This is a genomic window from Lelliottia amnigena (assembly GCF_019047465.1).
In the GTDB taxonomy this organism is placed as follows: domain Bacteria; phylum Pseudomonadota; class Gammaproteobacteria; order Enterobacterales; family Enterobacteriaceae; genus Enterobacter; species Enterobacter amnigenus.
This window is the reverse complement of sequence record NZ_CP077236.1, coordinates 3222320-3453005: the sequence shown is the minus strand read 5'-3', so window position 1 is coordinate 3453005 and position 230686 is coordinate 3222320. Positions and strand designations below refer to the sequence as shown.

Genomic DNA, 230686 nt, shown 5'->3' with positions numbered 1-230686 from the left:
AAACACGCATTAAGGGGTTATGATGGAAAAGAATAATGAAGTCATTCAGACCCATCCACTTGTTGGTTGGGACATCAGCACTGTAGATAGCTACGATGCGCTGATGCTGCGTTTGCACTACCAGACCCCAAATCAACCAGACCGCCACGACGCGGAAATTGGACAGACGCTGTGGCTAACCACGGACGTTGCACGTCAATTTATTTCTATTTTAGAAGCAGGAATTGCAAAAATAGAATCTGGCGATTACCAGGAAAATGAGTATCGTAGGCATTAAATACGCCCAACATTCACTCAACAGGCACCCATGTGGTGCCTCATTTATTTCACCCTTGTATAAGCCTGCCATATTAATTACTCTGCAAACCAAAGTACTGGTTTAAGAGACTCTCATGAAATACGACTTGATTATTTTAGGCAGCGGCTCCGTAGGTTCTGCAGCCGGATATTACGCCACTCAAGCGGGCCTTAACGTGTTAATGATTGATGCCCATATGCCTCCCCATAAAGAAGGCAGCCATCACGGTGATACCCGCCTCATTCGCCACGCTTACGGTGAAGGGGAACGCTATGTTCCGCTGGTGCTGCGTGCTCAAACGCTCTGGAATGAGTTGGCTGCACTCAATGAAGAGCCTATTTTTGAGCGTACCGGCGTCGTCAATCTTGGACCTGCCCATTCTGAATTTTTGGCCAACGTTGAGCAGAGCGCACGACAGTTTAATCTGAACGTTGAACGCCTCGACGCCACTGCCATCATGAAACGCTGGCCAGAAATTACGGTTCCTGAGGACTATATTGGCCTGTTTGAAGCAGAGTCAGGCGTGCTGCATTGCGAAACCGCCATCAAAACCTGGATTTCGCTTGCTGAACAAGCGGGCTGCGCGCAACTGTTTAACTGTCCGGTGACCGCTGTACATCACCATGATGATGGCGTGACCGTCGATACGTCGGAAGGCCAGTTTACGGCTTCTCGCCTTTTGGTAAGCGCGGGAACGTGGGTGACAAAGCTGATTCCCGATCTGCCCGTCCAGCCGGTACGCAAGGTCTTTTCCTGGTTCCAGGCCGATGGCCGTTTCAGTACGCAGAATAAATTCCCTGCCTTCACCGGAGAGCTCCCTAACGGCGATCAGTTCTACGGTTTCCCGTCGGAGAAGGACGCCCTCAAAATTGGCAAACATAACGGCGGGCAGATCATTCACTCTCCGGACGAGCGCAAAGCGTTTGGCGACTATCCGGGCGATGGCTCTGAAGCCTTTAATTTCTTACGTCACATCCTGCCGGGGATTGGCGGACTGTTGCATGGCGCGGCCTGTACTTACGATAACACCCCCGATGAAGATTTTATCATCGACACTCTACCAGGCCACGACAATACCCTCCTCATTACAGGCTTGAGTGGACACGGCTTTAAATTCGCCTCTGTTCTGGGGGAAATAACAGCCCAATTTGCCCAAGGCATCACGCCGCCGTTTGATCTCACGCCTTTCTCGCTTTCACGTTTTCGCGGATAATATCCATCATAAGGCTCCGGTTATTGGGGCCTTTATTTTTAACTGCTACCGGGGAAATATGCACAGGATCTTTAATTATCTGATCAACAATATTAGAGAGCCTTTTATGCTCTATATATTGCTATGGTCTCTGTTAGCGCTAATAGACATTATCTATATTGTATTTTTTTGAAAATCCCACTGACCTTTATTGACAATACTTTATAAAAATTGAATTTATACACAAATTATTTGAAGACTCATACTCGCACTCAAGCCCAGTACCTTCAGCACCACGCGTCATTTAACACGAAGCTTTTGAATTACTTACCGCAAACCCTTTCAATTAAACTGAAATACAATAAATTAAAATCCTTATTCCTAAATATCAGTTGCAATAATGTTTTCGACACGCCATTTTGAGCGTTCCTTTAATTGAGAATGGTCGTCATTATGCAACTGCGTAATTCTTCTGCACGCTATGGATTAATATCCATACTGCTGCACTGGGGTATTGCACTCGCCGTTTACGCGATGTTTGGTCTTGGCCTGTGGATGGTAACGCTGAGCTATTACGACGGCTGGTATCATCAGGCACCTGAGCTGCATAAAAGCATCGGCATTCTGCTGATGATGGGGCTCGTCATTCGCGTTATCTGGCGACATATTTCACGTCCCCCTTCTGCGCCGAAAAGCCATAGCACGTTGACTCGGGTTACCGCAGCAGGCGCGCATATTGCGCTGTATTCGATCCTCTTTGCCATTTTCATCAGCGGCTATCTGATTTCCACCGCAGACGGTAAACCCATCAGCGTATTTGGTCTTTTCGACGTCCCGGCCACGCTGACCGATGCCGGTTCACAGGCCGATCTGGCCGGCCAGATACATTTTTGGCTGGCCTGGAGTGTCGTTATTTTATCCGTACTTCATGGCCTTGCGGCCCTTAAACACCATTTCATCGATAAGGACGATACGCTCAAGCGCATGCTTGGCCGCTCGTCTGTAGACTCTGGAGCATAAAATGAAAAAACGCCTGCTGGGTATCGCATTGGGTTCACTGTTATTCACCACCGGTTCTGCCGTTGCCGCCGATTACAAAATTGATAAAGAGGGCCAGCATGCCTTCGTCAATTTCCGCATTCAGCACCTCGGATACAGCTGGCTGTACGGCACGTTTAAAGATTTTGAGGGTTCATTTACCTTTGACGAAAAAAATCCCGCTGCCGATAAAGTGAATGTCACGATTAATACCAACAGCCTGGACACCAACCATGCTGAGCGCGACAAACATCTGCGCAGCGCCGAATTCCTGAACGTCTCAAAATTCCCGCAGGCAACATTCGCCTCAACAGACGTCAAAAAAGACGGTGAAGACCTGGATATTACCGGCAACCTGACGCTCAATGGCGTCACCAAACCTGTGACACTGGAAGCTAAGTTGATCGGCCAGGGGGATGATCCATGGGGAGGCAAACGTGCTGGCTTTGAAGCATCAGGCAAAATTCGTCTGAAGGACTTCAATATCACGACCGATTTAGGCCCAGCATCGCAAGAAGTGGATTTGATTATTTCTGTGGAAGGCGTGCAGCAAAAATCATAGTAAAAAATCCCGGTCGCGCGCTGCGACCGGGATATTAACGCATTATTCCGGATCCGGAATACCGAGTTTAGTGTTCAATCGTCCGCGCGATTTATTGAAGATCTTATTCCCGTTTTCGCGCCCGGCACGACGACGGCGTTGCTCCTCTTCAGGCAACACACTTTCCTCGCTGCACAGCTCGCTGCAACAACCCCTGAACTTTTCAGCACACGTCGGGCACTGAATAAACAGCAGGTGACAGCCATCGTTTTTGCAGTTGGTGTGGGTGTCACACGGCGTTCCGCACTGGTGGCAATGCGCGATAACATCCTCAGAAATACGCTCGCCCATACGCTCATCGAAAACAAAATTCTTACCGATAAAGCGCACCGGTAGACCCTGCTCACGCGCACGGCGCGCATACTCGATAATCCCGCCTTCAATATGCCAGACTTTATTGAAACCACTGTGCTTCATCCAGGCACTGGCTTTTTCACAGCGGATCCCGCCGGTGCAGTACATAATGATTTTTTTATCTTTATGTTCCTGCATCATCTCGACGGCTTTCGGCAACTGTTCACGGAACGTATCAGCCGGGATTTCCAGCGCGTTTTCGAAATGGCCCACTTCGTATTCATAGTGATTGCGCATATCGATAAAGACGGCGTCAGGGTCGTCCAGCATGGCGTTCACTTCTGCTGCTTTAAGATACTCGCCTACGTCGCTGGCATTAAACGCCGGATCGTCAATTCCGTCAGCCACGATACGTTCACGCACTTTCATACGCAGTACCCAGAACGATTTGCCATCATCATCGAGCGCGATGTTAAGGCGCACGTTGTTCAGTGCCGGATCAAAACTGTAGAGAAAATCGCGGAAAGCACTGACTTTGCTTTCTGGCACGCTAATCTGCGCGTTGATGCCCTCATGAGCGAGATAAACACGCCCAAATACATTCAGCGTCTCAAAGGCTTTGTAGAGCGCATCACGGGTTTCCTGAGGCTCAGCGATGAAAAAATACTTATAGAACGAGATCGTTATACGTGGCTCAGTTTCGGCCAGCATACGTGCTTTTAACGTCTCATTCGAAATGCGGTTGTGTAACACTGGCATGGTGTACGGTTCCTGCAATCGTTAAGAAATGAAAATCGGCGGCATCATATAGCAAACAATGCGAATTTACATCCCCACATTTTGCGCTACATTTCTCTTATTCAAATTATAAAGCAGCAACATTTGCTGCTTATGCACCCAATTTGGGCCATTCGTTTTGGTAATGTATTTAAAAAATGCGAGAATAATGGTCAAAGGACGATTCAAAACAGGAGTGATATGACCCACTTACCTAAATTTTCTGCGGCACTGCTCCATCCTCGATATTGGTTAACCTGGTTCGGCGTCGGTCTTCTTTGGTTACTGATTCAACTGCCCTACCCGCTGCTTTACCGTTTAGGATGCGGCCTGGGTCGCTTCGCCCAGCGTTTTATGAAGCGTCGCGTCAGAATCACGCATCGCAATCTGGAACTATGCTTTCCGGAAATGAGCGAGCATGAGCGCCAGGCGTTGATCACAAAAAACTTCGAATCCGTGGGAATGGGCCTGATAGAAACGGGAATGGCCTGGTTCTGGTCAGATAAACGCATGGCCCGCTGGTTTGACGTCGCGGGCACAGGCATGGAACCGGTACATCAGCTACAGGCACAAAAAACGGGCGTGTTGCTGATTGGCATCCACTTTCTGACGCTTGAAATCGGCGCGCGCATGTTTGGAATGCAGGCTCCGGGTATCGGTGTTTACCGCCCAAATGACAACCCGGTGATAGACCTGCTGCAAACATGGGGTCGTATGCGCTCCAACAAGCAGATGATCGACCGTAAAGATCTTAAAGGCATGATCAGAGCGCTGAAAAAGGGTGAAGTGCTTTGGTACGCGCCCGATCACGACTACGGTCGCCGCTCCAGCGTTTTTGTTCCGTTTTTTGCCGTCGAAGAGGCCGCCACCACAACAGGAACCTGGATGCTGGCGAAGATGTCGAACGCGGCGGTCGTTCCTTTCGTCCCACGGCGAAAACCTGACGGGAAAGGCTATGAGCTGATCATGATTGAGCCTGAGTATTCGCCGCCGGTCGACGATGCGGAATCAACCGCCAGGTGGATGAACAACGTCATTGAGAAATGCATTATGCTCGCCCCGGAGCAATACATGTGGTTGCATCGCCGCTTCAAAACCCGTCCCGAAGGGATGCCTTCTCGCTACTGAGTTATGCGGTCTTCGGACCGCATCGACTTTTCGGCTTTACACCGCCTACATTTTGCACACAAACAGCCTGAAACTCACCCATTGCGCCAGGTCTAGTCGGAATAAGACATCCGCGTGACAACTTATTGGCGCATTCATACTTGCAAAACCAGAGAATCAGCTATTCTTTCCCTGAAAGCCATTGAGAATCACAGGGAGACACCGATGACTATGTACGCCACGCTGGAAGAAGCTATTGATGCCGCTCGCGAAGAGTTCCTTGCGAACAACCCTGGTATTGAGGCTGAAGATGCCGATGTGCAACAACTCAACATTCAGAAGTATGTGCTTCAGGATGGGGATATCATGTGGCAGGTAGAGTTTTTCGCTGATGAGGGAAGCGACGGTGAATGTTTGCCGGTGCTGAGTGGTGAAGCGGCACAGGCCGTTTTCGACAATGATTTTGATGAGATCGAGTTGCGTCAGGAATGGCTTGAAGAAAACACCCTTCATGAGTGGGATGAGGGTGAGTTTCAGCTTGAACCGCCGCTGGATACTGAAGAGGGGCAAACCGCTGCGGATGAATGGGACGAGCGGTAATCAGCCGTTACTCATAAGGTCCGTGCTGCGCATCGATGGGCAGCAATAGCGTGTCAAACACCAGCGAAAAGGGTAAATCGAGAACCGTCAAATAACGCCATGCAGAATCGCGTATATCCCATTTCACACCGGGATAGTATTGATTTCCGTGGCCCTGACCGGGGATCGTTCGGCTAATAATACTGCCGCACCCGCTGAGCAGCAGCGACATCATGACCACAATGACTATTCTCATCGACACCTCATATAAAAAAAATACCGGCCGTGGCCGGTATTTTTATTTTGCCTGGCTTACTTCGCCTTTGCCTTTATCGCATAGGGATTGAGCTTTATCGTCGAGTAGTAATTCACCCAGGACGAGTATCTCTCAGGGGATGCCCATACGCGGTAATGCAAGCGTGCCATGGTGATCGGATCGCTCAAGAGCACCAGACGACGGTCGCGGTTCAGTTTTTCCGGCGTTTCGTTCAGCGCTTGTTCAACGTGGCGATCGCGGGCGATCTCCAGTACCTGGCTTGCACGGTGGCGCGCGGTTGCCATTGCTGTCGCGAGTGCGTTAAACGATGGATTAAACACGGCGTGAATAAAGCCATCATCCAGCGAACGACTGCGGTTCAGCACCAGATATTTGTCGGTATCGACCAGCACCTGCGGCGGCGAATACTCTTCTGGAATCAGGAACAGCTTCCAGCGTTTGGTGCGTAATCCCATTGTCGAACGACTGGAGATCACGGAAACAAACGGCGACAGAATCAGTGAGAACACGATTGGCGCCAGCCAGAACAGGAAGCGTAAATCCAGCCACGCCATCCCTGCTGCCCACACCAAACCGAGCAACATCTGCGAGCCATGACGCATAAACGCTTCGCTCCACGGCGTGGAGTCATCATCACGCTGCGGCGAATTCCATACGACTTCCCAACCCAGGAACGCGCTGACCACAAATACGGTGTGGAACAGCATGCGCACCGGCGCCAGCAGCACCGAGAACAGGACTTCGAGCAGCAGCGAAAGCGTCACGCGGCAGAACCCACCGTACTCTTTCGACCCTTTGCACCAGATGAGAATGATGCTGAGCAGTTTCGGCAGGAACAGTAAGATCATCGTTGACGCAAACAGGGCAATCGCCAGCTCCGGACGCCACTGCGGCCACACCGGGAACAGCTGGCGCGGTTGCAGGAAGTATTGCGGTTCCGTCAAGGCATGCACGACCTGTAAAGCGGTCGATAAGGCCAGGAACATAAACCACAGCGGCGCAGACAGATAGGACATCACGCCCGTCAGGAATACCGCACGGTGAACCGGGTGCATCCCTTTCACGAGGAACAGACGGAAGTTCATCAGGTTGCCGTGACACCAGCGACGGTCGCGTTTCAACTCGTCGAGCAAGTTTGGCGGCAGCTCTTCATAAGAACCCGGCAGATCGTAAGCAATCCACACGCCCCAACCCGCACGGCGCATCAGCGCTGCTTCGACGAAATCGTGCGACAGGATAGAGCCCGCAAATGAGCCCTCACCGGGCAGCGGCGCGAGCGCACAGTGTTCAATGAACGGCTGAACGCGGATAATCGCGTTGTGACCCCAGTAGTGAGATTCACCCAACTGCCAGAAGTGCAGACCAGCGGTAAACAGCGGACCATATACGCGCGTCGCAAACTGCTGACAACGCGCATACAGCGTGTCCATACCCGATGCTTTTGGCGACGACTGAATGATCCCGGCGTTCGGGTTCGCTTCCATCAGACGCACCAGACCCGTCAGACAGTCACCCGTCATCACGGAGTCGGCATCCAGCACGACCATATAGCTGTACTGATTGCCCCAGCGACGGCAGAAGTCATCGATGTTGCCGCTTTTGCGCTTCACACGGCGACGGCGACGACGATAGAAAATCTGTCCTTCGCCCTGCACTTCCGCGATAAGTTCCATCCACGCTTTTTGCTCGGCAACGCAGATATCGGGGTTGTAGCTGTCGCTCAGGATGTAAACGTCGAAATGCGCAGCGTTACCGGTCGCCTTTACAGACTCCCAGGTCGCACGCAATCCCGCAAACACCCGGTCAACGTCTTCGTTACAAATCGGCATAATCAGCGCAGTGCGGTGCTCAGGATTTAAGGCTTCATCCCCCACCGTTGACGCAGAAATACTGTATTTATCACGCCCCATCAGCAGCTGCAGGAAGCCCATCAGCGCTGTCCAGAAACCGGCTGAAACCCAACAGAACAGAACGGCGAACAGCAGCAATATTCCACTTTGCAGAATGTACGGCAGCAGCTGCATGAACGACACCCACAGATCCTGCCCGAACATATCGGCAGGATTGATCAGTGCCCAGCCCTGATAAGGCAGGATGGTCTTCATGTACCACGTCGCGACGACGGTCTGCGCAAGCGTCAGCAACAGCAGGGTATAGCGGCGGATAGTCCCGACGGTACGCCATTTCTGCTCAGAAGCCTGCTGTTCTTTGGTCAGACGTGACAGATAGCGCGGCGCGACTTCACGACCGCGCAGGCGATCCCAAAAGCGACCGACCGGGTTGGTGCGCCATGGATCCGGGAACATCGAAGAACGCGTGGCTTTTGGCATAGCCTGAAGCTGTGTGCGTCCTTCGTCGTCCTTGATCAGCTGGCCTTCTGCCAGCGAGTCCGGCCATGCCTGCTCCAGACGCGCTTTGACTGAACCCAGCGGCGTATCATCATCACGAGTAAACGGATGATGTTCGCCATCCAGCGCGGTGTGAACCGCGCGGATGTCGCTCTTGGGCAGTGCCGCTTTCTCAATGTCCGTCAGCGGCAGGGCATCAATGTATTCAGTTGTATTATTCATTAGCAGGTAACTGATAGCTCCAGGTTTCGCTTAGCGGCTGATCGGCATTGACCAGCGCAGCACGCATTTCAGTGGTCTGTTTTGGATCTTTCACTTTCACGCGCAGGGTTAAGCGCCACCCTTTTGTTACTGGGTTATAACGCACGGAGCTCTCAGCGATCTCGCCATTATCACCAATACTGGTTTGCGCCGTCACAGGGGTATCCGGAGCCAGTTTTTTCATGTCCTGACCCGTGAAGTCCACCACAAACGCGACGGTACCATCAGGTTGACGAATAAGATTTGACTGCTTCACGTCACCCGTAGAGCGGCGCGTCTGCATCACATACGCATTGTCAGGCGCATGCAATTTATCTTCATCGCGGCTAAAGGTGATGGTGTAGTTGAAGTTCATCTCTTTGCCAGCCTCAGGAAGCTGATCCGGAGTCCAGTAAGCGACGATATTGTCGTTGGTTTCGTCGTTGGTTGGAATTTCAACCAGCTCGACTTTTCCTTTACCCCAGTCCCCTTTCGGCGTGACCCACGCGCTTGGACGCAGATCGTAACGATCGTCGAGATCTTCAAAACGGGAGAACTGTCGGCCACGCTGGAGTAAACCAAAGCCCTGCGGGTTTTCCATTGCAAAGCTGCTGACAGCCAGGTGTTTCGGGTTATTCAGCGGACGCCAAATCCATTCATTGTTGCCAGCAAGAATAGAAAGGCCGTTTGAGTCATGCAGTTCTGGGCGGAAATTCGTCGCCGGAGAAGGCTGATTTGGCCCAAACAGGAACATGCTGGTTAATGGTGCAACACCCAGTTTACCCACTTTGTCGCGCAGATAGACTTTCGACTGCACGTCAATAACGGAGTCACGGCCCGGCATAATGACAAAGCGGTAAGCGCCCGTCGCACGCGGGGAGTCGAGCAGTGCATAGATAGTCAGACGTTTATCAGTGGGTTTTGGACGTTCGATCCAGAACTCACGGAAACGCGGGAACTCTTCGCCAGACGGCAGAGCTGTGTCAATCGCAAGACCGCGCGCAGACAGGCCGTAAACCTGGCCGGAACCGATCACACGGAAATAGCTGGCACCCAGCATGCTGACGATTTCGTCGTTTTTATCTTTGCTATTGATTGGATAAAGCACTTTGAAGCCTGCAAAACCCAGGTCTTTCACGGTGTCTTTATCGTGCTTCACATCGCCAAAATTAAAATAGTCGGGGCTGTATTTGATTTTACGTACCGCCGTTGCCGTCACTTCATTGATGGCAACCGGCGTGTCGAAGTACATACCCTGGTGATAAAATTCAAGCTTGAACGGGGTTTTTATATTGTTCCAGTACGCTTTATCGTGATTAAACTGGATCTGCTGATAGTCCGCGTATTTCATGTCGCGGAAAACGGAGGGCAGGTTACTTTTCGGCGCTTCGTAGCCTTTATCAGCCATCGATTTAGCCTGTTTTGCGACGTCGTCGATGGAAAAAGACCATGCTGACGAGGTATACAGGGACAACAACACTGCCGCACCCAACCAACGCATTTTCATCATTTTTGATTTATGTTTCATAATAAGTAAGCACTTCCCCCTTTGTGTGCTTAATTCGATCCGATCCATTTTACTGGAAATTCAGGCAATCCGACAACATTATCACCGCTTTGTTCAGCGCACCGGCTCAGGGATTAAGCAAGTAGAAGACCCTCGTTCTACTTTGCGTGCTTATCCTGGAGACAGGGTGTCGGTCTTGGTGTAGGGTTGGCTTCGAATGTAACCACTATTAGTCTTATGGATAAGGCGAAAAGTCTGAGAATGCGCAACGTTATATGATCACTGCACCCACTCAACGTGAATACTTCCTCGACTCCATCCGGGCATGGTTAATGCTTTTGGGGATCCCGTTCCACATCTCACTGATTTACTCAAGCCACACCTGGCATGTAAACAGTATAGAGCCCTCATGGTGGCTGACACTGTTTAACGATTTTATACACTCATTCCGCATGCAGGTGTTCTTCGTGATATCGGGCTATTTTTCCTACATGCTGTTTCTGCGGTATCCGCTGAAACGCTGGTGGAAAGTGCGCGTCGAACGCGTCGGTATCCCCATGCTCACCGCTATTCCACTGCTGACGCTGCCTCAGTTTATCATGCTGCAGTATGTTAAAGGTAAAGCGGACAACTGGCAGAACCTGACCTTTTATGAAAAATATAACACCCTGGTCTGGGAGCTGATTTCTCATCTCTGGTTCTTATTAGTTCTGGTGGTCATGACGACGGTGAGCCTGTGGATATTCAGCCGCTTGCGCCGTCGGTTAAGCCGTCACACGGAAGATCAATTCGCGACCCTCTCCTTTGCCAAGCTTTCCGTTATTTTCCTGCTGCTTGGGATGGCTTATGGCGTGATACGCCGCACGCTGTTTATGGTTTATCCTCCTATTCTCAGCGACGGACTGTTTAATTTTGTGGTGATGCAAACCCTGTTTTACATTCCGTTCTTTATGCTGGGCGCGCTGACCTTTATTTCGCCGAAGCTAAAAGCCTTGTTCATCACCCCATCACCGTGGTGCGCAGTTGGGTCTGCGCTGGCTTTCGCCGCCTATTTGCTGAATCAAAAATACGGCAGCGGCGATGCGTGGATGTATGAAACTGAAAGCGTGATTACGATGTTGCTGGGGCTATGGATGGTAAACGTGGTGTTTGCGCTGGGGCATCGTCTGCTGAATTTTAAATCGAAACGTGTGACCTATTTCGTCAACGCTTCCCTGTTTATCTATGTGGTGCATCATCCCCTGACGCTCTTTTTTGGTGCATACATCACGCCGCATATCACCTCAAACACGCTGGGATTCTTCACCGGACTGGTGTTTGTGGTGGGTATCGCCATTGTGCTGTATGAAATTCATCTGCGGATCCCACTGCTGCGTTTCCTGTTTTCAGGCAAACCGCAGAACAAAGCGGAAAGCCTCAACGCAGCGCAGTAATTTTTTGTGCGCCGGGTCCCCGGCGCGCTTACAGAAGCCACTCCACGGGTAGCCACCAGGCTAAACGCACCAAAACGCGCTGCCAGAAGCGGGTTGACGGCTCTTTCGTTAACACAATGTCTTTCCCGTCTTTGTGCTCGATCCAGTTCAAACGCCCCGTGTTATCGAGCCGAATCTGCCAGGCCTCCTGCATCCGGGTCTTCAGAAAACGTCGATGGATAATTTGCGCCAGCGTTTCGCTTTCTATCACAAATCCCATTTCGGTATTGAGCATGGTTGATCGCGGGTCAAAATTCAGCGAACCGATAAACACTTTTTGGCCATCAATACTGAACGTTTTGGCATGGAGACTGGAACCGGAATTCCCCGTCAAACCACGATCGTGTAATCCCGGCACGAAATCCTGCGTGGGCTTAAGTTCATACAACTCAATACCGTGTCGCAGCAGTTTTTTACGCCAGCGCGCATAGCCCGCATGGACCACGGCGACGTCGTTAGCCGCCAGCGAATTCGTCAGAATCGCGACCTTGACCCCTTTGCGCACCATTTGCAGCAGCAGCGCAACGCCTGCCCGAGTGGGGACAAAATAAGAAGAAATAATATCAATTTGTTCGACCGGAGAGCCCATCACGTCCAGTAAACGCTGCGGCAGTAGGGAATGACGTTTTGCCCGCCCCAGCCCTTTACGCGGATCGTCGCTGAGCAAGCGGGTTTTCGCCCAAATCAGCGGCAAATCACGCGCCTCAAGCTGGGTAATGAACTGGCTGGATTCCAGCTTATTCAAATAACGTTGTGTTATTTCGCTTTGATACCATTCGTCCGGTGGCTGGATCCTCGCTTCAATCTCTGCTTCCGACAGTTCCAGAACCTGCTTTAGAGTGGATACGCAGGCGCTGCTCCAGTAACGTTCAAAGTCATCAGCCACATCCGCCACAACCGGCCCCACCGCCATCACATCCAGATCGGAAAAGAGCGGCGCGTCCCCTGCCCCAAAGTACGCATCGCCGACATTTCGACCGCCAATCAGGGTAACTTCACCATCGACAGTGAAACTTTTGTTGTGCATACGGCGGTTGAGACGCGCGAAGTCAGTGAGATACCCCAGCGCGCGGAGCGTTCTAAAGGAGAAGGGATTGAATAACCGTACATCAATATTTTGATGCGAATCGAGCAGACGTAAAATGGCATCCAGCCCCTGGGTATTGTTATCGTCGAGCAGAAGCCGGACGCGCACCCCGCGCGTCGCCGCCGACAGCAAAACGGAAAACAACAGCCGCCCGGACATGTCGTCTTCCCAGATGTAATACTGCACATCTAACGTTTTTTCCGCCATTTCCGCCAGCCGATATCGGCACGCAAACGCGTCCAGGCTATCGTCCAGGGGGAGAAGACCGCATAACCCTGGATGTTCTGCGCTAACAGGCGCAATAGCACGCCCGAGCCGCGTTTTATGCGTCAGGGATAAGTCCTCGTTGGATAAGGAGTTGCTGGTAAAGCCGGGCATTTTCTTCATCATAGCAGACAAAGTATACCCGCTCCGGCAGAGGCTTGCGGGTGAGGAATTCTGAAACTGTCTCTACCGCTATTTCCGCAGCCGCCGCTTTGGGATATCCGTAAACGCCCGTGCTGATGGCGGGGAACGCCAACGTTTGATACCCATTCGCAGCAGCCAGGCGCAGACAGTTAAGATAGGCGTCCTTTAACGTCCTCGCTTCATGATGTTCTCCCCCCTGCCAGACAGGGCCAACCGCATGAATCACCGCTTTCGCCGGAAGATCGCCTGCGATTGTAATCACCGCATGTCCAGGGGCACATTCGCCCTGCTGCTGGCACACCGTTTTGCAGGCTTCCAGCAGTTGTGGTCCGGCCGCACGATGAATGGCTCCGTCAACCCCTCCGCCGCCCATTAACGACGGTTTGGCTGCATTGACGATAACGTCAACCTCCATCGTCGTGATATCCCCAACAACAACGTCTATTTGCGGCTTCATATACATTCCTCTACTACCTGTATTTTAGTAAGTGTATAGCAGGGGAATGTGGCAAAGAAGGATTTGATCAGAAAAGCCCCCCGCCACCGGACGGAGGGCTTTGGCTTAGCGATAGTCTATTTGCACAATGGCCAATGACTTTTCTGGATTGATGTATTTCATGCTGACCCTGGCGATATCTGGATTGACGTTGCGACCGCTAACGGCATCCTGATAGCTGACCTGAGTCGTTTGCATCTTCCCGTCTTTAGGACAGGAAAGCGCAAACTGCTGCTTTTGCGGTGTGATTTCACACGGATCCTCGACAATCATCCCACGGAAATGAATAACACCGCCGTTAACAATCGTTGCCGAAAAAGCCGGTATCAGAGCAGATGAAAGCATCATCCCCGCACCTAACATCATTTTTATACTGAACGCGACCATGGATTGGTTCCTCAATGAGAAATCATCCTTGAGGGTGTCGTGCATTCCTTATGTAGAGCATAGAGATATTCATTGGGAACCGCCAAATTATACAATGTATTGATTTCGTGAATGTTTCATTCAGAAGTCGGCCACTGTTGCGATAAATGAAGTGATTTCCCATCGGTAACAGTAACGACAATTTTCACAGAATCTTTAGGGCTAATATTCAAACTGAGCCTGGACAAATCAATGGCCTGATTCGCAGGAAGAGAAAGCGTATTCCGCTGACTAGAGGTACTTTGCCCGCCTCCCCCCTGTCGGGAAGAGGTGATTTGAACCTGACACACACAAGGCTCGGATAACGTCACCTGGGGAATAATGGTCGTCATGTCCCCATTTTGGGTCGTTTTAAAGGTAATTTGGCTGGAGAGCGCAGCGAGGAGCAGAAGGGTATGCATGATAAACTCCCGAAAAAAAACAGGGCCTATGCCCTGTTTTTTTGTAGCACAGAGTGCGTATTAGTACTGATGCGCAGTTGCGTTGTTGCCGAAACCAACCTGAGTAACAGACACAGTTGAGCCAGATGCGGTCTGGTCTACTGCTGCGCCGTTGCCGCCGCCGAACTGTTTAACAGTCATAGTAGAATCTTTACCATTCCACTGATCGAGGGTTGCGCTGTTACCAAAGCCTTTCTGCACCAGGTCGATGGAGCTGTCATCAGAACCTTGACCAACATCAGCACCGTTACCGCCACCGTGCTGAGAAATAGACAGTTCAGAATCTTTTGCATCAGATTGCAGAGCAACAGCTGAGTTGCCGCCACCGGACTGGTAAATACTCAGTGTGGAGTTAGGACCGCTATTACCGCCACCCCAACCACCACCGTGGCCGTATTGTGGAATTGCACCAGCCAGAGCACTGCCAGAAACTACGATTGCTGCGATTGCTGCCACTTTGAAAAGTTTCATGGTAAACCCCCATCGGATTGATTTAAGTCGTCGAAATAGTTAGCGTTGGATAACGCGAATAGCCATTTGCGACTGTCTCTGAACAACAACTGCTGTTTTTTGCGTACCATACTGCGTAATACTCGCTCTGTTACCCGAACCTTTCTGAATAATCATCGCGGTATTACCAAAAGCACCCTGCTGAATACTTGCATCGTTCCCGTTGCCGGTCTGATCAATATAAGCAAGGTTGTAAGTCCCTGATTGATCAACTTTCGCTCTATTGCTTCCACCTTCCTGAGAAACAACGGACAGTAATTTTGAACCGCCCTGACGAACTTCTGCGTTATTACTCACGCCTTGTTGACCAATAATGGCTGCCTGATTATATGAAGACTTACTTAATTCATTAACCGCGAAGTTGTATTCCGAATTTGCCAAATCCGGACCTGCCGCGATTGATAACCCAGGCGCACCCAGTAATGTAAACATCATAAATAACGTTCTGTTTTTCATGTTGTCACCTGGACCTGGCTAAATAAACATCTCGGTGTTAACGCGATTCGTTTTTTTGTTAACGCCGCGTTACGATGAAGAGTATGTCTTTCGAAACAATTTTAATATCTCACCCGCGCGACTTATTTTTATTTAAAGAGTCACCTCAAAGTATTAATTAATGCTGAAATATGCTGTTACCAGCGGGACTTAGTATTTTTGATAAATATTTTGACAGAATACTGGCGTGCCCTGCCAGGCTGCTTCCCCTCTCAACTTCATCAATGTCACTGCGCATATGAGAGGGGTAACGTGACTCACTCGTCACAACTCACTCGATTTCTTAAGAGCATTCCGATCACAAAGGAAGTCGTAGACATCACGACGAACTCATACCTGAAATAGCAGTGACATTAATAATTATTATGCTTAGAAATCAATTAAATATAATTATTTGTATGATTTTTAAAATGTGTGCAGAAGAATTGTTATGTACAACTTTTTTATCATAACTAAACAATTCCACGGCCTTAAATTAACAATTTAATATTGATTTTTACATTCTGTTACACCATTAACACTTGATTTAAAAATCGTAATAGCTAGATTGAAATCAGCAGTACGGAGTATTTTTTAATATTTACCTCTCTCTAGAGGTTATGTTCAGATTCTACACACAGCAGTCCTACATCTGTCAGTACCTCTGGTGTCCCCTTGTATATTTCAGGGGGACGGCTGCCAGGTGTTATAAAAAGTGGGGTTTCATCATGTTTAATGAAGTCCATAGTTTACAAGGTCATACATTACTGTTGATCACTAAGCCGTCCTTGCAAGCGACAGCCTTATTACAGCATTTGAAGCAATCTCTTTGCTTGAATGGGAAACTGCATAATATTCAACGTTCTTTCGATGATATTGTTCCTGGCAGCATCATTCTTTTCGACATGATGGAAGCCGATAAAAAGCTTATTCATTACTGGCAAGATAACTTAAGCAGGAAAAACAATAATATCCGTTCGCTATTATTGAACACTCCTGACGAATATCCTTTCCGGGATATTGAAAGCTGGCCGCATATTAATGGCGTCTTTTACGTCACAGAAGACGAGACGCGTGTGGTAGAGGGGCTGCAAGGTATTTTGCGCGGAGAGTGTTACTTTTCCCAAAAGCTTGCCAGCTATCTCATCACTCACTCCGGAAATTATCGCTATAACAGTTCAGAATCCGCGCTGCTGACGCACCGTGAAAAAGAGATCCTGAATAAATTACGCATCGGTTCTTCAAATATTGAAATCGCCCGTTCTTTATTTATCAGCGAAAATACCGTTAAGACACATCTCTATAATCTTTTCAAGAAGATAGCTGTTAAAAACAGGACTCAGGCTGTTTCATGGGCAAACGATAACCTCAGGCGTTAATAACATGAAACGCACGTTGAGTTGGATAGCGGCAGCGGGTTTTCTGCTTGCTGCCGGGAACCTTCATGCTGTTGAAGTGGAAGTTCCCGGATTGTTAACTGACCACACTGTCTCATCTATCGGCCACGATTTTTACCGGGCATTTAGCGACAAATGGGAAAGTGATTATCCAGGCAACTTAACAATCAATGAGCGTCCCAGTGCTCGATGGGGAAGCTGGATCACAATAACGATTAATCAGGACGTTATTTACCAGACCTTTTTATTCCCGACGAAACGAGACTTTGATCAAAACGTAAGTTTTGCACTGGCACAGACCGAAGATGCGGTAAATCGCCTGCAAATCGACAAGGCTCTCCTGAGCACTGGCGATTTAGCAAAAGATGAATTCTGACGACGAATAATATCCGGAGGCTGTAATGCGTCTCGCACACACAGTGATTTCATTAATGCTGATTGCTCCACTGAGCTGGGCCGGGAATATGACTTTCCAGTTCCGCAACCCTAACTTTGGCGGCAATCCGAATAATGGGGCATTCTTGCTGAATGAAGCCCAGGCTCAAAACTCATATAAAGACCCCAGTTACAAAGACGATTTCGGCATCGAAACGCCTTCTGCACTGGATAACTTTACTCAGGCTATTCAGTCGCAAATATTAGGCGGCTTATTAACGAATATTAATACCGGTAAACCAGGTCGTATGGTGACCAATGATTTTATCGTCGATATTGCTAATAAAGATGGGCAACTGCAGTTGAATGTCACCGACCGGAAAACGGGTAAAACATCCACGATCCAGGTTTCCGGTCTGGCCAATAATTCAGCTGACTTTTAAACAACCTCGAAATAAGGACAATACTCATGCAGCGCTTTCTGATTCTTGTTGCAGTGTGCTTATTGAGCGGTTGTTTAACTGCTCCGCCCAAAGAAGCCGCGAAACCAACATTAATGCCTCGGGCCCAAAGTTATCGTGATTTAACGCATCTCCCAATGCCGACAGGCAAGATCTTTGTCTCGGTATATAACATTCAGGATGAAACCGGTCAGTTTAAACCGTATCCGGCAAGTAACTTCTCGACCGCAGTACCGCAAAGTGCCACCGCGATGCTGGTGACAGCGCTCAAGGATTCACGCTGGTTTATTCCGCTGGAACGTCAGGGGCTGCAAAACCTGCTGAATGAACGCAAAATCATTCGCGCAGCTCAGGAGAATGGTACCGTAGGCATGAACAACCGCGTGCCGTTGCAATCGCTCGTGGCGGCCAACGTGATGGTTGAAGGGTCAATTATCGGTTATGAAAGTAATGTGAAATCGGGCGGTGTCGGGGCACGTTATTTTGGTATCGGGGCTGACACGCAATACCAGCTCGACCAGATTGCCGTCAACCTGCGAGTGGTCAACGTGAGCACGGGTGAGGTGCTGTCATCGGTGACGACCAGCAAAACGATTCTTTCGTATGAGGTTCAGGCCGGTGTGTTCCGCTTCATCGACTATCAGCGTCTGCTGGAAGGTGAAATCGGCTACACCTCGAATGAACCGGTCATGATGTGCCTGATGTCAGCCATCGAAACAGGGGTTATCTTCCTGATTAATGACGGTATCGATCGCGGCTTGTGGGACCTGCAGAATAAAAATGAAGTGAAAAATGACATTCTGGTGAAATACCGCGAAATGTCTGTGCCTCCTGAATCCTGATTCAGAGGCGCAAAAGAAAAGCGAGACCCATGGGTCTCGCTTTTTTATTTGCTTAATACGGTAACGTTTTGCGCCCTTTCTCGTCGCGCAGCCAGCCACAGTCCGCTGTTTTTCATGGCGTAACCAAACACCAGGCCCAGCAGCAAAGACGGGACGATCATTTTCCAGTCGCCCTGACCGGCAAACGTCGCGCATGCGCCAATAAAGGTTCCAGGAACAAATGACAGCAACAGATGCTTCGCCTGGATGCACATTAAAAAAGCCACCACGCCCGTCATCATATAGCCCACGATCTCAAGATGCGGTGCCAGCGCACTGCCCTTCATGATAACTAACGCCCACACCACGCCGCTCATCATGGTACATCCTGAGATAAACAGTCCTTTAAGCCCGCCCTGTGGGCATGCGAAATAGGCCGTACAGCCCAGGAATCCCGCCCAGCTGAGTAAACCAAGTGACACAGCCACCCATCCCCAAAGTCCGGAGAGAATGCCTGTCGTGATTGCGATAGAAAGGAGTATGTTCATGGCGCGCATCTTATCAGATACGCGGCCATGAAATGAGATCATGAGCACATTTTATGCAAACCAGAATGCATCGTTGCATTTAAAATGTGATGTAAATCACTCTTCGTGTTCTTCCTGTAATTCATCCCACATGGCCGATACGGCATCGCGGGTTAGCGGGGCCATCGTCCGCCAGAAAGGTGACGTGGCATGCGCTTCGATTTTCCCGAGGAAAGCGCCGCACCACGGCAACAGATAATCGGCAAACAGCGTTTCGAGTGCTTCGCTTTCATCTTCTCCGGCATGATCTTCAATCCAGGACGCGGCCAACAACAGAGTGCCAATGTGATCGGCAGGGGCATCCGTCAGCGGCATTCCACGCTCGGAAAGAAACGCGCGCACTTCAGCTTCCGTTGCGCCCTCTTCCCATGCCGAACGATACGGCGATACACGGCACTCTTCGCCGACAAACAGGGCGTTGTAGTCCGCCGCAATCTGCTGCATATCGCAGCTTTTTTGCAGACGTTGCAGTTGCTCGTCCTGCTCAAGGGGCCAGTTTTCCGCGAGCTTGCCTTCGCGAATCAGCGTAAACAGCGGCACCAGCAGCGGATCCTGCGGCTGACGGTAATACAAGGTGCCCAGTACGCGGCAAAGGATTGAAAACTCGTTCATTTAATTTTCCATTACACTATTAAAGATCTGCAAATTCAGGGATATGTGGCATGCCGCGCGACTCAAGAAAATCGAGCATGCGACGCGGCGTGACGTTAAGAATTCTCTCTTCCGGGAACCCCACCTCATCAAGCACTTTCCGACACTCGGTAAACTCACCCAATGTAAACGCCGTGTGAGAATCAGATCCCAGCGCAACCATTCCGCCCGCATCACGCACAGCCGCCGCGACGGCACGACAGTTCGCTTCACTGCCGATTCGAGAGTGAATAAAAGAAGAGTTGTTGATTTCCAGCGCCACACGGTGTTTGGCCGCCGCTTGCGCCACGGCCTGAATATCGATAGGGAATTTAGGATTGCCGGGGTGGCTGATAATGTGCACGTTGCCGCTGGCAATCGTCGCAATCATTGCCTGAGTGTGGGTGTCCTTATCCTGCGGCGGGAACACCGGCTCATGAAAACCGGCGATAATCATGTCCAGAGACGTGAGCATTGGGCCGGTACAGTCGATTTCGCCTTCCGTATTTTTAATATTGGCCTCAATACCACGCAGTATCCCGACGCCATCAACCAGACGTGGCCAGATACGCATATTCACAAAATGCCAATAGTGCGGCGCATCAGCCATATCAGGACCGTGATCGGTAATGGCGAAAAGCTTGATGCCTTTCAGCCGGGCTTGCGCGATGTAGTCATGGAGGGTGCTGTAAGCATGGGTACTGGCGACGGTGTGCATATGCAGGTCAACGGGATACATCGGTCTCTCCTCTGATGTTTTACCAAAGGATAGCAGGAATGGGGGGTGAATATTAGCAAAAACCCGGCCAGCGCCGGGTTTGACTTATGCCCGAATCAGTAGCCGAGCTGTCTGTTGACCTGCCCGGTGGCTGCTTTTCCCTGTTCCAGATGAGTGATGGTACGGGCAATATACTCCACGGCTTCTGCTGGACGCGTCACCGCCGCGATATGCGGGGTCATCGCCACGCGCGGATGCGCCCACAGCGGGCTTTCGACCGGCAACGGCTCACTGCTGTACACATCCAGCATGGCGCCTTTGAGCTTGCCCGTATTCAGGGCATCAATGAGATCGTGCTCAACCACATGAACACCGCGCGCCAGGTTCATCAAATAGCTATGATCCGCCAGCTGGTTAAGCAGGCCTTTATTGATAATCCCCACGGTTTCCGCGGTGTTCGGCAGCAGGTTAATCAGCACGCGCGTGCCCTTTAAAAATGCCGGGAGTTCTTCCACCCCAGCGAAGCTTTGTACACCGGGATACGTTTTGCGGCTGCGGCTCCAGCAACGCAGCGGGAATCCCCACGGAGCGAGCGCTTCGGCAACCTTTGAACCCAGAACCCCTGCGCCCAAAATACCGACGGTAAAATCTTCACGCTGATAATCGGGCAGCGGTTCCCACTGAGATTTCAGCTTGAGCGCCTGATAATCATCAAAACGGCGGAACCAGTGCAGCACCTGGCTAACGGCATATTCCTGCATCTGCTGACCCATTCCGGTATCTTCGAGCCGGAACAATGGAATATGTTCTGGCAGCATTTCCGGATGGGCTTTCAGTTTACTCAGAATCGAATCGACACCCGCCCCAAGGGCAAACACCGCTTTCAGATCTCGCCCCTGCAGCATCTCTACTGGCGGATGCCAGACTAACGCGTAATCGGCATGTTCATTATCGCCGCGCTTCCACTCACGCACGCGTGCGCCAGGCAGAGCTGCCGTCAGCGCGTTAATCCAGTAAGGGGTATCAAACGTCGGGTGATAAAAGATGATATCCATAATGACTCCTGCCTTTTATTTCGCTGTTTTATGTGCATTTTCAACTGGATTGCCAGCATAACAAATTTATCTGGAAACTGCGTTGCTGATAAAAGAGACGCTTTCAGCACATTCAGGAATCATGTTGCTTAAAGTTTGTCTCAACATGCTAAATAACTGAAAAAGTTGATTGACGGCAGTTCGGCTTTTCCTTACATTAGCGCCCGTCCCAGTAGCATCGGGATGACAATACGGTGAGGTGTCCGAGTGGCTGAAGGAGCACGCCTGGAAAGTGTGTATACGGCAACGTATCGAGGGTTCGAACCCCTCTCTCACCGCCATATTTGAAGAAGAGCTCGCATGAAAATGCGGGCTTTTTTTCGTCTGTCGAAACGCCATTTTACCCGCCCCTAGCTCACATTCTCCTTTATTGACGCTAACCTATTCGTGAGAGTGATTATTGCTTAACCGAACAGCCGTCCATACACAAAATAAGCTTGACCGTTTTAGCGCAACTCCCTATAGTAGCGCCCCGTTGCCCCCTACGCGGTAAGGCAGCAGAACAATACGGTGAGGTGTCCGAGTGGCTGAAGGAGCACGCCTGGAAAGTGTGTATACGGCAACGTATCGAGGGTTCGAACCCCTCTCTCACCGCCATATTAAAAGAAGAGCCCGCATGAAAATGCGGGCTTTTTTTCGTCTGATGTTTGTCACATAACGTCTGCTAGAACACGTTGCTGACAAAACAAAGCCCGGTTTCCCGGGCCTTGAAAGCAACGGCGCACTCAGTAATAGGCGTTTAACGTGTGCTGGCAAAGTGCCGAACGCACACAGTCGTCTTTCGTGAAACGCACCACACCGACCATATCGTCTTCAACAAAACGTGACATTGCGTCGCTCAGGCCAGACTTCACACCCGACGGCAAATCGCATTGGGTGATATCGCCATTGACGATAACGGTCACATTTTCCCCGAGGCGCGTTAAAAACATTTTCATTTGCGCAGCAGTCACGTTCTGAGCCTCGTCAAGAATCACGACCGCATTTTCAAATGTACGTCCGCGCATATAGGCGAACGGCGCGATTTCCACCTTACCAATCTCTGGTCGCAGGCAGTACTGCATAAAAGAGGCACCCAGCCGTTTCACCAGCACGTCATAAACGGGTCGGAAATACGGGGCAAATTTCTCTGAGATGTCGCCGGGCAAGAAGCCGAGATCTTCATCGGCCTGCAATACCGGACGGGTGACGATAATTCTGTCCACATCCTTATGAATCAGAGCCTCCGCCGCCTTAGCAGCACTGATCCAGGTTTTCCCGCATCCGGCTTCACCGGTGGCGAAGATCAGCTGTTTACTCTCGATAGCATTCAGGTAGTGCGCCTGAGCTTCATTACGCGCTTCAATAGGTGAATGATCGCGGCTGTCCCGCGCCATGCCAATTGCTTCGACGCCACTCATCTGCACAAGCGAGGTGACCGATTCTTCTTCACGCTGTTTATGGCTACGTGAATCCCGTCTCAGCACACGTTTTGCTTCACGACGAGCTTTGATCACTGCTTTTTGTCTTCCCATGGATAGCACCTTGAGTTGTTGGAATTCATCACACGCACCACCATTCGCGGTGCGATCATGCAAACGAACATCTGAGGGTTGGCTTCCTTCTAAGCCATTGCTTGCCTTTTTGAATGACACAACCGAACGGCTATGCGCACCGCTCTGTATGTCGGAAAAGTCATGTTTATGCATCGGGGAGGAGAATTTTGTGGTGAAGAAATCGCTGCCGGAGTCAGAGCCTCCGCGCTGGGTGGTGCGGTTGTGGTATTGCTTATGTCCAATACAGGACCCAACCATTCGCGATCTCCATAGTGATTCGATATCACTGCCGGGAACTACCGCCGTCTTATAATAATTACATCAGGATTTATCATAAATGCAACATTTATTTTACCTGAGTGCAACTTAAAGACCACTCCTGCAGCTAAGATGAGTCTCTTACAGGAATATTACAGAAATATAACAGAGAGATAGACATACGAAAAAATAATATCCCCGCGAAGTATCACGGGGATAAATTTACGCTTCGATCAGGCCTTGGGCGAGATACGCGCCTTCACCGCGCACGCCTGGCAGAGCAAAGAAATAGCCGCCGCCGATAGGTTTTATGTACTCTTCCAGCGCTTCGCCGTTTAAGCGTTTCTGCACGGTTAAGAAGCCCTTTTCCAGATCGTGCTGATAGCAGACAAACAGCAGCCCCATATCCAGCTGACCGGAGTTAGTGACGCCCAGAGAATAGCTGTATCCACGGCGCATCATCAGACTCGACTGGGTTTCCGGCGTACGCGGGTTGGCCAGACGAATATGACTGTCCAGGGCAATGGTATCGCCATCAGGATCGCGCACGTAATCCGGCACGTCATGCTCGTTTTTCATGCCCAGCGGCGCACCGCTTTGCTTATCCCGACCAAAAATCGTCTGCTGCTCTTTAAGCGGCGTACGATCCCAGAACTCAACGTGGAACTGGATAATCCGCACCGCCTGATAGCTCCCGCCAACGGTCCATGCGGGCTCGCCCTGGTCCGCCGTCGTCCACACCACGCTTTTCATCAGTGCGGCGTCAGTGCTGTCCGGATTCGCCGTACCATCTTTGAAACCAAGCAGGTTAACCGGGGTCTCTTTCCCCTGGCTTCGCGCCGCGTGATCGGAGATAAATCCTTCACGCTTCCAGCGCACGCTGAGTAAATCCGGCGTGTGCTTGATGATATCGCGCAGGGCGTGGATCACCGTATCCTGGGTGTTGGCGCAGATCTGGATCAGCAGATCGCCATGACACAGCGCCGCATCCAGAGAATCATTAGGAAAACGCGTCATCTTCTGCAGCGTTTTCGGCTTGTGCTTCTCCAGACCATAGCGCGCGTCAAACAGCGAGTCGCCGACCGAAACCGTTACGGTCAGATTATCCGGGGCAATAAATGGCCCCAGAATTCCTGAATCCATCGGCGGCATGCGCGGGTTAGGCGTTTCTGGCGCCGGGCCGCCTGCCGTCAGAAACGCGATACGTTTCGTCAGCACGCGGAACAGACGTTCCAGATCCGCTTTGTCGCTTGCCAGCGAGTCAAAGGCGACCACCATCATGGCCGCCTGCTGCGGCGTCAAAATTCCGCCCTGATGCTCGCCGTAAAACGGCTGCGTTTCCATCCGCGCATTGGGGGAGAGCGTGCCCGGCGCGCTCTGCGGTTTTGCCGCATGCGCTACCGGGCAGCCGCCTGCCAGTGCGAGCGCACCACCCAGCGCCCCCACGCCTTTCAGCAATCGACGCCGGGAAGGTTCCGCGACGCCGTATTCTTCTTTCTCATTCATGATGCTTAGTCCAGACCCAGCACGCCGCGCAGCTGAGCCAGATCTTCTGCCAGCGTGGTGATCGGTCCTTTCAGCGCATTACGATCCGCATCGGTTAACTTGTCGTAGGTTTCATACCCGTCTTTGGTGCGGTATTTCGCCAGAATGGTATTCACTTTTTTGAAGTTTGCATCCACTTTGGCCAGCAGTGCGCTGTTATCTTTTTGCAGCTGCGGACGAAGCAAATCGACAATTTTCTGCGCGCCTTCGACGTTGGCCTGGAAGTCCCACAGGTCAGTATGGCTGTAGCGATCTTCTTCGCCGCTGATTTTGCTGGCGGCCACTTCTTCAATCAGGCCCGCCGCGCCACCCACTACTTTTGATGGCGGGAACGCCAGCTCGCTGATGCGCTTTTGCAGTTCCAGCACGTCGGTATTGAGCTGTTCAGCGTATTTTTCCATGCCCTTGGTGGAGTTATCGCCAAACAGCGCTTTCTCAAGACGGTGGAAACCGGTGAACTTCGGATCGGCGGCTTTCTGCTCATAATCGTCTTCACGGGCGTCAATGCTGCCGTCGAGATCAGAGAACAGCTCAGCGATCGGCTCGATGCGCTCATAATGCTGACGCGTTGGCGCATACAGGGATTTCGCTTTTTCGATATCGCCCGCTTTCACCGCGTCGGTAAAGGCTTTGGTTCCGGCCACCAGGTCGGCGGTCTCTTTCGTGACGTACGCTTTATAGGCCGTGATCGCTGTGCCCAGGCTCAGCAACGCTTCGCCTTTTGCTGCATCGGCCGTCGCTTCGCCTTTCACGATCAGCTTGCCTTTCGGGTTAGTCAGCAGTCCGCAGGTCATGTCGTATTCGCCCGGCTGCAGGTTCGCGGTCATTTTCTGACTAAAACCGGGCGCGATGTTTTCACGCTCTTCCACAACCATCACGCCTTTGAGGATTTCCCACTCCAGCGCCTTCTGGCTATGGTTTTGAATAATAAACTGCGTTTTACCGCTATTGACCGTGATAGTCATCGGCTCACACTGTTTATCGTTCACAGTCACTTTCACCTGAGGAACATCAGCCGCCTGAGCAGAAAACGCATACGCAAACAGCGCTGCCACACCAACCTGTAACGCACTACGACGAAATTGAATTGCCATGACTCTTCCCTTTCTAAAGTATGTTGTAACTCTACACGTCAGCCTTCAAGCTGCCTCTGCTCATCCCAGTCACTTACCAGAGTAAGTGACTGGGACTTTCAGACTTGCCGCCTTGACCCAGCGTGAATGATTTTGTGTATACACTGTGCACTTCACGGCGCGGTTCGCGACGGCTGAGTGCTGGGGCGTGATGGCATAAAGAACAACACCAGCGCCGGAATGAGAAAGATGAAATACATCGCCACTTCGCTGACGCTCGGCGTTTCCTGATAGCCAAAAATGCCTTCGAGGAGAGTCCCGACGAGCGAATGGGTGGAGAGAACCGTGCTGAGATCGAAGGCAACATCCTGGAAATGGTTCCACAGGCCCGCCTCGTGGAAGGCGCGAATCGCACCCGCCGCCAGACCCGCTGCCACCAGCAGAATAAACAGGCTGGTCCACTTAAAGAACGCGCCCAGATTCAGGCGTATGCCGCCCCAATACAGCATAAAGCCCAGTACCACCGCGGTTGCCAGACCAAGCATCGCACCGATAGGTGGCCAGATCCCCACATCCTGCTGGAACGCAGCCAGCAGGAAAAAGACCGACTCCAGCCCTTCGCGCGCGACGGCGAAAAAGACCATCAGGATCAGCGCCCAGCCGTGGCTGTTGCTTTTTTGCAGTGCGTTATCGACCGCCTGCTCCAGTTGAACCTTGACGTTGCGCGACACTTTACGCATCCAGAACACCATCCAGGTGAGGATCACCACGGCGATCGCCGCGACAATTCCTTCGAACAGTTCCTGTTCTTTTTGCGGGAATTCACCGGTGGTTTCGTTGATCAGAATACCCAGGCCCAGGCAGAGCGCTGCGGCGAAGAAAACGCCAATCCACATCACCCCGATCCAGCGTCCGCGCTGGGTCCGCTTGAGATAGCTGGCGATCAAGCTGACAATCAAGGCCGCTTCAAGGCCTTCACGTAACATAATGAGAAATGGAACAAACATGCCGACACCTTAAATGTTTATCGCGGTCAACTGATGCAAAGAAAGGTAAATTCTTGTGATAGTGATTATCATTACGGCGTGAATAAACACAAGCGAAATATGTGAGGTTTTGATGACGAGATGTAAATCGCTCGCCTGTTAATAATTTCATTCGTTATCGTTATGTGTATAACTTATAACGTAAATGCCCATTTACGCTTGCCAGTCCCTATGGCTAAATAAGCGCTTCGATAACCTGCTGAAAATTTAAAATGTATAACTTTGTCCATTTCCTGCTGGCGCTGGTGATTATTCTTGCGCTCGCCTGGCTGGTGAGTTTCGACCGCCGAAAAATTCGTATTCGCTACGTTTTACAGCTAATTGTCATTGAAATTGCGCTGGCGTTCTTTTTCCTGCATGCGGAAAGCGGACTCTTCGTGATTAAATATGTTTCCGGATTCTTTGAATCCCTGCTGAAATTTGCGGCAGAAGGAACAAACTTTGTCTTTGGTGGAATGGGTGAAAAAGGGCTGGCGTTCATTTTCCTCGGCGTTTTATGCCCAATTATTTTCATCTCTGCGCTGATTGGTATTCTCCAGCACTGGCGAATTCTGCCGATTTTTATTCGCGTTATCGGTACCCTGCTGTCCAAACTGAACGGCATGGGAAAACTGGAATCGTTTAACGCCGTCAGCTCTCTGATATTGGGTCAGTCGGAAAACTTTATTGCGTATAAAGGTGTGCTGGGCGATCTCTCTTCTCGACGCCTGTTCACCATGGCTGCCACGGCGATGTCGACCGTATCGCTGTCGATTGTCGGCGCGTATATGACCATGCTCGATGCCAAATTTGTGGTCGCTGCGCTAATTCTGAATATGTTCAGCACCTTTATTATTTTGTCGGTCATCAACCCAGCGCGACCTGAAGCCGAACCCGAAATCAAACTGGAAAAACTGCACGAATCTCAGAGTTTCTTTGAGATGCTGGGCGAGTATATTCTGGCCGGTTTTAAAGTGGCGATGATTATTATGGCGATGCTAATCGGCTTTATTGCCATTATTAGCGCCATCAATGCCCTGTTCTCCAGCGTATTTGGCATAAGCTTCCAGCAAATTCTTGGCTACGTGTTTTATCCGCTGGCGTGGCTGGTGGGCATTCCGCTGAGCGATGCGTTAAATGCGGGCAGCATTATGGCGACGAAACTGGTGGCGAATGAATTTGTGGCCATGATTGAGCTGCAAAAAATAGCCGGTCAAATGACGCCGCGTGGCCTGGGTATTCTGTCGATCTTCCTGGTCTCCTTTGCCAACTTTGCGTCCATCGGGATTATCGCGGGCGCGATTAAAGGCCTGAACGAGCAGCAAGGAAACGTGGTGTCTCGCTTTGGTTTGCGCCTGGTCTACGGCGCGACGCTGGTGAGCCTGCTGTCGGCAAGCTTCGCCGGATTAGTATTGTAAAAAATAACGGCGGGATTTCCCGCCGTTTTCTTAGAACTGAACGCAGACCGGCTGATCAACGCGCATCACCGATTCCTGCGCAAACCGTGATTTATACACCCCGCGCAGGGTTTCAATATTCTTCTCGCTCTGGGCATCTTTGCCGTGGATCAACATCAACGCTTTGCTTGGCTCACGCGCCACTTTTCCGTCATTGCCCAGCCATTGGCCGCGCGCATCAAACACGGTTAAGCCATCACGAAAACGCGGCGTCACGTCCTGATCCACAAATTGCTGCCACTCCTGACCGGTGATCGGTTCCCCTGCCGGACGGTTCAGCCCGAAATACAGCGTGGTCTGCTGCATCTGATTATCGGCTTTGCAGGTGGCGTCAGCGGCGCTGTGTGTGGGTGCGTTACACCCTGCCAGCATCAAGAGCGCGGCAGCCATCAGCCCTGTTTTGATTATCATTGTTCGCTATCCTCATTGTTATAAGCACAGCGATATGAGCGTAAATGGCGGGATTTAGCAAGAGGGATGATGGTTTCCCTCTCCCGTTTGGGTGAGGGAATAAATGCGAGATTGCCTCTCCCTTTAAGGAGAGGAATCAAATTACTCGGCCTGCAGTTTAGACGGCGGTGCCGTATGGTACTGTGCATCCGCTTCGGCAAAGCGTTTTTGCATTGATGCCGACGGTGCTTTGCCCAGCAGGCTGAACACCACGATCCCGATGCTACCGAAGATAAAGCCTGGAATGATTTCGTACAGGCCCAGCCACGCAAACTGTTTCCAGACGATGACCGTCACCGCACCGATGATCATCCCGGCCAGCGCGCCGTTACGCGTCATGCGTGACCACAGCACGGAGAACAGCACGACAGGGCCAAACGCGGCACCAAAGGCTGCCCATGCGTAGCTCACCAGGCCCAGCACGCGGTTTTCCGGGTTAGCGGCCAGTGCGATAGACACCAGCGCCACCACCAGCACCATGAAGCGCCCGACCCACACCAGCTCTTTCTGGCTCGCGCCTTTACGCAGGAAGGCTTTGTACAGATCTTCCGTAATCGCACTGGAGCACACCAGCAGCTGACAGCTCAGCGTCGACATCACCGCCGCCAGAATGGCAGACAGAAGAATCCCGGCGATCCACGGGTTGAACAGAATCTGCGCCAGCTCGATAAACACGCGCTCGGCATTCTGATTAACCGCCCCCGCCAACGCCGGGTTAGTCGTGAAGTAGGCGATACCGAAGAAGCCGACGGCACACGCACCGGCCAGACACAGGATCATCCACGTCATACTGATTCGACGGGCATGAACGATGGTGTGGTGGGAATCGGCAGCCATGAAACGCGCCAGAATATGCGGCTGACCAAAGTAGCCCAGGCCCCAGCCCATCAGCGAAACAATCGCGACGAAGTTAAGCCCTTTCAGCATATCGACGTTTTCAATGCTCTTCTGCTTGATCACTTCCAGCGAATCGCCAAAGCCGCCAACCGTGATAACCACAATTACCGGCGTCAGGATCAGCGCAAAGATCATCAAACTCGCCTGCACGGTATCGGTCCAGCTCACCGCCAGGAAACCACCCACAAAGGTATAAAGAATGGTCGCGGCTGCACCGGCCCACAGCGCCGTTTCGTAGCTCATCCCGAAGGTGCTTTCGAACAGACGCGCGCCCGCCACAATGCCGGAGGCACAATAGATGGTGAAGAACAGCAAAATTACCAGCGCGGAGATAATGCGCAGAATGCGGCTGTTATCTTCAAAGCGGCCGGTGAAATAATCCGGCAGCGTCAGCGCATTGTTATTCAACTCGGTGTGAACGCGCAGACGCCCCGCCACCAGCTTCCAGTTGATCCATGCGCCCAGCGTCAGGCCAATCGCGATCCAGCTTTCAGAGATCCCCGAGATGAAAATCGCACCCGGCAGGCCCATCAGCAGCCAGCCGCTCATGTCGGATGCGCCCGCAGACAGCGCGGTTACCATCGGCCCTAAACGGCGTCCACCCAGAATATAATCATCGAAATTTTTCGTTGATCGCCATGCCAAAAACCCTATCAGGATCATGCCAAAAATATAAACGAGAAATGTCACCAGCATCGGTGTGCTAATAGCCATTCAAATTCTCCAAAATGTCGAGCGACAGCCTTCCCGGCCGCCTTATTATTTCATCACCGGAACGTAGTGACGCGTGTATGTGTTTCTGTGGGCGCGCGTATCCTGCCGTAAGCGTTCCCCTTTCACAAATGATTTAACACTGCATTTACATCAAATTCATCCCTGGTTTTATACGTCTTTTACAGAGGTTGCACTCGCTCACGCTTTTACGGGTTGCACCTTTTAAAAGTGTTAAGTGCCGCATAAAAACAGGGTTCACACGCAGAATCCAGCTCTTTTTTCCAGCTTACCTTCCGTTAACAATTCATTCATTTTTCAGCTTGCAAACCATGTCACATTTAACGCGGTTGCACAAAGTTGCAACATGGTGGATATTTCACGCTAACCACAGAACATTACTACAGCACAACAGGAGTTTTGGCATGGGCATGACCACCATGGGGGTTAAGCTGGATGACGCGACCCGCGAACGGATTAAAAGCGCCGCCACTCGAATTGACCGCACACCGCACTGGTTAATAAAGCAGGCCATTTTCAATTATCTGGAACGTCTGGAAAGTGAAGACGGTTTACCGGACTTGCCTGCCCTGCTGGCAGGGGCAGCTAACGAAAGCGAAGATACGGCACCCGCGGCCGAAGAAAATCACCAACCTTTCCTGGATTTCGCCGAACAAATTCTGCCGCAGTCCGTTAGCCGCGCGGCCATCACCGCCGCGTATCGCCGTGCCGAAACCGACGCCGTACCGATGCTGCTCGAGCAGGCCCGCCTTCCTGAACCGATTGCCTCGCAGGCGCACAGCCTGGCGTATCAGCTCGCCGACAAACTGCGCAACCAGAAAACCGCGACCGGTCGCGCCGGAATGGTGCAAGGACTGTTGCAGGAGTTCTCTCTTTCTTCACTGGAAGGGGTGGCGCTGATGTGTCTGGCCGAAGCGCTGCTGCGTATTCCGGATAAAGCCACCCGCGATGCGCTGATCCGCGACAAAATTAGCAACGGTAACTGGCATTCGCACATTGGCCGCAGCCCGTCGCTGTTCGTAAACGCCGCCACCTGGGGTCTGCTGTTTACTGGCAAGCTGGTATCGACCCATAACGAAGCCAATCTGTCACGCTCGCTGAACCGCATTATCGGCAAAATCGGCGAACCGCTGATCCGCAAAGGCGTGGACATGGCGATGCGCCTGATGGGCGAACAGTTCGTGACCGGGGAAACCATTTCCGAAGCGCTGGCGAACGCCCGCAAGCTCGAAGACAAAGGGTTCCGTTACTCCTACGATATGCTGGGTGAAGCGGCACTGACCGCCGCCGACGCGCAGGCGTACATGGTCTCTTATCAGCAGGCGATCCACGCGATTGGCAAAGCCTCTAACGGCCGCGGTATCTACGAAGGTCCGGGCATTTCGATCAAGCTTTCTGCCCTGCACCCGCGCTACAGCCGCGCGCAGTATGATCGCGTGATGGACGAACTGTATCCGCGCCTGAAGTCTTTAACCCTGCTGGCGCGCCAGTACGATATCGGCATTAATATCGATGCCGAGGAAGCCGATCGTCTGGAAATCTCTCTCGATATGCTGGAAAAGTTGTGCTTCGAGCCAGAGCTGGCGGGCTGGAACGGGATTGGTTTTGTCATCCAGGCCTACCTGAAACGCTGCCCGTTTGTCATTGATTATCTGATTGATTTGGCCTCTCGCAGCCGTCGCCGCCTGATGATCCGTCTGGTGAAAGGCGCGTACTGGGACAGCGAAATCAAACGTGCGCAAATGGACGGCCTGGAAGGCTATCCGGTTTACACCCGCAAGGTCTACACCGACGTCTCTTATCTGGCCTGTGCGAAAAAACTGCTTGGCGTGCCGAATCTGATTTACCCGCAGTTCGCCACCCACAACGCCCATACGCTGGCGGCGATTTACAGCCTGGCCGGACAAAACTACTATCCGGGCCAGTACGAATTCCAGTGCCTGCACGGCATGGGTGAACCGCTGTATGAGCAGGTCACCGGCAAAGTGGCGGATGGCAAGCTGAATCGCCCATGCCGCATTTATGCTCCGGTCGGCACGCATGAAACGCTGCTGGCGTATCTGGTGCGTCGCCTGCTCGAGAACGGGGCTAACACGTCGTTCGTGAATCGTATCGCCGACACCACCCTGCCGCTGGATGAGCTGGTGGCGGATCCGGTTCAGGCGGTGGAAAAATTAGCGGCACAGGAAGGCCAAATCGGCCTCCCGCACCCGAAAATCCCCCTGCCGCGCGAGCTGTACGGGAAAGATCGCGTCAACTCTGCGGGTCTGGATCTGGCAAACGAACACCGCCTGGCGTCACTCTCCTCTGCCCTGCTCAACAGCGCGCTGCAAAAATGGCAGGCCAAACCGATTCTTGAGCAATCGGTCGACGCCGGTGAAATGCAGCCCGTTGTTAACCCGGCCGAACCGAAAGATGTTGTCGGATTTGTGCGTGAAGCCACCGAAAGCGAGGTAGAGCTGGCGCTGGAAAATGCCGTCAATAACGCGCCGATCTGGTTTGCTACACCACCGGAGGAACGCGCGGCAATTCTGGAACGCGCCGCGATCCTGATGGAAGACCAGATGCAGCAACTGATCGGCATTCTGGTGCGCGAAGCGGGTAAAACCTTCAGCAATGCCATTGCCGAAGTGCGCGAGGCGGTCGATTTCCTGCATTATTACGCAGGCCAGGTGCGCAACGATTTCGATAACGAAACCCACCGTCCGCTCGGCCCGGTTGTTTGTATCAGCCCGTGGAACTTCCCGCTGGCGATTTTCACCGGACAGATCGCGGCCGCGCTGGCCGCCGGTAACAGCGTGCTGGCAAAACCTGCCGAGCAAACGCCGCTCATTGCCGCACAAGGGGTCACTATCCTGCTCGAAGCAGGCGTTCCGCCTGGCGTAGTGCAACTTCTGCCTGGCCGTGGCGAAACCGTCGGTGCGAAGCTGACGTCCGATAATCGCGTACGTGGGGTGATGTTTACCGGCTCGACCGAAGTGGCGACGCTGCTGCAACGAAACATCGCGACGCGCCTTGATCCGCAGGGTCGCCCGACGCCTCTGATCGCCGAAACCGGCGGGATGAACGCCATGATCGTCGACTCTTCCGCCTTGACCGAACAGGTGGTGGTGGACGTGCTGGCCTCGGCGTTCGACAGCGCCGGGCAGCGTTGCTCCGCCCTGCGCGTATTGTGCCTGCAGGACGACATCGCCGATCACACGCTGAAAATGCTGCGCGGTGCGATGGCCGAATGCCGGATGGGGAATCCAGGACGCCTGACAACCGATATCGGGCCGGTGATTGATGCCGAAGCCAAAGCCAATATCGAACAGCACATTCAGGCGATGCGCGCCAAGGGCCGTCCGGTCTTCCAGGCGGTACGTGAAAACAGCGAAGACGCCCGCGAATGGAACAGCGGGACGTTTGTCGCCCCGACGCTGATTGAACTCTCAAGCTTCGATGAGCTGAAAAAAGAGATCTTCGGCCCGGTTCTGCACGTGGTGCGCTATAGCCGCAACAACCTTGAAGCGCTGGTGGAGCAAATCAACGCCTCCGGCTACGGCTTAACGCTCGGCGTACACACCCGTATCGACGAAACCATTGCGCAAGTCACCGGCAGTGCGAAAGTCGGTAACCTGTACGTCAACCGCAACATGGTCGGCGCGGTGGTCGGCGTGCAACCGTTTGGCGGCGAAGGGTTATCCGGCACCGGTCCGAAAGCCGGTGGTCCGCTGTATCTGTACCGTCTGCTGGCGAATCGTCCAGAAAACGCATTAGGCATTACGCTGGCGCGACAGGATGCAGAGCGCCCGGTCGATGCGCAAGTCAAAGCCCTGATTTCTCAACCGCTGGACGCGCTGGTGAAATGGGCAGAAAAACGCCCGGAATTACGCGCGCTATGCCAGCAGTACGGCGAGCAGGCGCAGGCCGGTACGCAGCGTCTGCTGCCGGGCCCAACCGGCGAGCGCAACACATGGACGCTGATGCCGCGCGAGCGCGTGCTGTGCGTCGCGGATAATGAACAGGATGCGCTGGTTCAGCTTGCTGCCGCCATGGCAACGGGTTGTGAAGTGCTGTGGCCGGAGGACGGTTTGCACCGCGACCTGGCAAAACAGCTGCCGAAAGAGGTCTCCAGTCGTATTCGCTTCGCGAAGGCCGACGTCCTGATGGCCCAGGCCTTTGACGCGGTGATTTACCATGGTGACTCCGATCAGCTGCGCGAGTTGTGCGAGCAGGTCGCGGCACGCGACGGTGCGATTGTGTCGGTTCAGGGCTTTGCCCGTGGCGAAACCAATCTGCTGCTGGAGCGTCTGTACGTTGAGCACTCGCTAAGCGTCAACACCGCGGCGGCGGGCGGTAACGCCAGCCTGATGACAATCGGGTAACGCTGTGATAATAAGGCTCCGGAAACGGGGCCTTTTTTTAGGGTGAAATGATGAAAAGAGTAATGATGACCGCGGCAGCGTTGCTGTTTAGCGCCAGCGCGCTGGCAGATGATTGCGCCAATGCCAACACGCAGTCCGAGATGAATATCTGCGCGGCACAGCAGTATCAGGCAGCGGATAAAAAACTGAATCAGACGTATCAGGATGCGATGAAGCGCGCCGCCGTGCCACAGCGCGATCTGCTCAAAAAAGCCCAGCAGGCGTGGATCACCTTGCGCGATGCTGATTGCGCCTTTGCCGCCTCCGGCACAGCGGGCGGCAGCGTTCAGCCGATGATCCTGAATCAATGTCTGGCGGAAAAAACCGCCGATCGCGAAGCGTTTCTTGCCTCAATGATGCAGTGTGAAGAAGGCGATTTGAGCTGCCCGCTGCCGCCGGCCAATTAACGCAGGCGAATGCCTTCGATAATCATGCGCTGGACGTTATCGACCGCGCTCTGGAAAAACGCATCGTCCTGAAGCGTTTTTCCGGTTACCGCTTCGACCTGACTGCCAAAATCCGCATAGTGCTGCGTCGAGGCCCAAATCATAAAGATCAGGTGATGCGGATCGACCGCCGCCAGCTTACCGCTCTCCACCCAGCCCGCAATAATCGCGGACTTTTCGTCGATCAGTTGCTTTAAATCCCCGCTCAGCTCCGCCTGTAAGAGCGGCGCCCCTTGCAGCATCTCCATACAAAACAGTTTAGAAGCCTGCGGGTAATCGCGGGACACCTCCAGCTTGAGCCGGATGTACTCTTTTATCGCCACCAGCGGCGTGAACTCTTCCCGGAACGCCTTCAGCGGTGCCAGCCAGATATCAAGAATCTGTTGCAGCACCGCCACGTAGAGCGCTTCTTTCGAGGGGTAATAATAGAGCAGATTGGTTTTCGATACGCCCGACAGCTCGGCGACCTGTTCAAGACGGGTGCCATGAATACCGTATTGCGAAAAGGTGTCCAGCGCCGCGCGCAAAATAGCCTGTTTCTTGGCACTGACTGCTCGCGATCGCTTCCCGGGGGTTTGCACTGCGCCTTGTGTCATCTGCGCTCTCCTTGTTGGTTTGCATCAGCATAGCAAAACCACCGCTGACTCACGACCTCTTGCAGTGCATTACCTCCCGCATCTCGTCGTAAAATTTGCAGATAAGTATGCGGGAATTCAACGTCCAAAAGATGAAGATGCGAAAAAGCAAAAATGCCCTTTCGGGCATTTTTGCTTTGCTTGAATTTATCCTGACAGGACGGGTTCAGATGCTGCGGTGCTACACACGAGCATTAATGGAAAAACAGCGCAATCAGGATAATGATTGGAATGGGTACGCCTAAAAAGAACAGTAACAATGAGCGCATTTTAAACCTCTCGCATAATTAAGGATTATAAATCACGTTGACGGCCACCGAAGGTCGCACACAGGCTGGCTACGAAAGCACCCGCCAGCAGAGAAATGAATGTCCAGAGCATGAGATAGCTCGTGGTTTTGCGTGCGGTATCAGCAGCTTGCTGCGCTTTCTCCTTCGTTTCTTTTAATTTAGCCTGAGCTTTGTCATAGGTGCTTTGTACCCGCTGTTCAGCCTCTTGCTGGCTGATACCGGTATTTTGAGCAATCAGACGGGCGACATACTGACGATCTTCCTGAGGTAAGGCGCCGGTGGTAATGCTATTGGCAAATATCCCGGTCACTTCGCCTAACTGTGCAGGAGAAACGGGTGGATGAGAGGCAGAGGGCGTTGCAGGAGCAGCTGCTGCGGTGGCCGAAGCGGCATCCGCTGCGCTATTTGCCGGTGTCGCGGGATTATTTTCCCTGAACATTGAGTTAACGAAGTAGTTCATTGATGAACCGGGTACGGCAGACGAGCCATTCGCCATGCTCGCTGCACCCGCCGCCGTGGTCATCGCAGCCCCCTCGGCAACATTACCCACGATTTTAGCCCCGCCTCCAACGAGGGTCCCCACCGTACTCGTTAACAGCACAGCAGAGACCAGCGCCGCGACAGCCCAGGCCAAAAACCCATGTGCAGTATCGCGGAAGTAAACTTCATCGGTGTGGGTATCAACCCATTTCGTGCGGAGTCGTCCGGATAAATAGCCGCCCATACCCGACGCAACGATTTGAGTGAACGTCAACCAGGCGATGGCAGCGATACCCACTGTACCAGCGTCGAGCCCGCGACTTTCCCATGGCGAAACGGACGTAAGACCCAAACCGGCGCCTAATATAAGCAAAATCAAAGAGAGGGATGCCGCGGCTGCCGCGCCGGCAAAGATGGCACCCCATGATACGGCACTGCTGCTCGCCGCAGGCACGGGAAGACGCGCATCGGGATACGTCGTATTAACTGTGGAGCGTTCATGAATGTCAGTCATAGCTGTTGTCCTTAATTAATCTTTGCGTTCGGAACCAGGAACTGATTGAAGAAGCAGGAAACACATTAAGGCTCTTCAGGAGTCGGGCGATGTCATTTTAAAAAGGAAGGCTGTAAAACTTAAAAAAAGACAGCCCAAAATCACACTGGAAAGGTATTCCACGCATTAAGGATAGTAGATAATTTCGCTTTGGAGGGATTTTAAAATTTAAACATCCGCTACTATTTTAAGATAGGGGATTTTGTAGCGAGGATGAGATGTACCCAGCGCCAGCGTTAATGGCAACAGAATGACGCGCCGTCGCTATTACCTTCTAAGCATCCGTAATACGCATACTCTTATGACGCTAACAGAACATTCAGGGGAGCGGTCTCCCCGGGCTGACCTATTCTTCCTGATGGAGTTTCGTCACAAAATTGCGTCACCGCTAGCTGACTTGCCTGATAGCAGCGAAATAATTATCGGCTAGAAAGTTTATCGCAGAGAATCGGAATAGTTATTACGTCAGGAACGTGGGAGTAAAATTAAAGGCCGTCGGTATGATAATTTAGTGCCAACCATTTCTTTAATCGGGAATACAATAACGACATGAAGAATATATTTTTATATGAGTCAGAAAAAGATGAATGAATAACAATTAACCCACAAATAAAATCATCCTAACGTTTATTTATCATGCGTTTTATCGTTATACGTTGCCACAATTAAAAGACGTTTACGCCATGAACAATAGATATGCTTTAAGTGTATCGCTTCCACTTAAAGCATCACTCCAAACTATCACTGTATACTACTCCGCACCCCATTCACATTTTCCCCGAGCCGCCTCGCATATAGTAAACTTGCCCTTTAATTCCCCCGTGATCATTTATCCCGGCAGGTATAATAGCCGCAGAGAGCCTCAGTAATAGACGCTGTGAATATCAGGTTGAAACGTATTTAACCGGGAGCGCGAAATAAAAGTCCAGCAACATCGTTATTCCGCTGACCACAAACGACTTACAAGGCGTTGAATAGGGCTGCAAAGAATTCGGTGTCAGAGCGGGGCGTTGCCCAAACGGAAAATGAAGTCATTGAGGGTCTGAAGAATTTCACGAGCTGGTGCGCAAAAAAGACATGTTACCGTGCGATCCCAGTGCGGCCGGGATCGTGAGAACGTTGCCCTTCTCTTCCGCACTGTCCCTGCACCGCCATCGCGCATAGCTGCCTGTTTTGCGTGCATCTCTTTTGACCAGACAGTCCACTTTTTTAGCGCTCAATTCATCAACCAACAGTTAACACATTAATAACACTGACAATTTAAAAATTGGCATCACCTTTGCAAAATCTTTCTCACGAGGCTGAACAGGAAATGCAGGATGCAGCGCCACGTCTGACTTTCACCCACATTGAGATGTAGAGAGGTTCGTGATGAAAATTGGCGTATTCGTCCCCATTGGCAACAACGGCTGGTTGATCTCCACGACGGCTCCGCAGTACATGCCGACCTTTGAGCTGAACAAAGCCATCGTACAGAAAGCCGAGCACTATCATTTCGACTTTGCGCTCTCGATGATCAAGCTGCGCGGCTTTGGCGGCAAAACTGAGTTCTGGGATCACAATCTGGAATCCTTCACCCTGATGGCAGGCCTTGCGGCGGTCACCTCACGTATCCAGATTTACGCTACCGCCGCCACGCTCACCCTGCCCCCGGCGATTGTCGCGCGCATGGCTTCTACAATTGATTCCATCTCCGGCGGTCGTTTTGGCGTCAACCTGGTCACCGGCTGGCAGAAGCCTGAGTATGACCAGATGGGGATCTGGCCGGGTGATGAATATTTCTCGCGCCGCTACGATTACCTCACCGAGTACGTACAGGTCCTGCGCGATCTGTGGGGCACGGGTAAAAGCGACTTCAAGGGCGACTACTTCACCATGAACGACTGTCGCGTCAGCCCGCAGCCATCAACGCCTATGAAGGTGATTTGCGCCGGACAGAGCGACGCGGGGATGGCGTTTTCCGCCCAGCACGCTGACTTTAATTTCTGCTTCGGCAAAGGCGTCAACACGCCAGCAGCCTTCACCCCCACCGCCGCACGCATGAAAGACGCTGCAGAAAAAACCGGTCGCGACGTGGGATCGTACGTCCTGTTTATGGTCATCGCCGATGAAACCGACGAGGCCGCACGCGCCAAATGGGAGCACTACAAGGCCGGGGCCGACGAAGACGCCCTGAGCTGGCTGACTGAACAGAGCCAAAAAGATACCCGCTCCGGCGCAGACACCAACGTGCGCCAGATGGCTGACCCAACGTCCGCCGTCAACATCAATATGGGTACGCTGGTCGGGTCTTATGCCAGCGTGGCGAAAATGCTCGATGAGGTTGCCAGCGTGCCGGGTGCCGAAGGCGTACTGCTGACCTTTGATGATTTCCTGACAGGCGTCGAGACCTTCGGCGAGCGCATTCAGCCGCTGATGCAATGCCGTTCGCACATTCCCGCCGTGACCCGGGAGGTGGCGTGATGACAACGTTACCCGCACGTCCGGAAGCCATTACCTTTGCGCCGCACCACAGCGCGCTGATTGTGGTCGATATGCAAAACGCCTATGCCAGCCAGGGCGGTTATCTGGATCTGGCAGGCTTTGACGTTTCGGCCACCCAACCGGTGATTGCGAACATCAAAACCGCCGTTGCCGCCGCACGCGCCGCAGGCATCCTGATCGTCTGGTTTCAGAACGGCTGGGACGACCAGTACGTCGAAGCGGGCGGCCCCGGATCGCCCAATTTTCATAAATCAAATGCGTTGAAAACCATGCGCAACTGCCCGGAACTGCAGGGCACCCTGCTGGCAAAAGGCGGCTGGGATTACCAACTGGTGGACGAACTTGTCCCGGAACCGGGAGACATCGTGCTACCCAAACCGCGCTACAGCGGCTTTTTCAACACACCGCTCGATAGCCTGCTGCGCAGCCGCGGCATTCGTCATCTGATTTTTACCGGGATCGCCACTAACGTCTGCGTGGAATCCACGCTGCGCGACGGCTTTTTCCTTGAATATTTTGGCGTGGTGCTGGAGGACGCAACGCATCAGGCCGGGCCGGAGTTTGCGCAGAAAGCCGCGCTATTCAATATCGAAACCTTCTTTGGCTGGGTCAGCACTGTCGCCGATTTTTGCGATGCCGTCTCGCCACCGTCGTTAGCCCGCATCGCCTGAGGAGCAACACTATGCCGAAATCCGTGATTATTCCCGCTGGCACCAGCACGCCCATCGCTCCGTTTGTGCCGGGCACCCTTGCCGACGGCGTGGTGTACGTGTCCGGCACACTGCCGTTCGATGAGTTTAACAATGTGGTCTATCCGAATGACCCAAAGGCGCAAACCCGCCACGTGCTCGAGACTATCAGGCGCGTTATCGAGACGGCGGGTGGCACGATGGAGGACGTGACCTTCAACAGCATCTTTATCACCGACTGGAAAAACTACGCCGCGATTAATGAAATCTACGCGGAGTTTTTCCCCGGCGAAAAACCGGCGCGATTTTGCATCCAGTGCGGGCTGGTGAAGCCAGAGGCGTTGGTTGAAATCGCCAGCGTTGCACACATCGCCAAGTGAGGCTGCCATGAAAATATCCGTTTCGCCGCCCCCCTTCGCCGACGCGCCCGTGGTGGTGCTGATTGCCGGATTGGGGGGAAGCGGCAGCTACTGGTTGCCACAGCTCGCCGCGCTGGAGCAAGAATATCAGGTGGTGTGTTACGACCAGCGCGGCACCGGCAATAACGCCGGGGAGCTCCCCCACGGATACACGTTGGGAAATATGGCCGACGAGCTGTATCAGGCTCTGACTGACGCGGGTCTCCCGCGATTCGCCGTGATCGGTCACGCGCTGGGGGCATTGGTCGGATTGCAGCTGGCTATTGAGCATCCCGGCGCCGTTCGCGCGCTGGTGTGCGTAAACGGCTGGCTGTCGCTAAACGCCCATACCCGGCGCTGTTTCCAGATACGCGAACGCCTGCTCCATGCAGGTGGCGCGCAGGCCTGGGTCGAAGCCCAGCCGCTGTTTCTTTATCCGGCAGACTGGATGGCGGCGCGCGCCCCGCGCATGGAGGCCGAAGAGGCGCTGGCGCTGGCGCATTTTCAGGGCATCAACAATCTCCAGCGCAGGCTGCAGGCCCTGAAGCAAGCGGATTTTCGTGCTCAGGCGAAGCACGTCCGGTGTCCGGTGCAGATTATCTGCTCCGCTGACGATCTGCTGGTGCCCGCCGTCTGCTCATCTGAGCTCCACGCCGCCTTACCCGGCAGCCATAAGACAGTCATGCGTCAGGGCGGACACGCCTGCAACGTCACCGACCCCGATACGTTTAACACGCTGTTACTCAACGGGCTGGCCAGCCTGATGCACAACCCAGAACCGGTTTTTAAGGAGTCACGATGAGCGAAGCCATCACCCCGACGGCAATCAAAACGCTGTTTACCGAAGCCAGAACGCACAACGGCTGGCAAGAAACACCCGTTACTGACGAGACGCTGCGCGAGATTTACGACCTGATGAAGTGGGGTCCCACCTCCGCCAACTGTTCCCCCGCCCGGATAGTGTTTGTCCGCACGCCCGAGGGCAAAGAGAAGCTGCGTTCGTCGCTCTCAAGCGGCAACCTGGAGAAAACGCTGGCGGCACCTGTCACCGCCATCATTGCCTGGGACAGTGAGTTTTACGAGCGTCTGCCGGAGCTGTTCCCGCACGGCGATGCGCGCAGCTGGTTTACCTCAAGCCCGGCGCTTGCCGAAGAGACCGCCTTTCGCAACAGCGCCATGCAGGCGGCGTATCTGATTTTTGCCTGTCGGGCGCTGGGGCTGGATACCGGCCCAATGTCCGGCTTCGATCGGCAAAAACTGGACGAGGCCTTTTTCATGGGCACCACGCTGAAAAGCAATCTGTTGATCAACATTGGCTACGGCGACGTCAGCAAACTGTATGGCCGCCTGCCGCGGCTGTGCTTTGAAGACGCCTGCGGGCTGGTATAAGGAGCGAACATGAGCACTCTGGACGTACAAACCTTTCGCGATGCGATGGCCTGCGTGGGCGCAGCGGTCAATATCATTACCACCGACGGGCCTGCCGGGCAGGCCGGTTTTACCGCCAGCGCCGTGTGCAGCGTGACCGATTCGCCCCCAACTCTGCTGGTGTGTTTGAACCGTGGGGCCTCCGTCTGGCCGACGTTTACTGAAAACCGCACCCTGTGCGTGAACACGCTTAACGCCGGACAAGAGCCGCTTTCCACTCTGTTTGGCGGCAAAACGCCGATGGCCGACCGTTTCGCGGCCGCACGCTGGCAAACTGGCGAAACAGGCTGTCCGAAACTGGAAGATGCGCTGGCCTCGTTCGACTGCCGCATCAGCCAGGTGGTGAGCGTCGGTACGCACGATATTCTTTTTTGCACCATCGAATCCATTACCCGCCACCCTGCGCCGCAAGGCCTGGTGTGGTTTGATCGCGGCTACCACGCGCTTTTGCGACCCGCCTGTTAACCCTCCTTAAGGAGATAGCTCATGGCAATGTTCGGTTTTCCCCACTGGCAGTTGAAATCGACCTCTACTGAACACGGCGTGGTCGCGCCGGATGAACGGCTTCCCTTCGCCCAAACCGCCGTCATGGGGGTGCAGCACGCGGTCGCCATGTTTGGCGCGACCGTGCTGATGCCCATTTTGATGGGGCTGGATCCTAACCTGTCGATTCTGATGTCGGGCGTCGGCACGCTGCTGTTCTTCCTGATAACCGGCGGGCGGGTGCCGAGCTATCTGGGGTCCAGCGCCGCCTTTGTGGGAGTGGTGATTGCCGCAACGGGCTTTAGCGGCCAGGGCATCAACCCCAATATTAGCGTGGCGCTCGGGGGAATTATCGCCTGTGGGTTGATTTATACCCTTATCGGGCTGGTGGTGATGAAGGCCGGTACCCGCTGGATAGAACGGTTAATGCCGCCGGTGGTGACGGGCGCGGTGGTGATGGCGATTGGTCTGAACCTCGCTCCGATTGCGGTGAAAGGCGTTTCGGGTTCATCGTTCGACAGCTGGATGGCGGTGATGACGGTGCTCTGCATCGGGCTGGTCGCCGTCTTTACGCGCGGAATGATCCAGCGTTTGCTGATTCTGGTAGGGCTGATCGTGGCCTGTCTGGTCTATGCGTTAGTGACCAGCATATTTGCCGTAGGAACGCCGGTGGATTTTACGCTGATGCAAAACGCCGCCTGGTTTGGCCTGCCGCATTTCACTTCACCGACCTTTAACGGGCAGGCGATGATGCTCATCGCCCCGGTAGCAGTGATTCTGGTCGCGGAAAATTTAGGCCACCTGAAGGCAGTCGCAGGGATGACCGGACGCAATATGGACCCGTACATGGGCCGCGCGTTCGTCGGCGACGGGCTGGCCACCCTGCTTTCAGGCTCGGTCGGCGGCAGCGGTGTGACGACCTACGCGGAGAACATCGGCGTGATGGCCGTGACCAAGGTTTACTCTACGCTGGTGTTTGTCGCAGCGGCGGTGATAGCGCTCCTGCTCGGCTTCTCGCCAAAATTCGGCGCGCTGATCCACACCATTCCCGCCCCGGTCATCGGCGGCGCATCGATTGTGGTGTTTGGCCTGATTGCCGTTGCCGGAGCGCGTATATGGGTACAGCATCATGTCGATCTCAGCCAGAACGGCAATTTGATTATGGTCGCCGTCACGCTGGTTCTGGGCGCGGGTGATTTCGCGCTCACCCTCGGCGGCTTCACGCTGGGTGGGATCGGCACGGCCACCTTCGGCGCAATCCTGCTAAATGCGTTGTTGAGTCGCCGAAAGGCAGTCGTACCGCAGACAGACGCAGTTCATCAGGATTCTTGATTAGCAGTGGCGCTGTCGGCTTCCGCCAGCGCCCTTTTCTTTCTTTTCAGCTTTAACTCACTGACCAGCACGCCCAGGATAATAAAAGCCGCACCGAGCAGCGCCAGCAGCGGCAGGCGTTCGCCGGCAAGACGGCCAAAAATCCCTGCCCATACCGGTTCGCCAGTATAGATAACCGTCGCGCGCGTGGGCGATACGCTTCGCTGTGCCCAGTTCATCGTGACCTGAATAATCGCGCTGAAAATGCCCAGCCCCAGCGCGACAATAATTAACCCCGGCGACATCGACGGGACAGATTCCCCTGCCGGCACCATCGCGATAAACGCCACCAGCGACGCCGTCGCCAGTTGCACGACCGTGACGCGCTTGACGTCCACCTTGCCAGCCCAGGCGCTGATCAGAATGATTTCCGCCGCAATCGCCACCGCGCCAATCAGGGTAATGATTTCGCCTGGCCCCATCACCAGCAGGCTGTCGCCCGGTCCGGCGAGCAGGATCAGCCCAATAAACGCCAGCACAATACCGATACAGGACATCAGCCCAGGCATTCTGCCCAGACATAACCACTGCAACAACGGAACCAGCGGAACATACATCGCGGTGATGAATGCCGATTTACTGCTGGGGATGGTCTGGAGGCCCCAGGTTTGCAGGCTGTAACCCATCGCAATCGAAATACCGATCACCACACCGGCTTTTAGCTCGATTAACGTCAGCCCGCGCAAGGTTTTCAGCGAGATCAGCGCGACCGCAATGGCTGCCGTCGCAAACCGCAGACCGACAAAGAAAAACGGGTCACTCAGCGTTACCGCATACTGCACCGCGAGGAAAGTGCCACCCCAGAACATGGTGATTAAAATCAGGATCGCTTCCTGAGGTTTGATAGAAAAGGCGTAACGAGAGAGGGACATCAGGCACCAGCAGCAAGGAGTAATGGCAAGAATTAATCCTGTAGTGTGCGTTCCCTTGGATTTTTGTTCAACGTTGCGGCAATAAAAAAAACCGCCGGGAGACCCGGCGGCAGGGGGAGATTTCAGGTTATCGGACGCTGAAATGAGGAGATAACGTGCTAACTTTTGTTACTCCCATGGCTGTTTTTACCCCCTTTTTTGCCAGCTTCGGATGCGCGTTGAGGATCGTTTTTGAAGTTCCCCCCGCTCTGCTGGCCACCTTTACGACCTGCTTCTGATGCTCTGTCACGGTCTTCGGCGAAATTACCTGACCCACCACGATGGTTTGCCATCTCTAACCTCCAGAGTGTAAACATTAGACATCATACTGCATTCAGTAAAAGAGAATTCTTTCACCTGGCGACGTCAGGCGAGCACCTTCTCTGCTGTCTGCGCCGCGTGAAGGTAAGCTTAGTGGAATGCACCGAGCCAGCCAGTGAACGGTAATATTCTGCAACATGATATCAACCATACGGGTGAGATTTCAGGGGCAACATCCATAAGCTTCTCTTATCATTCATAAAAGACGATCCCGCAAAAATGTTTCATTTTGCTACAAAGAAAAATCTTAAATATATTGTTATAAATCAAAGAAATGGCTTTCAGATTTGCAGTCTGCCCGTGACGTCATATCTTTAAGTGAACGCAGCGATTCGCTGTACGCAACCCTAAACGAGGAGTAGTGCAAGATGGCTAAAGTTCTGGTGCTCTATTATTCCATGTACGGACACATCGAAACCATGGCTCACGCCATTGCGGAAGGTGCGAATAAAGTTGATGGCGTTGAGGTGGTGATTAAGCGCGTTCCGGAAACCATGAATGCAGAAGCGTTCCTGAAAGCCGGCGGTAAAACGCAGAATGCGCCGCAAGCGACGCCGCAAGAGCTGGCTGACTATGATGCGATTATTTTTGGTACGCCAACACGTTTCGGCAATATGTCCGGGCAAATGCGCACGTTCCTCGATCAAACCGGCGGCCTGTGGGCCTCGGGCGCGCTGTACGGCAAACTCGCCAGCGTATTTAGCTCAACCGGAACCGGTGGCGGTCAGGAACAGACCATCACTTCAACCTGGACGACGCTTGCGCATCACGGCATGGTGATTGTGCCGATTGGCTATGGGGCGCAGGAGTTGTTTGATGTTTCAGCGGTTCGCGGCGGCACGCCTTACGGCGCCACGACGATTGCCGGCGGTGACGGTTCGCGTCAGCCAAGCCAGGAAGAGCTGGCTATTGCGCGTTTCCAGGGTGAACACGTCGCGGGTCTCGCCAAAAAACTGAACGGTTAACCCCAACAGGAGGACATGCATGCCAACTCAACAATCTAAAGCTCATCACGTCGGTGAGTGGGCAAGTCTACGGAATACCTCTCCAGAAATTGCTGAGGCCATCTTTGAAGTTGCGGAATACGACGAAAAGCTGGCGGAGAAAATTTGGGAAGAAGGTAACGATGAAGTGCTGGTGCGCGCCTTCGAAAAAACTGACAAAGACTCGCTGTTCTGGGGCGAGCAAACCATCGAACGTAAAAACGTCTGATCGTTCCCCCCGCCTGGACGGGGGGTTTACCTCTTATTTTGCCGCGTCGTTCATCAGCGTATTAAATTGATCAATTGGACAGAAGCCATTGGCATCGATTGGGCACCCTTTCAGCTCAAGCGTCACGCGCTGAGCCGGTGATTTCAGGGACAGCACATCGGCGTTACGTAACTGCTCCGAGCTTTGATACACATACTCAATTTTCATCAGTTCGCGATTCGCGTTCTTGTCATGCCAGCGCTGGAAGACAATTTTCCCGCCAATCGGCGTGCGCTCGTGCTGGTCGTGAAGTTGATACGGTTTGAAGTCCAGCGCGGTAAGCAGCGAAGCGATATTCGAATCATGCCCGACCAGCACGGTAATTTTGGGGGCTTTTGCCTGATCGGTCACCAGGGCGTTATCGATGTATTTTACCAGCGGTTTAGCGACGTTACGCGCCACCTCAGTGGAGGTGAACAACGAATCCTGATAGCCATTTTTCAGCTGTGACAACACGCGCCACTGCTGATCGGTTTTGATTTCTCCCCAGGCCACCTGGTCCAGCGGGAATCCTTCGTAATATTGCAGGGTAAAAGCATCCACCAGCGAATTGCCGACTTTCAGCGGGCCAGATACACCCGGCTCTTTTTCATACTCGGCGCTAAAGGTGTCTTTCGCTTCAGTCAGAGAGCAGACTTTTTTCTCTTTGCAGGACGGAGAATCGGCATAATTCGTCATCTTCTCCAGCAGCTTGTAGCTTTCATCAAGCTTCATGCCCTGACGCTCTGCCTCCATCGCTTTTAACGCTTTCTCACGGAATTCAGGTGAGTTATCGGTAATTACCGGGTTAAAGGTCGGGTCCATGGTGCCCATTTTGTCCTGATGATGGACCGGGACATCACAGCCAGGGAACGCGCCGGTGATAAAGAATTGCGCAGTAGCAACGGTGCGTTGCAGGCTGTTGGCATAGGTATACACCGCGTTGGCCGGTGGACATTCTCCCGATGTCACCATTCCCTGCTCTGCGAGCCATTCACGCATGTAATGGCCCATATACACTTCAAGCACGCCGCCCTTGGTGGTTAGCTGTCCGCCCGGCACTTCCCATTCCGGCCATTTGTTGGGCGTTGACTGTTCAAGAACGCTGCCGTTATTGGCCAGCGGTGCGCGCAGATTGTGGCGGCTCATGATCAAGACCTGCTGTAGCTGATAGCCTTCCGGGGCAGCTTGCGCCTGTACACCAGAAGTCATCATCACCGATCCTGCCACTGCGATTGCCAGTAGTGCTTTTCTCATCCCTACTTCCTCACGTCTTGTTATGGTCGAATTGAGTGTGACAGATTTATGACATATTTCCGGGAACCATTTCTCAAACTGATAGATAACTCTTTTTACGGCAGCGTAAAATGGTTTTATAATAAAACTATAAATTAAGGAGCCACCGTGAAACGCACCCGTCTTGAAGAAAGCACCTGCCCCGTCGCACGCTCGCTGGACATCATCGGCGACTGGTGGTCGTTACTGATTGTCCGCGACGCCTTGCGCGGTCTTAAACGCTTCGGCGAATTCCAGAAAAGCCTCGGGATTGCCAAAAATATGCTCGCCTCCCGTCTCAAAAAGCTGGTTGAAGAAGGGATCCTCGTTCTGCAACCCGCCTCCGACGGCAGCGCCTGGCAGGAATATGTCCTGACTGAAAAAGGCCGCGCTCTGCAAACCGTGCTGGTTGCGCTGTCGCAATGGGGAAATGATTTCCTGTTTGCTGACAATGAGTTTGGCAGCGTTCTGGTGGATGCGCAAAATCGCAAACCGCTGCGCAGGCTGACGCTCGTATCACACGATGGGCGTGAACTGTCCCCCGAAGATGTTGTGCCGAAACGGCCTTAATCGCATACTTTCAAAGCGTTAGTTTAACCTCGAAATGCAGAAGCAAAATATCGCGCACAAATTGGTTGCATAATAAAACCATTTAGCACAAAGTTTATTTGGTTTCATATTAAAACCAATTAACCCCCTTTGCTTTGAGGCTACACATCATGACGACCGAACACGCAACCGCATTGATTACAGGCGCTTCATCCGGGATTGGCGCCGTTTACGCCGATCGTCTTGCCGCTCGCGGCTATGATTTAGTGTTGGTCGCCCGCCGTGAATCACGGCTACAGACGCTGGCAGCCCAGCTGCGCGATCGCTATCGCGTTTCGGTCGAAATTCTGGCCGCGGATCTGACCGAAGACGCAGGCATCCGCGCGGTAGAAGAAGTCCTTAAAAACAACGTGGCGATCGACACGCTCATCAACAACGCAGGAACTGCGCAGATGGCCCCGTTCCTGGCAGGCGACATTGCACAACATCAGACGATCAACACGCTCAACACCACCGCGCTGATGCGTCTGACTTACGCCATTTTGCCGCGCCTGGCACAAAACAATCGCGGTACGATCGTTAACATTGCGTCGGTGTTGTCTCTGCACGCCCGAGCGGGCAGCGCGCTTTATAGCGCCACGAAAGCCTGGGTTCTGAATTTCACCCGCGGTTTGCAGGAAGAGTTTGCCGAAAGCGCGATCCGCATTCAGGCCGTGTTACCCGCAGCCACCGCGACGGAGATCTGGGAAATTTCCGGTGTGTCAATGAACGATCTGCCGGAAGGTTCGGTCATGACGACGGACAATATGGTCGATGCGGCCCTTGCCGGGTTGGATCAGGGCGAGCGGATAACGATCCCGCCTCTGCATGATGTGCAGCTCTGGGAACGTTATGAACAGGCTCGCCTGGAACTGTTTAGCAGTGCCCGTACCGGCGAACCTGCACCACGTTATTTCAAACGCTAATTAGCGCTCCAGCTGGCCGCCGTATTCCTGCATCCACGCGGCCAGCGGCGAAAGTGCGCCTTGAAGCGTGAGCCCCAGCGGCGTGATTTGATATTCCACACGCGGCGGAATTTCGGGGAAAATCGTGCGTGATACCAGCCCGCGCTGTTCAAATAAACGCAGCTGTTTGGTCAGCTCTTTTTGCGTGATCGGAGCTGCCGCGCGCAGCAGCTCGCCAAATCGCACGGGTGTGTTGAGCATAATCAGTCGGTAAATAATCGGGATCGCCCATTTTCCTGAGATCAGGCTGACGAACTGCGTCATCGGGCAGGATTCGGTCGCATATTTTTTTTCACAGCATAGTTCGCGTGTTTCCGCCATAGCACACCGTTCGCCTCGTTAGTATCCAAATGGTACCTGGTTTCTTTTGGATACTAACGTTTCTATAGTGCTTTCTCCAGTGACATTTCAGGAGAACAGCATGAGTCGTTTAGCAGGTAAATATACCCTGATTACCGGTGGTACCACCGGTATCGGGCTGGCGACAGCGCAGGAGTTCATCGCCGAGGGCGCACACGTTGCGGTAACAGGACGTAACCCGGAAACCCTCGCCGAGGCGAAGCGAATTTTGGGTGATAGCGCCTGGGTGATCCCTGCTGATGCCGGTGACATTTCGGCGCAAAAGCAGCTGGCAGAAACGATAGCCACACGCTGGCCACGGCTGGATGCGGTATTTATTAACGCCGGAGATGTGACGCACGGACGCATCGAAGAGTGGCGTGAGGAGGCCTGGGATCGCCTGATGGGCATCAACCTTAAAGGCCCGTTCTTTTTGATTCAGGCGCTGCTCCCGCTGTTGAATAATCCTTCATCCGTTATCCTTTGCGGGTCCGTCAGTGCGCGAATCGGGCTGCCTGCCAGTAGCGTTTATGCGGCAAGCAAAGCCGGTTTATTGTCACTTGCTCGCACGCTGTCTGCGGAACTGTTACCGCGCGGAATTCGCGTCAACGGCTTAAGCCCTGGTCCGGTTGAAACGCCGGCGATGAACAAGCTTGGGCTGGATGAGGATGCGCAAAAAGCCATGAAGGCTGAGATCATCAATCTGGTTCCGCTGGGTCGAATGGGGACACCTGGCGAGCTGGCAAAGGCCGCGCTGTATCTGGCATCCGATGAATCGAGTTATACGGTGGGCACAGACCTGCTGGTCGATGGCGGTACGGGGAGCCTGTAGTCAAACAGGGGAGCGATGCTCCCCTTTTCCATTATTGCGGTCAATAACAGCACGTCAGGGTATTAGCCAAACAGCGGCAGTTTATACATGCGGAAGCACGTGATGTTATAGCGATAGATGCCCACATTGCCCGCTGGGGTGTTGTTAATGTTCCGGTACAGGCCAGAACCGATCGTGAAATCTTGCAGTACCACGCCGTCGGCATTCATTTCACGAAGCGGCAGCCGCCCTTCCACGTCACCATTTCCAGATTCAAAAGCCAAATCGCTATAACCCGGATCGCAGGTTAACGGCAGTCCGTTGCTGTCGAACAGCGCACCGCCGTAGCTGACAACAATGTTCCCGTTAGCCATTTCCTGCTTACAACCACACAGGCTGCTGTAACCTTCTGGGCCAGAGGCGTACTCAGCCAGCATCTGTACCGTCATAGTATTCAGATTAATGCGGTAGTGGCCAATTCGGCTCTCATTGTCCTGTGGCAACACGCTGTTGGCGTCAGACCGCGAGCGATAATTGCTGTTATTGAACAGCGAAATATCAATGATGCCCGGTGTCGCATTGGGGATTTCCAGCACGTTGTGTTGGCCCCAGTTCCAGAACACAGCATCCGCTTCTTGCGCCTGTTGAGGATCGGTAAGGTCGTATGGCGTGCCGTCGGCTCTCAACGGCGTCAGAAGATAACGACTCAGCTCATCAGGCCAGTCGCTGTGAGTTCCCATGATGAAGCTCAGGTCGTAGGTCCCCACTTTCAGGCCAAAAACGACACTCTGATTCCGACCAGAGGTGATCAACATATTATTCGTTTCGTTAATATACGCCTGATTAATGTGCAGCCAGTCAAGCGTGCCACCGGCCGTGTCCGGTGGGTTGGATGGCCGTTCTGCGCGACTCAACCCCAAAACCTGCACCATATCGTAGTAATCAATCTCCTCGCCGGTTTCGAGACTGATGATTGATACGCCATCCTCAATGCTTAATCCGCCGTCTGGCCGCGTACCCGGCATATATTCCGACGCAGCAACCAAACAGTTGTTCACGCCCTTATAGGCGTATGCGGAAGACTGCTGATACAACGAGTGATGAAAGGCATTATCAAGATCGTACATAGCGTGAACGCGACCCACCATGTCGAATTCATACATCTTCAGATAACCGCTCTGGGCAACGGCGGAAGAGACGAAATGCCCATTCGCCAGGCGCAGTAAATTATTCGACGGCATCGATTTCACCGTATACCAGCGCACATTGCCTTTGTTATCCAGCGCAAGATTATTACGATCAAAATACGAGATAAAATAGAGGCCGTCGGCCAGGAGTGATTCATCGGCGGCCAGCGAATTAACCGTAATCTGCGGGAATAAATTATAGTTGGCGGGATCGGTGGGGTCGCTGACGTCGGCATCGGTGGGCGGCAAAGGGGCCGTTTCAATTAACGGTAAAAGCGTTGAGCCAGACGCGGATACCACCGTGACCTTATTTTGAATGCCCGGCAGTAATCCGGCGGCGGGAATTAAATTTGCGCCAGCTACAACGGGCTGAGTAAACGTCATAACGGGAAAGTTACCATTAACGTCAGATACGCTAATCGTTGCCGTATCGCTGGCGTCAGACCATATGCCAATATAAAAACTTAACGGTGAGGTCGTAAAGGGATCCAAAAAAACCAGGGCATTATCCTGAGTGTGCGAAGTCGTCACCTGTTCCATTAAAGCGCTATAAATCTGGTTATGGCTCACCACAATAGGATCGTCAGGATTAATGCCCTGAGCAATCGACGGACGGGGAGCAGGCGCTGCATTGATATAAGAGAGCGTCATAATTTATTTCCTTATTAATATATGATTTATGGAGATGGACGTATTAACCGGGTCTGAGATTTTTTTCACCGTCCCCGATTATATTCTGCCGCCAGATATTCCAGCAGATGCACGACATTACGCGGTGCGAGCCGGGTTAACTGAGGCCAAATAGGATGGCTGAAAAGATAGTCCTGAAACGCACGTGCGGGTTTGAGTGTTGCCTGACGGAATGACGACCGATTAATTTTCCCGGTGAGATGACAAACAGCGAGATTGTAATTTTTCTGCGAATAACAATTCCAGGTATCACGCCAGACAATATCCGACCTCACCGTCTCACTGCGCAGGCGTTGTTTTGTATCTAAGGATCCCTCCTCGTAGACAAAACTAATATTGCAGCGCTGCTGCGCAATATCTCTTCGGTTGGCCATTAAGCATGCCCCGTAAATAAAGCATTCATGCTCAAGCCAGTGATGAACCGAGAGCAAACGATGATGGGTTAATGCATGTACCAGTGCAAAATGGCGATAAGCGGCAAGCACCGGTTTGACAATTGTGCCTGGGTCGTTAGCTCGAACATTGGCAGGACCATACGCAATATCAAACAAAAAGGGTCGTCGACTAATGACTCTATCCTTATCAAAGACTTTTCTTACCAGAATGGGTGAGAAACCGCTTTCGGCAGGCATTGACGGATACCACCAGTCGGGGGAAATCCCGTTCTTAAGCGCCACGTAGTTGGTTGAAACCGCGATCACGCGACCTGTTTTATTGTCAGCCGTGGCAATAACGTAGAGGTTATTGTGACTGCCATTAAATTCTACCGTAAAAGTGATGGTCGAATATTCCCCGCTCAGCGTAACTGTCGGCAAATGAACTTGTTCAAATCTGGCTGAAAATGCCAGATGCGTAAAAACGCGACTTAATGTTTGGTTTTTCTCGCCTAATAGCTTGAAATCTCCCCCAGCGGCAATGCACTCTGTGAGGGGCTGAACCCCTGGATTATCCTTAATGGAGGTAGATTCATCCGTAAAAGAGATATTACAGGTGCTACAACGCCAGCGTTGCGCGCCAGCAGGTCCGCGCCCGTGACGAATTAACGCATCACCCTGCCCGCATGTCGGGCAATACACTAATATCTCTGGATAGGATTTATTACTTTGTTGATTAAAAGCGCTGAGTGCTGATGTTGAGATAATCGGAAAAATATCACCGCATTCCGGACATAATCCATTTTGTCCGATGAATTTATAGGGCACATGATTAGCCATACCAAAAAAGGAACACGCTACATTTTTGCAACAATTGACATGTTCCCATTGATTCATGAAATTTATTCTCTATTCACACAATGTATGACGAATATCTGACGGCGAATATCCTTCGTTGAGAAGAGACTTCATCATCAGCATATAAGGCTCGGTATATCTGAAAAAGGTCTGGTAACTGCTACAAAAATAATTGAGTTCAGCGACACCCCGTGAAGAATGAGATATACGATCTTTTGGACATCCCCCGTGGCACGCGAATTTGATGTCGCAGTTAATACATTCTGGTGCCACCGGTTGCTTGTTTTGCCCGAATAGCCGGTTGGCATCGCTGTCCAGCATTTCGCCAATGGTGCTGTGCTGTATATTACCCAATAAATTTGCTTTATTTACGAAATGGTCACATTGATAGAGATCACCATTTTGTTCAAGGGCAAAAGCGTTGCCGCACGTCGGTGAAAACACGCACGTCAGTGCCGGTAAACCACACCATGCGGCAAACGTGTGTTCAAAAAAAGGAATTTCTATGACCCCAATATCACGACGTATCCAGTGATAAAATATCGTTTTTAAAAAAATGCCAAAACTTGACGGCGTCACGCTGCGTTCATCTATTCCTTCGGCTGTGGTTTCCAGCAGGGGAATAAACTGCATATGATGACTGCCTAAACTTTTTAGATATTCATACACCCGGACGGGATATTGGCTGTTCAGGGCATTGACTACCGTCAGTGTATTAAACTGCACCTTGTATTTCTTGAGTAATTCGACCGCCTCTACAACGCGCTGATGGGTTGGTTTTCCTGAAACAGTTTTACGAAAAGCGTCATGCAGAAGCGCATCACCGTCTATTGAAATACCAATCAGAAAATTGTGCTGATGGAAGAAATGACACCAATCGTCATTGAGAAGGATCCCGTTGGTCTGAAAGGTGTTCAGGATCGTCTTACCCTGCGAGAATTGTTTTTGCAAGGTTACGGCGCGCTGGTAAAACGCTAAACCTGCCAGCGTGGGTTCACCGCCCTGCCAGGCGAAAATAACCTCATCCGTTTCCTGCGCAGCAATATGCTGGTGAATAAATTGTGTCAGTGTTGCATCGTCCATGCTGCGCGTTTTACGTTCTGGATAGAGCTGTGCCTTTTCAAGATAAAAACAGTAATCGCAGGCAAGATTGCATATTGCACCGGTAGGTTTGACCATGACATGGCAACTTTTCATTTTAACTCCTTCGTATTATGGCCTTGTAAAATTAATCGCAAGGCCATGAAAATCCTTTAGTTCCAGTCTACCGGTGTAGGTTTATCGCCCCTGGCTTTCATGAGTGAATCATTTTCAATACTGGACTGATAGCGTTCTAACGCAGCCACCATTTTTTGCTCCAGCACGGGTTGTTTGCCGAGCTGATTCATTGTCTCGCCGCGGTCCAGCTTAAGGTTATAGAGATATTTAGGTTTGCTATTACGATCAAAAATCATCTTCCAGTCGCCGTCGCGAATTGCCCACATATCCGTCGGATCATCCTGGAAAGGCATATCAATCGCGAATAACAAGGGTTGCTGACGATTCATCGTTTGTCCCTCAAGAACAGGGACAATCGATTCTCCATCAATAATACGGTCGGTCGGCAAATTAAAATGAGTCAGCTCCGCAATTGTCGGCAATATATCCAGGCCGCTCACAGGCGTGTCTGTTACCGTACCGGCTTGCAAATGGTGACCATATTTAATGATGGCGGGCACGCGTATTCCGCCCTCCCACAAATTATCTTTGCGGCCACGTAAGCCATCCGTTTCACCCGCCATATTGAGTTCATACCATTTACGCGCTTCACGCGTCACAGGGCCGTTGTCGCTGGTAAAGATAACAATCGTGTTGTCCTCCTGCCCCATTGATTTTATTTTGGCGAGGACTTTACCAACCTGTTCATCCATATAACTGATATTGGCATAGTATTCTCCCGGTCCGCGATAAGGCTTATCAGCCCAGTCGGCGTAAAACATATCGGGATGTTTTTTTTCATACTCACTCATATAGTTTTTATAGAGCTCAAGATATTTCTTCGGCGAAGCGAGCGGTGTATGTACCTCTGTGAAAGCCACATACATAAAGAAAGGGTTATTCTCTTTTTTATCGTTTAGCCAGTTAATAGCTTCCTGACTGACAAATTCGCCGCTAATTTGGTTAACAGTCCCCAGCGCTTTACCATTCCGATAAAAACCATTCGGGTACACCACGCCATTGCGAGGACGCTCTTTCGCTTTATCCAGATCGCTGGTGACAAAACCGGCAGCATTAACCAGCGTATGTTCAAAACCTGCATCTTCAGCCTGGGGCTGATCGTGGCGGTCAGCGCCAGCATTCAGGTGCCATTTCCCCATCATTGCCGTGTCGTAACCCTGATCTTTCAGGTAGCTGGCTATGGTCTTTTCGTTACGGCCCAGTGCGACATTTTTATTGGTCGGGATCCAGGATCGAATCCCCGTTCTGAACGGTGTGCGCCCGGTCAATAAACCTGCACGCGAAGGCGAACAGAGTGGCGCTGGGGCATAATATTGTGAAAACCTCACCCCTTCCTGCGCAAGTTTATCAATATTAGGGGTTTTCACGATCGGATGCCCATATACACCTAAATCCCCATAACCCAGGTCATCGGCCAAAATAATCACGACGTTAGGTTTATTTAATTGATTCCCAGACTGCTCTGCCGCCAGAGTATTTCCCATTCCCCCTGTCATGCCAATGACCGCGCTGACAAACACCGCTAAAGTTGTCTTTCTCATTATCGTTCCTTGTTATTTATTTAGAAATCGTAACCGAGCATATAAATCAACTGGTCGCCAAAACCGTCGTAACCTAACTTGTTATCGAAATAACGCCACGTGGCACTGGCTTTAAAGTGGGGATAAAATTTCCATGTTAAGGTCAACCCGCCATTAATGCCGTTTTTACTGTGTTGTTGTTCGGCGTAAGCATCATTGCGATCCAGCTCAAATTCATTCCAGTCGGAAAGCACCATTTTTTCGCCCCATAAATCGAAAAACCAGGCACTTGTCCAGCCGACGACATATCCATTCAGACCCGTGGCCTGACCATATTTGCTGGAGACATAATCATTTGAGAGATTATGCAATGCCACATAGGGCTTAAAAAAACCGGAGGGGCCGGACCAACCTAAATAGCCAAATCCATACATCATATTCAGTTCATCACCCCAGGTATTTTCAAACTGACCGTAGAGTTTCCCCATAAAACTGAAATCAGAATCGAATAACCGGATATGAGTCTGTGCAGAAAGCACATGATTGCGACCTTCAACGGCATGATTTAATACGTTACTTTCATAAAATGAGTAGAACTCCCCCTTATCAAATATCGCACCAAAATCCGCAGTTGCTTTCCAGACCTCTCCCCTGTGCGTATTTTCAAACCCCGTATTCCAGTTGGCATAACCCGCATTAATAGACCCATAAGAGGTCTTTAATTCCAGAGCATGCGCCTGGCCGGCAAATAAAATAGATATAGTCAGTAATGCTTTATTGAAATGTTGGTCTTTCATTATTATCCCTGCTCCATGCAGTATCCCAGATGAATATTGATTCCAGGCAACATAGTAATGAGAGACCCTCGGGACCAATGTGATGATTTTCACGCATTTTTTGTGACAAGGCGCGCCGTGCCAGGAGGTCACACAATGTGGGTTTATTTCGATGCTAACTTATTGATTTTCCGTAGCGCTCATCCACAATTTCATTTTTAGATCTGAGCTTTTCTCCGGTTGAACCGTTTTGTGTGTTAAATCTGCCGCCGTCGGGACTTTTCATCGTCATTTTGTGGCAAGCTTGCGAAAAGGTTAATTCAGCCACCCTTCGGTACTGCACAAACAGCGTCTACGCCGTCAGGCAAAAGAGTGGGACTGATTCTGACGATGACGCAATCGAGAGGTAAACGATGTATTCAAACGCTATCCAATTACAGGCCACTGAATCTCCTAGAAAATTTATCAATGTGGCCCCCGTGATGTTGAACGATGCAACGATGCTGGAACGCAAAAATAAGGTTCTGACACGAATGCAGAATGAAGGATATGACGCGCTCATCATCTATGCCGATAAAGAGCATGGGGGGAATTTCGAGTACCTGACGGGTTTTGTTCCACGCTTTGAAGAAGGTTTGCTGATAGTCAAAAAAACCGGTGAGGCGACACTGATTCTGGGGAACGAAAACCTCAAGATGGCGAACTATTCCCGCATTCAAGCCACCTTAAAACATTGCCCCCTTTTCTCTCTGCCTAACCAGCCGATGGACAACGAACGCCCCCTTGAAGATATTTTCATCGAAACAGGTCTTGATACGATATCCAAAATCGGTTTGGTCGGATGGAAGATGTTTACATCGGCAGCCGCGAATAATAAACACCTTTTCGACATCCCCTGGTTTATTGTCGACGCCGTGAAAAACTCTATTGCCTCAAGCGCGGTGCTGGAAAATGCCGCACATCTTTTCATTCGTGGCGATCGGGGTGCACGAATTACAAATAACGAAAATGAAATTGCGCACTATGAATATGGTGCCAATCTGGCCTCGAATTGTATGCTTGATGCGATGAATGCCGTCGAACCCGACCTGCGTGAAACTGATTTGGGGGCTCTGCTGGCCGCCGAGGGTCAATACCAGACGGTCATCACTATCGCTGCGACGGGGCAACGTTTTGAGAAAGCGAATTTTTACCCTTCCTATAAAACGCTGGAGCGTGGACAGCCGCTGTCGATGACAACCGGCTTTAAAGGTGGGCTTTCAAGCCGTACCGGGTTTGTTATCGCAGAGGAAAGCGAACTGCCCGGCAATCAAAAAGACTACCTTGATAGAGTCGCAAAACCTTATTTTGGTGCTGTCGCGTGCTGGCTTGAAAATATCAAAATAGGGATGCGCGGTGGCGAAATGTACGATCTCATTGAGAAGGTACTCAACAAAGAAAAATACGGCTGGCATTTGAATCCCGGTCATCTCAGCGCAGATGAAGAGTGGATGTCGTCCCCCATTTATAAAAATTCGGCTGAAACGCTCAAAAGCGGCATGATTATGCAAATTGATATTATCCCCTCCGTGCCGGGATATACGGGTGTGAGTGCCGAAGAAAGCATCGCCCTGGCAGATGAGGAGCTTGTGCAGAAAATCCAGCACGCCTATCCTGAATTATGGGCGCGAATCACGACTCGCCGCGAATACATCCGTCATGTTTTAAATATTCAGCTCACCGACGATGTCATTCCGCTGTCCAATACAGTGGCTTATCTTCGCCCGTTCCTGCTCGCGAAAAACAGGTCGTTCACATGTTAAATGAGGTAATGCTCTGAGATCCCCTCGCGGAAAAAGGATTTATGATGAGGCCTGCTGTTGAGCGTGATTGATTCGAATGCATTAAAAGAGGGAATATTGTTATTCCCTCTTTTTGCAGAAACGCAATGCGTGGCTTACGATTTAGTCAAATCAATGCTCAGAATGCGTTCTTTAGCCCCCTCCACAAATACATCCGGATCCCAGTCGCGGTTAAAGCCTTCTTTGATACCGATATAAAGGGTATCAAAGTCTGGGGATAGCACCATCTGGTTCGGATATACCGGCACACTGAACTGTTTTTTGACGGCGTAATTTTGGGCATCGATCACGCTTATCGTCCCGCTGGTGAAATTGGTGACATAAATTTCGTTATATTTCGGGTTGTATTTCACCGCATTGGTTCCGGCACCGGTGTGAACATAACCGAGTTGTTTGCCGCTCTGGAGATCAAAAACGTATAAACCGTCTTTTTCGCCCCTGCGGTCTTCATGGTCAAACACCACCACAAATATGCGGTTAGAGGCAGAGTCCACCGCCAGATTTTGCACGCTAGTAATTTGCGGGTTTGCATTTTTCAGGCTGATAGTACGTAACACGCTCTGTTTTTTGGCATCAATTTCATTGATGTAATCTTTGCCTCCGATATAAATCTTTTGCGTTTTATCATCCTGGGTCAGACCGTAGGCCGTACCGCTGTAGGCACCTTTCACCTCGCCTTTCATCGCCAGAGAGGTGCCGTCCAGCATCAACAATTTATGTACCGACGTCATGCCTTCAGCGCTCTTCAGCATATTGCTGTAGCTGACAAAAAGCGTGTTGGTTGCCTTGTTGTAAACCATATGACGCAGGTGCTCGAAGCGTGAATCGGCGGCGTTCGCCTCCTTAAAACTCAACTTCTCGCTGGTTTTCGTCAGCTTCCCGGTCTGGGTGTTTACCGCGCTGATGCGCAGTGAAGCCGACTGCGTGTGCCCCACGTAGAGCTGTTGCTGGTCCTGATTCATCGCCAAAGAAAATGCGCGGTAAGGCATATCAAGGCGGTTCTCGATTTTCAGCGACGCTGGATTAAACGTATATAAAAATCCTTTATTGGCTTCGCGGTTTACGCGGTCGGTCGCTGCAGCATAAAGTTTATGATGAGTATTATCGAAAGCCATTTCATAAATACCTTCATTGGCTTCCTGAAGATAATTGGTTTTCATCGCAAAGCGAGACAGTTCACGTTGCGGCGGATCAATGGAAAATGCGGTAGTGGAGAATAACGTTGCGATGAAAAAACATCCCAGTTGCTGTGCTACGTTGCGGCAATTCATTTTTTACTCCTGCTCGTCAAATTAATTTAAACGTCTTACAAGGGCATCAATATCCCCTGTATGTTTGTTTTAAAATTGTATTTCCCCACCGAAGATATAGGTGCGGCCACGCGCCGTGGTATTAATCGTTGATCCTTCTTTGGCGTAATCAAGGCTCTGATTCATTCGGTTTAACGCTTCGGAATAATCACGATTAGTCACGTTCTGAACGCTAAAACGCAGCAGCACGTTGTCAGTCATCTGCAGGGTGCTGTAGAGATCGATAACGGTTGGAATATCCGGCATGCTCTCTTTCGGCACGGTGTTGGTGTCGGTGCTGATCCCTTCGGTGCTAAGACGTTTGGATTTGCCGGTAAATTTAACCAGGCTACCGATGGTCAGCCGCTGATCAAACAACCGTCCGCCCACGTCTAGCGTGGCATAGCTGTCTGGCAGATCGCTGATATCGCTGTAGGCAAAGCTGTACACGGTGCTGGCAATAGACGTCGGTTGATCCGTGTGCTGTTTGCTCCAGGAGATGTTCGCGTACGCAAAGCCCATGTCGTATCCGGCTTCGATTTCATAGCCTTTGGTGGTGACAGGCGACGTGGTATTGACGTACACATTGGCGTTAAAGCCACCAAATGAATTGTCAAAGTCATGACACAGCTGCCCGTCATAGCAGAGCATGAAGGACTCGCTGGTGATGTAATCCTTGATGCGGGACTGATACGCAAGCGCCTTCATGTGGAAACTGTCTTTCTCCACCAGCAGACCTTTTTTGTTGATGTTAAAGCCCGCTTCCCAGGTTTCGGCTTTCTCAGGCTTGAGGAACGGGTTCATTGAGGCCCCGCCCTCGTTAGCAAAAAAGACTTCCTGAACGTTTGGCGCACGGGAGGAGCGGCTCCAGCTCACGAAAGGTTGTAACCATGGCATGACCTGCGCAGAAAACGTGGCGGACGGATTGAAGGCGTTGTCATCCAGATTGAGGTTAGCTTCCCCCTGCGGGAAACATTTTTCATTGGCGGAACAGGCCGGTTTGTGTCCCTCAACCTGGCTGCGGGTATAATTTAGATTCAGATCCAGCTGATAAATATCTTTGTTCAGCGTCAGGCCGGTATACAGGGACGAAATCTTTTGCGTGCCTGCTGGAGCAAACGCGTTTCGGTCGGTTTCGTTCGATTGCACAAAACTGCGGCTGTACCGGGTATCCATTAATTTGCCGCCGAGCTGATAGGTCGCATAAAAATCATCAGCAAGGGTAAATCGGCTGGTATTACTGATATCAAGTGCGTTGGATTTATTCGTCGTCGACGAGCTGTTGAAATTATACATAGACTCAGGTTTGTAATCCTGATTGCCCCGGCTGGTACTGGCCAGCACGTTTAAATCCACCAGTTCATTGAGCGGTGCATAATTATAACGCAGATAATAATCGTCGCTGGTAATATCGCGGCGAGTGAAAGAATTGCTGTAATTTCTGGCAGAAAATTCAAATTTATTGAATTGGTCCAGATTGAAATTCAATTTATAGAGCTGCGATTGCGGCTCCTGGCGCAGGTATTTATTGTCTTCGCCAATGAAGTCTTTACTGCTGCGGCCACCACCGTTTTTATATGTCGCATAGGTACGGGACCCGCTGATGCCCACCAGCGCACCGAGACCGCCGCCATTGTCAAAGGTTTCGGTTTTACCCGCAACCGCGATCATACCGGTTCGACCCAGCCCGTTATCGCCCACCGAAAATCGAGAAAGTACGCCTGTCTGGCGTCCTTCTTTTAACACATCATCCACGCCAATCGTTCGCATATTTGCGCTTCCCGCCAGGGCATTGACCCCTTGGGAACCTGCGCTGCTGCCGCGCGTGACGTCGACTTCAGCGAGGAAATTCGGATCAAGCGGGACGCCTGCGGCAGTGTTTGAACCGCCGTGATAGTTTGCCGGTGCCATGCCGAAATAAGTCTGGGTGACGCCATCGACCATGGTATTTACGCGCCCGAGGCCGTTCATCCCACGGATATTCACGCTGATTGAACCCTGCAGGGGATCGATTTGAGTATAGGTACCCGCCATACTGCGCAGTGAGGCATCCAGACTCTGCAAATTCTTATTTAACGTACGTGAACTGTACGCGCCTGGACGGGTATAGGTTTCATCCGAGGAGCCCACCTGATTTTTATCGTCCAGCGAGTTGTCGATAATGGTTAATGGAGAAAAAACGGATTCCCCTTCTTTTTCTGCCGCATAGGCATGGCTGTGCACAATAAGAAGCCCGGTCAAAAGTCCTTTGACCATTTGAGGTTTTTTCATAATCAAGTCCTGAGTTTAATTATATTTAGCGCAAAAAAAATGAATAGCTCACGCATCGCCCTATTCAAAAGGACGACGGCAAAATACCCATAATAAATTCATGTCATTAATGCGGCTGAGCAGGTGCGATATATCACCCTGCGCTTATTCGATCATTAACGAATATTATCTAAAGCCAAATTTATATTTCAGGCAGAACAATTAGCCTGATAACAGACGCTGTATTTCTAAATTTCTAACAAGCCAAATTCAACCGGGAGCGTGACTTTTTGTACGCCATTCTTCACCAGCTCTTTTGGCGGAGGCGGCAACGGCCGTGCATTGATTAGCGCATTTAATGCCGCGCGGTCCAGCGAAAGGGTTCCGGACGAGGTGACCAGTTTTGAACTGAGTATTTCGCCACGCGCATCCACACTGAACGCAATAACGGCAGTCCCGGTACGCTTGCGGCGTCTCGCATCCTCAGGATAGTTTCGCATTTTATTGATCTTGCCTTTCACTAGCGATTCCCAACTGATTTCGCTTTTGCTGATGCGAGACGAGTCCGTATCCAACGGCGCGGCATTACGCTGAGTCTGCACCGTCTGGACCGGTGGTGCCGCCAGACTGGTCGTCGTCGAATTGCCTTTCTCTTCTTTCTGTTCGCGCGGGTTTTTTTTCTTGGTTTCCGTTTTCTTTTTGGCTTTCGGTTCAGGCTTTGCTGCCGCAATGTTGAGTTCAGCCTCTTCATGCACCAGCAGCTTTGGCATCTCCTTTTCTGGCCGGCGTTCTTCTTCGGTCATGGCTTCCACTTTACGCTGCTGGCTGACGCCAGGCGGCAGATCGGGTTTGATAATGGAGACTTCAAACTCAGGCGAGAACTCCACCATCACCGCGGCAGGCGTTGCTATTGGCTGCTCCTGCGCAAAATGAAGGACAAAAGGCAGGGCTATCGCCACATGAAAAATGACACTGGCGGCCGTACTTCTCATCCATGGCGTACGAGGCATCACGAGTTGTGCATTCATATTAAGGCGCTTTTTCCACGGGCACTGACCAGACGTAATCCGCCTGTTTGGCGGTTAGCGTGGTTCCCTCGGTGGTAAGCATCACGACGACGGGGTTTTCAACCTTCAGATCCGCCAGATGCAGCGGCACACCGATATCTTTTGAGGCGTGATAGCCGCCCGCAATTAACAGCGCAGGGCGAGGTGCCTGACGAATTTGTTTAGCCATAAAGCGGTCGCGATGTTGCTGGATGGCAACCATGGCGTTGACCTGTTCATCGCTAATTTGGCCGTCATGCATAAGGTTAATAATGGCGGACAACGATTCGCGAACCTGCGGGCGAGACGATAAATCACCGTCTGGGAACACAGGATTGTTATACAGTTCAGTGACCTGGCTACGGGTGATATTTGCCGCCAACAGCGGGTATGGCCCTTTAAGCGCGGTCATGACAACATCACGGTAAAGGTCCCACGGCCAGCCACTTTTCCAGCGCATGGCCTCCGCCGCTCGGGTCGGGCTGATGGTTGCGCCTGCCAGACTTTCTGCTTTTAAGCGATTAACACTGACCTGCTGATCGCTATCGATCATTTCCATCAGCACGCTGCCCTGCGCACGTGATTGATTCAGATTTTGCAGTAACCATTGTTCAATTTGATGGTGACGCACATTGGTATGCTCTTCACCGACAATCACAATGGGGGCGCTGGCGAGCGTCGTAATGAGCTGGGCAGGCGTCATCACCGTACCGCTCGCCGCTTCTTTAATGCACAGGCATTCAATCGCTATAGCGTTTTGGGCGGTCGTGTCCTTTGGCGGACTATGACATGCCGCGATCGTCAACATGCTGCTGAGAATCAGGGGTTTTAAGAAATTATCCATATTTAACCTGCGTTTCCGTGAACGTTGTGCGCTTATTTTTCGCTGCAAATTTTGGCCGGATTATAGCCATTGATGAAAATGATTATCAAGATCATTCGCATTATCAATTATGGGAGAGTGAAAAAAGAAGGCAGATAACGGGCGTGACGTTGCGATAGCTCTGCCGCAGCACAACACATTATTGGTGTCGCTTGTCGTCGTCGCTGCTTAGCCTGGGATGTCGATAATCGGGACGATCCAGGCGGCTCAAATGGAATGGAGACTTAACCGCGATTTCAGAGGTGTTTGGCCGCTACGCTGCTAAGTTTGATTTTGTGACTCTTCATGTCCCCTTCCCCGCCAATTTCTTGTCGCGGGGTTACTTTTTTATTCAGAATTCATAGGAGTCATTGAACCCGTTCAGGCTTTGATGCGCACTTTCAGCATATTGATGGCGATGATTATCATCGCGGCGGTTATGGTATTATTTCCGGCGCTAAAGAGGGCTCGATGAGCATTATTCACCAGCCTCATCACAGGCCTGTGACAATATTTTATCCCGCCAGAAGTAATAAAGGATTTAACCATGATCGTACTCCGTCCGATGCACAAAGAGGAATTTTCAGGCTATCTGGACTATTTCATTCCAGATTATGCGCAGGAAATTGCCTCAAATTATCGACTTTCTGCCGATGCCTCCCTTGCAAAAGCCAAACAGGAGATCGCTGCCGATCTTCCTGATGGCGTTAATACCGCCGGGCAGGTTTTGCTATGCCTGTTCACCCAACAGGATAATAGGGACAGCCATGTCGGGTACCTGTGGTACAAACCGGATACGGCTTCACGCACTGCATTTATCTATGATTTTCATATCTTCAACGCGTGCCAGGGACAGGGTCTGGGTAAACAGGCGCTGCAAGCGTTTGAGCAGATGTTGCAGGAACAGGATTTTGAACATATCAGGCTTCGTGTTGCCGGAGACAACGCGCGTGCCCGCCACGTCTACGAGGCGATGGGTTTTGGGGTCACGGGCTTTAACATGAGCAAGACGATAACGGGCTAATATTCCCTGCAACCTGGCACTCCCCGCACCGGTACTCGAGTCTTTTTGACGCCACCAACTTCACCATGACATCCGCCCACGAAAGATATATGCTTTATATATAAAACATAACGGAGTGTATGCTATGGGTATTGTTAAAATTTCGGACTTGTTGCATGAAGATGTTCGTGACGCCAGTAAGGCCATGTCACGTTCTGTGAATGCGCAGGCCGAATATTGGATTCGCCTTGGGATGATGAGTGAGCTTTACCCGGAGCTTAACTATCAGCAGATCAAAATGATGATGCTGAAATCAGGCTCTGACCGCTTAATGGAGGTGATCAATGCCATCAATTCCCATTAAAACCTCTGATGAACTCGCCCGACAGCGCCATGCGGGCGCGTTGCTTGCTTCCGTGTTCGAGATGCTGGACACGTTTATTGTGCCTGGCGTGACCACTCTGGAAATCAATAATCGTGCAGAGGCATTTATTGTTGATGCGTTGCAGTCCCGCCCTGCCAGCAAAGGTCAGTACGATTATCCTTACGTGCTGAATACCTCGGTGAATGAAGTCGTGTGTCACGGCATTCCGAAAGCGAACGAACACCTAAAATCTGGCGCTATCGTAAATGTCGATATCACGCTCGAGAAAGAGGGACTGATAGCGGATTCCAGCAAAATGTATCTTATCGGCGACGTCTCTCCCCTGGCTCGTCGATTGGTCGAAAAAACGTGGGAAGCCATGTGGCTCGGCATCAAAGCGGTAAAACCCGGTGCGCGATTGGGCGACATTGGACATGCCATCCAGACGCATGTTGAAAACAGCGGCTATAGCGTTGTCAGGGAATATTGTGGCCACGGGATAGGCAAAGAGATGCATGAAGAACCGACCGTGCTGCATTACGGTAAACCCGGTACGGGCGTTGTGTTGCAGGAGGGCATGGTGTTTACCATTGAACCGATGGTCAATCAGGGCAGTAGCAAAATAAAAACCAAAAAAGACGGCTGGACAGTTGTGACCCGGGATAAAAAACTCTCGGCCCAGTGGGAGCACACCATCGCCGTGACCGCGGACGGTTTTGAAATATTAACGCTGCGTAAAGATGAAATTATTCCTGACCTCATCGTATAAAATTTATAACGCTTCAGGAAAATAGCATCCTGAATTGCGCACGCTCATAGACATGATGCCCATCCGGCTGCGCTTTCAACACTTTTTCCCTCTCGGGAGACATGCCGGAAATCATGATGAAGCGCATGTCGAGCGTCCAGTTTCCCTGCCCCCACAATAATCCGAACACCTTATATCAATTATCCTTCGGCACACTGCCCATTGCGCTTAGGGGGAATCCTGAGCAGCGTAAATGACATACTTAACTACACCCCTATCTCATCAGCCCTGCTGGAAAGGGATAACCCGAAGGTCAGATCTTGCTCTGCTTAACCATCCTAAACGGTGCTGCCCCGGCACACACTTTTAAAAACATGTCAAAAAACCGCCTCGAACAACCAAACACAAACAACTGATAAATATAAATAATAAAAAATACTTGATTCAAAACTTGGACAAATAAACGTATTTGTGTAAGTTTTAATTATGCACTTTCGTCGCGTTATTCACAGTCAGGGTGAGACTCATGAGCACTATGTCGTCGGCTATCAATCGATTTATGGACTATTACGCCGAGCTGGATAGCCAGCCACCGTCAGCGTTGGCGGCGCTTTATCATCCTGATGCGGCCCTCATCGACCCGTTCGGCGAGCATCAGGGGCTGTTTGCGATTCAGCGTTACTTCACCCATCTGCTGGCGAACGTGGATCACTGCCGCTTTGTGATTGATGCTCCGCTCTGCGTGACCGATCGTTTTGCCGTGACATGGACCATGCACTGGTCTCATCCGCGCGTTTCCGGGGGAGAAAAGCTTGCCCTGCCTGGGTGCTCAGTGGTGGATGTGCAGGACGACCAGATTATTCGCCAACGCGACTACTACGATGCCGGGGAGATGATTTACGAACATCTTCCTGTGCTGGGCTGGGCGGTGCGTGGTGTCAAAAGGAGGGTGCGCTCATGATGACTGTCCTCATCACCGGCGCGAGCTCTGGCATTGGGGCTGGGCTGGCAAAATCCTGGGCGGATGACGGGTGTCACGTTATCGCCTGCGGACGAGATTCGGCCCGGCTGGAGGCGCTGCAGCAGTACAGCCCGAATATTACGGTACGTCTGTTTGATATGACGGACAAAGCGGCCAGCCTTCAGGCGCTGACCGGATGTCATGCCGATCTGATGATTCTCTGCGCGGGCACCTGCGAATACCTGGATGACGGTGTAGTGGATGCCGATCTGGTCGAACGGGTTATGAATACCAACTTTCTGGGACCCGTGAACTGCATCGCAGCACTCCAGCCACAGCTGGTGGCGGGCAACCGCGTGGTGCTGGTCAGTTCGATGGCGCACTGGCTCCCCTTCCCTCGGGCAGAAGCCTATGGCGCGTCAAAAGCTGCACTGACGTGGTTTGCGAATAGTCTGCGTCTGGACTGGGAACCCAAGGGCATTGCCGTCACGGTAGTCTCACCGGGCTTTGTCGATACGCCCCTCACCCGTAAAAATGATTTTTCCATGCCCGGTCAGGTCAGCGTGGACAGCGCCGTGAAAGCGATCCGTCGCGGCCTGGCGAAAGGGAAAAATCACATCGCGTTTCCCACCGGTTTCAGTCTGATTTTACGCCTGCTGGCAGGGTTACCCGGGTTTCTTCAACGCGCCCTGCTGCGCCGGATGGTGCGCTCATGAATATCGCGATTATTGGCAGCGGCATCGCCGGGATGACCTGCGCCTGGCGTCTGGCCGGGCATCACAAGGTCACGATTTTCGAGGCCGCACCGACGCCCGGCGGGCATACCGCAACGGTCGATGTCACCATGCCGCAAGGCACTTATGCGATTGATACCGGGTTTATTGTCTACAACGATCGCACCTATCCGCGCTTTATGGGCCTGCTCAGCGAGTTGGGTATTCGCGGGCAAAAAACCCAGATGAGCTTCTCGGTACATAATCCGCAAAGCGGTCTGGAATACAACGGGCACACCCTCACGTCGCTTTTTGCCCAGCGCCGTAATTTGGTCAATCCGCGATTCTGGGGGCTGCTGAAAGATATCACGCGGTTTAACCGTGAGGCGAAAGCCGCGCTGATGAGCAATATTGACGAAAACGCCACGCTCCAGACGTTCCTGGAACAGCACGGCTTCAGCCCGTTTTTTGCCCGACATTATATTCTGCCGATGGGCGCCGCCATCTGGTCGTGCTCCCTTCAGGAGATGCGTCATTTTCCGTTGCCGCTGTTTTTACGCTTCTTTGAGCATCACGGTCTGCTGGATATCACCGATCGTCCGCAGTGGTATGTGGTGCCGGGCGGCTCGCGGGAGTACCTCCGTGCCATGCTGGCGCAACTGGGCGATCGCGTGACCCTGCATGTTAACGCGCCGGTGCAGCAGGTATTCCGTCATGAAAAGGGCGTGAAGATCCAACTGGAGGCATCAAGTCATGCCTTTGACCAGGTGATCTTCGCCTGCCATTCCTTACAGGCGCTGGCGATGCTTGACGAGCCAACCCCTGCGGAACGCGAGGTGCTGGGTAATATCGGCTGGCAGCGTAATGAGGTGGTTTTGCACAGCGATCCGCGCTGGCTGCCGGTGCGCGAGCGCGCATGGGCCAGCTGGAACTATCGCCTGAGCGAACGCGATCAGGCCAGCGCGTGCGTCACCTACAATATGAATATCCTGCAGGGATTGCCAGCAGGAAGCCCGTTGTTCTGCGTCACCCTTAACCCGGAAACCGCCGTGGACGAGCGCTATGTCCTGAAACGTTTTGTCTATGAGCACCCGTTGTTTAATCCGAAAAGCTGGCGCGCGCAGGCCCGTCGCCACGAGATTAACGGCCACCAGCGGAGCTGGTATTGCGGGGCCTACTGGTACAACGGGTTCCATGAAGATGGCGTACGCAGCGCACTTGATGTGGTGCACGGCATTGCCTGTGGAGAGGGAAACTGAAATGAACAGTTGCCTGTATCAGGGGATTTTACGCCATCGCCGTTTCCAGCCTAAAGCGCACCATTTTCGCTATACCGTTTTTATGGCCTGGATCGATCTGGATGAGCTGGAGGCGCTGCCTTCGGTCGGGATCCGGCGTAACCGGTTTGCTTCCGCCGCCTTTTACGATGCGGATTATCCCCTCGGCACGCCGCTGAAAGAGAACGCGCTAAAGCGTATTCAAACCCTGACCGGTGAGCGTCCCGATGGCCGGGTGATGCTCCTGACTCAGCTGCGTTATCTCGGGTTTCATTTTAATCCGGTCAATTTTTATTACTGTTATGACGCAACAGACACCCTGCGCTGGGTGCTGACCGAGGTGCGCAATACGCCGTGGAATGAGCGTCATTACTATGCCGTGGATGGCCAGACAACGCGTCCGATTGAAAAAGCTTTTCACGTGTCACCGTTTAACCCGATGGACATGATCTATCACTGGCGCTTTAACCCTCCCGGTAAAACGCTGCATATGCATATCGAAAACCACCAGGAATCGAAGGTATTTGACGCCACGCTGATGCTGAAACGTGAGCCTCTCACGCGCGCGGCTTTGCGATCCCTGCTGTGGCGTATTCCGTTGATGACCCTAAAAACCGTCCTGACGATTTACTGGCAAGCGCTGCGGCTATGGCTGAAGCGCGTGCCTCTTCATAACCACCCCGTTAGCAGGAGTGAACGCTCATGACCGATCCTGCCTTTGCGCTTGATCCCGATATTCCGCGCAACGTCCGTATCGCCCGCTGGCTGCTCTTTCGTCTTTTAGGCGGTATCCGCAGCGGCTCGCTTACCGTTCGAGAAGGGACGCAGGCCTTCCATTTTGGCGACTCGTCTTCCGGGCTACGCGCTGAAGTTCAGATTTTGGCCCCGGACGTTTACTGGCGGCTGCTGACCGGCGGAAGCCTTGCCGCCGCCGAAGCCTGGATGGATGGGGAATGGGAGACGCATGACCTGACATCGCTGCTGCAGGTGCTGGCGCTAAACAGCACCGTGCTAGGGCGTCTGGAAAGCGGTTTTCGCATTCTGGGCAAGCCCGTGGAACGCCTTCGCCACTGGATGCGTCGCAACCACCGCGAGCAGGCGCGGGAAAATATCGCCGCCCATTACGACCTCGGCAATGAGTTTTATGCGCACTTTCTCGACCAGGAGCTGCTCTACTCCAGCGCATTATTTACCGCCGACGAGCAGAATCTTACCCTCGCCCAACAGGCAAAAATGGCGCGTCTGTGTGAACAGCTGTCCCTGAACGCAAGCGATCACCTGCTGGAGATCGGGACCGGCTGGGGCGCGATGGCGGAATACGCTGCGCTTCATTACGGCTGTCGCGTCACGACCACCACCTTATCGCAGGAGCAATTCACCTGGGCAAAAGAGCGGATCGCCCGTGCGGGATTGCAGGATCGCGTTCAGGTTCTGCTGTGCGATTATCGCGACCTGACCGGTGAATTCGACAAACTGGTGTCGGTCGAAATGATAGAAGCGGTGGGTGAACGCTATCTGCCAGCGTTCTTCAGCACCTGCCAGGCACGCCTGCGTCCGGGCGGCAAAATGGCGATTCAGGCCATTACCATTCAGGATCAGCGCTATCGCGACTACAGCAAAAGCGTCGATTTTATTCAGCGCTACATCTTCCCCGGCGGATTTTTACCGAGCATTACCGTGATGAGCGACCTGATGACACGCCACACGGATTTTGTTGTCCGCAATCTGTTCGACATGGGGCCCGATTACGCGCGCACGCTGGCCCACTGGCGGCAACGTTTCCTCCACGCCTGGCAGGATATTGAAAAGCTGGGCTTTGATGAACGGTTCCGCCGGATGTGGCTCTATTATTTTGCCTACTGCGAAGCCGGATTTAATGCCCGCACCATTAGCGTGGTGCAGTTGACTGCGGAGCGCGTATGAACCGCCACGTGCAGGTATTTCTGATAGCGATTGCGTTCGATCTTTACTGGACGCTGGTGGTGCTGTTTCGTGAACGCGGGCTTTTTCTGTGGCTCGCTCTGGCGATTCTTGCCTTCCTGATGCTGTCGCCTGCACATCGGCTTTATGCGTTACTGCTGGCGGTGATGGGCAGCGGCCTGGATACCCTCTGGGCATTAACGGGGCTTATCGACTTTCACGGCGAGGCATTGTTACCCCTGTGGATGCTGGCGCTGTGGCTGATGTTTGCTACCGTCTGGACCCATCTGACCCGTACAACCGCGCTCCCGGGATGGATCCTCACGCTGATGGGCGCCCTCGGCGGCCCGGTCGCGTACATTATTGGTCAACGGTTAGGCGCAATGACCTTCCTGGAACCGGCCTTCGTCGTCATCAGTTGGATGACGCTGGGATGGCTTACCCTGATGCTGTTATTCCATATCCTGATCGGGAGATGACCATGCGATCCGCTTTAATAGTGCTGCTGTTGCTGGTTATCATCACGCCGGTGACCCATGCCGCCGACTGGCTAAGCTGGCGCAAAGTGGGCGATGCGACGCTCACCTGGGGACCCTTTTCCGTCTACACCTCGCAGCTGCGCACACCGGATGGCAACTACACCGGACCGGGGCAAAATCAGGCGCTGATCATTACCTATAAACGCGACATCAGTCGCGATGACCTTGTCGACGCCACGCGTGACCAGTGGCAGGCGTTGGGTATTCTGGAACGTGAACCGCAGAGTGAATCCTGGCTACGGATGCTGCAATCGCTCTGGCCCGATGTGGTACCGGGTACCCAGCTGGTGTTTGTTTTCGACGATAAGCAGGGACAGTTCTGGTATCGGGCCTCCGCGACGCAAAAAACGTTTACCCCGCTGGGACCGCGCCAGTCTGAAGCGTTTAGCACCCATTTTCTGGCCATCTGGCTTGACCCCAATACGCAATATCCCGCGCTGCGTCAGCAGTTAATCGGAGGTGAAAAATGAAACGCATTCTGGCATTGGGCGTCGCCCTGCTGATGTTACTGGCAGGCTGTAGCGCGGAGATCGGCGATTATCGAAACCAACAGCCGTCGCTCGATATCTTCCGCTATTTCCAGGGTAAAACCGAGGCGTGGGGTATGGTACAAGATCGCAGCGGTAAGCAGCTGCGTCGCTTTCACGTTGAAATTTCTGGCGATGTCATTGGCGATACGCTGACGCTGAATGAACATTTTGTCTATGACGATGGCGAGAAACAGCAGCGGGTATGGCACATTCGTCGCGTGAGCGCCGATCGTTACGAAGGTACGGCCGGTGATATTGAAGGGGTAGCAACGGGTCAGGCAGCAGGTAACGCCTTTAACTGGCGCTACAGCATGAACGTGAAAGCGGACGGGAAAACCTGGCTGCTGCACTTCGACGACTGGATGTATTTGCAGGACGGCACGCATCTATTTAATAAAACCGAGATGAAAAAGTTCGGCGTCACTGTCGCCACCGTCACGCTATTCTTCACCCGGAAAGCGCCGTAACAGGTTTTTTAAGGTCGATTTTACAGTAACGAATTTGTCATAGCCGTAAATGAAAAAACCCCTCGATATTGTTATCGAGGGGTTTTTCGTATTTGGTGGACGCGTCGAGAATCGTATTCCAGACCTTTCAGATCGCAAGTTTTCAGGACCGCTTCAATTTTTAGACTGCCGGGTGCCTCCCGGTGAGCCTTTGGGTTTACCGCCCGTGGCAGGCGGTTTCAGTCTTTCACGATGAGTGCCCCTGAAGAGGAGTCATCGGGTGACTTAACCCCGCCGCTTAGGGGGATTCGCCATGATCTCAATCCAGGGTAATTTTAAAAGCGGTCTGATAGTCAAGAGGATAAAAAGGGATCTTCAAAGGCAACCGTATTCTCTTTACAGGTACTTATTCACTGCACCTACAACTTCGTCATGGGTGAGTTCGCGGTCAGACGCAACATAAATCTCGATATGATCCCCGGTTAATGAATGAACCCCGGTAAGCATTATTTTTAACGAAACTTCATCACCGTTTGGGTAATATCGCGTGATCGATGTGACAGGTTTAAGCATATTAATCACTTCTGCCTGCTGCGAATTGAAGAAGACCAAAACCTTTTTCATATACTGCCTCAATCCGGTCCTGCGTGTGTTTTAAAGCGTGGATCGCTTCCGTTTCAAAAATCGCAGATATTTAGAAAAGGCCATGCAACCGCATGGCCTTTGTAAGTATTGTTCATCATTAAAATCATAATGCTCCGGAGCCACCCAGGAGAGCTAAGACTTTAAGATAATCAATACACCTGCCTGATGGACAATTCAGGTGAGGTGGGCTGAGTGTATACAGTAAAAAAAAATACACACCCTCAAAAAAGAGATGGTGGCACATGTGTTGTTTGATAGCATATTTATGTGCAACTGAGGGGTTATCACAGCACAATCAGCTATTTTTCCTTCTGTATAACCTCTTCATCTGTACGTAATGATTTAGTTATTTGAATGGGTATGGTGATTGCGATGGTAATAATAAACCGCCCGAAGGCGGTCTGATTGTCTATCTGCTGTAGTAGTCATCAATGAACTGATGCCTGAACGCCTCAATGGACAGTTGCTCAACAATACTTCCTGTAATGGCAATTTTTATACGTCCCATCGGGTCTCGCCCAGCGATAACCCTCACCTCGATTGAGGTATTAGCAGAGGTTTTGAGATAATCGACAAAGCTGCTGATAACGTCGTCTCTACCATAGACGGCGAAGCACATTGTTCCACAATGTAATGTCTCTGAACGTCCCTCAAGCATAAGCAAGCTCCTCATGAATTGGGATTATCAATTGTAACTTAAAAATCAGTATGCGTTATTTGACGCCCATACTGATTCGTACATCCTCTCTCATGTTGCTCCTGCACGATCGCTATCGTCAGAAAGCCCTGCATAACATTTGGCGTCACCTGCAAGACTTCAGAGCGTGTCAGCGCCCATGACGGCCTTATCACGATTATTTTGCTTCTCACGGAAGCGGCAAGATGTGTCGCGTGGGTACATAGCGGGCTGAAGCGGTAGACAAGCGACGCAGTACCAACATCATGGTGTGTTAATCGATGGGAACGAGGGAGAAATAATTAACCCGCCAGGTGGGTTATAAGGTTTAAATTTTAGAAGAGGGTTAAAAGTGATGGCTGAGTCGGCAAATACACCCAGTGCATAGAACACGCCATGTACGCCGCCCAAAGCAACGAGGGGTTACCTTTCGGTAACCCCTCGTCTTATTTGGCGGAAGCGTAGAGATTCGAACTCTAGAACCCTTTCGGGTCGCCGGTTTTCAAGACCGGTGCCTTCAACCGCTCGGCCACGCTTCCTAAGTGAGGCGCAATATAAACGTCTATTAGCGCCTTGTAAAGCAGGAATTTTTCTAAGTTTACCCACGTGCATTTTTATAACGTGAAAAAGCAAAAAACCCTGCGATATTGCTATCGCAGGGTTTTCGAATTTGGCGGAAGCGTAGAGATTCGAACTCTAGAACCCTTTCGGGTCGCCGGTTTTCAAGACCGGTGCCTTCAACCGCTCGGCCACGCTTCCTAAGTGAGGCGCATCATAAACACCTCATCTTGCGCTGTAAAGAGTGATGTGATTCATTCGCTTCAAAAATAGCCAAACCGCGATCAATCGGTTGAAATAACAACGTATTGACCATTTTATCAGCATGAAATTTCACGTATCCGTCTTAATGTTTTTTGATGTACAAATCTTTGGTGAAGTAAAAGCCCAGTTTATCTGGCGTAAATCCACCGACCCACGGTTTTACCAGATGGGTTCTGACATAGTGATACACCGGAATGGCGGGAACATCCTGTGCCAGCAGATCTTCAGCTTGCTGGTAGAACTTGCCGCGCTCTTCCGGGGTTTTCGCTTTTGCCGCCTCCACCAGCGCATTGTCATAGGCCGGATTACTGTACTGACTGGTGTTTTCGCTATCACCGGTACGGAAGTTGTTCAGGAAAGTCGCGGCATCGTCATAATCCGCAATCCATGCGTAACGCACCGCATCAAAATTATGGGTGTGCATGGTATCCAGCATGGTTTTCCACTCCTGATTTTGCAGCTTCGCTTCCACGCCCAGATTTTTCTTCCACATCGAACTGGCCGCGATAGCGATGCGCTGATGCGATTCCGACGTGTTATAGAGCAAATTGAAGCTGAGTGGATGACTGGCGTTGAAACCGGCGTCGTTCAGCAATTTTTTCGCTTCAGCGATACGCTTGTCGATGGGCCAGCTCGCGTAGTCAGGGTTTTTAAGCTTAACGCCGCCAATGTCCGGCTGACTGACAAGCCACGCCGGGCGCTGCCCCTGCCCCAACACTTTGTCGGCAATAATGTCTTTATCCAGCGCCATGTTCAGCGCTTTGCGCACGCGCACATCATTAAACGGCGGTCGGGTGGTATTGAATTCGTAATAGTAGGTGGCGAGCTGCGGTGAAACGTCCAGCTCAGTGCCCAGCGTTTTCTTAAGCTGAGCAAATTGGTTAATAGGCACCGTATAGACGATGTCGATCTCGCCGGCCTTATAGCGGTTAACGTCGGAGGCCTCAGAGGTAATCGGCAGATAGGTTACCTTGTTGATCACCGTGTGCGCATCATCCCAATAACGCGGGTTACGTTCAGCAACAATACGCTCGTTGACCACCCACTGCGAAAGCTTATACGCCCCACTGCTGACGAAATGCTCCGGTTTCGTCCACTTTTCACCAAAACGGCCGATCAGCACTTTATCAACCGGGACGAGCGAGGGGTGCGCCAGCATCGCGAGAAATGCCGCATTGGGCTGGGTGAGCGTGACTTCCAGCGTTGAGTCGTTGATCGCTTTCACGCCCAGTGAGTCCGGCGTTTTCTTGCCCTGTGCGATATCCGCAGCGTTGACGAGATGCATATTCCCCGGATAGCTGGCGTAAGGAGAAGCCGTTTTCGGATCGACCAGACGTTGCCAGCTCCAGACCACGTCCTGCGCGGTGATCGCGGTGCCGTCACTCCAGGTGATACCTGGACGTAAATGGAAAGTCCAGACGGTGTTGTCTTTATTCTCCCATTTCTCTGCCAGTCGCGGCACAATCTCACCGCCTGGCGAGACGCTCACCAGCCCTTCGAACAAATCACTGATAATATTGAATTCGACGTCGCTTTCGACTTTATGCGGATCGAGCGATGCGGGTTCACTGCCGTTGTTTCTAACCAGTTCCTGTTTTTCTGCCAGTTGGGTTCCTGCTGGCACGCTAGCGGCCCAGCTCGTTGCGCTTGCGCACAGGATGCTCGCGGCCAACAAAGAAAGTGTAAAGCTAGTACGTGATGGTGATTTCATTTATTCGCCTTATTGTCTATTTTTTGACGATGCGCATTCACTCTTAGCGCTCTAACTGTATTAAGGCAATATTTTTCAGTAACCTATAAGAGGTTGATCTGAATAAAATCGTCAAACCACGCTTCATGCTACGGAAACAAATTTATTCGGAACAAAGCTTCAGTGCCGCCGCTAAGGTATTGAGTAAAGATGGGTAAAACCATTTTGCTACTGGCGCAACGTTTCTTATTCTTGCCGTTAATTACATCTGTCATAAGAGAGTGGCTCATGGATCGTATTATTAGTTCTTCACGCGACCGCACGTCGCTACTCAGCACCCATAAAGTGCTGCGCAATACCTATTTCATGCTAAGCCTGACGCTGGCGTTTTCTGCGCTCACGGCGACAGCCAGCACCGTGCTGATGCTGCCGTCTCCGGGGCTGATCCTGACGCTGGTGGGCATGTATGGTCTGATGTTCCTGACCTATAAAACCGCTGACAAACCCATTGGTATTCTGTCCGCGTTCGCCTTTACTGGCTTCCTGGGCTATATCCTCGGCCCAATGCTGAATGCTTATCTGTCTGCGGGTATGGGTGACCTCATCGGCATGGCGCTGGGCGGGACGGCACTGGTGTTCTTCTGCTGCTCGGCATACGTTCTGACGACCCGTAAAGACATGTCTTTCCTGGGTGGGATGCTGATGGCGGGTGTCATCGTTGTGCTGGTCGGCATGGTGGCGAATATCTTCCTGCAATTGCCCGCGCTGCACCTGGCGATTAGCGCAGTGTTCATTCTGATCTCTTCAGGCGCGATCCTGTGGGAAACCAGCAACATCATTCACGGCGGTGAAACGAATTACATTCGCGCAACCGTGAGCCTGTATGTGTCGCTGTACAACATCTTTGTCAGCCTGCTGAGCATCCTGGGCTTCGCAAGCCGCGACTAACCCATTACGCTTTGAACGGAGCCTCGCTTATGCGGGGCTTTGTTTTTTGGTACACTGCGCGGGTTTTGACTGACGTGTGAATGATTATGCTGAGCTTTGAAGGTAAAGAGATAGAAACCGACAACGACGGTTATCTGAAAGAGAGCAGCCAGTGGAGTGAAGCGCTGGCCGTCGTGATTGCCGAAAAAGAGGCGATCACGTTGTCACCAGAGCACTGGGAAGTGGTGCGTTTTGTGCGTGAATTTTATCTGGAATTCAACACGTCGCCTGCTATACGCATGCTGGTGAAAGCGATGGCTAACAAGTTTGGCGAAGAGAAAGGCAACAGCCGTTACCTGTATCGCCTCTTCCCGAAAGGCCCGGCCAAACAGGCGACCAAAATCGCCGGCCTGCCCAAACCGGTGAAATGTATTTAATACCGGATACTAAACGTGTCATATTCGCGATCGGGTTGGTGAGGTTCAGTGAAGACTTTTTCAACCCGAGCGCTACGCGGCCCGCCGGCTTTCAACCAGGCAGTCAGTTGCTCAATTTTATCAGCCTCACCGCAGGCAACAACTTCGACACTGCCGTCATCCAGATTGCGCGCGTAGCCTGTTAGCCCGAGCTGTAACGCCTCGCGTTGCGTGCTGTAGCGAAACCCAACGCCCTGGACCGTGCCGTGAACCCACGCGATTGTGCAGACTTTTGTCATCATCGTTTCCCCTATCCTGCTCTGGCGCGTTGCTTTTCCTGACTGAACTCGGGAAAATGGCGGCCATTTTATTGAATCGACAGAAAAGCAAATTATGAGTGTACGTTTAGTGTTAACCAAAGGGCGCGAGAAGTCATTACTGCGTCGTCATCCCTGGGTGTTTTCCGGCGCGGTTGCGCGTATGGAAGGTAAAGCCAGCCTCGGTGAAACCATCGATATCGTTGACCATCAGGGAAAATGGTTAGCTCGCGGCGCTTACTCACCCGCCTCGCAGATTCGCGCGCGCGTCTGGACGTTCGATAAAGACGAAACCATCGACATCGCTTTCTTTACCCGTCGTTTACAGCAGGCGCAGCAGTGGCGCGACTGGCTGGCGAAACGTGACGGTCTGGATAGCTATCGTCTGATCGCGGGAGAGTCCGACGGCCTGCCGGGCGTGACGATCGATCGCTTTGCCAATTTCCTCGTGCTGCAGCTCTTAAGCGCCGGTGCAGAATACCAGCGTGCGGCACTGATCAGCGCGCTGCAAGCGTTGTATCCAGAATGTGCCATTTACGATCGCAGCGATGTCGCGGTGCGTAAAAAAGAGGGCATGGAGCTTACGCAAGGCACCGTCACCGGTGAACTGCCACCAGCTCTGCTCCCTATCGAAGAGCACGGCATGAAGCTGTTTGTCGATATTCAGGGCGGGCATAAAACCGGTTACTACCTCGATCAGCGCGACAGCCGTCTGGCCACGCGCCAGTATGTTAAAGATAAACGCGTGCTGAACTGCTTCTCCTACACCGGCGGCTTTGCCGTTTCGGCACTGATGGGCGGGTGCAGCCAGGTGGTGAGCGTTGACACCTCTCAGGAAGCGCTGGATGTCGCTAAGCAGAACGTTGAGCTGAACAAGCTGGATCTGAGCAAAGCGGAATTCGTTCGCGATGACGTTTTCAAACTGTTGCGTAAATACCGTGACCAGGGTGAGACATTCGACGTCATCGTGATGGATCCGCCGAAGTTTGTCGAAAACAAAAGCCAGCTGATGGGCGCGTGCCGTGGCTATAAAGATATCAACATGCTGGCGATCCAGTTGCTGAATCCTGGCGGCATTTTGCTGACGTTCTCCTGCTCTGGCCTGATGACGACCGATTTATTTCAGAAACTCGTCGCAGATGCCGCTGTAGATGCGGGTCGTGATGTACAATTTATAGAACAGTTCCGTCAGGCAGCCGACCACCCTGTGATCGCTACCTACCCGGAAGGGCTCTATCTGAAAGGGTTTGCCTGTCGCGTCATGTAACTTGAAAAGTGAGATGTTGCCCACACATCTTGTGTATGTAACATTTTTCGGGAGGTGACTATGATTGCCAGCAAATACGGTATCGGCCAGCAGGTCCGCCACTCTCTCCTGGGGTACCTGGGTGTGGTGGTGGATATTGATCCGGAATACTCCCTTGACGAACCCTCAGCCGATGAGCTGGCGGCGAGCGCTGAACTTCGCGCAACGCCCTGGTATCACGTGGTGATGGAAGACGATGATGGCCAACCCCTTCACACTTATCTAGCAGAAGCGCAGTTAAGCAGTGAACCGCAGGACGAGCATCCGGAGCAGCCGTCGATGGACGAACTGGCGCAAACTATCCGTAAACAGCTCCAGGCCCCACGCCTGCGAAATTAATCGATAAAAAAGCCCGGAATGCTCCGGGCTTTTTTTATTTCGCCAGACCTAAACGCGGTATATCAATCGCCGGGCAGCGATCCATCACCACGTTCAACCCCGCGTCGCGCGCTAATACAGCCGCCTGCTCGTTGATGACGCCGAGCTGCATCCACAGCGTCTTCGCACCAATAGCAATCGCCTCCTGTGCTACCCCCCACGCCGCTTCAGAGTTACGGAATACATCGACCATATCGACTTTTTCCGGAACATCCGCAAGCGTGGCATAGCCCTGCTGCCCCAGCAGCGTTTTGCCGGCCACTTTTGGTGACACCGGAATGACGTGATACCCCTGATCGAGAAGATATTTCATTACCCGATAGCTTGGGCGATCGGGTTTATCACTTGCGCCCACCAATGCGATGGTGCGGGTCGAGGTCAGAATGCCGATAATATCGTTCTCTTTCATGGTGTTTCTCCTGGCTTTTTATAAAGTGTACGCCAAACAACCGCAGGCAACCATTCATCCCATACATCTGTATGAGGGCAAAACGTCGGAATATGTCTATATGTTAGTAAACGTGTTTATCGAAAAATTTAGATACATTATTACGACGAAAGTATATTCGACGGGAGCGCCCTATGAAGACCGGCATTGTCTCAGCAGTACTTGCGTTAGTGATGCCGGTTTGCGTGTATGCCACCACGCTTCGGTTATCAACCGACATCGACCTGCTGGTTCTGGACGGTAAAAAAGTCTCCAGTTCACTGCTGCGGGGGGCAGACAGCATTGAGCTGGATAATGGGCCGCACCAAATAGTCTTTCGTATCGAAAAAAATATTCGCCTCTCCAATCACGAGCTACGCCTTTATATTTCTCCCCCGCTGGTGGTGAGTTTTAATACCCAAAAAATCAGTCAGGTGAATTTTAATTTGCCGCGTCTGGAAAACGAAAAGGAATCCGAGGCGTTTGAATCCGCACCACGAATAGAACTACTGGATGGCGATGCCATGCCCATCCCCGTGAAACTGGATATCCTTGCGCTGACCAAAACCCCGAAGGGCACCGATTATGAAGCGGATACCGAGCGCTACAACAAAGCGGGCAAAAGCGCGTCGCTCCCGGGATTCGCCACCATGATGGCTGACGACAGCACGCTTTTGTCCGGCGTATCGGAACTGGATGTGATCCCTCCGCAATCTCAAACGCTAACGGAACAGCGGCTCAAATTCTGGTTCCAACAGGCCGATCCCGACACCCGCACACGATTTTTGCAATGGGCGAAGCAGCAACCTTCGTCATAAGCCGCTTTTTTTCACCCTTTCTCTTGCAGCATCAGGCGCTTCCCGTCATCTTGTAGCCAGTTAACCTGACGGAAAGAGATTATGGAACTGACGACACGTACCCTGCCAGAACGTAAACATATTGCGCTGGTAGCACACGATCATTGCAAGCAAATGCTGCTTAACTGGGTTCAGCGCCACCAGGCTTTGCTGGAAAAACACAACCTGTCGGCGACAGGCACCACTGGCAATCTGATTCATCGTGAAACAGGGCTGGAAGTGAATGCGATGCTGAGTGGCCCCTTGGGTGGCGACCAGCAGGTCGGCGCGCAGATTTCGGAAGGCAAAATTGATGTACTGATTTTCTTCTGGGATCCGCTGAACGCGGTCCCGCACGATCCTGATGTAAAAGCCCTGCTGCGCCTCGCCACGGTGTGGAATATTCCGGTGGCCACAAACCTTTCAACCGCCGACTTTATTATTGAGTCACCGCACTTTAACGCATCGGTTGAAATTCTGATCCCTGATTACCCGCGTTATCTGGCCGAACGTCTCAAGTAAAACGATGCCGGGCTAATATTCAGCCCGGCACACACTAGGGTTTTCTCGCCACCGGTACATCGATAGCTTTCAGAATATCCACAAAACAGGATGGATTATCCTTAGCGAACAGCAGCCACACCCTGTGACGCGCACGGGTTATCGCGACATAGAGCAGTCGACGCTCTTCCGCATCAGGGTAATCTTCTGTTTCGGGCAACAGCGCCTGTTCCATAACCGACTCACGCGCCGGAGCCGGAAAACCATCGCTCCCTTCCTGTAGCCCGAGCACAATGACGAAATCCGCCTCCTGCCCTTTGCTGGCGTGGATGGTCATGAAATCGAGTTGCAGCTTGGGCCACCGCGTGGCCGCTTTCTCCAGAATCGTCGGCTTAAGATGATGATACCGCGCCAGAATCAGAATCCGTTCATCTGCTTTAACAAATCCGCTCAACTTATCAAGCAGGGGTTCCAGCTGATCGTCTGGCAGCAGCGTGACGGCTTTTTTATCGCCCGTCGACAGACTGTTGAGCGGTTTCGCCAGTTGATGAGGGTTTTGCTGAATAAACCGGTTGGCGATTTCGCCGATGCGCGAGTTAAAGCGATAGGTGGTATCCAGATCGCTGCGGTCGCCCTCACCAAAATAATGGTGGAAAGCGGTCGTTAACGACAGTTGAGCACCACTGAATCGATAAATGGCCTGCCAGTCGTCACCCACTGCAAACAGCGAAGTGTGTTTATTTTGTGCCCGTAACGCCACCAGCAAAGCGGCGCGCTGCGGAGAGATATCCTGAAATTCGTCCACCAGAATATGCTTCCAGGGGCTGACGAAACGACCTTTTTCAAGAATGATAATAGCCTGATGAATCAGCCCTGAGAAATCCACCGCGTTTTCTTCTTTCAGAGCGGTTTTCCAGGCTTTCAGTAACGGTGCCATCAGTTTGACGCGTTTAGTGAAGAGCGCTCGCACTTCCTCGGGCGCACACTCAATCATCTCCGCCTGTGAACCGCCATGCATGCGCATCAGACTCACCCAGCGATCCAGACGCGATCCCAGACGACGCATCAGTTTTTCATCCTGCCAAAAACTGCCTTCAGGCACCGTCCAGTCGAGCTCTTCTTCAAGCCACTGTCGCCATCCCTTAGCCATTGCCTTTTTTTCACTGCACTGCTGCTGCAATGTCTTGATGAACAGAGCAAGCCTGGCCTGGGTGTCGTTTTCCAGTTTACTGATAACCGGCGCTTTTTTGCTGCCCTGCTGAATAATATGCAGTGCCAGCGCGTGGAATGTTCTGGCGGTAACGTCACGCGTGTGCAGCCGGTCGTGAATGCGCTCGTCCATTTCTTGTGCCGCTTTACGGCCAAACGCCAACAGCAGAATTTGCTCGGCTGTCGCTTCGCCTCTGGCGAGTAACCATCCAGCTCGAGCCACCAATACTGATGTTTTTCCGCTGCCTGCGCCAGCCAGCACGAGCAGTGATTGCTCCCCATTTACCACGGCTCGCGCCTGCGCGGGATTTAAAGGCGAGGATTCGATTTGGCTGAAGAACTCCGCGTGCTGCGACAACATCGCGTCAGTCCATGCCTGATTATGTGCAAGCCTGCTTTGATCGATATCGGTTAACCACGCCTGGCACTGACGCCAGGCATCACGGCAATTTTCAAACTCATCAAGTCGTGAAACCGGAAGCGGAAGCGCGGTCAGAGCCTGATGAATACGCTGCTGCATGTCAGCCGTTTGGGCGCGTGTGAGCCATTTCTTTTGTTCACTGCTCTGCGCAATATCGGCTAAAACCTGCTCGAGCACTTGCCGCGCGACCTCGCTCATCTCATCGCTCCATTTTTGCCAGAGCATATTGAGCTGATGATGAAATCGCTGCGTTTCGGCCCATTCCGTGCCATGCAAACGAACCACTTTATCCGCAGGTAAGACAAACTCGAGTTCGCCCCACACCAGACCACGCTTGCAATGAATAGCCAGTAGCTGATTAAAAGGAATGAGATATTCGTGGCGCTCGCCCGAGACTTTTACACCGGCGTTGAGCAGGACAACTTTATCGTAGGGATGTTGCGCCAGGCGTTTGCCTAATGATGTTGCTTTTAGTTCCATGTCCAGCCTGATCCACGCAGTGATAGTTTACGCATTAGTTTACCTGCCAGTTTTCAGGTGCTCCAGCCTAAAAAAACGTTACAATCATCAGGCTTTAATTTTATCGAAAAGAAGTGAGGGTTTATGCGTACCGTTCTGAATATTTTGAACTTTGTCCTTGGCGGTTTTGCCACGACTCTTTCCTGGCTTTTTGCCACGCTAGTCAGCATTGTGCTTATTTTTACACTTCCGTTAACGCGCTCGTGCTGGGAAATCACCAAACTGTCGTTTGTGCCTTACGGCAATGAAGCCATTCATGTTGATGAGCTCGAACCCGGCAACAAAAATATCCTGATGAATACCGGTGGGACATTGCTGAATATTTTATGGCTGATCTTCTTTGGCTGGTGGTTGTGCCTGATGCACATCGCCGTAGGTATTACACAGTGTATTACGATTATCGGTATCCCGGTTGGGATTGCCAACTTCAAGATTGCCGCTATCGCTCTGTGGCCTGTTGGTCGACGCGTAGTGGCCGTAGAAGTTGCCCAGGCTGCGCGTGAATCCAATGCCCGCCGTCGTTTTCAGTAAATAAGGATACGCCGCCCACATGCTAAGCCCATTGCTTCGCAGATACACATGGAACAGTGCCTGGCTCTATAACGCCAGGATTTTTATCGCGCTTTGCGGTGCGGCGGCGCTGCCGTGGTGGCTCGGCGACGTTAAGCTCACCATCCCGCTGACGCTCGGCGTCGTTGCAGGTGCACTTGCCGATCTTGATGATCGTCTGGTTGGGCGCTTGCGAAACCTCGTGATTACCCTGGTGTGCTTTTTTATTGCCTCCGCGTCGGTCGAGCTGCTTTTCCCATGGCCCTGGTTATTCGCCCTCGGGTTGATGATTTCCACCACCGGGTTTATTTTGCTGGGGGGGCTTGGGCAGCGCTATGCGACCATTGCGTTTGGCGCGCTGCTGATCGCGATTTACACCATGTTAGGCATATCGCTATATGACCAGTGGTATCAGCAGCCACTCCTGCTGTTAATGGGGGCCATCTGGTATAACGTGCTCACGCTGACCGGGCATCTCCTGTTCCCGATTCGCCCGTTGCAGGACAATCTCGCCCGGAGTTACGAACAGCTGGCGCACTATCTGGAACTCAAATCCCGACTTTTCGATCCTGATATAGAAGAAGAGAGTCAGTCGCCGCTATACGATCTCGCGCTGGCAAACGGAGAGCTTGTCGCCACGCTTAACCAAACCAAAGTTTCATTACTTACCCGCTTACGTGGCGATCGCGGTCAGCGCGGAACACAGCAAACACTGCACTACTACTTTGTCGCTCAGGATATTCATGAGCGTGCCAGCTCATCACATATTCAATACGCTGCACTGCGCGAGAAGTTTCGTTACAGCGACGTTATGTTCCGCTTCCAGCGACTTCTTTCGATGCAATCTCAGGCTTGTCAGCAACTGGCTCGTTCCATTTTGCTGCGAACGCCGTATCAGCACGATCAGCGATTTGAGCGCGCTTTTACTCATCTCGACGCCGCTTTGGATCGCGTTCAGGCAAGCGGTACATCGCCAGATCAGATGAAAGCCCTCGGTTTTTTGCTTAACAATCTGCGGGCCATCGATGCGCAACTCGCGACAATCGAGTCGGAGCAGGCATTGGCGATGCCGGGTCATGACACTGAAAACCAACTTGCCGACGACGGGATGCACAGTGTTTCAGATATATGGCTGCGTTTGAGCCGCAACTTCACCCCCGAGTCAGCACTGTTTCGGCATGCAGTGCGGATGTCCGCCGTACTTTGCACGGGTTACGCATTTATCCAAATAACGGGCTTACAACATGGTTACTGGATTCTGTTGACTAGCCTGTTTGTCTGTCAGCCCAATTATAATGCTACACGTCACCGGCTGGCGTTGAGAATCATCGGTACCCTTGTGGGTGTCGCCATTGGGCTTCCTGTGCTCTATTTTGTCCCCTCAATTGAAGGACAATTGATCCTTATTGTGATTACCGGCGTCCTGTTTTTCGCATTTCGTCACGTCCAGTATGCGCACGCCACGATGTTCATCACCCTGCTGGTTTTACTTTGCTTCAACCTGCTAGGCGAAGGATTTGAAGTCGCTTTGCCACGCGTCATCGATACGCTAATTGGCTGCGCCATTGCCTGGGCAGCCGTGAGCTTTATCTGGCCTGACTGGCGTTTCAGGAACTTACCGCGCGCACTGGATCTCGCAATCAATGCGAACTGTCGCTATCTCGACGCGATTCTTGAGCAGTACCATCAGGGCCGCGACAACCGTCTGGCATACCGTATTGCCCGACGCGATGCTCATAACCGTGATGCGGAACTGGCATCGGTCGTCTCAAACATGTCAACGGAACCCCGTGCAACACCAGAAATTCGCGAGGTAGCCTTCCGACTTCTGTGTCTTAATCACACCTTTACCAGCTATATTTCAACCTTGGGTGCACATCGCGAGCAATTAACCAACCCCAATATTCTCGCCTTGTTGGATGACACTGTATGTTACGTTGACGATGCGCTTCATCATCGACCCGCTGATGAGCCACGCGTACAAATGGCGATAGACGAACTCAGCCAGCGCATTGCGCATTTTGATCCCGGTACAGACAGCAAAGCTCCGCTTATCCTCCAGCAAACAGGTCTGCTTATTGCTCTTCTGCCCGAGATCTGCCGACTACAACAACAAATCGCTACTTCCCGGAATGATTATCAGACCTTACAGGAAGCGCATTAAACCACTCATTAAGCTCCCGACGCCTCGCTGTCGGGAGCGCCGCCTCATGTAACCCTTCAATTGCCCCCGCAAGTGCAAACAGGACCTTAATGCCAAGGTGTTTATTTTTGGCTCTGATCTTCAGCCAACTCTCTTCGGCACCAAGTGTACGGAGCATAATTTCACTGGTAATACCCGCTTCGTAGAGGAGAACTTCAATCGGAAAAGTCAGGTTGGGCAAATCTTTTAGCCTGCGCCGATTATCCCGCTCGACACGTTCCTGTCGTGCTGCTTTTAATGCAAAGCTGGAAAGTTGCAGGAGCTTTTCCCGATCTTGCCAAAGTCCGTCGTCCACACGGTAATAATTCAACAGAACAGGCCTGCCACGTTTTACCAATTCCAGATAGGTCGGATTATGTTTTACACAGTACTGCGCACTCTCTTCACACGCTCGCAGATACAGTTCGCCCTCAGACACCATGGCAAACACAGCCTCATTTACCGCCAACGTATAGCCACCAAAAAGTGCCCTATGATGGATATCACCCAAAGATGAGAGGTATTCCTGGGATTTATAGATCCGTTCGTATGATATCTTTTTCATGATATTATCCTTTAAAATCATGCAGTAACAACGCTATTAATTACTATCGGATCCGCTAGCAGAAAAATAGGCAACTTATTGTCACTCGGCAAGATGAATTTACGATATTGGCCGATCTCGAACGAAATTTGCGAGGCGCTTTCCGAAATTGAGGTTGATCTTTAGTCATACAGGGGTTACTGTATATTCATACAGTAACTACAGAGCTGGAATGATTATGCACACTTCAAGCTATGCAAATCGCTCAACATCTTTTTCTCCATCCAAGGGCAATGACACGCAAAATACTTTCGGGCGTGTTTCGACCGGGATGATAAGCGAAGTGGTTTATCGTGAAGACCAGCCCTTGATGACACAGTTGCTGTTGTTGCCGCTATTACAGCAACTCGGTCAGCAGTCACGCTGGCAGCTGTGGTTAACGCCAAAGCAAAAATTGAGTCGCGAATGGGTCCAATCTGCTGGATTACCGCTCGCAAAAGTGATGCAGATTAGCCAACTGGCCCCCTGCCATACGGTAGATTCAATGATTCGAGCATTGCGCACCGGGAATTACAGCGTGGTGATTGGCTGGCTATCAGAAGAATTAACGGAAGATGAACATTATCGTTTAGTGGAAGCCGCCGAAGAAGGTAACGCGATCGGCTTAATAATGCGTCCGATTCATCCCGATTCTCTCGGCAGAGGACACCTTTCTGGGCTAAAAATTCACTCTAATTTGTATCATTAAGTAAATTTAAGATTTTTCCTGGAACTTTTTTTGACAGTTGGACAGCCGATTGGTTCCATAAGAAAAAACTTCGTCAAAGCCTGTCTGGCGCGGTTTCCCTTAATTTTACAGCATAAAATCCGCATTCAAAATGTTAAATATTGTGTATACGGAGCTTTTTTTTTCATATGCCTGACGGAGTTCACACTTGTAAGTTTTGAACTACGTTGTAGACTTTACATCGCCAGGGGTGCTCGGTCTAAGCCGAAGATATCGGTAGAGTTACTAGTTTGAGCTCGCCCCCCGGTGAAGGATTTAACCGTGATTTCTCGACGAGATCTTCATGGCGATTTTTGGATGATAACGAGGCGCAAAAAATGAAAAAGACAGCTATCGCGATTGCAGTGGCACTGGCTGGCTTCGCTACCGTAGCGCAGGCCGCTCCGAAAGATAATACCTGGTATGCAGGTGGCAAACTGGGCTGGTCTCAGTTCCACGACACTGGCTGGTACAACAGCTCCCTGAACAACGATGGCCCAACTCACGAAAGCCAGCTCGGTGCAGGTGCGTTTGGTGGCTATCAGGTTAACCCGTATGTTGGTTTTGAAATGGGTTACGACTGGTTAGGTCGTATGCCATACAAAGGCGACACCGTTAACGGCGCATTCAAAGCTCAAGGCGTACAGCTGACCGCTAAACTGGGTTACCCAGTGACTGACGATCTAGACGTGTACACCCGTCTGGGCGGCATGGTATGGCGCGCTGACTCCAGCAACAGCGAACGTGGCGACGACCATGACACTGGCGTATCTCCAGTATTCGCTGGTGGCGTAGAGTGGGCAATGACCCGCGATATCGCTACCCGTCTGGAATACCAGTGGGTTAACAACATCGGCGACGGCAACACCGTTGGTGTTCGTCCTGACAACGGCATGCTGAGCGTAGGTGTTTCCTACCGTTTCGGCCAGCAGGAAGAAGCAGCGCCAATCGTTGCTCCAGCTCCGGCACCAGCTCCAGAAGTACAGACCAAGCACTTCACTCTGAAGTCTGACGTTCTGTTCAACTTCAACAAAGCAACTCTGAAACCAGAAGGTCAACAGGCACTGGATCAGCTGTACACTCAGCTGAGCAATCTGGATCCTAAAGACGGTTCTGTAGTGGTTCTGGGCTTCACCGACCGTATCGGTTCTGACGCTTACAACCAGGGTCTGTCCGAGAAACGTGCACAGTCTGTTGTTGATTACCTCGTGTCTAAAGGTATCCCAGCTAACAAGATCTCTCCACGTGGTATGGGCGAATCTAACCCAGTGACCGGCACTACCTGTGACAACGTGAAACCTCGCGCTGCACTGATCGACTGCCTGGCACCAGATCGTCGCGTAGAGATCGAAGTTAAAGGTATCAAAGACGTTGTAACTCAGCCAGCGGCATAAGTTATCGTCTTATAAAAAAACCCCGCCATGCGGGGTTTTTTATTATCTAACGAAACGTGATTTACTATTTTTTTCCAAGCATCGCCTGAAGATCGTTTTTCAACGTAGACATCTGGTTGGCATATTTCTCTTTATGCTCAGCATCTTCAATCAACTGTACGACCGTCTCAGAAAGCGTTTTACTCCGACGTTGAGCAAGCCCGGCTAATCGTTGCCAGACCATGAACTCAAGATCGATTGATTTCTTACGCGTGTGCTGATGCTCGGCGTTAAAGTGCCGTTTGCGGCGAGCGCGGATGGTCTGCTTCATACGGTTCACTAACGCGGGATTAATATGCTTCTCTATCCAGCTATTAACATGTACCGGTTCGTTTTCGAGTGTCAGTAATAAATCCACCGCTTCTTTTGCAGCACTGGCTTCGATGTAGCAGGTGATCAGCTCCCCTTCACGGTGCTTTTTGACCAGGTACTTCCATTTCCAGCCGCTTTCGAGATTTTCCAGTTGTTGATATTTCATTGCGATCTCAGTGTTACCTCGTAACTCTGTTCAGAATATCAGTTTTTTGACAATCTGCTGAAAAGAAATCATTTCCTGTGAGCTGTTACGCCGCATTCACTACCTGATTTTCCTAATCCCGGTTGGGCAGAGACCGATGCTTACGGTATACTCCACGGTTTTACATCTAACTAAAAAACATCAACTTTGACCATTACGAAACTAGCATGGCGTGATTTGGTTCCTGATACCGAAAGCTATCAGGCGCTATTTACACAGCCAAACCTCGCAAAAGAGCACGACTTCATACTTAGCGATACGCAACCGCGTTTGCACTACGCGCTTGAGCAGGTGTTAAGTCCATGGACAACCTCCCCTTTCATGCTGCTGAAGGCGCCTGAAGAAGCTGAATATTTGGCGCTGATCGCCGACGCTACGCGTCAGCTGCGGCCTGAAGAAAGCACTGTGTATGGCGGCCAATATCGTATCGCGGGACGTGATGTTACTTTCGAACCAGCCGCACACGCTGAAGATAACTTCGCCGCTACGGGTGAAGTCATTACGGCCGAGTGGGCTGAAGCTGAACAACTGTTTGGCTGCCTGCGCCATTTTAATGGCGAGTTGAGCTTACAGCCTGGGCTGGTGCATAAAGCCAACGGTGGCGTCCTCATTATCTCTCTACGCACGCTCATGGCACAACCGCTGCTGTGGATGCGACTGAAGACAATAGTGACTCACCAGCGCTTTGACTGGCTTTCCTATGATGAATCGCGCCCATTGCCAGTTACCATCCCCCCAATGCCGGTTTCGTTAAAAGTGATTCTGGCGGGGGATCGCGAGTCGCTGGCTGATTTCCAGGAAATGGAACCCGAATTAGCCGATCAAGCCGTCTATTCCGAGTTTGAAGACAACATCCAGATTGCCGATGCCGACGATATGTCGCAATGGGGTCAGTGGGTGATAACCATGGCTGAGCGCTATGAATTGCCAACACCAGCGGAAGATGCATGGACGGGTTTAATTCGTGAAGCTACGCGCTACACGGGTGACCAGGAAACGCTTCCGCTCTGTCCTCTGTGGGTTGGAAAGCAATTACGCGAAGTAGGCGTTATCTGTGGGCAGGAATCGTTTACGGGCGAACAATTCTCGCAAATGCTGGCGCAGCGTGAATGGCGAGAAGGTTATCTCGCCGATCGTATGCAGGATGAAATCCTGCTTGAGCAAATACTGGTTGAAACCGAGGGCGAACGTGTCGGCCAGATTAACGCGTTGTCAGTCGTTGAATTCCCGGGACATCCGCGTGCCTTTGGCGAGCCCTCACGCATCAGTTGCGTCGTACATATCGGCGATGGTGAATTTACCGACATCGAACGTAAAGCAGAGCTGGGCGGGAATATTCATGCTAAGGGCATGATGATCATGCAGGCGTTTCTGATGTCAGAGCTTCAGCTTGAACAGCAAATCCCCTTCTCCGCCTCACTGACGTTTGAGCAGTCCTATGGCGAAGTTGACGGTGACAGTGCGTCAATGGCTGAGCTTTGTGCGTTAATCAGTGCCCTTGCCGATGTGCCGATTAACCAGAGCATTGCTATCACCGGTTCTGTCGATCAGTTTGGTCGCGCTCAGCCCGTCGGCGGATTGAACGAGAAAATTGAAGGCTTCTTCAATATTTGCCAGCAGCGCGAGTTTAGCGGTAAGCAAGGGGTCATTATCCCTGCGCCAAATGCTCGCCATCTGAGTCTGAGCCAGGAAGTGCTTGACGCGGTAGAGGCTGGACAATTTTCTATCTGGGCCATCGACGATATTACAGATGCGCTACCCTTACTGACAAATCTGGTCTGGGATGCAGAAGGTCAAACAACGCTGATGCAGGCTATTCAGGAACGTATTGCTCAGGCAATGCAACAGGATGCTCGTCATCGTTATCCATGGCCGTTACGTTGGCTGAGCTGGTTTAGTCCCAACTGATCGGACTTGTTCAGCGTACACGTGTTAGCTATCCTGCGTGCTTCACTAAAATAAGGCTTACTGAGAACATGGTAGATAAACGCGAATCCTATACAAAAGAAGATCTTCTTGCCTCTGGTCGTGGTGAACTGTTTGGTGCTAAAGGCCCGCAGTTACCCGCTCCAAGCATGCTGATGATGGACCGTGTCGTGAAAATGACCGAAACCGGCGGCAACTTTGACAAGGGTTACGTTGAAGCGGAACTCGATATCAACCCAGAACTGTGGTTCTTCGGTTGCCACTTTATCGGCGATCCGGTCATGCCTGGCTGTTTAGGTCTGGATGCAATGTGGCAGTTGGTTGGTTTTTATCTGGGCTGGCTGGGTGGCGAAGGCAAAGGCCGCGCACTGGGTGTGGGCGAGGTGAAATTCACCGGTCAGGTTCTGCCTTCTGCGAAAAAAGTCACCTACCGTATTCACTTCAAGCGCATTGTAAACCGTCGTCTGGTGATGGGTCTGGCGGATGGCGAAGTGCTGGTAGATGGTCGTGTGATCTATACCGCACACGATCTGAAAGTTGGCCTGTTCCAGGACACTTCTGCGTTCTGATTGCTGCTGTGCCCGGACCATAAAGGCGAAACCTCCGCGATGCGGAGGTTTCTGTTTCTAAAGAGACGTGTCACGCAAGTAGAACCCTATCCCCAATGGCTTCTCGCCAGCCCCCTAACCAGTAAGAACGTTGATTTAACGTTTGGTAAGGACACATTTCTTTTGAGCGTCCGGCGATGCCAGCCTGGTATCCACGTTGGTGCGCCCGTTCCAGGCGATCTCGTTTCTGTCTCTTCATGCCTCGTTTCCCTCATTCTTTGGTCTGGTGGAAAGAAAACAGTGGCTGCAAAATATGCAAGCACAGTAAACGAATAACCTGAATCCCTCCGTACGTCAATGCGCAAAATTCACGCCAGTGTCATATTTGTGAGCTACAGGGAATATCATTTGTACAAAATTTGTGACGCTGCACAAGTATCAACCTGAAATGAAAACGAAAAAAAACCGCAATCAACGAAACGCAGATTGCGGTTTTAGGCGATTAATTTTACTTATGGCAGGCGAGAAATTTCTTTCGCTATACTTGCCGATTCCTGGGCCCAACCTTGTGCCAGCATTTTAACCATCTCGTCGTATCCGTCTTGCTGCTGTTTCAGCTCTAGATAGAACGGACGCTTAATCAGCTGCCCCTGGTGGTTCAACAGCCATTCTCCGCTGATGATAACCTTTCCATCATAACGGCCATGGAACCCCGTCACGGTGACATTGAGCGTATCCTGATCGCTCCCCAGCGGCTGGGAAGCCACTATCCAACCGGGCAACTGACTGTTCAGATTCGCCACCAGCGTATTGCGCAGTTGCTGATCCAACGGGCTCGCCCACAAATTGTTATTTGCGATCACGTATTGCACGTCGCTGGTCTGATACACCACGCCGTTACCGGCGAGTGAATCAGGGATCACGACTTGCTCAACCCACAGCAGACGATTGCCCTGAGACGAGCTGCTCTGCCCTCCCGTCTGTACAGCCAACGGCAGCTGATAGTAACTTTTGTTATCACTTCCTGAGCTACAGGCCGTTAAAACCATGACTCCGGCGATGAATAGCCACTTTTTCATTATTTTGCCCTCTTCGGCTCAGGATCTTTCTTGTCCTTCGCTTCAAATACCAGCGCGTTACTCTTCTCGTTCAGCGTTTTCAATACAGGCTGCAGTTCACGTAAGACCTGATCCAGGCGCTGCATATCCGCCACCATTTTGTTGTAAGCCGCGGAGCCAGGCTGGAAGCCCTGCATACTGCGGTTAAGCTCGCGCAACGTTTTCTGCATATCCTGCGGAAGCTGCTGCATCGACTGATTCGCAGTAATCTTGTTGATATTATCCAGCGTGGTTTGCAAACGACGCATCGTCGCCTGACTTTCTGTCAGGCTGTTTGTCGCTTGCTCAAGCATCGGATTCAGCGGCAGATTGTTAATCTTATCAAGCGTTTCCATTAGGCGCTGCTGGATTTGTGCCAGGCCACTGCTTACCGTCGGGATAATCTTGTAACCACCAAATTCGCGCACACCTGTTATCGCAGGCGCTTTAGGGTAGAAGTCCATATCAACGTACAGCGCGCCGGTGACCAGGTTACCGGTTTTCAGCGAGCCTCGCAGACCACGATTCATGAGATCGTTAATATGCCCGCCAATATCTTTCGCTTCGCCTATTTGACTCAGTAAACGCTCTGGTTCGATGCGAATCAGCACGGGAATTCGATAATCATCATCCAGAGACTGACGCAGACCCGGGACGAAATACGGGACCTGGCCGACAGTGCCCAGACGGATGCCACGGAATTCAACCGGTGCACCGGGCTGCAAACCACGAACGGAATCTTTAAAGAACATCAGATAATCAATATGATCGGTATAAAGTGCATCCTGGATGCTTTTCTGATCGTCAAAGAGTCTAAACGGCGTTTTTGCCGCAACGGGCTGGCCAAGCTCCATCCCTTCCGGGACATCAAAACTCACACCGCCACCGAACAACGTGGTTAGGGAGCCCATTTCGACACGCATCCCCGCCGACGTCAGATCAACCGCAATACCGCTGTCTTTCCAGAAACGGACATTACTGGTCACCAGACGGTCATTAGGCGCGTTAATAAAGAGCTGATAGCTGATGGTGCGTTTTTGCGCATCGAACGTACTGGTTTCGACTGAACCCACACGATATCCGCGGAACAACACCGGATCGCCAGGGCTAAGCTGACCCGCTTTTTTACTGTCCAGAATCACCCGGATGCCTTTCGCATCAGGCGGGGCCAGCGGCGGCGCATCCAGCAAATCATACCTGCCAGGCTGGTTACCTTTCGATCCCGGTTGCAGTTCAATATAAGCCCCAGAAAGTAACGTTCCCAGACCGCTAATCCCTTCACGGCCCACCTGCGGTTTAACTACCCAGAATACGGAATCACTGTGCAGTAGCTTTTCCATCCCCGCGTTCAGTCGAGCTTTAATTTCAACATGCGTTAAATCGTCAGTCAGCGTTGCGCTCTCCACGACGCCCACATCAACGCTACGGCTCTTGATGGTGGTTTTCCCGCCCTCAATGCCTTCAGCGTTGGTGGTGATAAGCGTGACTTCTGGCCCCTGATGGCTGTAATGATAAAACAGGATCCAGGCCCCGATTAGCGCCGTCACAATGGGGAAGATCCATACTGGCGACCAGTTTTTGACCTTCTGCACTTTCGCCTCTCCACTCTTATTTTCCATGCTCTCACTCTTCCTCATGGCTTGACTCTGGCTCACGATCCCACGATAAACGAGGGTCGAAGGTCATGGCCGCAAACATCGTCATCACAACAACCAACGCAAACATCAGCGCACCCATAGCGGGATAAATACTCATCAGTCCCCCCATGCGCACCAGCGCAGAGAGAACGGCAATCACAAACACGTCGATCATTGACCAGCGGCCAACAAACTCGACAACTTCGTAAATCAAATGCATGCGTTCACTGTCGCGTTTACCGTGGCCGTTAGCATCCCAACAAAGCCAGGCGATCGCGATCATTTTCAACGTTGGTACCATGATACTGGCGATAAAAATCACCATCGCCACGGGATACGATCCTTCTCCCCACAGCAACACCACACCAGCGAGGATGGTCGACGGCATTTTGTCGCCCAGCAAATCTGTAATCATGATGGGCAAAATATTGGCGGGCAGATAGAGCATGATTGACGTTACGAGCAGCGCCATCGTCCACTGAACGCTATTTTTACGCCGTGCATGCCCTTTGGTTCCGCAGCGGGGACACTCTTCAAGATCGACAGGCAACACCGCTGTGCAGCATGAACATGAGCGTAATCCCTGACGAATACCGGGAACACCCACTTTAACTGTTTGCGATAACGTCGGCGCGGGGGCGATATCATCCCAGGCCCAGCGACGATCGACACACTGGAAAGCCCGAAGCTGAAGCACGCAGTAAAGACACCAGGGAATAAAGCTACTGCCGATCCCCACGTCGCCATAAGCCATCAGCTTCACGAAGCTCACCAGAATGCCGGCGAGAAAAATCTCCGCCATTCCCCAGCTTTTGAGCTGGAACAGGATTCGGGCGAGTGTGATTTTGAGCTTTACGGGCATCCGCACGCGATTGACCAGCAGTAAAATCACGGTGAGACAAAAGGCGGGCACAATCTGAACAAAGAGAAGGAAGAATGTGCCGAGACTGGCGTAATCTTCCGAAAACATGACGCCGGGTATTTCCAGCAAATCAACTTCGCTGGTCATACCGCCGACTTTCATATAGATGAAGGGAAAAAGGTTCGAGAGCACCAGCATAAACAACGCAGCAAGTGCGTAAGCAGTGGGACGCTGCCTTGGCGCGTCCCACTCCGTTGTCAGCGTTGCCCCACAGCGTGGGCATGCCGCCTTATGTCCGTGGCCCATATCAGGCAGCGCCACGAGCATATCGCATTGCGAGCATAAAATATGCCGGTCGGCATGGTGCTGATCACACATAGTGTATCCCTGGTTATGCGCCGTTTTTCAGAGCCTCAAGGTACTCCCAACGCTCGAATGCTTCCTCCAGCGCCTTTTCAGCCTGGGAAAGATCTGCCAATATTTTCTGAGTATAGTCGTGCGGTTGGCTAAAGAAGGACGCATCAGCAACCAGAGCCTGCAGAGTTTCCAGATTGCGTTCCAGCTCTTCGAGACGCTGCGGCAGAACGTCGAGTTCACGCTGCAGGTTATAGCTCATTTTGGCCGTCGATTTTTTGACAGTTTCGGTTTTCGCGACAGCGTTTTCCGATCCATTATTGGCTTTTGGCTGTTTAATCGACCGCGACTGTGATTGCTGTCCACGCGCATCGTGATAACCGCCCACATAACGCCCAATATGCCCTTCGCCTTCGAAAATCCAGCATTCCGTTACGGTGTTATCAACAAACTGACGATCGTGGCTCACCAGCATAACGGTACCTTGATAGCCATCGATCAGCTCTTCGAGCAACTCCAGCGTTTCGACGTCCAGGTCGTTCGTCGGTTCATCGAGAATCAGCAGGTTACTTGGTTTCAGGAACAGACGGGCCAGCAGAAGTCGGTTACGTTCTCCGCCTGACAACGCGCGCACCGGCGTCATCGCACGTTTAGGATGGAACAGGAAGTCCTGCAGATAGCCCAGAACGTGACGGGGTTTACCGTTCACCATCACTTCTTGCTTACCTTCCGCCAGGTTGTCCATCACGGTTCTGTCGGGATCAAGTTCCGCACGGTGCTGATCGAAATACGCCACTTCCAGCTTGGTTCCGCAATGCACACGTCCGCTGTCAGCCTGCAATTGGCTCAGCATCAATTTCAGCAGCGTGGTCTTGCCGCAACCGTTCGGGCCGATCAGCGCAATTTTATCGCCACGCTGGACCTGAGCAGAGAAGTCACGCACCAGCACTTTGCCATCAACCTGATAATTAACGTTTTCCATTTCGAAGACGATTTTGCCGGAGCGGGACGCTTCTTCGACCTGCATTTTCGCCGTGCCCATCACTTCGCGGCGCTCGCTGCGTTCGTTACGCATCGCTTTCAGCGCACGTACGCGGCCTTCGTTGCGGGTACGACGGGCTTTGATGCCCTGACGGATCCAGACTTCTTCCTGCGCCAGTTTGCGATCAAACTCTGCGTTCTGGAGCTCTTCGACGCGCAGGTTTTCTTCTTTTTCCAGCAGATAAGTGTCGTAGCTGCCTGGATACGTCACCAGCTTACCGCGATCCAAATCGACAATGCGCGTCGCCATATTGCGAATAAACGAACGGTCATGCGAAATGAAGATAATGGTGCCATTGAAGGTTTTCAGGAACCCTTCCAGCCAGTCAATCGCTTCAATATCCAGGTGGTTGGTTGGCTCATCAAGCAGCAGCACTTTCGGGCCGCTCACCAGCGCACGACCCAGCGCCGCTTTACGCAGCCAGCCGCCTGAAAGCGACGCCAGCTCCATGTCCGCTTCCAGACCTAACTGATCCAGAACTTCAGTGATGCGACTTTCAAGCTGCCACAAACCGTGGTGATCAAGCAGGTCCTGCAGACGCGCCATTTCGTTAAGGTTTTTTTCACTCGGATCGGTCATCACCAGATGAGAGATTTCGTGGTAGCCCTTCAGGTATTCGGCCTGTTCAGAAATACCCTCAGCAACAAAATCATACACGCTGCCCGCGACGTTGCGCGGCGGATCTTGCTGCAAACGCGAAACAATCAGATCTTGTTCGTAAACAATACGTCCGTCATCAAGGCCCTGTTCACGGTTCAGAATTTTCATCAGCGTAGATTTGCCTGCGCCGTTACGGCCAACCAGACAGACGCGTTCGTTATCTTCGATGTGCAGTTCTGTATCATCGAGAAGGGGCGCATCGCTGAAAGACAGCCAGGCGCCGTGCATACTAATTAATGACATTTATATTTCCTTTCAGACCGCGGTAATCAACCAGCAGTTATGAATTTGACGGTTACGGGCAAAGTCCTGAGACAGTGTTTTTTGGCTAATTTCTTGTGCTTTCAGTCCCAGCGCTGCCAGCCCGTCGTTATCCATACGGAAGCCGCGTTTGTTATTTGAGAACATGATGGTGCCGCCTTTACGCAGCAGACGTTTCAGGTCGGACATCAGACGGATGTGGTCGCGCTGAACGTCAAACGTATCTTCCATACGCTTAGAGTTAGAGAAAGTCGGTGGATCGATAAAGATCAGGTCGAACTGCTCATCGGTATCACGCAACCAGCCCAGCACATCGGCTTGCAGCAGACGATGCTGACGCCCGGTCAGGCCGTTGAGGCGCAAGTTGCGCTCCGCCCATTCAAGATAGGTCCGCGACAGATCCACCGTTGTCGTGCTGCGCGCGCCGCCCAAACCGGCGTGCACGCTCGCGCTGCCGGTATAGGCAAACAGGTTGAGGAAGTCTTTACCCTTGCTCATCTGGCCCAGCATACGACGGGCAATGCGGTGATCCAGGAACAGACCGGTATCAAGATAGTCAGTGAGGTTCACCCACAGGCGAGCGTTGTATTCGCCCACTTCGATAAAGTCGCCTTTATCGCTCATCTTCTGATACTGATTTGTCCCTTTCTGACGCTCACGGGTTTTGAGCACCAGTTTGTTAGGGGCGATGCCAAGGACGCCAATGGTGGCGGCAATGATATCCAGCAGACGCTGACGTGCTTTTTGCGCATCAATCGTCTTCGGCGCGGCATATTCCTGCACCACGACCCAGTCAGCGTAGCGATCTACCGCTACGTTGTACTCCGGCAAATCGGCATCGTACAGGCGATAGCATTCGATCCCTTCCTGCTTCGCCCATTTTTCGAATTTTTTCAGATTTTTACGCAGGCGGTTCGCGTAGTCCTCCGCCACGGTCGAAGGTTTACTGTCGCCCTCTTTCTCGGTGAGGTGATAGTTTTTCTGTACGCAGTCCAGCGGGCCGTTTTTGGCTTTAAACTGACGTTCTGCGCGCAGTTGCAGGCAGCTCAGCAGTTCAGGAGATCCACTGAACAGCGACAGATTCCAGCCGCCGAAATAATCTTTCATTGAGCGACCCAGCAGGCTGTGCAGGGCAATCAGCGCCGGTTCGCTATCGAGACGCTCGCCATACGGTGGGTTGCTGATAACCGTACCGTACGGGCCTTTTGGCAGCGGATTGGTCAGCTGCGCGACATCTTTCACTTCAAACGAGATCAGCTCACCAATACCGGCACGACGGGCGTTGCTGGCTGCGCGTTCAATGACGCGCGCGTCGCTGTCTGAGCCGTAGAAACGTGAACCGTAATCAGCCAGGCCTTTACGCGCGCGGACCTGCGCTTCGGCTTTGACCTCTTTCCAGATGGCATCGTCGTGCTGCGCCCACCCGCTAAAGCCCCACTGCCCGCGGTGCAGGCCAGGCGCGCGATCGGTTGCCATCATCGCCGCTTCAATCAGCAACGTACCGGAACCGCACATCGGATCCAGCAGTGGCGTACCAGGCTGCCAGCCAGAACGCATAACAATTGCGGCCGCCAGGTTTTCTTTAATCGGTGCAATACCCGCACGATCGCGGTAACCGCGCTGATGCAGGCCTTCCCCACACAGATCCAGCGAAATATGCGCAGTCTCTTTGTTCAGCCACACGTTGATACGCAGATCCGGGTTTTCACGATCCACGTTCGGGCGCTCAAGATTTTTGCGCGTGAAGCTATCCACAATCGCATCTTTCACTTTCAGCGCACCGTATTGGCTATTGCGGATTTCATCATTCAGTCCGCTAAAGTGCACAGCAAAGGTCGCGCCAGGTGCAAAAATCTCTGTCCAGTCAGTCGCCTGCACGCCGAGATACAGGTCAAGGTCGCTGTAGACTTTGCACGCACCCAAAGGCAGCATGATGCGCGACGCCAGACGGCTCCACATCAGGCTCTGGTAAATAAGCCGCGTGTCGCCCTCAAAATGGACACCGCCCTGAACGACCTGGCACTCACGCGCGCCAAGGCTTTCCAGTTCAGTTTTTAACAGCTCTTCCAGCCCACGGGCCGTACTGGCAAACAGAGAATTCATATTGTCACTTATTACTCATAGAAAATTGTTGCGCATTATACACAGAATCATTCGATTTGCCTCGCGCCAGCACGCTGATGAAGCCAACAAAACGGCGCGCCAGTGAATAAAGTGTATATAGATAATCCGGGTGATATGTCATAAAGTTGAAGGCTTATTTTTATTGAGGGGAGTGTGCAGTGGCGACGTTATCCAGGCTTTTTATCCATCCAGTCAAATCAATGCGCGGAATTGGCCTGACGCATGCACTCGCAGACGTCAGCGGTTTTGCTTTCGATCGCATTTTTATGGTCACTGAGCCTGACGGAACGTTCATCACTGCGCGTCAGTTTCCGCAAATGGTGCGGTTTATTCCCGCGCCGCTGCATGACGGTTTACATCTCACGGCACCGGACGGATCCAGCGTCATTGCGCGCTTCAATGATTTCTCGCCCGTTGATGAACCGACCGAAGTCTGGCGCAATCATTTTACAGCGCGTATTGCCCCCGAAGAGATCAACCGTTGGCTAAGCGGCTTTTTCTCTCGCCCGGTACAGTTGCGCTGGGTAGGGCCCGAATTGACGCGCCGCGTTCAGCACTTTGAATCCGTTCCGCTTTCCTTTGCCGACGGTTTCCCTTTCCTGCTCACCAATGAAGCCTCACTGCGGGATTTACAGAATCGTTGTTCCGCGAGCGTACAAATGGAGCAGTTTCGCCCCAATCTGGTTGTGACTGGCGCGCAAGCATGGGAAGAAGATACCTGGAAAGTGATTCGCATTGGCAGCGTGATCTTCGATGTCGTCAAACCCTGTAGCCGCTGCATTTTCACCACTATCAGCCCTGAGAAAGGTCAAAAACACCCTTCCGGCGAACCGCTTAAAACGTTGCAATCTTTCCGAACCGCGCAGGATAACGGCGATGTCGATTTTGGTCAGAACCTGATCCCTCGCTCCAGCGGTGTGATTCGCGTGGGCGATGAAGTCGAAATCCTGTCCACCGGAGCGGGTCGAATCTACGGCGCAGGCGCGGAAGAAGAAACGGCAGAAGTGGAAGTGCAACCTGTAACGGCGGTGACCCTTCAGTGGCAAGGGCAAACGCTCAAGGGGAACAATCAACAAGTCTTGCTTGAGCAACTGGAGCAAGCCGGAATTCGCGTTCCTTATTCGTGTCGCGCGGGGATTTGCGGTTGCTGTCGTATCAAACTGATAGACGGCGAAGTGACAGCATTGAAAAAATCAGCGGTAGGCGAAGATGGCACCATTCTTTGCTGCAGCTGCGTCCCTAAAACATCGCTACAGCTTGAGCTTTAAACGGCCTGTTCCAGGCTAAATGAATCCACACGGAGCTGCGGTTTGAGTCTGTCATTCATGACTTTGATCGCATCACCCAGTTGCATCGTACGCCCGGCAATGATCACGCCGGGTTGTGCCAGCAAGCAAAGTGCTGCATTTTCGCCAGGCTCAACCACCAGCAAACTCACCTCTTCCGATGTATCGCTGAGATGCACGCAAGCTGCATCACCCGTGCCCGGCATCCACGCCTGGCCATGAGCGAGAAAGTGCCAGCTTTTCGGCATCTGAGGCTTGAGGAAACGAATAGCCACCAGCGCGTTCAAAATCAACTCAGCACGTTGTTCTTTGGTTAGCACGAAGTCGCGGCACTTCTCTTCAAACGAGAAATAAAGGGCTGCATCATCGACGCAAAAGCCCGATGGGGCAAAGGCATCAGGTGTGAGCATACGGCGGGCATAGCGAGAACGAAATAACATGCCATTGGCTAAATCGAGCATCATTCGATCGTGCTCTTCACAAAAATACCAGCGCCAGTTATCGTCAGGTTTAATTCGCATTTTCCTCTCCCGTCCCTCACATCCTGTTCTTAAAATGTCCTGATTGTCGCTTCGTTTATAACATCAATAAATAAAAGACCATAATGTCTAAATAAGCAACAATGACGGAATATAAAACAACCAAGGCCGGAAATAAAGCCCTGGTTGTCTTATAGAGAGAAAAGTTTAGATATGATTAACGATTTCTTTAATCAATTGAGGGCCTTTAAAAATAAAACCAGAATAAATTTGTACCAGCGTCGCACCCGCAGCCATCTTCTCACGCGCAGCGATGACCGAGTCGATTCCCCCCACGCCAATGATCGGTAAACGCCCTTTTAATTCTGCAGACAACGCGCGAATAATTTCTGTGCTTTTTAATTGCACCGGACGACCACTTAACCCACCCATTTCATCCGAATTATTCATTCCGATGACCAATGATCGATCGAGAGTCGTATTGGTCGCAATAACACCATCAATATTATGGCGAACCAAACTATCAGCAACCTGGATCAATTCATCCACGGAAAGATCCGGGGCGATCTTAACCGCGACCGGAACATATTTATGGTGAATTGCCTGCAGTTCATTTTGTTTATTTTTAATGGCTGATAACAGATCGTCCAGCGCTTCACCATATTGCAGCGTACGTAAACCAGGGGTATTTGGCGACGAGATATTAACCGCAATATAACCCGCATAAGCATAGACTTTTTCCATACAAATCAGATAGTCATCTTTACCCTGCTCTACCGGCGTATCTTTATTTTTGCCAATATTAATACCCAGCACGCCGTCAAAATGCGCTTTTTTTACGTTCTCGATCAGATGATCGACACCGTGATTATTAAAGCCCATTCGATTGATCAACCCTTCGGCTTCAACCAGACGGAACAGTCGCGGCTTATCGTTACCTGCTTGTGGCCGTGGCGTGACCGTGCCGACTTCAATGGAACCAAATCCCATCGCGCCCAGCGCATCAATACACTCGCCGTTCTTGTCCAGGCCAGCAGCCAGGCCCAGGGGATTCTTAAACGTCAGTCCCATACATTGAACAGGTTTTTCCTGCACTTTCTGGCGCACCAGCGCTTCCAAAGGTGTTCCTGTAATGCGACGTAACTGCTGGAATGTCAATTCATGAGCGCGCTCGGGATCGAGCTGGAAAAGGGCTTTACGAACGAAGGGGTAATACATGAACTCTCCTGGATTCCGGTGTGCAAACCGGACACGGATTATCAGCGATCGCAGCGCGAAAGGGAATTGACCTGAGGCAATAAAACGGCTTTCTGCGCAATCGTTTTCCTTTCTGGCGGTTTCTTATGCATTTTCCGGATTTTTAATTCCAGATAAATCATTTAGTGGAATAACCCCGCAATGTCACACTCCTGAAAATTGTTATCAATGTTAGATAAAAGCAAACAAATGGTTATAAGGAGCAAACATGCGCGTCATCACGTTGGCTGGAAGTCCGCGTTTTCCTTCACGTTCCAGTGCCCTGCTGGAATATGCCCGCGAACAGCTGAATTCGCGGGATGTCGAAGTGTGTCACTGGAATCTGCATAACTTTGAGCCTGAAGATCTGCTGTATGCCCGGTTTGAAAGTCCGGCGCTTCAGGCGCTGATTCAGCAACTCAAGGGGGCTGATGGCCTGATTGTGGCGACGCCGATTTACAAAGCCTCATTTTCTGGCGCGCTAAAAACGCTTCTCGATCTGCTGCCTGAACGCGCGCTGGAGGGAAAAGTCGTCCTTCCGCTGGCGACCGGTGGCACCGTCGCCCATATGCTGGCCGTTGATTATGCCCTCAAGCCCGTTCTCAATGCGCTGAAAGCCCAGGAGATCCTGCACGGCGTGTTCGCCGATGATTCTCAGGTTGTGGATTATCAGCATAAACCACAGTTCACCCCCAACTTGCAATCGCGTCTGGATAGCGCACTCGAAACGTTTTGGCAGGCATTGCATCGCCGCGATGCTCAAGCCCCTACCTTTGGCCGTCTGAAAGGAGTCGCCCATGTTTAAACACCTCTTTCGTCTCGGGCTAACGGGTTTGCTGGCCGTCTCCGCGCTGGCTCATGCGGCGAATGCTGCGCCGGAAAGTTTACGTATCGGCTACCAGAAAGGCAGCATCAGCATGGTGCTGGCAAAAAGCCATCAGCTGCTGGAAAAACGTTATCCGCAGACCACGTTTTCGTGGATTGAATTCCCGGCTGGCCCACAAATGCTCGAAGCACTCAATGTGGGCAGTATAGATGTAGGCAGTACGGGAGATATTCCGCCGATATTCGCCCAGGCCGCAGGCGCTGATCTGGTTTACGTGGGCGTAGAACCGGCCAAGCCTAAGGCCGAAGTTATCCTGGTGCCTGAAAACAGTCCGATTAAAACCGTCGCGGATCTTAAAGGCCATAAAGTTGCGTTCCAGAAAGGGTCCAGTTCGCACAATCTGTTGCTTCGCGCGCTGCAACAAGCGGGCCTGACGTTCAAGGATATTCAGCCGATCTACTTAAGCCCAGCCGATGCGCGCGCCGCTTTCCAGCAAAATAACGTGGACGCCTGGGCCATCTGGGACCCGTACTATTCTGCGGCTCTGCTTCAGGGTGGCGTTCGCGTTCTAAAAGATGGCGAAACGCTTAAACAGACCGGTTCGTTCTATCTTGCCGCGCGTCCTTATGCCGAAAAGAACGGCGAATTTATACAAGGTGTGCTGAACACCTTCAGTGAGGCAGATGCGCTCACCCAAAGCCAACGTCAGGAGAGTATCGCTCTGCTGGCAAAAACCATGGGCCTGCCCGAACCGGTGATCGCAAGCTATCTGGATCACCGCCCAATAACCGTGATCAAGCCTGTTGACGCCCACACGGCAGTTTTGCAGCAACAAACCGCCGATCTGTTTTATGAAAACCGTCTGCTCCCTAAAAAGATCGATATTCGCGACCGTATCTGGCAACCCGCTGGCAAAGAAGGATCGAAATCATGAGTCTTAATCTGTTCTGGTTTTTACCGACCCACGGTGATGGGCATTATCTTGGTACTGAGGAAGGGGCGCGTCCGGTCGATTACGGCTACCTGCAACAAATCGCGCAAGCCGCAGACAGAATCGGATTCACCGGCGTACTGATTCCCACTGGCCGTTCCTGCGAAGATGCCTGGCTGGTGGCCGCGGCCATGATCCCGGTCACGCAGCGTCTGAAGTTTTTAGTCGCCCTGCGCCCAAGCGTGGTTTCCCCGACCGTTGCCGCACGCCAGGCCGCCACGCTTGACCGACTCTCAAACGGGCGTGCGCTGTTTAATCTGGTGACCGGCAGCGACCCGACGGAACTCGCGGGAGACGGCGTCTTCCTCGACCACACCGAACGCTATGAGGCCTCGGCAGAATTCACCCGCGTCTGGCGTCGTCTGCTTGAGGGCGAAACCGTCACCTATGAAGGCAAACACATTCACGTACGTGATGCGAAACTCTATTTCCCACCGGTTCAGCAGCCGCGTCCTCCTCTTTACTTTGGCGGATCGTCGGACGTTGCACAGGATCTGGCGGCAGAACAGGTCGATTTGTATCTCACCTGGGGCGAACCGCCTGAACAGGTGAAAGAGAAAATTGAACAGGTGCGCGCCAAAGCCGCCGCGCATGGCCGTCAGGTGCGTTTTGGGATCCGTCTACACGTCATTGTGCGGGAGACGAATCAGGAAGCGTGGCAGGCCGCCGATCGTCTGATTTCACACCTTGACGATGACACCATTGCCAAAGCGCAGGCCGCCCTGGCCAAAACTGATTCAGTGGGCCAGCACCGGATGGCCTCTCTTCATAACGGTAAACGCGAAAATCTCGAAATCAGTCCGAACCTGTGGGCGGGCGTTGGCCTGGTGCGGGGTGGCGCAGGAACGGCGTTAGTGGGTGATGGTCCAACGGTGGCGGCACGAATCAATGAATATGCCGATCTGGGGATCGACAGCTTTATTTTGTCCGGTTATCCGCACCTCGAAGAAGCGTATAACGTCGGCGAGCTGTTGTTCCCGCATCTGGATGTCGCCATCCCGCAAGTCCCACAACCGCGTCCGCTGCAGGTTCAGGGCGAAGCGGTGGCGAATGAATTTATTCCCCGTAAAACAGCGCAGAGTTAACGAGGTCAGTATGGCGAATCCATCCCGAAAATGGCTCCTGCGTCTGGCGCCCTGGTTCTTGCCCGTCGTCATTGTGATTATCTGGCAAATTGCGTCGTCTGTGGGCTGGTTGTCGAGTCGCATTCTGCCTTCTCCCGAGGGCGTGGTGGAGGCGTTCTGGTCGCTCAGTGCCAGCGGTGAACTGTGGCAACATCTGGCGATCAGCTCCTGGCGTGCGGCGATTGGATTTTCCATCGGCGGGTCGATTGGGCTGACGCTTGGCCTGATCAGCGGATTATCGCGCTGGGGTGAGCGCTTGCTGGATACCTCGATTCAAATGCTGCGTAACGTGCCGCATCTGGCGCTGATCCCGCTGGTCATTTTATGGTTCGGCATCGATGAGAGCGCCAAGATTTTCCTCGTCGCGCTCGGCACGCTGTTCCCAATCTATATCAACACCTGGCACGGCATTCGAAACATAGACCGGGGATTGGTGGAGATGGCGCGCAGCTATGGTTTATCCGGCTTTTCTCTGTTCATCCATGTGATTCTGCCGGGGGCTCTGCCGTCGATTATGGTGGGCGTTCGTTTCGCGCTCGGTCTGATGTGGCTGACGCTGATTGTCGCGGAAACCATCTCCGCCAATTCCGGTATTGGCTATCTGGCGATGAACGCCCGTGAATTTCTGCAAACCGACGTGGTGGTGGTTGCCATCATTCTCTATGCCCTGCTTGGCAAACTCGCTGACGTCAGTGCCCAGTGGCTTGAGCGCAGCTGGCTGCGCTGGAATCCGGCCTATTCCTTGAAGGAGGCAAACGTATGAACACGGCTCGCTTAACCCAGGGGACACCTTTATTGCTCAACGGCGTGACGAAACGCTACGGCGAAAATACGATTCTGAACGCGCTGGATCTGCATATTCCCGCAGGCCAGTTTGTCGCGGTGGTCGGGCGCAGCGGCGGAGGTAAAAGTACGCTACTGCGCTTGCTTGCCGGGCTTGAAGCCCCCAATGGCGGAGAACTGCTGGCCGGAAATACCCCGCTGGCCGAACTCCAGGACGATACGCGCATGATGTTCCAGGATGCGCGCCTCCTGCCATGGAAAACGGTTATCGACAATGTCGGGCTGGGGCTAAAAGGCCACTGGCGGGACGCTGCGCGGCAAGCGCTGGCATCCGTCGGACTCGAAAATCGTGCAGGCGAATGGCCAGCAGCGCTTTCGGGAGGACAAAAGCAGCGCGTGGCCCTGGCGCGTGCGCTAATTCATCGCCCTGGCCTGCTGCTGCTGGACGAACCGCTGGGTGCGCTTGATGCCCTGACGCGTATCGAGATGCAGGATTTGATTGAATCGCTGTGGCAAGAGCACGGTTTTACCGTGTTGCTGGTTACACATGATGTGAGTGAAGCCATCGCGATGGCCGATCGCGTCTTGTTAATCGAAGATGGGAAAATCGGACTGGACGTGACGGTCGATATTGCTCGCCCACGTCGTCTGGGATCGGTCCGGCTGGCAGAGCTGGAATCAGAAGTGCTGGATCGGGTTATGAAGCGGGGAGCAACAGAACAACAGCGCATCAAAGCGAATGCCTGATGCCCTCACCCCTCTCCCAAGGGAGAGGAAACACACATCAAAAACGGCAACCAGATGGCTGCCGTTTTCTGTTACCTGGTGCGGTCTGATGTGCTCACGCCATCCCTCTCCTACAAGGAGAGGGATGGCTCGTGGATTTATCAGGCCAGCGCTTTGCTGATTTTCTCGAACAGATCGCCCGATAAATTCTCCAGCCCTTTTAGCTGCTCCAGCGCCGCGCGCATTTTCGCCTGACGTTTCGCATCGTAGCGTTTCAGGCGGATCAGCGGCTCAATCAGACGCGACGCGACCTGCGGGTTACGGCTGTTAAGCTCCGTCAGCATCTCCACCATAAACTGATAACCGCTGCCGTCTTCCGCATGGAAAGCCGCAGGATTGCTCCCTGCAAACGCGCCAATCAGCGAACGGACACGGTTTGGGTTGCTCATGGCAAAGGAACGGTGCTTCAGCAGACTGCGGACGTTGCTCAGCACATCGGCTGAAGGGCTGGTGGATTGCAGAATAAACCACTTATCCATCACCAGACCGTCATGATGCCACTTATCGTCATACTCCTGCATCAGCGCATCACGGCACGGCAGCTCGGCAGCAACCGCTGCGCCCAACGCGGCCAGTGCATCGGTCATATTATCGGCGTCGTGATACTGCTTGCTGACTAACGCATCGGCAAATTCGGTGTCACCAAATGCCAGATAGCGCAGACAGGTATTACGCAGCGAACGTTTGCCGATATCCGCGTGTTCAACGCGATATTCATCCAGCCTGTTGGCGGTGTAAATCGCCAGGAACTCATCCGCCAGCTCAGTCGCAAGCGTTCTGGTCAGCGCTTCACGCACAGCGGTGATGGCAATGGGATCGATGATATCAAACAGCTCAGCGATTTCGTTCGCGGAAGGCAGCGTCAGAATTTCTGCGGCCAGCGCCGGATCGATGTGTTCATCAAGCAAAATAGCGCGGAATGCATCGGCAACGTGCACTGGCAACGACAGCGGCTGGCCCTGCTGATGACGATTCACGTTCAGCTTGATGTAGGTCGCCAGCAGGCTTTGCGCCGCATCCCAACGGGAGAAATCGTTACGCGCATGACGCATCAGGAACGTCAGCTGCTGATCGCTCCATTTGTATTCCAGTTTGACCGGTGCAGAGAATTCACACAACAGCGCCGGAACGGGCTGGAAGTAGACGTTATCAAAGATGAAAGTCTGCTCAGCCTGGGTGACGTTCAGAACGTGATGCACCGGATGGCCGCCTTTTTGCAGCGGGATCACTTTTCCTTCGTTATCGTAAAGCTCAATACTGAACGGAATATGCAGCGGATGTTTTTCTTCTTGCTCAGCCGTCGGCGGCGTACGCTGGCTGATGGTCAGCGTGTACTGCTCGGTTTCCGGGTTGTAATCGTCTTTAACCGTGACAATCGGCGTCCCGGCCTGGCTGTACCAGAGGCGGAAATGCGACAGGTCAACGTTAGATGCGTCCTCCATGGCCTGCACGAAGTCATCGCAGGTGGCTGCGCTGCCGTCGTGACGCTCAAAGTAAAGCTGCATCCCTTTCTGGAAGTTCTCTTCGCCCAGCAACGTATGGATCATACGAATGATTTCAGAACCCTTTTCGTACACCGTCAGGGTGTAGAAGTTGTTCATTTCGATCACTTTATCCGGGCGAATCGGATGCGCCATTGGGCTGGCGTCTTCGGCAAACTGCAGGCCACGCATGGTGCGCACGTTGCTGATGCGGTTAACGGCGCGTGACCCCAGATCGGAGCTGAACTCCTGATCGCGGAACACTGTTAAGCCCTCTTTCAGGCTTAACTGGAACCAATCGCGGCAGGTGACGCGGTTGCCGGTCCAGTTGTGGAAATATTCATGACCAATCACGCGTTCGATATCGAGATAATCTTTATCCGTCGCGGTGTCGGTACGCGCCAGGACATATTTGGAGTTGAAGACGTTAAGGCCTTTGTTCTCCATCGCGCCCATATTAAAGAAGTCGACGGCCACGATCATATAGATGTCGAGATCGTATTCGAGGCCGAAGCGCTCTTCGTCCCACTTCATCGAATTGATCAGTGAAGTCATTGCCCACGGCGCGCGGTCGAGATTACCGCGATCGACAAACAGCTCCAGGGCGACATCGCGACCGGAACGCGTTTTGTAGGTATCGCGCAGCACGTCGAAATCACCGGCCACCAGCGCAAACAGGTAACACGGTTTTGGGAACGGGTCCTGCCACTGGGTCCAGTGACGGCCATTTTCCAGCTCGCCCTGTCCAACACGGTTACCGTTAGAGAGCAGGTATGGATATTTTGTTTTATCCGCAATAATTTTGGTGGTGAAGCGCGCAAGCACATCCGGACGATCCAGATACCAGGTGATATGGCGGAAACCTTCGGCCTCACACTGGGTGCAAAGCGCTTCGCCCGATTGATACAGACCTTCCAGCGCGGTATTTGCTGCCGGGCTTATTTCGGTCACGATGCGCAGCGAGAAACGCTCTGGCAGATTGTTAAGGACCAGCTGGTTCTCTTCTTCTTTATAGTCAGACCAGACTTCATCATTAACATGAACAGAAACCAGCGTCAGATCTTCACCATCAAGACGCAGCGGAACCGCCGTCGCGCTTTGGCGGGTCACCTGGCTTACGGCCGTCACGACGGTTTTTGTGGCATCCAGGTCAAAAGTCAGATCGATATCGCTAATCAGGTATTCCGGCGCACGGTAGTCGTGGCGGTATTTGGCTTGTGGCTGTTGTGTCATAGAAAACCTTATGCATCGTTTGTCGAATAACGAGTCAGTCTATTCCTGTTGCGCAAAACGCGCTACGCAGAATCTTCATCTTTTCAGCAACAAAACCCTTTTTTGCTACATTTGTATAACACGGGGCACGAAATGCTCTCGACCATAACGGTGGCTTATGTTGTGATCGGGGTTCAATAAATCGCTAAACAAGGTATACTCCAGCGGTTTCAATAGTTGTTTATTGTACTAAACGCTCCCGTGAGAGGATGCTACGGCGCACCTATGACTCAATTCGCTACCCCTGTTCTGCATACGTTGCTGGATACCGATGCGTATAAATTGCACATGCAGCAAGCCGTTTTTCACCATTACTACAACGTACAGGTAGCGGCAGAGTTTCGTTGCCGTGGTGATGACTTGCTCGGTATTTACGCCGACACCATTCGTGAACAGGTCGATGCTATGCAGCATCTGGCGCTGCAGGACGACGAATACCAGTGGCTCTCGGGCCTGCCGTTCTTTAAAGCCGACTATTTAGACTGGCTGCGCAATTTCCGCTACAACCCTGAACAAGTGACGATCACCAACGATAACGGCAAGCTGAATATCCGTCTTGCTGGCCCGTGGCGTGAAGTGATCATGTGGGAAGTGCCGTTGCTGGCTGTCATTAGCGAGATTGTGCACCGCTATCGCTCTCCCGAAATGGGCGTTGAACATGCGCTCGCGACACTTGAAAGCAAACTCGTCGAATTCGCCCAGATGTCCGAATCCGTGGATATGTCGCGTTTCCGTCTGATGGATTTTGGTACGCGCCGCCGTTTCTCACGCGACGTACAACAAGCCATTGTCGAGCGCTTGCAGCAGGAGCCGTGGTTTGTTGGCACCAGCAATTATGACTTAGCCCGCCGCCGCAATCTGACGCCAATGGGCACACAAGCCCACGAGTGGTTCCAGGCGCACCAGCAAATCAGTCCCGATCTTGCAACCAGCCAACGTGCTGCGCTGGCGGCCTGGCTGGAAGAATATCCGGATAAGCTAGGAATTGCGCTGACCGACTGCATTACTATGGATGCGTTCCTGCGCGACTTTGGCCCTGAATTTGCGGAGCGCTATCAGGGTTTGCGCCATGATTCCGGGGATCCGGTTGAGTGGGGCGAAAAAGCGATCGCGCATTACGAAAAACTCGGGATCGATCCGCTAACCAAAGTGTTGGTTTTTTCTGATAACCTGGATCTATCCAAAGCCCTTGAGCTTTATCGCCACTTTTCATCCAGAGTGAATTTGAGCTTTGGAATTGGTACGCGTTTGACCTGCGATATTCCTCAGGTCAAACCACTGAATATCGTTATCAAGTTGGTGGAATGTAACGGTAAGCCGGTTGCTAAGCTCTCTGACAGCCCTGGCAAAACCATTTGCCATGACAAAGCCTTCGTGCGCGCGCTGCGTAAAGCCTTCGATCTGCCGCAAATCAAAAAAGCCAGTTAGTCCATTGGGGGCGTTCCTGGCCCCCTAGCCTCGTTTTTTTCTCATTTCTTCTCGTTTCTCTGCGAAATCTACTTGTCTGATGGCGGATGCCAGGTAACATAGATATCCCCCCTATATGGGCGGACATGTGTCTATGCCCTAAATAATGAGGGTTGCAGGAAGGCGATAAGCGAGTGAATTCCCCCTTACCTTACATAAGTAAGTGATTGGGGTGAACGAGCGCAGCCAACGCACATGCAACCTGAAGTTTGACGGGTATTTTTTCCGACTATTAACAGAGAGATTATTATGAGCGTTGTGCCTGTAGCCGACGTACTCCAGGGCCGCGTCGCCGTTGACCAAGAAGTCACCGTGCGCGGATGGGTACGTACTCGCCGAGATTCTAAAGCTGGCATCTCCTTCCTCGCCGTCTATGACGGTTCCTGCTTTGATCCTGTACAGGCCGTAATTAATAATTCTCTGCCCAATTACAATGACGAAGTTCTGCACCTGACCACCGGTTGCTCCGTCATTGTTACGGGTGTTGTGGTCGCTTCCCCGGGTCAAGGCCAAAGTTTTGAACTGCAGGCGACAGCAATTGAAGTGACCGGCTGGGTTGAAGATCCTGACACCTATCCAATGGCCGCTAAACGCCACAGCATTGAGTATCTGCGCGAAGTCGCCCACCTGCGCCCGCGTACCAACATGATCGGCGCCGTGGCCCGTGTGCGTCACACTCTGGCGCAGGCCCTGCATCGCTTCTTTGATGAGCAGGGTTACTTCTGGGTTTCCACCCCGCTGATCACCGCATCGGATACTGAAGGTGCGGGCGAAATGTTCCGCGTGTCGACTTTGGATCTTGAAAACTTGCCGCGTACGCCAGAAGGCAAAGTGGACTTTGACAAAGATTTCTTCGGTAAAGAAGCGTTCCTGACCGTATCCGGCCAGCTCAACGGCGAAACTTATGCCTGTGCGCTGTCTAAAATCTATACCTTCGGCCCTACGTTCCGCGCGGAAAACTCCAACACCAGCCGTCACCTGGCAGAGTTTTGGATGCTTGAGCCAGAAGTGGCTTTCGCGAACCTGAACGATGTGGCAGGTCTGGCAGAAGCGATGCTGAAGTACGTCTTCAAAGCGGTACTTGAAGAACGTGCTGATGACATGAAATTCTTCGCTGAGCGTGTAGACAGCGATGCGGTTGCACGTCTGGAGCGTTTCGTCTCCGCCGATTTCGCTCAGGTGGATTACACCGATGCGGTGGCTATCCTGGAAAAATGTGGTGAGAAATTCGAGAACCCGGTTTATTGGGGCGTGGATTTGTCTTCCGAGCACGAGCGTTACCTGGCTGAGAAACACTTTAAAGCTCCGGTCGTGGTTAAAAACTATCCTAAAGACATTAAGGCTTTCTATATGCGCCTTAATGAAGACGGCAAAACCGTCGCCGCAATGGACGTGCTTGCGCCTGGCATCGGTGAAATCATCGGTGGCTCCCAGCGTGAAGAGCGTCTGGACGTGCTGGACGCACGTATGGAAGAGATGGGTCTAAATCCGGCAGATTACAGCTGGTATCGCGACCTTCGCCGTTACGGCACCGTGCCACACTCAGGCTTTGGCCTGGGCTTCGAACGTCTGATTGCCTATGTCACTGGTGTTCAGAACGTACGTGACGTTATCGCATTCCCAAGAACGCCGCGTAACGCCAGCTTCTAAGCACTACATTGATGACGGCCAGCATTTGCTGGCCGTTATTTTATTCTGCAGTGTCAATTATTGTCAGTTGAAAGTCAGCGTTTATTCAATGCAACCCCGCCAATCCCTCTAGCTGTTACGTTTTATTTCCACGAAACATCTATGTACAAAAAATAAACCGCATTCTTATTGCGTCTACTCACGACTGATTGCATTAGCACAAATTTCGACCATACAAAAAGACATCCAGACGGCCAATGCTGACAATAAGAAAAACAGGGTTGTTTAGGTTCTGTTGATATGAAACGCCTTTATTAAAATTAAACATAAGCAATTCATATATATAGCAATGCGCCAGTCTTTTTATTCAGCAATCAGTTCTGAAATTTGAGGTGGTTCACAAAGTTCCAGTAAATTCACATTTAGTTACACATAATTGCTTTTTGTTACCCAATCTTTATCTTTGTAGCACTTTCAGGCTAGCGAAACGGTTCTTTGAATGGAAAGATGCCTGTCAGATACATAAAGACACCAAACTCTCATCAATAGTTCCGGAAATATTTATTGACAGAATTTATTGAGTGCAGTGGCGAGTGTCATAAAAAAACCAATGAGGGTAATAAATAATGATGAAGCGCAATATCCTGGCAGTGGTTATCCCTGCCCTGCTGGTAGCCGGTGCAGCAAACGCTGCAGAAATCTATAACAAAAACGGCAACAAACTGGACTTCTACGGTAAAGTTGTTGGTGAGCATGGCTTCACCACTTCTGGCGAACACGCAAATGCTGACTCCTCTTACGGCCAGATTGGCTTTAAAGGCGAAACTCAGGTTAACGATCAGGTAACTGGTTACGGTCAGTGGGAATATCGTGCACGTGCTGGCGCTGCTGAAGGCGATCAGACTAACGTGACTCGTCTGGCATTCGCGGGTATCAAAGTTTCTGACGCAGGTTCTTTGGACTACGGTCGTAACTACGGCATCGTTTACGATGTTGAGTCTTACACCGATATGGCTCCATCCTTCTCCGGCGAAACCTGGGGTGGCGGTTATACCGATAACTACATGACCAGCCGTTCTACCGGCCTGCTGACCTACCGTAACAGCAACTTCTTCGGTCTGGTTGATGGTCTGAACTTCGGCGTTCAGTACCAGGGTAAAAACGACCGCACTGACAACCTGAATAAAGCAAATGGCGACGGCGTTGGTCTGTCTCTGGGTTACGAGTTCGGTGAAGGCTTCGGTCTGATCGGTGCATACTCCACTGCAAACCGTACTGTTGAGCAGAAAAAAGACGGCAAAGGTGACGAAGCTCAATCTTGGGCTGTTGGCGCGAAATACGACGCAAACAACATCTACCTGGCAACCGTGTATGCAGAAACTCGCAACATGAGCATCCTGGGTAACAGCGGCGAGAAAAATACCGCAAATGACGATGGTGAGTTCTACAACGTAGCTAACAAAACTCAGAACTTTGAAGTTATCGCTCAGTACCAGTTCGATTTCGGCCTGCGTCCTTCCGTATCTTACGTTCAGTCTAAAGGCAAAGACCTGAACGGTATCGGCGACCGCGACCTGGCTAAATACATCACCACTGGCGCGACTTACTACTTCAACAAGAACTTCAACGTATACGGTGACTACCGTTTCAACCTGTTGGATGACAAAGACGCAGACACTAGCTGGGTTGGTTCTGACAACCAGGCAACTGTTGGTGTAACTTACCAGTTCTAATAAGCAAGCAGCCCTCTCTGCTAAATGCCTAGAAAACAGGACTTCGGTCCTGTTTTTTTATGCCTGAAAGTAAATAATGGCGACTTTTGAAAAGGCGCACGCTTTTTGTCGCAAACGGTTGGCATTTTGTAGATCAACCGTTAACCTGATAGCGGATTTCACTTCTGTAATCACAATGGAACCTCGTCATGTTTGAGAACATTACCGCTGCCCCTGCCGACCCTATTCTGGGCCTGGCCGATCTGTTTCGTGCTGATGACCGTCCGACCAAAATTAATCTGGGGATTGGTGTCTATAAAGATGAGACCGGCAAGACACCGGTTCTGACCAGTGTTAAAAAGGCCGAGCAGTATCTGCTGGAAAATGAAAATACCAAAAATTACCTCGGCATTGATGGTATTCCGGAATTTGGTCATTGCACTCAGGAACTGCTGTTTGGCAAAGGCAACGCGATTATCAGCGATAAACGTGCTCGCACAGCGCAAACACCTGGCGGTACTGGCGCACTGCGCGTCGCGGCGGATTTCCTTGCAAAAAATACCTCTGTCAAGCGCGTCTGGGTAAGTAATCCTAGCTGGCCGAACCATAAAAGCGTGTTTAATTCCGCGGGTCTGGAAGTGTGTGAATACGCCTATTATGACGCGGTGAATCACACCCTGGATTTTGACGGCCTGCTGGCAAGCCTGAATGAAGCGCAAGCGGGTGACGTTGTTCTGTTCCATGGCTGCTGCCACAACCCAACCGGTATTGATCCTACGCTTGAGCAGTGGGAAACGCTGGCAAAACTGTCTGCTGAAAAAGGCTGGCTGCCGCTGTTCGATTTCGCCTATCAGGGCTTTGCTCGCGGCCTGGAAGAAGATGCTGAAGGCCTGCGCGCTTTTGCTGCGCTGCATCAGGAGCTGATTGTCGCAAGTTCCTATTCCAAGAACTTTGGCCTGTACAATGAGCGCGTAGGCGCCTGTACGCTGGTTGCGTCTGATGAGCAGACCGTTGACCGTGCCTTTAGCCAGATGAAATCCGTTATTCGTGCCAACTACTCGAACCCACCGGCGCACGGTGCTTCCGTGGTTGCGACAATTCTCAGCAATGACGCGCTGCGCGCCATCTGGGAACAAGAGCTAAACGATATGCGCCAGCGTATCCAGCGTATGCGTCTGCTGTTCGTGAACACGCTGGCGGAGAAAGGCGCGGATCGCGATTTCAGCTTCATTACCAGGCAGAACGGGATGTTCTCGTTTAGCGGCTTGACCAAAGAGCAGGTTCTGCGTCTGCGCGAGGAGTTCGGTGTCTACGCTGTCGCTTCTGGTCGCGTCAACGTTGCGGGTATGACGCCCGATAATATGGCGCCACTTTGCGAAGCCATTGTCGCAGTACTGTAAGCGACAATAGGTAAAAATAAAGCCCGCTTCAGCGGGCTTTTTTATTTGCTTTACCAGACAGGCATTTCATCCTGCAGGAACGGATTGTGCAAACGCTCATATCCCAGCGTCGACATCGGTCCATGCCCCGCAATAAACGTCACGTCGTCGCCCAACGGCAACAGCTTCTGTTTAATTGACTGAATTAACTGTCCGTGATCGCCGCGTGGAAAATCGCTGCGTCCTACGCCACCTTTGAAAATCACGTCGCCTGAGATCAGCAAACGCGATTGGTCATCAAAGAAAACGATATGCCCCGGCGTGTGGCCCGGGCAATGCAATATCTGTAACGTCACATTCCCGACGTTCACGCTTTCGCCCTCTTCTAGCCAACGATCGGGTGTCAACGGTAGACACTCATCGAGGCCAAACATGCGGCTTTGGGCGGGCAACCCTTGCAGCCAGAACTCATCTTCTTTTTCCGGTCCAATCACCGGCACACCGTAATGTTGCGCCAGTTCAGCCGCCGCCCCCACATGATCAAGGTGACCATGGGTTAGCAAAATCTGCATCAACGTCACGCCGGACGCTGCGACTTCTTGCTTGATCTTCTCAGCATCTCCGCCGGGATCGACAAGCGCGGCCAGTTTGGTTTGTTCACACCAGATAAGCGAACAGTTCTGGGAGAACGCAGTCACCGGAATAATACGATAGTTCATACTGCTCCTTCATTATTACCAGTGCCGATTTGGCCCGGTATCAATATGCACAAAGTTGCTACGTGGGTAATATCCTACACCACCTGCGCGCAGAGATAACGCGGCTTTGCGAATATTGGCTAATGAAATGCCTTCAATATGAAAATCCATCGCCTGCCCTTTCGTGTGATAACTTTTTTTAGCTACCCCACGGCTATGGGCTCGCAATTCATTATTGGTATCGAGCGAACGATAACCGGAAACGAGTTGCACGGGGTTGCGCGTTCCAAGCAATCCCTGAAGGCGGAAAAGCTGATCAAATAATCCTGGGTCGATGGCTTTTATTTTATTCGCGCGATAGTCACGGAAAAAATGGTTTAGTTTTGCTAATTCATCCTGAATATAGCCTCTGCCATCAAAAAACTCCGCCTTAATTGACTCACCGGTGTGCAGGTTATTCAACGTCAAAATACGCGGACGAGGTGTCGAGAGGGTGGCAAATGCTGGCGTAGGCAAGATGGCCGCAGCGCCGAGCGCAACACCACCTAACGCCAGCAGTTTGCGGCGATTAGCGTCAAATTTGTCCATGGTAATCAGGTCTACAGGTCAATGTTATCGTAAATATGCTTAGCGCACGAAGGGCACCTTAACTGGCTCAACAGCTTGCGTCAAGACGACCAACCCCAGTAAAGACGGGGCTTGTAGCGATTTAGCCCCACCTTCACCATAACTTACGACAATCTATTTTCCCGAACTACTTCATTTACCTGATTAATTGTTCAGCTTTTGACAAAATTTGTGCGCCGGATCGCGCGGTGAGATCATAATTGTAAATATCTGTACGATACTGAGTACGCCCATCTTCGCCAACAAACGCGGTCAGATAGTAAAGATTAACCGGAATATTGTGTCGAATATTAACGTAGCGCGTATTCCCCTCTTTGAGCGTGTCTGAAATCCGCGTGTCGTTCCACCCCGCATCGCCCAACAACATATTTGCCAGTTCAGACGCTTTATTCACGCGCACACAGCCGGAGCTCAGCGCACGCGCATCCTTCTGGAATAAGTTATGGTTCGGCGTATCGTGCAGGTAGATCGCGTCCGAGCTCGGCATATTGAATTTATACCGGCCTAGCGAATTGCGCTCACCCGGCGCTTGCTGGAAGCGGAATGGCAGGTTTGATGGCGTTATCGTTGACCAGTCAACCTGATACGGATCGATGGTCTGGCTGCTGTTCCAGCCGCGCATCACGGTATAGCCGTGACGTTCAAGATAACCAGGGTCATCCCACAACTTCGGCAGAATATCTTTGCGTGCCAGCGTCGGCGGGACGTTCCATGGCGGGTTGACGACCACGTTGTTGAGCGCGCTGCTCATCATCGGCGTTTTACGATCCGGGCGCCCAACGATAACGCGTGACGCAAGGACTTCACTGCCATTCTGGTAATACACCAGCGAATACGCCGGTATGTTCACCATAATGCCAGTCGAGAGCGTTCCTGGGAGGAGTCTCAGACGCTGAATATTGAGTGCCAGTACTCCTGCTCGCTGCGCCGGAGAGACATTTAGCCAGTCGCGCGTTGATGGGCCAATTACGCCATCAGACCCGAGGCCCTGCGTCATCTGGAATGCTTTTACTGCTGCCACCAGCTCGCGATCGTATGGCGCGGGTTTACCGGTCGGTAACGCGGCTTTCGCTTCAGGCGCAGGCGCGGACGGGCTCACCACAACACCTTGCGGATCATCACCGGGGAGTGCAATTTTCGGTTCTGCCCCAGTTGCGCCTGAACGCAATAGTATTTCACGCAACGCAGGCACATCACTGCTCCATTGGCCTGGTCGCAGCGTAGCGGTGCCGCGCAGTTGTGGCCACGGTCGCGTATCGGCCACCAGCTTAAGCAAGGACTGATGCATCGTGGCATATTGCGGGTGTGCTGGCGCAAGGCTGGCGATAAAACGCGGTAAGGTTCCCTGATCGAGTGCCCATTGCCACTGGTTAATCACAGAGAGTGCAGGCGTCGCCAACTTGTACGCTTTATCGCTATAAAGCCAACGGTTGCCATTGACCGGAATCCCGGCGACAAACTGGAGATAACCCATCATGGCGTCGGAAAGCACGATATCCCGCGCCATTCCCGTCACAGCGGGGTCAGTCAACAGTTCAACCCACGCGGTGAATTGCGGCTGAAAACCCGCAATCGCCACTTCGGCCAGTTGCTGCTGGAAAGCGCGCACGGCAGTGCGATCTTCCCACATCGGCTTCATGTCGCGCGCGGCATAGAGCAATGTCAGTTGGCTGATATACGCGGGTGTATAGCCCGACGGCAGCTCGGATTGCAGCTGCTGGTGAAGCGCTGCGGTATCGACACCTGCGGGCAGAGGTTTAATACCTGCCATAATGGCTGTCGCGGGAGACTGCTCCAGCGGCTGTAAAAGTGAAGTTGGCTGCGAGCCCATCGTCGCGGAGCTATCAACCGGAACCACTTCAGGCTCATCGGCCTGCGCGTTAAACAGTGGAGCGAATATTACGGTCAGGCACACAGCGAGTGCTGATAGCTGACAACCACGAATTTTCTTTAGCAACATCCCTTGCCCCCTGTTTTCATACGACCTGCCCACAACACCGGGGCTTTTCTACATTATAGAAAGGCATATACGCTGTTGCCTGACCTTATGTAAAGAAGTTTAAAGATAACGTAATCCGGAATACAAGTTAAACAAATAAAAAGGGCGACACCGAAGTGTCGCCCTTTTCGTCAAAGCGCCTTACGACGCGTCAGCTGCTTCGGGTAATGACTCCGGCGGTTGCGGTGCAAAGCCGCGCAGACCCACCACATGCACATGCTCAGTATTCTGGAATACTTTACGTACCAGTTTATACGTTGTGCCTTTCTCAGGACTGATGTTTTCAGGTGCTGCGATAATCAGCTGCATCCCCAGACGATCGCACAGCTCGAACAGCGTAGCGATAGAGCGGGCATCCAGTCGCGCGGCCTCATCGAGGAACAGCAGACGGCAAGGCGAAATATCTTTCCCTCGCAGGCGGCGCGATTCGTCTTCCCAGCTCTGCACAACCATTACCAGAATCGACATCCCGGTACCGATCGCTTCCCCGGTCGACAACGCACCGGATTCAGCACGCAGCCAGCCGTCTGAGCCGCGGTTAACCTCAACTTCCATTTCCAGATAGTTACGGTAATCCAGCAGCTCTTCGCCGATAGTTTGTGGCGTACGCTGCCCCATATCGATCTGCGGATTGAGGCGCTGATAGAGCTTCGCCAGCGCCTCAGAGAAGGTCAGACGATTGCTGTTAAACAGATCCTGGTGTTGCTCATGCTGCTCAGAAAGTACATCCAACAGCGTGGCGTGAGCTTCGCGGACGTTCACGTTCAAACGCACGCTGTTCACCTGGCCAAACGACACGCTTTGCAGACCCTGGTTGAGCATCCGAATACGGTTCTGCTCGCGCTGGATCGTTTTCCGGATAATATTCGCTACGCTGCGAGAGCTGATCGCCAGCTTCTGTTCACGAGACGTCAGCTCTTCGGTCAGACGACCCAGCTCGATCTCCATTTGCTCGATAGCTTCAACCGGATCGTCCGTGCGGATAATATCCTGACGAATACGCTCACGCAGGTGCTGATACACCGCCACAAAGAACTGAATTTTGCGTTCCGGGCGCTTTGGATCTTCAGACATGCGCAGCACATCGCGCAGATGCTCGTTGTCCGCCACCGCTGGGCGCAGCGCACCCAATGCCTTATCCGACATTGAACGCAACTCATCACCGGAAAGATAGGCTAGCTCACGGCGATGCAGACGACGCTCAACGCCACTGTCTTTCACCAGGCGCATCACCGCACACCATCCCGCTTTAGCGGTCACAACCTGCTCGCGCATTTCGTGATAATCACGTTCCAGCTTGCGCAGGCGACGAGTGAGATTATCCATCTCCGCTTCACACAGCGTCAGGGCTTTTTCCAGCTGATTGCGACGCGAGCGGTTGTTGCTTAACTGGCTGTGCAGTTCATCACGACGAATACGCGCCCGCTCTTCAGCCCCGCTGTCCGCCCGCACGCCGATATCCTGGAGCTCTTTCTGCAGGTCGGTTAACAGCTCTTTTTTGGTGTCAAACGAGCTTTTCAGCGACGCCAGAACCTGGCCATACTGGCTCAGCTGTGCCGCATGACTGCGCAAAGCGTCACGCGTGCGGCTACGTTCCGTTTCCGCTTGCTCCAGACGTTGACGCAGTTTTTCGTTGAGATCGCTGTTACCGCTCAGCATTTCCGCCGAGTCGCTATAGCCAAAGTGAGCGCGACGCTGCACCACTTCGGTCAGTGCAAACGCCTGCTGACGCGCATCGCGCTGCACCTGCTGAGAATACGCGTAGTCTTCTTTCAGCTGTTCAAACTGTTCCGGGTCACTTTGCAGAACGGATAATACCGGCTCAAGTTTCGCCAGTTGATTCCCGTGCTGCTGGACAAATCGAGCGGCTTCCTGCGCTTCATCCAGGCGTTCCTGGATTTCGTCTACGCGGTCAGCGAGCGTTTCATCGGCCAGCAGATTCAGACGCGGCAGAATGCGGTTAAGCGCTGCAACGCCCTCTTTCGCCTGTTCGAACTGAACGCGGCTCTGCTGGTTGTCGTTTTCATGAAGGCTTATCGCGCGCTCAAGCTCACCGCGACGGGTGTTGAGCTTGCGGATTTCCGCTTCTGGATCGGGCTCAAACGCGACGGCAACGTGGCTACCGATAAAACGACTGAACGACTGGTGTAAACGCTGGGTTTTCTGCACATCAAAGGACAACGTCGCGAAGCGCTCAGACAGCGTTTCACGCTCCGCATGCAGACTTTCAATACGGTTTTCGCGTGCGGCACGACCAAACAGCGGCAGCGTTGGGAATCGGGAATAGCGCCACTGACGATCGGCAATTTTCACCACCACCGCTTTTTCAAGCTCATCCACGCTAAAGACGCTGTCATCAAAGGACTGCGGATCGCCTTCGATCAGGTAGAGATCTTCCGGGCACTCTTCCAGGCCTTCAAGCTGGTCGGCAATCAGGGACAAATCCGGCACAACGATGGCGTTTCGGGATGGGCCGTAAAGTGCTGAGAAGTACGGCGCATCATCCAGGCTAACATCATCGTAGATTTCAGAGAGCAGCACGCCGCCAAAACGTTCTGCGAGCGCATTGAGACGAGAATCTTCAGCGCCGCCGGGCTGGCTTAAGCGCTCAATTTCTTCGTCAATGGCACGTTTACGCGCGCCGACTTCATCGCGTTCAACAATCGCTTCACGCTCGCGCTCCAGCAACTGCTGCAGATATTCGGTGACATCCTGGCTGGATTCAAACTCTTGACCGCACTGCTCACTGAGCTGATTGAGGCTACTTTGCGCGGCTAACCAGACAGGCGCTCGTTGCAGCAGTTTCTGCGTGCGTGCCTGAAGCTGTTCCAGCTCCTGTCGCAGCGACATACGCTGCTCACCGGCGTTTGAAACGCTGTCAGAAAGAGAGGCAATACGGGCTTCCAGTTCCTGATGCAGGGCTTCCAGTTCGTCGATGTCGACACGTTTTCCGTGGCGCTTGCAGAACTCAGCCAGCAGACGCTCGGCTTCCTGCTGTTCCCGAAGACGCTGTTCCAGTTCGTTCAGACGCATACGCAACGGCTGAACCTGCTCCGCCAGATGGCGCTGGTTTACACCGTCACGCAGAAGTTCACGCGCGACTTCCCACGCATCGCTTCGCGCCAACGGACCGTTGATCGCGGTAACGAGCTGGTAAGCCTGTTCAAACTGGCTGTGCGCAGTTTGCGCCACGCTCATTTTCTGATCGAGAGAGAGTAATTTATCTGTGGCTTCTTGCTGTTTTGCCTGGAATGTCTCCAGCCATTCATCCGCGCTTTCTGGCGTCAGATCCGGAAGATGACACAGCTCTTTCGCGCGCTGCAACGCTTGTAGCGCCTGGGTGTACTGGATCGCACGGGTTTGCTGAACATCAAGCGCCTGCTGATAGTCGGCAAGCTGGTTTTTCAGCTCATCCACTTCCAGCTCAGCGGCTTCGGCGCGCGCTTCGTTCTCTTCCTGCATCTCGGCGGCTTCTGCCACCACTTCATTTTGTTCTTCGAGACGAATCTGCAGCTCATCGAGATCGGCTTCGTAACGCTCAATTTTTTCCTGCTGACGCAGGGCGGTTTGCACCAGATTCAGGTGGTCGCTAGCTGCCTGATAATCCGCTTCGAGATCGCCTTCAGCGCCGTTCTGTTCGCCCAGCTCACGCGCCATCTCAACGTGCTTATACTGCTCTGCTACCAGCTGTTTACGTGAAGTAAACAGCTCGCGGCGATATTCAAGCGCCTTATCCAGATGAATGCGGCGTTCATTCGCGTGGCGCATATAATCCGCCGCCACGTAGTTGGTCGCTTCGCTGATCAGGTGCTTAAACAGGTCGCGGTCAGACTGGGTGACGCGAATGGCTTCCAGCGTCATGCGGTTTTCACGCAGCGCGGCTTCCATATCCTGGAATGCTTTACGCACGCCGCTGTTTTCCGGCAACAGGTAGTCGCGCAACGAGCGGGTGATGGCGCTGGAAATACCGCCGTACAGAGAGGCTTCAATCAGGCGATAGTATTTGCTACGGTCCGAGGCGCTGCGCAGACGACGCGCAACAATGCCCAGATCGAACATCAGCGAGTGGTAATCGGTAATCGAGTTGAACTGCTTGAACTGAACCCCTTCGATCTCCTCAAGCTTCTCTTTTAGCTCCTGGAGAGAGAGGACGCGCGCCTGGCGATCGTTCAGCGTTTCCGTCAGCATTGCTGTTGGCTGGACGGAGGTCGGCAACCCTTGAATCGCGAACGGTTTGATGTCCACTTTACGGTCACGGCCAGCGACCTGTTGCAAGCGAACGCCCACTACCACGCGCTGGTGGCGGGAGTTGATGACATCCAGAACGGAATAACAGACGCCGGCTTTGAGCTTACCGTGCAGACCTTTATCACGCGAGCCGCTCGTGGCTCCCGCTTCAGTGGTGTTACGGAAGTGCAGCAGCGTCAAATCGGGAATCAACGCCGTGACAAACGCTGCCATCGTGGTGGATTTACCCGCACCGTTCCCCCCGGAGAGCGTTGTCACCAGCTCATCCAGATCAAAGGTTCGGGCAAAGAAACCGTTCCAGTTAATCAGCGTCAGTGAACGAAATTTACCACGTTCAATCATTACTCTTCCTCCCCGCTTTCCGTCTGGGTCTCTTCAGGCTCGTCATTGAGCTGCAAATGGTTTTCGACCGGCATCGCTTCACCGTCACGGATCATGCGCAGCTGCGCTTCACGCGGATCGTCGCCCGCACGCACATCAGCACCAAAGCGGAAAACCGCTTCTGTGATACGGAATTTGCTGCTGTCATGACCCATAAACCACACCATGCCGAGACGGCGCAGACGGCTCAGAGAAGAGCGCACTTTTTCCTGTAATTTCTGACGATCAAGATCTGAACCGGTGGAACGATTGTTCACCAGCTTCAGCAGCTTGCCCTCTTCGGCGAGGGTCAGCAGCTCATCGTACAGCTCTTGCTGAGTGAAAATCCCCTCATTGGCCAGACGCTCAGGGCTGAGATAGAGATAGCAAAGAATTTTGCCCACCATCATGTCCAATTCAGAAAGAACCGAACGTGGGATCAGCGTCGTCGAGCGCGGACGCAGATAGAAGAATCCTTCCGGGGCGCGGATCAGCTCCACGTTATAGCGGGCGTAAAACTCTTCCAGATACTCCTGGAAATCCATCAGAAACGCGTGATTATCCAGTTCATCAAGGCCAATGTGGCGACCGGCACGCAATTGGCTATCCAGCGCCGGAAATAACGGATTCGCCAGCGCCTGGGCCAGCTTAACTGGCATCATTTGTTCAATATTTGTCAATGACATGCGCCTGTACCTTGGCTCCGTAATCGTTAATCGGCTGCCACTTCGGCGGCAGTCCGGTGAAATCTGCTTGCGCGACGCCCAGGCGCACGGCCTGGTCGACGACGATGCGGGCAATATCGAAATGACGCGCACGCGGGTATTGCACCAGATAATCGCGCACCACGAGACCGAGATCTAGCGGCACTTGTCTGGATTTATAGACCGCCAGCTGTTCTTCGATCATGGCCGCAAGTTGTTCACGAATTTCGTTGAACTCTTCAAATTCCAGATCCGGCGGCAGTTCACCGGTGACCTCTTCATCGCGAAGCGTCATCTCTTCGTCACGCATGTCCAGCAGACGATCGGCATTGGCGTAGGTCAGCGCCCATGGCGCATCGAAATAGGTTTGCACCGACTGGCGCAGACGCTGAGCGAACACACGGTTTTTATCCATATCAATCGCGGTACGGATAAACTTATGTACGTGACGGTCATAGCCGATCCACAGGTCAATCGACTGTTGACCCCAGCTAATAATGCGGTCGAGTTTACTTTGCAGATCAAAGACCAGCTTGTCGACGAAATGCAGATTGTCATGCGCCATCGTGGCATCCTGAATACGCAACAAATTGGCCTGGAGCTTATCGCCCGCCGCTTCCAGCGTATCCTGCAGTTCTCGCAGCGTACCGGAGGTTTCTGACAATAAAAGTTCACAGCTGGAGATCGCCGCACGCCAGTCTTTGTTCAGCAGCTGCGCGATATCGTCTTTTACCTGTTGCTGCTGTTCATCCATCAAGCGCTGGGTCAGATCGATGCTGTCAAAAATTTCGGCGACCGAGTATTTCAGCGGAGCATAAACGTTGCGATGCCAGTGGAATTCATCTCCGTTTTCATCCGCCGCATCCGCTGCACGCTTGAGCTCATCCGCAACGATTGATAGCTGCATAGAAAGGCGCAGCGTGGAAAACTCACGCTGACGAATGTAATAATCCGTGATGCCGATACCCAGAGGCGTCAAACGATAGATGGCGTTGCCTTCGGTCTGCTCGCTGGTAAAGCGGTTCAGCAGACGTTGACGTACCATATCGTTAATTGCGTTGTTGGCACGCACGCTAATGGTTTCGCTGGTTTGCTCAAACGCATCACTCACATGGCGGAAAGCGTCCACCAGTTCACCCTCGCTCATTTCACCATCCAGGCGCTCGCCATTCAGCGTGGCAATGGCCAGCAGAAAAGAGAGTCTGTCGACCGGCAGCGCGATGGAGAAATCGTTTTTTCTGGCCCAGGCAACCAGCTCGGGGACTGTCTGGGAAAAATCACTCATAAATTATCCTTGCATCTGCGGTGTAAGCCTAACGGGCCAGGCTTTTAATCGCGGTGACGTGTATATAGCGGCCAAGGCTCACAAACGGCTCCTGGCGGCAATACCGTGTTTCTATTTCTGTTAAGGCGTCCAGACATTCATGCTGTTTTTGTTTATCGCGCAGATAATCATGAAACACCCTGACGCCCGTTTTCCCGGTAATTTCCCAGCCAATCTCCTCCAGCCAGCCATAGACCTGCTGGGGATCGCGCGGAAAATCTGGCGAAAGCGTACGTCGTTTCTTTTTATACATGCCCTGCTGCACATAACCGAAATTACCCACCAGCACATTGCGCATCAACAGGCCATTGGCATTGTAGAACATCAGCGACAGCGCGCCGCCGGGGCTGAGCACCGTCCACAGCGTGTTTAACATTGCTTGAGGTTCAGCGACCCATTCAAGCACCGCGTGAAACAATATCAGATCAACCTGAGTTTCCAAATGCTGGGCAATGTCCTGAGCGGCGCAATGTATAAAATGCATGTTGTCGCTCACACCTTTCTCGTGTGCCGCGCGTTTCGCGCGTGCAACCATCTCAGCGGAAAGATCGCAAAACGTCACGTGATGGCCGCGCTCTGCCATTAAAATGGCCGTCTGACCTTCACCGCCGCCGGCATCGAGAACGCGCAACTTTCGGCTGCCGTAGGTGGCAAGCAGCGTATCCAGATCCTGCCAGAGGATCGTCTGACGCAACTGCCCTTTAGTGGTGCCATAAATGTTGCGCGAAAACTTTTCCGCGATGTCATCGAAATTGCGATCCCGCATTGGGAGAGTTCCACCCGCTACCAGCAAAACCGCTATTTTGTCACACCCGCGCGGAGAATGAACCTCTCTGGTGTAATATCGCGGGTAATCGCCTGCTGTATGGTTAAAAAAGGAACCAAAAAGGATGTTTTTTACCCTAAAGAAAGTTATTGGAGGCATGATGCTTCCTCTGCCACTCATGCTGTTGCTCATGGCGCTCGGACTGCTGCTGCTTTGGTTGACTCGTTTTCAGAAAACGGGAAAAACCGTGATGACAGCGGGCTGGCTGATGCTACTCCTGTTGAGCCTCCAACCTGTCGCTGACGGGCTGTTGCGCCCGATTGAAGATAAGTATCCGACGTGGCAGGGAAAACAGAAGGTGGATTATATCGTGGTGCTGGGTGGCGGTTACACCTGGGACCCTAGTTGGGCACCCAGTTCAAACTTAATCAATAACAGTCTGCCGCGTTTAAACGAAGGCATACGCCTGTGGCTGGCGAATCCGGGTTCAAAAATGATCTTTACGGGTGCAGCCGCAAAAACCAATCCGGTGAGTACCGCAGAAGCCGGGGCGCGCGTGGCTGAATCACTCGGCGTACCGCGCTCGGCGATAATCACACTCGACAGCCCTAAAGATACGGAAGAAGAAGCCGCAGCGGTGAAACAGGCCATTGGTGATGCGCCGTTCCTGCTGGTGACGTCCGCCTCGCATTTACCCCGCGCGATGATTTTCTTTGAACATGCCGGATTACATCCTCTCCCCGCCCCGGCTAACCAGTTGGCCATTGATGCGCCGCTGAACCCGTGGGAACGCGCGATCCCGTCGCCGGTCTGGCTGATGCACAGCGATCGCGTGGGCTATGAAACGCTCGGACGCCTCTGGCAATGGCTGAAAGGCTCGTCAGGTGAGCCAGGGCAAGAGTGATTTCGAGGCGCGATCGAAATTGGCGCGATTAAAGCGCCCGGTGTTGACGAGCTGCGCCACTTCATCCCACATGAGATAAACCCAGCGCCGCCAGAGGAAGGATTCCGAGACGGGCGCGCGCTGGAGATAATGCCAAAGCAACCCTTCTGCCAGGCCACTGTCGCTTAAACGGAAAAGCTCATATTCACGCGGTGCCCAAAGCATAATCCCCGGTCCAACCATTGCCAGTAGCTGATCGCTACGTGAATCTTTAAGCATGCTGCGCAGGGTGAAATTGCCATGAATTAACACGCAATTGTCGTTAAAACCGTCGAACAGCGTAGGCAGACATTCGCGCGTGCGGAATAAAATCCGCTTATCCTGCATTGTCAGGCCGGTGTTACTAAATTGATTGAGCGTGCCCCACAATACTTCGACCCGCTGCCGATACCAGTGCGGCCAGATGTTTTCCTGGGTGCTGTCCACAGCCCCTACCAGACCACGGCTATCCTGCCGGTGCCAGGCAAGCAGCGCTTCGACGATCTGGTCTTTCAGTTGCTCCCATCTGTCCGGGGTACGCGCGGGTGCCTCAACGGGAACACCGCGCAACCGTTCAATCAACAGAACATCCGGACCGGGATGTTCTTCGTGAGTCATCACGCCATAGACGGTCGGCATACGCACCGTTCCGCTACGCGCCAGCAGAGACATTTTCCACGCCAGCTGTCTGGCGATACCGGGGGAAGAAAAACTCCTTGCCATTAACGGCATCGGATTACCGTGACTGTCATACAGCGACCACAGCGAAGTGTCCGCCTTTTCATTCACACACTCCACCCGGCTGAGTTGTTCCCCCAGCAGATGGCTTAGCTCGGCACGCAGCTGTTCCATATCAGATTATCCCCATCAAAACTACTGCTTTTATAATGAGCGCGTCGCAGACGGATGTCACCCTGATAAGATCAATTTGGATGAAGAAAAATGAGGGAAAACCTAACGGTAGAGCATCCCCTCGAGTGAGGGGATGTGGGGGAATTAACGCAGTTCAGCACGCACGCGTTCAAGATCTTCGGGAGTATCAACGCCCGTTCCAGGAACTTCCTGGGCAACCGCTACGTGGATTTTTTCGCCATACCAGAGCACACGCAGCTGTTCGAGCATTTCGATATGCTCCAGCGGACTTGGCGCCCAGGTCACATAGCGACGGATAAAGCCGGCACGATAGCCGTAAATACCCAGGTGTCGCAGGAACGTGTCACCAATAACCTCATGAGAGGCGGCAAAACGGTCGCGATCCCACGGAATAGCCGCACGGGAGAAATAGAGCGCGTAGCCTTCAGCGTCCATCACCACTTTAACCGCGTTCGGATTAAACGCTTCTTCAGCATGATGAATCGGTACGGCAAGCGTTGCCATTCCCACCTGACGTTGCGCGAGGTTTTCCGCAACCTGGCGAATAATCGCCGCCGGGATCATCGGCTCATCGCCCTGCACGTTCACAATAACGGTGTCATCGCTGAAACCGCATTTTTCGACGACTTCAGCCAGTCTTTCCGTGCCGGACTGATGATCGGCGCGAGTCATGCACACTTCGCCGCCCGCCGCTTCGACGGCACGGGCAACGTCTTCGTGATCCGTGGCAACAATCACACGATCGGCACCTGACTCACGGGCTCTTTCAAGCACATGGACAATCATCGGTTTGCCATTAATATCCACCAGCGGCTTGCCTGGTAAACGCGTGGAGGCAAAACGCGCCGGAATAATGACGACAAAACTCATGGTCGGCTCTCTTCTGCAGCCAGCGAGCGGGCTTGCGTTTCAAGCAGGACCGGAATGCCATCGCGCAGCGGAAACGCCAGATTATCCAGTTTGCAAATAAGTTCTTGTTTATCCTGGCTGTAATAGAGTTTGCCGTTGCACACCGGGCAGGCAATGATTTCAAGTAAACGGTGATCCATAGTTCCTCCGTATAAATAATGATGAAAGCTTACCACATTCCTTTTTCAGGCTATGTCTATTTCCCAGCCACTCCGACACGCATCGAAAAGTTGATCGGGTAATCGCGACAGAGTGACCCGTTTTGCCCCCTGCCAGGTGGCGAACTGGTTGAGCGCTGAGAAAAGCCCTTTTTCCAGAGCTGAACTGACTCTGACGCCCTCTTCCAGATACAACGCAATCACTTCCAATACGCCGGTTTTACGGTGCATTTTGGCATCCATACGCCCCACCAGTTGGCCTTTATGCAGCAGCGGTAGAACAAAGTAGCCATACTGACGTTTCGGCGCGGGGGTGTAGCATTCAAGACGATACGTGAAACCAAACAGCTGTTCGGCGCGCTTGCGGTCCCAGACGATAGGATCAAACGGTGATAATACGGTACTGTGTGACGCGCTCAACTTCCCGTCCAGAGCCAGAGGCAGGAGCGGTAATAAATCCGCATGTAGCCACATTTCACCCAACGTTTCTACGTCCACCTGCACCACACGTTGGTTTTCTTGCCAGCGTTCCAGCGTCGATTTCAGGGCCGGTTTACGAAGGCGATAGTAATCCGCCAGCCACTGCGTGCGGAAAATGCCTAAACTACGGGCGCTGTTCTCCCGCATGATGGCCTCTGCCGCTGTTTGATCGAGCAGATCGCGCGCATCGTCCCAGTGAGGCATCACGCGCTGAGTGAGATCGTAAACCCGCTGGAAATTACGCCGCTCAACCACCATCACTTTTCCAGATGTAAAAAGCCCTTCGAGATGCCGTTTATGCGGCTTCCACTCCCACCAACCGCTTGTGCCTTTGCGGGGATGTTCAAAATCTGCTGAGCGGACCGGGCCGTTTTCGTGAATGTGCTTAATGAGCTTTTCGATTTCGTCCGCATTTTCGTGCATCCACTCCTGACGATACTTCCAGCCCATTTTTTCTGGCGCCAGCATCCGGTGGCGGACCAGACCAAAGTCACTTCGCGGCAGAAAACATGCCTCATGAGCCCAATATTCCATGAGCTCTCCACTACTCAGCGCGTCATCAAGCCAGTGGGAGGGGTAATCTCCCAGGCGACTAAAAAGGACGAGATAAGGGCTGCGAGCAACAATGTTGATCGTATCGATTTGCAACAGCGACATACGCTGAATAGTAGAGAGAATATCCGAGGGTTGCGCGCGGCGGCGAGGTTTCTTTAAAAGCCCCTGCGCGGCAAGATGCAGATTACGGGCGGCCTGGAGCGAGAGGTGCGGTAAGGGCATGCGTTTTCCTGTTCGTCGTCGCGCCACCAGAACCGCCTTCGCTTAACGCACCAGCGAAATCAGTTCCTGGAGCAACAGTTCTGGTTTTTCGCCGCTGAGTTCAGCATCAACCGGAAGATACCACCAGTTAGATTTAGCAAAAGCGCGGCATTTCACCGCATCTTTCTCGGTCATGATCAGGTTTTGGTTAACGGTCACGAGCGGATCAACATCCGCAAGGCTCAACGCCTGATGATCGGCAAGAGGAACCCTGGCTTCAAGTTGGGCACCGCATTGCTCCAGCGTGGCAAAGAAACGAGGAGGATGTCCAATCCCCGCCATCGCCACCAGTGCAGGCAGTTGCGAAACATCCCGCCGCTCTCCGTTCAGCAGATTCACGGCCTCACTGGGCATTAGTCGCATAGGAATTTCACCAGGCAGCGCTTCACCGCCGTTGACAATTACGGCGTCGACCGTACGCAGCCGCGATGCTCGTTCGCGCATCGGCCCGGCGGGTAACCACCACCCATTACCGAAACGACGCACCCCGTCAATAACCACAATTTCTTTGTCACGCGCGAGCGCATAGTGCTGCAAGCCATCGTCCGTAATGATGATGTCAACCGGGTATGCGGCCAGCAAAGCCTGAACGGCCTCGCTCCGTTTTGGTGAAACAGCAACCGGAGCACCGGTTCGCTGAAAGATCAGCACCGGTTCGTCACCCGCCTGTTCCGTTGTGGTATGCGATGTGAGGAGAAGGGGATAGCGTTCGGCTTTTCCGCCATAGCCACGTGATACGACGCCTGCCCGGATACCGCGCTGAGCGAGTTGTTCCACCAGCCAAATGACCACGGGTGTTTTACCGTTCCCTCCGGCCGTTAGATTACCGACGACAACAACGGGTACCGGCGCATGCCACGCACGTTTAATACCAATACGGTAGCAAAGACGGATGAGGCCGCTCACCAGGCCGTACAGCCAGGAAAGCGGCAATAGCAGCAGCCACAGAGGTGATTCTCCGGACCAGATGCGTGCAATCATGCGCCAAACTGCATTTTATGAAGCTGAGCATAGACGCCGCGTTGCTCGACAAGATCCGCATGGCTTCCGCGCTCGACGATCAAGCCATCTTCCACCACGACGATTTCATCAGCTTGCTCGATCGTGGATAACCGGTGAGCAATCACCAGCGATGTGCGGTTTTTCTGCAGTTCATCCAGCGCCGACTGAATCGCGCGCTCAGACTCGGTATCCAGTGCCGACGTTGCTTCATCCAGAATCAGAATCGGACTGTCGCGCAACAGCGCGCGGGCAATCGCGATTCGCTGACGCTGACCGCCTGAAAGCAGCACGCCGTTCTCGCCAATAATGGTATCGAGACCGTTATCCATCTTGTTGATAAAGTCCATCGCATAAGCCATGCGAGCCGCATTTTCGATTGCTTCACGGCTGTACTCTTCCGTACGCGCATACGCGATGTTATTGGCTACCGTATCGTTGAACAGATGGACATTCTGAGAGACCAGCGCGACCTGATTACGCAGCGACTGAAGCGTGTACTCTCTCAGGTCATGACCGTCCAGCAGGATTTCACCTTCATCGATATCGTAGAAACGGGTCATCAGGCTGGCAATCGTCGATTTACCTGAACCTGAACGCCCTACAAGCGCAACAGTTTTACCTGCTGGAATGGTCAGGTTGATATTACGCAAGGCAGGGGTTTCGCGGCCAGGATAGGTGAAGGTCACATTGCGGAACTCCACATCTCCGTGAGCGCGTTCGATAACACGTTTGCCTTCGTCTTTTTCCTGTTCGGAGTCCAGAATACTGAACAGCGTCTGACATGCCGCCATACCGCGCTGGAATTGGGCATTGACGTTGGTCAGTGATTTCAGCGGGCGCATCAGAGCAATCATCGATGAGAACACCACGGTTATCGTACCGGCCGTTAATGTCTCCATAACGCTTGGGAAACTGGCAGCATAAAGAACAAATGCCAGCGCCAGAGACGCGATCAGCTGAATGATCGGATCGGAGATTGAAGAGGCTGAAACCAGTTTCATCCCCTGTAAACGCATTTTGTTGCTGACCTTGTCAAAGCGTTTAGTTTCGACGTTCTGCCCACCGAAGATTAATACCTCTTTGTGGCCTTTCAGCATTTGCTCTGCACTGGTCGTCACCTGCCCCATCGTATTTTGCATATTCTTGCTGATGCTACGAAAACGCTTGGATACGACGCGAATAGCGATTGAGACAATCGGTGCCAGGACGATAAGAATGATCGACAACTGCCAGCTGTAATAGAACATCAAAACGAAGAGGCCAATAATCGAAGCCCCTTCACGTACCACGGTAATCAGCGCACTTGAAGATGACGACGCCACTTGCTCGGAGTCATAAGTGATACGCGACAGTAAAGTGCCGGTAGATTGCTTATCGAAGAAAGCAACGGGCATCCCCATCATGTGGCTGAACAGTCGACGACGCATGGTCATCACCACTTTGCCCGATACCCACGAGATGCAGTAGCTAGAGACATAGCTGGTCACGCCGCGAAGGATCATCAGCCCGATAACCACCAGAGGCATCCATAGCAACACTGAGCGATCCGTTTTACCAAAACCGTCGTCCAGTAACGGTTTGAGGAGCGATAGCATAAAGGTATCGCTTGCTGCGTTGAGGATTAATGCGATACCCGCCACGATCAGACCTGTTTTAAAGGGTGCAATCATCGGCCAGAGTCGGCGGAAGGTCTGCCACGTGGAGAGATCTTTGTCGTTATGCATTCAAAAAACCAGCATTTGTTGAAATAGCCGCATATTCTACCCGTTATCTACGGGCACGCCAAACCACTGATGATACCAACGCGGTAAAATTTGATCTCGTAAGCGGCGGATTTGCCAGCCTTGTGGTGAAAAGTTGACTGAGATTTGCCCATATTGAGGTGTATCGAACCAAGAGTAGTCCTCCTGTTTATAACGTTTAACCACTTTGAAAGACGGAAATCGCCATGCGTTGTAACGCGCCGCTGAGGCCAACGCAATTTTTCCGCCAACACGCTGTACCAGCGCCTTCGATGAAGAGGTGTTACTGCCATGATGTGGCACCTGGATAAGTGTAGACGTTAGAAATTGCCAGTGGTGGCTGAGCATCGCTAACTCGGCCTTTGCTTCAATATCGTCGGTTAACAATGCGCTGTGATTACCATCATCGATTTTCACCACGCATGAACGATTATTTCCTAACGCCTGGTACGATCTCGGCGGCCAGTGAACTGTGAAGGTCAAACCTTGCCACTGCCAGTGCTGCCCCTTGAAACAGGGCTGGTGGTTGGCCCAACCTAGCGGGCTTCTTATCCACATCCTTGGCCAAACCTCACGTAGTGAATTCAACCCACCGATGTGATCGCTGTGTTCATGGCTAATGATGACCCCTTCAGGAGTCAGATGATGCCAACGCAGCCAGGGAATAATATGCTGCTTAGCACTGTCTCCACCGGGCCAGGCCAGCCCGGTATCATACAAAATGGCTCTGCCATTATGCTCAATGACCATTGCCAGGCCCTGCCCAATATCCAGCATATGGACCGTCCAGCCTTCTGATTTCACGGGTCTCCAGAACAGATACGTAACCAATACACTACATACAATACTTACCGCAGAAGCCGATACCCAGGCCCGAAATCGCCAGCCAATAATCACGAGCCACGGCATGAACGTGACCGGTAGCCAGCGTTCATCAATATCTATCCACCCGTCCGGTAGCCCTTTCAGCAGCCAGAAGAGTAAAGCCAGTGACCTATCCGCTAATCGCCATACGCACTCTTCGAAAAGGGGTAAGGGACAAAGATGTAGCAGCATTCCAGCCAGGATCAACGGTACTGAAATAAACGTCACTAGCGGGACGGCGAAAATATTGGCGACTAACGAAGATACGCTCATACCATGAAAAATACTGACTTGCAGCGGTAACAGTAAAAACAACATTCCCACTTGCAGATGTAGCAGATTTATCAATGGTTTTATCCACCGTGGATAAGCCCATTCCGGCAGAGGCAACCACTGATACCAAAAAATAAGCGCGGCGACGGCAAAGGCGGAAAGCGCGAGGCTTTGTGAAAGGACGGCCAGAGGGTCGACGAAGAGAATTGCCGCTACGCAGCATAACCACACCTGCCATGGAGACCAATAACGGCCGCTGACACGTAGTGATGCCAGTGCAGCAAGTGAAACAACAGTGCGTAACGCTGGCGGCTGCATACCGGTGAGCCACGCATAGAACACAGCGAAACACACTCCCGCCACAAGCGGCATGCGCCATCCTGTCCAGCGACACGGAAGGAAGAACTGGATTCCCCGCACGAAAAGCCATACCAGTGATGCTGCAAAGGCAATGTGTAACCCGGAAATCGCCATCAGGTGCAACGTACCTGTTTCACGCATCAGGTTTTTGATCTCAGGAGAGATCGCCAATCGCTCCCCCATTCCTAATCCGAGAATCACTGTTCCCCATGAATAAGACGCTAAAGCTGAAGTCAGCGACGAAAGATAACGCGACCGTAAGCTGCAGGTGAGATCTAACGCTTGTGCATGGGTGAATCGCCCGCTCAGCGGCTGGTGCATGCTGAGTGCATAGCGCTGTGAATCGAATCCCCCGTCATTCAGTTCGCCGTGCACAGCGCGAAGACGTAACGTCATGGCCCATCGCTGTCCCGCGCATGCCGCTTGCGGTAAATAGTTACCGTAAAGCGTGACGCCTGTTGCTGAAAACCAGGGTTTTCCGTTGAGGCTCACGATTCGCCCTTGATGAGTGGTTGCACCATCGGTGGAGGTAATCACCACTTCAGCTTGCTGCGGCGCTGCCGTTAAATGTTGCATAGGCCAAACGGATTCAAGAGCTGCTAATACGCCCCATGCAAAAAAAATCATCCACAAACCGACATAGCGTAGCCATCTCAACCGCTGGAATCCCAGCAAAGTCCCGGTGGTAATGCAAACCCAGGCCGTCCAAATATCGGGGAGTGAAGGCAACCATAACAGCGGTAATATCGCTGTTATCAGACATGCACTTATCGCCGGAATACCCATAACACCTCCCTGTTCAGGACAGTGTGATGCGGTAGAAGCGCAGCGTCAGGCTACAAAAGGAAAAAATACGAGCGGTGCAGGAGAGATTATTTCCGTTTGCAGCAACGACAAATAGGAGTTGCAAAGCGGCTTCAGGTTTTAAGCTCAGCCCATAAAAAAAGCACCCGAAGGTGCTTTCATTAGATAACCCAGTTTTGCCCGAAGGCAAACTCAGTTTCCGTAAATATTGGCGCGATCGCGCAGTTCTTTACCCGGTTTAAAGTGCGGAACATATTTGCCTTCCAGATCCACTTTATCGCCAGTCTTCGGGTTACGCCCGGTTCGTGGTGCACGATAGTGCAGAGAGAAACTACCGAAACCGCGGATTTCAATGCGCTCGCCCTGTGCCAGAGTCGAGGCCATATGCTCCAGCATCTCTTTAACTGCATCTTCTACTGCTTTTGCAGGAATGTGCGATTGCTGGCTGGCAAGTCTTTCAATCAATTCTGACTTGGTCATGATTCCTCCGGTTCCTTCAAACCATTTAGCTGAACAGCTTATTAAACAAGGGCGGCCGTAGCCGCCCTTTGTTATTGATTACAGGACGAATCCTGCAATCTGTCAAGTCTGCTCGTCATCCTTCGATGATGTAACAGGGTTACATCTCAATAAGATGCAGAGAACTTGATATTACTCGCCTTTAGCTGCTTTGAAAGCTTCAGCCATTGCGTTGTTGGAGAAACCAGCATCTTCCTGTTTGTTAACAGTTGCGATTGCATCTTTCTCATCAGCTTCGTCTTTAGCACGAACAGACAGGCTGATTGCACGGTTCTTACGGTCAACACCGGTGAACTTAGCTTCAACATCGTCGCCAACGCTCAGAACCAGAGTCGCATCTTCAACGCGGTCACGTGAAGCTTCAGAAGCGCGCAGGTAACCTTCAACGCCGTCAGCCAGTTCTACGGTTGCGCCTTTAGCGTCAACTGCAGTCACTTTACCGTTTACGATTGCGCCTTTCTTGTTCACAGCAACCCAGTTGTTGAACGGATCTTCTGCGAGCTGTTTAACGCCCAGAGAGATACGCTCACGTTCTGCGTCAACCTGCAGAACAACCGCAGCGATTTCGTCGCCTTTTTTGTATTCACGAACTGCTTCTTCGCCTGTAGCGTTCCAGGAGATGTCAGACAGGTGAACCAGGCCGTCGATGCCGCCGTCCAGGCCGATGAAGATACCGAAGTCAGTGATAGACTTGATTTTACCTTCAACACGGTCGCCCTTGTTATGGGTTTCCGCGAACTGCTGCCATGGGTTGTTTTTGCACTGCTTCAGGCCCAGGGAGATACGACGACGTTCTTCGTCGATATCCAGAACCATAACTTCCACTACATCACCAACGTTAACAACTTTGGATGGGTGGATGTTTTTGTTGGTCCAGTCCATTTCGGAAACGTGAACCAGGCCTTCAACGCCTTCTTCGATTTCAACGAAGCAGCCGTAGTCAGTCAGGTTGGTAACGCGACCAGTCAGTTTAGTACCTTCTGGGTAACGTTTAGCGATAGCGACCCATGGATCTTCGCCAAGCTGTTTCAGGCCCAGGGAAACACGGGTACGCTCGCGGTCGAACTTCAGCACTTTAACAGTGATTTCGTCGCCAACGTTTACGATTTCGCTTGGATGCTTAACGCGTTTCCACGCCATGTCGGTGATGTGCAACAGGCCATCAACGCCACCCAGATCAACGAATGCGCCGTAGTCAGTAAGGTTCTTAACGATACCTTTGACTTCCATGCCTTCCTGCAGGTTTTCCAGCAGCTGATCGCGCTCTGCGCTGTTCTCGGATTCGATAACGGCACGACGAGAAACAACAACGTTGTTACGCTTCTGGTCCAGCTTGATGACTTTGAACTCGAGCTCTTTGCCTTCGAGGTGCAGAGTGTCGCGAACAGGACGAACGTCTACTAGTGAACCTGGCAGGAACGCGCGAATACCGTTCAGCTCAACAGTGAAGCCACCTTTAACTTTGCCGTTGATAACACCGACTACAGTTTCAGCTTCTTCGTAAGCTTTTTCCAGCGTGATCCAAGCTTCGTGACGTTTAGCTTTCTCACGGGACAGCAGAGTTTCACCGAAGCCGTCTTCTACTGCATCCAGTGCAACGTCAACTTCGTCACCCACCTGGATTTCCAGCTCGCCCTGGGCGTTTTTGAACTGCTCTGCCGGAATGGCAGACTCAGATTTCAGACCGGCGTCAACCAGTACGATATCTTTGTCGATAGCAACAACAACACCACGAACGATGGAACCCGGACGGGTTTCGATTGTTTTTAAGGATTCTTCAAATAGTTGAGCAAAAGATTCAGTCATGTTTAATCTTCAGGTTAATATAACGTCCACCTGGCTCCGTGCCGGATGGGGTTGTTTCACATACCCGCCGTCAATCCATTGCAGCGGGGGTACTACCAATTCTGTCGCAGTTAAGCGAGTGCCAATTTCTGGCGCGCATATTGTAACGCTTTTTCAATCACTTGCTCAATAGTTAAACTGGTCGAATCCAGAACTAAGGCATCTTCTGCCGGAACAAGTGGGGCTACAGCGCGGTTACGATCGCGGTCGTCGCGCTCTTTTATCTCGGATAAAAGGCGATCAAAGTTAACACTAAACCCCTTTTCCTGCAACTGAAGCATGCGACGTTGCGCGCGTTCTTCCGATGAGGCGTCAAGGAAAATTTTAACAGGTGCATCAGGGAATACCACTGTGCCCATGTCGCGGCCATCAGCAATTAACCCCGGTGCTTCACGAAATGCACGCTGACGGCGCAACAGCGCCTCTCGAACGCGTGGGAAGGCGGCGACCTGAGAAGCGGCATTCGCCACTTCCTGGGTGCGGATTTCACCGCTCACGTCTTCGCCTTCAAGAATGACTTCAAGGTTGCCATGTGTAGAGATAAAACGCACGTCCAGATGCGCAGCCAGAGGCACCAGCGCTTCTTCAGAGGCCACATCGACATGGTGATGCAACGCCGCTAGAGCCAGTACGCGATAGATTGCTCCCGAGTCTAAAAGATGCCATTGCAAGGCTTCTGCCATCGCTTTACACAGAGTACCTTTCCCTGCGCCACTTGGCCCATCAATGGTGATTACCGGGGCAGCTGCCGTCATCTTTTTCTCCTTCATTAAGGCATACCGTTAACATGAACGCCGCGCATTATACGCGCCAAAGCAGGCAACTGTTATCTTTGCATGCAAATTACGGAATTTATGAAGCAGAGTGTAGAAGAAATGGGCGGGAACACTGTCAGGAAGCGTAAGTCTTTGCCGCATCCGAAGATGCGGCAGGGATTGATCAGGCAAGGGTACTGATACGCGCGAGCTGTTCGAAATAATCCGGGAAGGTTTTCGCGGTGCATTTCGGGTCAAGAATCGTCACTGGCGTGTCGGATAACGCCACCAGCGAGAAGCACATCGCCATGCGGTGATCGTTGTAGGTGCCGATCTCAGCGACCTGCAGTTTTGCAGGAGGCGTGACGCGAATATAATCCTCACCCTCTTCCACCTGCGCGCCGACTTTGCGCAGCTCGGTTGCCATCGCAAACAAGCGGTCAGTTTCTTTGACGCGCCAGTTGTAAATGTTTCGAAGCGTTGTTGTCCCTTTAGCAAACAGTGCCGCCGTCGCAATAGTCATTGCCGCATCCGGAATATGGTTCATATCCATATCAACCGCATTAAGTTCACCGTGCGTACAGGAGATAAAATCATCACCCCAGGTCACCACCGCGCCCATCTTTTCCAGCACATCGGCAAAGCGAATATCGCCCTGCACACTGTTGCGGCCGATTCCGGTGACTTTAACCGTACCGCCTTTAATCGCACCCGCGGCCAGGAAATAGGACGCTGACGATGCATCGCCTTCAACAAGATAATCGCCTGGAGATTGATACTGCTGGGCACCGCGAACCACAAAGCGCTGGTACGCCTGGTTTTCGACCTCTACGCCAAACGTTTTCATCAAATGCAGCGTGATATCGATATAAGGCTTAGAGACCAGATCGCCTTTGATGCTAATCACCGTATCCTGCGGGGCCAGCGGCGCCGCCATCAAAAGTGCGGTCAGAAACTGACTGGACACGCTGCCGTCGACGTCCACATTGCCGCCGGTAAACCCACCGCGTAAACGTACTGGCGGATAGTTTTTCTGCTCAAGGTAATCAATCTGCGCGCCGCCCTGACGCAGCGCGTCAACCAGATGGCCAATCGGACGTTCTTTCATGCGCGGTTCGCCGGTCAGCACGATATCGTTACTTCCCAGACACAGCGCTGCCGCCAGCGGACGCATCGCCGTACCGGCGTTACCTAAAAACAACTCCAGCTCGGTGGCCGATGTAAGCGCCCCGCCGTTACCCACGACTTCGCAGCGGGTACGATCGCCAGACAGCGTGAACTGAACACCCAACGCCTTTAGCGCATTGAGCATATGGCGAACGTCATCGCTATCCAGCAGGTTAGTAAGGACAGTCGTGCCGTTTGCCAAAGCGGCCAGCAGCAGCGCGCGGTTCGAGACACTTTTTGAGCCAGGCAAATTAATGGTGCCATCGACTCGCGCGATAGGGTGTAACGTCAGGGATTCCATGAAGCTTAACTCTCAACTCGACATAATAAAAAAACCCCGCAGCGACGCCACGGGGTGAAAATAACGCGATTAACCGTGGCGACGTTCGAAGTCAGCCATAAAATCAGTCAGCGCTTTGACGCCTTCAAGTGGCATTGCATTGTAGATAGACGCACGCATACCGCCTACGACACGGTGGCCTTTAAGCGCATGCAAACCAGCGGCGAAAGACTCCTCAAGGAAGACTTTATCCAGATTGCTGTCCGCAAGCTGGAACGGTACGTTCATGCGTGAGCGGTTTGGCTTAGCGACATCGTTACGATAGAAATCACTGCCATCAATGGTGCTATAAAGCAGCTCGGCTTTTTGCTGATTGATCTTGTCCATCTGCGCCACGCCACCGTTTTTCTTGAGCCATTTAAAGACAAGGCCAGAAAGATACCAGGCGAACGTCGGCGGGGTGTTGAACATCGAGTCGTTATCGTTCAGTACGGTGTAGTCGAGAATTGAAGGACACGCCTTCTGCGCTTTGCCTAAAAGATCTTCGCGCACAATCACCAGGGTCAAGCCAGCCGGACCGATATTTTTTTGCGCACCCGCATAGATGACGCCATAGCGGCTTACGTCCAACGGGCCGGAGAGGATCGTGGAAGAAAGATCCGCAGTGACCACCACATCATTGCCAAAGTTTGGCTCTTCATGAATGGCGATCCCGTCAATGGTTTCATTTGGGCAGTAGTGCAAATACGCGGCATTGTCGGATAGCTGCCACTCGCTCATCGGTTTCACCGCGCGCAAGCCATCAACCGTCACTTTGGCATCGATCACATTGGGGGTGCAGTATTTATGCGCTTCTTTAACCGCACTGGCCGCCCAGTAACCGGCATCGACATAATCTGCGGTCGTTTTGTCGCCCAACAGATTTAACGGAATTCCCGCAAACTGGCCACGGCCGCCGCCATGACAGAACAATACTTTGTAGTTCGAGGGAATATTCAGCAGATCGCGAAAATCCTTTTCTGCCTCTTCCGCCACCTGGATAAATTCTTTACCACGGTGGCTAATTTCCATCACCGATGTACCAAGACCCTGCCAGTCGCAAAGCTCCTGCTGCGCTTGTTTAAGTACATCTACCGGTAACATTGCCGGACCTGAACTGAAATTGAAGACCTGAGCCATTTACCCTCACCACGCTAAAAGCACTAAGTTATAACTGTGGATATCGGTTTTATCATTCAGTGACACGCGCCGCAATGTCTAAAACTTATGACCTGGAAAATGAGTCCACCGTCACACAAAACATTCTGCCATCACGTCCGCACAAAACCGACAAAATGGCTGTCAGGTGATACGTTTAGCCCTGCTAACCTTCGTCCATTCTGGATGCGCGCAGCGGGGACATAATTGATGATCTCCCGCCTGCATGGCGACAACATAGCTACAGCGTATACAGGCGTACTCCTCTGACTCTGGCACAACCATAAAACGCTTTACGCACTCATCGGGCAAAATACACAGGCCCGGCTTCACATCTTCATCGTCATAATAATAAATGCTGATCTGTCCGTTGGTTTCCATAATTGCGAGCCGCACTTGCCCCAACTGCTCCACGCTGTTGAGGCGTAATTCCATGAAAAACTCAAATTCGGTCATGTTGGCGCTGCGGACTTTCTCCCAGGCAAGCTGCCCTTCCTGCACAATCACCACCGGTTTCCCTTCCAGCAAATCCTCCAGCTTTTCACTTTTCGACATCAGCCACATCACCAGGCGATACAGCAAGGCCAGCGTGATAAACACGATCAACACCGGAATCATCGGTACGTCATCGTAAAAAGCAACGTCTCCAGCCGCTGAACCCAGGGTAAGGATGATTAATACTTCAAACAGCGACATCTGACGTACGCCGCGGCGACCCGTAATCTTGAGAAACAAAAAGACCAATATAAAAGTGTAAAGGCTACGAAGTGCCACTTCTCCTAAAAACTCTAACGGAACTTTGTCGAATGCCATCCGATGAAGATCAAACGCTTTCATTTTTTTCTATGCCTTAACAGTGGGTTACTGCCTGTAAGCATAGCCCAGCCTTTTATTTTCGCCGTATCCTCCGCGAAGATAGCGCCAGTCACGCAAAACCCGTATCATTGCGCGCTTTCCGTACGATAAAAGTGATAGCCATGACTCAAACATTCATCCCCGGCAAAGACGCCGCCCTGGAAGATTCCATCGCTCGCTTCCAGCAAAAACTGACCGACCTGGGCTTTAATATCGAAGAAGCGTCCTGGCTCAATCCAGTTCCGCACGTCTGGTCTGTTCATATTCGTGATACCGATTGCGCGCTGTGCTTTACCAACGGTAAAGGTGCCACCAAAAAAGCGGCGTTGGCGTCTGCGCTGGGTGAGTATTTTGAGCGTTTGTCCACGAACTATTTCTTTGCGGATTTCTGGCTGGGCGACACGATCGCAAACGGCCCGTTCGTGCACTATCCGAACGAAAAATGGTTCCCGCTTACGGAAGACGATGAATTACCAGACGGCATTTTGGATGCGCGTCTGCGTGCGTTTTACGATCCTGACAACGAACTGACCGCCGGTATGCTGATCGATCTGCAATCCGGTAACGACGAGCGGGGTATTTGCGCCCTGCCGTTTACCCGTCAGTCTGATGAACAAACCGTCTACATTCCGATGAATATCGTCGGTAACCTGTATGTCTCTAACGGTATGTCTGCAGGCAACACCCGCAATGAAGCTCGCGTTCAGGGCCTTTCCGAAGTGTTTGAGCGTCATATCAAAAATCGCATTATTGCGGAATCCATCAGCCTGCCGGAAATCCCGAGCGACGTGCTGGCGCGCTACCCAGGCGTGGTGGAATCCATCGCCAAACTGGAAGCCGAAGGTTTCCCAATATTTGCTTACGACGGTTCACTGGGCGGTAAATACCCGGTTATCTGCGTAGTGTTGTTCAACCCAGCTAACGGGACGTGCTTTGCCTCGTTTGGTGCGCACCCTGATTTCGGCGTCGCGCTGGAACGTACCGTGACCGAGCTTCTGCAAGGCCGCAGCCTGAAAGATCTGGACGTGTTTACGCCACCAACCTTTGATGATGAAGAAGTGGGCGAACACACTAACCTGGAAACGCACTTCATTGACTCCAGCGGTTTGATCTCTTGGGACATGTTCAAGCAGGACGCTGACTACCCGTTCGTGGACTGGAATTTCTCCGGCACAACTGAAGAAGAGTTCGCCACGCTGATGGCGATCTTCAAAGCCGAAGATAAAGAAGTGTATATCGCCGATTACGAACACCTGAGCGTTTACGCCTGCCGTATTCTGGTGCCTGGCATGTCCGATATTTACCCGGCAGAAGATCTGTGGCTGGCAAATAACGCGATGGGCAGCCATCTTCGTGAAACCTTGCTCGCCTTGCCGGGCAGCGAATGGGAAAAAGAAGAGTATTTAAACCTGATCGCCCAGATGGACGATGAAGGTCACGATGATATGACCCGCGTGCGCGAGCTGCTGGGTCTGGCGACCGGTAAAGACACTGGCTGGTATACGCTGCGTATTGGCGAACTGAAAGCGATGCTGGCACTGGCCGGTGGCGATCTGGATCAGGCTTTGGCCTGGACCGAGTGGACCATTGAGTACAACCAGTCTGTATTCAGCGCAGAGCGCGCAAATTATTACCGCTGCCTGCAAACCTTGCTGCTGCTCTCTCAGGAAGAAGATCGCCAGCCGCTGCAATATCTGAACGCCTTCGTGCGTATGTATGGTGCAGAAGCCGTTGAAGCCGCGAGTGCCGCCCTAAGCGGCGAAGCGCCATTCTATGGCCTTCAGCCTGTCGACGGCGACCTCAACGCGTTCCCGGCACATCAGTCACTGCTGAAAGCGTATGAAAAACTGCAGCGCGCGAAAGCCGCTCACTGGTCAAAATAAGCGCACATAACACCATAGACTGTAGGCGTATCTAATTCGCTGAGCTATATTACGGGGCAATTTCATTGCCCCGTTTTTATATTTAATCGCAATGAATTTTAATTGTAATAATAACGTTAATTACAGGTAAATATAAATATGTTTACTTGCGTTTTACTGTTACTTTTTAGGGCAATTACTCCATTTTAATTAACTGCCGTCAGGAGCCTTTAGGAAATAATTCAACTCTTTTCATAACTTTTAAAATTTATTTTTATACGGATAATCAAAAACTTACGCCGCAATCGTAGCAAAACCATACGCTTTGCGGGCCTATAAGCCAGGCGAGATATGATCTATATCAATTTCTCTTCTATAATGCTTTGTTAGTATCTCGTCGCCGACTTAATAAAGAGAGAGTTAGTGTGAAAGCTGACAACCCTTTTGATCTAATACTCCCTGCAGCGATGGCCAAAGTGGCCGAAGAAGCGGGTGTCTATAAAGCAACAAAGCACCCGATGACGACGTTCTATCTGGCGATTACCGCTGGTGTGTTCATCTCCATCGCATTTGTCTTCTACATCACTGCGACCACCGGTACTGCTGCGATGCCTTTCGGTATTGCAAAATTGATTGGCGGTATCTGTTTCTCACTGGGTTTGATTCTGTGCGTCATCTGTGGCGCTGACCTCTTTACCTCAACCGTCCTTATCGTTGTGGCAAAAGCGAGCGGAAGAATCACCTGGGGCCAACTGGCGCGCAACTGGCTCAATGTCTACGTTGGCAACCTGATTGGCTGTTTGCTGTTTGTTTTGCTCATGTGGTTGTCTGGCGAGTATATGGCCGCCAACGGTGGCTGGGGGCTTAACGTCCTTCAAACCGCCGACCACAAAATGCATCACACATTTATCGAAGCCGTCGCTCTGGGTATCCTCGCAAACCTGATGGTATGCCTGGCTGTTTGGATGAGCTACTCCGGACGCAGCCTGATGGACAAAGCCATGATAATGGTTCTGCCCGTCGCCATGTTCGTCGCCAGCGGCTTTGAACACAGCATCGCAAACATGTTTATGATCCCGATGGGGATCGTTATCCGCAACTTTGCAAGCCCCGAGTTCTGGACCGCTGTTGGTTCAAGCCCGGAAAGTTTCTCTCACCTGACTATTATGAATTTCATCACAGATAATCTGATCCCAGTCACCATTGGGAATATTATCGGTGGGGGTCTGTTGGTTGGGTTGACATACTGGGTCATTTACCTGCGTGGCGACAATCATCATTGATGGTTTCTCAGGCAGTAAATAAAAAATCCACTTAAGAAGGTAGGTATCACATGTCCGAACTTAATGAAAAGTTAGCCACAGCCTGGGAAGGTTTCGCGAAAGGTGACTGGCAGAAAGAAGTCAACGTGCGTGACTTTATTCAGAAAAACTATACCCCGTATGAAGGTGACGAATCCTTCCTGGCTGGTGCAACTGACGCAACCACCAAGCTTTGGGACAACGTAATGGAAGGCGTTAAACTGGAAAACCGCACTCATGCGCCAGTTGATTTCGATACTTCCGTTGCTTCTACCATCACTTCTCACGATGCTGGCTACATCAACAAAGCCCTTGAGAAAATCGTTGGTCTGCAGACTGAAGCGCCACTGAAACGTGCAATTATTCCGTTCGGTGGCATCAAAATGGTTGAGAGTTCATGCAAAGCGTACAATCGCGAGCTGGACCCAATGCTGAAAAAAATCTTCACTGAATACCGCAAGACTCACAACCAGGGCGTGTTTGATGTTTACACCAAAGACATCCTGAACTGCCGTAAATCTGGCGTGCTGACCGGTCTGCCAGATGCGTATGGCCGTGGTCGTATCATCGGTGACTATCGTCGTGTTGCGCTGTACGGCATCGACTTCCTGATGAAAGACAAATACGCTCAGTTCCTGTCTCTGCAATCCGATCTGGAAAACGGCGTAAACCTGGAAGCGACTATCCGTCTGCGTGAAGAGATCTCTGAACAGTACCGCGCACTGGGCCAGATCAAAGAGATGGCAGCGAAATACGGCTGTGATATCTCTGGTCCTGCGACCAATGCTCAGGAAGCGATTCAGTGGACTTACTTCGGCTACCTGGCGGCTGTTAAATCTCAGAACGGTGCAGCAATGTCCTTCGGTCGCGTATCCACCTTCCTGGATGCTTACATCGAACGTGATATTAAAGCGGGCAAAATCAACGAACAAGACGCTCAGGAAATGATTGACCACCTGGTCATGAAACTGCGTATGGTTCGCTTCCTGCGTACCCCTGAATATGATGAACTGTTCTCCGGTGACCCAATCTGGGCAACTGAATCCATCGCAGGTATGGGTGTTGATGGCCGTACTCTGGTTACCAAAAACAGCTTCCGCTTCCTGAACACCCTGTACACCATGGGCCCGTCTCCGGAACCAAACATCACTGTTCTGTGGTCTGAAAAACTGCCTCTGAACTTCAAGAAATTCGCGGCTAAAGTGTCCATCGATACCTCTTCTCTGCAGTACGAGAACGATGATCTGATGCGTCCTGACTTCAACAACGATGACTACGCTATCGCATGTTGTGTAAGCCCGATGGTTGTTGGTAAGCAAATGCAGTTCTTCGGTGCTCGCGCTAACCTCGCGAAAACCATGCTGTACGCTATCAACGGCGGCGTTGATGAAAAACTGAAAATCCAGGTTGGTCCTAAATCTGAACCAATCAAAGGTGACGTTCTGAACTTCGACGAAGTCATGGAACGTATGGATCACTTCATGGATTGGCTGGCTAAGCAGTATGTCACCGCCCTGAACATTATCCATTACATGCACGACAAATACAGCTACGAAGCTTCTCTGATGGCACTGCACGACCGTGACGTGGTTCGCACCATGGCATGTGGTATCGCAGGTCTGTCTGTTGCCGCTGACTCCCTGTCTGCTATCAAATACGCGAAAGTTAAACCAATTCGTGACGAAGACGGTCTGGCTGTCGACTTCGCTATCGAAGGCGAATACCCGCAGTTTGGTAACAACGACTCTCGTGTTGATGACATGGCGGTTGACCTGGTTGAACGTTTCATGAAGAAAATTCAGAAACTGACCACCTACCGTAACGCTATCCCGACTCAGTCTGTTCTGACCATCACATCTAACGTTGTGTACGGTAAGAAAACCGGTAATACCCCAGACGGTCGTCGCGCTGGCGCGCCATTCGGCCCAGGTGCTAACCCAATGCACGGTCGTGACCAGAAAGGTGCTGTTGCCTCTCTGACTTCCGTTGCTAAACTGCCGTTTGCTTACGCGAAAGATGGTATCTCTTATACCTTCTCTATCGTTCCAAATGCGCTGGGTAAAGACGACGAAGTGCGTAAAACCAACCTGGCTGGCCTGATGGACGGTTACTTCCATCACGAATCATCCATCGAAGGTGGTCAACACCTGAACGTGAACGTGATGAACCGTGAAATGCTGCTTGATGCGATGGAAAACCCGGAAAAATATCCGCAGCTGACCATTCGTGTATCTGGCTACGCAGTACGTTTTAACTCCCTGACTAAAGAACAGCAGCAGGACGTTATCACTCGTACCTTCACTCAATCCATCTAACTGGAATTGACTGAAATCACGCGGTAAAAAGCGTACAATAAAGGCTCCACATCCGTGGGGCCTTTTTAACACCCTCTCCACGTTAAGTCTCTTTTGCCCGGCATCTATACTAAATGGATAACAGCCAAAACAGACTCGACATAGCCAACTGAGCTATGCATATAAACAGGCCCCGGACGGGCCGAATCTGGAGATATCACCGCAATGTCAATTATTGGCCGTATTCACTCCTTTGAATCCTGTGGCACTGTCGATGGCCCAGGCATCCGCTTTATTACCTTCTTCCAGGGTTGTCTGATGCGTTGCCTGTATTGCCATAACCGTGATACATGGGACACGCACGGCGGTAAAGAAATTACCGTTGAAGAGCTAATGAAAGAGGTGGTGACCTATCGCCACTTTATGAATGCCTCTGGCGGCGGCGTCACAGCATCCGGAGGAGAAGCTATTCTCCAGGCAGAATTCGTCCGTGACTGGTTCCGCGCCTGCCGGAAAGAAGGCATTCATACTTGTCTGGATACCAATGGTTTTGTGCGTCGCTATGATCCGGTCATTGATGAGTTACTTGAGGTGACCGACCTTGTCATGCTCGATCTGAAGCAAATGAACGATGAAATCCACCAGAATCTGGTCGGCGTCTCAAATCACCGTACGCTGGAGTTTGCCAAATACATCGCAGGTAAAGGGATCAAAACCTGGATTCGTTATGTCGTCGTGCCAGGCTGGTCAGATGATGATGATTCTGCGCATCGCCTGGGTGAATTCACTCGTGATATGGGGAACGTCGAGAAAATCGAACTGCTGCCGTACCATGAGCTGGGCAAGCACAAGTGGGTGGCGATGGGCGAAGAATACAAGCTCGATGGCGTTAAGCCGCCAAAGAAAGAGACCATGGAACGTGTGAAAGGTATTCTTGAGCAATACGGTCACAAGGTGATGTATTAATAAAAAAGCCCGGGCAATGACACCGGGCTTTTTACTTTATTATTTAAAGACACCATTAATAATGGTGGTCACAATTGCGGTACTGAGTGCAATTAATACCAGATCGTCCCCCACTACCCGCCATTCATAACCTGGGTAAGATGGTAACTGGCCTAACATCGATGCAGGAACGGTTTTTTTCGCAATTCCTGGAGGAAGGGGTTTACCGCGTGCGAGATTTTTCGCAATACCCGGAGGCAGAGAGTCATAGCCTGTTAAGCCATAGTTTAATGCCAGATGACGGGCATGATCGAAGCTGACACGCACATCAACATCATCACTTACGTTTTCATTCGATTTGCCGGAATATTGATGCGCGTTATTCTGTTTATTACCGTGGTTGCCAGCGTTTGCATTTCCATGGTTGCCGCTATTACCCTGGCCACCGCCATTACCATTGCCCTCACCATTGCCAGGATTTGCCATTGCCGGAGCAGTAGCAAACGTTAAAGACAACACTACTGCCAGAGCGGTAGCGGAAAAACGATGACCAGACATGATTGCTGCCTTTTAGTGGTAGAACGCAATTCAATTATCACCTGGCGCCTAAAACAAACAATGTCTAAAACTCTTATTTGTGACTGGAACAAAAAAGCCTGTCATCGACAGGCTTTTATTTCATCAGGCATGTGCCACCGGCGTTGGATGTTCTCCGGCTTTGCGCAGCAACATGAGAAGATAAATAAACGAGACGCTGGCAATCATAATAAACAGCAGATTATCAGAATAACTTTGCATCAGCATTGAGGTAAAAGTCGGGCCAAGCAGGCTGCCGATGGTATAGCTCAGCAACAGCGCCTGATTCATCGCCACCAGCTGATGATGCTCTACTTTCTCGCATGCCCAGGCCATCGCGACGGGATAAAGCGTAAAGCCCGCCGCCCCCAGGATAAACAGCGCGGGAGCCATGGCGGCATTACTGAGCATCGCCAGACAACCCAGAATCACCACGAATACCTGAACGCGCAGCACCAGCAAGCGACCATAGCGATCCGCCAGTTTACCAATCGGCCATTGACCGACGATACCCGCACTCACCATCACCGCCATCCAGAATCCAATCCCGGCGTCGCTCACGCCCTGGTGATTCAGATACAGCGGCATCAAGCCATACAGTGAACCCAGCACAATGCCGGAGATAATACAGCCGTTGACGCCAAGACGCGCATGGCGAAGTCTTAGCATCGGCCAGACCTGCGTGGCCTCCTGATGCTCGCTGCCCTGATTCACAATACGGGTAAACAACAACGGTAGAATAGCGGCCAGTACCATGCCAGTGACCCACGGCAGAACGCTCATCAAATCGGTAGACAGTTTGCTGATCATTAACTGGCCCAGCACGGTACCGACGTAATAGACCATCATATACGCTGCCAGCAAACGCCCACGGTTGCGTGATGTACCGCTGCACATCAGCGCACTTTCCACGACCACCCAGATCATCGCGCAGCCTACGCCCGCGATAAACCGCCACGTCATCCAACTCCAGAACCCGATCATCAGGCCCAGGCCCACGCATCCGGCAGCGAAAATCAGTGAAGCCAGATAATAGCTACGATTAAAGCCAAAGCGCTTAATTAATTTACCCGTCAGCAATGTACCGAGGAGGTTGCCGGTAAAATAGGACGAACTCACCATCCCCACTTGCCAGGTCGGTAAGTTTTCATGGGCGAGCCAAAGCGGGACGAGCGTATTTAAAACCGCAATCGCCAGGGTCAACAAAAGCAGGCCACAGAGCAACAGCAGCACTGGCCGGGTATAGGTGGTCATGGATTAAAAACCGTGAGGAAGTGAAGATTTCGAGCGCATCATGCCACCAGCAAAAACAAAGTCAATCCATGGGTTTAGGGGGCTCGCACGATTTGTTCCCTGTCGATTTAAAAAACTTATCCTCCTTCCCGCTTCGCCCGTATGCATAATATTTATCTGATTGTTTTTATTAATTTATAAGACAAATAATTAACAGGGCTCAGTTGAAAAATTTCATGATAGAAAATAAAAAAGCCGGGGATATTTCCCCGGCTTGATATAACTAAATAAAGCTTTAGCTGGCGATAGCCATACCAACCGTCATATGCAGACCGTAGAACACCCCACGGCCAATGAGTTCTCCCGCCAGTACCAGCACAAAGGCAAGGGATAACACCGGTAAGGCAGGCTGGTATCCTTTGAGCTGAGGAATGACCCAACATGTCAACGCGAGAGCCAGCAGGACGATACGCCAGGCCATCAGCGATCCATAATCCGGCACCAGAGCAGAAGCCTGCTGGATTGAACTATGAATAGTGGCTAACTCTGCCCCCTGCATTAACGCCACAATCGCACTGATCACCAATGCCAGCAGTGAAACGGCAGGCAGTAATCGCATAGCCCAGCCATCAACACCCGCGACGCGCAACAGCAGGAAGCCCAGCAGCGGCCCGCCGATAAACATCGTCAGGAAGAAGCTCATCGGCGTCCAGACGCTGTACCAGGTTGGGACGGTGTCGATGGTGTTGTATACACGTACCATCATCCAAACGAAGACCACGCCCAGTACCATTGTCACAACAAGCCACAACGTGCGTAAGCCTGCGGGCAGTTTTTTCATCGCTGCCAGCAACCAGCCAAGCCCACCAATTGCAAAGAAGATCGCACCGCTGGCAATTTCATTACTCAGCGATGAAGCGCCAATGCGATTCAGCGAGTTGAAAGCCCGCATAGGAGATCCCAGATGCAGTGTCGAAGCGATAAAGCCGATGCCCATTAACACCCACAAACCAAACATGCTCAGCACCAGACGTTGCTGCTGTTCAGGCTGTAACTGTCCTTTAAGCAACGCCAGAGCGAGAACGATAAAACCGCCGGCGACGCACTGCCCAAAGACAGTGAAAATCATCAGCGGCCACTCATGCCATCCACTTCCCATTTTACACCTCCTTCGGATTGGCCAGATAGCCGGTGGTATCACCTGTCGGACGGCTATTGGCATTCGGTTTAATAACAATACTTGGCTTGGTAAAATGCGCTCCCGGTAGCGGAGCAACCGCTGCAAGCTGGCCGTGCTTCTGACGCAACTCGTCAATTGGACCAAAGTCCAGTGCGCGCAGAGGGCAAGAGTCCACGCAGATCGGCTTTTTACCGTCTGCAACACGGGAATGACAGCCATCGCATTTCGTCATATGCCCTTTTGCAGCGTTGTACTGTGGGGCGCCATACGGGCACGCCATATGGCAGTAGCGACAGCCGATGCAAACATCTTCATCAACGACAACAAAACCGTCATCACGTTTGTGCATCGCGCCACTCGGGCACACTTTGGTACACGCAGGATCTTCACAATGGTTACAGGCAATCGACAGATAGTAGGCAAACACGTTCTGATTCCAGACGCCGTTGTCCTCCTGCCAGTCTCCACCCGCGTATTCGTAAATACGACGGAAGCTAACATCCGGGGTTAAGTCTTTGTAATCTTTACACGCCAGTTCGCAGGTTTTACAACCGGTGCAACGACTGGAATCAATAAAAAATCCATATTGGGTTGTCATCGGTTACTCCTTACACCTTTTCAACCTGAACGAGGTTCGTGTGGGACGGATTGCCTTTCGCCAGTGGCGACGGGCGCTGCGTAGTCAGCACGTTAATGCTGCCTGCCTGGTCGATGCGATTTGCATCAGGGCTATACCAGGCCCCTTCCCCAAGCGCAACCACGCCAGGCATCATGCGCGGCGTCACTTTCGCTTCAATATGGACCTCTCCGCGATCGTTAAAAATTCGGATACGATCGCCGTTAGCGATGCCGCGCTTGCGAGCATCCAGCGGGTTAATCCACATCTCCTGCCGACAAGAGGCTTTCAGCACGTCCACATTGCCGTAGGTGGAGTGAACGCGCGCTTTATAGTGGAACCCTGTCAGCTGTAGCGGATATTTTGCCGTGAGAGGATCGTTATAGTTTTCGAAACCAGGGGTGTAGATCGGGAGGGGATCGATAACGTCGCCTTCCGGCAACTCCCAGCTGGAAGCGATCTTCGCCAGCGCTTCGGAATAAATTTCAATTTTTCCCGACGGTGTGGTGAGCGGATTCGCCTGGGGGTCCTGACGAAATTCCTTGTAGGCCACATGGTGCCCTTCGGGATCGCGCTGCTTAAACATGCCTTGCTTACGGAACGTGTCGAAATCAGGCAGTTCAGGAACCGCTTTGCGAGACTGCTCGTGCAAATAGCGCATCCATCCTTCCTGCGTGCGACCTTCTGTGAACTGCTGCTCGACGCCCAAACGTTTCGCCAGCTCAGTAGTCATGTCGTAGATGGTTTTACATTCAAACCGCGGTTTGATGACCTGGTCGGTGAAAATGACGTAGGACATGTTGCCGCAGGAGGCATCAAGGGCAAAATCCATCTGCTCAGAGGCGGTGCAATCCGGCAACAGAATATCGGCATATTTAGCCGATGAGGTCATGTGACAGTCGATCACCACAATCATCTCGCACTTCTTGTCATCCTGAAGAATGTCATGCGTGCGGTTGATGTCGGAGTGCTGGTTGATAATGCAGTTACCTGCATAGTTCCAGATCATTTTGATGGGCACATCGAGTTTGTCTTTACCGCGCACACCGTCGCGCAGCGCCGTCATCTCCGGGCCACGCTCAATCGCGTCAGTCCACATAAACATCGAAATACTGGTCTGTACTGGATTTTCCAGCGTCGGCATGCGCTCAAAAGGCACTTCATAGGAGCCTTCGCGCGCGCCACTGTTTCCCCCATGGATGCCCACGTTACCGGTCAGAATCGAGAGCATTGAGATAGCGCGAGTTGCAATTTCACCATTCGCATGGCGCTGAGGTCCCCAGCCCTGGCTGATGTACGCAGGCTTAGCAGACCCGATTTCGCGCGCCAGCTGTACGATACGCTCGACAGGGATACCTGTAATCGTAGAAGCCCACTGTGGGGTTTTCGCTACACCGTCACTGCCCTGTCCAAGAATGTAAGCCTTGTAATGCCCGTTTGCAGGCGCACTGGCGGGCAAGGTTTTCTCGTCGTATCCAACGCAATATTTATCCAGGAATGGCTGATCAACAAGGTTCTCGGTGATCATGACCCATGCCAGCGCGTTGACCAGCGCAGCATCCGTACCCGGACGGATTGGGATCCACTCGTCTTCACGGCCCGCGCCCGTATCGGTATAGCGCGGATCAATGATGATCATTCTGGCATTCGATTTCGCGCGGGCCTGTTCCAGATAGTAGGTTACCCCGCCACCACTCATGCGCGTTTCGCCAGGGTTATTACCAAACAGGACCACCAGCTTGCTGTTTTCGATATCTGACGGGCTGTTGCCATCGGCCCAACCGCCGTAGGTGTAATTCAGCCCCGCCGCGATCTGCGCCGAAGAGTAGTCACCATAATGGTTGAGATAACCGCCACAACAGTTCATCAGACGAGCAATCAGCGTTTTTCCTGGCGGCCAGGAGCGGGTCATTGTCCCGCCGAGCGTCCCGGTGCCATAGTTCAGGTAGATAGACTCGTTACCATACTCTTTAATCAGGCGCTGCATGTTGGTGGCAATCGTATCGAAGGCTTCTTCCCAACTGATACGCTCAAACTTGCCTTCACCGCGTTGGCCAACACGCTTCATCGGATACTTCAAACGATCCGGATTGTAAACGCGACGACGCATGGAGCGGCCACGCAAACAGGCGCGGACCTGATGTAACCCTTCGTAGTTATCATCACCCGTGTTATCCGTCTCAACGTATTTGATTTCACCATCGACAACATGCATACGCAGCGGGCAACGGCTGCCGCAGTTAACGGTACAGGCGCTCCACACCACTTTTTCAGCCGCAGTCTTCGGGGCAATAACGTCAGCCGCCGATGCTATACGTGAGAAGGGTAAGGTGAACGCACTGCTGGCAACGGCCAGGCCGCCAATCGCAGTCGTTTTGACTAATCCGCGACGGCTTACCTCGGCAGCCAGTAAAGCATCAGGCGCTTTGATTTTCATAAATACTCACTTTGGTTGCTCACAAAAAAGATGCGGCATAGACCGCTATATAGTTTTTTATATAGAGAAACGGTTATTCAGGCACATGATGTGCTGGGTTTCATTCAAAGGAGTATTACTACTTTAGGAGGAGCTGATATTGTTTCGAGTCAAAGCAGAGGCATAAAAAAAGCGCCCTCAGGCGCTTTTTATTTTAAAACAGATTAACCGATGTATTCCTGACCTTTCATGTAAGGACGCAGTACTTCAGGAATTTCGATACGGCCGTCAGCCTGCTGGTAGTTTTCCAGCACCGCAACCAATGTACGGCCTACAGCCAGACCAGAACCATTCAGCGTGTGAACCAAACGGGTCTTTTTATCAGCCTTGGTACGGCAACGTGCTTGCATACGACGCGCCTGGAAATCCCCCACGTTCGAGCACGAAGAGATTTCGCGGTAGGTATTCTGCGCAGGAACCCACACTTCCAGGTCGAACGTTTTGGTTGCGCCAAAGCCCATGTCGCCTGTACACAGCGCCACTCGACGATACGGCAAGCCTAACAGCTCCAGAACTTTCTCAGCATGGCCGGTCATTTCTTCCAGCGCATCCATTGACTCTTCCGGGCGAACGATCTGAACCATCTCAACTTTGTCGAACTGGTGCATACGAATCAGACCACGCGTGTCACGACCGTAAGAGCCGGCTTCAGAACGGAAGCATGGAGAATGCGCAGTCAGTTTGATTGGCAGGTCGTCTTCGTCGATGATTTCATCACGCACGAGGTTAGTCAGCGGGACTTCAGCCGTTGGGATCAGCGCATAGTTGCTGCTATCGGCTTCTTCGTCCAGCGGACGAGTATGGAACAGATCGCCTGCAAACTTAGGCAGCTGACCAGTGCCGTACAACGTGTCGTGGTTCACCAAGTACGGAACGTAAGTTTCGCTGTAGCCGTGCTGCTCGGTGTGGAGATCCAGCATGAATTGCGCCAGTGCGCGGTGCAGATGCGCAATTTGCCCCTTCATCACGACAAAGCGAGAGCCCGTCAATTTCACAGCGGCCGCAAAGTCCAGCCCTGCGTGCATTTCACCCAGCGTCACGTGGTCACGAACGTCGAAGTCGAATTCACGAGGCGTGCCCCAGCGTTTCACTTCAACGTTGTCGTTTTCGTCTTTGCCGACAGGAACGCTATCATCAGGTGTGTTCGGGATCGCCAGTGCAATATCACGAATTTCAGCCAAGAGAAGTTCCAGCTCAGCTTTCGCCTGATCCAGTTCTTCACCCAGTTTGTTCACTTCCAGACGCAATGGCTCAATATCTTCCCCGCGTGCTTTCGCCTGGCCAATGGATTTCGATCGAGAATTACGCTCAGCCTGCAGATTTTCAGTTTGTACCTGCAGAACTTTACGACGCTCTTCAAGAGCGCGCAGCTTATCTACATCCAGCTTAAAGCCCCGGCGTGCCAGTTTTTCAGCGACTGCGTCTGGCTCATTACGCAACAGATTGGGATCGAGCATGCTTATCCTGTGCTTATCGAATTAAATGAGGGAAATGTGACCACAGCCTGCGGCCACAGGGATACAATGCCAACATTACCGCAACGATCGCGCTAACGGTAGCGTTTTATAGGGCTATTTTGATCCTGTTCGGTAAGCCAGGCGAGCTTTTCGCCAATCTTACCTTCAAGACCTCTGTTTGTGGGCCGATAATAGCGCGTTTGTGCCATCTCCTGCGGGAAATATTCCTCGCCCGCGGCGTAGGCATTTGGCTCATCGTGTGCATAACGATATTCCTGCCCATAGCCCATCTCTTTCATGAGCTTAGTTGGCGCATTGCGCAGATGAACCGGTACGTCATAATCCGGACGCTCGCGCGCATCCGCCATCGCGGCTTTAAAGGCGGTATAGACGGCATTACTTTTTGGCGCACACGCCAGATAAACAATGGCTTGAGCGATGGCGCGCTCCCCTTCGGAAGGGCCTACTCGGGTAAAACAGTCCCAGGCTGAAAGGGCGACCTGCATGGCTCGTGGATCCGCGTTACCGACGTCCTCTGACGCTATCGCCAGACAGCGACGCGCAACATAGAGAGGATCGCCACCCGCTGTGATAATACGTGCGTACCAGTACAACGCCGCATCTGGCGCGCTACCGCGAACAGACTTATGCAGTGCAGAAATTAAATCGTAAAAACGATCGCCTTTATTATCAAAACGCGCGCTGCGTTCTCCGGCGATTTCCGTCAGCAACTCAGATTTCAGTACGCGTTTACCTGCGTCACCCAGCTCGGCCATATCAGCCATCATTTCCAGGGTGTTCAATGCCCGGCGCGCATCACCGTTTACTAACTCTGCGATCGCGCGGCGCGTATCATCAGGAAGAACAACATCCTGGCCGCCATAGCCACGTGCTTTATCTTCCATTGCCTGAGTGAGCACTTGCTCAATATCTTCCGTCGTCAACGACTTCAAAAGGTAAACGCGTGCGCGCGAGAGAAGTGCAGAGTTAAGTTCGAAGGAAGGATTTTCGGTGGTTGCACCGATAAAGAAGATAGTGCCGTCTTCAATATGCGGCAGAAATGCATCCTGCTGGCTCTTATTGAAACGATGAACTTCATCAACAAAGAGAATGGTACGACGACCCGCATTGCGATTTTGCCGGGCGCGTTCGATAGCCTCGCGGATCTCTTTCACACCGGAGGTAACGGCAGACAAACGTTCGACATCAGCATCGGCATAGCGAGCAATCACTTCCGCCAGCGTGGTCTTGCCTGTCCCCGGCGGCCCCCATAAGATCATTGAGTGCAGATGCCCGGCTTCGATAGCGCGCGGCAACGGTTTCCCGGGAGCCAGCAGATGCTGCTGACCGATGTACTGCGCTAAATTTTCTGGCCGCATGCGAGCGGCCAGAGGTTGAAACGCATTCTCAGAAAAATCGAGCGAAAGATTGCCCACTCACGCCTCTTACTTATTGCGTTGATCATCCACCGTTACGCCCTGCGGCGGGGTAAAGGTGAATTTGGATGCATCAATAGCGCCATTTTGCTGTGACTTAAGCTGATAGCTACTACGCTGCTCGTCTTGTTCCACAGCGCTAAACTGATTGATTGTCCCGTTGTTGCTCACGTTAATGGTGAACTGCTTCAGGTTACCGTTACTGGTCTTCGGCGTCAGAACAAAATCATCACCGTTTTGTTTGATATTGTACTGCTGCCAGTCACTGGCCTGGTTGCGCGCAATCAGCATAAACGGCGTATTGCTCGTCGCATCCTTCAATAATGTCGCGGTAGCCTGCTCGACAAATGGATTGTAGAACCACAGGGTTTTACCATCGGAAACCAGAATGCTTTCGTCTGGCTGGGTCATATGCCAGTTAAAAAGATTGGGGCGCTTAACCCATAAATCACCCTGACCTTCCTGCACTGCATTCCCGCTGCCGTCAGTCACTTTCTGAGTGAAGCTGGCATGGAAGCTACTGACTTTATCCAGGCGGCTTTTAAGATCGCTAGCGGCATCGGCCCAGACGCTGCTGGCAACAAAGCTGGTCAATAATGCTCCGACGATTGCGATTTTTTTCATTATCAGTCCTTAAATTCGTCATCCCGAAATGGGGTTCTGTCATCCATTCTGAACCTGCCAAACGGCAGGCAACAGAAGAAAATGCTTAATTTTTACTGTTTTACCCATCTTTGCAAACGATGACAAGTTACTCAAACGGTGGCGGAGCAAGTACCTCGCGGTTACCGTTGTGACCGGGCTCGCTCACGATGCCCTGCGCTTCCATCTGTTCAATAATACGCGCTGCACGGTTGTAACCAATACGGAACTGACGCTGCACGCCAGAAATGGACGCTTTACGCTTTTCAGTAATGAAGTTAACCGCCTGATCGAATAAAGGATCGAGCTCTTCAGCGCCGTCATAGCCGCCGCTGCCGCCTCCCTCACTTTCACTTTCAGAGGTGATACCGTCAACGTATTGCGGGCGACCGCGCGCTTTCCAGTCCTGCACGACTGCATGAACTTCCTGATCACGAACAAACGCACCGTGCACACGCACTGGCGTTGTCGAGTTCGGACCAGAGTAAAGCATGTCGCCCATGCCGAGCAGCGATTCCGCGCCACCCTGATCGAGAATAGTTCGCGAGTCAATTTTGCTCGATACGGTGAACGCAATACGCGTTGGAATGTTAGCTTTAATCAGACCGGTAATGACATCGACAGAGGGACGCTGTGTCGCCAGTACGAGATGGATGCCCGCAGCACGCGCTTTCTGTGCCAGGCGAGCGATCAGCTCTTCCACTTTTTTACCCACCGTCATCATCAAGTCGGCGAATTCATCCACCAGCACCACGATATAAGGCAGTTTTTCCAGAACCGGATGCTCAGTAGCCATGCTGTCGCCAGGCTTCCAATATGGATCGGGAATCGGACGGCCCATACGCGCCGCTTCTGCGATTTTATCGTTGTAACCTGCAAGATTACGCACGCCGAGCGCCGACATCAGTTTGTAGCGGCGTTCCATCTCATTGACGCTCCAGCGCAAAGCGTTGGCAGCGTCTTTCATGTCGGTAACCACTTCGGTCAGCAGATGCGGAATACCTTCGTAAACCGAAAGTTCCAGCATTTTCGGGTCGATCATGATGAAACGCACATCTTCCGGCTGAGCTTTATAGAGCATGCTCAGAATCATGGCGTTGACGCCGACAGACTTACCGGAACCTGTTGTACCCGCGACCAGCAGATGGGGCATTTTCGCCAGATCCGCAACCACAGGTTCACCCGCAATGTCTTTCCCCAGCACGATAGTGAGCGGCGATGGATTATCACGGAATTTCGCGTTATCCAGAACCTCGCGCAAATAGACGGTCTGACGTTTTTTGTTAGGCAATTCCAGACCGACATAGGGTTTGCCTGGAATGACTTCAACCACACGCACTGCCACAGTCGAGAGCGAACGTGCCAGGTCACGGGACAGGTTAGAAATTCGCGCAGCTTTAACGCCAGGCGCCAGATTCAGTTCAAAGCGGGTGATAACCGGGCCCGGAGAGTAGTTCACCACATCCGCTTTAATGCGGAAATCCGCCAGACGCGTTTCAACCAGTCTCGCCATTTGCTCAAGTGCGAAAGTATCGACCGGTTCCACTTCAGAAGGCGGAGAGGTTAACAAATCCAGCGATGGCAACGGCGTCGTTGGTCTTTGCACCGGACGGCTGTCACCATTACGCATCAGCAGCGGGTGAATCAAACTTTCCTGCGGTTGTGCCGGAGACGGCTGATGCTGCGCATAGTGCGGCGGTGCAGCGACAGGCTGCTGCGGCGCAACAGGTTGCTGAACATGTTGTGGCTGCGTAGGGGCAAACGACTGACGCGGTTGCTCCTGTTCAGGCATGACGCTCGGCGTAAATAACGGCGCACTCGGCGTATTATCAACCAAATCTTTTATTGGCGAGAATTCAAAATCTGACAATGAGAACGCATTCGCTCCCGATGGCTGATCGCCAGAATAACGTTGCTGCTGCGTCGCAGCGAACTGTCGTGCCAGCTCAGCCTCTGCGGCATCATCTTCACTGTCCTGGACAGGATAGTGCGACGCCTCATGTTGATGTTCTTCGCCGTAACGCTGATTTTGCTGCTCGGCAAACTGGCGAGCTAGCTCATCCTGATGCATTTCTTCAGCGTCATCGTAATCCTCTTCAGCCATTCTCTCGTCTGAAATTTGCTGAGAAGGAATTTTGATACCAAAGGAAGCAGACGCCAGTTCGCGGCGCGTTGGCACGCGTACACGGTTCGGTCGCGGTAACTGCGGCCCAATACCCTCTTTTACCTGAGGGCGTGGCGTAGCGCCTGCCGCCAGATTAAATACGGGTGCAGCAACGCCTGCAGCGGTTGTCGCATGTGAAGTTGCCTGCTGAACACCCGCCGCAACAGGCGCAACGCTGGAGGCGGCACCCATATCAGAAGCAACAGAGGGGGAAAATGCCGGCGTGCTGACAGGCTCTTTAGCCGGCTCTGGCACTGGCTGGTACCACGCAGCGAGCTGCTCACGCTCACGTGCACGGCGCTCTTCCACTTCCTCAAAGTAATACATCGGTGGACGAGACGGTTTCGTCTCCTCCACTACTGGCGCAGGCTCAACATCCTCCTGAACAGGCTCGACATATTCAGGCGCAGGTTGCTGATGCGGCGGAACGGCAGGCTGTTCATATTGCTGATAAGCCTGTGGTTCATAAGTCGTGTCAGGCTGATACGGTTGCTGCCAGTGTTCCTGGTGCTGAGCCGGAGTGTAACTTTCTGGCTGAGGAGCAATTGACGGCTCAGGCGTATGAACGCCAGGCGCGGTTTGCCAGTCAATGACGGGCTGCTGCAAATCCGTGTCTGCCGTGAGTACAGGTGCAGAAGGCGTGACAGCGTCCACTGGCGCAGCGTAAACCTGCGCTGCCGTGGTTGCCATTGCCGCTGTGGCAACCGGTGCCGTGACCGAATGGCCGTTTAGTAAAGGATCGTACTCATCATAATCGCCAGGCATTGCCCGATGACCGGAGAACAAAACGTCATCAGGATCGGCGGCAACACCTCTGGCGCTGTATTCGACGTGCTCTTCATCATCCATGCGTTTGCCGGAGAAAAGTGCTGCATCGGTTTTACGGCCAAGGGGATTTGCAAATTTTTCAGCGACGCGTTTACGACGCTCCAGCGCGCCTCGCATAATACGCGTGCGGCGTGACTCCCGACGATCCGCTGTTGACGATGTCTCTTCATCATCATCTTCGTATTCATCTTCATCAACCCATGTATCGTCACGACGCGTACGGTTGCTGGCGAAGGTTAAAATATTGAGGATAAAGTTGCCCAGTTTTTCGGCAATGCTGACCCATGACCATCCTGTAAACAACGTCAGGCCCGCGGCCCAGATGCACAGTAAGGTAATGGTGCCACCGCTGCTGTGGAGCATAGGCTTGAGTGCAGTGCTTAAGAGACTGCCGATCACCCCACCGGAGGCGAAATACCAGATATCATCGGCATTGATCGCTGCCAAACCGCAGGACGTCAGGATCAACGCTAAGGCGCCAATGAGACGCAGTGATACCGCAAAATAGTCGATGTAATCTTCGTTCTGACGGTGACGCCAGGCGAACCAACACCCCCCGACAATGATGACAGGTATGGTGTAAGCCATCACGCCAAACACGAAGAACAGTGTATCTGCCAGCCACGCGCCAGGAACCCCACCCAGGTTATGGATAGGCTCATGCCATGCAGTCTGCGACCAGCTAGGGTCGGAAGGGTTGAAACTGAGTAAGGCTGCCATCAACCAGACGGCAAAAAGGGCAACAAGAATCAGTAACGCCTCCAGGAGTCGGCGCCCGCTGCTTAACTTCGTTAAAGTGACTTCTTTGTCTTCAGTATATTCCTGGCTCAAAAAAGGCTCTCCAGGTATCAGGCATTTCCTGCCTGTTTGCTAAAACGGACAACAGCGCCGGGATACCCGGCACTGTTGCTGTATGGATTAACAGGAGTGTAATCAAATTACACTGATTTTGCACCTGTTCCGTATTAGCGTGTCTTAATCACCAGACGATTGCTCTGTTTGACTTCTTCCATTACCACATAGGTACGGGTGTCGTTCACACCAGGCAGTCGCAGCAAGGTTTCACCTAACAGTTTACGATAGGCTGACATATCAGGTACGCGGGTTTTCAACAAGTAGTCGAAATCGCCTGAAACCAAGTGACACTCTTGAATTTCTTCAAGTTTTTGTACCGCGGTATTAAATTGCTCAAACACATCCGGTGCGCCACGATTCAGAGTAATCTCAACAAAAACGAGAAGTGAGGCATCCAGATAATGCGGGTTTAACAGAGCTGTATAGCCCTGAATAAAACCCTGTCTTTCCAGTCGGCGCACACGCTCGAGGCACGGCGTCGGAGAAAGTCCCACACGTTTTGAAAGCTCGACGTTGGAAATACGCCCATCCTTTTGCAACTCATTAAGAATGTTACGATCGATGCGGTCGAGATCTTTGCCAGGGCGCTTTTTGCTATCTACCATTATTATTGTCTCTCTGTATTCCTTCCCTACTCCTGCCTGGACCCTTTGCACTTCACTGTTCAGAGTCTGTACCCGTTGTTTATCGCATCGCCTTTTATAATATGTACGCGATGCAGATTCGGGTTCTACGGTAAGAAGACCGTTGCCCAGAGGCTGCCATCGACATCACGTAGGGTATCTGTCCACACCCTGCATAATTTTCGCTGACCCGGTAAAAATGGCGTTTATGTGCATGCCTATGCGACACACCGTTAGCGCAGATTTTTTCTTCCTTCAATGTTTTCGCAAAAGCGCAGGGGATTGTCAAAGTAAAACATCGTTTTTTAGTACAACGTGCCAGTTATTCATTGCGGTCGGGTATTAATCCTCATTTTGTCGCCTTATAAACGACCGATTTTCATCAGAAATCGTTATATTGTTACGCTTTTTTCCCCGCGTCATTGCCAATGGCTATTGCACAAATCGTTTACAAAATTGCTGTGCTCTTTTTTTACGGCAACAAATTCCCTACAATCCGAGCAAATGTCTGCCAACACTAATGAGGATCTCATGGGCACGGCCAAACACAGTAAGCTGCTAATCCTTGGTTCTGGACCTGCGGGATACACCGCAGCGGTCTACGCTGCACGCGCTAACCTGCAACCGGTTTTGATCACCGGCATGGAAAAAGGCGGTCAGTTGACCACCACAACGGAAGTGGAAAACTGGCCAGGCGATCCGCATGACCTAACCGGGCCGCTGCTGATGGAGCGCATGCACGAGCACGCGACCAAGTTCGACACAGAAATTCTGTTCGATCACATCAACAAAGTTGATCTACAAAACCGTCCTTTCCGTCTGACCGGCGACAACGGCGAATACACCTGTGACGCGCTCATCATCGCGACGGGCGCATCTGCTCGTTATCTGGGGTTGCCTTCTGAAGAAGCATTTAAGGGCCGCGGTGTCTCTGCCTGCGCAACCTGTGATGGTTTCTTCTATCGTAACCAGAAAGTAGCGGTCATCGGCGGAGGCAACACCGCGGTTGAAGAAGCACTGTACCTGGCGAATATCGCCTCGGAAGTGCACCTGATTCACCGTCGCGACACCTTCCGTGCTGAAAAAATTCTGATCAAACGCCTGATGGACAAAGTCGCCAGCGGCAATATCGTGCTGCATACGCATCGCACGCTGGAAGAAGTGACCGGTGACCAAATGGGTGTGTCAGGCCTGCGCCTGCGCGATACGCAAAACAGCGATAACGTCGAATCTTTGGAAGTGGCTGGCCTGTTTGTTGCCATCGGTCACAGCCCAAATACCGGTATTTTTGACGGTCAACTGGCGCTGGAAAACGGCTACATCAAAGTGCAGTCGGGTATCCACGGCAATGCAACCCAAACCAGCATTCCGGGCGTCTTTGCTGCGGGAGATGTTATGGACCACATCTATCGTCAAGCGATCACCTCTGCGGGCACAGGCTGCATGGCCGCGCTGGATGCAGAACGTTATCTGGACGGACTGGCTGAACTGAGTAAATAATCTTTACAAGTCAGTAACAAACGTAAATAAAGGCGACGATAGGTCGCCTTTATTTTGCCTGGCATGTAACATTGCGAAGCCCAATTCTAATAATGTTACCTGCAAAGTACGCAATGGAAAAAAACCGTCAACAAGAGTTAACTCGCTGGCTTAAACAGCAAAGCGTTCTTTCGCGCCGCTGGCTGAATATTTCCCGCCTTTTGGGTTTTATCAGCGGTTTGTTGATTGTCGCCCAGGCATGGCTGCTGGCCCGCATTCTCAACCATATGATTATGGAAAATATACCGCGCGAGGCACTGTTGATGCCTTTTGTCGTGCTGGTGTTGGTCTTTATTCTTCGCGCCTGGGTTGTCTGGCTACGCGAGCGGGTAGGCTTTTATGCCGGACAGCAAATTCGCTATGAAATCCGACGTAAAGTGCTCGACAGACTTCAGGAAGCTGGCCCCGCATGGATTCAGGGAAAACCGGCCGGAAGCTGGGCTACGCTTATTCTCGAACAAATCGACGATATGCATGATTACTATGCCCGCTATCTCCCGCAGATGGCGCTGGCGGTTTTTGTTCCGCTGCTTATTGTGCTCGCCATTTTCCCAACCAACTGGGTTGCTGCGTTAATTTTGCTGGGGACTGCACCGCTTATACCGATGTTTATGGCAATGGTCGGAATGGGGGCTGCTGATGCCAACCGGCGCAATTTCCTTGCGCTCGGCCGCCTGAGCGGACATTTCCTTGACCGACTGCGTGGGATGGAAACCCTGCGCGTCTTTGGCCGTGGTGAAGCCGAAATTGACAATATTCGCCTCGCGTCACAGGATTTCCGCCAGCGCACAATGGAAGTGCTGCGTATGGCCTTCCTCTCCTCCGGCGTACTTGAATTCTTTACGTCGCTTTCGATTGCCCTGGTGGCCGTTTACTTCGGTTTCTCGTATCTCGGCGCGCTCGATTTTGGTCACTACGGCACGGCAGTAACGCTGTCTGCTGGTTTCCTCGCGCTCATTCTGGCACCCGAATTTTTCCAGCCGCTGCGCGATTTGGGGACGTTTTATCACGCCAAAGCGCAGGCCGTTGGCGCCGCTGACAGCCTGAAAACCTTCCTTGAAACGCCGCTGGCCCATCCCGAACGCGGTGACGTCACGCTCAACGGTAAGGAGCCAGTCACTCTTGAAGCCCATGACTTTTCTGTGCTTTCGCCAGAAGGCAAAGTGCTCGCTGGTCCGCTCAACTTCACGCTTGCTGCGGGTCAGCGCGTCGTTTTAGTCGGCACGAGCGGTTCAGGAAAAAGCTCGTTGCTGAATGCGTTATCCGGATTTATGGCGTACACCGGTTCGTTGCAGGTCAATCGAACCGAATTGCGCTCGCTTGAGCCCGATGCCTGGCGCAAACAGTTGAGCTGGGTGGGGCAAAACCCACAGCTACCTGCTTCTACGCTGCGCGAGAACGTCTTACTGGCGCGTCCCGATGCGCATGAAGATGAGCTCAAATCGGTGCTCGATCGCGCCTGGGTTAGCGAGTTCCTGCCGGGTCTGCCAAACGGCGTTGATACCGTGGTGGGCGATCAGTCCGCAGGACTTTCCGTTGGCCAGGCACAGCGTATCGCCGTGGCGCGTGCCCTGCTTAACGCAAGCCAGCTGATGTTGCTCGACGAACCCGCCGCCAGCCTGGATGCCCACAGCGAGCAACGTGTTATGCAGGCGCTCAATGACGCGTCAAAGCAGCAGACGACGCTCATGGTGACGCACCAACTGGAAGGCATTGCCGAATGGGATCAGATTTGGGTGATGGAAAACGGCCATATTGTTGAGCAAGGCGATTACGCAACGCTCGCTGCCGCTCAGGGGCCCTTTGCGGCTCTGCTGGCGAATCGTCAGGAGGATATTTAATGCGTGCCCTACTCCCGTATCTCGCGCTTTATAAACGCCATAAATGGATGCTCACGCTCGGCGTTGTGCTCGCCATTTTAACGCTTCTGGCAAGCATTGGCCTGCTGACGCTCTCTGGCTGGTTCCTGTCCGCGTCTGCCGTTGCAGGCTTTGCCGGATTATACAGCTTCAACTATATGCTGCCCGCTGCGGGCGTTCGTGGCACGGCTATCGCGCGCACCGCAGGTCGATATTTTGAGCGTCTGGTCAGCCACGACGCGACTTTCCGTGTCCTGCAGCATCTGCGTATTTTCACGTTCAGCAAGCTGCTGCCGCTCTCTCCTGCCGGGCTGGCGCGTTTTCGTCAGGGTGATTTACTAAACCGCGTCGTCGCTGACGTCGATACGCTGGATCACCTTTACCTGCGCGTGATTTCCCCGCTGGTAGGTGCTTTTGTGGTGATCGCCGTTGTCACGCTGGGGCTTTGTATGCTTGATGTGCCGATCGCTCTCACGCTCGGCGGCATAATGTTACTCACGCTTCTCTTGTTGCCACCGCTATTTTATCGCGCGGGCAAAGCAACGGGTGAAAAACTCACGCGTTTGCGTGGGGACTATCGTCAGCAGTTAACATCATGGCTGCAAGGCCAGGCCGAATTAACCATTTTTGGTGCCAGCCGACGCTATCGTGCCCGGATGGAAAGCACTGAGCTGAGCTGGCATGAAGCTCAGCGCAGACAATCGGAGCTGACGGCGCTCTCTCAGGCGTTGATGCTGTTGATTGGCGGTTTCGCTGTGATTGCAATGCTGTGGATGGCCGCCGGAGGCGTGGGGGGAAATACCCAGCCCGGCGCGCTAATTGCTCTGTTCGTCTTTTGTGCACTTGCAGCATTTGAGGCGCTCGCGCCTGTGACCGGCGCATTCCAGCACCTTGGCCAGGTTATTGCGTCTGCGGTGCGCATCACGCAGATCGTTGAGCAAACGCCGGAAGTCCAGTTCAAGGAAGGTCACTCAGTCGTGCCAGACAGCATCGCTGTGCAGCTGACAGAGGTGACGTTTGCCTACGAGGGACAAACGCAAAATGCGCTTGATGGAATTAATCTGACTGTCCAGGCGGGGCAGCATGTCGCCATTCTTGGCCGAACGGGCTGTGGTAAATCGACGCTTTTACAGCTGCTGACCCGTGCGTGGGATCCGCGCCAGGGACAGATTCTTTTTAATACCACACCCCTGACCGATTTTAACGAGCAGACGCTGCGCAAAATCGTCAGCGTTGTACCGCAGCGCGTTCATCTCTTTAGCGCAACTCTGCGCGACAATTTACTGCTGGCCTCCCCTACCGCTTCTGATGAAGCGTTGTGCGCTGTTCTCGAACAAGTGGGTTTACACAAGCTGCTTGAGGATGACGGTTTGAACGCCTGGCTTGGCGAAGGAGGACGCCAGCTTTCCGGTGGTGAATTGCGCCGTCTGGCAGTAGCAAGAGCATTACTGCATGATGCCCCCTTCATGTTATTGGATGAACCGACAGAAGGGCTCGACGCAACCACTGAAAGTCAAATTCTTGATTTACTGGCGCAAACCATGAAAAACAAAACCGTGCTGATGGTGACTCACCGCCTGCGCGGGCTGGCGAATTTTGATCAAATAATTGTCATGGACAACGGACAGATTATTGAGCAAGGTAGTCACGCAGAATTGTTCGCGAAACAGGGTCGTTATTACCAGTTTAAACAACGTCTGTAGACTATATTTGAACCGATCCTAACTCGCGTATTGGAGTTCTGTTGTCATGCGCCTGGTCCAGCTTTCTCGTCATAACATTGCGTTCCCTCCGCCAGAGGGAGCGCTACGTGAACCCAATGGGCTACTCGCACTCGGCGGGGATTTAAGCCCGGCACGCCTGTTAATGGCCTACCAGCGCGGAATTTTCCCGTGGTTTTCACCCGGCGATCCCATTTTGTGGTGGTCACCCGATCCCCGCGCGATACTGGAGCCATCACAGTTTCACCTCAGCCGCAGCATGAAGCGCTTTCATGCCAAATCATCCTACCGCGTCACGCTTAATTATGCTTTTGGGCAGGTTATTGAGGGCTGCGCTGCGGATCGCGATGAAGGCACCTGGATTACCCACGATATTATCAATGCCTATCTTCGTTTACATGAGCTGGGCTATGCGCACTCGATTGAAGTCTGGGACAATGACACGCTGGTGGGGGGAATGTATGGCGTGGCGCAAGGGACATTATTTTGCGGTGAATCGATGTTTAGTCGCGCGATTAACGCCTCTAAAACCGCGCTGCTGGTTTTTTGTCAGGAGTTTTCCCTGCGCGGTGGTCAACTGATGGATTGTCAGGTGCTCAACGAACACACGGCGTCACTAGGTGCGGTTGAAATTACGCGTCGCCATTACCTCGACCAACTGGACAAGCTGCGCCTGCAAAAGCTCCCACAGAACTTTTGGGTGCCGAGAACACTCTTTATGCCTCAGGTGTAAATGTTTTCCGCCCATTTTTGATGAGGAGTGTTATAATTGGTGCCGCAGAGTAGCTTCTGCCTGTTGCCCCGCCGCCGTTTGGGAATTCTTCGCATCAGATAACGTCCTGACGTTTATCCTGTCGTCACCCCTTTACGAATGCGCTTCTCGTACGGTTATACCGTGACGACTGGGCAATGCGCCGAAACTGTTTTGTTGCGTTTTAAACGCGCAATTCTTTACTTAATTGATGAATTTCGGCATTATCTTGCCGGTTCAAAACTTGGTAGTGATACCCCAGAGGATTAGATGGCCAAAGAAGACAATATTGAAATGCAGGGTACCGTACTTGATACGTTGCCTAACACCATGTTTCGCGTAGAACTGGAAAACGGTCACGTGGTCACCGCGCACATCTCCGGTAAAATGCGCAAAAACTACATCCGTATCCTGACGGGCGACAAAGTGACTGTTGAGCTGACCCCGTACGACCTGAGCAAAGGCCGCATTGTCTTCCGTAGTCGCTAATTAATTTCGCCGCTGAAGGCGTACAGATATAAATAAGGCCGGGATATCCCCGGCCTTATTTTTTTATCTTTACGGATTGCTATTGATGCCTATATCGTAGCAGCAGTGAATGGGCGCGTGTGGGCAATTAACCTCTATACAAATGCGCATTGTCGGCGTTTTATCACTGCTTGTCTGGCAGTGAACAGAGCTCTGCCATAGTCTTCCAGTTGCTAAGCTGCCTGTACGGCAGTGAACTGAAGTGCTACGGCGCTATCTAATTGTTGCGACGCAAAATAATCCACATTCAGCCATTTCTACCCTTTTTCTGAGTGGTTATTTACGCGTAATAAAATCAATACGTTAATAATCATCTGAAAAAAGGGTTTGCATGGTGCCGGGAACTAGCCCGGCACGGTTCGATTAGAGGGAACGGTTTGTGACCTGAATCTGAGGGCCATTGAGTTCGTCAGCAATCGCGTGCGTGATGTCGTGCAGCAGGCCGGTAAGATGAGGGCGCATTTCGCCATCAACGTGTGAGATGAGCAAAACGTGATTTAACGCGCGGCAGTAATCACAAATCGTTTCGGTATCTTCTAAAAGCCACTCTTTTGCTTCAGAGGCTGATCATTTGCGCTTTCTACCACGTAAAAAATCGATCATCGATGTTGCCACCTCGCGTTGAAGGGCGTCCAGATAAACAGAAAGGCATCGACATATAGGTTGCATTTGCGAAAGAGAGCGGCAGTCGAGCAGCATTTCGGTAAGCAGGTTGCAGCGCTCCGCAAGAACCGGGAGATCAAAGTTATTCAGGCTTAATTCGCTGTACAATGGGTTAACGCTTTCTTTTGAATTCATCGGGTAATTCCTTCACACACATTGAATTTACCACCGCAGGAAACGCCAAATTCGCAGGCGGCGGACGAAAAGGAATTGGCGTACCAGTGTGTGTGTATACTGGCGCTTCAAAAGAAGCTCCCGATTCGCCCGCCAGAAGCAGAACTATACCCTTTTCCTTAGGGCGAACGAAACCACCGACAAAATATTGCCGATCACACACTTTCAGGACGCCAATCCTGACACCTGATTTTGCAGGTGCGCCGCCATTTTATGACTGTGCTTTTATCCAGCAATAGCGCGTTTTAAATTCTGGAAAACGCCTCGCAAAATTTTTCAATTTATACCGTGAAGCCAGACCAAGGCGTTCCTTCTGTAACAATGCCGGACACCTCAGGTGACCGGCATTAAAATAACGCCCTGTCTTAACGCAGAAAAATACCCGGAGGACAATCAGGTGTTGGCCACCTTATACCCAACACCAATTAAGTCATTGAGCTCACTTTCAGCAAACAGTCTTGCCCGGTAACACTCGCCAGAAAACTCCGGATAACCATCCAGTGAGCAAATTACATCGTAGACAGTGGCAATAATCTCACCGTTTACATCACTGATAAAAAATGAACGAGCATGATTGGTATAAATACTGTAATAGTCATTATGGTCGAAGACGGCACCCATAAAATCGGTTATTTGGGGAACGGTTTCGGAAGGAAGGTCAATACTAGGTTGCGCCTGGGTCACCGTATTTGTCGTGAGATTAACGGCGTAGAACATTACCCGAGCAGGATCGGTTTGATAGGGTTCAGCCGTTGCGTCGGCGGTAATGGCACGCGTAACGGCTTGCCCATCCGGATCAACGCAGGAGCGGTTATCAAATAACGAGAGAACAAATTTCCCCTGACTTACATCTGTATTGCCAATAAACTTACTGTTATGAGTGACACATACCGTATGGGCGCCATTTTCAAAGGCCGTGATACCAGACGTATCGAGCCCATTAGCAAAGAGAGCCCCATTAAATCCACCTGAATTTAACGTCCATAAAATTTCCCCATTTTCGGGAGAGATACCAAAGATAATACCCGTGGAGCGAGTGTGTACAATAATAGCTTCGCCGTTGACGTTACCTGCTGGGATCCAGGAAAGTGAGTTAAGATGAACGTCATTTGTCGGGCTGTTATTCAGGATCTGCGCATTATTAAAATCCCTGGTATAATTTCTGGCCCAGATCATCATCCCTGTATTGTCATCAAATTTTAGGATAGACGCATCCTGCCTCATGGTATTCGTCGATCGATCCGGGTTATCGTTACCGATCATATAGATATTACCGGCTGAGTCCCAGGCCAGATCGTGAGTATTGGCAAAACGATTGTTATTACTATCGCGTAGAGTAAATTCCAGAATAACATTGCCTAAAATATCAATTTTGAAAAACCGGCGGCCGTACCAGTGTTCATCTTCATCGCTCCCTATATAAAAGTAACCATTGTGGGTTCTTAACATCTGATTACGATAAGACTCGGAATAATAACAGCGGAGATCGCCATTCTGGTCATACCCATCGCAGTTTGTGGTCATTAGCCAACTATTTCCCCATACAGAGGTAAACTTTGTTGTATCCGTATGTTCAATATTCAAATGAAAAATAGTTGCATCGCGATAAACTTGCGTATCCGTTCGCACCATGATGATTTGGTTAAAAATCTCTATGCCATCCAGGTCTTTAAACATAACCCTGACTTGATTGGGATAATTGGCATAAAGTCCTATTACAGGAATTTTCACTATATTGTCGGTATTCTCAATAGTGACATCAGAAACGTAGTTGAAATCCACACTTGTTGGACTGGTATTTCTGGCTAGAACCGTATAAGAATACGTTACCGCCTCATCGATTATAAAATTAAGGTACGCCGCAAGCTGATTGTTTGCAGGGGCGAGATCCATATCTGTATAAATAATTGCCATATTAATCACCTGATAGTATTAGTTACTGTTAACGCTATTGACGCGCATTTCATTTACCTGCTGGGGGATGATTTGATTCCCTTTCAACAAATAATCAATCACCGCATTGGAAAGGTTATAGCCACCTTTTACCTGTTTATTCTGCCCCTGAGTAAATGCGTTAAAACCATCGCCTCCCGGCGCAAGGAAACTGTTGGTTGCGACGCGATAGGTTTCGTTATCAATAATGGGTTTGTCATTTAAGGTGAAAAGCACGACGCGCTGGCCCGTTGGTTTTTGCGGGTCGTAACGCATTTTCACGCCTTTTGACATTTGCAACACCCCATTCGTGAGGGACGCGCCATGCTCCATCAGGCTACGCAGGGCTTTACCGCTTAAATCCATTACAGTGAGTTCATTCGGGAATGGGAATGTGCTGATCACATCACCCAGTGTGATAGTCCCCGCATTGATATCCGCGCGAAGTCCCCCAGAATTCGTCAGCGCCAGCTGCGCATCAGGGGCTGCAATCAGCATCGCATCGGTAAATACGTTGCCCAACGGAGAAGACTCACCATACGCGCGAGTCAGCGTGATGGGCGTTGTTCCTACTTTTTGCTGGACCGTTTCTGACAGCGTTTTATTCCAGCTGTCGATGACCTTTTGCGTGGACGGGTCGGGCTTCCACTCATCGGCATAGAGCGTTTTCAGTTCAAAACTTTTTGTGTCGTGACGATGCTTTTCAGGATCCACATTGAGCACAAGCTTACCGATATTGATCCCGCCGCTGTCTGTCGAGAGCACCAGCGTCTGCCCAACTTTTATCGGCTCCGGTGTTCCCACATGTGCGTGCCCGGTAATCAGAATATCCAGTCCTTTCACCTGTCGCGCCGTTTGAATATCTTTATCAAGCGCCCGCCTGACATCTGCGCTGCCAATACTGGACTGCCGGGCAGGAAAACCTTCATGCATCAGCGCAACCGTGATATCGACTTTTCCGCGTAGTTCGTCCAGATAGTGCTGCAAATATTTCACTTCGTCCCGCGCCTCAATTCCCTGGCGCATTGAGGATGAAACCGTATCATCGAAAGCAAAAACACCATGCAGTCCAATTACGCCGATTTTCACCCCTTCCTTTTCAATAATGGTGTAGGGTTTATTCCAGAATAAAACATTGCTATTTTTATAAAACACATTCCCTAAAAGAACGGGGAATTTAGCCTGACTGAGTTGAAGCAACGTATTATCCCAGCCGTGATCGAACTCATGATTGCCTACCGATGCAGCATCAAAGGACATAGTATTCATAATATCTATGATTGCTTTCCCTTTCGTCAAACTGCTGATATAGGGACCGGTAAAATAGTCTCCGGCATCAAAATAAAATGTGGCTTTGTTTTTTGATTTTTCCTGCTTAACAAACGTGGCGATAGTTGCGAACCCACCGATAGCACGTTTCCCCTGAGCAACGTAAGGTAATTTATATGGCTCAACATGTGCATGAAGATCGTTGGTGTAAATGATGGTTACATCCTGTGCAATCGCCTGAGATAAATATCCAGACATCAACAGAACAGCGAAAATAGATTTTTTCATCTTAGCCTCTTTAATAAAATGACGATCTCCATTGTCATTTTAAAAGCGGCACAAAGTGTGAGCCTTCTCACGACATCAATGAAAAAGAATCGACAATATTATCGACTTACAAAATCAGTTGGCGAGGGATATGGAACGCACTTATAAAATACCGATGAATGTTTGTAAAAGTTGGTCATGTCCAAATCTCGGTATTCCGAACGCTGCTGACTATATTTATCCCGTATATCGGTTAGGATATGCGACGCTGGAATGCCAAAAATGCGGCAGCCTTCCTCCGCTTTTTAATGAAAAGGAGTGTGACGACTGGTTTTCTCTGTTTATGCACGAGAAACTGGGTGCGACAGGGCAAGGTTGCCCGCGTTGCTATACAACAACGATTATTCGCTATGGTCATACCCGTGCAGGAAGTCCACGTTTTCAATGCCGGGCCTGCCAGTATGTTTTCACCCCTCTGCAGATAAACAGTCGTCATCGCAGCAACATTGATTGGCTTTTATCTCAACTGGAACGCGGTCTGTATGCCGGAGAAATAACAGAACACAGAATATTGTCTCTGGCCGTTAACTGGTGTGAACGTCATCTTTACGGCTCCGCGCCATCCGTAACACATATTGCCACCTCAACGCTGGTTATCCCCTTTCAGGGCAACGTAGCCAACCAGTGTTTGTATGCTGTTATTAGCACCGATATTCATTCCGGAAAAGTGGTGCAAGTCACCACAAATTATTGTGACTGGAAGGCTGGCGCATCGCTGCTCTATCACGAAATCTCACCGCACTTTTCCCACGCCCTTCTGCCCCGTGATGTGGAATATGTCCACGAGCGGGAGGTGCACTTTATGAAGCGCAGCCAGTTTGATGAGATTCAGTACGGTAGCGCCAAACTTAAACGTAACGATCGGGGGAGTATTATTCGCCCAGCGGTGGCCATTCATAGCCATTTCCAGCGTTTGAAGCGACGCTTCCCGGATGTCATCCATCATTATCTTGCCCATGAATGCGTACTGCGCGGCGGTGCAATTACGGCGTGGTCCGCTCACGTTGGCATCGGGAAAACCGATCTCTGGTATATAGCAGAAAGCGCGACTGGCACTGTGTCAGCAGATAAACCTTTCCGCCTGACCGATACCCGGCGCATTGGGTGGTGGGAAAATGTTTGGGAGCGTTGGGAGAATGGCGAACAAAGCAAAATGATTGGGCTACTGACGGGACAACGACGCACGGAAGACCCGATATTAACCTCGCTGGGATCCTGTACCGCCTTTGTCACCTGGCTAAAAAAGCATCCCTGGTCATTGCGGAGTGACAGCTACGGACCGCGCGTGGTGAGTCAACATTTGGTGGCTCTCGGTTATATTTATAACCAACAGCTTGGCAGAACGGGCTGAATAACGGGTACTTTGAGCACATAAAAAAACCGGGCTAATGCCCGGTTTTTAAGACTCACGTTCAACTTAGTGTGCCGCTTCCGGCTTGTGCTTCTGCGCACTCTGGAAGTCATACGTCAGTTCGCCCTTCGCCTGATCCAGCGCCACAGTGACCTGCCCGCCGTCCACCAAAGATCCAAACAGCAGTTCGTTAGCCAGCGGTTTTTTCAGGTTATCCTGGATGGCTCGCGCCATCGGACGCGCGCCCATCGCACGGTCATAGCCTTTCTCGGCCAGCCAGTTGCGGGCCTCCTGGCTCACTTCCAGCGATACGCCTTTCTGATCAAGCTGAACCTGCAACTCGACGATGAACTTGTCCACAACCTGGTGAATCACCTCGGTAGACAAGTGATCGAACCAGATAATGTTATCCAGACGGTTACGGAATTCAGGCGTAAAGATCTTCTTGATCTCTTCCATCGCATCGGTGCTGTTATCCTGATGGATCAGGCCGATCGATTTACGCTCGGTTTCACGCACGCCGGCGTTGGTGGTCATCACCAGCACCACATTGCGGAAGTCCGCTTTGCGCCCGTTATTGTCCGTCAGCGTTCCGTTGTCCATCACCTGCAGCAGGATGTTGAACACGTCCGGGTGCGCTTTCTCGATTTCATCGAGCAGCAGAACCGCGTGCGGATGTTTGATTACTGCATCAGTAAGCAAACCACCCTGATCAAAGCCCACGTATCCCGGAGGCGCACCGATCAAACGGCTCACGGTGTGGCGCTCCATATACTCGGACATATCGAAACGCAGCAGTTCAATACCCAGCGCTTTGGAAAGCTGAACTGTCACCTCGGTTTTCCCCACCCCGGTCGGCCCGGCGAACAGGAAAGAACCAACGGGTTTATGTTCGTGACCCAGCCCCGCACGCGCCATTTTGATGGCTTCGGTTAAGGCTTCAATCGCTTTATCCTGTCCGAAGACCAGCATTTTCAGGCGATTGCCGAGGGTACGCAGCGTGTCGCGATCGCTCTGAGAAACACTCTTCTCAGGGATACGCGCGATACGCGCCACCACGGATTCAATGTCTGCCACGTTAACGGTTTTCTTGCGCTTGCTGACCGGCATCAGACGCGCACGCGCGCCCGCTTCGTCGATCACATCAATCGCTTTATCCGGCAGATGACGGTCGTTGATGTATTTCACCGCCAGCTCTACCGCCGCACGCACCGCTTTCGCGGTATAACGCACGTCGTGGTGCGCTTCGTATTTCGGTTTCAGGCCGTTGATGATCTGCACCGTTTCTTCAACGGACGGCTCAGTAATATCAATTTTCTGGAAGCGACGCGCTAATGCACGGTCTTTCTCAAAAATGTTGCTGAATTCCTGATACGTTGTCGACCCCATCACGCGGATCTTACCGCTCGACAGCAGCGGTTTAATCAGGTTAGCCGCATCCACCTGGCCGCCAGACGCCGCGCCCGCACCGATGATGGTATGGATTTCATCGATAAACAGGATGCTGCTGGTGTCTTGCTCCAGCTGTTTCAGCAAGGCTTTGAAGCGTTTTTCAAAATCACCACGATATTTCGTGCCCGCCAGCAGCGAACCAATATCCAGCGAGTAGATGGTGCAATCCGACATGATTTCTGGAACGTCGCCCTGCACGATACGCCAGGCCAGCCCTTCGGCAATCGCGGTTTTACCCACGCCCGATTCCCCCACCAGCAGCGGGTTGTTTTTGCGGCGACGGCACAGCACCTGAATCGCACGTTCCAGCTCTTTATCGCGGCCAATCAGCGGATCAATTCCGCCAACGCGAGCAAGCTGATTAAGGTTGGTGGTGAAGTTTTCCATACGATCCTCCCCGCCTGCTTGCTCTTCAGGATTGCTCGCCTGACTGCTGGAATCGGATGCCTGATTCGGCTCGTCTTTTCGCGTTCCGTGAGAGATAAAGTTGACCACGTCGAGTCGGCTGACTTCGTGTTTACGCAGCAGATATGCCGCTTGCGACTCCTGCTCACTGAAGATGGCAACCAGTACGTTTGCGCCGGTCACTTCGTTACGGCCAGAAGACTGGACGTGGAACACCGCGCGCTGCAATACGCGCTGGAAGCTGAGCGTCGGCTGAGTGTCGCGCTCCTCTTCACTGACGGGCAGCACCGGTGTCGTTTGTTCGATGAAGGCTTCGAGTTCCTGACGCAGCGCCACCAGATCCACAGAACACGCTTCCAGCGCTTCACGGGCAGATGGGTTGCTGAGCAGTGCCAATAGCAGATGCTCCACGGTCATAAACTCATGTCGGTGCTCACGCGCTCTGGCGAAAGCCATGTTTAAACTGAGTTCCAGTTCTTGATTGAGCATAGGCACCTCCCCCAATTTTTATGCCTTTTCAGGCTTTTTCCAGCGTACACAGCAACGGATGCTCGTTCTCCCTTGCATATTCGTTCACCATCGCCACTTTGGTTTCGGCCACTTCGGCGGTAAAAATGCCGCAGATGGCTTTGCCACGATAGTGAACGGTAAGCATCAGTTGCGTTGCACGTTCAACATCATAAGAAAAGAACTTTTGTAGCACGTCAATAACAAATTCCATCGGCGTGTAATCATCGTTCATTAACATAACTTTATACATAGATGGCGGTTTTAGCGCGTCGCGCACTTTGTCTTCCGCCAGTTGGTCAAAATCCAGCCAGTCGTTCTTCTTACTCATTGTCAGTCGTCATCATCGGTTACGGTTTCCGGCAGAACATCTTCGCTGACAGGAGTCGGTACATACTTTGAATCTACCTCAGATATCAGATAACAAACATCTATTAATGCCATCCGCGATATCTGTCACATTCCCGTCAATAGCGTTAACTGCTTCAAAAATTTGGTTGATTATTGTCCCAACTCCAGCGCCTGACACTTGACGCAATGGTTGGTTTATCTAAATTGTACAGGCGTGAGTTGGCGAGGTTTTGAACAGCCCCCACTCCACCACCGGTTCATTCCATCTTACTTAATAAGATATACGAAGGATGTCGAAGCATGGAAATGGGTACTGTTAAGTGGTTCAACAACGCCAAAGGGTTCGGGTTCATCTGCCCTGAAGGCGGCGGCGAAGATATCTTCGCTCATTATTCCACCATTCAGATGGATGGTTACAGAACGCTAAAAGCCGGGCAGTCGGTTCGGTTTGATGTTCACCTGGGGCCAAAAGGCAATCATGCCAGTGTCATTGTGCCCATCGAAGCAGAAGCTGTTGCATAGCCCTCTGATTCATTGTGTACATCCTCCAGTCAAAATGCCAGCCCGATCGGCTGGCATTTTTATTTCCGCTACTCGCGCGCCAGCGCATCCACCGGATCGAGCCGCGCCGCGTTGCGCGCCGGGAGCCAGCCAAACAACACGCCCGTCGCTGTTGAACATAAAAATGCCGTCAGCAGCGCAAACGGTGAGAAACCAATTTCCCAGCCGGGTAAAAACAGTTGCAGCGTAAAGGCAATCAGCATCGACAACGCAATCCCCAACGCACCGCCAACTAAACACACCAGCACCGCTTCAATCAAAAACTGTTGCAGCACATCGCTTGCCCGCGCGCCAACGGCCATACGAATACCGATCTCACGCGTACGTTCCGTCACGGACACCAGCATGATATTCATCACGCCAATTCCCCCCACCACGAGCGAAATAACCGCGACAAGCGTCAGGAACATCTGAAGAGTACGTGTGGTCTTTTCAGCCGTTTTCAAGAGACCGTCCATGTTCCAGGTGAAGAAATCTTTCTTGCCGTGGCGCAGCGTAAGCAGACGCTCAATCTGTTGCTCAGCCTGGGCGCTGTCGTATCCCTCTTTCACCCTCACGGTAATGGAGTTCAGCCACGACTGGCCCATAATCCGCCCGGAAATCGTCGTATACGGCAGCCAGACGCGCAAAATTTTGCTGCTACCGAACATCGACTGCTTTTCTTCTGCCACGCCAATCACCGTGGCTGGCATGTTCCCCACCAGGATCACTTCACCCACCACGCTGGATTTTCCCGGGAACAGCTGTTTACGCGAGTTTGCATCGAGCACGACGACCTGCGCTCTCCCTGCGAGCTGCTCTGCGTTGAAGGTGGCCCCTTCGCTGAACGTCATGCCATAAACATTGAAATAGTCGCCGCTGACGCCGTTCGCGCTGGCCGCAACGTCGATATTCCCGTAACGCAGGCGCAGGTTTTGCGAAACGGCCGGTGTCGCCGAGTTCACCCACGGCTGCTTCTGGATCGCCGCCAGATCGTCATATTTCAGCGCCTGCTGATTTTGCGGCTCATCGTCGCCAAAATCTTTACCAGGATAGACATCAATGGTGTTCGTACCAATCGCGCGAATATCCGCCAGCACCAGCTGTTTGGCTGCATCGCCCACCACCACAATCGACACCACCGACGCGATCCCGATGATAATGCCGAGCATGGTGAGGAGCGTGCGCATTTTATTCGCCGCCATCGCCAGCCAGGCCATGGTTAACGCCTCGCGAAAGCCGCTGACGAACTGCCCCCATCCCGTCGGTGGCGGCAGCACCTCTTTGTGCACGCCCGCGTGGTTTTTCCTGGCCGGTGGGTTGCTGATCAATTCGCCGTCATGGATCTCAATGATCCGCTCAGCCTGCGCAGCAACTTGCGGATCGTGGGTCACAATAATGACTGTATGCCCCTGATCGCGCAGCTGGTGCAGGATCGCCATCACCTCTTCGCCAGAATGACTGTCGAGCGCGCCGGTCGGTTCATCGGCCAGAATGACCTGTCCACCGTTCATCAGCGCTCGGGCGATACTGACGCGTTGCTGCTGCCCCCCGGACAGCTGCGAAGGCTGATAATCAACGCGCTCCGCCAACCCCAGCCGGGTTAATAATGCCTGAGCGCGTTCGAGACGTTTTTTGCGCTCAACGCCCGCGTAAACCGCAGGAACCTCAACGTTTTGCGCGGCCGTCAGATGCGAGAGCAAATGATAGCGCTGGAAAATAAAGCCAAAGTGCTCGCGCCGCAGTCGCGCCAGCGCATCGCTATCGAGAGTAGAAATATCCGTTCCCGCCACGCGATATGTGCCACTGGTCGGCTTATCCAGACAGCCCAGAATGTTCATCAGCGTGGATTTACCGGAACCTGACGCGCCGACAATAGCGACCATCTCGCCAGGCTCAACCTGAAGCGTGATCCCTTTCAGAACCTCCACCGCGCCCTCTCCGGAAGGATAGCTCCGGCGAATATTATTCAGCTCAAGCAACGCCGTCATTTAGCGGCTCCGGGCTGACTTTCGCCGATGACAACTTCCTCTCCCTCTTCCAGGCCTTTGACTATCACCACGTCAGTATCATTGCGCTCGCCAATCTCAACCTCACGTTCGCGCGTTTCGCCGTTACGCAGTACTTTGACTTTATAACGATTCACCCCCGCCGGTTCGCCGAGCGCCGCCAGCGGCACCGTCAGAACATCTTTCACACCGGTGAGCTGAATATGGACCTGTGCGGTCATTTCCAGACGCAGTACGCCTTTCGGATTGGGCACTTCAAAACGGGCGTGATAGAAAATAGCGTCGTTGACTTTTTCCGGCGTCGGCAGAATGTCTTTCAGCACGCCTTCATAACGCGTAAGCGGATCGCCCAGCACCGTAAACCACGCCTTTTGGCCCGGTTTGAGATGGATCACGTCAGCTTCCGAAACCTGGGCTTTAACCAGCATGGTGCCCATATCTGCGAGTGTCAGAATGTTTGGCGCTTGCTGCGCGGCGATCACCGTCTGACCCTGAAGCGTGGTGATTTGCGTCACTTCGCCCGCCATGGGGGCCACGATGCGGGTGTATTCAAGATTCGCTTTGGCCGTATCCAGCGACGCCTGGTTACGTTTGATTTGCGCGTCAATCGTGCCAATTTGCGCCTGCTTGACCGCCAGCTCAGTGGCTGCGGTATCCAAATCCTGACGCGAAATCGCCTGGGTTTTGGCCAGCGCCTGCTGACGCCCAAGCGTAACCTGTGCGAGTTTACGTTCCGCCTCGGCCTGACTGCGCTGCGCCCGCAGCTCCATCAGCGTCGCTTCCACTTCGCGGATTTGGTTTTCTGCCTGCTCAGGATCGATAACCCCCAAAAGCTGGCCTTTTTTCACTTTGTCACCAATTTCCACAGAGAGCGTTTTTAACTGACCACTCACCTGCGCACCGACATCCACTTTGCGCAGCGCGTCCAGCTTTCCGGTTGCAAGGACGTTTTGTTGCAGTTCGCCCGGCCGGACAATCAGCGTTTGGTAGTGCGGCACGGGCGCGTTCAGAACCTGCCATAGCCAGAAACCACCGACGATTACCACCACTGCCAGCAGAAGATAGAGCTTCCTGCGTTTTCCCTTAAGGTTCATAAATATTCCAAATAAATGTTCTGGCAATTATAACCGTTGATTCTATCTAAACTGTTCGTCAACGAAACCCCTGTTTTTGGTATCGCAAAACCTTTGTTGACGCGCTGTTGATTATAGACCTGCTGAAATACAGATCTTATCCTGAAGCCGGTAATCATCATGTCTTCCATCGTCGATACACCTTATTCACAGCAGCCTCAGCCAAAATCAGGCTGGCAGCTTTTCAAAAGTCTTGCTTCCGGTGAATATACGCCTGGCCTCGCCTGGCAAAACCCGTCGTATCGACGCAAATTCATGTTACGTTCACTGGCGACACCGTTCAGTACCACCCGCCTGCTGGCAAGCCTGGCAAAGCAACCGCGGCTGATGCAAATGATGCAGGTCCAGCCTGGGTTGCCGTGCCGGTTACATCGCCCGTGGCTGTCTGTGAATATGGATCGTCAGAAAACGCTCGACGCGCTGGCCTGGCATTATCAGACAATGAATTCTGTTCTTCCCGCCGCGTTGATGAATGGCTATTTATCCAAACAGGGCATGACGTTACTGACTCTGACGGGAAAAGACGAGCAACAGTTTACCGTTCGCCTCTGCGCCGATGCGTTTCTGGATAAAGAAGGCGAAGCGACGCTGGCGTTTTGCGATCGGGAAAATACCATTCTGGCTGAGTTGACCTTTACGCTCTGCCAGTTTGAGGGAAAATCGACGCTGTTTATCGGTGGCATGCAGGGCGCAAAAGCCTTTGTTCCGCATGAACTAATCCAGGGGGCGACCAAAGCCTGCCACGGCCTGTTCCCGAAACGTCTGCTGGTGGAAGCCGCCATGACGCTGGGCGCGGTCTTCCCGGTTGAGCAGATTTTGGCGGTCAGTAACGCTACGCATATTTATCGTAGCTGGCGCTATCGCAAGAAAAAAGAGGGCAAACTGCTGGCGGATTACGACAGTTTCTGGCGCTCCATTGGTGGCGAACAGCACCCGACCGGCAATTTTTCGCTCGCGCTCGAAATGCCCCGCAAGCCGATGGAAGATATCGCGAGCAAGAAACGCGCCGAGTACCGTCGTCGCTATGAGCTTCTGGACAGCCTGATCGCTCAGGTTAATCAGGCCGCACGCAGCTAATCCGCTTTCCCGCGTGCCAGCCACAGCACGCGGGAAAACATTTTCCGCAGCAACGTGGGCACAGACTCGACGCCCCTTCTTCCCGCCTCCGCCGCCACTTCAATCGCCAGATCGGGTTTTGATGAGCGATGAATCGCCTTCGTGATCACCCGCCGCATGTTCATCGGCACATTGACCGGTATCATCGCCACCCGGTGAAAAACGTCGTCAAAACCCTGACGATACATAAAGTGTTCCATGTCCATCGCCGGCAATGCCGTGAGATGCACGCGCTCCTCTTCGCCGTTATTACCCAGCACACCGCGCACGGTGCTGGCGTATTTTTTCCCGGCTTCATCACCATCCACCAGCACGTGCCATTCGATGCCCATACGGCTCGCAAACTTAATCAGCGGCTTTAAACCAGACTGGGCGAACTCAATGACTTTGATGCCTTCCGCATCGAAATGATGCCCGCACTGGCGCGCCAGTTCGTTGATCACCCAGGTTTCGGTTTCCCCTTCAACCAGGAGCCAGCAGCGCGCAAACAACGAAGACGCGCGATTGAAACGAATATGAAAGGCAATGCGGCGACCATCTTCGGCGCTCAATCCGCCAGGGCCGAGGCGGAACGCCGTGACGCGTGAGGACTCGCGCACCAGCCGACAGACGTGCTCGACGGGCGTCAATGAAAGCAGTTCTCCGGAATTGGTGGTGGTGATGCGCTGGAGCGGCAGCAGATTGAGCAGATGCCATGCCACCGAAAGCATGATGGGATGCAGCCGCGTTTCAGGATCTTCGACGAGCAGCAGCGGACGGGCATCTTTGTCGAGCTGAACGTTGCCTTTCGCCTGCAACAGCGTGGAGAACAATCCCAGCAGGATGACGCGATGAGACCGTCCGCCAGGTTTATCGATCATCCGGTTGATAATGTCCAGATAGCGCCAGCTGCGCTGCTCGTCATACGAACGGCGGCGCATTAGCCGGTTATGCGTTTGGGTTGTCCCTTGCTCAGAAAAATAGTGCTCCAGCAGTTGCACCATCGCTGACAGCCCCTGGCGAATTTGCCCGTCAGTCAGATTTTGCGGACGTGCCACCAGCTCGCGCGCCAGAAAGTCCAGCTCGCGGGCCGTCACTTCGACTTCAGGCAAATGAGGCACCGTACCGTTACGGATCCGGCGCATAAAACGTGCGTCCCGCAGACGTAATACCGGCATCAGGCGCACCAGATGGCGAGCCTGTTCGTCGATATTCTCAAGCGCTATTTGATGACCTTTGGCATCCATAAACCCGCGCAGCGTCAGCACGGTGTCGTCTTGTGCCAGTTCACCTTCCAGACGGTAAAAAATGCGCTGGTAATTGTCATCACACGGCACCCAGCAGGGTGAAAGCGGGCGATAACGCCGAACGCGGTGGCGACCGGGTTCAAGTTCGCGGAAAGTCAGAATGATATGCAGATGACGTTCTCGCCCCAGGATATCGCCGGGCGGGAACCAGAAATCTTCCCGAGCAAAGCTGTACAGTTCCGTTCCAGGCGCAAGCAATAAGGTTAATGCATCCAGAAGACTGGATTTACCCCAGGCGTTTTCACCGATCAGAACATTGTTCTGTTCCAGCATGAGCGACAAACGATTAATGCCGCGAAACCCGACAATCTCCACACGCTCGAGAAGCATATAACCCCCGCGAATTAGTCACTTTTTCCTTCAAGTTATCAGGAGTATAGCGCCCAGCGACGAGACAGAACACTCTGGCGTCGGTTTGGTGTTTTGTCACGCAGAGTTAAAATCAGAATTTGCTCGCGAGCTTTCATTTGAAATACACCCTGCCGCGCAAGATACTAAGCGTCCAGAATTGAGCTACGCTTTATTTCAGCCCAATTCCAATAATAACTAACATCACATTGCCTTAAATCAAATTAACAGAATTTATTTAAGTGGCATTGCTAAGTTATTGCTTTCTAAAATATCGGCTCTTTGAGTCGTCATCCTTTTAGGCGATATACAGCCGTACGCAGAATAGCGTATGGAATTTAACGAGGTGGTTATGTTTAGAAAATTAGCGGCGGAATGCTTTGGTACATTCTGGCTGGTATTTGGTGGCTGCGGTAGCGCAGTGCTTGCAGCAGCATTTCCGGAATTAGGCATTGGTTTTGCGGGTGTGGCTTTAGCTTTTGGTTTAACGGTATTAACCATGGCATTTGCGGTCGGGCATATTTCCGGCGGTCACTTTAACCCTGCCGTGACATTAGGTCTGTGGGCCGGCGGTCGTTTCCCGGCAAAAGACGTGATTGGCTATATTATTGCCCAGGTTGTCGGCGGCATTATTGCAGCGGCGGTTCTGTATGTTGTCGCCAGCGGTAAAGCTGGCTTTGATGCGACAGCAAGCGGTTTTGCCTCAAACGGTTACGGCGAACACTCTCCTGGCGGCTTCTCTATGCTGTCAGCGATAGTGATTGAAATTGTCCTGACCGCCGGTTTCCTGCTGGTGATTCACGGGGCGACAGACAAAAACGCGCCAGCGGGATTTGCGCCAATTGCTATCGGCCTGGCGTTAACCCTGATTCACTTGATCAGTATTCCGGTGACCAATACCTCGGTTAACCCGGCACGCAGTACCGCCGTCGCCCTCTTCCAGGGTGGCTGGGCGCTTCAGCAGCTGTGGCTGTTCTGGGTGATGCCAATTATCGGCGGTATTTTGGGTGGCGTGCTGTACCGCACCCTGCTTGAAAAGCGTCGTTAATTCACTCCGCGACTCAGCCGGGTGGTCTTTGTGCCACCCGGCTTTTATTTTGCATCTTTACTGAGCAGTCTTTATTGGGTAGTGTCTCTGGCGCTATTCAGATACTTATAAAGGACAGGCTGTTCATGTTTTCAGGACTTTTAATCATTCTGCTGCCACTGGTAGTGGGCTACCTTATTCCTCTCCGTCACGCCTCCGCTTTAAAACTCATTAATCGCTTTCTGAGTTGGATTGTTTACGTGATCTTGTTTTTCATGGGGATAAGCCTCGCATTCCTGGATAATCTGGCCGCCAATCTGCTGTCAATCCTCCATTATTCCATTGTCACTATTGTGGTTATTTTGGCGTGTAATATTGCCGCGCTGTTATGGCTCGAACGAAGCATTCCGTGGAGAAATCATCACCAGCAAGAAAAATTGCCCTCACGAATTGCGATGGCGCTGGAGTCATTAAAACTGTGCGGTGTGGTGGTGCTGGGTTTTCTGCTCGGCCTGACAGGGCTTGCGTTTTTACAGCACGCAACCGAAGCCAGCGAATATACATTAATTTTCCTGCTGTTCCTGATTGGTATTCAGCTGCGTAATAACGGCATGACCCTGAAACAAATTGTGCTAAATCGCCGAGGGATGATTGTCGCGGTGGTCGTCGTGGCAAGCTCCATGGTCGCGGGGGTGATTAACGCGTTTATTCTCGATCTGCCGCTAAAAACCGGCCTGGCGATGGCATCAGGGTTTGGATGGTATTCGTTGTCCGGTATTTTACTCACCGAATCATTTGGTCCGGTTATCGGCAGCGCCGCGTTCTTTAACGATCTGGGTCGAGAACTGATCGCGATTATGCTCATTCCGGGGCTGGTGCGTCAGAGCCGCTCAACGGCGCTCGGCCTGTGCGGAGCCACATCGATGGACTTCACGCTGCCCGTTTTACAGCGCTCGGGTGGGCTGGAGCTGGTGCCTGCCGCCATCGTGCATGGTTTTATTTTGAGTCTGCTTGTACCGATTCTGATGGCTGTTTTCTCCGCCTGATACCTCTCTGGCGGTAGCCCTCTACCGCCAAAATTGCGCTAAATCAATATCCCTTTACTTTGTAGAAGAAAGAACTTTTCTACGACCAGCCAAGCGCATAATCTTAAACATGTATCTAAAATATAACTTTAACAGGTGTGATTATGTTTTGTGTGCAATGTGAACAAACCATCCGTACCCCCGCCGGCAACGGCTGCTCCTACTCGCAAGGTATGTGCGGTAAAACTGCAGAAACGTCTGACCTTCAAGATCTCCTGATTGCGGCCCTGCAAGGCCTGTCCGCCTGGGCCGCAAAAGCGCGTGAATACGGCATTGTGGATCACTATGTCGATAACTTCGCACCGCGCGCCTTTTTCTCCACGCTGACTAACGTGAACTTCGACTCTCCGCGCATCGTGGGCTACGCGCGTGAAGCCATTGCCCTTCGCGAAGCACTGAAAGCACAAAGCCTGAATGCAGATGCCAATGCTGCGGTGGATAACCCAATGGCTGACCTGCAACTGGTGAGCGACGATCTGGGCGACCTGCAGCGTCAGGCGGCGGATTTCACCCCGAATAAAGATAAAGCGGCGATCGGTGAGAATATTCTCGGCCTGCGCCTGCTGTGCCTGTACGGCCTGAAAGGCGCGGCGGCCTATATGGAACACGCCCACGTACTCGGTCAGTACGACAACGACATTTACGCCGAGTACCACAACATCATGGCGTGGCTGGGGACCTGGCCTTCCGATATGAACGCGCTGCTGGCGTGCTCAATGGAAATCGGCCAGATGAATTTCAAAGTGATGAGCATTCTGGATGCGGGCGAAACCGAGACTTACGGTCACCCAACGCCAACGCAGGTGAACGTGAAAGCGACTGCCGGTAAGTGTATTTTGATCTCCGGACACGACCTGAAAGACCTCTACAATCTGTTGCTGCAAACTGAAGGGACAGGCGTTAACGTCTACACCCACGGCGAAATGTTGCCTGCACACGGCTATCCGGAGCTGCGCAAATTCAAACATCTGATCGGTAACTACGGCAGCGGCTGGCAGAATCAACAGGTGGAATTTGCCCGCTTCCCAGGCCCCATCGTGATGACCTCAAACTGCATTATCGATCCGACCGTCGGTTCTTACGATGATCGCATCTGGACCCGCAGCATTGTCGGCTGGCCGGGTGTGAGCCACCTCGAAGGTGATGATTTCGCACCGGTTATCACCCAGGCACAGCAGATGGCGGGCTTCCCGTTCAGCGAAATCGAACACATGATCACCGTGGGCTTTGGCCGCGAAACCCTGCTGGGTGCTGCTGATTCTCTGATCGATCTGGTGAGCCGCGAAAAACTGCGCCACATCTTCCTGGTGGGCGGTTGTGACGGCGCACGGGGTGAACGTAACTACTTCACTGATTTTGCCACCAGTGTCCCGCAGGATTGTCTGATCCTGACCCTGGCCTGCGGTAAATACCGCTTCAACAAACTGGACTTCGGCGATATCGAAGGCCTGCCGCGTCTGATTGATGCCGGTCAGTGTAACGATGCGTACTCAGCGATTATCCTGGCGGTGACGCTTGCAGAGAAACTGGGCTGCGGCGTGAACGATCTGCCGCTGTCTCTGGTGCTCTCCTGGTTCGAACAGAAAGCGATCGTGATCCTGCTGACCCTGCTGTCGCTGGGTGTCACCAATATCGTCACCGGTCCGACCGCGCCGGGCTTCCTGACCCCGGACCTGCTGGCCGTGTTGAACGAGAAATTCGGTCTGCGTTCCGTGACGACCGTAGAAGAAGACATGCAGCAACTGCTGAGCGCGTAAGGAGTATTTATGACGATGCCAACCTCACAATGCCCGTGGCGGATGCAGGTTCATCACATCCATCAGGAGACGCCGGATGTGTGGACGCTTTCACTGCTGTGCCATGACTTCTATCCGTACCGTGCGGGTCAGTATGCGCTGGTTAGCGTTCGCAATGCTGCCGACACGCTGCGTGCGTACACCCTTTCCTCGACACCGGGCGTGAGCGAGTACATTACGCTCACCATCCGCCGTATTGACGAGGGCGCGGGATCGCAGTGGCTGACCAACGACGTTAAGCGCGGGGATTATATTTGGCTCTCCGATGCGCAGGGGGATTTCACCTGCGACGACAAAGCCGACGATAAATTCCTGATGCTGGCTGCGGGTTGTGGCGTAACGCCGGTGATGTCGATGCGTCGCTGGCTGGCAAAAAATCGTCCGCACGCTGACGTGCAGGTTATCTTTAGCGTGCGCTCCCCCGACGATGTGATTTTTGCCGACGAATGGCGAAATTATCCTGTGACGATGGTGGCAGAAAATAACGCCACTCACGGTTTTGTCGCCGGTCGTCTGAGCCGTGAACTGCTGCAAAGCGTGCCGGATATCGCGTCGCGTACGGTAATGACCTGTGGGCCTGCGCCGTACATGGACATTGTCGAAAAAGAGGTACACGCGCTCGGGGTGACTCGCTTCTTTAAAGAGCAGTTCTTCACGCCAGTGGCAGAAGCCGCAACCAGCGGCGTGAAATTCACCAAGCTACAACCGGCGCAGACCTTTTTCGGTCGCGTTGGCACCACGCTGCTGGAAGCGCTGGAAAGCAACAAGGTTCCGATTGTCGCCGCCTGCCGTGCTGGCGTGTGCGGTTGCTGCAAAACGAAAGTGGTGTCCGGTGACTATACCGTCAACAGCACCATGACGCTGACAGAGGCAGAAATCGCCGACGGCTACGTGCTGGCCTGTTCCTGTCATCCGCAGGGTGATTTGGTACTGGCGTAAATTAATTCTCACCTGTTAAAACGCGAAAGGCCAGCATCTGCTGGCCTTTTTATTTGGCGTATTTCTAAGCTGCCTGTACGGTAGTAAACTGAAGCAATCTTCACCTTTCCTTTTGAAATTCGATTCCAGCGCGGCAAACCCTTTTTTCCTGGATACTCATTCCACTCAACAATATCAATATCTTAACCAGCACCCACAAAAAAGGGTTCCGAAGAACCCTTTTTGTAGATGTTGGTTTTTATCTCGATATAAGCTCGCGCCGCCCGGATAAAACCTTACTTCCAGGCCGGGTCTTTGGCTAAGGCATAGCGCCCAGCACCTAAAAACGCCACGGCTAACGCGCCGATAAAGAAATACACCAGACTTTCGATCGCCCATGCGCCTACTGCGTCCAGCGCGAACGTTTTGCCGGTGCCGACCATCAGCCAGGCGACAATCATCGTAAAGGCCAGCACCAGCGCTGCCGGACGCGTCAGAATGCCCAGCACAATCAGCACAGGCGCAACCACTTCGCCAATCAACACACCATAGGCGATAAACCCTGGTAATCCTTTTGCCACCAGCATGCCGCTAATGCCATCCACGCCGCCAATCAGCTTGTGCATCCCGTGGAACAGCATTAACCCACCAACGGCCAATCGCAGTAACAGCTTGCCAAAATCTTCATGCGTTAGCGTTTTATTAACAGCAATTAACAATGATTTAACCATCTGAAATGATTCCTGTTTTTAATTGAAGTCTCAACAGAATATGACGAATTGTTGCACAATGAAAGTAACTATTAATCAGGGGGGTTTGACGGGCAGAACGGCCATTTTCTTCTAAGCTTGTAAGCGTTATCACATAACGGAGATGGACACCCATGAAACAGACCGTAGCGGCTTACGTCGCGAAAACGCTGGAACAAGCTGGAGTGAAACGCATCTGGGGCGTGACCGGCGATTCACTTAACGGACTCAGCGACAGCCTCAACCGAATGGGCACCATCGAATGGATGCCCACCCGCCATGAAGAAGTCGCGGCATTTGCCGCAGGCGCGGAAGCGCAACTGACAGGCGAGCTGGCGGTTTGCGCCGGATCGTGCGGGCCGGGTAATTTGCATTTGATAAACGGTTTGTTCGACTGCCATCGCAATCACGTTCCGGTGCTGGCCATTGCCGCACATATTCCGTCGAGCGAAATCGGGAGCGGCTATTTTCAGGAAACGCATCCGCAGGAGCTGTTCCGTGAATGTAGCCACTACTGCGAGCTGGTTTCCACGCCGGAGCAAATCCCGCAGGTGATGGCGATTGCGATGCGCAAAGCGATCCTCAATCGCGGCGTTTCGGTCGTGGTGTTACCTGGCGACGTGGCGTTGAAAGCCGCGCCAGAAGGGGCGAGCACGCACTGGTACCCCGCGCCGCAGCCGGTTGTCACGCCAGCGGAAGAGGAGCTCAAAAAACTGGCTCAGCTCTTACGCTACTCCAGCAACATTGCGCTCATGTGCGGCAGCGGCTGCGCGGGCGCGCATAAAGAACTGCTGGAATTTGCCGGAAAACTGAAAGCACCGATTGTTCACGCCCTGCGCGGCAAAGAACATGTGGAGTACGACAACCCTTACGACGTGGGGATGACCGGTCTGATCGGTTTCTCCAGCGGCTTCCACACGATGATGAACGCCGATACGCTGGTGCTGCTCGGCACGCAATTCCCCTATCGCGCGTTCTATCCAACTGACGCGAAAATCATCCAGATCGATATTAATCCCGGCAGTATTGGCTCACACAGCAAGGTCGATATGGCGCTGATTGGCGATATCAAAGCCACGCTCGCGGCCCTGATCCCACATCTGGAAGAGAAAACCGATCGCAAATTCCTCGACAAAGCGCTCAGCGATTATCGTGACGCGCGCAAAGGGCTGGACGACCTCGCGAAGCCGAGCGAAAAGGCAATTCATCCGCAGTATCTGGCGCAACAGATTAGCCACTTCGCCGCTGATGACGCCATCTTTACCTGCGACGTGGGCACCCCCACCGTCTGGGCAGCGCGTTATCTGAAAATGAACGGCAAGCGCCGACTGATCGGCTCCTTCAACCACGGTTCAATGGCCAACGCCATGCCGCAAGCGCTAGGCGCTAAAGCCACCGCGCCGGAGCGTCAGGTTGTCGCCATGTGCGGCGACGGCGGATTCAGCATGCTGATGGGCGATTTTTTGTCGGTCGTACAGATGAAGCTGCCGCTGAAAATCGTGGTGTTCAATAACAGCGTGCTGGGATTCGTGGCGATGGAGATGAAAGCCGGCGGCTATCTGACCGACGGCACGGATCTGCACGATACCAACTTTGCCAAAATCGCCGAAGCCTGCGGTATCACGGGTATCCGCGTGGAAAAAGCCGCAGACGTGGATGAAGCGCTGCAACGCGCGTTTTCCATCGACGGTCCGGTGCTGGTCGATGTCGTGGTAGCCAAAGAAGAGCTGGCGATCCCGCCGCAAATTAAACTGGAGCAGGCCAAAGGCTTTAGCCTGTATATGCTGCGCGCCATTATTAGCGGTCGCGGTGACGAAGTGATGGAGCTAGCAAAAACCAACTGGCTCAGGTAAAAATATCCTTTTAAAGTCATACGCAAAAATCATTCGTGATGCGTCAAAGCGGCAAGCCTGAAACCCCATGAACACAGAATGTGACAGGGGTTTGCAGGTGCCGCTAACGTGCAGGCGTGAAAGATGCGTGTATATAAGGATATGCCATGATTGATTTACGCAGTGATACCGTCACCCGTCCGAGTCGCGCCATGCTTGAAGAGATGATGGCCGCACCGGTCGGGGACGACGTGTACGGTGACGACCCAACGGTCAACGAACTCCAGCGCTATGCCGCGGAATTAAGCGGGAAAGAGGCGGCGCTGTTCCTGCCCACCGGCACGCAGGCCAATCTGGTCGCATTGCTCAGCCATTGCGAGCGCGGCGAAGAGTATATTGTGGGCCAGGGCGCACATAACTATCTGTACGAAGCCGGTGGCGCCGCGGTGCTCGGCAGCATTCAGCCGCAGCCGATTGATGCCGCGTCTGACGGCTCCCTGCCGCTGGATAAAGTCGCGGCCAAAATCAAAGCCGACGATATACATTTTGCACGGACCAAACTGCTCAGTCTGGAAAATACCCATAACGGGAAAGTCCTTCCGCGCGAATACCTGAAAGCCGCGTGGGCATTCACCCGCGAGCGCAATCTGGCGCTGCATGTCGACGGCGCGCGCATCTTTAACGCCGTGGTGGAATATGGCTGCGAGCTGAAAGAGATTACTCAATACTGCGATACGTTCACGATTTGTCTTTCAAAAGGTCTGGGGACGCCGGTCGGATCGCTATTGGTCGGCGATGCGGATTACATCAAGCGCGCCAACCGCTGGCGTAAAATGACCGGCGGCGGCATGCGTCAGGCCGGTATTCTGGCCGCAGCTGGACTGTATGCGCTGAAAAACAACGTTGCGCGCCTGAAAGACGATCATGACAATGCCGCGTGGATGGCGACTCAACTGCGTGAAATCGGCGCGGATGTGATGCGTCACGATACCAATATGCTGTTCATTCGCGTGGGTGATGAAAACGCCGCTGCGCTGGGTGAATTCATGAAATCCCGTGGCGTGCTGTTAAACGCATCCCCAGTGGTGCGCCTGGTAATGCACCTTGACGTCAGTCGCGAGCAGCTTTCTGACGTGGTGAAACACTGGCAGGCCTTTTTACAGCGCTAAGGAGCACACCGTGCCGCAACGTATTCTGGTGCTCGGCGCCAGTGGCTATATCGGTCAGCATTTGACGTCCGCATTAGGTGAGCAAGGACATCAGGTGCTGGCGGCGGCACGCAATACTGAGCGCCTCCAGAAGCTGAACCTGCCCAACGTCAGCTGTCACAATGTTGATCTCAACTGGCCAAAGGAATTGCCCGTCCTGCTGGAGGGCGTCGATACGCTCTATTATCTGGTGCACAGCATGGGCGAAGGCGGTGATTTTATCGCGCATGAGCGCCAGGTGGCGTTGAACGTGCGCGACGCCCTGCTGAAAACGTCCGTTAAGCAGATCATTTTCTTAAGCTCGTTGCAAGCGCCTGAAAGCGAGCAGTCCGATCATCTGCGCGCGCGTCAGCTTACGGGTGAAATGCTGCGCAGCGCCACTATTCCGCTTACCGAATTACGTGCCGGGATCATCGTGGGCGCAGGATCGGCGGCATTTGAAGTGATGCGCGATATGGTTTACAACCTGCCGGTGCTGACGCCGCCGCGCTGGGTACGCTCGCGTACCACGCCGATTGCGCTGGAAAATCTGCTGCATTATCTGATGGAACTGCTGAATCATCCCAGCGCGCAGCATCGCGTGCTGGAAGCCGCCGGGCCGGAAGTGTTGAGCTATCAGGAACAGTTTGAGCATTTTATGAGGGTTAGCGGGCGTCGCCGCTTGCTGGTACCCATCCCCTTCCCAACCAGCTGGATCTCCGTCTGGTTTTTGAACGTCATTACGTCCGTTCCGCCGACGACAGCCAAAGCGCTGATCCAAGGGCTTAAACACGATCTGCTGGCCGATGACCGCGAATTGCAGGCGCTGATCCCGCAAGATCTGATCCGTTTCGACGACGCGGTGCGCAACACGCTAAAAGAAGAAGAGAAGCTGGTGAACTCCAGCGACTGGGGTTACGACGCGCAGGCCTTTGCCCGCTGGCGTCCGGAGTACGGATATTACGCCAAACAGGCGGGCTACACGGTGAAAACCCGCGCCAGCCTCGAAGCACTCTGGGAAGTGGTCAATCAAATTGGCGGCAAAGAGCGCTATTTCTTTGGCAATATTCTCTGGCAAACGCGCGGCATGCTGGATCTGCTGGTGGGACACAAGCTGGCAAAAGGCCGGCCTGAACACGCCATGCTGCAGCCAGGCGATACGGTCGATAGCTGGAAAGTGATCATCGTCGAGCCCGAAAAACAGCTGGCGCTGCTGTTCGGTATGAAAGCGCCAGGCCTTGGGCGATTGTGCTTCACGCTGAAAGACAAAGGCGATCACCGCGAACTGGACGTGCGCGCGTGGTGGCACCCGCACGGAATGCCGGGGCTTTTCTACTGGCTGTTGATGATCCCGGCGCACCTGTTTATCTTCCGCGGCATGGCAAAACGGATTGCGCATCTTGCAGAACACAAGTCAGAAAAAATCTGATTAAAACTCTGATTCTTTCACCTTTCCCATTGCATCGTGGCGTGATTCACGGAAGAATGCGCACGAAATTCTTTTCAACACAGTGGATTGATATGAAGGTACTGGTTACCGGCGCCACCAGCGGCTTAGGCCGAAATGCGGTCGAGTTTCTGCGCAATAAAGGCATCAGTGTCAGAGCCACCGGTCGCAACGAAGCGATGGGCAAACTCCTGCAAAAAATGGGGGCTGAATTCATCCATGCCGACCTGACGGAGCTGGTTTCTTCGCAGGCCAAAGTCATGCTCGCCGGAATCGATACGCTGTGGCACTGCTCCAGTTTCACCTCTCCCTGGGGAACGCAGGAAGCCTTTGACCTCGCGAACGTGCGCGCCACCCGCCGTCTCGGCGAATGGTCTGTCGCGTGGGGAGTGCGGAATTTCATTCATGTCTCCTCCCCGTCGCTCTATTTCGATTATCACCATCATCGTAATATCCAGGAAGATTTTCGCCCGGCGCGGTTCGCCTGCGAATTTGCGCGCAGTAAAGCCGCCAGCGAAGAGGTGATCGATCTGCTGGCGCAGTCAAACCCGCACACGCGGTTTACCGTTCTGCGTCCGCAAAGCCTGTTTGGGCCGCACGATAAAGTGTTTATCCCGCGTCTGGCTCAAATGATGCATCACTACGGCAGCGTGCTGTTGCCGCGCGGTGGCGATGCGCTGGTGGATATGACCTATTTTGAAAATGCGATTCATGCGATGTGGCTGGCGAGTCAGCCAGAGTGCGATAACCTTATTTCAGGTCGCGCGTACAACATCACCAACGGTGAGCCGCAAAGCCTGCGTAATATCGTACAGCGTCTGATCGACGAGCTGAATATTCACTGCCGTATTCGCTCGGTGCCCTACCCGATGCTGGACATGATCGCCCGCAGCATGGAGCGCTTTGGCAATAAATCCGCCAAAGAACCCGCGCTAACACACTATGGCGTATCGAAGCTCAATTTTGATTTTACGCTAGATACCACGCGTGCTGAAAACGAACTGGGATACAAGCCGATCGTCACGCTGGATGAAGGCATTGTACGCACGGCGGCGTGGCTGCGCGATCACGGTAAACTGCACCGCTAACGCGAATTATCCCTGCCCGTACTTTTCTAATAACGCCTCGGCAATCGCCATAGATTCCGCATCCGCAATACCGTTCCAGCGCTCGGGACGGTAGTGCATCTGAAACGCCATAATAATGCGCTTATGCTGCGCCTCCGTGCTATTTTCCGGCACGTCATACCCGTAACGCGCCAGAAGATCGAGCAACGCGGCAGGTTCCACGCTCTGATACGGCGGCTTTCCGTTAAGATAAAATGCGACGCGAGCCGGATCGGGCCATGCGCCAATCCCCTGCTGGGCCAGCGCGTGCCACGGGAATAGCGGGCCAGGATCGTCTTTGCGCTGCGGGGCAATATCAGAATGCGCCACCACGTTCTGCGGCTTGATGTCGTACCGGGCAATAATGTCTTTGGCGAGCGGAATCAACGCGGCAATTTGCGCAGGCTCAAACGGGGTAAAGGTCTTCACGCTACCCGTTTTCTGCCAGCCCCGATTTTCCAGCTCAATGCCAATCGAGGTATCGTTAATACGGTTCGTGCCGCGCCAGAAACTCACGCCCGCATGCCAGGCCAGCTCGCTTTCAGGCACCAGTTGCCAGATGCGCGGTTTGCCGTCCGGCGCAGGCGGTTTAGCGGGAATAAGATAATGCGAGCTGACGTGTTTATCGGTCAGCGTTGCCAGCGAACTGTCGAAATCATCTGCTGTATAGTGGATCACCAACACTTTAATGCGTGGATAGGCAGCCTGCGCCTGATGACGGGTATCCAGCTCATACGTCCCTTTATCGACGATGCCCTTTTCTCCCGCGCATCCCACCAGCAGCAAGGCCAGCAGGGAAAGAGACAGCAGACGTTTCATCGACGCGTTTTCACCGCGGTACCGCTGACGCTCACCATCAGCATGCTGGCGTCTTTACCGACCGTTTCATAGTCGATATCAATCCCCACAACCGCATCAGCGCCCAACGCTTTGGCCTGCTCGCCGAGCTCTTTGAACGCGATTTCGCGCGCCTTGCGCAGCTCTTTTTCATAAGCTCCGGAACGCCCACCGACGATATCGCGGATGCCAGCAAAAAAGTCGCGAAAAATATTCGCCCCCAGAATGGCCTCACCCGTTACCACGCCGCAGTACTCGACAATCGGCTGCCCTTCCAGCGTTGGAGTTGTTGAAAATTGCATCGTGTCTCTCCTTTTTACATGCCCTGAACCCTTAAGTTGCGACAACACGGCCGCAACCCGACGAATGACCGGTATCGCGTTCAACGCCTTAGCGCATCACTTCCCCAGCATTATCGGTGCGTTACGCTATGATTGAAAGGATAGTTAATCATTAAGGAAATCAACATGCGCTATTCTGCTTTGACGCTTTTGGTGCCTTGTGCGCTGCTGCTCAGCGCCTGCACCACGCCTGTTACACCGGCATTCAAGGACATCGGAACCCGCAGCGGCCCTTGCATTGACGGCGGTCCTGATGCGGTAGCCCAGCAGTTTTACGACTACCGTATCCAGCATCGCAACAACGACATCACCGCCCTGCGCCCCTACCTGAGCGACAACCTGGCGAAACTGCTGAGCGATGCCACTCGCGACCCGCAACACAACGCGCTGCTCCAGTCCGATCCGTTCTCCAGTCGCACCACGCCGCCTGACAGCGCAGCGGTCGCCAGCGCCTCCACGATTCCGAATACCGATGCGCGAAACATCCCGTTAAGAGTGAAACTGACTCAGGGCGACCAGTCCTGGCAGGACGAAGTGCTGATGATCCGCGAAGGCCATTGTTGGGCGATTGATGACGTTCGCTATATCGGTGGCAGCGTACATGCCCCGGCTGGCACGCTGCGCCAGTCGATTGAAAATCGCTGAGTAAAAATCGTTACCCCCGTAAAATGTCCGGCATTTCATGAGGAATGCCGACATTTATTCTCACCCCATTTGCCTTCCGCTATTTTGTGCTATGTTTAGATAGAATTACGGGTTATATTTAACTTTTAACGCATAAATATTGCATAACTATTCTGTCAACGGTACTATCTGCGGCCTCAATTGCTATAGATTGCCTGGATGAGTAAAGACTGCCCCGATGAGTATTCAACTAAACGGCATTAACTGCTTCTACGGCGCACACCAGGCGCTGTTCGACATCACGCTGAACTGCCCCGAGGGCGAAACGCTGGTTTTACTTGGCCCAAGCGGCGCAGGTAAAAGCTCACTTCTGCGCGTCCTCAATCTACTTGAAATGCCACGCTCCGGTACGCTTGCGATCGCCGGCAATCACTTTGATTTTGCCAAAACGCCGTCCGATAAAGCGATCCGCGATTTGCGCCAGAACGTCGGCATGGTCTTTCAGCAATATAATCTCTGGCCGCACCTGACCGTGCAGCAAAACCTGATTGAAGCGCCCTGTCGTGTGCTGGGTTTGAGCAAAGATCAGGCGCTGGCGCGTGCCGAAAAATTACTGGAACGTCTGCGCCTGAAACCGTACAGCGATCGCTATCCACTGCATCTTTCTGGCGGTCAACAGCAGCGCGTTGCCATTGCACGCGCCCTGATGATGGAACCCGCTGTTCTGCTGTTCGATGAACCAACCGCCGCGCTGGACCCAGAAATTACCGCCCAGATCGTCAGCATTATCCGCGAACTGGCTGAAACGAATATCACGCAAGTCATCGTGACGCACGAAGTGGAAGTGGCGCGCAAAACCGCCAGCCGCGTGGTGTATATGGAAAACGGTCTTATCGTCGAGCAAGGGGATGCGAGCTGCTTCACCGCTCCGCAAACTGACGCCTTTAAAAACTATTTATCTCACTGATGTGTTAGGGAAAATGATAATGAAAAAAGTATTGATTGCCGCACTGCTTGCTAGCATCAGCCTTTCCGCTACCGCAGCACAGACTATCCGCTTTGCCACCGAAGCCTCTTATCCTCCGTTTGAGTCTATCGATGCAAACAACAAAATTGTGGGCTTTGACGTGGACCTGGCAAACGCGTTGTGTAAAGAGATCGATGCGACCTGCACCTTCACCAACCAGTCTTTCGATAGCCTGATCCCAAGCCTGAAATTCAAGCGCATCGATGCGGTCATGGCCGGTATGGACATCACCCCTGAGCGTGAAAAACAGGTTCTGTTCTCTACCCCTTACTATGACAACTCCGCCCTGTTCATCGGTCAGAAAGGCAAATTTGCCTCTATTGATCTGCTGAAAGGCAAAAAAGTCGGCGTACAGAACGGCACAACGCACCAGAAATTCATCATGGATAAACATCCGGAAATCACCACCGTGCCTTATGACAGCTACCAGAATGCGAAACTGGATCTGCAAAACGGGCGTATCGACGCGGTATTTGGTGATACCGCTGTGGTTACCGAATGGCTGAAAGCCAACGATAAGCTGGCGGCAGTCGGCGATAAAGTGACCGACAAAGATTACTTCGGCACGGGTCTGGGCATCGCGGTACGTCAGGGCAACACGGAATTGCAGCAGAAATTCAACGCTGCGCTCGAAAAAGTGAAAAAAGACGGCACCTACGAAACCATCTATGCCAAATGGTTCCAGAAGTAAGATCTGATGAACGAATTTTTTCCTCTAGCAAGCGCCGCCGGGATGACCGTCGGCCTTGCCGTTTGTGCGCTCATTATCGGCCTTGCGCTGGCGATGATCTTTGCGGTGTGGGAGTCAGCGAAATGGCGTCCAATCGCATGGATTGGCTCCGCGTTGGTCACCGTTCTGCGCGGACTGCCAGAAATTCTGGTCGTCCTGTTTATCTATTTCGGCTCTTCACAGCTGCTGCTGACGCTCTCTGACGGCTTCACGATAAACCTGGGTTTTGCCCAGATTCCCGTGCAGATGCAGATTGAGAACTTTGACGTCAGTCCGTTCCTCTGCGGCGTGATCGCGCTTTCGCTGCTCTATTCCGCCTACGCGTCGCAGACGCTACGCGGTGCGCTGAAAGCGGTGCCGATTGGGCAGTGGGAATCCGGTCAGGCGTTGGGTTTATCTAAGACGGCGATTTTCTTCCGTCTGGTGATGCCGCAGATGTGGCGTCATGCCCTGCCAGGCCTGGGAAATCAGTGGCTGGTGTTGCTGAAAGATACCGCGCTGGTGAGCCTGATAAGCGTGAACGATTTAATGCTCCAGACCAAAAGTATTGCCACCCGCACCCAGGAGCCTTTCACCTGGTATATCGTTGCGGCGGCTATCTACCTGGTGATCACGCTACTAAGTCAGTACGTTCTGAAACGCATTGACCTGCGCGCCACGCGCTTTGAACGGAGACCCGGCTGATGCTTGAGTATTTACCTGAGCTGATGAAAGGGCTTCATACCAGCTTGACGCTCACCGTGGCGTCCATTGTGGTGGCTCTGATTCTGGCGCTGATTTTTACCATCGTTTTGACGCTAAAAACGCCGGTGCTGGTATGGATTGTTCGCGCCTATATCACGTTGTTTACGGGTACGCCGCTGCTGGTGCAGATCTTCCTGATTTACTACGGACCGGGCCAGTTCCCGGCGCTGCAGGAATACCCGGTTATGTGGCATCTGCTGTCTGAACCCTGGCTTTGCGCCTTGATTGCCCTGTCGCTGAACAGTGCGGCGTATACCACGCAGCTTTTCTATGGCGCGATCCGCGCGATTCCGGAAGGCCAGTGGCAGTCCTGCGGCGCGCTGGGGATGAGCAAGAAAGACACGCTGGCGATCCTGCTGCCGTATGCGTTTAAACGCGCGCTCTCTTCCTATTCCAATGAAGTGGTGCTGGTGTTTAAAAGCACGTCTCTGGCGTACACCATCACATTGATGGAAGTTATGGGTCACGGACAGCTGCTGTACGGCCGCACCTATGACGTCATGGTGTTTGGTGCAGCAGGTCTGGTTTATTTGATTGTGAACGGTCTGCTGACGCTGATGATGCGTCTTATCGAGAACAAAGCGCTGGCATTTGAGCGCAGAAATTAATCAATAAACTGCATAAACCGTGAGTCTTAAAGACGGGCAAGTCTAACCACTGCCCGTCTTTTTTTATGCGCGAAATAATATTTAATCATTTTTATTGCATACAAATTCAATAAATGGCATTGTTTATCTATGCCGAAGACACGGCGCATAAGACAGATTGACAGACGGGAGCAGTAAAATGAAAAAGTACGTTCTGGCCGCATTACTGGCAACTTTCGCCGCTGGCGCATCAGCCGCAGATAAAATCAGCTTCGGCGTTTCCGCCACTTATCCGCCATTCGAATCGCTGGATGCCAGCAATCAGATCGTTGGTTTTGATATCGATCTTGCGAAAGCGCTGTGCAAACAAATGCAGGCCGACTGCACTTTTACCAACCACGCGTTCGACAGCCTGATCCCGGCGCTGAAATTTAAAAAATACGATGCGGTCATTTCCGGAATGGACATCACGCCAGATCGTAGCAAACAGGTCTCTTTCACCGACCCGTACTACGCTAACTCTGCGGTCGTTATCGCGAAAAAAGACACTTACAAATCCTTCGCTGAGCTGAAAGGCAAACGCATCGGGATGGAAAACGGCACCACGCACCAAAAATATCTGCAGGATCAACATCCTGAAGTCAAAACCGTGGCTTACGATAGCTACCAGAACGCGATTATCGACCTGAAAAATGGCCGTATTGACGGGGTGTTTGGTGACACCGCCGTGGTGAACGAGTGGCTTAAAAACAACCCTCAGCTGGGTACAGCGACGGAAAAAGTGACCGACCCGCAGTACTTTGGTACTGGCCTTGGCATCGCGGTACGCCCGGATAACAAAGCTCTGCTGGAAAAACTGAATGGCGCGCTGAAAGCGATTAAAGCCGACGGCACTTACCAGAAAATCAGTGACCAGTGGTTCCCACAATAATCACGTCTCGCCGGGCACTCGCCCGGCTTTTTATTTGTGATTTATAGCGGTACATAAAAGCGGAAACGCGCCCCGCTCGCCGCCTCCATCAGGTTAATCCCGCCGCCGTGCAGCTCCAGCATCCTTTTCACGATTAACAGCCCTAATCCGCCGCGATTTTCGCGCGATGCCTGCTGGCTCAACGCAGACGGTCGCTGGAATAATTCATCCCGCAACGCCGCCGCAATCCCCGGTCCGCTATCGGTCACTTCCACCTGCAATTGCTGATTCTCCTGCCACACCGCCAGACGAATATCGCCGCCCGCAGGCGTGTGGCGCATCGCATTATCCAGCAAATTCGTCACCACCCGTTCGATCATCGAGACGTCAGCATTCACCAGAGGCAGCCGCCCTGGGACATCAATATGCAGGCGAAGCTCACGGGTCTGCGCGGTCAGCTCAAACTTCTGCGCCACGTCGGAAATCAGCTCCCCCATCGCAAAGCGTTCGCGCTGCGGTTTGATGCCGCCATATTCCAGGCGCGCCAGTTCAAACAGCTGCTGCGAAAGATGCCGCACCTTTTGCCCCTGTCGCAGCGCCGTGGCCAGATACTTCTGGCTCTCTTCTGCCGTCAGGGTCGCGGATTTCATCGATAGCGTCTCCAGATACCCCAGCAACGACGTGAGCGGCGTGCGCAAATCGTGAGAAATATTGGCGATAAATTCCCGGCGCTGCCGGTCGCTGTCGGCCAGCTGATCCCACTGGGACGTAATCTTGCGCGCCAGTTCGATAAAGGTGTTGCGCAGGAGCGTCACCTCATCACCCGTGCTGTTTTCGAGCGGCTGGTCTGCAAGCTGTTTAATGGCGCTGATGCTGTCCTGCTCCAGACCGGAGACTTCCGCCGTCAGTCGCTTGACCGGTTGCGTCACCCAATAGCGCACCAGCAGGCCCGCCAGCAGGCCAAACAGGGCCACCAGCAGCAACGACCACATCGCTGTGCTCCAAAGCGTTTTGTGCCACGCCATGTCCGCGAGGGCATTAAACTCTTCACCTTGCAGGATGATGTACAAATAGCCGCGAAGCTGGCCGTCCTGGCGAAGCGGCGTGGCGCTGAAGACTTTTTTCTTATCGAGACTGCGCGGATCGTCGCCATACACCGGCCACGTTTCGCCGCTGAGGAAATTTTGCAGCGGCGCAATCGCAATGCGTTGCCGCTGAATGTGCCCCGGCGGGGCTGCATCAGCCAGCAGCTCGCCGTCCGGTGAAATCACGTACAGCTCTACGCTGGGATTAAACGTCATCAGCCGATCGAACAGCGGCTTCAGACGCTGGCGATCGACCTTGCCCTGCGCATCAAGAATCGGTTCGCGCTGAGCAATTTGCTGCGCCAGCCCGCCCGACAGGCGCTGAACCATGGCGTTGCCGTACTGCATGCTGGTGTAGAGCTGCACCACACAGGCCACGGCCGCGCTGAGCATCAGCAACAGAATAAACAGTAGCGTCAGCCGCTGGCTGAGGCTAAACCTGCGCGTCATGATGAAACTCCGCGAATTTATAGCCTTTGCCCCAGACGGTACGAATAATTTCCGGCTCGGCGGCGTCTTTTTCTATCTTGATCCGCAGGCGATTGATATGGGTGTTAACGGTGTGTTCGTAGCCTTCGTGCTGATAGCCCCAGACCTGCTCGAGCAAAGCCAGACGCGAGAACACCTCGCCGGGATGACGGGCAAAGAAGTACAGCAGCTCAAATTCGCGTGGCGTGAGCACCACCTCTTTGCCGTTCAGCTGCACGCTCCGCAAGAGCGGATCCAGCGCCAGGCCGTGCGCATAAATTTGCCCGTTGGTCTGCGCCTGCCCCATCGCCTGCTGGCGACGGAACAGCGCTTTAATGCGGGCAATCAGCTCCTGCACGGAAAAGGGTTTAGCCAGATAGTCATCCGCGCCGGTTTCCAGCCCGGTGATGCGGTCAGTTTCACTGCTGCGGGCGCTGATAATAATGATGGGCAGATAGCGGGTGAGCTGGCGAATGCGACGACAAATTTCCAGCCCGTCGACGTGAGGCAACATCAGATCGAGGATCACCGCATCCCATTGCACCTGCTCAAGCAGCAGCAACGCTTTGGCACCGTCGGCCTCATGGGTAATGACGTAACCTTCGTCTTCAAGATGTAAACGCAGGAGAGACGCGATATCGCCGTCGTCTTCCACCAGCAGGATCTGTTTTGCCGCCGCCATTCATTTGCCTTTTTCAGTGTTTAACCGTTAAAGCTTACCTGATTTTGGACGGCAGAAGAGTTCACATTTTGTTTAAGATTTGACGAGCAGCGTCAACACTTCGTAGTGCGCGGTGTGCGGGAACATATCGAAAAGCTGTACGCGCTCTACACGGTAGCCGGGCAAGTGGTCAAAATCCTTTGCCATGCTCCGGGCGTTACAGCTGGAATAGATGATGAAGTCAGGTGCCATCTGGCTCAGATAATCGCACAGCGTTTTACCGATGCCCCGACGCGGAGGATTCACCAGCACCAGTTCAGGCACGCTGCCCTGACCGGTGGCGAACTTGGCAGAATCCAGCGCCTGAAAATGAAGATCGGTTAAGCCTAATTGCGCAGCAGAGTGTTTGGCGCAGGCAATGGCTTCCGGCGAAATCTCAATACCCGTCAGCGTCATCTGCGGCGTGGCGCAGTGCAGACCAAAGCCGCCAACACCACAAAAAAGATCCCACATATGATGGATATTTAGCGCCCGCACCCAGTCGCGCGCCGTGGCATAGAGCCGACTCGCCACCGTCGGGTTGGTCTGGAAGAAACTGTGCGGGCGGATCCACAGCGGGACGTCGTTAAAACGTTCCGCCAGCGCCTGCTGGTCGGTGAAGAAAATCTCTTTCTCCCCTTCCATAATCGCCATATGCACCGGCTGAATATTTGCCGTGATCACCTTCAACTGCGGTAATTGCTGCTGAAGCCACGGCAGCGCCGCGCGCAGTTGTTCAATTTTGGCTTCGGAACGCAGGACAATGCGCAGCATCATTCCGCCGTCGAGCTGGCTTTCGGTTAACAGCAGGTATTTGAGTTCACCGCGTTTACGCTCAACGTTATAGGGCGTCAAACCCGCACGGGCGATAAAGGGTTTCAGCGCCGCGAAGACCGGTTCAAACGAAGCGGGATACAGCGGACAGTCGGTCAAATCTTCCGGCGTGCCGTCGCGGTGCAACATCCCCAGCAGCGGTTTTTCAACACTCCCACTCACCACCATTTTAGCTTTATTGCGAAAGCCCTGCTCCGGCCCGCTGACGGGTGCGCACCACTCCGCAACCGGGTGCGATGCAAGCAGCTGCTGCAAATCGGTCATTTTCGCGGAGAGTTGTTGGGAAACCGGCTGCTCTATCCACTGACAGGAGCGGCAACGACCAGCATCAAAGAGTGCGCACTGCATAGGAAAACCTTAAGAATAACGGGGCTGCGATTATATACACAAAATCATACAAGTTGTATCAAGGCGGCAAGTCTAAGAATCCCCGGCGTTTACTTAAGTAAGTGACTGGGGTGAGCAGACGCAGCCAACGCAGCGACAGCTTGAAGGATGACGTGTATACACATTATTGCAGACGGAAAAACCGTCGGCTGGACGCAGGAACAAAGAGGAGGAACAGCACCAGCAGATCCGGAAGTTTTTGCAGCATAAGCGAGCGGAAAATTTCCCGTTTCGACTCACCGGCAATACTGAACAGCTCGGGATACCCATAGCCGATCGACGCGGCCCACAGATAACCGGTGGCAATCACCTGCGTCAGCAGAAACACCCACCGCGCCCAGTTACGTCCTTTCGCCAGGGAAAAAGCGCAGTAGATCTCAACGAAAACCAGCGCCAGGCTGCCCATGAAAACGAGTGTCAAATTCCACGTTTGCACGCTGCGATGGATAAATTCCCCCACGCCGCGCAGACCCAGCATATTAAACAGCATCACTAAATCCAGACAGCGGATCATAATAATGGCGAGCGCCGCTACCTGCACAAGAGCAGGTACGTTCAGGCGAGCATGTGCTTGTCGCGATTTCGTTAAGAATCCCAATGTTTTTACTTCCCTGAAAAACAGTGCCGCGACACGCGCGGCACTTCATTGAGAATTTTAAATGCTTCAGCCGCGTCTTGCACGCTGGATATCGCGCACGCGCTGTTTTTCCGCGCGCGCCATCAGATACCAGGCGATAAAGCCCACGACGCCCACAACCCCTAAAATGATTGACGCCAGGGCGTTGATCTCAGGGTTAACGCCCATGCGTACGCTGGAGAAAACCAGCATCGGGAGCGTCGTGGCACCCGGGCCTGAAACGAAGCTGGCAATCACCAGGTCGTCGAGCGACAGCGTAAACGCCAGCAGCCAACCCGAGATCACCGCAGGCATAATCATCGGCAGCGTAATGATGAAGAAGACTTTTACCGGCGTAGCACCGAGATCCATCGCCGCCTCTTCAATCGAATGATCCAGCTCGCGCAGACGCGACGAAATCACCACCGCCACATAGGCGGTACAGAAGGTGACGTGCGCCAGCCAGATGGTCAACATGCCCCGATCCGCCGGCCAGCCAATCGCATGCGCCAGCGCGACAAACAGCAGCAGCAACGACAAACCCGTGATGACGTCCGGCATGACCAGCGGAGCAGTTATCATAAACGCAAAGCCCGTCGAGCCACGGAAGCGACCAAATCGCACCATTACCAGTGCGGCAATGGTGCCAAGAATAGAGGCCATCGTGGCCGCGCAGGCGGCAATCGTCAGACTCAACCCCACCGCGCTCATCATGGCGGTATCGTGGAAAAGTTCGCCGTACCACCGCGTCGACCAGCCCGCCCAAACGGTCACAAGTTTGGAGCTGTTGAACGAGTAGATCACCAGCATCAACATCGGGGCGTAAAGGAACGTGAAGCTCAGCACCAGAATCAGAATGCGCCACGGAGAGCGTACGACCGGTAAATTATTCATCCGTGATCTCCCATCTGTTTTTGCTGATGCTTGTGGAACCACATGATCGGCACGATCAGCAGCAGCAGCATGACAATCGCGACCGCAGAGGCCACCGGCCAGTCGCGGTTGTTGAAGAACTCCTGCCACAGCACGCGGCCAATCATGATGCTGTCCGGGCCGCCGAGCAGTTCCGGGATAACAAACTCACCGACCGCCGGGATAAACACCAGCATCGACCCCGCGATAATTCCGCCTTTGGTGAGCGGGACAATCACATTAAAAAACGTTTTCAGCGGACGGGCACCGAGATCCAGTGAGGCCTCCACCAGCGAGTAATCAATGCGCGTCAGCGCCGTATAAATGGGCAGTACCATAAACGGCAGATAGGCGTACACAATGCCGATATACACCGCCAGATTGGTGTGCAAAATCGTCAGCGGCTGATCGATAACGCCGAGCCACAGCAAGAAGTTATTCAGCACGCCATTGTTTTTCAGGATCCCCATCCACGCGTACACGCGGATCAGAAACGAGGTCCATGACGGCAGAATCACCAGCAACAGCAGAATATTGCGCGTCGACGGTTTGCTGTGCGCCACCGCCCACGCAAGCGGATAGCCGATCGCCAGACAGCAGATCGTCGAGACCGCGGCTATTTGCAACGACTGCAAATATGCTTCGAAATAGAGCGGATCGTCGGTGAGCTGTAAATAATTACCCAAATTCAGCGCGATCGTCAGCGTTCCGTCCGCCCACTCCATCAGATTGGAATAAGGCGGGATCGCCCGCGCCATTTCGGCGAGACTGATCTTGAAGACAATCAGGAATGGCAGCAGGAACAGCAGGATCAGCCACACATACGGCATGGCGATCACCAGCTTGCGGCCATGCGCCATCTGCATATGCGTCAGCCATTTCGCGAATCCGCTGGTTTTAGGCTCGCGGACAGGGGGTTCAAGTGTACTCATTGCCGCTCCTTATACCGTCAGCACGACGCAACTGTCCGCGTCCCAGCACAGACGCACTTCATCGCCCCACGTTGGCAGCCCTTTTCGGTAACGGTGTTCGTTCTGCAACTGGGCGCTGATCATCTGTCCGCTTTTGAGTCGAACGTGATAAATCGAGAGATCGCCCAGGTATGCAATATGCACCACTTCTCCGACGGCAAGGTTATAGCCATCGGCAGGCGACGCCTCGCAGAGCATGATTTTTTCCGGACGCAGTGCAACGTAAACCGGCACGTTATCCACGACCGAGGCGTCAGGATCTACTTTCAGCGGATGCACCAGCCCTGGCGCTTCAATCACCAGACCATCTTCCTGACGTTCTTTCAGCAACCCTTCAAACACATTGACCGAACCTATAAATTCCGCGCTGTAGCGCGTGGTCGGGTGCTCGTAAATCTCCTCCGGCTCGCCGATTTGCACGAACTTACCGCGGTTCATGATCGCGATACGTCCGGCCATGGTCATGGCCTCTTCCTGATCGTGCGTCACCATCACACAGGTCGCACCCACGCGCTCAAGAATATCCACCACTTCGAGCTGCATACGGTCGCGCAGCTTTTTGTCCAGCGCGCCCATGGGCTCGTCAAGCAGCAGCAGTTTTGGTCGTTTTGCCAGGCTACGCGCCAGCGCGACGCGCTGACGCTGACCTCCAGAAAGCTGGTGCGGCTTGCGCTTCGCGAATTCCTGCATATGCACCAGGCTGAGCATTTCGGCCACGCGTGCGGTGATTTCGGCTTTTGGCAGCTTGTCCTGCTTCAGGCCAAACGCGATGTTCTGCTCCACCGTCATATGGGGGAACAGCGCGTATGACTGAAACATCATATTGATCGGGCGTTCGTAAGGCGGCACGCGGGAGAGATCGACGCCATCCAGCATAATTTGCCCGGCTGTCGGCTGTTCAAAACCGGCCAACATCCGTAACAGCGTGGATTTACCACAGCCGGACGCGCCAAGCAGCGCAAAGATCTCGCCTTTGTAGATGGTGAGGCTGACATCGTCCACGGCATGCTGACCATCAAAGGACTTCGTCAGGTTACGGATTTCAAGAAGCGGGGTCAGCGCTTTACGGGTTTTCGCCTGCGGGCGGGGGGTCGCTTCATTCACGGGGTGCTCTCCGGCATCAATCTAAACTGGTGCAGGCGCACCCTTTCGGTGCGCCTGTTGCCGGGATGTTCTGAACATTCCCGGCCTGGAAAAAGTCGGTGAATGAATTATTTACCGCTTTTCACCTTCGTCCACGCACGGGTACGCACGCGGTCGATTTTCGGGTCTTGTACTTTCAGCGTGAACAGCTTGGCGAACACATCTGCCGGCGGGAAGATCGCCGGATTGTCACGGACTTCAGCGCTGATCAGCGGCACAGACGCTTTGTTACCGTTGGCGTAGAAGACGTGATCGCTGATATGGGCAATCACTTCCGGACGCAGCAGGTAGTTCAGGAACTGATAGGCTTCATCTTTGTTTTTCGCATCCGCAGGCATCGCGAAGACGTCAAAGAACGCCAGCGCGCCCTCTTTCGGGATCGTATAGGTCACGTTCACGCCATTCTTCGCTTCTTTCGCGCGGTTGGCCGCTTGCCACACATCACCCGCCCAGCCGATGGCAACACAGATATCGCCGTTAGCGAGATCGTTAATGTACTGAGATGAATGGAAGTAACGAATGTTTGGACGCAGCTTGAGCAGCAGGTCGGTGGCCGGCCCGGTGTAGTCATCTGCTTTGGTGCTGTTCGGATCTTTGCCGAGGTAATTCAGCACGGTGGCAAAAATCTCTTCAGGCGCATCGAGGAATGAGACGCCGCAGCTTTTCAGCTTGGCCAGGTTTTCCGGTTTCAGCACCATATCCCAGCTGTCCAGCGGTACGTCGGTTCCCAGCGCCTTTTTCACTTTATCGACGTTGTAGCCAATCCCGGTCGTCGCCCACAAATACGGTAAGGCGTATTTGTTATCCGGATCGTGCTTCGCGACCATCTTCAGCACTTCAGGATCGAGGTTTTTCCAGTTCGGCATCTTGCTCTTATCCAGCGGCTGGAAAACGCCGGCCGCCAGCTGGCGCTCAAGGAAACTGGCCGAGGGAACCACCAGGTCAAAGCCGGTGCTGCCCGCCATCAATTTGCCTTCCAGCACTTCGTTGGAGTCAAAGACGTCGTAAACCACTTTAATCCCGGTCTCTTTTTCGAAATTCGCCACCGTATCCGGCGCGATATAATCAGACCAGTTATAAATGTGCAGCGTTTTTTGTTCCGCAGCGAGCGTACCGGCAGAGACAGCCATCAGAGCGCCCGCAACCAGACCCGATAACCATTTTTTATTAAAGGCGACCATATCGTTATTCCTTATGAAAGCTCGTTAACTGTTGTTAACAAACGAACTAAAAGCATGCATTTGGGGATATGCAAGAATCATGCATATTTTGTCGCTCTGCCTGACGCAAAAGAAAAAACCTTCTGGCAGTTTTCGCTCGCTTTTTTAAGCTCCGCAAGAATAACTGTAGCCTGTGCCCCAGGCTATAGCCCAGATTAAAAAGCGGTTTTTATCAATTTTTTACGCAGAAAGGGTCTATGTGATAAGCCGAACAGGCCCGCAGACAGGTGAAATATTCTTTAAAGGGAGGTTAATAGCAGCAGATTAGAGGGTGTTATGCAGCCGCTGCGGTAGCGACTGCGAGAGTGTCAGCGCGTTTTAGTGCAGAAACGCGTCGCGTGAATCGTTATTCTCGACCTCTTCATCTTCAGCCATAAAGAGCAGGTGGTGCGCGCTGGCCTCTAACATCACCATCGAGATTTGCTCTTCGCTCTGGCGCATAAACCAGGCAAACTGCTGAAATGACAACCCCGCACCGGCGCATAAAGACTGGCAAACCACCAATTTTGGCAGATTATCATCCTGAATATCGAGAAATGCTTTCACGGTCAAAGAACCGGCATTGATTGCCGATAAATCAGAGGCCAGGGCCAGCAGTGCCGACGGTTTTACTTCGGCCAGCGCCGAGAAAAGAATTACGTCGTTAATCAGGTCGATTTTGGCGTCAAAAATGCCGTCGAAATTTTGCATGTGCGGCAGGTGCAACGCCTGACAGGAATCACACTCAAAGTAAGTGATGCCAGCATCGTCGAGCCAGTGACGTAACGTATCCAGAGTTGGAACGACCTGTAAATCCATAGAGTGCAGCCTCGTAATAAAAAACTTTGCTTAGAGTACGCAAAAAGCGTGTTCCTAACCACCCGTTTTCAGGCAATAGCCCGGCGTGGCGTGGCGCTCAATCCATGAGATCATTTTACCCGCAATATCGACGCCCGTGGTTTTCTCTATCCCTTCAAGGCCTGGCGAGGCATTAACCTCCATCACCAGCGGCCCCCGGTTAGCGCGCAAAATATCCACGCCCGCAATATCCAGTCCAAGGGTTTGCGCCGCTGTAATGGCGATTTCACGTTCGCGCTCGGTGATGTTCGCGATACGCGCCACGCCGCCACGGTGCAAATTAGAGCGGAAATCCCCGTCTTTCGCCTGGCGTTCAATCGCCGCCACCACCTCATTGCCGACGACCAGACAGCGAATATCGCGCCCTTTCGCCTCTTCGATATATTCCTGCACCAGAATATGCGCATTCAGGCCGCGAAACGCGTCAATCACGCTCTCGGCTGCCTGACGCGTTTCGGCCAGCACCACTCCAATGCCCTGGGTGCCCTCCACCAGCTTCACCACCAGCGGTGCGCCGCCCACCATTGCAATTAAATCGCTGGTGTCGTCGGGCGAATGGGCAATGCCGGTCATCGGTAAATCGATGCCCTGTCGGGCGAGTAACTGCAGGGAACGCAATTTATCGCGCGCGCGGGTAATGGCAACAGATTCATTCAGGGGATAACTGCCGAGCATCTCGAACTGACGCAACGCGGCGGTGCCATAGAAGGTCATTTGCGAACCGATGCGCGGGATCACCGCATCGAAGTGCGGTAACTGGCGACCTTTATAATGGATTGAAGACGCTGCCGGGCTGATGTTCATATAGCACGACAGCGGATCGAGGATCTCAACCGAATGGCCACGCTTATTCGCCGCATCAAGCAGGCGCTTACAAGAATAGAGCGTTCCATCCCGGGACAAAATGGCAATTTTCACCCTGCACCTCTCTAAAAACTCAATAAGAGCCTGCGTATCATATACGCAGCAGGGCGCAGGATAAATGTGCTATCGCACGGCCCAGCCCTGTTTATGTAAATAGTCGAGAATAAACGGACGGTTTTCTTTAATAATGGTGCGACGAATATGGTCACTCCAGGTGTCGCGACGATTATTGCTGTCGCGCGTCAGATAATAGTTGGCCAGGTCTTCGTCGTACTGCGCCAGCACGTCAGCATCCACGGGCTGATAGTGATTTTCATGCATCAGCATCGCAGCAGGAATACGCGGTTTCACGTCCGGGTTATCAGCGGGCCAGCCAAGGCACAGGCCAAACAGCGGTAAAACGTGTTTTGGCAGTTGCAGCAGTTCCGTCACACTTTCAATGTTATTGCGAATGCCACCGATATACACGCCACCCAAACCCAGCGATTCCGCGGCTGTTAACGCATTTTGCGCCATCATTGCGGTATCCACCACGCCCAGCAGCAGCTGTTCCGCCAGCCCCAGTTGCGCATCGGGACAAATTTGCAGATGACGATTAAAATCGGCGCAGAATACCCAAAACTCAGCCGCTTGCCCGACATGCTTCTGCCCGCCGGTCAGCGTCACCAGTTGCTCACGCATCGAGGGATCGGTAATGCGGATAATCGACGTGCACTGTAAAAAGCTGGAGCTGGAGGTTCCCTGCGCGCTCGCGATAATCGCTTCCCGCTGGGCATCCGTAATCGGTTGGTCGGTGTAATGGCGGATAGAACGGTGGGAACGGATCACATCAATCGTCGGGGTCATGGGTCTCTCTTTTCTCTCTCTTTACGCGGTTTCCAGCCAGTATAGGCAAAGATGGCGAACGTGTAATTGGCGAAATATAGCCTAAAGATATCAAAGCGACAGGTGAAACCTGCTTTTCATGAGGGCAGGTTATCGTGCACTATAAGCGTCATTCGCCGTCGGGCTTACGTTTTAGGAGAGAGATATGTTTGCAGTGATTTTTGGACGTCCAGGTTGCCCTTACTGCGTGCGCGCTAAAGAACTGGCAGAAAAACTGACCGCTGAGCGTGATGACTTTAACTTCCGCTACGTTGATATCCACGCGGAAGGCATCAGCAAATCTGACCTCGAAAAAACCGTGGGTAAACCGGTTGAAACCGTGCCGCAGATTTTCCTCGATCAGACGCACATTGGTGGTTTCACTGATTTCGAAGCCTATGCGAAAGAGAATCTGGGTCTTTTTGCTGCCCAGTAATGTGTGAAGCGCCCTCTCTGGAGGGCGTTTTTATTTGTGACGCAGACGTCGGATCAGACTGCGCGCAAAGAGAAAGCACAGCGCGCCCAGCGCACACCAGAATATCCCGCTCATCAGCCACGCCAGTTCCTGCCACAGCGAACGCGACGGTACAAACACCCAACGCATCACCACCAGGCATAGCGGTGCCGCCAGAACCGCACCAATCAACGACTTAAATACCGCTTCACCGCGCGTCAGAAAACTGGCCACTATCCCTGGGAGAATGAAAAACAGTAACCCCAGCTCAGGATGACCTGATGACCGAAACGCGCCCTTCACATTCGCTAATACCAGGCAAACCACGGTAAACAACAAGAAACAGCAGGCGACCCCCGCCCAGTTCCGTTTTATGTTCAAAAATCCTCCTGACTTCATCTCTATCGAATACACATTCGTCCAGCGGACGCCCAGTCAGATAAAGCAACGTGGCACTCCTTGCCAAAGCCCATAGGTGATATGCGATCTTTACTGGCTCTGAATATCCAATGCGATTAGACTATCGGCCAGTTATTGTTCTTCGGATATATTCTTAGTGTGTGAAAAGTGTATTTTTCTGCTCGCGCATGGAACAAAACAGTAGCCTAAATAACCCTTTCTTTCAACAGCTTAACGGTAAACAAGAAGTTAGCCTTCGTGAATATAAACGTCGCAGATTTGTTAAACGGGAATTACATCCTGTTATTATTTGTTGTACTGGCATTAGGCCTGTGCCTGGGCAAATTACGCCTGGGTTCAGTTCAACTCGGTAATTCCATTGGCGTTTTAGTCGTCTCATTATTATTAGGCCAACAACATTTCAGCATTAACACCGACGCGCTAAACCTTGGATTTATGCTGTTTATTTTTTGCGTAGGCGTGGAAGCGGGCCCGAACTTTTTTTCAATTTTCTTTCGCGACGGCAAAAATTATCTGATGCTGGCGCTGGTGATGGTCGGTAGCGCACTGATTATCGCGTTAGGGTTGGGCAAACTGTTTGGCTGGGATATCGGGTTAACTGCAGGCATGCTGGCAGGATCGATGACCTCGACGCCCGTTCTCGTCGGCGCTGGCGACACGTTGCGCCACTCGGGGATGGAAGGGAGCCAACTTTCCGTTGCGCTCGATCATCTGAGTTTGGGTTATGCCCTTACCTATCTGATCGGTCTGGTCAGTCTGATTGTCGCCGCACGCTATTTGCCAAAATTACAGCACCAGGATTTGCAAACCAGCGCCCAGCAAATCGCCCGTGAACGCGGCCTGGACACTGACACTAAACGCAAAGTCTACTTACCGGTGATCCGCGCCTATCGCGTGGGGCCGGAGCTGGTAGCCTGGGCTGACGGTAAAAATTTGCGTGAGCTGGGGATCTATCGCCAGACCGGCTGTTACATCGAACGCATTCGCCGCAACGGCATTCTGGCGAACCCGGATGGCGACGCGGTGTTGCAGATGGGCGACGATATCGCGCTGGTAGGTTATCCCGATGCGCATGCCCGTCTCGATCCCAGCTTCCGTAACGGCAAAGAGGTGTTTGACCGCGATCTGCTCGACATGCGCATCGTTACCGAAGAGATTGTGGTCAAAAACCACAACGCCGTGGGCCGCCGCCTGGCGCAACTTAAGCTGACCGATCACGGTTGCTTCTTAAACCGCGTGATCCGCAGCCAGATTGAAATGCCGATCGACGACAATGTCGTTCTCAACAAGGGCGACGTGCTCCAGGTAAGCGGCGACGCACGCCGCGTGAAAACCGTTGCCGACCGTATCGGCTTTATCTCCATCCACAGCCAGGTGACCGATCTGCTGGCTTTCTGCGCCTTCTTTATTGTCGGCCTGATGATTGGGATGATCACGTTCCAGTTCAGCAACTTCAGCTTTGGCGTTGGCAACGCCGCCGGGCTCTTATTCGCCGGAATTATGCTGGGCTTCCTGCGTGCTAACCACCCAACCTTCGGCTATATCCCGCAGGGCGCGCTGAATATGGTGAAAGAGTTTGGCCTGATGGTCTTTATGGCGGGCGTGGGTTTGAGCGCGGGCAGCGGTATTGGACACAGTCTGGGTGCCGTCGGCTGGCAGATGTTGGTCGCCGGTTTGATTGTCAGCCTGCTGCCGGTGGTGATCTGTTTCCTGTTCGGCGCTTACGTTCTGCGCATGAACCGCGCCATGTTATTTGGCGCGATGATGGGTGCCCGCACCTGTGCGCCCGCGATGGAAATCATCAGCGATACTGCACGCAGTAACATCCCGGCCCTGGGCTACGCGGGCACATACGCCATTGCTAACGTGCTGTTGACGCTGGCGGGTACGCTGATCATCATCATCTGGCCGGGACTCGGATAACTCTCAAGTTTGCGCATCGAGAAAATTATTTTAGATATGCGCAGAACTTTTCCAAAAGGAGGCAGTCATAATTAGTGCCACTGCTTTTCTTTGATGTCCCCCAATTTGTGGAGCCCATCAACCCCGCCGTTTTGGTTCAAGGTTGATGGGTTTTTTGTTGCCTGCTATTCTGCCCATTCATAATCAGTCACTTAGACACATTCCTCTTCATCCGTGGCGACAGAATGGCGACAGCGAAATTTTTGGCGGCTCGTTAAGGGGATGATCTTGAAAACTCTGAGGCAGCCACATGGAAGAAATGCACTTTGTTTACATCAATGGTAATGCGCGAATTGGTGTCCATTCACTAATAAATATCAGCCGCAGCGAACACCACCTGCAAGGGGTTTGTACCAAGAGCAACTCAGTTAAGACCTACCGTCTGGATCGCATCCTTAAGGAATACGGTTCTGCTGAAGAGGCTTTCGGCTCTTGCGATACCTTTAATCCCGATAGCTATTCCCACCTCGTTTCTAAAAGCAAAACCGCCCTCAAGCAGCAAACCTTTGATATCTGTTTTACCGGCTTCAAAAAAGCAGACAAAGAGCGTCTGATCGCCGTTGCTTCTGAGAATGAGTTAACAGTACGAGACTCGGTCACAAAAAATCTTCAGATACTTTGCTGCGGCTACAATGCGGGACCATCAAAAGTTAACGCAGCAAGGATGAAAGGGACTGTCATCATTGATGAGTCTGGTTTTAATCATTTCATTGAAACCGGCGAGATACCTGACTTCTGAGTTACACAAACAAAACCCGCCATTGGCGGGTTAGTAAGCTAATTGCTCCTGCATTCCTTTCGGATGGGGAGGCGCGGCGCTGATTTTTTGCGGGCGGCATACAGAACGGACAAACGTCTCATGTGTCACGAACGTATGCCCGCACTCAATATTGGTGCACTGGTTGTAGCGTTCTTTGGTCTCACTGGAGACCTGAAAGCTACTGCGTGTATGCGCGGCCTGGCCGCACATCGGACAATTCATCATTTTGTTCAGCCCTCACTCTTAACCAGTTCGCAATAATGATACATCATTGTTCTCATTTTGGAACTAATCATTCAATTTCGAACTCGTCAATTTTCACTTCGAGATCCAGACTGGTGGTAAACCCACTGTCCGGGTTCACCGTATGCGTCAGCGTGGTGATGGTCCACTCCGCATCATCAATCGGCTGCTTAAAGCCCCTGACCTTGACCGGCATTTCGGTATAGAGATCCGCCCGCCCTTCTGCGAGCTGCAGGGAGAACGACGCCACCCCGCGCTGCAGACGCTCCCACTGCATCTTTGCCGCCCGTTCCGCATTGCCCCGGTTGGCGTAGGTCCGGCTCAGGACCAGCACGTTTTCATCCGTTCCCACCAGGTAGTCACCCTGCTTTTCCTCCGGCGCTTTGGGCGCGGCGGTTTTCTTGCGGCGTCGCTTCACCTTCGTCGTCTCTTTCTTCTTCGGTTCACGGGTGTGCAGCCAGCTGGCAATCACGCCAGTGTAGGCTCCACGGTCAGCCAGGGAAAACCGATGGCCGTCTCCAGCCTGGCGGGTGATGGTGATAACCGGCAGCGGCTTTCCGCTGGCCGTTCTGCCCTGTCCCTGGCGGATAAACAGCAGGTTTCCGTCTTTCACGGACGCAATCGCCCCGAACTGGCGCGCCAGCTTCATCAGAAAACTCGCGTCGCTCTCATTGGTCTGGTCCAGATGGTCCAGTGTCTTTTCCGTCAGGTCTGTGCCCAGCGCCACTTTCAGGTTGTGGCGAGCAGCAATTTCCTTCACCACCGCGCCCACCGTGGTCTGGTGCCAGGACTTTTCACGCCGGGTGTTCAGGGTTTCGCGAAAATCAGCGCTGCGCGCACGGACGGTCAGCCGGTCAGGTGCGCCGGAATGTTCGATTTCATCCACGGTAAACGCCCCTTTCGGGAACAGCGGCTGCCCTTTCCATCCGAGCGCCAGATGGATCACCGCCCCCCGACGCGGCAGAACAATCATTCCGTCCGCGTCGTCCAGCTCCAGATCGAGCTGGTCCGCCTCAAAGCCCCGGTTGTCGGTCAGCGTCAGGCTCATCAGGCGCGCGTCCATCACCGTCGTCACATCCCTGCCTTCGATGGTGATACTGAACGCCGGGCTTTTGCTGGTCAGGTTCATGAGACTTGAATTCAGATTCATGACAGCAGCCCTCCCGCCATATTTTTCACTTTGCCAATCGCAGACGTCGCCGTGTCCTGCAGGTTGCTGAGCTGATCGCTCAGACTGCCGAACATATCCGAAAGCGACTCATCCACCCGTTTCAGGGTCAGCGTAAACTCAATCCGCCGCGGCATTCCGCTTTCGAAAAACTCCGTTTTGGTCTGACTCAGAATCTCGATCACAAACATGCCATAGATAGTGCCGCTCCCCTCAATCAGCGGCCACGCTTTGCCCAGCTCCGCCATCTGCTCCAGTGCCAGCAGAGACAGCCTGCCGCCGGTGACTTCCGGCAGCAGCACGCCGGAAAGCGTCAGGGAATCGTTATCCGGGCCAAGAAACTGCGTGGACGGACGACGGTTCACCCGGTTGTTGGCGGCGTGCCGCCAGCTGCGCTGATACTGCAGCTCCTGATAGGGCACGGTGCGCAGCATAAACACGTACAAACCCAGCACCATCATCATGATTCGTACCCCCCCTGATCGCTGTAATTGCTGCGCGCTTTTGCCCTGGCCCGGCGTTCTCGCTCATCGAGCTGTCGCGCCACTTCGCGGGCAATATCCTGTGCGCTTTGCCCTGGCTGGGCGGTGATATGGATCGGCGCGTTAATCTCATAACGGATAATGGTTGGCGGACTGTCATCCTTCACCGGCTGCGGCTGATACGCCCTGACCGGCAGGCTGAACGGATGCAGCGGCGCGGCCTCTGCAGGCGCGGCTGTTACGCCCATCACTCCGGCCACCACGGACGCCAGCGCCGCAGTGCGTCGCCTGCTGGTCACATTCGCCGGACCGTTGACAATTTCCGGACCGTTCTCGCCCACGATGCCAAACTGCCCGCGCGGTATTGCGCCACCGCTGTCATACATTCCCGCAAAACTACCACCCGGCGGTATGGGTCGCGGCGTGGCCGCCCCGACAATCTGCACCTGCGGTGTCGTTGTGGTGTTGCCGGTCATCCAGTCAGGCAAGTAATCCGTGACTGACGCCAGCTTGCTTTTCAGCGCCTCCCACTTTTCATTGATGCCGTCGAGAACGCTGTCGATAATCGCGCTGCCCATGGCTTTGAATTTCTCCGGTAGCGCGGCAATATCGCTGATGATTTCCGTCCATTTCTGGCTAATGGTCTGCCTGACAATCGCCCATGCTGCCGACACGCCATTACTGACAGCCTCCCACAGCGCCCTGAATTTCGGCCCCAGCGTCTCCCAGTTCTGCCAGATGTAAATCGCCCCCATGGCAATCAGGCTGACCGCCGCCAGAATCGGGTTCGCCATCATCAGGCGGCCCAGCCACACCACACTTTTACCGGCACCGCTAATCGCGCTGCTAATCAGGCCGAACGCGCCACCGCCTTTGATACCGAGAATAGAAAACTGCAGGCGCATCAGTGCCAGCGGACCGAGCAACGCAGCCACCGCCAGCATGACCGTTCCGAGCACCACGGCGAGCGCGGCGAATGCCGCCCCCACTTTCAGCAGACCGCCCGCCAGTCGCGGGTTTTCTTCCACCCAGCGCCGGAACGTGCCGGTGACTTCTTTCACCGTGTTCATGATGGACAGCAGCGGCTCGCGCAGCGTTTCGCCCAGACTGCTGAACGCGTTCTGCGCCCCCGTTTTGACCAGCAACCACTGCGCGGAAAGAGAATCCTTGTTGATATCGGATTCTTTCTGCATGGAGCCATTCGCGTCACCGCCGGCCGTGAGTCTGAGCTGGCGCTGCAGCTCCGGCAGGTTGTTCGCGAGCTTCGCCGCATCGTCGCCAAATTCTTTGCCAAACAGCATCGTCATGGCAGATAAACGCTTGTCCTGCGGCAGATGGTTGACCTTCTCCAGCACGCGCTGAATGGTCCCCATAGCGTCCTTTGTCATCTGCTTTTCAAGCTCTGCTGGTTTCAGCTTCAGGAGATCCATACCGTCCATGAATCGATTGCTCTGCATGGAGGCAATCGACAGCTCGCGCACCATGGCGTTCGACGCGCTGGCGGCAATTTCTGGCGCAGCACCTAATGACAGGAACGTGGAGCCGAGCGCGGCGGCCTTGCGATAATCCAGACGGTCCGCCACGCCCCCCATACGCTGCAGCACGTCGATAATGTCAGCGCCCTTTGACATGGCGTTATCGTCCAGGTAGTTCAGCGCGTCGCCCAGCTGTTCGATATTGCGGGTTGGCACCTTATACAGACTGGCGATTTTCCCCAGCCCTTCGGACAGCTCATCAGCGGGCAGTTCGAACGCCGTGGACGCTTTGGCCGCTGTGCTCGCGAAAGCCAGCAGGTCGCGCTTCTGGTCCGCCCAGGAATCGTTGGGGTTCGCCACGTTCATGCGCGCCCCGCCTTCAACCAGCGCGGCATAATCTACTGCGCCGTTTTCCATCGGTAGCTTTTCACTGGCGGCTTTGATGGCGTCCTGCATTTCGTAGAACCGGGCGGTACGGTTGCCGTTGTCGTCGCGCAGGCCGTTGACCTGCTTTGCCACGCCCTTCATGGCATCTTCCATGCTGGCGTAGCTTTTCACCGCCGCCATCACCGGTGCGCCCATTCCGACACCTGCCGCAGTGGTGCTTGCTCCGGCTCCGGCGATACGGTCACGGACCTCCAGGCTACGGGAATAGGTGGCGCGGACGGCATGCATTCTTCGTTGCTGTTCTCCTAACGGCATAACGTCAGTGACGGACGGCGACCAGTGAAAGATGGTGGCAATGTCTGCCACCAGGTCATCAACCGTCAGGCTGTCGGCAAACCGGCAAGCACCGACTTCTTCAATAAAAAAGTCACCACCTCGACCGACAGTGCGGTGAGGTCGGCGGGGTCCAGCTCCGCCATTTCCTGCGCGGTCAGGGTCGGCGTGGAAATACGCGGAATAACGGTCATCATCGCGCCCACATCCATATCCATGATGGCCTGCAGGCGGGTGCCACGCAGCGCGCCGGACTGCGGTTTACGCAGAATGATTTCGGTGATTTCTGTTTTGCCGCGCTTGATCGGGGTATCCAGCTGCACGGCCTTTTCGGTCGGTTTATCGCTCATGTTCGTGTCCTGTTCGTGGGTACTGGCGCGGCTGCCCGCGCCGTTAAGGTTAATCAGAGGCCGAGGGCGTTACGGTGCGCTTCCATCAGGTCCACGCCGTCCACGATTTCAATCATGTTGACCAGATCGACCTCATACAGCACGTCGCCGTTAATGGTCAGCTTCGCGTAGCTGTTGGTGCTGGTGACTTTGGTTGTGCTGCTCTCGCCCGTTTTCCACTCGCCGGAATCCAGCTCTTTGTGACGCCCGCGCACAACCAGTTCAACCGCCTGCACTTCGCCTGTGTCGTCACGCTGGATAGAGCCGGTAAAGCGCAACTGGATGGCGTCCACCGTCGCTTTGCCCATCTGCTTGAACAGCAACAGCTCGGTGCCCCCGATGGAGAACTCCGTATCAATCGCGCCGTCATCCAGCCCCATATCCACGTCCACCGCGCCCGGCATCCCGCCGCCGCGATACTTCTCGAACTTGCGGGTGAATTTCGGCAGGGTCAGCGACTCGACGATCCCCTGCCAGTTGTTCCCGTCGTTAAACAGGTTCAGGTGTTTTAACTTGCGTGGTAAAGCCATGGTGTCCCCTTACGCACTGACCTGGCTGGAGAAGTCCAGCAGGTACTGATCGGTGATGCGCTGGCGCAGCATCAGGTTTTCCAGAGGTGGCACCGGCGTGTAGTCGTAGTCGATGGTGAGCTTCCCGGCTTTCAGGGAATCTTTATCGTTCACGGACTCATCCAGCCAGCAGTCCGCGCCGATGATGTAGCCCTGCGTTTTCAGGCTGCGCAATTTGGCACGGATACCTTCGATAATGTCGCGGGCCAGTGACGGATTCAGCACGCCGTCCACCGCCCACATATGCGCTTCAGCGATGGTGTCCGCCAGCACCTGCGCGGTGCGGGTGTAGTTCTCAAAGGCAAACAGCGGATCGTCACTGAGGCAGCGGGAACCCCAGAAGCGGAAACCGTCCTTGCGGATAAGCGTGGTGACGTCGTTCTGGTTAAGCAGCCCTGCATCGGTTGCCGGGTCCTGCAAATCCCAGAACACATCAGCGGACAGCCCGGTGACGCCGTTCACGCCGACGTTGGAGAGCGTTTTGTGCCAGCCGATCTGCTCGTCAATTTTGGCACGCAGGCCAAGCGCACGGGCGGAGGCGTACGCCGTCGCGTCGGCATTCAGTACGGTGTCAAAGTTGATGAAGTCAGGCCAGATCAGCATCCCCTCGCGCTGGCTGAAATTAGCGCGGTAGGCAATGGCGTCTTCCACGGTTTTGCAGCCATAGGCGGACAGATAGGCAAACCCGCGCAGACTCTGCGCCACACTCAGCAGCTCAGTGGCAACGGCCTGCGTGTCATGCCCCGGCACGCCAAGGATGCGCGGTTTCACGCCGAGCTGAGACTGCGCCGACAGCAGCGCTTTCATGCCTGTTTTTTTGCCGTCAGCGGTGACGCCGCCGAGGATGTTAGAGGTGGTTTCCGCTTCAGTTTCGCCCTGGGCGACACGTACCACGACGGTGACGGGTTTGGCCTGGTCAGCAATGGCATCGAGCGAACGGGCCAGCGTGCCGGACTCGCCCGCCTTGCCGCTGGCGGTCAGGACGTCGGTTAGCAGAACCGGTTTGTTGAGAGGAAACATTGCCGCATCGGCATCATCGCCGGTGCAGACCATGCCCACGATGGCGGTGCTCACCGTGGTAATGGGTCGGGTGAGCGTTCATGGGGGGAATGTTGGTTTATTACACGTATATGCGACAACTTAACTGAATTGTTCTGTTACGTGCACAATGAACTGTGCCACTTACTCGTATCCATCGTGCAAGTGGCAACAATAATGTATGGAACACTACCAGTAAAAGATGATTCCGCTAGGTCAAATAAGAAGTAAAATTATTGGCAATACTATAGCCAAAAACTCATTAATACCTCTAACGACCTGAACCACATTATTAGTCTGATCTAAAAACTCATTATTTCTTTCAAGTGCCTCTTGCAGTTTTGATGTATTCCTTGAAAATTCATCGATAATGGCTTGATAGTTAGCATGATCCAGCACAGCAATAGCCTGAATTAATTTTGTAAGATTATCACTGTATAACGACTGATCCTTTAAACTCATAGATGTCAATTCTGCATCAGAATACTGATAAAATTTATTCCTTATAGATCTTAAAGTATCCACCGTATATTGAATAAGCTGTTGTTCTTGCTCAGTCATTTTTTAACCCCCATATTGATATCTGTAGTTAGAGAATCGACAAATGAAGCAAACTGCTGAATTTCAGCCTGATCACGCAATGCCGAAACTGACCCTCCCTCGCCACTTGTTGTTTTATAGAGTAAATCTAACATTTTATCAGGGGCTGTTTTCACAATATCAAAATGAGCTAATTTGGATTGAGTTGTAATCCATTCTTTTCGACCATCCCCCCATAACTCTGCATTTATATTTTTCATATGTTTTATATATGGCTCTTTTACATTATTAACATAATTATTATCAGAATAATCCTTCAAGTCGCCTATATATACACCACTAAATGCAGCAAGAACTTTTTTATGGATGATTAATTCTGTTGCTATATCTGGAGAAGCTTGTTTTAATGACGCACTAATCTTACCCGCCTTGTACATCTTGGAAGCATTTGATGTAATTTGTTCAATATAATTCTTATCCTCTGCACTCAACTCATTGGTTCCAAGAAATTTACTTCCTGAGTCAATTTTCGTTACCAGAGACGCCCCTTCAGCAGTGATTTCTTTGTCAGACGCATCATTCGCAATTTTCTTCAATGAAGTGAAATACCCAGAACTTAATGCAACTCGAATTTTAATTGCTTCGAGATCTTTTATATCAGCTATAGTTTTATCATCCTCAAATTTAATTTGTGCTGAGAGCTTGTCTGGCGTTTGATTTATTGGGACTTTTCTGTAATGCAATAATGCAAAATTACTATACTCCGTAGTATAACCAATTACCTTACCTAAAAACTTATCCATTGAGGAGGAATAAACAATCCCTGCATCCGCAAAACTATTGCTATCATTTATAGTTTTTGAAGCACACCCAACAAGGAAAAGGATAGGGATAACAGCACAAGCAAATCTAGCCATATTCGACTCCAGAGCAAGCTGTGTGAAATTAACAACATAACAAAATGACGCCTATTAAAAGATAAAAACAATGTTCTCATCAACATTACATTGACTATATGAGAAGCAGTAAAACCTTTTTATCATTTTTATAAGATAGATGAGCACAAGAGGATTTCAATAGTTCGTAAGGATTATTTAATCGTATTAATCAAGAAATTGTACACTTCGTTCTTCACTGTACTATTTACACCTAATAATTTTCTCTCAACATAACGTACCTCTGGCCCCTTACGTCTGACACGATCGCGTAAGCCATAATGATGCACCCGCGCAATGCGCTGCACCTTCCCTGTAAACTGCACGCTGGCTGAATCCGCGCTGGCGGCAGTTTTCAGGTATTTCGCCGTGCGCAACTTCGCAAACATCTGCCGCTTGATGCGCCCCTTTTTAGTCCGGGCCGTGACCTTTCGCGGCTCGTAGCCACTGCCGTCAGGATTACGCTGTAGCCGAATATTATTTTGCTGATTCCGCCGCACCTCCTGCGCCAGTTCCCGCATCATGCGCTGACGTGCAGCAGGCTCCAGATTCGCCAGCAGTGCCGCTAGCCACTCGTCCATCTTGTGCAGATTATTCACGTTTCACCCTCCACATCTCTTCTGGCTCATCAGGTTCCGGCTCCGCCTCAACCGTCGAGATCCCGCCGTCGGTGCTGACCAGCACGCGCTCGGTCAGCTGCAGGTTCAGGCTGATATCACACACGTCGTTGCGCAGAATAACGCCTATCTGGAGAAGCGCACCAACCGGCTGGGCGGTATTCTGTCGCTGGAGCCGTCGCTGGCGAAATACACCCGGCGCGGTGTGGATCTGGATACCTACTGGTTTGTGCAGTACGGCATGACCACGCAACCGTACGAGTTCATAAAAGGCAGCATTTTTCACCTGATGGAACCGGATTTAAACCAGGAGATTTACGGCCTGCCGGAGTACCTGTCAGCCATCCCTTCCGCCCTGCTGAACGAGTCCGCTACGCTATTCCGCCGCAAGTATTACATCAACGGCAGCCATGCAGGGTTCATCATGTACATGACCGATGCCGCACAGAATCAGGAGGACGTGAACAACATCCGCCAGGCGATGAAAAGCGCCAAAGGGCCGGGCAACTTCCGCAACCTGTTTATGTACTCGCCTAACGGCAAAAAGGACGGGATTCAAATCATCCCGCTTTCAGAGGTAGCTGCTAAGGATGAGTTTCTGAATATCAAGAACGTGAGCCGGGATGACATGATGGCAGCACACCGCGTTCCGCCGCAGATGATGGGGATCATGCCGAGTAATGTTGGGGGGTTTGGGGATGTGGAGAAGGCGGCGAATGTGTTTGTGCGGAATGAGTTAATTCCTCTGCAAAAAAGACTTGAAGAACTTAATATATGGTTAGGTGATGCAATAATTACTTTTAGGCATTACTCTTTAGAGCAATAGAATCTCTTTAAAAAGATAAGAGATTACATCTCTTATCTTTGCCACAACAACCATTCAAAATAATTTTAAATTTCAAAATGCGATTTATATTCAATCAATTCATCCTTTGCAAGAACTCCACTGGAATCTATGTAGTTAATAATATCCCAATCATAAAGACACAACGTCAAAACCATTAATCTTACCAATGGGAAATCAGTCAAATTAATCAACACTTCGTAATATTCTTTTTTTTCTTGCCCCGATAACTTTTCATCGATCAACTTAAGCAAAAGATAAAAGCGTCTCGCTGAAGAGTGAATTGATTCTGAAACGTCACATTCGCTAATATCATTAGCGATGTCAATTCGTGAAAAGCCTTCATTTTTCTTAGAAAAAATAAGTTCTTCAAGATAATTTACAGCCTCACCTCCCTTAACTTCACTCCCATCCGCTTTACTTAATCTAAATTTATCGAAGGCAGTACGTTGAGCATCAATAAGGTTATAAAATCTAGCTTCGAAATTCTTCAAGTAATCAAGATGTTCTTGACGTTTATTTTCTACAATGAGACTTGAATTAGCCTCTCTTTGTAGATTAACAGATCTTATCAAGAGCACTATGGATAAGAAGGTTAGTATAGGGTTTACAACCCCTCCCAAGTAATCACCGAATTGCGCCCAAACCTCAGTGCTTTTAGACAAACCTTTGCCAGTATTGAAGTTGTAGACATACGCAAGTATGACGACAACTATAAAAAACAGGCTAAAATAAATAATCTTTTTCATTCTAAGATATCTCATGAATAAAATACTTAACAACTTCGCCGCTTCCTAACTTCAAGTCATGTACTGTTAAGGTGATAAAATCCCATTTATCTTTGGATAACCCATTATTTCTATGAAGATTTTCAGTGATTTTCTTCTTAAAGTCTAAAGGAACATATTTCAATCCTTTTGCTAAACCAAAAGCTGTCGTCTGATCATCACCTTGAACTATTAACCGGCCATTACCTGTCATTGAGTTAAATCGGGTAAAGATAACAGTAATTTGATATTCACGCTTTCCTTCTTCAGTTTCAGTAATATGCTGTGCTGTTTTAGGGGTTAGCATAGCGATTCGAGTTTTATCCCCCCTAGGTTTGTGGTTCAATTCTACATTGAAACTGCTCATAGTAGTTATTTTGTGCATATCGACCAGAGCGCGCCGAAGAACTTCAAGGAGTTTATCCTCAACATTTTCCAATTCAGCAACAACTCCTAATGCACTTGCACTTAACTTATTAGGTTCAAGGAATAATGATTCTGAGATGAAATATGACATCACCTCACAAAAAACATCATTCCCCATCTTTTTTAACTTTCTTTTAAGTACTGGATCATTAATTTCGATACAAAAATTTTGCCCATAAGAGCTTTTAAAGCTTTGTTTCAGCTGAGTTCTAATATCATTTACACTTGTTCTTCTTTCAGAAACTTCTTGTTTGAGAATTGCTTCAGCGAGTGTTGATACAACTCTTGACGTCCCAGCTAAAGTCTTCAATCCGTAGTCCATATCGACCTGATGATCATCGCTGTTAATTACAATATCAAAATTAATATTCACAATACGTTACCTTTTATTCTATTGTTATCCTTCTCAGATTATTACCACTATCAATGGTTAAAGTTCAAATACTTAAACCAAAATAGTGAGCTGGCGCGCGCTCGTATCCCCGCCACGCCTGCCCGCTTTGTGTAGTGGTTTTCATGCAGGTGCATGACGGGCCGGAGAGCGCGCCAGTTCCGGCGGCCCCGACCCGTTGCGATCCTATTTGGATCATGCGAATCCATGCACCATAGACATGCACAATATCGTCATGCCGCTGAATGCCGTACGGGAGGGAGTTTCCCACGGTGCAAAATCACTAATGCGTGCTTTCATCCTGCCTTACTCCGTATTCATTTAGCCTGGTAACCAGATCGCTCGTCAGCTCCGACAGCCACGAGATCGCAACCTCCTTGTCGTCATCGCTACAATCTGAGCTGGCGACCAGCCGGGCCATAAGTTCTATCCGCTGCAATGCAAGTGACTCAATGAACAAATCGTTCACAACTCCCTCCCCTTATTACTGTTTATATATACAGTACAACATATGTATTTAAAGCTGAAATGGTTTTTTACTCAGCTAACCCTTTGATTAATAGATAACCTCAATCGTGACTTTTTCAGTACCACTGACGCCATTTGTCATCCTCCTGTAGTCGCTGGTTCCGATAGAACAGCCGCAACCCGGCTCCAGATGGCAGGCTGCCACCACGCAGAAGGAGATCCACTTCCGTTTCGCTGGCGTCAAAGCCTCTGGACCGCAGTTCTGCGTCGAGCTGCAGTCGTTGGTGTTCCGTAATTTCCTGTTTGTACCCTTTCCGACGCTTCGGTTTTACCAGCCGCAGCCTCGCCGTAAGCTCACGCAGTTCCTTTTTACTCATATTCTCGAAGTCCGGCAGCGCTGCCGGTTCTTCGTTACCTGATGATTCGCCCCCTGTCTGGTACATTTTTTCAACAGGGGGACAGTTATTGCCACGAGTCCAAGGGGCGCAAGCGCCCTGGTCGGCTGCCGCCTCCTGAACGTCAATGGCTTTACGAACCATTTTCCACTTCATCGCGTGCGTGCAGATCCGGCCCTCAACAATCGGGGACCAGATGCCATAGATTCGGATGCCGTGATCGCCGTAGGTGCCCGGCTCGTCGTTAAGCTCGTATGCCGTTCTGATAAGGTGATTTTTGCGGGGAACCAGCACGCCGCCCTGCTTCATGATGTAGGTCGCAAAACAGCCCACATCAGCGGCCGCCAGCACGGCATCCAGTCGCGGATTTTCCAGCACCGGCGCACCGGCTTTTTTGTCACCCTGCGCTCTCGAGGCCTGCCCGGCCAGCAGGCGCAGTTCACGGTATGCCTGACGCCCAGGAATGCCGAAGAAACGGAACTGCTGGACGCGGTGAAGGGATGCCCAGGCACTGACGTGCTCGGCACTGTCGCGCAGTGATTTGCCGGTTTCTTTGCTGATCTCTTTTGCCAGTCCACGCCCGTCGATGTTCTTACTGATGTATTTGGCGATGTAGCTGGTCGGCGTGCCTTTGCGCGGGTTGATGAGTTCAGACTTGAAGCGCGGGCCGGTGTTGTTGCCCAGCTCGGTGCGATCCTCGCGAATGGCAAATTTACGCAGCAGCGCAGTGAGCGTGCGGCGGTCTTTTTTGCGCATAAAGCACAGCAGATGCCAGTGCACGGTGCCGTCGTGATGCGGCTCAGCAACGCGCACCCCATACCAGCGCAGCCCGGCCTTATGCATGGCCTTGCGGAATGCGGCAAAGGTATCAACCAGGTAGTCACTACTCTGCCGCACAGTTTCGTTAGTCCACTTCGGATTGGGCCTGCCATTGTTGAGGGTTGCGTGGAAGCGCGACGGGCAGGTGATGGTATAGAACACGGCACAGTCGCCGCGCATCTCGGCGATCAGCTCCAGACCTTTCACACAGGCCATCATTTCATTACGACGGTGCGCCGGGTTGCTGCTGCTGGCGTTCACCACGTCTTCCATATCCAGCGTGTCACCATCGGCATTCACCAGCTCGTGCGATTGGAAAAACTCCAACGATTTACGGCGCTGCTCGCGTTTGTGGATCACGGCTTCATAGCTGACATACGGGGAGGCTTTCTTGTTGACCAGGCAAACGGCACGCAGCTGTTCCTCCCGCCACTCGCAGCGCGTCTGCCACAGTTTGCGATACCACCAGTCGGCACACAGCATCCGCGCCAGCGAACCCGGAATCAGGTCATAGGGCACGGGCTTGCGGCGGCGTTTCTTGCGGCGCAGCTGTTCAAAGGCAGGCGGAATGACATCAAGACGCATAGCCTCTGCCGCTACTTTTTCCCATGACTGGCGGATTTGCTCAGGCTTCACGTCATCAGTCACAAACAGATCGCTGCAGGCAGCATCTAGACACATACTCATATGCGCCGAAACCAGCGTGGACAGGCGCTTGACCTGCTCCTGACTCATCTCAGGCAAAACCAGCAGCCCCTCCAGCCCTTCATGACTCGCCATAAACCGGAACGAGGCAGACACCTGACTTTCACGTACACGGTTCAGTCGCTCAAGACACGGCTTGATGGTTTCGCGCAGATAGCGGGAATATGCTTTCGGCCTCCCCAGCCCCTGGAAGAACTTAATCCTTTCCAGCAGAGGTTTACTGACGTGGGCGGGTTCGGCGTTGACGTTAGCCAGAATGACTAAGTCGGGATTAAAGAGCTGCTGCTCGCGCGCCATTTTGGCGCGGCTGATGAGCTGGTCCTGTTCCATTTCACGCTGAACAGGATCGCGAGATTCATTGAAGAAATAGCGTTCCCAGACCTCATCACTCATGGCCTCGCGGTGCAGTTGTTCCTGCTCGTTATCCGCAGCGTAGAGAGTGATCAGTTTTAAAAGCGCAGACACCGGCGCAACTTCCGCCGGGTCCAAATAGGGGTTTACTGCTTTTTTTGGGGCATTCCATGGGAAAACACCGGCGGCCTCAGTCGGGCCGCCTTTATCTTTTGTTAATTCAGGCATCACTGACAGGCTCCGAAGCTCACAGCGCCCCTCGGGTGTAGTGCTTCCCTTTCAGCTCAGCAATTTCCTGACACGTCACGCAGCACTGCACGCCAGGGATAGCTTGTCTGCGAGCAGTTGGAATTGGCGCGTCACAGTCGATGCAAAGAACGCGAGCAGTGCCTGGTTTTCTGGCACGGGCGTTCTGAATAT

Annotated in this window: 210 protein-coding genes, 4 tRNA genes and 3 pseudogenes (1 of these 217 only partly in view); 94 read left to right on the top strand and 123 right to left on the bottom strand. The window is 52.5% G+C overall.

Annotation, left to right across the window (positions count from 1 at the left end):
- The first annotated feature begins 22 nt into the window (after positions 1-22).
- The 5 genes from bssS (at position 23) to I6L74_RS16140 (ending at position 3090) form a co-directional block, all read left to right on the top strand.
- On the top strand, positions 23-277 hold the full coding sequence (gene bssS, locus I6L74_RS16160; protein WP_059178338.1) for a biofilm formation regulator BssS: 255 nt from the start codon (positions 23-25) through the stop codon (positions 275-277).
- Positions 278-392: 115 nt separating this feature from the next.
- Positions 393-1511, top strand: a complete 1119-nt coding sequence (solA, locus tag I6L74_RS16155) for an N-methyl-L-tryptophan oxidase (RefSeq protein ID WP_059178339.1) — start codon at positions 393-395, stop codon at positions 1509-1511.
- Positions 1512-1569: 58 nt separating this feature from the next.
- Positions 1570-1683, top strand: a complete 114-nt coding sequence (locus I6L74_RS16150) for a DUF2770 family protein (RefSeq protein ID WP_072241790.1) — start codon at positions 1570-1572, stop codon at positions 1681-1683.
- A 260-nt stretch (positions 1684-1943) separates the two neighbouring features.
- Positions 1944-2510: a cytochrome b gene (locus I6L74_RS16145; RefSeq protein ID WP_059178735.1), complete on the top strand. Its 567-nt coding sequence runs from the start codon at positions 1944-1946 to the stop codon at positions 2508-2510.
- A gap of 1 nt (position 2511) precedes the next feature.
- Positions 2512-3090, top strand: coding sequence for a YceI family protein (locus I6L74_RS16140; RefSeq protein WP_059178340.1), 579 nt, complete (start codon positions 2512-2514; stop codon positions 3088-3090).
- Positions 3091-3132: 42 nt separating this feature from the next.
- Here the strand turns inward: I6L74_RS16140 and trhO are convergent, their stop codons facing one another.
- Entirely contained in the window at positions 3133-4182 is a 1050-nt protein-coding gene (gene trhO / locus I6L74_RS16135; protein ID WP_059178341.1) for an oxygen-dependent tRNA uridine(34) hydroxylase TrhO, read from the bottom strand.
- A 219-nt stretch (positions 4183-4401) separates the two neighbouring features.
- Here trhO and I6L74_RS16130 point away from each other — a divergent pair, with 219 nt between their 5' ends.
- Together I6L74_RS16130 and I6L74_RS16125 are read left to right on the top strand one after the other, a co-directional pair.
- Positions 4402-5328, top strand: coding sequence for a Kdo(2)-lipid IV(A) acyltransferase (locus I6L74_RS16130; protein ID WP_059178342.1), 927 nt, complete (start codon positions 4402-4404; stop codon positions 5326-5328).
- 204 nt (positions 5329-5532) lie between these two features.
- On the top strand, positions 5533-5907 hold the full coding sequence (locus I6L74_RS16125; RefSeq protein ID WP_012016963.1) for a MysB family protein: 375 nt from the start codon (positions 5533-5535) through the stop codon (positions 5905-5907).
- 7 nt (positions 5908-5914) lie between these two features.
- Here the strand turns inward: I6L74_RS16125 and I6L74_RS16120 are convergent, their stop codons facing one another.
- The 3 genes from I6L74_RS16120 to mdoG are packed head-to-tail and all read right to left on the bottom strand — an operon-like array spanning position 5915 to position 10261.
- Entirely contained in the window at positions 5915-6142 is a 228-nt protein-coding gene (locus I6L74_RS16120; protein WP_059178343.1) for a YceK/YidQ family lipoprotein, read from the bottom strand.
- A gap of 56 nt (positions 6143-6198) precedes the next feature.
- Positions 6199-8733 carry a glucans biosynthesis glucosyltransferase MdoH gene (mdoH, locus tag I6L74_RS16115; RefSeq protein WP_059178344.1) on the bottom strand — a complete coding sequence of 845 codons (2535 nt, stop codon included), beginning with the start codon at positions 8731-8733 and terminating at the stop codon, positions 6199-6201.
- On the bottom strand, positions 8726-10261 hold the full coding sequence (gene mdoG, locus I6L74_RS16110) for a glucans biosynthesis protein MdoG (protein ID WP_096759577.1): 1536 nt from the start codon (positions 10259-10261) through the stop codon (positions 8726-8728). The genes mdoH and mdoG overlap by 8 nt, the downstream gene beginning before the upstream one ends.
- A 272-nt stretch (positions 10262-10533) precedes the next feature.
- Between mdoG and mdoC the strand changes: the two genes are divergently transcribed.
- Complete coding sequence (gene mdoC / locus I6L74_RS16105; protein WP_059178346.1) at positions 10534-11691, top strand: glucans biosynthesis protein MdoC; 1158 nt, start codon at positions 10534-10536, stop codon at positions 11689-11691.
- 28 nt (positions 11692-11719) lie between these two features.
- Here the strand turns inward: mdoC and I6L74_RS16100 are convergent, their stop codons facing one another.
- The 6 genes from I6L74_RS16100 to csgB all read right to left on the bottom strand — a co-directional run bounded on the left by I6L74_RS16100 (position 11720) and on the right by csgB (position 15553).
- Positions 11720-13204, bottom strand: a complete 1485-nt coding sequence (locus tag I6L74_RS16100) for a phospholipase D family protein (RefSeq protein WP_164841602.1) — start codon at positions 13202-13204, stop codon at positions 11720-11722.
- Positions 13140-13682, bottom strand: a complete 543-nt coding sequence (gene ymdB / locus I6L74_RS16095) for an O-acetyl-ADP-ribose deacetylase (RefSeq protein ID WP_059178348.1) — start codon at positions 13680-13682, stop codon at positions 13140-13142. The genes I6L74_RS16100 and ymdB overlap by 65 nt, the downstream gene beginning before the upstream one ends.
- Positions 13683-13787: 105 nt before the next feature.
- On the bottom strand, positions 13788-14108 hold the full coding sequence (locus I6L74_RS16090) for a YmdA family protein (RefSeq protein WP_059178349.1): 321 nt from the start codon (positions 14106-14108) through the stop codon (positions 13788-13790).
- A gap of 116 nt (positions 14109-14224) precedes the next feature.
- A complete protein-coding gene (gene csgC, locus I6L74_RS16085; protein WP_072241792.1) occupies positions 14225-14548 on the bottom strand; it encodes a curli assembly chaperone CsgC in 324 nt (107 codons plus the stop codon).
- A 60-nt stretch (positions 14549-14608) separates the two neighbouring features.
- Positions 14609-15058, bottom strand: a complete 450-nt coding sequence (gene csgA, locus I6L74_RS16080) for a curli major subunit CsgA (protein WP_059178350.1) — start codon at positions 15056-15058, stop codon at positions 14609-14611.
- Positions 15059-15097: 39 nt separating this feature from the next.
- Positions 15098-15553: a curli minor subunit CsgB gene (gene csgB, locus I6L74_RS16075; protein ID WP_059178351.1), complete on the bottom strand. Its 456-nt coding sequence runs from the start codon at positions 15551-15553 to the stop codon at positions 15098-15100.
- Between the two features lie 746 nt (positions 15554-16299).
- Between csgB and csgD the strand changes: the two genes are divergently transcribed.
- From csgD to csgG, 4 genes are read left to right on the top strand one after another with little or no spacing between them, the layout of a single operon-like run.
- Complete coding sequence (gene csgD / locus I6L74_RS16070; RefSeq protein WP_059178352.1) at positions 16300-16950, top strand: biofilm master transcriptional regulator CsgD; 651 nt, start codon at positions 16300-16302, stop codon at positions 16948-16950.
- 4 nt (positions 16951-16954) lie between these two features.
- Positions 16955-17344: a curli production assembly/transport protein CsgE gene (gene csgE / locus I6L74_RS16065; protein ID WP_059178353.1), complete on the top strand. Its 390-nt coding sequence runs from the start codon at positions 16955-16957 to the stop codon at positions 17342-17344.
- 25 nt (positions 17345-17369) lie between these two features.
- Positions 17370-17786, top strand: coding sequence for a curli production assembly/transport protein CsgF (gene csgF / locus I6L74_RS16060; protein WP_059178354.1), 417 nt, complete (start codon positions 17370-17372; stop codon positions 17784-17786).
- A 26-nt stretch (positions 17787-17812) separates the two neighbouring features.
- Positions 17813-18646 (top strand): curli production assembly/transport protein CsgG, encoded by an 834-nt coding sequence (csgG, locus tag I6L74_RS16055; protein ID WP_059178355.1) that lies wholly within the window; start codon positions 17813-17815, stop codon positions 18644-18646.
- A gap of 44 nt (positions 18647-18690) precedes the next feature.
- On the opposite strand, the gene I6L74_RS16050 is transcribed toward csgG, so the two are convergent.
- The 4 genes from I6L74_RS16050 to ghrA form a co-directional block, all read right to left on the bottom strand.
- Positions 18691-19173, bottom strand: coding sequence for a DUF1097 domain-containing protein (locus tag I6L74_RS16050; RefSeq protein ID WP_072241819.1), 483 nt, complete (start codon positions 19171-19173; stop codon positions 18691-18693).
- A gap of 96 nt (positions 19174-19269) precedes the next feature.
- Positions 19270-19824, bottom strand: coding sequence for a TorD/DmsD family molecular chaperone (locus tag I6L74_RS16045; protein WP_059178356.1), 555 nt, complete (start codon positions 19822-19824; stop codon positions 19270-19272).
- Between the two features lie 19 nt (positions 19825-19843).
- Positions 19844-20581 (bottom strand): phosphatase, encoded by a 738-nt coding sequence (locus I6L74_RS16040; RefSeq protein WP_059178357.1) that lies wholly within the window; start codon positions 20579-20581, stop codon positions 19844-19846.
- Between the two features lie 95 nt (positions 20582-20676).
- On the bottom strand, positions 20677-21615 hold the full coding sequence (gene ghrA / locus I6L74_RS16035) for a glyoxylate/hydroxypyruvate reductase GhrA (protein ID WP_059178358.1): 939 nt from the start codon (positions 21613-21615) through the stop codon (positions 20677-20679).
- Between the two features lie 232 nt (positions 21616-21847).
- Between ghrA and I6L74_RS16030 the strand changes: the two genes are divergently transcribed.
- Positions 21848-21935, top strand: a tRNA-Ser gene (locus I6L74_RS16030).
- Positions 21936-22163: 228 nt separating this feature from the next.
- Positions 22164-22251: transfer RNA gene (locus tag I6L74_RS16025), tRNA-Ser, on the top strand.
- Between the two features lie 128 nt (positions 22252-22379).
- On the opposite strand, the gene phoH is transcribed toward I6L74_RS16025, so the two are convergent.
- From phoH to efeU, 4 genes are all read right to left on the bottom strand, one after another.
- Entirely contained in the window at positions 22380-23168 is a 789-nt protein-coding gene (phoH, locus tag I6L74_RS16020; protein ID WP_041689363.1) for a phosphate starvation-inducible protein PhoH, read from the bottom strand.
- 501 nt (positions 23169-23669) lie between these two features.
- Positions 23670-24953, bottom strand: coding sequence for an iron uptake transporter deferrochelatase/peroxidase subunit (gene efeB, locus I6L74_RS16015; RefSeq protein ID WP_059178360.1), 1284 nt, complete (start codon positions 24951-24953; stop codon positions 23670-23672).
- 5 nt (positions 24954-24958) lie between these two features.
- Positions 24959-26086, bottom strand: a complete 1128-nt coding sequence (gene efeO / locus I6L74_RS16010) for an iron uptake system protein EfeO (RefSeq protein ID WP_059178361.1) — start codon at positions 26084-26086, stop codon at positions 24959-24961.
- A gap of 152 nt (positions 26087-26238) precedes the next feature.
- Positions 26239-27072, bottom strand: coding sequence for an iron uptake transporter permease EfeU (gene efeU, locus I6L74_RS16005; RefSeq protein WP_059178362.1), 834 nt, complete (start codon positions 27070-27072; stop codon positions 26239-26241).
- Positions 27073-27323: 251 nt separating this feature from the next.
- Here efeU and I6L74_RS16000 point away from each other — a divergent pair, with 251 nt between their 5' ends.
- On the top strand, positions 27324-28508 hold the full coding sequence (locus I6L74_RS16000; protein WP_059178363.1) for a NupC/NupG family nucleoside CNT transporter: 1185 nt from the start codon (positions 27324-27326) through the stop codon (positions 28506-28508).
- A gap of 30 nt (positions 28509-28538) precedes the next feature.
- On the opposite strand, the gene I6L74_RS15995 is transcribed toward I6L74_RS16000, so the two are convergent.
- Both I6L74_RS15995 and putP read right to left on the bottom strand, forming a co-directional pair.
- On the bottom strand, positions 28539-28958 hold the full coding sequence (locus tag I6L74_RS15995; protein ID WP_059178364.1) for a DUF3574 domain-containing protein: 420 nt from the start codon (positions 28956-28958) through the stop codon (positions 28539-28541).
- Positions 28959-29099: 141 nt separating this feature from the next.
- On the bottom strand, positions 29100-30608 hold the full coding sequence (putP, locus tag I6L74_RS15990; protein ID WP_059178365.1) for a sodium/proline symporter PutP: 1509 nt from the start codon (positions 30606-30608) through the stop codon (positions 29100-29102).
- Positions 30609-31030: 422 nt separating this feature from the next.
- Here putP and putA point away from each other — a divergent pair, with 422 nt between their 5' ends.
- Both putA and I6L74_RS15980 read left to right on the top strand, forming a co-directional pair.
- Positions 31031-34993: a trifunctional transcriptional regulator/proline dehydrogenase/L-glutamate gamma-semialdehyde dehydrogenase gene (putA, locus tag I6L74_RS15985; protein ID WP_059178366.1), complete on the top strand. Its 3963-nt coding sequence runs from the start codon at positions 31031-31033 to the stop codon at positions 34991-34993.
- Positions 34994-35043: 50 nt separating this feature from the next.
- Positions 35044-35439, top strand: coding sequence for a lysozyme inhibitor LprI family protein (locus I6L74_RS15980; protein ID WP_059178737.1), 396 nt, complete (start codon positions 35044-35046; stop codon positions 35437-35439).
- Here I6L74_RS15980 and rutR read toward each other — a convergent pair.
- The gene (gene rutR / locus I6L74_RS15975; protein WP_059178367.1) at positions 35436-36074 is read right to left on the bottom strand and encodes an HTH-type transcriptional regulator RutR; all 639 of its coding nucleotides are present in this window, start codon (positions 36072-36074) and stop codon (positions 35436-35438) included. The two genes, I6L74_RS15980 and rutR, sit on opposite strands and share 4 nt — an antisense overlap.
- A gap of 333 nt (positions 36075-36407) precedes the next feature.
- Positions 36408-37397 carry a hypothetical protein gene (locus I6L74_RS15970; protein ID WP_059178368.1) on the bottom strand — a complete coding sequence of 330 codons (990 nt, stop codon included), beginning with the start codon at positions 37395-37397 and terminating at the stop codon, positions 36408-36410.
- Between the two features lie 1410 nt (positions 37398-38807).
- Between I6L74_RS15970 and rutA the strand changes: the two genes are divergently transcribed.
- Genes rutA through rutG form a run of 7 tightly spaced genes read left to right on the top strand, consistent with a single transcriptional unit; the run spans position 38808 to position 44250 of the window.
- Positions 38808-39899 (top strand): pyrimidine utilization protein A, encoded by a 1092-nt coding sequence (gene rutA / locus I6L74_RS15965; protein ID WP_059178369.1) that lies wholly within the window; start codon positions 38808-38810, stop codon positions 39897-39899.
- The gene (gene rutB, locus I6L74_RS15960) at positions 39899-40591 is read left to right on the top strand and encodes a pyrimidine utilization protein B (RefSeq protein WP_059178370.1); all 693 of its coding nucleotides are present in this window, start codon (positions 39899-39901) and stop codon (positions 40589-40591) included. Before rutA ends, rutB begins: the two co-directional genes overlap by 1 nt.
- An 11-nt stretch (positions 40592-40602) precedes the next feature.
- On the top strand, positions 40603-40989 hold the full coding sequence (gene rutC, locus I6L74_RS15955; RefSeq protein WP_059178371.1) for a pyrimidine utilization protein C: 387 nt from the start codon (positions 40603-40605) through the stop codon (positions 40987-40989).
- Between the two features lie 7 nt (positions 40990-40996).
- Positions 40997-41809 carry a pyrimidine utilization protein D gene (rutD, locus tag I6L74_RS15950; RefSeq protein ID WP_059178372.1) on the top strand — a complete coding sequence of 271 codons (813 nt, stop codon included), beginning with the start codon at positions 40997-40999 and terminating at the stop codon, positions 41807-41809.
- Positions 41806-42396 carry a malonic semialdehyde reductase gene (locus I6L74_RS15945; RefSeq protein ID WP_059178373.1) on the top strand — a complete coding sequence of 197 codons (591 nt, stop codon included), beginning with the start codon at positions 41806-41808 and terminating at the stop codon, positions 42394-42396. The genes rutD and I6L74_RS15945 overlap by 4 nt, the downstream gene beginning before the upstream one ends.
- A 9-nt stretch (positions 42397-42405) precedes the next feature.
- A complete protein-coding gene (gene rutF, locus I6L74_RS15940; protein ID WP_059178374.1) occupies positions 42406-42900 on the top strand; it encodes an NADH-dependent FMN reductase RutF in 495 nt (164 codons plus the stop codon).
- Between the two features lie 21 nt (positions 42901-42921).
- Positions 42922-44250 carry a pyrimidine utilization transport protein G gene (rutG, locus tag I6L74_RS15935; protein WP_059178375.1) on the top strand — a complete coding sequence of 443 codons (1329 nt, stop codon included), beginning with the start codon at positions 42922-42924 and terminating at the stop codon, positions 44248-44250.
- On the opposite strand, the gene I6L74_RS15930 is transcribed toward rutG, so the two are convergent.
- Positions 44238-45161 (bottom strand): DMT family transporter, encoded by a 924-nt coding sequence (locus I6L74_RS15930; protein ID WP_059178376.1) that lies wholly within the window; start codon positions 45159-45161, stop codon positions 44238-44240. The genes rutG and I6L74_RS15930 overlap by 13 nt on opposite strands.
- A gap of 158 nt (positions 45162-45319) precedes the next feature.
- Positions 45320-45493, bottom strand: coding sequence for a con-10 family general stress protein (locus tag I6L74_RS15925; RefSeq protein ID WP_012016914.1), 174 nt, complete (start codon positions 45491-45493; stop codon positions 45320-45322).
- Positions 45494-45889: 396 nt separating this feature from the next.
- Here I6L74_RS15925 and wrbA point away from each other — a divergent pair, with 396 nt between their 5' ends.
- Both wrbA and I6L74_RS15915 read left to right on the top strand, forming a co-directional pair.
- Positions 45890-46486, top strand: coding sequence for an NAD(P)H:quinone oxidoreductase (gene wrbA, locus I6L74_RS15920; protein WP_059178377.1), 597 nt, complete (start codon positions 45890-45892; stop codon positions 46484-46486).
- A gap of 19 nt (positions 46487-46505) precedes the next feature.
- Complete coding sequence (locus tag I6L74_RS15915) at positions 46506-46733, top strand: YccJ family protein (RefSeq protein ID WP_012016912.1); 228 nt, start codon at positions 46506-46508, stop codon at positions 46731-46733.
- Positions 46734-46766: 33 nt separating this feature from the next.
- Here I6L74_RS15915 and agp read toward each other — a convergent pair whose 3' ends face one another.
- Positions 46767-48008, bottom strand: coding sequence for a bifunctional glucose-1-phosphatase/inositol phosphatase (gene agp / locus I6L74_RS15910; protein WP_059178378.1), 1242 nt, complete (start codon positions 48006-48008; stop codon positions 46767-46769).
- A 147-nt stretch (positions 48009-48155) separates the two neighbouring features.
- Here agp and I6L74_RS15905 point away from each other — a divergent pair, with 147 nt between their 5' ends.
- Entirely contained in the window at positions 48156-48596 is a 441-nt protein-coding gene (locus I6L74_RS15905; protein ID WP_059178379.1) for a winged helix-turn-helix transcriptional regulator, read from the top strand.
- 149 nt (positions 48597-48745) lie between these two features.
- On the top strand, positions 48746-49540 hold the full coding sequence (locus I6L74_RS15900; protein ID WP_059178380.1) for an SDR family NAD(P)-dependent oxidoreductase: 795 nt from the start codon (positions 48746-48748) through the stop codon (positions 49538-49540).
- Here the strand turns inward: I6L74_RS15900 and I6L74_RS15895 are convergent, their stop codons facing one another.
- Positions 49541-49900: a winged helix-turn-helix transcriptional regulator gene (locus I6L74_RS15895; protein WP_059178381.1), complete on the bottom strand. Its 360-nt coding sequence runs from the start codon at positions 49898-49900 to the stop codon at positions 49541-49543. It lies immediately after the preceding gene.
- A gap of 100 nt (positions 49901-50000) precedes the next feature.
- Between I6L74_RS15895 and I6L74_RS15890 the strand changes: the two genes are divergently transcribed.
- On the top strand, positions 50001-50750 hold the full coding sequence (locus I6L74_RS15890) for an SDR family oxidoreductase (protein ID WP_059178382.1): 750 nt from the start codon (positions 50001-50003) through the stop codon (positions 50748-50750).
- Positions 50751-50812: 62 nt separating this feature from the next.
- Here the strand turns inward: I6L74_RS15890 and I6L74_RS15885 are convergent, their stop codons facing one another.
- From I6L74_RS15885 to I6L74_RS15865, 5 genes are all read right to left on the bottom strand, one after another.
- Complete coding sequence (locus tag I6L74_RS15885; protein WP_059178383.1) at positions 50813-52567, bottom strand: aryl-sulfate sulfotransferase; 1755 nt, start codon at positions 52565-52567, stop codon at positions 50813-50815.
- Positions 52568-52632: 65 nt separating this feature from the next.
- Complete coding sequence (locus I6L74_RS15880) at positions 52633-53877, bottom strand: IS1/IS1595 family N-terminal zinc-binding domain-containing protein (RefSeq protein ID WP_059178384.1); 1245 nt, start codon at positions 53875-53877, stop codon at positions 52633-52635.
- Between the two features lie 12 nt (positions 53878-53889).
- The gene (locus I6L74_RS15875; RefSeq protein WP_059178385.1) at positions 53890-55035 is read right to left on the bottom strand and encodes an anaerobic sulfatase maturase; all 1146 of its coding nucleotides are present in this window, start codon (positions 55033-55035) and stop codon (positions 53890-53892) included.
- Between the two features lie 56 nt (positions 55036-55091).
- On the bottom strand, positions 55092-56552 hold the full coding sequence (locus I6L74_RS15870; RefSeq protein WP_436970141.1) for a sulfatase family protein: 1461 nt from the start codon (positions 56550-56552) through the stop codon (positions 55092-55094).
- A gap of 65 nt (positions 56553-56617) precedes the next feature.
- Positions 56618-57373, bottom strand: coding sequence for an outer membrane protein OmpK (locus I6L74_RS15865; RefSeq protein WP_059178387.1), 756 nt, complete (start codon positions 57371-57373; stop codon positions 56618-56620).
- A gap of 392 nt (positions 57374-57765) precedes the next feature.
- Between I6L74_RS15865 and I6L74_RS15860 the strand changes: the two genes are divergently transcribed.
- Complete coding sequence (locus tag I6L74_RS15860; protein WP_059178388.1) at positions 57766-59154, top strand: M24 family metallopeptidase; 1389 nt, start codon at positions 57766-57768, stop codon at positions 59152-59154.
- Between the two features lie 134 nt (positions 59155-59288).
- Here I6L74_RS15860 and I6L74_RS15855 read toward each other — a convergent pair whose 3' ends face one another.
- The 5 genes from I6L74_RS15855 to I6L74_RS15835 all read right to left on the bottom strand — a co-directional run bounded on the left by I6L74_RS15855 (position 59289) and on the right by I6L74_RS15835 (position 65189).
- The gene (locus I6L74_RS15855) at positions 59289-60464 is read right to left on the bottom strand and encodes a YncE family protein (protein WP_059178389.1); all 1176 of its coding nucleotides are present in this window, start codon (positions 60462-60464) and stop codon (positions 59289-59291) included.
- A gap of 69 nt (positions 60465-60533) precedes the next feature.
- On the bottom strand, positions 60534-62753 hold the full coding sequence (locus I6L74_RS15850) for a TonB-dependent receptor domain-containing protein (protein ID WP_059178390.1): 2220 nt from the start codon (positions 62751-62753) through the stop codon (positions 60534-60536).
- 227 nt (positions 62754-62980) lie between these two features.
- Positions 62981-63760, bottom strand: coding sequence for an energy transducer TonB (locus I6L74_RS15845; protein WP_243398831.1), 780 nt, complete (start codon positions 63758-63760; stop codon positions 62981-62983).
- A gap of 1 nt (position 63761) precedes the next feature.
- Positions 63762-64622 carry a ChaN family lipoprotein gene (locus I6L74_RS15840; protein WP_059178391.1) on the bottom strand — a complete coding sequence of 287 codons (861 nt, stop codon included), beginning with the start codon at positions 64620-64622 and terminating at the stop codon, positions 63762-63764.
- Positions 64623-65021: 399 nt separating this feature from the next.
- Complete coding sequence (locus tag I6L74_RS15835) at positions 65022-65189, bottom strand: hypothetical protein (RefSeq protein ID WP_156421714.1); 168 nt, start codon at positions 65187-65189, stop codon at positions 65022-65024.
- Here I6L74_RS15835 and I6L74_RS15830 point away from each other — a divergent pair.
- The 11 genes from I6L74_RS15830 (at position 65188) to I6L74_RS15780 (ending at position 73162) form a co-directional block, all read left to right on the top strand.
- On the top strand, positions 65188-65664 hold the full coding sequence (locus I6L74_RS15830; protein WP_059178392.1) for a GNAT family N-acetyltransferase: 477 nt from the start codon (positions 65188-65190) through the stop codon (positions 65662-65664). The genes I6L74_RS15835 and I6L74_RS15830 overlap by 2 nt on opposite strands.
- Before the next feature lie 124 nt (positions 65665-65788).
- Positions 65789-66007 (top strand): ParD-like family protein, encoded by a 219-nt coding sequence (locus I6L74_RS15825; protein ID WP_012016898.1) that lies wholly within the window; start codon positions 65789-65791, stop codon positions 66005-66007.
- A complete protein-coding gene (map, locus tag I6L74_RS15820) occupies positions 65988-66776 on the top strand; it encodes a type I methionyl aminopeptidase (protein ID WP_059178393.1) in 789 nt (262 codons plus the stop codon). Before I6L74_RS15825 ends, map begins: the two co-directional genes overlap by 20 nt.
- A gap of 505 nt (positions 66777-67281) precedes the next feature.
- Positions 67282-67716, top strand: coding sequence for a nuclear transport factor 2 family protein (locus tag I6L74_RS15815; protein WP_059178394.1), 435 nt, complete (start codon positions 67282-67284; stop codon positions 67714-67716).
- A complete protein-coding gene (locus I6L74_RS15810; protein WP_059178395.1) occupies positions 67713-68432 on the top strand; it encodes an SDR family NAD(P)-dependent oxidoreductase in 720 nt (239 codons plus the stop codon). Before I6L74_RS15815 ends, I6L74_RS15810 begins: the two co-directional genes overlap by 4 nt.
- Positions 68429-69688 (top strand): NAD(P)/FAD-dependent oxidoreductase, encoded by a 1260-nt coding sequence (locus tag I6L74_RS15805; protein WP_059178396.1) that lies wholly within the window; start codon positions 68429-68431, stop codon positions 69686-69688. The genes I6L74_RS15810 and I6L74_RS15805 overlap by 4 nt, the downstream gene beginning before the upstream one ends.
- Position 69689: 1 nt before the next feature.
- A complete protein-coding gene (locus tag I6L74_RS15800; protein ID WP_059178397.1) occupies positions 69690-70412 on the top strand; it encodes a DUF1365 domain-containing protein in 723 nt (240 codons plus the stop codon).
- On the top strand, positions 70409-71629 hold the full coding sequence (locus I6L74_RS15795; protein ID WP_059178398.1) for an SAM-dependent methyltransferase: 1221 nt from the start codon (positions 70409-70411) through the stop codon (positions 71627-71629). The genes I6L74_RS15800 and I6L74_RS15795 overlap by 4 nt, the downstream gene beginning before the upstream one ends.
- Positions 71626-72105, top strand: a complete 480-nt coding sequence (locus tag I6L74_RS15790; protein ID WP_059178399.1) for a DUF2878 domain-containing protein — start codon at positions 71626-71628, stop codon at positions 72103-72105. The genes I6L74_RS15795 and I6L74_RS15790 overlap by 4 nt, the downstream gene beginning before the upstream one ends.
- 2 nt (positions 72106-72107) lie before the next feature.
- Positions 72108-72635 (top strand): chalcone isomerase family protein, encoded by a 528-nt coding sequence (locus tag I6L74_RS15785; RefSeq protein WP_059178400.1) that lies wholly within the window; start codon positions 72108-72110, stop codon positions 72633-72635.
- Positions 72632-73162, top strand: coding sequence for a DUF3833 domain-containing protein (locus tag I6L74_RS15780; protein WP_059178401.1), 531 nt, complete (start codon positions 72632-72634; stop codon positions 73160-73162). The genes I6L74_RS15785 and I6L74_RS15780 overlap by 4 nt, the downstream gene beginning before the upstream one ends.
- 375 nt (positions 73163-73537) lie before the next feature.
- Here the strand turns inward: I6L74_RS15780 and I6L74_RS15775 are convergent, their stop codons facing one another.
- The 5 genes from I6L74_RS15775 to I6L74_RS15755 form a co-directional block, all read right to left on the bottom strand.
- Positions 73538-73765 (bottom strand): hypothetical protein, encoded by a 228-nt coding sequence (locus I6L74_RS15775; RefSeq protein WP_059178402.1) that lies wholly within the window; start codon positions 73763-73765, stop codon positions 73538-73540.
- A 430-nt stretch (positions 73766-74195) separates the two neighbouring features.
- Positions 74196-74444: a hypothetical protein gene (locus I6L74_RS15770; protein ID WP_059178403.1), complete on the bottom strand. Its 249-nt coding sequence runs from the start codon at positions 74442-74444 to the stop codon at positions 74196-74198.
- A gap of 469 nt (positions 74445-74913) precedes the next feature.
- Positions 74914-75001 (bottom strand) — tRNA-Ser (locus I6L74_RS15765).
- A 132-nt stretch (positions 75002-75133) separates the two neighbouring features.
- Positions 75134-75221 (bottom strand) — tRNA-Ser (locus I6L74_RS15760).
- Positions 75222-75366: 145 nt separating this feature from the next.
- Positions 75367-76995: an ABC transporter substrate-binding protein gene (locus I6L74_RS15755; RefSeq protein ID WP_059178404.1), complete on the bottom strand. Its 1629-nt coding sequence runs from the start codon at positions 76993-76995 to the stop codon at positions 75367-75369.
- Between the two features lie 267 nt (positions 76996-77262).
- On the opposite strand from I6L74_RS15755, the gene yccA reads away from it, so the two are divergent.
- Positions 77263-77922, top strand: a complete 660-nt coding sequence (yccA, locus tag I6L74_RS15750; RefSeq protein ID WP_041689359.1) for an FtsH protease modulator YccA — start codon at positions 77263-77265, stop codon at positions 77920-77922.
- Positions 77923-78008: 86 nt separating this feature from the next.
- Positions 78009-78338 (top strand): sulfurtransferase TusE, encoded by a 330-nt coding sequence (gene tusE, locus I6L74_RS15745; protein WP_059178739.1) that lies wholly within the window; start codon positions 78009-78011, stop codon positions 78336-78338.
- Here the strand turns inward: tusE and yccX are convergent.
- Positions 78335-78616 (bottom strand): acylphosphatase, encoded by a 282-nt coding sequence (gene yccX / locus I6L74_RS15740; protein WP_072241820.1) that lies wholly within the window; start codon positions 78614-78616, stop codon positions 78335-78337. The two genes, tusE and yccX, sit on opposite strands and share 4 nt — an antisense overlap.
- Positions 78617-78710: 94 nt before the next feature.
- Between yccX and rlmI the strand changes: the two genes are divergently transcribed.
- The gene (gene rlmI, locus I6L74_RS15735) at positions 78711-79901 is read left to right on the top strand and encodes a 23S rRNA (cytosine(1962)-C(5))-methyltransferase RlmI (RefSeq protein ID WP_059178406.1); all 1191 of its coding nucleotides are present in this window, start codon (positions 78711-78713) and stop codon (positions 79899-79901) included.
- Positions 79902-79961: 60 nt separating this feature from the next.
- A complete protein-coding gene (hspQ, locus tag I6L74_RS15730; RefSeq protein WP_059178407.1) occupies positions 79962-80279 on the top strand; it encodes a heat shock protein HspQ in 318 nt (105 codons plus the stop codon).
- A gap of 34 nt (positions 80280-80313) precedes the next feature.
- Here hspQ and I6L74_RS15725 read toward each other — a convergent pair whose 3' ends face one another.
- Complete coding sequence (locus I6L74_RS15725) at positions 80314-80727, bottom strand: CoA-binding protein (RefSeq protein ID WP_012016874.1); 414 nt, start codon at positions 80725-80727, stop codon at positions 80314-80316.
- A gap of 173 nt (positions 80728-80900) precedes the next feature.
- On the opposite strand from I6L74_RS15725, the gene csgI reads away from it, so the two are divergent.
- Both csgI and mgsA read left to right on the top strand, forming a co-directional pair.
- Entirely contained in the window at positions 80901-81563 is a 663-nt protein-coding gene (gene csgI / locus I6L74_RS15720; RefSeq protein ID WP_059178408.1) for a curli synthesis inhibitor, read from the top strand.
- A gap of 81 nt (positions 81564-81644) precedes the next feature.
- Positions 81645-82103, top strand: a complete 459-nt coding sequence (gene mgsA, locus I6L74_RS15715; RefSeq protein WP_059178409.1) for a methylglyoxal synthase — start codon at positions 81645-81647, stop codon at positions 82101-82103.
- Between the two features lie 34 nt (positions 82104-82137).
- Here the strand turns inward: mgsA and helD are convergent, their stop codons facing one another.
- A complete protein-coding gene (gene helD / locus I6L74_RS15710; RefSeq protein WP_059178410.1) occupies positions 82138-84192 on the bottom strand; it encodes a DNA helicase IV in 2055 nt (684 codons plus the stop codon).
- A gap of 123 nt (positions 84193-84315) precedes the next feature.
- On the opposite strand from helD, the gene I6L74_RS15705 reads away from it, so the two are divergent.
- Complete coding sequence (locus tag I6L74_RS15705; RefSeq protein WP_059178411.1) at positions 84316-84762, top strand: YccF domain-containing protein; 447 nt, start codon at positions 84316-84318, stop codon at positions 84760-84762.
- Between the two features lie 19 nt (positions 84763-84781).
- Positions 84782-86944 carry a YccS family putative transporter gene (gene yccS, locus I6L74_RS15700; protein WP_059178412.1) on the top strand — a complete coding sequence of 721 codons (2163 nt, stop codon included), beginning with the start codon at positions 84782-84784 and terminating at the stop codon, positions 86942-86944.
- On the opposite strand, the gene I6L74_RS15695 is transcribed toward yccS, so the two are convergent.
- Positions 86901-87527 carry a TfoX/Sxy family DNA transformation protein gene (locus tag I6L74_RS15695; protein WP_059178413.1) on the bottom strand — a complete coding sequence of 209 codons (627 nt, stop codon included), beginning with the start codon at positions 87525-87527 and terminating at the stop codon, positions 86901-86903. The two genes, yccS and I6L74_RS15695, sit on opposite strands and share 44 nt — an antisense overlap.
- A 217-nt stretch (positions 87528-87744) precedes the next feature.
- Here I6L74_RS15695 and sulA point away from each other — a divergent pair, with 217 nt between their 5' ends.
- Both sulA and ompA read left to right on the top strand, forming a co-directional pair.
- A complete protein-coding gene (gene sulA / locus I6L74_RS15690) occupies positions 87745-88254 on the top strand; it encodes an SOS-induced cell division inhibitor SulA (RefSeq protein ID WP_059178414.1) in 510 nt (169 codons plus the stop codon).
- Positions 88255-88610: 356 nt separating this feature from the next.
- Positions 88611-89666 carry a porin OmpA gene (gene ompA, locus I6L74_RS15685; RefSeq protein ID WP_106379801.1) on the top strand — a complete coding sequence of 352 codons (1056 nt, stop codon included), beginning with the start codon at positions 88611-88613 and terminating at the stop codon, positions 89664-89666.
- Positions 89667-89730: 64 nt separating this feature from the next.
- Here the strand turns inward: ompA and matP are convergent, their stop codons facing one another.
- Positions 89731-90183 carry a macrodomain Ter protein MatP gene (matP, locus tag I6L74_RS15680; protein ID WP_059178416.1) on the bottom strand — a complete coding sequence of 151 codons (453 nt, stop codon included), beginning with the start codon at positions 90181-90183 and terminating at the stop codon, positions 89731-89733.
- Positions 90184-90369: 186 nt separating this feature from the next.
- Here matP and I6L74_RS15675 point away from each other — a divergent pair, with 186 nt between their 5' ends.
- Positions 90370-92130 (top strand): AAA family ATPase, encoded by a 1761-nt coding sequence (locus I6L74_RS15675; RefSeq protein WP_059178417.1) that lies wholly within the window; start codon positions 90370-90372, stop codon positions 92128-92130.
- Positions 92131-92198: 68 nt separating this feature from the next.
- The gene (gene fabA / locus I6L74_RS15670; protein ID WP_059178418.1) at positions 92199-92717 is read left to right on the top strand and encodes a bifunctional 3-hydroxydecanoyl-ACP dehydratase/trans-2-decenoyl-ACP isomerase; all 519 of its coding nucleotides are present in this window, start codon (positions 92199-92201) and stop codon (positions 92715-92717) included.
- A gap of 70 nt (positions 92718-92787) precedes the next feature.
- On the opposite strand, the gene rmf is transcribed toward fabA, so the two are convergent.
- The 6 genes from rmf to rlmKL all read right to left on the bottom strand — a co-directional run bounded on the left by rmf (position 92788) and on the right by rlmKL (position 100712).
- Positions 92788-92955: a ribosome modulation factor gene (gene rmf, locus I6L74_RS15665; protein WP_012016862.1), complete on the bottom strand. Its 168-nt coding sequence runs from the start codon at positions 92953-92955 to the stop codon at positions 92788-92790.
- 253 nt (positions 92956-93208) lie between these two features.
- Positions 93209-93775 (bottom strand): membrane integrity-associated transporter subunit PqiC, encoded by a 567-nt coding sequence (pqiC, locus tag I6L74_RS15660; protein WP_059178419.1) that lies wholly within the window; start codon positions 93773-93775, stop codon positions 93209-93211.
- Entirely contained in the window at positions 93775-95412 is a 1638-nt protein-coding gene (gene pqiB / locus I6L74_RS15655; RefSeq protein WP_059178420.1) for an intermembrane transport protein PqiB, read from the bottom strand. Before pqiB ends, pqiC begins: the two co-directional genes overlap by 1 nt.
- 4 nt (positions 95413-95416) lie before the next feature.
- On the bottom strand, positions 95417-96670 hold the full coding sequence (pqiA, locus tag I6L74_RS15650; protein WP_059178421.1) for a membrane integrity-associated transporter subunit PqiA: 1254 nt from the start codon (positions 96668-96670) through the stop codon (positions 95417-95419).
- A gap of 13 nt (positions 96671-96683) precedes the next feature.
- Complete coding sequence (locus I6L74_RS15645; RefSeq protein WP_059178422.1) at positions 96684-98591, bottom strand: ABC transporter ATP-binding protein; 1908 nt, start codon at positions 98589-98591, stop codon at positions 96684-96686.
- 12 nt (positions 98592-98603) lie between these two features.
- Entirely contained in the window at positions 98604-100712 is a 2109-nt protein-coding gene (gene rlmKL, locus I6L74_RS15640; RefSeq protein ID WP_059178423.1) for a bifunctional 23S rRNA (guanine(2069)-N(7))-methyltransferase RlmK/23S rRNA (guanine(2445)-N(2))-methyltransferase RlmL, read from the bottom strand.
- A 179-nt stretch (positions 100713-100891) separates the two neighbouring features.
- Here rlmKL and I6L74_RS15635 point away from each other — a divergent pair, with 179 nt between their 5' ends.
- Positions 100892-102001 carry a YcbX family protein gene (locus I6L74_RS15635; protein WP_072241795.1) on the top strand — a complete coding sequence of 370 codons (1110 nt, stop codon included), beginning with the start codon at positions 100892-100894 and terminating at the stop codon, positions 101999-102001.
- Here the strand turns inward: I6L74_RS15635 and zapC are convergent.
- Both zapC and pyrD read right to left on the bottom strand, forming a co-directional pair.
- Complete coding sequence (gene zapC, locus I6L74_RS15630) at positions 101998-102540, bottom strand: cell division protein ZapC (RefSeq protein ID WP_059178425.1); 543 nt, start codon at positions 102538-102540, stop codon at positions 101998-102000. The two genes, I6L74_RS15635 and zapC, sit on opposite strands and share 4 nt — an antisense overlap.
- Positions 102541-102705: 165 nt before the next feature.
- Positions 102706-103716 (bottom strand): quinone-dependent dihydroorotate dehydrogenase, encoded by a 1011-nt coding sequence (gene pyrD, locus I6L74_RS15625; protein WP_059178426.1) that lies wholly within the window; start codon positions 103714-103716, stop codon positions 102706-102708.
- A gap of 247 nt (positions 103717-103963) precedes the next feature.
- Here pyrD and ssuE point away from each other — a divergent pair, with 247 nt between their 5' ends.
- From ssuE to ssuB, 5 genes are read left to right on the top strand one after another with little or no spacing between them, the layout of a single operon-like run.
- Positions 103964-104539, top strand: coding sequence for an NADPH-dependent FMN reductase (gene ssuE / locus I6L74_RS15620; RefSeq protein ID WP_059178427.1), 576 nt, complete (start codon positions 103964-103966; stop codon positions 104537-104539).
- Complete coding sequence (locus I6L74_RS15615) at positions 104532-105494, top strand: sulfonate ABC transporter substrate-binding protein (RefSeq protein ID WP_059178428.1); 963 nt, start codon at positions 104532-104534, stop codon at positions 105492-105494. Before ssuE ends, I6L74_RS15615 begins: the two co-directional genes overlap by 8 nt.
- Positions 105491-106636: an FMNH2-dependent alkanesulfonate monooxygenase gene (ssuD, locus tag I6L74_RS15610; RefSeq protein ID WP_059178429.1), complete on the top strand. Its 1146-nt coding sequence runs from the start codon at positions 105491-105493 to the stop codon at positions 106634-106636. The genes I6L74_RS15615 and ssuD overlap by 4 nt, the downstream gene beginning before the upstream one ends.
- A gap of 10 nt (positions 106637-106646) precedes the next feature.
- Entirely contained in the window at positions 106647-107438 is a 792-nt protein-coding gene (gene ssuC, locus I6L74_RS15605) for an aliphatic sulfonate ABC transporter permease SsuC (RefSeq protein WP_059178430.1), read from the top strand.
- Positions 107435-108205, top strand: a complete 771-nt coding sequence (gene ssuB, locus I6L74_RS15600; RefSeq protein WP_059178431.1) for an aliphatic sulfonates ABC transporter ATP-binding protein — start codon at positions 107435-107437, stop codon at positions 108203-108205. Before ssuC ends, ssuB begins: the two co-directional genes overlap by 4 nt.
- A gap of 140 nt (positions 108206-108345) precedes the next feature.
- Here ssuB and pepN read toward each other — a convergent pair whose 3' ends face one another.
- The gene (gene pepN, locus I6L74_RS15595) at positions 108346-110958 is read right to left on the bottom strand and encodes an aminopeptidase N (RefSeq protein ID WP_059178432.1); all 2613 of its coding nucleotides are present in this window, start codon (positions 110956-110958) and stop codon (positions 108346-108348) included.
- A 264-nt stretch (positions 110959-111222) separates the two neighbouring features.
- Here pepN and pncB point away from each other — a divergent pair, with 264 nt between their 5' ends.
- From pncB to I6L74_RS15575, 4 genes are all read left to right on the top strand, one after another.
- Positions 111223-112425: a nicotinate phosphoribosyltransferase gene (gene pncB, locus I6L74_RS15590; protein ID WP_059178433.1), complete on the top strand. Its 1203-nt coding sequence runs from the start codon at positions 111223-111225 to the stop codon at positions 112423-112425.
- A 288-nt stretch (positions 112426-112713) separates the two neighbouring features.
- Positions 112714-114114, top strand: coding sequence for an asparagine--tRNA ligase (gene asnS / locus I6L74_RS15585; RefSeq protein WP_059178434.1), 1401 nt, complete (start codon positions 112714-112716; stop codon positions 114112-114114).
- A gap of 605 nt (positions 114115-114719) precedes the next feature.
- Positions 114720-115826 carry a porin gene (locus I6L74_RS15580; protein WP_059178435.1) on the top strand — a complete coding sequence of 369 codons (1107 nt, stop codon included), beginning with the start codon at positions 114720-114722 and terminating at the stop codon, positions 115824-115826.
- A gap of 188 nt (positions 115827-116014) precedes the next feature.
- Entirely contained in the window at positions 116015-117205 is a 1191-nt protein-coding gene (locus I6L74_RS15575) for an amino acid aminotransferase (RefSeq protein ID WP_059178436.1), read from the top strand.
- Between the two features lie 50 nt (positions 117206-117255).
- Here the strand turns inward: I6L74_RS15575 and I6L74_RS15570 are convergent, their stop codons facing one another.
- The 7 genes from I6L74_RS15570 to cmoM form a co-directional block, all read right to left on the bottom strand.
- Positions 117256-117903 carry an MBL fold metallo-hydrolase gene (locus tag I6L74_RS15570; protein ID WP_059178437.1) on the bottom strand — a complete coding sequence of 216 codons (648 nt, stop codon included), beginning with the start codon at positions 117901-117903 and terminating at the stop codon, positions 117256-117258.
- Positions 117904-117918: 15 nt separating this feature from the next.
- On the bottom strand, positions 117919-118470 hold the full coding sequence (gene mepK, locus I6L74_RS15565; protein ID WP_059178438.1) for a peptidoglycan L,D-endopeptidase MepK: 552 nt from the start codon (positions 118468-118470) through the stop codon (positions 117919-117921).
- Between the two features lie 175 nt (positions 118471-118645).
- Entirely contained in the window at positions 118646-120469 is a 1824-nt protein-coding gene (gene ldtD / locus I6L74_RS15560) for a L,D-transpeptidase (protein ID WP_059178439.1), read from the bottom strand.
- A gap of 180 nt (positions 120470-120649) precedes the next feature.
- Positions 120650-125098 carry a chromosome partition protein MukB gene (mukB, locus tag I6L74_RS15555; RefSeq protein ID WP_059178440.1) on the bottom strand — a complete coding sequence of 1483 codons (4449 nt, stop codon included), beginning with the start codon at positions 125096-125098 and terminating at the stop codon, positions 120650-120652.
- Positions 125098-125802, bottom strand: a complete 705-nt coding sequence (mukE, locus tag I6L74_RS15550) for a chromosome partition protein MukE (RefSeq protein ID WP_059178441.1) — start codon at positions 125800-125802, stop codon at positions 125098-125100. Before mukE ends, mukB begins: the two co-directional genes overlap by 1 nt.
- Positions 125783-127105 (bottom strand): chromosome partition protein MukF, encoded by a 1323-nt coding sequence (gene mukF, locus I6L74_RS15545; protein ID WP_059178442.1) that lies wholly within the window; start codon positions 127103-127105, stop codon positions 125783-125785. Before mukF ends, mukE begins: the two co-directional genes overlap by 20 nt.
- A 28-nt stretch (positions 127106-127133) precedes the next feature.
- Positions 127134-127910 carry a tRNA uridine 5-oxyacetic acid(34) methyltransferase CmoM gene (gene cmoM / locus I6L74_RS15540; protein ID WP_059178443.1) on the bottom strand — a complete coding sequence of 259 codons (777 nt, stop codon included), beginning with the start codon at positions 127908-127910 and terminating at the stop codon, positions 127134-127136.
- Positions 127911-128034: 124 nt separating this feature from the next.
- Here cmoM and elyC point away from each other — a divergent pair, with 124 nt between their 5' ends.
- The gene (gene elyC, locus I6L74_RS15535; protein WP_059178444.1) at positions 128035-128814 is read left to right on the top strand and encodes an envelope biogenesis factor ElyC; all 780 of its coding nucleotides are present in this window, start codon (positions 128035-128037) and stop codon (positions 128812-128814) included.
- Here the strand turns inward: elyC and I6L74_RS15530 are convergent.
- The 13 genes from I6L74_RS15530 to I6L74_RS15470 form a co-directional block, all read right to left on the bottom strand.
- Entirely contained in the window at positions 128791-129684 is an 894-nt protein-coding gene (locus I6L74_RS15530; protein WP_059178445.1) for a YcbJ family phosphotransferase, read from the bottom strand. The genes elyC and I6L74_RS15530 overlap by 24 nt on opposite strands.
- A 144-nt stretch (positions 129685-129828) precedes the next feature.
- Positions 129829-130575: a 3-deoxy-manno-octulosonate cytidylyltransferase gene (gene kdsB, locus I6L74_RS15525; RefSeq protein WP_059178446.1), complete on the bottom strand. Its 747-nt coding sequence runs from the start codon at positions 130573-130575 to the stop codon at positions 129829-129831.
- Entirely contained in the window at positions 130572-130754 is a 183-nt protein-coding gene (gene ycaR, locus I6L74_RS15520) for a protein YcaR (RefSeq protein ID WP_059178447.1), read from the bottom strand. The genes kdsB and ycaR overlap by 4 nt, the downstream gene beginning before the upstream one ends.
- A gap of 45 nt (positions 130755-130799) precedes the next feature.
- Positions 130800-132029 carry a winged helix-turn-helix domain-containing protein gene (locus I6L74_RS15515; protein ID WP_059178448.1) on the bottom strand — a complete coding sequence of 410 codons (1230 nt, stop codon included), beginning with the start codon at positions 132027-132029 and terminating at the stop codon, positions 130800-130802.
- A 42-nt stretch (positions 132030-132071) separates the two neighbouring features.
- Positions 132072-133049, bottom strand: coding sequence for a tetraacyldisaccharide 4'-kinase (gene lpxK / locus I6L74_RS15510; protein WP_059178449.1), 978 nt, complete (start codon positions 133047-133049; stop codon positions 132072-132074).
- Entirely contained in the window at positions 133046-134794 is a 1749-nt protein-coding gene (msbA, locus tag I6L74_RS15505) for a lipid A ABC transporter ATP-binding protein/permease MsbA (protein WP_059178450.1), read from the bottom strand. The genes lpxK and msbA overlap by 4 nt, the downstream gene beginning before the upstream one ends.
- A 36-nt stretch (positions 134795-134830) precedes the next feature.
- Positions 134831-137095, bottom strand: a complete 2265-nt coding sequence (locus I6L74_RS15500) for a ComEC family protein (protein WP_059178451.1) — start codon at positions 137093-137095, stop codon at positions 134831-134833.
- A 210-nt stretch (positions 137096-137305) separates the two neighbouring features.
- Complete coding sequence (gene ihfB, locus I6L74_RS15495; protein ID WP_012016828.1) at positions 137306-137593, bottom strand: integration host factor subunit beta; 288 nt, start codon at positions 137591-137593, stop codon at positions 137306-137308.
- 171 nt (positions 137594-137764) lie between these two features.
- Positions 137765-139438 (bottom strand): 30S ribosomal protein S1, encoded by a 1674-nt coding sequence (rpsA, locus tag I6L74_RS15490; protein WP_059178452.1) that lies wholly within the window; start codon positions 139436-139438, stop codon positions 137765-137767.
- Positions 139439-139548: 110 nt separating this feature from the next.
- Positions 139549-140232: a (d)CMP kinase gene (gene cmk / locus I6L74_RS15485; protein WP_012016826.1), complete on the bottom strand. Its 684-nt coding sequence runs from the start codon at positions 140230-140232 to the stop codon at positions 139549-139551.
- Positions 140233-140416: 184 nt separating this feature from the next.
- Positions 140417-141700 (bottom strand): 3-phosphoshikimate 1-carboxyvinyltransferase, encoded by a 1284-nt coding sequence (gene aroA, locus I6L74_RS15480; RefSeq protein WP_059178453.1) that lies wholly within the window; start codon positions 141698-141700, stop codon positions 140417-140419.
- A 69-nt stretch (positions 141701-141769) separates the two neighbouring features.
- A complete protein-coding gene (gene serC / locus I6L74_RS15475) occupies positions 141770-142858 on the bottom strand; it encodes a 3-phosphoserine/phosphohydroxythreonine transaminase (protein WP_059178454.1) in 1089 nt (362 codons plus the stop codon).
- 162 nt (positions 142859-143020) lie between these two features.
- Entirely contained in the window at positions 143021-143713 is a 693-nt protein-coding gene (locus tag I6L74_RS15470; protein ID WP_059178455.1) for a DUF421 domain-containing protein, read from the bottom strand.
- Between the two features lie 140 nt (positions 143714-143853).
- Between I6L74_RS15470 and ycaO the strand changes: the two genes are divergently transcribed.
- The 4 genes from ycaO to pflA all read left to right on the top strand — a co-directional run bounded on the left by ycaO (position 143854) and on the right by pflA (position 150154).
- Entirely contained in the window at positions 143854-145614 is a 1761-nt protein-coding gene (gene ycaO / locus I6L74_RS15465; protein WP_059178456.1) for a 30S ribosomal protein S12 methylthiotransferase accessory factor YcaO, read from the top strand.
- A 404-nt stretch (positions 145615-146018) separates the two neighbouring features.
- Complete coding sequence (gene focA / locus I6L74_RS15460) at positions 146019-146876, top strand: formate transporter FocA (protein ID WP_012016821.1); 858 nt, start codon at positions 146019-146021, stop codon at positions 146874-146876.
- Positions 146877-146926: 50 nt separating this feature from the next.
- Positions 146927-149209, top strand: coding sequence for a formate C-acetyltransferase (gene pflB, locus I6L74_RS15455; protein ID WP_059178457.1), 2283 nt, complete (start codon positions 146927-146929; stop codon positions 149207-149209).
- A 204-nt stretch (positions 149210-149413) separates the two neighbouring features.
- Positions 149414-150154 (top strand): pyruvate formate lyase 1-activating protein, encoded by a 741-nt coding sequence (pflA, locus tag I6L74_RS15450; RefSeq protein WP_012016819.1) that lies wholly within the window; start codon positions 149414-149416, stop codon positions 150152-150154.
- A 39-nt stretch (positions 150155-150193) separates the two neighbouring features.
- On the opposite strand, the gene I6L74_RS15445 is transcribed toward pflA, so the two are convergent.
- From I6L74_RS15445 to lrp, 10 genes are all read right to left on the bottom strand, one after another.
- Positions 150194-150691 carry an anti-virulence regulator CigR family protein gene (locus I6L74_RS15445; protein WP_059178458.1) on the bottom strand — a complete coding sequence of 166 codons (498 nt, stop codon included), beginning with the start codon at positions 150689-150691 and terminating at the stop codon, positions 150194-150196.
- A 123-nt stretch (positions 150692-150814) separates the two neighbouring features.
- Complete coding sequence (locus tag I6L74_RS15440) at positions 150815-151963, bottom strand: MFS transporter (RefSeq protein ID WP_059178459.1); 1149 nt, start codon at positions 151961-151963, stop codon at positions 150815-150817.
- Between the two features lie 274 nt (positions 151964-152237).
- Positions 152238-153101 carry a dimethyl sulfoxide reductase anchor subunit family protein gene (locus I6L74_RS15435; protein ID WP_059178460.1) on the bottom strand — a complete coding sequence of 288 codons (864 nt, stop codon included), beginning with the start codon at positions 153099-153101 and terminating at the stop codon, positions 152238-152240.
- 1 nt (position 153102) lies between these two features.
- Complete coding sequence (locus I6L74_RS15430; RefSeq protein WP_059178461.1) at positions 153103-153720, bottom strand: DMSO/selenate family reductase complex B subunit; 618 nt, start codon at positions 153718-153720, stop codon at positions 153103-153105.
- A gap of 10 nt (positions 153721-153730) precedes the next feature.
- The gene (dmsA, locus tag I6L74_RS15425) at positions 153731-156175 is read right to left on the bottom strand and encodes a dimethylsulfoxide reductase subunit A (RefSeq protein WP_059178462.1); all 2445 of its coding nucleotides are present in this window, start codon (positions 156173-156175) and stop codon (positions 153731-153733) included.
- 203 nt (positions 156176-156378) lie between these two features.
- A complete protein-coding gene (gene serS, locus I6L74_RS15420; protein ID WP_059178463.1) occupies positions 156379-157671 on the bottom strand; it encodes a serine--tRNA ligase in 1293 nt (430 codons plus the stop codon).
- Positions 157672-157763: 92 nt separating this feature from the next.
- The gene (rarA, locus tag I6L74_RS15415) at positions 157764-159107 is read right to left on the bottom strand and encodes a replication-associated recombination protein RarA (RefSeq protein WP_059178464.1); all 1344 of its coding nucleotides are present in this window, start codon (positions 159105-159107) and stop codon (positions 157764-157766) included.
- 9 nt (positions 159108-159116) lie between these two features.
- The gene (gene lolA, locus I6L74_RS15410; protein WP_059178465.1) at positions 159117-159731 is read right to left on the bottom strand and encodes an outer membrane lipoprotein periplasmic chaperone LolA; all 615 of its coding nucleotides are present in this window, start codon (positions 159729-159731) and stop codon (positions 159117-159119) included.
- A 127-nt stretch (positions 159732-159858) separates the two neighbouring features.
- Positions 159859-163572 carry a DNA translocase FtsK gene (locus I6L74_RS15405; protein WP_059178466.1) on the bottom strand — a complete coding sequence of 1238 codons (3714 nt, stop codon included), beginning with the start codon at positions 163570-163572 and terminating at the stop codon, positions 159859-159861.
- Positions 163573-163706: 134 nt separating this feature from the next.
- Positions 163707-164201: a leucine-responsive transcriptional regulator Lrp gene (gene lrp / locus I6L74_RS15400; protein WP_000228473.1), complete on the bottom strand. Its 495-nt coding sequence runs from the start codon at positions 164199-164201 to the stop codon at positions 163707-163709.
- Positions 164202-164750: 549 nt separating this feature from the next.
- On the opposite strand from lrp, the gene trxB reads away from it, so the two are divergent.
- From trxB to infA, 5 genes are all read left to right on the top strand, one after another.
- On the top strand, positions 164751-165719 hold the full coding sequence (trxB, locus tag I6L74_RS15395) for a thioredoxin-disulfide reductase (protein WP_059178467.1): 969 nt from the start codon (positions 164751-164753) through the stop codon (positions 165717-165719).
- Positions 165720-165832: 113 nt separating this feature from the next.
- Positions 165833-167599, top strand: coding sequence for a heme ABC transporter permease/ATP-binding protein CydD (gene cydD, locus I6L74_RS15390; protein ID WP_059178468.1), 1767 nt, complete (start codon positions 165833-165835; stop codon positions 167597-167599).
- Complete coding sequence (cydC, locus tag I6L74_RS15385) at positions 167599-169320, top strand: heme ABC transporter ATP-binding protein/permease CydC (protein ID WP_059178469.1); 1722 nt, start codon at positions 167599-167601, stop codon at positions 169318-169320. The genes cydD and cydC overlap by 1 nt, the downstream gene beginning before the upstream one ends.
- A gap of 46 nt (positions 169321-169366) precedes the next feature.
- Positions 169367-170071 carry a leucyl/phenylalanyl-tRNA--protein transferase gene (aat, locus tag I6L74_RS15380; protein ID WP_059178470.1) on the top strand — a complete coding sequence of 235 codons (705 nt, stop codon included), beginning with the start codon at positions 169367-169369 and terminating at the stop codon, positions 170069-170071.
- A gap of 288 nt (positions 170072-170359) precedes the next feature.
- Entirely contained in the window at positions 170360-170578 is a 219-nt protein-coding gene (gene infA, locus I6L74_RS15375) for a translation initiation factor IF-1 (RefSeq protein ID WP_002211347.1), read from the top strand.
- Positions 170579-171184: 606 nt separating this feature from the next.
- Here infA and I6L74_RS21645 read toward each other — a convergent pair.
- The 3 genes from I6L74_RS21645 to I6L74_RS15360 all read right to left on the bottom strand — a co-directional run bounded on the left by I6L74_RS21645 (position 171185) and on the right by I6L74_RS15360 (position 174943).
- On the bottom strand, positions 171185-171415 hold the full coding sequence (locus tag I6L74_RS21645) for a hypothetical protein (RefSeq protein ID WP_341476143.1): 231 nt from the start codon (positions 171413-171415) through the stop codon (positions 171185-171187).
- 432 nt (positions 171416-171847) lie between these two features.
- Entirely contained in the window at positions 171848-173368 is a 1521-nt protein-coding gene (locus I6L74_RS15365) for an aryl-sulfate sulfotransferase N-terminal domain-containing protein (protein ID WP_059178471.1), read from the bottom strand.
- An 18-nt stretch (positions 173369-173386) separates the two neighbouring features.
- Entirely contained in the window at positions 173387-174943 is a 1557-nt protein-coding gene (locus tag I6L74_RS15360) for a bifunctional metallophosphatase/5'-nucleotidase (protein ID WP_059178472.1), read from the bottom strand.
- Positions 174944-175073: 130 nt separating this feature from the next.
- On the opposite strand from I6L74_RS15360, the gene I6L74_RS15355 reads away from it, so the two are divergent.
- Positions 175074-176333 (top strand): IS1/IS1595 family N-terminal zinc-binding domain-containing protein, encoded by a 1260-nt coding sequence (locus I6L74_RS15355; protein ID WP_128131020.1) that lies wholly within the window; start codon positions 175074-175076, stop codon positions 176331-176333.
- A 66-nt stretch (positions 176334-176399) separates the two neighbouring features.
- Here the strand turns inward: I6L74_RS15355 and clpA are convergent, their stop codons facing one another.
- Both clpA and clpS read right to left on the bottom strand, forming a co-directional pair.
- Entirely contained in the window at positions 176400-178679 is a 2280-nt protein-coding gene (clpA, locus tag I6L74_RS15350) for an ATP-dependent Clp protease ATP-binding subunit ClpA (protein ID WP_059178474.1), read from the bottom strand.
- Positions 178680-178707: 28 nt separating this feature from the next.
- Positions 178708-179028 (bottom strand): ATP-dependent Clp protease adapter ClpS, encoded by a 321-nt coding sequence (gene clpS / locus I6L74_RS15345; protein WP_012016798.1) that lies wholly within the window; start codon positions 179026-179028, stop codon positions 178708-178710.
- 320 nt (positions 179029-179348) lie between these two features.
- Here clpS and cspD point away from each other — a divergent pair, with 320 nt between their 5' ends.
- A complete protein-coding gene (cspD, locus tag I6L74_RS15340; protein WP_059178475.1) occupies positions 179349-179570 on the top strand; it encodes a cold shock-like protein CspD in 222 nt (73 codons plus the stop codon).
- A 68-nt stretch (positions 179571-179638) separates the two neighbouring features.
- Here cspD and macB read toward each other — a convergent pair whose 3' ends face one another.
- On the bottom strand, positions 179639-181579 hold the full coding sequence (gene macB, locus I6L74_RS15335) for a macrolide ABC transporter ATP-binding protein/permease MacB (RefSeq protein ID WP_059178476.1): 1941 nt from the start codon (positions 181577-181579) through the stop codon (positions 179639-179641).
- Positions 181576-182691 (bottom strand): macrolide transporter subunit MacA, encoded by a 1116-nt coding sequence (gene macA, locus I6L74_RS15330; RefSeq protein WP_059178477.1) that lies wholly within the window; start codon positions 182689-182691, stop codon positions 181576-181578. Before macA ends, macB begins: the two co-directional genes overlap by 4 nt.
- A gap of 159 nt (positions 182692-182850) precedes the next feature.
- On the opposite strand from macA, the gene I6L74_RS15325 reads away from it, so the two are divergent.
- The gene (locus I6L74_RS15325) at positions 182851-183807 is read left to right on the top strand and encodes a VirK/YbjX family protein (RefSeq protein WP_059178478.1); all 957 of its coding nucleotides are present in this window, start codon (positions 182851-182853) and stop codon (positions 183805-183807) included.
- Here the strand turns inward: I6L74_RS15325 and I6L74_RS15320 are convergent.
- Entirely contained in the window at positions 183804-185462 is a 1659-nt protein-coding gene (locus I6L74_RS15320; RefSeq protein WP_059178479.1) for an ATP-dependent endonuclease, read from the bottom strand. The genes I6L74_RS15325 and I6L74_RS15320 overlap by 4 nt on opposite strands.
- Before the next feature lie 349 nt (positions 185463-185811).
- On the opposite strand from I6L74_RS15320, the gene aqpZ reads away from it, so the two are divergent.
- The 4 genes from aqpZ (at position 185812) to hcr (ending at position 190327) form a co-directional block, all read left to right on the top strand.
- Positions 185812-186528 (top strand): aquaporin Z, encoded by a 717-nt coding sequence (gene aqpZ, locus I6L74_RS15315; protein ID WP_323486270.1) that lies wholly within the window; start codon positions 185812-185814, stop codon positions 186526-186528.
- A 125-nt stretch (positions 186529-186653) separates the two neighbouring features.
- Positions 186654-187553 carry a LysO family transporter gene (locus I6L74_RS15310; RefSeq protein ID WP_059178480.1) on the top strand — a complete coding sequence of 300 codons (900 nt, stop codon included), beginning with the start codon at positions 186654-186656 and terminating at the stop codon, positions 187551-187553.
- A gap of 143 nt (positions 187554-187696) precedes the next feature.
- The gene (gene hcp / locus I6L74_RS15305) at positions 187697-189349 is read left to right on the top strand and encodes a hydroxylamine reductase (RefSeq protein WP_059178481.1); all 1653 of its coding nucleotides are present in this window, start codon (positions 187697-187699) and stop codon (positions 189347-189349) included.
- A gap of 9 nt (positions 189350-189358) precedes the next feature.
- The gene (gene hcr, locus I6L74_RS15300) at positions 189359-190327 is read left to right on the top strand and encodes an NADH oxidoreductase (protein ID WP_059178482.1); all 969 of its coding nucleotides are present in this window, start codon (positions 189359-189361) and stop codon (positions 190325-190327) included.
- Between the two features lie 275 nt (positions 190328-190602).
- Here hcr and I6L74_RS15295 read toward each other — a convergent pair whose 3' ends face one another.
- Positions 190603-191037 (bottom strand): DoxX family protein, encoded by a 435-nt coding sequence (locus I6L74_RS15295; protein ID WP_059178483.1) that lies wholly within the window; start codon positions 191035-191037, stop codon positions 190603-190605.
- A 152-nt stretch (positions 191038-191189) separates the two neighbouring features.
- Between I6L74_RS15295 and poxB the strand changes: the two genes are divergently transcribed.
- The 4 genes from poxB (at position 191190) to I6L74_RS15275 (ending at position 196609) form a co-directional block, all read left to right on the top strand.
- The gene (gene poxB, locus I6L74_RS15290) at positions 191190-192908 is read left to right on the top strand and encodes a ubiquinone-dependent pyruvate dehydrogenase (RefSeq protein ID WP_059178484.1); all 1719 of its coding nucleotides are present in this window, start codon (positions 191190-191192) and stop codon (positions 192906-192908) included.
- A gap of 146 nt (positions 192909-193054) precedes the next feature.
- Positions 193055-194056: a low-specificity L-threonine aldolase gene (gene ltaE, locus I6L74_RS15285; protein WP_059178485.1), complete on the top strand. Its 1002-nt coding sequence runs from the start codon at positions 193055-193057 to the stop codon at positions 194054-194056.
- Between the two features lie 10 nt (positions 194057-194066).
- Positions 194067-195503, top strand: a complete 1437-nt coding sequence (locus I6L74_RS15280; RefSeq protein WP_059178486.1) for an SDR family oxidoreductase — start codon at positions 194067-194069, stop codon at positions 195501-195503.
- A gap of 92 nt (positions 195504-195595) precedes the next feature.
- A complete protein-coding gene (locus I6L74_RS15275; protein WP_072241823.1) occupies positions 195596-196609 on the top strand; it encodes a 3-beta-hydroxysteroid dehydrogenase in 1014 nt (337 codons plus the stop codon).
- 6 nt (positions 196610-196615) lie between these two features.
- On the opposite strand, the gene I6L74_RS15270 is transcribed toward I6L74_RS15275, so the two are convergent.
- Both I6L74_RS15270 and I6L74_RS15265 read right to left on the bottom strand, forming a co-directional pair.
- Positions 196616-197446, bottom strand: a complete 831-nt coding sequence (locus tag I6L74_RS15270) for an N-acetylmuramoyl-L-alanine amidase (protein WP_059178488.1) — start codon at positions 197444-197446, stop codon at positions 196616-196618.
- Complete coding sequence (locus tag I6L74_RS15265) at positions 197443-197766, bottom strand: heavy metal-binding domain-containing protein (RefSeq protein ID WP_012016782.1); 324 nt, start codon at positions 197764-197766, stop codon at positions 197443-197445. Before I6L74_RS15265 ends, I6L74_RS15270 begins: the two co-directional genes overlap by 4 nt.
- A 165-nt stretch (positions 197767-197931) precedes the next feature.
- Between I6L74_RS15265 and I6L74_RS15260 the strand changes: the two genes are divergently transcribed.
- The 6 genes from I6L74_RS15260 to artJ all read left to right on the top strand — a co-directional run bounded on the left by I6L74_RS15260 (position 197932) and on the right by artJ (position 202448).
- Positions 197932-198450, top strand: a complete 519-nt coding sequence (locus I6L74_RS15260; protein WP_059178489.1) for a lipoprotein — start codon at positions 197932-197934, stop codon at positions 198448-198450.
- Positions 198451-198667: 217 nt separating this feature from the next.
- Positions 198668-199396 (top strand): arginine ABC transporter ATP-binding protein ArtP, encoded by a 729-nt coding sequence (gene artP / locus I6L74_RS15255; RefSeq protein WP_059178490.1) that lies wholly within the window; start codon positions 198668-198670, stop codon positions 199394-199396.
- Positions 199397-199415: 19 nt separating this feature from the next.
- Entirely contained in the window at positions 199416-200147 is a 732-nt protein-coding gene (gene artI, locus I6L74_RS15250) for an arginine ABC transporter substrate-binding protein ArtI (protein ID WP_059178491.1), read from the top strand.
- Between the two features lie 6 nt (positions 200148-200153).
- Positions 200154-200870, top strand: a complete 717-nt coding sequence (gene artQ / locus I6L74_RS15245) for an arginine ABC transporter permease ArtQ (protein WP_059178492.1) — start codon at positions 200154-200156, stop codon at positions 200868-200870.
- On the top strand, positions 200870-201538 hold the full coding sequence (gene artM / locus I6L74_RS15240) for an arginine ABC transporter permease ArtM (RefSeq protein WP_059178493.1): 669 nt from the start codon (positions 200870-200872) through the stop codon (positions 201536-201538). The genes artQ and artM overlap by 1 nt, the downstream gene beginning before the upstream one ends.
- Positions 201539-201716: 178 nt before the next feature.
- Positions 201717-202448 (top strand): arginine ABC transporter substrate-binding protein ArtJ, encoded by a 732-nt coding sequence (gene artJ, locus I6L74_RS15235; RefSeq protein ID WP_059178494.1) that lies wholly within the window; start codon positions 201717-201719, stop codon positions 202446-202448.
- Positions 202449-202489: 41 nt separating this feature from the next.
- Here artJ and I6L74_RS15230 read toward each other — a convergent pair whose 3' ends face one another.
- The 11 genes from I6L74_RS15230 to nfsA all read right to left on the bottom strand — a co-directional run bounded on the left by I6L74_RS15230 (position 202490) and on the right by nfsA (position 213310).
- A complete protein-coding gene (locus tag I6L74_RS15230) occupies positions 202490-203962 on the bottom strand; it encodes a sensor histidine kinase (protein ID WP_059178495.1) in 1473 nt (490 codons plus the stop codon).
- Positions 203946-204662: a response regulator transcription factor gene (locus I6L74_RS15225; protein ID WP_059178496.1), complete on the bottom strand. Its 717-nt coding sequence runs from the start codon at positions 204660-204662 to the stop codon at positions 203946-203948. Before I6L74_RS15225 ends, I6L74_RS15230 begins: the two co-directional genes overlap by 17 nt.
- A 72-nt stretch (positions 204663-204734) precedes the next feature.
- Complete coding sequence (rlmC, locus tag I6L74_RS15220) at positions 204735-205862, bottom strand: 23S rRNA (uracil(747)-C(5))-methyltransferase RlmC (RefSeq protein ID WP_059178497.1); 1128 nt, start codon at positions 205860-205862, stop codon at positions 204735-204737.
- Positions 205863-206025: 163 nt separating this feature from the next.
- Positions 206026-206523, bottom strand: coding sequence for a YbjO family protein (locus tag I6L74_RS15215; protein ID WP_164841601.1), 498 nt, complete (start codon positions 206521-206523; stop codon positions 206026-206028).
- Between the two features lie 42 nt (positions 206524-206565).
- Positions 206566-207411, bottom strand: coding sequence for a putrescine ABC transporter permease PotI (gene potI, locus I6L74_RS15210; RefSeq protein ID WP_059178499.1), 846 nt, complete (start codon positions 207409-207411; stop codon positions 206566-206568).
- The gene (potH, locus tag I6L74_RS15205) at positions 207408-208361 is read right to left on the bottom strand and encodes a putrescine ABC transporter permease PotH (protein WP_059178500.1); all 954 of its coding nucleotides are present in this window, start codon (positions 208359-208361) and stop codon (positions 207408-207410) included. Before potH ends, potI begins: the two co-directional genes overlap by 4 nt.
- A 9-nt stretch (positions 208362-208370) precedes the next feature.
- Positions 208371-209504, bottom strand: coding sequence for a putrescine ABC transporter ATP-binding subunit PotG (gene potG / locus I6L74_RS15200; protein ID WP_072241797.1), 1134 nt, complete (start codon positions 209502-209504; stop codon positions 208371-208373).
- A 107-nt stretch (positions 209505-209611) separates the two neighbouring features.
- The gene (gene potF, locus I6L74_RS15195; RefSeq protein ID WP_012016768.1) at positions 209612-210724 is read right to left on the bottom strand and encodes a spermidine/putrescine ABC transporter substrate-binding protein PotF; all 1113 of its coding nucleotides are present in this window, start codon (positions 210722-210724) and stop codon (positions 209612-209614) included.
- A gap of 357 nt (positions 210725-211081) precedes the next feature.
- Entirely contained in the window at positions 211082-211561 is a 480-nt protein-coding gene (locus I6L74_RS15190) for a YbjN domain-containing protein (RefSeq protein WP_059178502.1), read from the bottom strand.
- Between the two features lie 54 nt (positions 211562-211615).
- Positions 211616-212518, bottom strand: a complete 903-nt coding sequence (gene rimK / locus I6L74_RS15185; RefSeq protein ID WP_059178503.1) for a 30S ribosomal protein S6--L-glutamate ligase — start codon at positions 212516-212518, stop codon at positions 211616-211618.
- 69 nt (positions 212519-212587) lie between these two features.
- Positions 212588-213310, bottom strand: a complete 723-nt coding sequence (nfsA, locus tag I6L74_RS15180) for an oxygen-insensitive NADPH nitroreductase (RefSeq protein ID WP_059178504.1) — start codon at positions 213308-213310, stop codon at positions 212588-212590.
- Between the two features lie 184 nt (positions 213311-213494).
- Here nfsA and I6L74_RS15175 point away from each other — a divergent pair, with 184 nt between their 5' ends.
- Positions 213495-213764 carry a GrxA family glutaredoxin gene (locus I6L74_RS15175; RefSeq protein ID WP_012016764.1) on the top strand — a complete coding sequence of 90 codons (270 nt, stop codon included), beginning with the start codon at positions 213495-213497 and terminating at the stop codon, positions 213762-213764.
- 30 nt (positions 213765-213794) lie between these two features.
- On the opposite strand, the gene I6L74_RS15170 is transcribed toward I6L74_RS15175, so the two are convergent.
- On the bottom strand, positions 213795-214163 hold the full coding sequence (locus I6L74_RS15170; RefSeq protein WP_059178505.1) for an inner membrane protein YbjM: 369 nt from the start codon (positions 214161-214163) through the stop codon (positions 213795-213797).
- Between the two features lie 276 nt (positions 214164-214439).
- Here I6L74_RS15170 and I6L74_RS15165 point away from each other — a divergent pair, with 276 nt between their 5' ends.
- Both I6L74_RS15165 and I6L74_RS15160 read left to right on the top strand, forming a co-directional pair.
- Complete coding sequence (locus I6L74_RS15165; protein WP_012016762.1) at positions 214440-216125, top strand: aspartate:alanine antiporter; 1686 nt, start codon at positions 214440-214442, stop codon at positions 216123-216125.
- Positions 216126-216414: 289 nt separating this feature from the next.
- Entirely contained in the window at positions 216415-216903 is a 489-nt protein-coding gene (locus I6L74_RS15160) for a BRCT domain-containing protein (RefSeq protein ID WP_059178506.1), read from the top strand.
- Between the two features lie 30 nt (positions 216904-216933).
- Here the strand turns inward: I6L74_RS15160 and I6L74_RS15155 are convergent, their stop codons facing one another.
- The 11 genes and pseudogenes from I6L74_RS15155 to I6L74_RS21465 all read right to left on the bottom strand — a co-directional run.
- Positions 216934-217149 (bottom strand): ogr/Delta-like zinc finger family protein, encoded by a 216-nt coding sequence (locus I6L74_RS15155; protein ID WP_012016760.1) that lies wholly within the window; start codon positions 217147-217149, stop codon positions 216934-216936.
- 67 nt (positions 217150-217216) lie between these two features.
- Positions 217217-218317, bottom strand: coding sequence for a phage late control D family protein (locus tag I6L74_RS15150; RefSeq protein WP_059178507.1), 1101 nt, complete (start codon positions 218315-218317; stop codon positions 217217-217219).
- Complete coding sequence (locus I6L74_RS15145) at positions 218314-218799, bottom strand: phage tail protein (RefSeq protein WP_059178508.1); 486 nt, start codon at positions 218797-218799, stop codon at positions 218314-218316. Before I6L74_RS15145 ends, I6L74_RS15150 begins: the two co-directional genes overlap by 4 nt.
- Positions 218796-220988 (bottom strand): annotated as a pseudogene (locus I6L74_RS15140) (phage tail tape measure protein); the annotation flags it as partial. The gene I6L74_RS15145 and the pseudogene I6L74_RS15140, both read right to left, overlap by 4 nt.
- A gap of 71 nt (positions 220989-221059) precedes the next feature.
- Positions 221060-221362, bottom strand: coding sequence for a phage tail assembly protein (locus I6L74_RS15135; protein ID WP_059178510.1), 303 nt, complete (start codon positions 221360-221362; stop codon positions 221060-221062).
- Between the two features lie 53 nt (positions 221363-221415).
- Positions 221416-221931, bottom strand: a complete 516-nt coding sequence (locus I6L74_RS15130; protein ID WP_059178511.1) for a phage major tail tube protein — start codon at positions 221929-221931, stop codon at positions 221416-221418.
- Positions 221932-221940: 9 nt separating this feature from the next.
- A complete protein-coding gene (locus tag I6L74_RS15125) occupies positions 221941-223053 on the bottom strand; it encodes a phage tail sheath protein (RefSeq protein WP_059178512.1) in 1113 nt (370 codons plus the stop codon).
- 171 nt (positions 223054-223224) lie between these two features.
- Positions 223225-223569, bottom strand: a complete 345-nt coding sequence (locus tag I6L74_RS15120; protein ID WP_059178513.1) for a hypothetical protein — start codon at positions 223567-223569, stop codon at positions 223225-223227.
- Positions 223566-224465, bottom strand: coding sequence for a hypothetical protein (locus I6L74_RS15115; protein ID WP_059178514.1), 900 nt, complete (start codon positions 224463-224465; stop codon positions 223566-223568). The genes I6L74_RS15120 and I6L74_RS15115 overlap by 4 nt, the downstream gene beginning before the upstream one ends.
- A gap of 173 nt (positions 224466-224638) precedes the next feature.
- Complete coding sequence (locus I6L74_RS15110) at positions 224639-225064, bottom strand: phage virion morphogenesis protein (RefSeq protein ID WP_059178515.1); 426 nt, start codon at positions 225062-225064, stop codon at positions 224639-224641.
- A 10-nt stretch (positions 225065-225074) separates the two neighbouring features.
- Positions 225075-225221: pseudogene (locus I6L74_RS21465) on the bottom strand (phage tail protein); the annotation flags it as partial.
- On the opposite strand from I6L74_RS21465, the pseudogene I6L74_RS15105 reads away from it, so the two are divergent.
- Positions 225222-225926, top strand: a pseudogene (locus I6L74_RS15105) (phage portal protein); the annotation flags it as partial.
- Between the two features lie 65 nt (positions 225927-225991).
- Here the strand turns inward: I6L74_RS15105 and I6L74_RS15100 are convergent.
- From I6L74_RS15100 to I6L74_RS15085, 4 genes are all read right to left on the bottom strand, one after another.
- A complete protein-coding gene (locus tag I6L74_RS15100; RefSeq protein ID WP_059178516.1) occupies positions 225992-226693 on the bottom strand; it encodes a hypothetical protein in 702 nt (233 codons plus the stop codon).
- 1 nt (position 226694) lies between these two features.
- On the bottom strand, positions 226695-227510 hold the full coding sequence (locus tag I6L74_RS15095) for a hypothetical protein (RefSeq protein ID WP_059178517.1): 816 nt from the start codon (positions 227508-227510) through the stop codon (positions 226695-226697).
- A gap of 602 nt (positions 227511-228112) precedes the next feature.
- Complete coding sequence (locus I6L74_RS15090; protein WP_059178519.1) at positions 228113-230494, bottom strand: replication endonuclease; 2382 nt, start codon at positions 230492-230494, stop codon at positions 228113-228115.
- Between the two features lie 19 nt (positions 230495-230513).
- On the bottom strand, positions 230514-230686 hold the 3' portion of the coding sequence (locus I6L74_RS15085; protein WP_059178520.1) for a TraR/DksA family transcriptional regulator. Its footprint extends 55 nt past the window's final position; only the last 173 of its 228 coding nucleotides appear in the window; its start codon lies beyond the right edge, outside the window — the gene reads right to left on this strand; the stop codon is at positions 230514-230516.

Coding starts and splice junctions, on each gene's coding strand:
- phoH (WP_041689363.1), bottom strand. CDS start 23,168: ATGGGAAGACAAAAAGCAGTGATCAAAGCTCGTCGTGAAGCAAAACGT.
- agp (WP_059178378.1), bottom strand. CDS start 48,008: ATGAGAAAAGCACTACTGGCAATCGCAGTGGCAGGATCGGTGATGATG.
- I6L74_RS15175 (WP_012016764.1), top strand. CDS start 213,495: ATGTTTGCAGTGATTTTTGGACGTCCAGGTTGCCCTTACTGCGTGCGC.
- I6L74_RS15365 (WP_059178471.1), bottom strand. CDS start 173,368: ATGGCAATTATTTATACAGATATGGATCTCGCCCCTGCAAACAATCAG.
- I6L74_RS15110 (WP_059178515.1), bottom strand. CDS start 225,064: ATGGACGAGTGGCTAGCGGCACTGCTGGCGAATCTGGAGCCTGCTGCA.
- mukB (WP_059178440.1), bottom strand. CDS start 125,098: ATGATTGAACGTGGTAAATTTCGTTCACTGACGCTGATTAACTGGAAC.
- I6L74_RS16140 (WP_059178340.1), top strand. CDS start 2,512: ATGAAAAAACGCCTGCTGGGTATCGCATTGGGTTCACTGTTATTCACC.
- ghrA (WP_059178358.1), bottom strand. CDS start 21,615: ATGGATATCATCTTTTATCACCCGACGTTTGATACCCCTTACTGGATT.
- I6L74_RS15260 (WP_059178489.1), top strand. CDS start 197,932: ATGCGCTATTCTGCTTTGACGCTTTTGGTGCCTTGTGCGCTGCTGCTC.
- yccX (WP_072241820.1), bottom strand. CDS start 78,616: ATGACAAAAGTCTGCACAATCGCGTGGGTTCACGGCACGGTCCAGGGC.
- potF (WP_012016768.1), bottom strand. CDS start 210,724: ATGGTCGCCTTTAATAAAAAATGGTTATCGGGTCTGGTTGCGGGCGCT.
- asnS (WP_059178434.1), top strand. CDS start 112,714: ATGAGCGTTGTGCCTGTAGCCGACGTACTCCAGGGCCGCGTCGCCGTT.
- cspD (WP_059178475.1), top strand. CDS start 179,349: ATGGAAATGGGTACTGTTAAGTGGTTCAACAACGCCAAAGGGTTCGGG.
- trxB (WP_059178467.1), top strand. CDS start 164,751: ATGGGCACGGCCAAACACAGTAAGCTGCTAATCCTTGGTTCTGGACCT.
- I6L74_RS15695 (WP_059178413.1), bottom strand. CDS start 87,527: ATGAAAAAGATATCATACGAACGGATCTATAAATCCCAGGAATACCTC.
- mgsA (WP_059178409.1), top strand. CDS start 81,645: ATGGAACTGACGACACGTACCCTGCCAGAACGTAAACATATTGCGCTG.
- dmsA (WP_059178462.1), bottom strand. CDS start 156,175: ATGAAAATCAAAGCGCCTGATGCTTTACTGGCTGCCGAGGTAAGCCGT.
- I6L74_RS15785 (WP_059178400.1), top strand. CDS start 72,108: ATGCGATCCGCTTTAATAGTGCTGCTGTTGCTGGTTATCATCACGCCG.
- helD (WP_059178410.1), bottom strand. CDS start 84,192: ATGGAACTAAAAGCAACATCATTAGGCAAACGCCTGGCGCAACATCCC.
- I6L74_RS16150 (WP_072241790.1), top strand. CDS start 1,570: ATGCACAGGATCTTTAATTATCTGATCAACAATATTAGAGAGCCTTTT.
- I6L74_RS15780 (WP_059178401.1), top strand. CDS start 72,632: ATGAAACGCATTCTGGCATTGGGCGTCGCCCTGCTGATGTTACTGGCA.
- rutA (WP_059178369.1), top strand. CDS start 38,808: ATGAAAATTGGCGTATTCGTCCCCATTGGCAACAACGGCTGGTTGATC.
- I6L74_RS15800 (WP_059178397.1), top strand. CDS start 69,690: ATGAACAGTTGCCTGTATCAGGGGATTTTACGCCATCGCCGTTTCCAG.
- I6L74_RS15135 (WP_059178510.1), bottom strand. CDS start 221,362: ATGAGCGATAAACCGACCGAAAAGGCCGTGCAGCTGGATACCCCGATC.
- I6L74_RS15160 (WP_059178506.1), top strand. CDS start 216,415: ATGGAAGAAATGCACTTTGTTTACATCAATGGTAATGCGCGAATTGGT.
- lrp (WP_000228473.1), bottom strand. CDS start 164,201: ATGGTAGATAGCAAAAAGCGCCCTGGCAAAGATCTCGACCGCATCGAT.
- I6L74_RS15725 (WP_012016874.1), bottom strand. CDS start 80,727: ATGAAAGAGAACGATATTATCGGCATTCTGACCTCGACCCGCACCATC.
- I6L74_RS15320 (WP_059178479.1), bottom strand. CDS start 185,462: ATGCTTCTCGAGCGTGTGGAGATTGTCGGGTTTCGCGGCATTAATCGT.
- I6L74_RS15755 (WP_059178404.1), bottom strand. CDS start 76,995: ATGAAATCACCATCACGTACTAGCTTTACACTTTCTTTGTTGGCCGCG.
- artM (WP_059178493.1), top strand. CDS start 200,870: ATGCTTGAGTATTTACCTGAGCTGATGAAAGGGCTTCATACCAGCTTG.
- I6L74_RS15790 (WP_059178399.1), top strand. CDS start 71,626: ATGAACCGCCACGTGCAGGTATTTCTGATAGCGATTGCGTTCGATCTT.
- I6L74_RS15090 (WP_059178519.1), bottom strand. CDS start 230,494: ATGCCTGAATTAACAAAAGATAAAGGCGGCCCGACTGAGGCCGCCGGT.
- I6L74_RS15575 (WP_059178436.1), top strand. CDS start 116,015: ATGTTTGAGAACATTACCGCTGCCCCTGCCGACCCTATTCTGGGCCTG.
- ssuB (WP_059178431.1), top strand. CDS start 107,435: ATGAACACGGCTCGCTTAACCCAGGGGACACCTTTATTGCTCAACGGC.
- efeB (WP_059178360.1), bottom strand. CDS start 24,953: ATGAATGAGAAAGAAGAATACGGCGTCGCGGAACCTTCCCGGCGTCGA.
- I6L74_RS15860 (WP_059178388.1), top strand. CDS start 57,766: ATGTATTCAAACGCTATCCAATTACAGGCCACTGAATCTCCTAGAAAA.
- aroA (WP_059178453.1), bottom strand. CDS start 141,700: ATGGAATCCCTGACGTTACACCCTATCGCGCGAGTCGATGGCACCATT.
- zapC (WP_059178425.1), bottom strand. CDS start 102,540: ATGCGAATTAAACCTGACGATAACTGGCGCTGGTATTTTTGTGAAGAG.
- rutR (WP_059178367.1), bottom strand. CDS start 36,074: ATGACACAAGGCGCAGTGCAAACCCCCGGGAAGCGATCGCGAGCAGTC.
- csgB (WP_059178351.1), bottom strand. CDS start 15,553: ATGAAAAACAGAACGTTATTTATGATGTTTACATTACTGGGTGCGCCT.
- I6L74_RS15970 (WP_059178368.1), bottom strand. CDS start 37,397: ATGACTGACATTCATGAACGCTCCACAGTTAATACGACGTATCCCGAT.
- rpsA (WP_059178452.1), bottom strand. CDS start 139,438: ATGACTGAATCTTTTGCTCAACTATTTGAAGAATCCTTAAAAACAATC.
- rlmC (WP_059178497.1), bottom strand. CDS start 205,862: ATGCAGTGCGCACTCTTTGATGCTGGTCGTTGCCGCTCCTGTCAGTGG.
- yccA (WP_041689359.1), top strand. CDS start 77,263: ATGGATCGTATTATTAGTTCTTCACGCGACCGCACGTCGCTACTCAGC.
- I6L74_RS15870 (WP_436970141.1), bottom strand. CDS start 56,552: ATGACAGGGGGAATGGGAAATACTCTGGCGGCAGAGCAGTCTGGGAAT.
- ymdB (WP_059178348.1), bottom strand. CDS start 13,682: ATGAAGCCGCAAATAGACGTTGTTGTTGGGGATATCACGACGATGGAG.
- fabA (WP_059178418.1), top strand. CDS start 92,199: ATGGTAGATAAACGCGAATCCTATACAAAAGAAGATCTTCTTGCCTCT.
- mukE (WP_059178441.1), bottom strand. CDS start 125,802: ATGTCATTGACAAATATTGAACAAATGATGCCAGTTAAGCTGGCCCAG.
- hcp (WP_059178481.1), top strand. CDS start 187,697: ATGTTTTGTGTGCAATGTGAACAAACCATCCGTACCCCCGCCGGCAAC.
- I6L74_RS15775 (WP_059178402.1), bottom strand. CDS start 73,765: ATGAAAAAGGTTTTGGTCTTCTTCAATTCGCAGCAGGCAGAAGTGATT.
- I6L74_RS15360 (WP_059178472.1), bottom strand. CDS start 174,943: ATGAAAAAATCTATTTTCGCTGTTCTGTTGATGTCTGGATATTTATCT.
- I6L74_RS15580 (WP_059178435.1), top strand. CDS start 114,720: ATGATGAAGCGCAATATCCTGGCAGTGGTTATCCCTGCCCTGCTGGTA.
- artJ (WP_059178494.1), top strand. CDS start 201,717: ATGAAAAAGTACGTTCTGGCCGCATTACTGGCAACTTTCGCCGCTGGC.
- I6L74_RS15270 (WP_059178488.1), bottom strand. CDS start 197,446: ATGAAACGTCTGCTGTCTCTTTCCCTGCTGGCCTTGCTGCTGGTGGGA.
- csgF (WP_059178354.1), top strand. CDS start 17,370: ATGCGTCTCGCACACACAGTGATTTCATTAATGCTGATTGCTCCACTG.
- mdoG (WP_096759577.1), bottom strand. CDS start 10,261: ATGATGAAAATGCGTTGGTTGGGTGCGGCAGTGTTGTTGTCCCTGTAT.
- I6L74_RS15995 (WP_059178364.1), bottom strand. CDS start 28,958: ATGATAATCAAAACAGGGCTGATGGCTGCCGCGCTCTTGATGCTGGCA.
- rutG (WP_059178375.1), top strand. CDS start 42,922: ATGGCAATGTTCGGTTTTCCCCACTGGCAGTTGAAATCGACCTCTACT.
- elyC (WP_059178444.1), top strand. CDS start 128,035: ATGTTTTTTACCCTAAAGAAAGTTATTGGAGGCATGATGCTTCCTCTG.
- cmk (WP_012016826.1), bottom strand. CDS start 140,232: ATGACGGCAGCTGCCCCGGTAATCACCATTGATGGGCCAAGTGGCGCA.
- I6L74_RS15115 (WP_059178514.1), bottom strand. CDS start 224,465: ATGGCTAGATTTGCTTGTGCTGTTATCCCTATCCTTTTCCTTGTTGGG.
- I6L74_RS15570 (WP_059178437.1), bottom strand. CDS start 117,903: ATGAACTATCGTATTATTCCGGTGACTGCGTTCTCCCAGAACTGTTCG.
- ycaR (WP_059178447.1), bottom strand. CDS start 130,754: ATGGATCACCGTTTACTTGAAATCATTGCCTGCCCGGTGTGCAACGGC.
- efeU (WP_059178362.1), bottom strand. CDS start 27,072: ATGTTTGTTCCATTTCTCATTATGTTACGTGAAGGCCTTGAAGCGGCC.
- macB (WP_059178476.1), bottom strand. CDS start 181,579: ATGACGGCGTTGCTTGAGCTGAATAATATTCGCCGGAGCTATCCTTCC.
- trhO (WP_059178341.1), bottom strand. CDS start 4,182: ATGCCAGTGTTACACAACCGCATTTCGAATGAGACGTTAAAAGCACGT.
- pqiB (WP_059178420.1), bottom strand. CDS start 95,412: ATGGAAAATAAGAGTGGAGAGGCGAAAGTGCAGAAGGTCAAAAACTGG.
- solA (WP_059178339.1), top strand. CDS start 393: ATGAAATACGACTTGATTATTTTAGGCAGCGGCTCCGTAGGTTCTGCA.
- I6L74_RS15885 (WP_059178383.1), bottom strand. CDS start 52,567: ATGACGCTCTCTTATATCAATGCAGCGCCTGCTCCCCGTCCGTCGATT.
- pqiC (WP_059178419.1), bottom strand. CDS start 93,775: ATGAAAAAGTGGCTATTCATCGCCGGAGTCATGGTTTTAACGGCCTGT.
- csgC (WP_072241792.1), bottom strand. CDS start 14,548: ATGCATACCCTTCTGCTCCTCGCTGCGCTCTCCAGCCAAATTACCTTT.
- infA (WP_002211347.1), top strand. CDS start 170,360: ATGGCCAAAGAAGACAATATTGAAATGCAGGGTACCGTACTTGATACG.
- I6L74_RS15705 (WP_059178411.1), top strand. CDS start 84,316: ATGCGTACCGTTCTGAATATTTTGAACTTTGTCCTTGGCGGTTTTGCC.
- mdoH (WP_059178344.1), bottom strand. CDS start 8,733: ATGAATAATACAACTGAATACATTGATGCCCTGCCGCTGACGGACATT.
- wrbA (WP_059178377.1), top strand. CDS start 45,890: ATGGCTAAAGTTCTGGTGCTCTATTATTCCATGTACGGACACATCGAA.
- ycaO (WP_059178456.1), top strand. CDS start 143,854: ATGACTCAAACATTCATCCCCGGCAAAGACGCCGCCCTGGAAGATTCC.
- I6L74_RS15430 (WP_059178461.1), bottom strand. CDS start 153,720: ATGACAACCCAATATGGATTTTTTATTGATTCCAGTCGTTGCACCGGT.
- I6L74_RS15295 (WP_059178483.1), bottom strand. CDS start 191,037: ATGGTTAAATCATTGTTAATTGCTGTTAATAAAACGCTAACGCATGAA.
- I6L74_RS15980 (WP_059178737.1), top strand. CDS start 35,044: ATGAAAAGAGTAATGATGACCGCGGCAGCGTTGCTGTTTAGCGCCAGC.
- putP (WP_059178365.1), bottom strand. CDS start 30,608: ATGGCTATTAGCACACCGATGCTGGTGACATTTCTCGTTTATATTTTT.
- rlmI (WP_059178406.1), top strand. CDS start 78,711: ATGAGTGTACGTTTAGTGTTAACCAAAGGGCGCGAGAAGTCATTACTG.
- ompA (WP_106379801.1), top strand. CDS start 88,611: ATGAAAAAGACAGCTATCGCGATTGCAGTGGCACTGGCTGGCTTCGCT.
- I6L74_RS15830 (WP_059178392.1), top strand. CDS start 65,188: ATGATCGTACTCCGTCCGATGCACAAAGAGGAATTTTCAGGCTATCTG.
- I6L74_RS16130 (WP_059178342.1), top strand. CDS start 4,402: ATGACCCACTTACCTAAATTTTCTGCGGCACTGCTCCATCCTCGATAT.
- csgE (WP_059178353.1), top strand. CDS start 16,955: ATGAAACGCACGTTGAGTTGGATAGCGGCAGCGGGTTTTCTGCTTGCT.
- mepK (WP_059178438.1), bottom strand. CDS start 118,470: ATGGACAAATTTGACGCTAATCGCCGCAAACTGCTGGCGTTAGGTGGT.
- sulA (WP_059178414.1), top strand. CDS start 87,745: ATGCACACTTCAAGCTATGCAAATCGCTCAACATCTTTTTCTCCATCC.
- I6L74_RS15895 (WP_059178381.1), bottom strand. CDS start 49,900: ATGGCGGAAACACGCGAACTATGCTGTGAAAAAAAATATGCGACCGAA.
- serS (WP_059178463.1), bottom strand. CDS start 157,671: ATGCTCGATCCCAATCTGTTGCGTAATGAGCCAGACGCAGTCGCTGAA.
- I6L74_RS16050 (WP_072241819.1), bottom strand. CDS start 19,173: ATGAACATACTCCTTTCTATCGCAATCACGACAGGCATTCTCTCCGGA.
- ihfB (WP_012016828.1), bottom strand. CDS start 137,593: ATGACCAAGTCAGAATTGATTGAAAGACTTGCCAGCCAGCAATCGCAC.
- I6L74_RS15770 (WP_059178403.1), bottom strand. CDS start 74,444: ATGCTTGAGGGACGTTCAGAGACATTACATTGTGGAACAATGTGCTTC.
- pflA (WP_012016819.1), top strand. CDS start 149,414: ATGTCAATTATTGGCCGTATTCACTCCTTTGAATCCTGTGGCACTGTC.
- I6L74_RS15275 (WP_072241823.1), top strand. CDS start 195,596: ATGAAGGTACTGGTTACCGGCGCCACCAGCGGCTTAGGCCGAAATGCG.
- I6L74_RS16000 (WP_059178363.1), top strand. CDS start 27,324: ATGTATAACTTTGTCCATTTCCTGCTGGCGCTGGTGATTATTCTTGCG.
- pepN (WP_059178432.1), bottom strand. CDS start 110,958: ATGACACAACAGCCACAAGCCAAATACCGCCACGACTACCGTGCGCCG.
- bssS (WP_059178338.1), top strand. CDS start 23: ATGGAAAAGAATAATGAAGTCATTCAGACCCATCCACTTGTTGGTTGG.
- csgI (WP_059178408.1), top strand. CDS start 80,901: ATGAAGACCGGCATTGTCTCAGCAGTACTTGCGTTAGTGATGCCGGTT.
- I6L74_RS15945 (WP_059178373.1), top strand. CDS start 41,806: ATGAGCGAAGCCATCACCCCGACGGCAATCAAAACGCTGTTTACCGAA.
- cydC (WP_059178469.1), top strand. CDS start 167,599: ATGCGTGCCCTACTCCCGTATCTCGCGCTTTATAAACGCCATAAATGG.
- rutC (WP_059178371.1), top strand. CDS start 40,603: ATGCCGAAATCCGTGATTATTCCCGCTGGCACCAGCACGCCCATCGCT.
- I6L74_RS15440 (WP_059178459.1), bottom strand. CDS start 151,963: ATGACCACCTATACCCGGCCAGTGCTGCTGTTGCTCTGTGGCCTGCTT.
- I6L74_RS15835 (WP_156421714.1), bottom strand. CDS start 65,189: ATGGTTAAATCCTTTATTACTTCTGGCGGGATAAAATATTGTCACAGG.
- nfsA (WP_059178504.1), bottom strand. CDS start 213,310: ATGACCCCGACGATTGATGTGATCCGTTCCCACCGTTCTATCCGCCAT.
- rmf (WP_012016862.1), bottom strand. CDS start 92,955: ATGAAGAGACAGAAACGAGATCGCCTGGAACGGGCGCACCAACGTGGA.
- ssuC (WP_059178430.1), top strand. CDS start 106,647: ATGGCGAATCCATCCCGAAAATGGCTCCTGCGTCTGGCGCCCTGGTTC.
- rlmKL (WP_059178423.1), bottom strand. CDS start 100,712: ATGAATTCTCTGTTTGCCAGTACGGCCCGTGGGCTGGAAGAGCTGTTA.
- putA (WP_059178366.1), top strand. CDS start 31,031: ATGGGCATGACCACCATGGGGGTTAAGCTGGATGACGCGACCCGCGAA.
- serC (WP_059178454.1), bottom strand. CDS start 142,858: ATGGCTCAGGTCTTCAATTTCAGTTCAGGTCCGGCAATGTTACCGGTA.
- I6L74_RS15815 (WP_059178394.1), top strand. CDS start 67,282: ATGAGCACTATGTCGTCGGCTATCAATCGATTTATGGACTATTACGCC.
- msbA (WP_059178450.1), bottom strand. CDS start 134,794: ATGCATAACGACAAAGATCTCTCCACGTGGCAGACCTTCCGCCGACTC.
- poxB (WP_059178484.1), top strand. CDS start 191,190: ATGAAACAGACCGTAGCGGCTTACGTCGCGAAAACGCTGGAACAAGCT.
- ldtD (WP_059178439.1), bottom strand. CDS start 120,469: ATGTTGCTAAAGAAAATTCGTGGTTGTCAGCTATCAGCACTCGCTGTG.
- I6L74_RS15880 (WP_059178384.1), bottom strand. CDS start 53,877: ATGAATCAATGGGAACATGTCAATTGTTGCAAAAATGTAGCGTGTTCC.
- clpS (WP_012016798.1), bottom strand. CDS start 179,028: ATGAGTAAGAAGAACGACTGGCTGGATTTTGACCAACTGGCGGAAGAC.
- I6L74_RS15225 (WP_059178496.1), bottom strand. CDS start 204,662: ATGGCGGCGGCAAAACAGATCCTGCTGGTGGAAGACGACGGCGATATC.
- I6L74_RS15190 (WP_059178502.1), bottom strand. CDS start 211,561: ATGGATTTACAGGTCGTTCCAACTCTGGATACGTTACGTCACTGGCTC.
- I6L74_RS15865 (WP_059178387.1), bottom strand. CDS start 57,373: ATGAAAGACCAACATTTCAATAAAGCATTACTGACTATATCTATTTTA.
- I6L74_RS15445 (WP_059178458.1), bottom strand. CDS start 150,691: ATGTCTGGTCATCGTTTTTCCGCTACCGCTCTGGCAGTAGTGTTGTCT.
- lpxK (WP_059178449.1), bottom strand. CDS start 133,049: ATGATTGCACGCATCTGGTCCGGAGAATCACCTCTGTGGCTGCTGCTA.
- ssuE (WP_059178427.1), top strand. CDS start 103,964: ATGCGCGTCATCACGTTGGCTGGAAGTCCGCGTTTTCCTTCACGTTCC.
- I6L74_RS15100 (WP_059178516.1), bottom strand. CDS start 226,693: ATGAAAAAGATTATTTATTTTAGCCTGTTTTTTATAGTTGTCGTCATA.
- I6L74_RS15515 (WP_059178448.1), bottom strand. CDS start 132,029: ATGCCCTTACCGCACCTCTCGCTCCAGGCCGCCCGTAATCTGCATCTT.
- I6L74_RS21645 (WP_341476143.1), bottom strand. CDS start 171,415: ATGAATTCAAAAGAAAGCGTTAACCCATTGTACAGCGAATTAAGCCTG.
- I6L74_RS15890 (WP_059178382.1), top strand. CDS start 50,001: ATGAGTCGTTTAGCAGGTAAATATACCCTGATTACCGGTGGTACCACC.
- I6L74_RS15155 (WP_012016760.1), bottom strand. CDS start 217,149: ATGATGAATTGTCCGATGTGCGGCCAGGCCGCGCATACACGCAGTAGC.
- pqiA (WP_059178421.1), bottom strand. CDS start 96,670: ATGTGTGATCAGCACCATGCCGACCGGCATATTTTATGCTCGCAATGC.
- I6L74_RS15325 (WP_059178478.1), top strand. CDS start 182,851: ATGTCTTCCATCGTCGATACACCTTATTCACAGCAGCCTCAGCCAAAA.
- rutD (WP_059178372.1), top strand. CDS start 40,997: ATGAAAATATCCGTTTCGCCGCCCCCCTTCGCCGACGCGCCCGTGGTG.
- I6L74_RS15500 (WP_059178451.1), bottom strand. CDS start 137,095: ATGGGTATTCCGGCGATAAGTGCATGTCTGATAACAGCGATATTACCG.
- lolA (WP_059178465.1), bottom strand. CDS start 159,731: ATGAAAAAAATCGCAATCGTCGGAGCATTATTGACCAGCTTTGTTGCC.
- I6L74_RS15145 (WP_059178508.1), bottom strand. CDS start 218,799: ATGATGATGGTGCTGGGTTTGTACGTGTTTATGCTGCGCACCGTGCCC.
- mukF (WP_059178442.1), bottom strand. CDS start 127,105: ATGAGTGATTTTTCCCAGACAGTCCCCGAGCTGGTTGCCTGGGCCAGA.
- potH (WP_059178500.1), bottom strand. CDS start 208,361: ATGAGTACACTTGAACCCCCTGTCCGCGAGCCTAAAACCAGCGGATTC.
- I6L74_RS15810 (WP_059178395.1), top strand. CDS start 67,713: ATGATGACTGTCCTCATCACCGGCGCGAGCTCTGGCATTGGGGCTGGG.
- I6L74_RS15230 (WP_059178495.1), bottom strand. CDS start 203,962: ATGACGCGCAGGTTTAGCCTCAGCCAGCGGCTGACGCTACTGTTTATT.
- cmoM (WP_059178443.1), bottom strand. CDS start 127,910: ATGCGGGATCGCAATTTCGATGACATCGCGGAAAAGTTTTCGCGCAAC.
- artP (WP_059178490.1), top strand. CDS start 198,668: ATGAGTATTCAACTAAACGGCATTAACTGCTTCTACGGCGCACACCAG.
- I6L74_RS15845 (WP_243398831.1), bottom strand. CDS start 63,760: ATGAATGCACAACTCGTGATGCCTCGTACGCCATGGATGAGAAGTACG.
- I6L74_RS15615 (WP_059178428.1), top strand. CDS start 104,532: ATGTTTAAACACCTCTTTCGTCTCGGGCTAACGGGTTTGCTGGCCGTC.
- I6L74_RS15150 (WP_059178507.1), bottom strand. CDS start 218,317: ATGAATCTGAATTCAAGTCTCATGAACCTGACCAGCAAAAGCCCGGCG.
- I6L74_RS15855 (WP_059178389.1), bottom strand. CDS start 60,464: ATGAATTGCCGCAACGTAGCACAGCAACTGGGATGTTTTTTCATCGCA.
- artI (WP_059178491.1), top strand. CDS start 199,416: ATGAAAAAAGTATTGATTGCCGCACTGCTTGCTAGCATCAGCCTTTCC.
- I6L74_RS16100 (WP_164841602.1), bottom strand. CDS start 13,204: ATGAAGAAAATGCCCGGCTTTACCAGCAACTCCTTATCCAACGAGGAC.
- I6L74_RS15795 (WP_059178398.1), top strand. CDS start 70,409: ATGACCGATCCTGCCTTTGCGCTTGATCCCGATATTCCGCGCAACGTC.
- I6L74_RS15850 (WP_059178390.1), bottom strand. CDS start 62,753: ATGAAAAAACCTCAAATGGTCAAAGGACTTTTGACCGGGCTTCTTATT.
- I6L74_RS16090 (WP_059178349.1), bottom strand. CDS start 14,108: ATGGTCGCGTTCAGTATAAAAATGATGTTAGGTGCGGGGATGATGCTT.
- I6L74_RS15925 (WP_012016914.1), bottom strand. CDS start 45,493: ATGGCAAACCATCGTGGTGGGTCAGGTAATTTCGCCGAAGACCGTGAC.
- hcr (WP_059178482.1), top strand. CDS start 189,359: ATGACGATGCCAACCTCACAATGCCCGTGGCGGATGCAGGTTCATCAC.
- I6L74_RS15355 (WP_128131020.1), top strand. CDS start 175,074: ATGGAACGCACTTATAAAATACCGATGAATGTTTGTAAAAGTTGGTCA.
- I6L74_RS15840 (WP_059178391.1), bottom strand. CDS start 64,622: ATGGATAATTTCTTAAAACCCCTGATTCTCAGCAGCATGTTGACGATC.
- kdsB (WP_059178446.1), bottom strand. CDS start 130,575: ATGAGTTTTGTCGTCATTATTCCGGCGCGTTTTGCCTCCACGCGTTTA.
- hspQ (WP_059178407.1), top strand. CDS start 79,962: ATGATTGCCAGCAAATACGGTATCGGCCAGCAGGTCCGCCACTCTCTC.
- clpA (WP_059178474.1), bottom strand. CDS start 178,679: ATGCTCAATCAAGAACTGGAACTCAGTTTAAACATGGCTTTCGCCAGA.
- pflB (WP_059178457.1), top strand. CDS start 146,927: ATGTCCGAACTTAATGAAAAGTTAGCCACAGCCTGGGAAGGTTTCGCG.
- I6L74_RS15645 (WP_059178422.1), bottom strand. CDS start 98,591: ATGTCATTAATTAGTATGCACGGCGCCTGGCTGTCTTTCAGCGATGCG.
- yccS (WP_059178412.1), top strand. CDS start 84,782: ATGCTAAGCCCATTGCTTCGCAGATACACATGGAACAGTGCCTGGCTC.
- csgA (WP_059178350.1), bottom strand. CDS start 15,058: ATGAAACTTTTCAAAGTGGCAGCAATCGCAGCAATCGTAGTTTCTGGC.
- rutF (WP_059178374.1), top strand. CDS start 42,406: ATGAGCACTCTGGACGTACAAACCTTTCGCGATGCGATGGCCTGCGTG.
- I6L74_RS15435 (WP_059178460.1), bottom strand. CDS start 153,101: ATGGGAAGTGGATGGCATGAGTGGCCGCTGATGATTTTCACTGTCTTT.
- I6L74_RS15310 (WP_059178480.1), top strand. CDS start 186,654: ATGTTTTCAGGACTTTTAATCATTCTGCTGCCACTGGTAGTGGGCTAC.
- I6L74_RS16040 (WP_059178357.1), bottom strand. CDS start 20,581: ATGTATCCCGTTGACCTGCATATGCACACCGTCGCCAGTACCCATGCT.
- I6L74_RS15470 (WP_059178455.1), bottom strand. CDS start 143,713: ATGAAAGCGTTTGATCTTCATCGGATGGCATTCGACAAAGTTCCGTTA.
- ltaE (WP_059178485.1), top strand. CDS start 193,055: ATGATTGATTTACGCAGTGATACCGTCACCCGTCCGAGTCGCGCCATG.
- map (WP_059178393.1), top strand. CDS start 65,988: ATGCCATCAATTCCCATTAAAACCTCTGATGAACTCGCCCGACAGCGC.
- I6L74_RS15805 (WP_059178396.1), top strand. CDS start 68,429: ATGAATATCGCGATTATTGGCAGCGGCATCGCCGGGATGACCTGCGCC.
- I6L74_RS15265 (WP_012016782.1), bottom strand. CDS start 197,766: ATGCAATTTTCAACAACTCCAACGCTGGAAGGGCAGCCGATTGTCGAG.
- I6L74_RS15130 (WP_059178511.1), bottom strand. CDS start 221,931: ATGGCTTTACCACGCAAGTTAAAACACCTGAACCTGTTTAACGACGGG.
- potI (WP_059178499.1), bottom strand. CDS start 207,411: ATGAATAATTTACCGGTCGTACGCTCTCCGTGGCGCATTCTGATTCTG.
- artQ (WP_059178492.1), top strand. CDS start 200,154: ATGAACGAATTTTTTCCTCTAGCAAGCGCCGCCGGGATGACCGTCGGC.
- I6L74_RS16120 (WP_059178343.1), bottom strand. CDS start 6,142: ATGAGAATAGTCATTGTGGTCATGATGTCGCTGCTGCTCAGCGGGTGC.
- pyrD (WP_059178426.1), bottom strand. CDS start 103,716: ATGTATTACCCCTTCGTTCGTAAAGCCCTTTTCCAGCTCGATCCCGAG.
- efeO (WP_059178361.1), bottom strand. CDS start 26,086: ATGGCAATTCAATTTCGTCGTAGTGCGTTACAGGTTGGTGTGGCAGCG.
- I6L74_RS15120 (WP_059178513.1), bottom strand. CDS start 223,569: ATGACTGAGCAAGAACAACAGCTTATTCAATATACGGTGGATACTTTA.
- tusE (WP_059178739.1), top strand. CDS start 78,009: ATGCTGAGCTTTGAAGGTAAAGAGATAGAAACCGACAACGACGGTTAT.
- I6L74_RS16125 (WP_012016963.1), top strand. CDS start 5,533: ATGACTATGTACGCCACGCTGGAAGAAGCTATTGATGCCGCTCGCGAA.
- rutB (WP_059178370.1), top strand. CDS start 39,899: ATGACAACGTTACCCGCACGTCCGGAAGCCATTACCTTTGCGCCGCAC.
- macA (WP_059178477.1), bottom strand. CDS start 182,691: ATGAACCTTAAGGGAAAACGCAGGAAGCTCTATCTTCTGCTGGCAGTG.
- I6L74_RS15875 (WP_059178385.1), bottom strand. CDS start 55,035: ATGAAAAGTTGCCATGTCATGGTCAAACCTACCGGTGCAATATGCAAT.
- cydD (WP_059178468.1), top strand. CDS start 165,833: ATGGAAAAAAACCGTCAACAAGAGTTAACTCGCTGGCTTAAACAGCAA.
- I6L74_RS16045 (WP_059178356.1), bottom strand. CDS start 19,824: ATGAACGAGTTTTCAATCCTTTGCCGCGTACTGGGCACCTTGTATTAC.
- I6L74_RS15900 (WP_059178380.1), top strand. CDS start 48,746: ATGACGACCGAACACGCAACCGCATTGATTACAGGCGCTTCATCCGGG.
- csgD (WP_059178352.1), top strand. CDS start 16,300: ATGTTTAATGAAGTCCATAGTTTACAAGGTCATACATTACTGTTGATC.
- csgG (WP_059178355.1), top strand. CDS start 17,813: ATGCAGCGCTTTCTGATTCTTGTTGCAGTGTGCTTATTGAGCGGTTGT.
- I6L74_RS15930 (WP_059178376.1), bottom strand. CDS start 45,161: ATGTCCCTCTCTCGTTACGCCTTTTCTATCAAACCTCAGGAAGCGATC.
- I6L74_RS15530 (WP_059178445.1), bottom strand. CDS start 129,684: ATGGAACAGCTGCGTGCCGAGCTAAGCCATCTGCTGGGGGAACAACTC.
- I6L74_RS16145 (WP_059178735.1), top strand. CDS start 1,944: ATGCAACTGCGTAATTCTTCTGCACGCTATGGATTAATATCCATACTG.
- matP (WP_059178416.1), bottom strand. CDS start 90,183: ATGAAATATCAACAACTGGAAAATCTCGAAAGCGGCTGGAAATGGAAG.
- ssuD (WP_059178429.1), top strand. CDS start 105,491: ATGAGTCTTAATCTGTTCTGGTTTTTACCGACCCACGGTGATGGGCAT.
- aqpZ (WP_323486270.1), top strand. CDS start 185,812: ATGGAATTTAACGAGGTGGTTATGTTTAGAAAATTAGCGGCGGAATGC.
- mdoC (WP_059178346.1), top strand. CDS start 10,534: ATGATCACTGCACCCACTCAACGTGAATACTTCCTCGACTCCATCCGG.
- pncB (WP_059178433.1), top strand. CDS start 111,223: ATGACTCAATTCGCTACCCCTGTTCTGCATACGTTGCTGGATACCGAT.
- aat (WP_059178470.1), top strand. CDS start 169,367: ATGCGCCTGGTCCAGCTTTCTCGTCATAACATTGCGTTCCCTCCGCCA.
- I6L74_RS15915 (WP_012016912.1), top strand. CDS start 46,506: ATGCCAACTCAACAATCTAAAGCTCATCACGTCGGTGAGTGGGCAAGT.
- I6L74_RS15825 (WP_012016898.1), top strand. CDS start 65,789: ATGGGTATTGTTAAAATTTCGGACTTGTTGCATGAAGATGTTCGTGAC.